The sequence below is a fragment of the Spirosoma pomorum genome, from assembly GCF_054776615.1.
The window spans coordinates 1-230,686 of record NZ_BAAHBP010000029.1 but is presented as its reverse complement, the minus strand read 5'-3'; the positions used below and the strand labels follow the sequence as shown (position 1 = coordinate 230,686).

At 51.7% G+C, this 230,686-nt stretch carries 186 protein-coding genes, 1 other RNA gene and 2 pseudogenes (1 of these 189 cut by a window edge); 113 read left to right on the top strand and 76 right to left on the bottom strand.

Translation table 11 applies throughout. The features are described 5' to 3' along the window. The 8 genes and pseudogenes from ACYVAD_RS18465 to ACYVAD_RS18430 all read right to left on the bottom strand — a co-directional run. Positions 1 to 1,885 carry the 5' portion of a cellulose biosynthesis cyclic di-GMP-binding regulatory protein BcsB gene (locus ACYVAD_RS18465; RefSeq protein WP_461140998.1) on the bottom strand. The gene continues 230 nt to the left of window position 1, outside the view, so the window shows 1,885 of its 2,115 coding nt (coding positions 1–1,885); it begins with the start codon at positions 1,883 to 1,885; its stop codon lies beyond the left edge, outside the window. Between the two features lie 39 nt (positions 1,886 to 1,924). After that, positions 1,925 to 3,298, bottom strand: a complete 1,374-nt coding sequence (locus ACYVAD_RS18460) for a sensor histidine kinase (protein ID WP_461140997.1) — start codon at positions 3,296 to 3,298, stop codon at positions 1,925 to 1,927. Between the two features lie 4 nt (positions 3,299 to 3,302). Next, positions 3,303 to 3,686, bottom strand: coding sequence for a response regulator (locus tag ACYVAD_RS18455; RefSeq protein ID WP_461140996.1), 384 nt, complete (start codon positions 3,684 to 3,686; stop codon positions 3,303 to 3,305). Between the two features lie 365 nt (positions 3,687 to 4,051). Beyond that, positions 4,052 to 6,646: a response regulator gene (locus tag ACYVAD_RS18450; RefSeq protein WP_461140995.1), complete on the bottom strand. Its 2,595-nt coding sequence runs from the start codon at positions 6,644 to 6,646 to the stop codon at positions 4,052 to 4,054. A 479-nt stretch (positions 6,647 to 7,125) separates the two neighbouring features. Next, on the bottom strand, positions 7,126 to 7,281 hold the full coding sequence (locus ACYVAD_RS18445; protein WP_461140994.1) for a hypothetical protein: 156 nt from the start codon (positions 7,279 to 7,281) through the stop codon (positions 7,126 to 7,128). Between the two features lie 23 nt (positions 7,282 to 7,304). Continuing rightward, complete coding sequence (locus tag ACYVAD_RS18440) at positions 7,305 to 7,538, bottom strand: hypothetical protein (RefSeq protein ID WP_461140993.1); 234 nt, start codon at positions 7,536 to 7,538, stop codon at positions 7,305 to 7,307. A 104-nt stretch (positions 7,539 to 7,642) separates the two neighbouring features. Beyond that, a pseudogene (locus tag ACYVAD_RS18435) lies at positions 7,643 to 8,320 on the bottom strand (serine hydrolase domain-containing protein); the annotation flags it as partial. 221 nt (positions 8,321 to 8,541) lie between these two features. Then, positions 8,542 to 10,857, bottom strand: coding sequence for a histidine kinase dimerization/phosphoacceptor domain -containing protein (locus tag ACYVAD_RS18430; RefSeq protein WP_461140992.1), 2,316 nt, complete (start codon positions 10,855 to 10,857; stop codon positions 8,542 to 8,544). A gap of 324 nt (positions 10,858 to 11,181) precedes the next feature. On the opposite strand from ACYVAD_RS18430, the gene ACYVAD_RS18425 reads away from it, so the two are divergent. The 9 genes from ACYVAD_RS18425 to ACYVAD_RS18385 all read left to right on the top strand — a co-directional run bounded on the left by ACYVAD_RS18425 (position 11,182) and on the right by ACYVAD_RS18385 (position 24,618). Further along, on the top strand, positions 11,182 to 14,355 hold the full coding sequence (locus ACYVAD_RS18425; RefSeq protein WP_461140991.1) for a sigma 54-interacting transcriptional regulator: 3,174 nt from the start codon (positions 11,182 to 11,184) through the stop codon (positions 14,353 to 14,355). Positions 14,356 to 14,380: 25 nt separating this feature from the next. Beyond that, complete coding sequence (locus tag ACYVAD_RS18420) at positions 14,381 to 15,742, top strand: sigma-54-dependent transcriptional regulator (protein WP_461140990.1); 1,362 nt, start codon at positions 14,381 to 14,383, stop codon at positions 15,740 to 15,742. A 568-nt stretch (positions 15,743 to 16,310) separates the two neighbouring features. Next, the gene (locus tag ACYVAD_RS18415; protein ID WP_461140989.1) at positions 16,311 to 16,985 is read left to right on the top strand and encodes a TMEM175 family protein; all 675 of its coding nucleotides are present in this window, start codon (positions 16,311 to 16,313) and stop codon (positions 16,983 to 16,985) included. Positions 16,986 to 17,638: 653 nt separating this feature from the next. Further along, complete coding sequence (locus ACYVAD_RS18410) at positions 17,639 to 18,307, top strand: putative quinol monooxygenase (protein ID WP_461140988.1); 669 nt, start codon at positions 17,639 to 17,641, stop codon at positions 18,305 to 18,307. A 98-nt stretch (positions 18,308 to 18,405) separates the two neighbouring features. After that, positions 18,406 to 19,155 (top strand): DJ-1/PfpI/YhbO family deglycase/protease, encoded by a 750-nt coding sequence (locus ACYVAD_RS18405; protein WP_461140987.1) that lies wholly within the window; start codon positions 18,406 to 18,408, stop codon positions 19,153 to 19,155. 83 nt (positions 19,156 to 19,238) lie between these two features. Further along, positions 19,239 to 19,850 carry a (2Fe-2S)-binding protein gene (locus tag ACYVAD_RS18400; protein WP_461140986.1) on the top strand — a complete coding sequence of 204 codons (612 nt, stop codon included), beginning with the start codon at positions 19,239 to 19,241 and terminating at the stop codon, positions 19,848 to 19,850. An 83-nt stretch (positions 19,851 to 19,933) separates the two neighbouring features. Then, positions 19,934 to 20,920, top strand: a complete 987-nt coding sequence (locus ACYVAD_RS18395) for an FAD binding domain-containing protein (RefSeq protein ID WP_461140985.1) — start codon at positions 19,934 to 19,936, stop codon at positions 20,918 to 20,920. A 52-nt stretch (positions 20,921 to 20,972) separates the two neighbouring features. Further along, positions 20,973 to 23,318, top strand: a complete 2,346-nt coding sequence (locus ACYVAD_RS18390) for a xanthine dehydrogenase family protein molybdopterin-binding subunit (RefSeq protein ID WP_461140984.1) — start codon at positions 20,973 to 20,975, stop codon at positions 23,316 to 23,318. Between the two features lie 64 nt (positions 23,319 to 23,382). Further along, positions 23,383 to 24,618, top strand: coding sequence for a low temperature requirement protein A (locus tag ACYVAD_RS18385; RefSeq protein WP_461140983.1), 1,236 nt, complete (start codon positions 23,383 to 23,385; stop codon positions 24,616 to 24,618). A gap of 433 nt (positions 24,619 to 25,051) precedes the next feature. Here ACYVAD_RS18385 and ACYVAD_RS18380 read toward each other — a convergent pair whose 3' ends face one another. The 5 genes from ACYVAD_RS18380 to ACYVAD_RS18360 form a co-directional block, all read right to left on the bottom strand. Beyond that, on the bottom strand, positions 25,052 to 25,411 hold the full coding sequence (locus ACYVAD_RS18380) for a hypothetical protein (RefSeq protein ID WP_461140982.1): 360 nt from the start codon (positions 25,409 to 25,411) through the stop codon (positions 25,052 to 25,054). A gap of 133 nt (positions 25,412 to 25,544) precedes the next feature. After that, entirely contained in the window at positions 25,545 to 25,784 is a 240-nt protein-coding gene (locus ACYVAD_RS18375) for a hypothetical protein (protein ID WP_461140981.1), read from the bottom strand. Between the two features lie 49 nt (positions 25,785 to 25,833). Continuing rightward, a complete protein-coding gene (locus ACYVAD_RS18370; RefSeq protein ID WP_461140980.1) occupies positions 25,834 to 26,019 on the bottom strand; it encodes a hypothetical protein in 186 nt (61 codons plus the stop codon). A 13-nt stretch (positions 26,020 to 26,032) separates the two neighbouring features. Next, the gene (locus ACYVAD_RS18365) at positions 26,033 to 26,254 is read right to left on the bottom strand and encodes a hypothetical protein (RefSeq protein WP_461140979.1); all 222 of its coding nucleotides are present in this window, start codon (positions 26,252 to 26,254) and stop codon (positions 26,033 to 26,035) included. 469 nt (positions 26,255 to 26,723) lie between these two features. Next, a complete protein-coding gene (locus ACYVAD_RS18360; RefSeq protein WP_461140978.1) occupies positions 26,724 to 27,599 on the bottom strand; it encodes a lysophospholipid acyltransferase family protein in 876 nt (291 codons plus the stop codon). Between the two features lie 770 nt (positions 27,600 to 28,369). Here ACYVAD_RS18360 and topA point away from each other — a divergent pair. Further along, positions 28,370 to 31,042, top strand: coding sequence for a type I DNA topoisomerase (topA, locus tag ACYVAD_RS18355; RefSeq protein WP_461140977.1), 2,673 nt, complete (start codon positions 28,370 to 28,372; stop codon positions 31,040 to 31,042). A 65-nt stretch (positions 31,043 to 31,107) separates the two neighbouring features. After that, positions 31,108 to 31,809: an SIR2 family NAD-dependent protein deacylase gene (locus ACYVAD_RS18350; protein WP_461140976.1), complete on the top strand. Its 702-nt coding sequence runs from the start codon at positions 31,108 to 31,110 to the stop codon at positions 31,807 to 31,809. A gap of 92 nt (positions 31,810 to 31,901) precedes the next feature. Here ACYVAD_RS18350 and ACYVAD_RS18345 read toward each other — a convergent pair whose 3' ends face one another. Further along, a complete protein-coding gene (locus ACYVAD_RS18345; RefSeq protein WP_461140975.1) occupies positions 31,902 to 32,486 on the bottom strand; it encodes a methyltransferase family protein in 585 nt (194 codons plus the stop codon). Positions 32,487 to 32,707: 221 nt separating this feature from the next. Between ACYVAD_RS18345 and ACYVAD_RS18340 the strand changes: the two genes are divergently transcribed. The 3 genes from ACYVAD_RS18340 (at position 32,708) to ACYVAD_RS18330 (ending at position 36,056) form a co-directional block, all read left to right on the top strand. After that, the gene (locus ACYVAD_RS18340; protein ID WP_461140974.1) at positions 32,708 to 33,529 is read left to right on the top strand and encodes a helix-turn-helix domain-containing protein; all 822 of its coding nucleotides are present in this window, start codon (positions 32,708 to 32,710) and stop codon (positions 33,527 to 33,529) included. Positions 33,530 to 33,585: 56 nt separating this feature from the next. Next, the gene (locus ACYVAD_RS18335; RefSeq protein WP_461140973.1) at positions 33,586 to 34,710 is read left to right on the top strand and encodes an FAD-dependent monooxygenase; all 1,125 of its coding nucleotides are present in this window, start codon (positions 33,586 to 33,588) and stop codon (positions 34,708 to 34,710) included. A gap of 215 nt (positions 34,711 to 34,925) precedes the next feature. Next, complete coding sequence (locus ACYVAD_RS18330) at positions 34,926 to 36,056, top strand: FAD-dependent oxidoreductase (protein ID WP_461140972.1); 1,131 nt, start codon at positions 34,926 to 34,928, stop codon at positions 36,054 to 36,056. Positions 36,057 to 36,339: 283 nt separating this feature from the next. On the opposite strand, the gene ACYVAD_RS18325 is transcribed toward ACYVAD_RS18330, so the two are convergent. The 9 genes from ACYVAD_RS18325 to ACYVAD_RS18285 form a co-directional block, all read right to left on the bottom strand. Continuing rightward, the gene (locus ACYVAD_RS18325; RefSeq protein WP_461140971.1) at positions 36,340 to 38,583 is read right to left on the bottom strand and encodes a xanthine dehydrogenase family protein molybdopterin-binding subunit; all 2,244 of its coding nucleotides are present in this window, start codon (positions 38,581 to 38,583) and stop codon (positions 36,340 to 36,342) included. Between the two features lie 2 nt (positions 38,584 to 38,585). Continuing rightward, positions 38,586 to 39,605, bottom strand: a complete 1,020-nt coding sequence (locus ACYVAD_RS18320; RefSeq protein ID WP_461140970.1) for an FAD binding domain-containing protein — start codon at positions 39,603 to 39,605, stop codon at positions 38,586 to 38,588. Beyond that, a complete protein-coding gene (locus ACYVAD_RS18315; protein WP_461140969.1) occupies positions 39,602 to 40,237 on the bottom strand; it encodes a (2Fe-2S)-binding protein in 636 nt (211 codons plus the stop codon). The genes ACYVAD_RS18320 and ACYVAD_RS18315 overlap by 4 nt, the downstream gene beginning before the upstream one ends. Before the next feature lie 133 nt (positions 40,238 to 40,370). Continuing rightward, positions 40,371 to 40,946 (bottom strand): DapH/DapD/GlmU-related protein, encoded by a 576-nt coding sequence (locus ACYVAD_RS18310; RefSeq protein WP_461140968.1) that lies wholly within the window; start codon positions 40,944 to 40,946, stop codon positions 40,371 to 40,373. A gap of 11 nt (positions 40,947 to 40,957) precedes the next feature. Then, complete coding sequence (locus ACYVAD_RS18305) at positions 40,958 to 41,440, bottom strand: cyclophilin-like fold protein (RefSeq protein ID WP_461140967.1); 483 nt, start codon at positions 41,438 to 41,440, stop codon at positions 40,958 to 40,960. 77 nt (positions 41,441 to 41,517) lie between these two features. Continuing rightward, entirely contained in the window at positions 41,518 to 41,913 is a 396-nt protein-coding gene (locus ACYVAD_RS18300; RefSeq protein WP_461140966.1) for a (R)-mandelonitrile lyase, read from the bottom strand. Positions 41,914 to 41,979: 66 nt separating this feature from the next. Next, positions 41,980 to 42,462: a cupin domain-containing protein gene (locus tag ACYVAD_RS18295; protein ID WP_461140965.1), complete on the bottom strand. Its 483-nt coding sequence runs from the start codon at positions 42,460 to 42,462 to the stop codon at positions 41,980 to 41,982. 89 nt (positions 42,463 to 42,551) lie between these two features. Next, on the bottom strand, positions 42,552 to 43,430 hold the full coding sequence (locus ACYVAD_RS18290) for a helix-turn-helix domain-containing protein (protein WP_461140964.1): 879 nt from the start codon (positions 43,428 to 43,430) through the stop codon (positions 42,552 to 42,554). 339 nt (positions 43,431 to 43,769) lie between these two features. After that, positions 43,770 to 43,985 carry a hypothetical protein gene (locus tag ACYVAD_RS18285; protein ID WP_461140963.1) on the bottom strand — a complete coding sequence of 72 codons (216 nt, stop codon included), beginning with the start codon at positions 43,983 to 43,985 and terminating at the stop codon, positions 43,770 to 43,772. A gap of 299 nt (positions 43,986 to 44,284) precedes the next feature. Between ACYVAD_RS18285 and ACYVAD_RS18280 the strand changes: the two genes are divergently transcribed. The 5 genes from ACYVAD_RS18280 to ACYVAD_RS18260 all read left to right on the top strand — a co-directional run bounded on the left by ACYVAD_RS18280 (position 44,285) and on the right by ACYVAD_RS18260 (position 49,608). Continuing rightward, positions 44,285 to 45,475, top strand: coding sequence for an MFS transporter (locus ACYVAD_RS18280; protein WP_461140962.1), 1,191 nt, complete (start codon positions 44,285 to 44,287; stop codon positions 45,473 to 45,475). Between the two features lie 148 nt (positions 45,476 to 45,623). Beyond that, entirely contained in the window at positions 45,624 to 46,682 is a 1,059-nt protein-coding gene (locus ACYVAD_RS18275; RefSeq protein ID WP_461140961.1) for an aldo/keto reductase, read from the top strand. A 94-nt stretch (positions 46,683 to 46,776) separates the two neighbouring features. Next, positions 46,777 to 47,772, top strand: a complete 996-nt coding sequence (locus ACYVAD_RS18270) for an aldo/keto reductase (protein WP_461140960.1) — start codon at positions 46,777 to 46,779, stop codon at positions 47,770 to 47,772. A 71-nt stretch (positions 47,773 to 47,843) separates the two neighbouring features. Further along, positions 47,844 to 48,770 (top strand): helix-turn-helix domain-containing protein, encoded by a 927-nt coding sequence (locus ACYVAD_RS18265; protein WP_461140959.1) that lies wholly within the window; start codon positions 47,844 to 47,846, stop codon positions 48,768 to 48,770. A gap of 85 nt (positions 48,771 to 48,855) precedes the next feature. Then, positions 48,856 to 49,608, top strand: a complete 753-nt coding sequence (locus tag ACYVAD_RS18260) for an endonuclease III domain-containing protein (protein WP_461140958.1) — start codon at positions 48,856 to 48,858, stop codon at positions 49,606 to 49,608. Positions 49,609 to 49,673: 65 nt separating this feature from the next. Here the strand turns inward: ACYVAD_RS18260 and ACYVAD_RS18255 are convergent, their stop codons facing one another. Genes ACYVAD_RS18255 through ACYVAD_RS18245 form a run of 3 tightly spaced genes read right to left on the bottom strand, consistent with a single transcriptional unit; the run spans position 49,674 to position 52,000 of the window. Beyond that, positions 49,674 to 50,378 carry a hypothetical protein gene (locus ACYVAD_RS18255; protein ID WP_461140957.1) on the bottom strand — a complete coding sequence of 235 codons (705 nt, stop codon included), beginning with the start codon at positions 50,376 to 50,378 and terminating at the stop codon, positions 49,674 to 49,676. A gap of 35 nt (positions 50,379 to 50,413) precedes the next feature. Continuing rightward, the gene (locus ACYVAD_RS18250) at positions 50,414 to 50,905 is read right to left on the bottom strand and encodes a hypothetical protein (protein ID WP_461140956.1); all 492 of its coding nucleotides are present in this window, start codon (positions 50,903 to 50,905) and stop codon (positions 50,414 to 50,416) included. 21 nt (positions 50,906 to 50,926) lie between these two features. Continuing rightward, complete coding sequence (locus ACYVAD_RS18245) at positions 50,927 to 52,000, bottom strand: OmpA family protein (protein ID WP_461140955.1); 1,074 nt, start codon at positions 51,998 to 52,000, stop codon at positions 50,927 to 50,929. A 256-nt stretch (positions 52,001 to 52,256) separates the two neighbouring features. On the opposite strand from ACYVAD_RS18245, the gene ACYVAD_RS18240 reads away from it, so the two are divergent. The 7 genes from ACYVAD_RS18240 to ACYVAD_RS18210 all read left to right on the top strand — a co-directional run bounded on the left by ACYVAD_RS18240 (position 52,257) and on the right by ACYVAD_RS18210 (position 58,656). After that, positions 52,257 to 53,273, top strand: coding sequence for a threonine aldolase family protein (locus ACYVAD_RS18240; protein ID WP_461140954.1), 1,017 nt, complete (start codon positions 52,257 to 52,259; stop codon positions 53,271 to 53,273). A gap of 2 nt (positions 53,274 to 53,275) precedes the next feature. Further along, positions 53,276 to 53,419 (top strand): hypothetical protein, encoded by a 144-nt coding sequence (locus ACYVAD_RS18235; protein ID WP_461140953.1) that lies wholly within the window; start codon positions 53,276 to 53,278, stop codon positions 53,417 to 53,419. A gap of 21 nt (positions 53,420 to 53,440) precedes the next feature. Next, the gene (locus tag ACYVAD_RS18230; protein ID WP_461140952.1) at positions 53,441 to 55,036 is read left to right on the top strand and encodes a GNAT family N-acetyltransferase; all 1,596 of its coding nucleotides are present in this window, start codon (positions 53,441 to 53,443) and stop codon (positions 55,034 to 55,036) included. Positions 55,037 to 55,174: 138 nt separating this feature from the next. Continuing rightward, complete coding sequence (locus ACYVAD_RS18225) at positions 55,175 to 55,582, top strand: Rrf2 family transcriptional regulator (protein ID WP_461140951.1); 408 nt, start codon at positions 55,175 to 55,177, stop codon at positions 55,580 to 55,582. Between the two features lie 62 nt (positions 55,583 to 55,644). Beyond that, positions 55,645 to 56,289: an NAD(P)-dependent oxidoreductase gene (locus ACYVAD_RS18220; RefSeq protein WP_461140950.1), complete on the top strand. Its 645-nt coding sequence runs from the start codon at positions 55,645 to 55,647 to the stop codon at positions 56,287 to 56,289. A gap of 289 nt (positions 56,290 to 56,578) precedes the next feature. Beyond that, a complete protein-coding gene (locus ACYVAD_RS18215) occupies positions 56,579 to 57,616 on the top strand; it encodes a sodium:calcium antiporter (protein ID WP_461140949.1) in 1,038 nt (345 codons plus the stop codon). Positions 57,617 to 57,759: 143 nt separating this feature from the next. After that, a complete protein-coding gene (locus ACYVAD_RS18210; RefSeq protein ID WP_461140948.1) occupies positions 57,760 to 58,656 on the top strand; it encodes a LysR substrate-binding domain-containing protein in 897 nt (298 codons plus the stop codon). Between the two features lie 10 nt (positions 58,657 to 58,666). Here ACYVAD_RS18210 and ACYVAD_RS18205 read toward each other — a convergent pair whose 3' ends face one another. After that, positions 58,667 to 59,245, bottom strand: coding sequence for a Crp/Fnr family transcriptional regulator (locus ACYVAD_RS18205; protein WP_461140947.1), 579 nt, complete (start codon positions 59,243 to 59,245; stop codon positions 58,667 to 58,669). 183 nt (positions 59,246 to 59,428) lie between these two features. On the opposite strand from ACYVAD_RS18205, the gene ACYVAD_RS18200 reads away from it, so the two are divergent. Further along, the gene (locus ACYVAD_RS18200) at positions 59,429 to 60,319 is read left to right on the top strand and encodes an SDR family oxidoreductase (protein WP_461140946.1); all 891 of its coding nucleotides are present in this window, start codon (positions 59,429 to 59,431) and stop codon (positions 60,317 to 60,319) included. A gap of 98 nt (positions 60,320 to 60,417) precedes the next feature. Here ACYVAD_RS18200 and ACYVAD_RS18195 read toward each other — a convergent pair whose 3' ends face one another. Next, the gene (locus ACYVAD_RS18195; RefSeq protein WP_461140945.1) at positions 60,418 to 61,416 is read right to left on the bottom strand and encodes a glycoside hydrolase family 43 protein; all 999 of its coding nucleotides are present in this window, start codon (positions 61,414 to 61,416) and stop codon (positions 60,418 to 60,420) included. A gap of 227 nt (positions 61,417 to 61,643) precedes the next feature. On the opposite strand from ACYVAD_RS18195, the gene ACYVAD_RS18190 reads away from it, so the two are divergent. Together ACYVAD_RS18190 and ACYVAD_RS18185 are read left to right on the top strand one after the other, a co-directional pair. Further along, positions 61,644 to 62,888 (top strand): sulfite oxidase, encoded by a 1,245-nt coding sequence (locus tag ACYVAD_RS18190; RefSeq protein ID WP_461140944.1) that lies wholly within the window; start codon positions 61,644 to 61,646, stop codon positions 62,886 to 62,888. Between the two features lie 70 nt (positions 62,889 to 62,958). After that, positions 62,959 to 63,465 (top strand): hypothetical protein, encoded by a 507-nt coding sequence (locus ACYVAD_RS18185; RefSeq protein ID WP_461140943.1) that lies wholly within the window; start codon positions 62,959 to 62,961, stop codon positions 63,463 to 63,465. Positions 63,466 to 63,587: 122 nt separating this feature from the next. On the opposite strand, the gene ACYVAD_RS18180 is transcribed toward ACYVAD_RS18185, so the two are convergent. The 3 genes from ACYVAD_RS18180 to ACYVAD_RS18170 all read right to left on the bottom strand — a co-directional run bounded on the left by ACYVAD_RS18180 (position 63,588) and on the right by ACYVAD_RS18170 (position 66,266). Further along, the gene (locus tag ACYVAD_RS18180; RefSeq protein ID WP_461140942.1) at positions 63,588 to 64,460 is read right to left on the bottom strand and encodes a glycerophosphodiester phosphodiesterase family protein; all 873 of its coding nucleotides are present in this window, start codon (positions 64,458 to 64,460) and stop codon (positions 63,588 to 63,590) included. A gap of 46 nt (positions 64,461 to 64,506) precedes the next feature. Continuing rightward, the gene (locus tag ACYVAD_RS18175) at positions 64,507 to 64,983 is read right to left on the bottom strand and encodes a DUF2306 domain-containing protein (protein WP_461140941.1); all 477 of its coding nucleotides are present in this window, start codon (positions 64,981 to 64,983) and stop codon (positions 64,507 to 64,509) included. Between the two features lie 122 nt (positions 64,984 to 65,105). Continuing rightward, positions 65,106 to 66,266 carry an acyloxyacyl hydrolase gene (locus ACYVAD_RS18170; RefSeq protein ID WP_461140940.1) on the bottom strand — a complete coding sequence of 387 codons (1,161 nt, stop codon included), beginning with the start codon at positions 66,264 to 66,266 and terminating at the stop codon, positions 65,106 to 65,108. 356 nt (positions 66,267 to 66,622) lie between these two features. Between ACYVAD_RS18170 and ACYVAD_RS18165 the strand changes: the two genes are divergently transcribed. Continuing rightward, positions 66,623 to 67,120, top strand: a complete 498-nt coding sequence (locus ACYVAD_RS18165) for a cold-shock protein (RefSeq protein ID WP_461140939.1) — start codon at positions 66,623 to 66,625, stop codon at positions 67,118 to 67,120. A gap of 74 nt (positions 67,121 to 67,194) precedes the next feature. Here the strand turns inward: ACYVAD_RS18165 and leuS are convergent, their stop codons facing one another. Continuing rightward, on the bottom strand, positions 67,195 to 70,095 hold the full coding sequence (gene leuS, locus ACYVAD_RS18160; RefSeq protein WP_461140938.1) for a leucine--tRNA ligase: 2,901 nt from the start codon (positions 70,093 to 70,095) through the stop codon (positions 67,195 to 67,197). 102 nt (positions 70,096 to 70,197) lie between these two features. Here leuS and ACYVAD_RS18155 point away from each other — a divergent pair, with 102 nt between their 5' ends. The 12 genes from ACYVAD_RS18155 to ACYVAD_RS18100 all read left to right on the top strand — a co-directional run bounded on the left by ACYVAD_RS18155 (position 70,198) and on the right by ACYVAD_RS18100 (position 83,874). Further along, a complete protein-coding gene (locus ACYVAD_RS18155; protein WP_461140937.1) occupies positions 70,198 to 72,042 on the top strand; it encodes a hypothetical protein in 1,845 nt (614 codons plus the stop codon). A 116-nt stretch (positions 72,043 to 72,158) separates the two neighbouring features. Next, the gene (locus ACYVAD_RS18150) at positions 72,159 to 73,349 is read left to right on the top strand and encodes a S8 family peptidase (protein WP_461140936.1); all 1,191 of its coding nucleotides are present in this window, start codon (positions 72,159 to 72,161) and stop codon (positions 73,347 to 73,349) included. Between the two features lie 181 nt (positions 73,350 to 73,530). Next, positions 73,531 to 74,604, top strand: a complete 1,074-nt coding sequence (locus tag ACYVAD_RS18145) for a sulfite exporter TauE/SafE family protein (protein WP_461140935.1) — start codon at positions 73,531 to 73,533, stop codon at positions 74,602 to 74,604. A 100-nt stretch (positions 74,605 to 74,704) separates the two neighbouring features. Next, on the top strand, positions 74,705 to 75,934 hold the full coding sequence (locus tag ACYVAD_RS18140) for a trans-sulfuration enzyme family protein (protein ID WP_461140934.1): 1,230 nt from the start codon (positions 74,705 to 74,707) through the stop codon (positions 75,932 to 75,934). Positions 75,935 to 75,960: 26 nt separating this feature from the next. After that, the gene (locus tag ACYVAD_RS18135) at positions 75,961 to 77,049 is read left to right on the top strand and encodes a Gfo/Idh/MocA family protein (RefSeq protein WP_461140933.1); all 1,089 of its coding nucleotides are present in this window, start codon (positions 75,961 to 75,963) and stop codon (positions 77,047 to 77,049) included. Between the two features lie 282 nt (positions 77,050 to 77,331). Beyond that, positions 77,332 to 78,066, top strand: a complete 735-nt coding sequence (locus ACYVAD_RS18130) for a phosphoadenylyl-sulfate reductase (RefSeq protein ID WP_461140932.1) — start codon at positions 77,332 to 77,334, stop codon at positions 78,064 to 78,066. 90 nt (positions 78,067 to 78,156) lie between these two features. Beyond that, entirely contained in the window at positions 78,157 to 79,053 is an 897-nt protein-coding gene (cysD, locus tag ACYVAD_RS18125; RefSeq protein WP_461140931.1) for a sulfate adenylyltransferase subunit CysD, read from the top strand. 80 nt (positions 79,054 to 79,133) lie between these two features. Continuing rightward, positions 79,134 to 80,387: a sulfate adenylyltransferase subunit 1 gene (locus ACYVAD_RS18120; RefSeq protein WP_461140930.1), complete on the top strand. Its 1,254-nt coding sequence runs from the start codon at positions 79,134 to 79,136 to the stop codon at positions 80,385 to 80,387. A gap of 208 nt (positions 80,388 to 80,595) precedes the next feature. After that, positions 80,596 to 80,982: a hypothetical protein gene (locus ACYVAD_RS18115; protein WP_461140929.1), complete on the top strand. Its 387-nt coding sequence runs from the start codon at positions 80,596 to 80,598 to the stop codon at positions 80,980 to 80,982. Positions 80,983 to 81,185: 203 nt separating this feature from the next. Continuing rightward, the gene (locus tag ACYVAD_RS18110; protein WP_461140928.1) at positions 81,186 to 82,076 is read left to right on the top strand and encodes a YitT family protein; all 891 of its coding nucleotides are present in this window, start codon (positions 81,186 to 81,188) and stop codon (positions 82,074 to 82,076) included. A gap of 121 nt (positions 82,077 to 82,197) precedes the next feature. Beyond that, positions 82,198 to 83,454, top strand: coding sequence for a cation:proton antiporter (locus ACYVAD_RS18105; RefSeq protein ID WP_461140927.1), 1,257 nt, complete (start codon positions 82,198 to 82,200; stop codon positions 83,452 to 83,454). A 99-nt stretch (positions 83,455 to 83,553) separates the two neighbouring features. After that, complete coding sequence (locus ACYVAD_RS18100) at positions 83,554 to 83,874, top strand: hypothetical protein (RefSeq protein ID WP_461140926.1); 321 nt, start codon at positions 83,554 to 83,556, stop codon at positions 83,872 to 83,874. Here the strand turns inward: ACYVAD_RS18100 and ACYVAD_RS18095 are convergent. Then, positions 83,871 to 84,470: a Crp/Fnr family transcriptional regulator gene (locus ACYVAD_RS18095; protein WP_461140925.1), complete on the bottom strand. Its 600-nt coding sequence runs from the start codon at positions 84,468 to 84,470 to the stop codon at positions 83,871 to 83,873. The two genes, ACYVAD_RS18100 and ACYVAD_RS18095, sit on opposite strands and share 4 nt — an antisense overlap. A gap of 151 nt (positions 84,471 to 84,621) precedes the next feature. Here ACYVAD_RS18095 and ACYVAD_RS18090 point away from each other — a divergent pair, with 151 nt between their 5' ends. From ACYVAD_RS18090 to ACYVAD_RS18080, 3 genes are all read left to right on the top strand, one after another. Further along, positions 84,622 to 85,038 carry an OsmC family protein gene (locus ACYVAD_RS18090; RefSeq protein WP_461140924.1) on the top strand — a complete coding sequence of 139 codons (417 nt, stop codon included), beginning with the start codon at positions 84,622 to 84,624 and terminating at the stop codon, positions 85,036 to 85,038. Between the two features lie 163 nt (positions 85,039 to 85,201). Continuing rightward, the gene (locus ACYVAD_RS18085; protein WP_461140923.1) at positions 85,202 to 86,494 is read left to right on the top strand and encodes a Gfo/Idh/MocA family protein; all 1,293 of its coding nucleotides are present in this window, start codon (positions 85,202 to 85,204) and stop codon (positions 86,492 to 86,494) included. 263 nt (positions 86,495 to 86,757) lie between these two features. Further along, positions 86,758 to 87,723, top strand: coding sequence for an N-acetylmuramoyl-L-alanine amidase family protein (locus tag ACYVAD_RS18080; RefSeq protein WP_461140922.1), 966 nt, complete (start codon positions 86,758 to 86,760; stop codon positions 87,721 to 87,723). 76 nt (positions 87,724 to 87,799) lie between these two features. Here ACYVAD_RS18080 and ACYVAD_RS18075 read toward each other — a convergent pair whose 3' ends face one another. The 6 genes from ACYVAD_RS18075 to ACYVAD_RS18050 all read right to left on the bottom strand — a co-directional run bounded on the left by ACYVAD_RS18075 (position 87,800) and on the right by ACYVAD_RS18050 (position 93,986). Next, positions 87,800 to 89,977, bottom strand: coding sequence for an alpha-galactosidase (locus tag ACYVAD_RS18075; protein WP_461141151.1), 2,178 nt, complete (start codon positions 89,975 to 89,977; stop codon positions 87,800 to 87,802). 183 nt (positions 89,978 to 90,160) lie between these two features. Further along, the gene (locus ACYVAD_RS18070) at positions 90,161 to 91,006 is read right to left on the bottom strand and encodes an endonuclease/exonuclease/phosphatase family protein (protein ID WP_461140921.1); all 846 of its coding nucleotides are present in this window, start codon (positions 91,004 to 91,006) and stop codon (positions 90,161 to 90,163) included. A 192-nt stretch (positions 91,007 to 91,198) separates the two neighbouring features. Beyond that, positions 91,199 to 92,011: a hypothetical protein gene (locus ACYVAD_RS18065; RefSeq protein ID WP_461140920.1), complete on the bottom strand. Its 813-nt coding sequence runs from the start codon at positions 92,009 to 92,011 to the stop codon at positions 91,199 to 91,201. Positions 92,012 to 92,103: 92 nt separating this feature from the next. Then, entirely contained in the window at positions 92,104 to 92,781 is a 678-nt protein-coding gene (gene trmD / locus ACYVAD_RS18060) for a tRNA (guanosine(37)-N1)-methyltransferase TrmD (protein WP_461140919.1), read from the bottom strand. After that, the gene (rimM, locus tag ACYVAD_RS18055) at positions 92,771 to 93,358 is read right to left on the bottom strand and encodes a ribosome maturation factor RimM (RefSeq protein WP_461140918.1); all 588 of its coding nucleotides are present in this window, start codon (positions 93,356 to 93,358) and stop codon (positions 92,771 to 92,773) included. The genes trmD and rimM overlap by 11 nt, the downstream gene beginning before the upstream one ends. Before the next feature lie 70 nt (positions 93,359 to 93,428). Continuing rightward, the gene (locus tag ACYVAD_RS18050) at positions 93,429 to 93,986 is read right to left on the bottom strand and encodes a 30S ribosomal protein S16 (RefSeq protein WP_461140917.1); all 558 of its coding nucleotides are present in this window, start codon (positions 93,984 to 93,986) and stop codon (positions 93,429 to 93,431) included. Between the two features lie 360 nt (positions 93,987 to 94,346). Here ACYVAD_RS18050 and ACYVAD_RS18045 point away from each other — a divergent pair, with 360 nt between their 5' ends. Both ACYVAD_RS18045 and ACYVAD_RS18040 read left to right on the top strand, forming a co-directional pair. After that, positions 94,347 to 95,501: a zinc-dependent alcohol dehydrogenase gene (locus ACYVAD_RS18045; RefSeq protein ID WP_461140916.1), complete on the top strand. Its 1,155-nt coding sequence runs from the start codon at positions 94,347 to 94,349 to the stop codon at positions 95,499 to 95,501. A gap of 11 nt (positions 95,502 to 95,512) precedes the next feature. Continuing rightward, on the top strand, positions 95,513 to 96,010 hold the full coding sequence (locus tag ACYVAD_RS18040; RefSeq protein ID WP_461140915.1) for a hypothetical protein: 498 nt from the start codon (positions 95,513 to 95,515) through the stop codon (positions 96,008 to 96,010). A gap of 242 nt (positions 96,011 to 96,252) precedes the next feature. Here ACYVAD_RS18040 and ACYVAD_RS18035 read toward each other — a convergent pair whose 3' ends face one another. The 4 genes and pseudogenes from ACYVAD_RS18035 to ACYVAD_RS18020 all read right to left on the bottom strand — a co-directional run bounded on the left by ACYVAD_RS18035 (position 96,253) and on the right by ACYVAD_RS18020 (position 101,668). Continuing rightward, positions 96,253 to 97,215: a TIGR03885 family FMN-dependent LLM class oxidoreductase gene (locus ACYVAD_RS18035; RefSeq protein WP_461140914.1), complete on the bottom strand. Its 963-nt coding sequence runs from the start codon at positions 97,213 to 97,215 to the stop codon at positions 96,253 to 96,255. A 14-nt stretch (positions 97,216 to 97,229) separates the two neighbouring features. Further along, a pseudogene (malQ, locus tag ACYVAD_RS18030) lies at positions 97,230 to 98,747 on the bottom strand (4-alpha-glucanotransferase). Next, complete coding sequence (treZ, locus tag ACYVAD_RS18025) at positions 98,725 to 100,635, bottom strand: malto-oligosyltrehalose trehalohydrolase (protein ID WP_461140913.1); 1,911 nt, start codon at positions 100,633 to 100,635, stop codon at positions 98,725 to 98,727. Before treZ ends, malQ begins: the two are co-directional and overlap by 23 nt. A 403-nt stretch (positions 100,636 to 101,038) precedes the next feature. Beyond that, positions 101,039 to 101,668: a DUF4142 domain-containing protein gene (locus tag ACYVAD_RS18020; protein WP_461140912.1), complete on the bottom strand. Its 630-nt coding sequence runs from the start codon at positions 101,666 to 101,668 to the stop codon at positions 101,039 to 101,041. Between the two features lie 572 nt (positions 101,669 to 102,240). Between ACYVAD_RS18020 and ACYVAD_RS18015 the strand changes: the two genes are divergently transcribed. Then, positions 102,241 to 105,042 carry a TonB-dependent receptor gene (locus ACYVAD_RS18015; protein WP_461140911.1) on the top strand — a complete coding sequence of 934 codons (2,802 nt, stop codon included), beginning with the start codon at positions 102,241 to 102,243 and terminating at the stop codon, positions 105,040 to 105,042. Between the two features lie 404 nt (positions 105,043 to 105,446). Here ACYVAD_RS18015 and rnpB read toward each other — a convergent pair. The 3 genes from rnpB to ACYVAD_RS18000 all read right to left on the bottom strand — a co-directional run bounded on the left by rnpB (position 105,447) and on the right by ACYVAD_RS18000 (position 108,423). Continuing rightward, positions 105,447 to 105,942, bottom strand: an RNA gene (gene rnpB, locus ACYVAD_RS18010) — RNase P RNA component class A. A gap of 26 nt (positions 105,943 to 105,968) precedes the next feature. Continuing rightward, positions 105,969 to 107,387, bottom strand: a complete 1,419-nt coding sequence (locus tag ACYVAD_RS18005) for a DUF4403 family protein (protein WP_461140910.1) — start codon at positions 107,385 to 107,387, stop codon at positions 105,969 to 105,971. Positions 107,388 to 107,400: 13 nt separating this feature from the next. Further along, a complete protein-coding gene (locus tag ACYVAD_RS18000; protein ID WP_461140909.1) occupies positions 107,401 to 108,423 on the bottom strand; it encodes a Smr/MutS family protein in 1,023 nt (340 codons plus the stop codon). A 167-nt stretch (positions 108,424 to 108,590) separates the two neighbouring features. Here ACYVAD_RS18000 and ACYVAD_RS17995 point away from each other — a divergent pair, with 167 nt between their 5' ends. Further along, entirely contained in the window at positions 108,591 to 109,013 is a 423-nt protein-coding gene (locus ACYVAD_RS17995; RefSeq protein ID WP_461140908.1) for an EamA family transporter, read from the top strand. Positions 109,014 to 109,083: 70 nt separating this feature from the next. Then, entirely contained in the window at positions 109,084 to 111,516 is a 2,433-nt protein-coding gene (locus ACYVAD_RS17990) for a helix-turn-helix domain-containing protein (protein ID WP_461140907.1), read from the top strand. A gap of 181 nt (positions 111,517 to 111,697) precedes the next feature. Here the strand turns inward: ACYVAD_RS17990 and ACYVAD_RS17985 are convergent, their stop codons facing one another. Next, on the bottom strand, positions 111,698 to 113,044 hold the full coding sequence (locus tag ACYVAD_RS17985) for a Gfo/Idh/MocA family protein (protein WP_461140906.1): 1,347 nt from the start codon (positions 113,042 to 113,044) through the stop codon (positions 111,698 to 111,700). Between the two features lie 266 nt (positions 113,045 to 113,310). Between ACYVAD_RS17985 and ACYVAD_RS17980 the strand changes: the two genes are divergently transcribed. Continuing rightward, a complete protein-coding gene (locus ACYVAD_RS17980) occupies positions 113,311 to 115,743 on the top strand; it encodes a TonB-dependent receptor (protein ID WP_461140905.1) in 2,433 nt (810 codons plus the stop codon). Between the two features lie 70 nt (positions 115,744 to 115,813). Here ACYVAD_RS17980 and ACYVAD_RS17975 read toward each other — a convergent pair whose 3' ends face one another. Then, positions 115,814 to 117,709, bottom strand: coding sequence for a DNA topoisomerase IV subunit B (locus tag ACYVAD_RS17975; protein WP_461140904.1), 1,896 nt, complete (start codon positions 117,707 to 117,709; stop codon positions 115,814 to 115,816). 246 nt (positions 117,710 to 117,955) lie between these two features. Here ACYVAD_RS17975 and ACYVAD_RS17970 point away from each other — a divergent pair, with 246 nt between their 5' ends. The 20 genes from ACYVAD_RS17970 to ACYVAD_RS17875 all read left to right on the top strand — a co-directional run bounded on the left by ACYVAD_RS17970 (position 117,956) and on the right by ACYVAD_RS17875 (position 142,020). Continuing rightward, a complete protein-coding gene (locus tag ACYVAD_RS17970) occupies positions 117,956 to 120,556 on the top strand; it encodes an SLBB domain-containing protein (protein WP_461140903.1) in 2,601 nt (866 codons plus the stop codon). Positions 120,557 to 120,577: 21 nt separating this feature from the next. Further along, positions 120,578 to 121,696 (top strand): hypothetical protein, encoded by a 1,119-nt coding sequence (locus ACYVAD_RS17965; protein ID WP_461140902.1) that lies wholly within the window; start codon positions 120,578 to 120,580, stop codon positions 121,694 to 121,696. A 40-nt stretch (positions 121,697 to 121,736) separates the two neighbouring features. Continuing rightward, positions 121,737 to 122,567: an ABC transporter permease gene (locus ACYVAD_RS17960; protein WP_461140901.1), complete on the top strand. Its 831-nt coding sequence runs from the start codon at positions 121,737 to 121,739 to the stop codon at positions 122,565 to 122,567. 61 nt (positions 122,568 to 122,628) lie between these two features. After that, positions 122,629 to 123,885, top strand: a complete 1,257-nt coding sequence (locus tag ACYVAD_RS17955; protein ID WP_461140900.1) for an ABC transporter ATP-binding protein — start codon at positions 122,629 to 122,631, stop codon at positions 123,883 to 123,885. A gap of 30 nt (positions 123,886 to 123,915) precedes the next feature. After that, positions 123,916 to 125,019 (top strand): DegT/DnrJ/EryC1/StrS family aminotransferase, encoded by a 1,104-nt coding sequence (locus tag ACYVAD_RS17950; protein WP_461140899.1) that lies wholly within the window; start codon positions 123,916 to 123,918, stop codon positions 125,017 to 125,019. 63 nt (positions 125,020 to 125,082) lie between these two features. Next, positions 125,083 to 127,149 (top strand): glycosyltransferase family 39 protein, encoded by a 2,067-nt coding sequence (locus ACYVAD_RS17945; protein ID WP_461140898.1) that lies wholly within the window; start codon positions 125,083 to 125,085, stop codon positions 127,147 to 127,149. Positions 127,150 to 127,184: 35 nt separating this feature from the next. Beyond that, positions 127,185 to 127,883 (top strand): WbqC family protein, encoded by a 699-nt coding sequence (locus tag ACYVAD_RS17940; RefSeq protein WP_461140897.1) that lies wholly within the window; start codon positions 127,185 to 127,187, stop codon positions 127,881 to 127,883. 95 nt (positions 127,884 to 127,978) lie between these two features. Beyond that, complete coding sequence (locus tag ACYVAD_RS17935) at positions 127,979 to 128,635, top strand: acetyltransferase (RefSeq protein WP_461140896.1); 657 nt, start codon at positions 127,979 to 127,981, stop codon at positions 128,633 to 128,635. A 141-nt stretch (positions 128,636 to 128,776) separates the two neighbouring features. Continuing rightward, entirely contained in the window at positions 128,777 to 129,976 is a 1,200-nt protein-coding gene (locus ACYVAD_RS17930; protein ID WP_461140895.1) for a glycosyltransferase family 4 protein, read from the top strand. Next, positions 129,976 to 131,121 (top strand): acyltransferase family protein, encoded by a 1,146-nt coding sequence (locus ACYVAD_RS17925; protein WP_461140894.1) that lies wholly within the window; start codon positions 129,976 to 129,978, stop codon positions 131,119 to 131,121. Before ACYVAD_RS17930 ends, ACYVAD_RS17925 begins: the two co-directional genes overlap by 1 nt. A 40-nt stretch (positions 131,122 to 131,161) precedes the next feature. Then, entirely contained in the window at positions 131,162 to 132,172 is a 1,011-nt protein-coding gene (locus ACYVAD_RS17920; protein ID WP_461140893.1) for a glycosyltransferase family protein, read from the top strand. A gap of 2 nt (positions 132,173 to 132,174) precedes the next feature. Further along, complete coding sequence (locus tag ACYVAD_RS17915; RefSeq protein ID WP_461140892.1) at positions 132,175 to 133,215, top strand: glycosyltransferase family 9 protein; 1,041 nt, start codon at positions 132,175 to 132,177, stop codon at positions 133,213 to 133,215. Positions 133,216 to 133,217: 2 nt separating this feature from the next. Continuing rightward, positions 133,218 to 134,045 carry a DUF5672 family protein gene (locus tag ACYVAD_RS17910; protein WP_461140891.1) on the top strand — a complete coding sequence of 276 codons (828 nt, stop codon included), beginning with the start codon at positions 133,218 to 133,220 and terminating at the stop codon, positions 134,043 to 134,045. Beyond that, a complete protein-coding gene (locus ACYVAD_RS17905; protein WP_461140890.1) occupies positions 133,993 to 135,075 on the top strand; it encodes a glycosyltransferase in 1,083 nt (360 codons plus the stop codon). The genes ACYVAD_RS17910 and ACYVAD_RS17905 overlap by 53 nt, the downstream gene beginning before the upstream one ends. A gap of 22 nt (positions 135,076 to 135,097) precedes the next feature. After that, positions 135,098 to 136,132 carry a hypothetical protein gene (locus ACYVAD_RS17900; protein ID WP_461140889.1) on the top strand — a complete coding sequence of 345 codons (1,035 nt, stop codon included), beginning with the start codon at positions 135,098 to 135,100 and terminating at the stop codon, positions 136,130 to 136,132. Positions 136,133 to 136,225: 93 nt separating this feature from the next. Further along, the gene (locus tag ACYVAD_RS17895) at positions 136,226 to 137,335 is read left to right on the top strand and encodes a glycosyltransferase family 4 protein (RefSeq protein WP_461140888.1); all 1,110 of its coding nucleotides are present in this window, start codon (positions 136,226 to 136,228) and stop codon (positions 137,333 to 137,335) included. Positions 137,336 to 137,339: 4 nt separating this feature from the next. Then, positions 137,340 to 138,242 (top strand): glycosyltransferase family 2 protein, encoded by a 903-nt coding sequence (locus tag ACYVAD_RS17890; protein WP_461140887.1) that lies wholly within the window; start codon positions 137,340 to 137,342, stop codon positions 138,240 to 138,242. A 41-nt stretch (positions 138,243 to 138,283) separates the two neighbouring features. Then, positions 138,284 to 139,654 (top strand): O-antigen ligase family protein, encoded by a 1,371-nt coding sequence (locus ACYVAD_RS17885; RefSeq protein WP_461140886.1) that lies wholly within the window; start codon positions 138,284 to 138,286, stop codon positions 139,652 to 139,654. A 23-nt stretch (positions 139,655 to 139,677) separates the two neighbouring features. Continuing rightward, a complete protein-coding gene (locus ACYVAD_RS17880; RefSeq protein WP_461140885.1) occupies positions 139,678 to 140,847 on the top strand; it encodes a glycosyltransferase family 4 protein in 1,170 nt (389 codons plus the stop codon). 18 nt (positions 140,848 to 140,865) lie between these two features. After that, on the top strand, positions 140,866 to 142,020 hold the full coding sequence (locus ACYVAD_RS17875; RefSeq protein WP_461140884.1) for a glycosyltransferase: 1,155 nt from the start codon (positions 140,866 to 140,868) through the stop codon (positions 142,018 to 142,020). Here ACYVAD_RS17875 and ACYVAD_RS17870 read toward each other — a convergent pair. Then, the gene (locus ACYVAD_RS17870) at positions 142,003 to 143,178 is read right to left on the bottom strand and encodes a glycosyltransferase (RefSeq protein ID WP_461140883.1); all 1,176 of its coding nucleotides are present in this window, start codon (positions 143,176 to 143,178) and stop codon (positions 142,003 to 142,005) included. The genes ACYVAD_RS17875 and ACYVAD_RS17870 overlap by 18 nt on opposite strands. 443 nt (positions 143,179 to 143,621) lie before the next feature. Here ACYVAD_RS17870 and ACYVAD_RS17865 point away from each other — a divergent pair, with 443 nt between their 5' ends. The 5 genes from ACYVAD_RS17865 to mtaB all read left to right on the top strand — a co-directional run bounded on the left by ACYVAD_RS17865 (position 143,622) and on the right by mtaB (position 148,789). Further along, a complete protein-coding gene (locus tag ACYVAD_RS17865; protein ID WP_461140882.1) occupies positions 143,622 to 144,593 on the top strand; it encodes a glycosyltransferase family 2 protein in 972 nt (323 codons plus the stop codon). 1 nt (position 144,594) lies between these two features. After that, complete coding sequence (locus tag ACYVAD_RS17860; protein ID WP_461141150.1) at positions 144,595 to 145,161, top strand: WcaF family extracellular polysaccharide biosynthesis acetyltransferase; 567 nt, start codon at positions 144,595 to 144,597, stop codon at positions 145,159 to 145,161. Then, positions 145,158 to 145,916: a glycosyltransferase family 2 protein gene (locus ACYVAD_RS17855; protein ID WP_461140881.1), complete on the top strand. Its 759-nt coding sequence runs from the start codon at positions 145,158 to 145,160 to the stop codon at positions 145,914 to 145,916. The genes ACYVAD_RS17860 and ACYVAD_RS17855 overlap by 4 nt, the downstream gene beginning before the upstream one ends. A gap of 180 nt (positions 145,917 to 146,096) precedes the next feature. Further along, complete coding sequence (locus tag ACYVAD_RS17850) at positions 146,097 to 147,305, top strand: glycosyltransferase family 4 protein (RefSeq protein WP_461140880.1); 1,209 nt, start codon at positions 146,097 to 146,099, stop codon at positions 147,303 to 147,305. 128 nt (positions 147,306 to 147,433) lie between these two features. Then, positions 147,434 to 148,789 (top strand): tRNA (N(6)-L-threonylcarbamoyladenosine(37)-C(2))-methylthiotransferase MtaB, encoded by a 1,356-nt coding sequence (gene mtaB / locus ACYVAD_RS17845; protein ID WP_461140879.1) that lies wholly within the window; start codon positions 147,434 to 147,436, stop codon positions 148,787 to 148,789. A 211-nt stretch (positions 148,790 to 149,000) separates the two neighbouring features. On the opposite strand, the gene ACYVAD_RS17840 is transcribed toward mtaB, so the two are convergent. The 3 genes from ACYVAD_RS17840 to ACYVAD_RS17830 all read right to left on the bottom strand — a co-directional run bounded on the left by ACYVAD_RS17840 (position 149,001) and on the right by ACYVAD_RS17830 (position 152,255). Continuing rightward, positions 149,001 to 150,335 carry an ammonium transporter gene (locus tag ACYVAD_RS17840; RefSeq protein ID WP_461140878.1) on the bottom strand — a complete coding sequence of 445 codons (1,335 nt, stop codon included), beginning with the start codon at positions 150,333 to 150,335 and terminating at the stop codon, positions 149,001 to 149,003. Positions 150,336 to 150,395: 60 nt separating this feature from the next. After that, positions 150,396 to 151,553, bottom strand: a complete 1,158-nt coding sequence (locus ACYVAD_RS17835; RefSeq protein ID WP_461140877.1) for a porin — start codon at positions 151,551 to 151,553, stop codon at positions 150,396 to 150,398. 351 nt (positions 151,554 to 151,904) lie between these two features. Next, complete coding sequence (locus tag ACYVAD_RS17830; RefSeq protein WP_461140876.1) at positions 151,905 to 152,255, bottom strand: 4Fe-4S dicluster domain-containing protein; 351 nt, start codon at positions 152,253 to 152,255, stop codon at positions 151,905 to 151,907. 132 nt (positions 152,256 to 152,387) lie between these two features. On the opposite strand from ACYVAD_RS17830, the gene ACYVAD_RS17825 reads away from it, so the two are divergent. Continuing rightward, positions 152,388 to 153,425: an acyl-CoA reductase gene (locus ACYVAD_RS17825; protein ID WP_461140875.1), complete on the top strand. Its 1,038-nt coding sequence runs from the start codon at positions 152,388 to 152,390 to the stop codon at positions 153,423 to 153,425. 86 nt (positions 153,426 to 153,511) lie between these two features. Here ACYVAD_RS17825 and ACYVAD_RS17820 read toward each other — a convergent pair whose 3' ends face one another. The 3 genes from ACYVAD_RS17820 to ACYVAD_RS17810 form a co-directional block, all read right to left on the bottom strand. Continuing rightward, entirely contained in the window at positions 153,512 to 154,975 is a 1,464-nt protein-coding gene (locus ACYVAD_RS17820) for a Dyp-type peroxidase (RefSeq protein WP_461140874.1), read from the bottom strand. Positions 154,976 to 155,182: 207 nt separating this feature from the next. Beyond that, entirely contained in the window at positions 155,183 to 156,007 is an 825-nt protein-coding gene (locus ACYVAD_RS17815) for a glycoside hydrolase family 16 protein (protein WP_461140873.1), read from the bottom strand. A 42-nt stretch (positions 156,008 to 156,049) separates the two neighbouring features. Then, positions 156,050 to 156,964, bottom strand: coding sequence for an alpha/beta hydrolase (locus ACYVAD_RS17810; protein ID WP_461140872.1), 915 nt, complete (start codon positions 156,962 to 156,964; stop codon positions 156,050 to 156,052). 141 nt (positions 156,965 to 157,105) lie between these two features. Here ACYVAD_RS17810 and ACYVAD_RS17805 point away from each other — a divergent pair, with 141 nt between their 5' ends. Next, positions 157,106 to 157,810: an esterase family protein gene (locus ACYVAD_RS17805; protein WP_461140871.1), complete on the top strand. Its 705-nt coding sequence runs from the start codon at positions 157,106 to 157,108 to the stop codon at positions 157,808 to 157,810. An 82-nt stretch (positions 157,811 to 157,892) separates the two neighbouring features. On the opposite strand, the gene ACYVAD_RS17800 is transcribed toward ACYVAD_RS17805, so the two are convergent. From ACYVAD_RS17800 to ACYVAD_RS17775, 6 genes are all read right to left on the bottom strand, one after another. Further along, on the bottom strand, positions 157,893 to 160,394 hold the full coding sequence (locus tag ACYVAD_RS17800) for a glutaminase family protein (RefSeq protein ID WP_461140870.1): 2,502 nt from the start codon (positions 160,392 to 160,394) through the stop codon (positions 157,893 to 157,895). Between the two features lie 79 nt (positions 160,395 to 160,473). Then, positions 160,474 to 161,163, bottom strand: coding sequence for a DUF3823 domain-containing protein (locus tag ACYVAD_RS17795; RefSeq protein WP_461140869.1), 690 nt, complete (start codon positions 161,161 to 161,163; stop codon positions 160,474 to 160,476). Between the two features lie 105 nt (positions 161,164 to 161,268). After that, entirely contained in the window at positions 161,269 to 163,137 is a 1,869-nt protein-coding gene (locus ACYVAD_RS17790; RefSeq protein WP_461140868.1) for a RagB/SusD family nutrient uptake outer membrane protein, read from the bottom strand. An 11-nt stretch (positions 163,138 to 163,148) separates the two neighbouring features. Beyond that, positions 163,149 to 166,688 (bottom strand): SusC/RagA family TonB-linked outer membrane protein, encoded by a 3,540-nt coding sequence (locus ACYVAD_RS17785; RefSeq protein ID WP_461140867.1) that lies wholly within the window; start codon positions 166,686 to 166,688, stop codon positions 163,149 to 163,151. A 23-nt stretch (positions 166,689 to 166,711) separates the two neighbouring features. Next, positions 166,712 to 167,722, bottom strand: coding sequence for a FecR family protein (locus tag ACYVAD_RS17780; RefSeq protein WP_461140866.1), 1,011 nt, complete (start codon positions 167,720 to 167,722; stop codon positions 166,712 to 166,714). 28 nt (positions 167,723 to 167,750) lie between these two features. Then, on the bottom strand, positions 167,751 to 168,410 hold the full coding sequence (locus tag ACYVAD_RS17775; protein ID WP_461140865.1) for an RNA polymerase sigma-70 factor: 660 nt from the start codon (positions 168,408 to 168,410) through the stop codon (positions 167,751 to 167,753). Positions 168,411 to 168,674: 264 nt separating this feature from the next. Between ACYVAD_RS17775 and ACYVAD_RS17770 the strand changes: the two genes are divergently transcribed. Then, entirely contained in the window at positions 168,675 to 169,319 is a 645-nt protein-coding gene (locus ACYVAD_RS17770; RefSeq protein ID WP_461140864.1) for a hypothetical protein, read from the top strand. A 394-nt stretch (positions 169,320 to 169,713) separates the two neighbouring features. Here the strand turns inward: ACYVAD_RS17770 and ACYVAD_RS17765 are convergent, their stop codons facing one another. Next, a complete protein-coding gene (locus ACYVAD_RS17765) occupies positions 169,714 to 170,058 on the bottom strand; it encodes a nuclear transport factor 2 family protein (RefSeq protein ID WP_461140863.1) in 345 nt (114 codons plus the stop codon). Between the two features lie 331 nt (positions 170,059 to 170,389). Here ACYVAD_RS17765 and ACYVAD_RS17760 point away from each other — a divergent pair, with 331 nt between their 5' ends. From ACYVAD_RS17760 to ACYVAD_RS17660, 21 genes are all read left to right on the top strand, one after another. Continuing rightward, positions 170,390 to 171,472: an ATP-grasp domain-containing protein gene (locus ACYVAD_RS17760; RefSeq protein ID WP_461140862.1), complete on the top strand. Its 1,083-nt coding sequence runs from the start codon at positions 170,390 to 170,392 to the stop codon at positions 171,470 to 171,472. 349 nt (positions 171,473 to 171,821) lie between these two features. Beyond that, positions 171,822 to 173,465, top strand: a complete 1,644-nt coding sequence (locus tag ACYVAD_RS17755; protein ID WP_461140861.1) for a TldD/PmbA family protein — start codon at positions 171,822 to 171,824, stop codon at positions 173,463 to 173,465. Positions 173,466 to 173,472: 7 nt separating this feature from the next. Further along, positions 173,473 to 174,804 (top strand): TldD/PmbA family protein, encoded by a 1,332-nt coding sequence (locus ACYVAD_RS17750; protein WP_461140860.1) that lies wholly within the window; start codon positions 173,473 to 173,475, stop codon positions 174,802 to 174,804. A 50-nt stretch (positions 174,805 to 174,854) separates the two neighbouring features. Beyond that, positions 174,855 to 176,495 carry a TldD/PmbA family protein gene (locus ACYVAD_RS17745; RefSeq protein WP_461140859.1) on the top strand — a complete coding sequence of 547 codons (1,641 nt, stop codon included), beginning with the start codon at positions 174,855 to 174,857 and terminating at the stop codon, positions 176,493 to 176,495. Positions 176,496 to 176,521: 26 nt separating this feature from the next. Continuing rightward, positions 176,522 to 177,868, top strand: coding sequence for a TldD/PmbA family protein (locus ACYVAD_RS17740; protein ID WP_461140858.1), 1,347 nt, complete (start codon positions 176,522 to 176,524; stop codon positions 177,866 to 177,868). 161 nt (positions 177,869 to 178,029) lie between these two features. Next, the gene (locus ACYVAD_RS17735; RefSeq protein ID WP_461140857.1) at positions 178,030 to 179,670 is read left to right on the top strand and encodes a TldD/PmbA family protein; all 1,641 of its coding nucleotides are present in this window, start codon (positions 178,030 to 178,032) and stop codon (positions 179,668 to 179,670) included. Between the two features lie 4 nt (positions 179,671 to 179,674). Next, complete coding sequence (locus ACYVAD_RS17730; RefSeq protein ID WP_461140856.1) at positions 179,675 to 181,012, top strand: TldD/PmbA family protein; 1,338 nt, start codon at positions 179,675 to 179,677, stop codon at positions 181,010 to 181,012. Positions 181,013 to 181,148: 136 nt separating this feature from the next. Beyond that, positions 181,149 to 182,072, top strand: a complete 924-nt coding sequence (locus tag ACYVAD_RS17725) for a GIY-YIG nuclease family protein (RefSeq protein ID WP_461140855.1) — start codon at positions 181,149 to 181,151, stop codon at positions 182,070 to 182,072. A 1-nt stretch (position 182,073) separates the two neighbouring features. Next, positions 182,074 to 182,745, top strand: a complete 672-nt coding sequence (locus tag ACYVAD_RS17720) for a Uma2 family endonuclease (protein ID WP_461140854.1) — start codon at positions 182,074 to 182,076, stop codon at positions 182,743 to 182,745. A 26-nt stretch (positions 182,746 to 182,771) separates the two neighbouring features. Next, positions 182,772 to 183,326: a GNAT family N-acetyltransferase gene (locus ACYVAD_RS17715; protein ID WP_461140853.1), complete on the top strand. Its 555-nt coding sequence runs from the start codon at positions 182,772 to 182,774 to the stop codon at positions 183,324 to 183,326. A 61-nt stretch (positions 183,327 to 183,387) separates the two neighbouring features. Next, complete coding sequence (locus ACYVAD_RS17710; RefSeq protein WP_461140852.1) at positions 183,388 to 186,147, top strand: family 78 glycoside hydrolase catalytic domain; 2,760 nt, start codon at positions 183,388 to 183,390, stop codon at positions 186,145 to 186,147. A 124-nt stretch (positions 186,148 to 186,271) separates the two neighbouring features. Continuing rightward, complete coding sequence (locus tag ACYVAD_RS17705) at positions 186,272 to 186,889, top strand: DUF4159 domain-containing protein (RefSeq protein WP_461140851.1); 618 nt, start codon at positions 186,272 to 186,274, stop codon at positions 186,887 to 186,889. Positions 186,890 to 187,041: 152 nt separating this feature from the next. Beyond that, positions 187,042 to 188,025: an AAA family ATPase gene (locus tag ACYVAD_RS17700; RefSeq protein ID WP_461140850.1), complete on the top strand. Its 984-nt coding sequence runs from the start codon at positions 187,042 to 187,044 to the stop codon at positions 188,023 to 188,025. Positions 188,026 to 188,107: 82 nt separating this feature from the next. Continuing rightward, a complete protein-coding gene (locus ACYVAD_RS17695; RefSeq protein ID WP_461140849.1) occupies positions 188,108 to 188,971 on the top strand; it encodes a DUF58 domain-containing protein in 864 nt (287 codons plus the stop codon). 3 nt (positions 188,972 to 188,974) lie between these two features. Further along, positions 188,975 to 190,165: a BatA domain-containing protein gene (locus ACYVAD_RS17690; protein WP_461140848.1), complete on the top strand. Its 1,191-nt coding sequence runs from the start codon at positions 188,975 to 188,977 to the stop codon at positions 190,163 to 190,165. Then, the gene (locus tag ACYVAD_RS17685) at positions 190,162 to 192,417 is read left to right on the top strand and encodes a hypothetical protein (protein ID WP_461140847.1); all 2,256 of its coding nucleotides are present in this window, start codon (positions 190,162 to 190,164) and stop codon (positions 192,415 to 192,417) included. The genes ACYVAD_RS17690 and ACYVAD_RS17685 overlap by 4 nt, the downstream gene beginning before the upstream one ends. Next, positions 192,414 to 194,036 (top strand): hypothetical protein, encoded by a 1,623-nt coding sequence (locus tag ACYVAD_RS17680; protein ID WP_461140846.1) that lies wholly within the window; start codon positions 192,414 to 192,416, stop codon positions 194,034 to 194,036. Before ACYVAD_RS17685 ends, ACYVAD_RS17680 begins: the two co-directional genes overlap by 4 nt. Before the next feature lie 156 nt (positions 194,037 to 194,192). Beyond that, positions 194,193 to 194,579: a hypothetical protein gene (locus ACYVAD_RS17675; protein ID WP_461140845.1), complete on the top strand. Its 387-nt coding sequence runs from the start codon at positions 194,193 to 194,195 to the stop codon at positions 194,577 to 194,579. A 262-nt stretch (positions 194,580 to 194,841) separates the two neighbouring features. Then, positions 194,842 to 199,275 (top strand): CusA/CzcA family heavy metal efflux RND transporter, encoded by a 4,434-nt coding sequence (locus tag ACYVAD_RS17670; RefSeq protein WP_461140844.1) that lies wholly within the window; start codon positions 194,842 to 194,844, stop codon positions 199,273 to 199,275. A gap of 20 nt (positions 199,276 to 199,295) precedes the next feature. Next, positions 199,296 to 200,492 carry an efflux RND transporter periplasmic adaptor subunit gene (locus ACYVAD_RS17665; protein WP_461140843.1) on the top strand — a complete coding sequence of 399 codons (1,197 nt, stop codon included), beginning with the start codon at positions 199,296 to 199,298 and terminating at the stop codon, positions 200,490 to 200,492. A 2-nt stretch (positions 200,493 to 200,494) separates the two neighbouring features. Next, on the top strand, positions 200,495 to 201,208 hold the full coding sequence (locus ACYVAD_RS17660) for a VIT1/CCC1 transporter family protein (RefSeq protein ID WP_461140842.1): 714 nt from the start codon (positions 200,495 to 200,497) through the stop codon (positions 201,206 to 201,208). A gap of 114 nt (positions 201,209 to 201,322) precedes the next feature. On the opposite strand, the gene ACYVAD_RS17655 is transcribed toward ACYVAD_RS17660, so the two are convergent. After that, entirely contained in the window at positions 201,323 to 201,583 is a 261-nt protein-coding gene (locus tag ACYVAD_RS17655; protein WP_461140841.1) for a hypothetical protein, read from the bottom strand. 303 nt (positions 201,584 to 201,886) lie between these two features. Here ACYVAD_RS17655 and ACYVAD_RS17650 point away from each other — a divergent pair, with 303 nt between their 5' ends. From ACYVAD_RS17650 to ACYVAD_RS17640, 3 genes are all read left to right on the top strand, one after another. Beyond that, entirely contained in the window at positions 201,887 to 202,534 is a 648-nt protein-coding gene (locus ACYVAD_RS17650; protein ID WP_461140840.1) for a hypothetical protein, read from the top strand. Positions 202,535 to 202,610: 76 nt separating this feature from the next. Beyond that, a complete protein-coding gene (gene porQ, locus ACYVAD_RS17645) occupies positions 202,611 to 203,642 on the top strand; it encodes a type IX secretion system protein PorQ (protein ID WP_461140839.1) in 1,032 nt (343 codons plus the stop codon). Positions 203,643 to 203,661: 19 nt separating this feature from the next. Then, positions 203,662 to 204,165, top strand: a complete 504-nt coding sequence (locus tag ACYVAD_RS17640) for a KdsC family phosphatase (protein ID WP_461140838.1) — start codon at positions 203,662 to 203,664, stop codon at positions 204,163 to 204,165. Positions 204,166 to 204,354: 189 nt separating this feature from the next. On the opposite strand, the gene ACYVAD_RS17635 is transcribed toward ACYVAD_RS17640, so the two are convergent. Continuing rightward, the gene (locus tag ACYVAD_RS17635; protein WP_461140837.1) at positions 204,355 to 207,522 is read right to left on the bottom strand and encodes a PD-(D/E)XK nuclease family protein; all 3,168 of its coding nucleotides are present in this window, start codon (positions 207,520 to 207,522) and stop codon (positions 204,355 to 204,357) included. Positions 207,523 to 207,607: 85 nt separating this feature from the next. Then, positions 207,608 to 208,204 carry a MiaE family protein gene (locus ACYVAD_RS17630; protein WP_461140836.1) on the bottom strand — a complete coding sequence of 199 codons (597 nt, stop codon included), beginning with the start codon at positions 208,202 to 208,204 and terminating at the stop codon, positions 207,608 to 207,610. Between the two features lie 143 nt (positions 208,205 to 208,347). Here ACYVAD_RS17630 and msrA point away from each other — a divergent pair, with 143 nt between their 5' ends. Next, positions 208,348 to 209,010, top strand: a complete 663-nt coding sequence (gene msrA, locus ACYVAD_RS17625) for a peptide-methionine (S)-S-oxide reductase MsrA (protein WP_461140835.1) — start codon at positions 208,348 to 208,350, stop codon at positions 209,008 to 209,010. Here the strand turns inward: msrA and ACYVAD_RS17620 are convergent. The 4 genes from ACYVAD_RS17620 to ACYVAD_RS17605 all read right to left on the bottom strand — a co-directional run bounded on the left by ACYVAD_RS17620 (position 209,007) and on the right by ACYVAD_RS17605 (position 214,380). Beyond that, the gene (locus ACYVAD_RS17620) at positions 209,007 to 209,927 is read right to left on the bottom strand and encodes a pirin family protein (RefSeq protein ID WP_461140834.1); all 921 of its coding nucleotides are present in this window, start codon (positions 209,925 to 209,927) and stop codon (positions 209,007 to 209,009) included. The genes msrA and ACYVAD_RS17620 overlap by 4 nt on opposite strands. A gap of 67 nt (positions 209,928 to 209,994) precedes the next feature. Next, the gene (locus ACYVAD_RS17615) at positions 209,995 to 211,266 is read right to left on the bottom strand and encodes an Hsp70 family protein (RefSeq protein WP_461140833.1); all 1,272 of its coding nucleotides are present in this window, start codon (positions 211,264 to 211,266) and stop codon (positions 209,995 to 209,997) included. 283 nt (positions 211,267 to 211,549) lie between these two features. Continuing rightward, positions 211,550 to 212,668, bottom strand: a complete 1,119-nt coding sequence (locus ACYVAD_RS17610; protein WP_461140832.1) for an alpha/beta hydrolase — start codon at positions 212,666 to 212,668, stop codon at positions 211,550 to 211,552. A gap of 209 nt (positions 212,669 to 212,877) precedes the next feature. Then, complete coding sequence (locus tag ACYVAD_RS17605; RefSeq protein ID WP_461140831.1) at positions 212,878 to 214,380, bottom strand: capsule assembly Wzi family protein; 1,503 nt, start codon at positions 214,378 to 214,380, stop codon at positions 212,878 to 212,880. A 257-nt stretch (positions 214,381 to 214,637) separates the two neighbouring features. On the opposite strand from ACYVAD_RS17605, the gene ACYVAD_RS17600 reads away from it, so the two are divergent. From ACYVAD_RS17600 to ACYVAD_RS17570, 7 genes are all read left to right on the top strand, one after another. After that, entirely contained in the window at positions 214,638 to 215,357 is a 720-nt protein-coding gene (locus ACYVAD_RS17600) for a hypothetical protein (protein WP_461140830.1), read from the top strand. Between the two features lie 38 nt (positions 215,358 to 215,395). Next, positions 215,396 to 216,424 carry a hypothetical protein gene (locus tag ACYVAD_RS17595; protein WP_461140829.1) on the top strand — a complete coding sequence of 343 codons (1,029 nt, stop codon included), beginning with the start codon at positions 215,396 to 215,398 and terminating at the stop codon, positions 216,422 to 216,424. 140 nt (positions 216,425 to 216,564) lie between these two features. Beyond that, positions 216,565 to 217,623, top strand: coding sequence for a hypothetical protein (locus tag ACYVAD_RS17590; protein WP_461140828.1), 1,059 nt, complete (start codon positions 216,565 to 216,567; stop codon positions 217,621 to 217,623). Between the two features lie 133 nt (positions 217,624 to 217,756). Further along, positions 217,757 to 218,260, top strand: a complete 504-nt coding sequence (locus ACYVAD_RS17585) for a hypothetical protein (protein WP_461140827.1) — start codon at positions 217,757 to 217,759, stop codon at positions 218,258 to 218,260. A 50-nt stretch (positions 218,261 to 218,310) separates the two neighbouring features. Next, on the top strand, positions 218,311 to 219,006 hold the full coding sequence (locus tag ACYVAD_RS17580; RefSeq protein ID WP_461140826.1) for a hypothetical protein: 696 nt from the start codon (positions 218,311 to 218,313) through the stop codon (positions 219,004 to 219,006). Further along, positions 218,960 to 220,627, top strand: a complete 1,668-nt coding sequence (locus tag ACYVAD_RS17575) for a S8 family serine peptidase (protein WP_461140825.1) — start codon at positions 218,960 to 218,962, stop codon at positions 220,625 to 220,627. The genes ACYVAD_RS17580 and ACYVAD_RS17575 overlap by 47 nt, the downstream gene beginning before the upstream one ends. Before the next feature lie 29 nt (positions 220,628 to 220,656). Next, on the top strand, positions 220,657 to 221,163 hold the full coding sequence (locus ACYVAD_RS17570) for an O-acetyl-ADP-ribose deacetylase (protein WP_461140824.1): 507 nt from the start codon (positions 220,657 to 220,659) through the stop codon (positions 221,161 to 221,163). A gap of 69 nt (positions 221,164 to 221,232) precedes the next feature. On the opposite strand, the gene ACYVAD_RS17565 is transcribed toward ACYVAD_RS17570, so the two are convergent. From ACYVAD_RS17565 to ACYVAD_RS17555, 3 genes are all read right to left on the bottom strand, one after another. Further along, complete coding sequence (locus ACYVAD_RS17565) at positions 221,233 to 221,637, bottom strand: hypothetical protein (RefSeq protein ID WP_461140823.1); 405 nt, start codon at positions 221,635 to 221,637, stop codon at positions 221,233 to 221,235. Positions 221,638 to 221,718: 81 nt separating this feature from the next. Continuing rightward, entirely contained in the window at positions 221,719 to 222,270 is a 552-nt protein-coding gene (locus ACYVAD_RS17560) for an NUDIX hydrolase (protein WP_461140822.1), read from the bottom strand. 52 nt (positions 222,271 to 222,322) lie between these two features. Next, a complete protein-coding gene (locus tag ACYVAD_RS17555; protein ID WP_461140821.1) occupies positions 222,323 to 224,020 on the bottom strand; it encodes a hypothetical protein in 1,698 nt (565 codons plus the stop codon). A gap of 318 nt (positions 224,021 to 224,338) precedes the next feature. Between ACYVAD_RS17555 and ACYVAD_RS17550 the strand changes: the two genes are divergently transcribed. Further along, a complete protein-coding gene (locus ACYVAD_RS17550; protein ID WP_461140820.1) occupies positions 224,339 to 225,232 on the top strand; it encodes a DUF2911 domain-containing protein in 894 nt (297 codons plus the stop codon). A gap of 106 nt (positions 225,233 to 225,338) precedes the next feature. Here the strand turns inward: ACYVAD_RS17550 and ACYVAD_RS17545 are convergent, their stop codons facing one another. The 4 genes from ACYVAD_RS17545 to ACYVAD_RS17530 form a co-directional block, all read right to left on the bottom strand. After that, complete coding sequence (locus ACYVAD_RS17545) at positions 225,339 to 227,039, bottom strand: sodium:solute symporter family protein (RefSeq protein WP_461140819.1); 1,701 nt, start codon at positions 227,037 to 227,039, stop codon at positions 225,339 to 225,341. After that, positions 227,036 to 227,161: a hypothetical protein gene (locus tag ACYVAD_RS17540; protein ID WP_461140818.1), complete on the bottom strand. Its 126-nt coding sequence runs from the start codon at positions 227,159 to 227,161 to the stop codon at positions 227,036 to 227,038. The genes ACYVAD_RS17545 and ACYVAD_RS17540 overlap by 4 nt, the downstream gene beginning before the upstream one ends. Before the next feature lie 81 nt (positions 227,162 to 227,242). Beyond that, positions 227,243 to 228,142, bottom strand: a complete 900-nt coding sequence (locus ACYVAD_RS17535) for a hypothetical protein (RefSeq protein WP_461140817.1) — start codon at positions 228,140 to 228,142, stop codon at positions 227,243 to 227,245. Between the two features lie 20 nt (positions 228,143 to 228,162). Further along, entirely contained in the window at positions 228,163 to 229,374 is a 1,212-nt protein-coding gene (locus tag ACYVAD_RS17530; RefSeq protein ID WP_461140816.1) for a hypothetical protein, read from the bottom strand. 22 nt (positions 229,375 to 229,396) lie between these two features. Between ACYVAD_RS17530 and ACYVAD_RS17525 the strand changes: the two genes are divergently transcribed. Continuing rightward, positions 229,397 to 230,620, top strand: coding sequence for an aspartate aminotransferase family protein (locus ACYVAD_RS17525; RefSeq protein WP_461140815.1), 1,224 nt, complete (start codon positions 229,397 to 229,399; stop codon positions 230,618 to 230,620). Positions 230,621 to 230,686 lie beyond the last annotated feature (66 nt).

Here is a 230,686-nt window from a genome sequence, read left to right as displayed (position 1 = left end):
TCTGATCAGTCAGATGAAGCGCCGTATTGCGCAGTGCATCCGCTGTAGCCGGACCGTTCAGTGACAGCAGCAGCACAGCCCGGTCTTTGTCCCGAAATACCTGAGCGATACCGCAGGCAACGGAGTCAGATACGGCAAACAAGGGTTTACTGGGGTCATCGCCGTAAAGCCGAAAATTGCGATCGAATTGCAATGGAGCGTTTGCCAGACTAGCCCAGAGTGGATCAGCCCGATCAAGCACCGCCAACAGGTTTTCCTCATTCGACAGCTTATAAGCGTTTGATAGGTATACTGGTGGGATAAGTAACGTGCTGGTAGGCCGCAGATTTAACTGCCGAACCAGTTCGCAAACCCCCGGAACAGCCTGTGATACTTGCGATGGACTCACAACTACCGCAAGCGGTTTACTTTGGAAAGCGCCCGGATACTGCAGAAAACTCAGACTTTCTGCTGAATACGCCGTTGTATTATACAGGTAAGACCGCTGTACATCAACTTGTGCAAAGAAGCTCGTGAAGCTGTTTTGACAGATGTTGGTACCCGGGAAAAATCTAAATTCCGCCTGAATCGTGTTATACGGTTTGAGCAGGTACCGTTTTATTTTGGGTGATACCGCAATCAAACCCGACTTGTCAAGCGGGGTACTGCTAAATAATACGTCGTTTATATAAAGGTTCAGAAACCCCCGATCACCAGCCTGTAACCCACTGTAGCGCGCTTCTAAATGCGTTTCCAGTTCATCAGGCTGCTGGCTGAAATCACTGATTCGGAAGTTGTATAATTGGCGTAGCGAACCAATCCCCTGCATTATTACGGACTTCCCTCCTAACTGAGCCAGCGACTGCCGATCCGATAATGGACGCGTGAGCTGAGTCTGTTGAGCTTCACTTACAGCCAGGAATCGGCCAAATGCCGATGCCAGAATGGCGGGGTTACTGACGGCATCAACGGTTTTGGCGTAGCCATCCTGGCCGCCACCCGTCACGTATAGTATTTCCGGTCCTCCTGCCGTAGCGGGCCGCAACGCAAATAAGCCCTGGTGCGCTTGAGGCTGCTGGGGAAGCAGGGAGCGGTAACGAGGGGGCAAACTGGCTAGCTCTCCCACAACAACCAGGTTATTCAGCGAATCAGGGATTTGATTGGCCGCAAACAAGCCAATCGGTTCTGATCGTAACGCAGTCAGTCGGCTATACAATGCGCTTACCAATCGGATATCAGTAGCGCTGGCTGCAGCCGGATATACAATTGCCGTTTTAGCCGCTAAGCAATTCGACAGATTCAGTTTTTGATTGGCGTTATAAGCTGTCTGGTACGTAATGGATGACGCACTACCGACCCGGAGCCATAACGCCGGATTTTCGAGATCCTTGCAGCGGTCATTCGTTATAACCAGTTGCGTTTTAATTTCCACCTGAACAAACGGCGAACCTGCTTCCTGGCTAGCAGACGACAAGGGGATAACGATCGGCGACCCAGCCGGTAACTGACTGACGTTTAAACTCAGGACAGGTTGATTACGTACCAGTACTGTTACCGATGACTGGTTGGACTGCAGCGCTTGTGATGGCGTCAGAAAGAGCTTTAGCGAGCCGCTTTGTAACGTCGCAGTTGGCGGAATACGCAGGTAATAAGTGGCGGTGCTACTCAATCCCTGTAACGCTTGATCCGGGTAGCCGGCCTCGGCAAATGTTAGTCGCGCAGGACCAACCGTTGGTGAGGCCATTCCTGGGGATACGGATGCGGTTGTTGGCTTTTGACCCGTGGAGTTGGCCAGCTGAACGGGAAACTTCCGAGACGATGCTTGTTGACCAAAAGTAGATTGCAGCGTAAGACCCAGCAGAACGAGTAGCAACGCCTGGTATGTCAAGACACGGGGATACAGCATAAAAAACGAGAAATAACTAGTGAGGGAGTAAAAACGAAATCACGCCAGCGGAAACTCAACCCGGTAGTAATTACCGATACGCGGGTCGCTGGCGTAGGTAAGTTTGCCGTCCATAGCCTCGGTCAGCCGTAAAGCGATGGAAAGACCTAATCCAGTACGGTCCGGCGAACTGATATTGGTATAAGACAATTCATCCAGCTTGTTGAAAAGCCGTTCCATATGGGTCTGTCCGATCGTCTGTCCATGATCGATCAATTCGAACACGAACCGAGAATCAATTGCATCCGTGCGTAAAGTAAGTGTGTTAGCCGGTTGAGAAAACCGGATCACATTGGTAAGCAGGTTAGTAAAAATCTGCTTGGCGAAAATACGATCGACCCGAACCATCATACTGGCAGGCAGAATATTCAGGGATAACTCTATATCCTTACGGGCCGCAGCATCGGATAACTCATTGGCAACCTGAGTAATTTTTCGATTCAGATCAGTCAGCTCGTAGTTGAAGGCTATTTCTGAACCTTCAATCTCTTTCACATCAAACAGCTTATTAAGCAGGTACTGCATCCGATTCGATGAATCCGAAATAAACCCAACATACTCCTGTTGGTCAGCGCTCATGCCGGCTTCTTCGGACTGCAATTCACTGACCGACATCCGAATAGTACTGACCAAGTTCTTCAGGTCATGGCTCGCAATTAAGATGAAGTCGTTTTTCTGCTCGTTAATCCGCTGAAGCTTAGCGTTAGTATCCAGAATAAGCTGGTTCTTGTCCAGCAGTTCTCCATTTAGGTCCTGTAGCTTTTCGTTTGTTCGGTGTGCCATCAATTGCATCTTGATAGCGCGGGTTAATAATCGGTACCGGGCCCGGGGGATGTATGCAGAACAGAAAGCAACCACCAGAAATACGGCTCCACCCTCCTGAAAGAAAGTCAATAAGGAGTATCGTTGATTCAGAAGGTAGAAACACAACAACTGAAAACCGATGGCGAGGATCGTATGCAGATACGAATTAACGGGTGGCCATGTCACCGTGGCATTGATGAGCAAAAAGATGGCTGATAACGTTAGAAAATACGTATTAACCGCGCCAAAATCAACCAGATTACATAGAATACCATACGTCAGGCTTACGCTACCCATAATGAAATGCAGCGGTAGCTGATGCGTCCCATTACGAGCCTGGCTGATGCGGTAAACCATATATACTACGAGTGCGGTTATAGCCCGTACCAACAGAAATGGCTGCCAGATGAACTCAGCGAAAACGTAATCCAGAATCGAAAAAAATGGATAAACGGATAAAAAAATCCAGACAATTGTAGTCGTACTATAGGACAGCCGGCGATTGACTTCTCGATTTAATTCGACCGTCGAAACGGCCTCCGGACCAACAGGAGTAGAGGTTAGCTTCATACCGTTAGACTAGGATCGACAAAAGTTGATCCCGCAACTCAGCCGGTTCAAACGGTTTAACAATTAAACCGGTAAAACCACTGGCGTCTAATTCATGCTGCGGCAATGCCGTTGCTGATGAAGCTAGAATTGCGACCTGTGCATCAAATTGGCGAATTAATTGGCAAGCCGTAGCCCCGTCCATAATCGGCATTTGCAGATCCATAATGATAGCTTGGTATGGCTGCTGGCTACCAACTCGACTGCGACTAAGCTCAACGGCCTTCTCGCCGTTATCCGCCACATCAACGCTACTACCCCACTTAGTAAGTAGCTTACGAATCAACAGTAAATTGAGTTGGTTATCGTCGACCAGGAGTATTCGGACGTCTAACAAACTTTGTTCCATGGACATGTATCTGCTGTTAACGGATAAAATAGTAAGGCAACCTATGCAGCAGATATGTGTACAATTTTGGTACCGAATATTTATTTAAAGTGACATTTATTTGTAAAAATTAAGAATAATATGTGATTACCTATTTCTTACTTACGTGAATTAGTATATCAAAAATCCATATCAATATACATAGCTCAACGCATTTACACTTTACTTAATTAGTTGATAGGCTACCGGAAAACCAGAAAGAGATCCCTATTTGGCCAAGAAAGCACAAGAAAGTACCAATTGGGACTTATTTCACAAAAGCATGACTGAGAACACAAGCTATTTTAACTACTCAAGCTCAATTGATGCCTAATAATATGAACTTACTAGGCAACTTTTTTTTCTGTATTTTCTAAAAACAAGACGAGCTTTGGTAAGATTTGAAAAACTTGCAAAATATACTTTTCGACGGTAGCTACTAGTTCATCAAAATCGTGATTTGATTTAATTAACATTTCGGCCTGGATAATCAAACGGGTTGCTTCATCCATACTTAACATTTTAGTGTGCACTTTGTGCGTATGAATCAAGCGACTGACAGTGTTTATATCTTTTTGTTTAAGAGCCTGTTGAATCTCTTCAATTTCTCTGGGCACTTGGTTAATATACATATGCAGCAATTCAACAGCTAACTCCATATCGTTGCCTGTTGTCTGCAACAAGGAATTAATAAAGAAATCGTCTGAAGTATCAACCAATGTTTCTCTGTCCGCATTGAACTCTTCTTCTGAATTTTTAGAAGCTAAGTACTTTTTGATCAACCGCTGAAGATCGTCTACCTGGAATGGTTTAGATAGAAAATCGTTCATGCCCGCTTTCAAACATTCTTCTCGTTCACTAGCTAGTGCGTGCGCTGTCATCGCGATGATCGGGACCGAGCTTTGTAATTGATTTCTGATCTGCCGGGTCGTTTCGTAACCGTCCATTATTGGCATTTGTATGTCCATTAAAACAATGTCATACGATTTCGACAACAGTGAATCAATCGCTTTTTGGCCGTTATCGGCCAAATCAACATGATACCCTAATCGTTTAATTACCTGCAGAATTAGCTTTTGATTTATGTGATTATCTTCTACTACCAGTATGCAGACCTGACGATCGTCAGCAATTGCATTCGGCGACTCTTGTGCTTTAGTTAAATTAGTTGGCTGTGGCTCAGCTATCTTATACGTAATTTCTACCGTAAAGACCGAACCTGTATTAACCGTACTCGATACGCTGACTGAACCACCTTGCAATTCAGCTAACGATTTTACGATGTTCAACCCTAATCCAGTACCACCGTAAAAACGCGTTGTAAAATCACTGGCTTGCTGAAAACGCTCAAAAATGGTCGGTAACACACTTGGCTCAATACCGATTCCGGTGTCCTCTACGAGGAATCGTATTCGTACTGTTTCAGCGGACTGCTCTTCTTTCTCCACCCGCAGAATCACTCCCCCGCGTTTCGTAAATTTGGTAGCGTTGCTTAGCAGGTTAAGCAGAATTTGCGTTAATCGAGTAGGGTCTCCAAGCAAGACAGGGGGTATATCAGGATCTGTTTCTATTCTCAGGTACAGATTCTTATCGACAGCCGAAGGCTGAAGCATTGTCTTAATTGAAGCTGTAAGCAGATAAATACTAAAGGGAATTGATTCGAGCCTGATCATCCCTGCCTCTATTTTCGAAATATCAAGAATATCATTGACGATCGTCAATAAATTCTTACCTGCAGTTCGAACGAAGCCGACAAACTCTTGCTGATCCGAGTCAAGAGTGGTAGTGGATAAAAGGTCCGAAAAGCCTAAGATCGCGTTGAGCGGTGTCCGAATTTCATGGCTCATGTTGGCCAAAAAATTTTCTTTAACCTTAGCAGCCTTCTCGGCAATTTCCTTGGCTTCTTGCAAACGGTTTTGTGATTGAACCCGATCGCTAATATCAATAATAGACGAGATAACGTATTGCAGCTCCCCACTTTCCTCGTAGACTGGGGACGAAGAACAGAATAATTGAACCGCTCTACCGTCTACCCGAGTTTCAAGATCGTCCGTCTGAACGACTTGGCCTTGTAACGCCTTATAAGTAGGTCTTTCCTCCAGAGGATAGGGTTTTCCGTCAGTGTAGCGAAATAATTGAATTGACTCCAGGACATCTGTGTAGGAATCAAATTGGCTAATATTACCGAACATCTTTTTTGCGGCTTCATTAGCGTAATAAAATTTACCTTGTCGATCGACAATCACGATTGAAACAGGGACCGCTTCTAATAATTTTTTGGTCTGTCGCTCACTATCAGTTAGTTGTTTATTAAGGCTAGTGCTAGTTCGGAGTGCCTGAAATAGTAAATAAATAGCCCACATGATCATGGCAAAAGCGGTAACGGCACCAACTAAATTGCTCCATGTAGCATATTGAGCAGATCGTTCATTTTGGGCGGTCCGTTGGTCAAGTAAAATATTTTCGTGGCGTTCCGCTTCCGTCAATACTTGACTAAAACGATCGCTCAATGTCAGATAAATTTTTATCGAATCAAGACGAGCAGTACCCTTAACGATACCACCTTGCTTAAACAATGCTTCACTTAGCATCATTTTCTTGTGAAAAAGCGCGTTCAAAGTCTGAATACGCTTTTGTTGGGAAGGATTGTCTGACGTAAGTGTTTTAAGTCGGCTCAGATGGCCGACCATCTGTTGCGTATTTTGATCAAAATCTGCTTTAAAAAAACCATTTTGGCTGAGTAAATAACCCCGTAAATCATTATCGAGGTTATGTAGTATGGCTAGAACTCGCTGTGTTTTATTGACGGTCAAATGAGTATGAACAAGCCACTTGTTCATCTCTATAAGTTGACGAATTGTCTGATGGGCATTGATACCGATAATTACACTGATTATTAAACCAGAGGTAACCATCAAAGCAATACGTCGGTGAGCAGTCATTCAGTAAATGAAGTTGTAACTCGGCAGTAAAATACCGTCAAGTTTAGTGTTCATGGTCCGCTTTCTCAGGAGAGAAAAGTACTTGGATTGTGGATTTTTGGGTTAATTAAATTCAATAGTCAACCCACGTATTCCTGTTAAGCAAGCAGAATCATAGTATATGACCACAAGTCTACATTAACACTGTCTGACACGTACAGAGGATCGAAACATATGCAGATTTACAATCTATGTTTCTCTAGGTAAGTCTGACTAGTACATAGTCACTACATGAACCCAATTGGTATAGTAGTTTGTACAAAATCTATACCAACAAACTATATATGAATGACGACATTTTCTCAAGTGCTGAGTGATCGTATTGAAGAACTTCAATATGCGGTGTATTGTAATACTTCATCCTCTAGCAGTTTGACACTCATTATTAGCGGACGAAGCTTTATGTGCTACTTCTTGCTGCCAGGTGTACAATTGTGGCCTTAAAGCCAGACTAGGCAAGAAAAAACGATAGCCAGATTTAATAAGGCGATCAAACTCCAGCCTAGTAGCGCATCGGGAATCATCAGAAAAATACGTTCCCAGTTCAACATGTGCCCACCAATAGCCGTCAGTATCGCCGGAATAAGCAGCAACATAATAAAAGGTAACAATCGAGTCCCTAAAGCCAGACAGCTCTCTGGTAATATGCCTGACGCCATTTTCTACCTCCCAAAAGCCGCTGTACAGCTATCCCAATGAAGAGCATCAGAATGAACCCTACCCCAATGGGCAAAACCCGATCAGGAAACGCTGGCACCTCCGATTCCTGACCAGCCAAAATTCCGGCCACACCCCGCAGAAATGAATTGTAATCGACGTATGGGTTAATACCACTGTTGAAAAGTATAACCACACCGTAGCCATTTGCTATTCAGCGCTATAAGTTCATGGTATACCGCTGTTGTACAGACTTGAATTAGGACGTACTATCCAGCCCATACCATAATGCATCGATGGTTAGGCCGGAGAGGTATGCATTAGCGTCATGAAGGCACGACTCAGTAACTTCCTATTGCCAATGCGGCCCTGCGTTAGTTGCAGGCTGAGCCAGTGCGCCATATCGCTAACCGTCGAACGTATCCAGACGGCTCCTTCCACAAAACAATCTGGCTCTTGAATGGCAACGAATGTGCCGATCACGAAAATATGCCCCTTATCGACTCGGCCGGGACCCGTATAAAACGATTGGGTAGCCGACACTTCGCTGGTGTGAGTCATCTCCAACGGCTTTAAAATATGCTCCTGTAAATAATCAGCGAAGGGCTCACGACTAACCGACTCAACAATCTGTGCTAACAGTCGATAGTTGGGATTATGGTAATGAAACCTCTTAACCGACTCACTGATCAGGCGGGCGCTTTTGAACTGAGTCGTCACTTCGTTCAACGTAGCTGGTTACTGGTGAAAGGCTAATTCTGAAAAAACCGTATCAGCCAGCCCGCTGGTTTGCTGCAGAACTTGGCGAATCGTTATAAACCGGCTATGACTGTCTTCAATCGAAAAGAAAGGAACGTATCGGACCACAAGCGCATCGAGCGAAATCCGGCCCGCATCCACCAATTGTATACTAGCCATGGCCATGAAGGTTTTGCTCAGTGAAGCAATAGCAAACAACGTATTGACCGTAACCGGTGTGTTTGCCGCTGTACCCCCGTCCGTCTCGCTCCATCTATTTGAATGATAGAAAGCATGGTATGATTGGGGTAATCAACCAATCAAAATCCCTCATCAAGAAACTATACTCCATTCACAAGGAAATCAGGAGTGCACTCTTTTTTTTCGCCTGCAGCTTAGCTAGGTAAACTTGATCCTCAAATACAAAGTAAAAAGTGGCGACCGAAAAGTATGAACGTTGATTAGGTAAACAATTTTTCACGAATTACTGAGTCCTCTGCTAGCTTATATTTCATAGATAGTGAAACCTTAGTACCATTGCGATTATCAAAATGAATTTGCGCACCTAACTCTTCGCTCAAACCCTTCATGAGTTGAATACCCAACGAATTTTGGCCATCATAAACGCTTTCATTCCAACCAATGCCATTATCCTCTACAGTCAGTAATAAATAATCATCCAGCTGATACAGTTTCACGCTTATCAGCCCATCATGGTTTTCAGGAAAGGCATGCTTAAAGGCATTTGTCACACTTTCATTAATGATCAGTGCTAAAGAAGTCGCTTGTGAAGCTAACATTTTAATAGAATCAATTTCTTGTACAATCCTGATATGATCTGAGTCCTCAAAACTTTCAGCTAGGAAAAGCAGGAATTCGGCGAAATAACTCCTCATATCAACGGTTTTGATATCATCAGATTGGTACAGCTTCTGATGGATCAATGACATGGCGTAAATCCGGCTTTGACTCGTCTCTAAGGCTTTCAGTGCATCATTTCCAAGATACGAGCTCTGGCTTTCAAGGAGGCAGAATATAGTATGCAGATTATTTTTCACTCGATGATGCACTTCTTTCAATAGCCATTCTTTCTCATCGAGCAGATGTTCCAGCATCTGGTTTTTCTCTATGATAATGCCGTTCTTGTCTTCAATAGCACGGCTATTTCGATTATTTTGCTGGTATTTAGAAAAAAATAATATTGAACTTAAAGTTAGAAACAGTACAACGACTCCAGCAATTATAGCAATTAGGTTAGCATTACGAAGCCGTTCTTGCTGAATCTTTGCATTTTGACTCAAGAGCTTAATATTCTGGTTTTTTATTTTAATTTCATCCTCTTTTTGTTGCGCTTCGTGGGCGATACGGAGACGTTGTACTTCGCGTTCTCTTGATTTGGCAAGGTTGTAATAATTACTACTACTCCACAAACTGAGGTGCTTAATTGCATCAAAATAATGACCTGTTGCCGAATCCGTTAAGAAGGTCATGTAATGGAGATGTCTATTGACACTATTGTCGTGCAAGCTTTCTGAAAATCGAAGTACTTCGTAAAGAAAGGGTCTTGCTTTAGCAAACTGTTTCGAATCGGTGTATAGTTGTCCTAGACTAGCCGTAGTCCGAAATTGAGAGATGCCGTACTTTTTACTGATAGTATAGGCCCGTTTATAATAGATCTCACATTTTTCATAGCGTTTCATACGACGGTAAATGCACCCCATAATAACATTGTGGTAAATTTGATCTAAAATTGTCTGTGGGGGGGCACTGGCAAGTAGATTCTTCATTTTTATTAAATCTTCTTCATAATTACTTGTTTTTCCGTATATATATTCCGTATTGAAAAGAAAGATTGGATCAGAGAGATTGTATCGACCAGCTCGTTGTTTGAAATATTTAATAGCCAGTTGGATATAATAGACACCCTTGCCATAATCGTCATTATCTGTCCACATCATAGCGTGATTAGCATAAATGTCACCGGCCATGCTATAATTATGGGTGATCTCCATGGATTTAACAGCGAGCAAGGAGTAAGCCAGTGCTCTCGACTGATCGCCTAAATAATAATTGTATTCACTCAATACTGCGTAAGTAACTGGGTAACAATCATTTCCTATTTTTTTGAAACATTCAATTATATCAAGTAACTCTTTCTCTGCATTTGGGTCCTGCTGTTTAGCATGAACAAGAGCTATGATTTGACGCCCCAGTATTTCACGGACGGTGTCGCGTGATTTTATACTACTGCGTATAATCTGGTCTGCAAGGGTGATTGCCTTAGGCCAGTCTTTCTGCTTATAATCATTCTCAGTTTCACAGTAGGCGTACGCTAACCGCAGTTGAAGGTCCACTTTAAAACGACCATTGAGTTGCTCCAGCATTTTCTCTGCTCGACTAAATTCATTCTTATCAATAGCTACGAGCGCTAGAAAAGTAATGGCTTCTTGTTGCAGTTCCTGATTCTTAGCAGATCTATCCTCTAGCTTGATTCTGCGTATACAAGCCACTGCTTTATTCAAATCTGTATACCGTTTTCGTGGTTTGTTGTAATACAGATTAGCTAGGTCAAGCAAGGCGCGATTACGATCGTGATGAGTAGTGGCTGGTTCCCGAATAAGAGTCTGTAACTGAGAAATCTTTTTTTCTGGGATAATGGGCGCAGAGGGATAAAATTGACCAAAGCTAAATTCGGGTATGGTCGTGCCAACTAGGAGCCATACAGAAACCAACCCATGAAGGCTTAGAAAATTACGTAGATAACTAAACTTCAACATAGTCGCTGATTGATTTTATAGGTATGGCCATTGGGCTTTATTGCAGAAGTTAAGATTAAATATCCTGATTGGCAAGGGGCTGGCATAGAGTGGAATAACGCGAAGCCGTTGATGAACTATCCTCTACTTGTGTACCATGATATATAATGATCATACCCTAGCTTCTCACGATATATCATGATAGGACGAACAGTAGTTTTCTAATTATACCCTGTCTATCAGGCGTTTAATTTTTTGGCAGGACTTTTATTGAAAACAGTTGAAGCCTTGATCAACCAAGGTAGAAAGGTTGTCTAACCTTTAAAGACTGAAAAGGAAAGTACAATGAACGAAACCCGTCAACTACGACAAAAGGTGGCCACTGAACTGCTGTCAGTAAAGCGCAAATCCCACCTCATAAGCATCTTTGAAACGACACTCAAATCATATATTGGATATACTCAGCCAGCTATATTCATTCTGGACACCGAAAGTAATCAGTTTAACAACCTGCTTCAATTAGACGATAGACCCCAAGAGTACACCCAATTCACTCATCATATTCAGTTGAAGGATTTATCGGTCGATGAGGTAATTCTAGGCAACAGCCCGGGTCAGCAAAGTTTCAATAAGTTTGATGTGGACGAAGACTGGCATCAGTCAGCACTGAAAAAATATTTTTGGCAAGACCCTCCACACGGTTCCATAATTCTATCCTTTTCACTGAAAGAGGACAATGATTTTTCGGGAAACCTTTTACTACTCTTTACCGATTCAACGCCCCCCCTACCAGACAAAGATGACCTGTTACTGTTATCATTGACGATTAACATGACGATCAACCGTGTAATCATCGAAGAGCACAAGTTAATACAGACAAAAAACTCCCATATTACACAACCCTTTAGCTACGATTTTGGCTTATGGGATGCTAAAAGCTTTACCGACTTAAAACGAATTACACAGAACAATATTCTGCCATTTTTTAAGGCGGTCTCCTGCGTTGCTCTATTAGAAATCGACGATAAAAATTGCCGTTGTTTGATGGTCGCAAACAACTCATTATTTACTGAAAATACAATTACACCAGATAACTATACCGGCTCATTGTCAGAATACATGCACTGGTATAAAAAATCTACAGATAGCGAGAAACTTGTTTATTACAATCAGGAATCACTAATAACTATAGCATGTAAAGTTTCACATCTGCAAGCTGAGCTTGCCAACGGAATTACAGAAAAAATCATGTACCCACTGGATCTAGATGGTACAATAAGGGGATTACTATTTCTTAATTATGCCCACAAAAATTCAATTGCGAAATTAGACATCCCAGCGTCCAAACTACTTTTGGCCCAGTTCTCAAAAATCATTTCTCAGCTCGTCGAGAAGGAGCAGGCACAAATTCGTATCGCTCAGCAGGACCTAGTAATTAGCCTAAGCGCTCAGATGGCAGCAATCTGTAGCAATAGAGATCTTCTGGAAACTATCAGCAAATGTATCAAACCTATAATTGGATTTACGCACACGAGCATTAGAGAAATCAACCGCGTTAGGTCAAAACCTGGCGCTTTTTCACTTGATTTTCATGAATTCAGTCGGCATTTTGCTGACTATGCCCAGTTGCTCTTCGAAAGCCAATCTATCAGCGACGAAATTTTAGATCAGGTGTTATCAAGTGATGACCCTCTGGTTTTTGATTTGGAAAATCGTTTCCATACTCGTCAACTACCGAGCTTTCCAAATATGAATATTGAATGTGGTATCCGATACGTGGTGCTGACCAAACTCGTCAAAGGTACCGAAGCTTTCGGCGCATGGGTATTAACATTTGACTATAGCTATATTATCACGTCAAGTGCATTGCAGCTGATCAGGGATATCGCCAGCCATCTATCTGCTTCGATTCGAAACATCGTAATCAATTTAATGTATGAGCGCCGGGAAGCAGAGAAAAAGCGCCTATTACAATTTAACAGCCTTATTACGTCTATCCAAGACAGAAATAAACTAACCAAAATTATTAAAGAGTACTTACTCGACCATTTTGACATAGACGACTTTCTTCTTTGGTCTTTATCTACTGATTTACAGTATAGATCGCCTGTTCTCTATGACAAAGGTTCTTTATTCATCCATCACCCATGCTATCAAACAGACACCGAAAAGGACTTTGACAACACGGGCATAATTCACGACATGCTTGTTGTCGAATCAGGCATCGTTTACGTTGAGCCAAATGAGTTGAGAATAGCTTACGCCGACCATCCATACTATTTAGAAGAAACAGACAAAAATTCTTCACTAGGCATGGGAGGTATTGCACTTCGTATAGGAGACAAACTTGTTGGTTTACTAACTTTTTTCACCCGACAGTTTTATATTATTCAGGAAAAGGAAGAATTATTTCTCAGCATGTGCTCTCAAGTCGCCGTAATGGCTTCTGCTATGATTACGTCAGATAATATTAGGGCACAGTTGGTAGAAATAAAGAAAAAGAATGAACGCCTAGAGGATGAAAAAATCTATATATTGAGAGAGCTGGAAGCTCCTAGCAGCAATTCTGATATGATTGGTGCCAGTTCCGAAATCCAAGCTGTGCTAAAGCTTATTCAACAGGTCGCCTATACGGATAGTACGGTTTTGGTACTGGGGGAAACAGGTACCGGTAAAGAACTCGTTGCCCGTTCTATCCATAATAACTCACCCCGAAAAGCGAAGTTGATGGTAAAAGTAAATTGCGCGGCATTACCGGCTAACTTAATTGAATCTGAATTATTCGGGCACGAGAAAGGAAGCTTCACGGGTGCTTCGGAACGACGAATAGGAAAGTTCGAACTAGCCAACCAGGGTACGCTGTTCCTGGACGAAATTGGGGAAATGCCACTCGATCTACAGGGTAAACTGTTGCGTGCTTTACAGGAAAAAGAAATTGAACGGGTTGGAGGCAAGTCGGTAATCAAAGTCGATGTTCGGGTTATTGTAGCTACTAATAGGAATCTTGACAAAGAGGTGGCGCAGGGCACCTTTCGAAGCGATCTCTTTTACCGCATCAACGTCTTTCCAATTCGACTTCCCCCTCTACGCGATCGGTTATCGGACATGCCATTGTTAGCCAGCCATTTCATAACGAAATACGCACTCAAGGCGAGCAAGAACATCAAGTCGTTGAGCAGTGCTGTGTTACAGGAACTACAGCGGTACGATTGGCCCGGTAATATTCGGGAACTGGAGCACATGATCGAACGAAGTGTTTTACTCACGAAAGGCGATACCTTAACGGTAGTAGACTTGCCTAAATCGCATTCAACACCACACGACAGAAGTACGTATCTTGATAAGCGAATAATGACGCTCGACGAAAACGAACGAGACCATATTCTGCGGGTACTCAAGATGTGCAAGGGAAGGATCAATGGGCAATATGGAGCAGCCAAGTTATTAGGCATTCCACCAAGTACACTTACCTCAAAAATGAAGCGGTTAGATATTAGAAAGCAGGAAATACGATTCTAACTTAAATACTCAGCGACTTTTATTCATGCAGGATACTATACTTATTGTCGAAGATCAGTTTATAGAAGCCAACAATTTAAAAATTATCCTTTTAAAGGCTGATTACCGCGTCTTACCCATTGCCAGATCAGTTGACGATGCGCTTGAGATTATAGACAGGCAGGTACCGGACCTAGTAATGCTGGATATTTATTTAGAAGGTGAACAGACAGGCATTGATCTAGCACACATACTGAAGGCCAGAGGCATCGCCTTTATCTACCTGTCGGCAAACTCTGATAAACGTGTTTTCACGGCCGCTAAGATGACTGGCCCATATGGTTTTCTGATCAAGCCATTTCGAGAGCGCGATGTGCTTGCTATGCTGGACATTGCCTGGTATCATCATACCCAGAAAGCGATAGTGCAGGAAAGTACGACAAACCAGAAAAACCCGGTACTGACAGCTGCCAGGGATCGGGAACTCAAAAAGATTGTGGGTACTAGTACGCCAGTTCAGGCTATACTTAAAAACATAGAAACTGTTGCTGCTACGAATGTACCTGTCCTCCTGCTGGGCGAGAGCGGCACAGGGAAAGAGTTGTTAGCCCGGTTTGTTCATGAACTTTCGCCCCGGCATACCAATAATTTTGTGGTAGTGGATTGTGCAGCCTTACCTCATAATCTTATTGAATCAGATCTTTTCGGCCACGAAAAGGGGAGTTTTACTGGAGCCTTTGAAAAGCGCATCGGTAAATTTGAACAGGCTAATGGAAGTACGATCTTCCTGGATGAAATCGGTGAGCTTCCCCTGGATTTGCAGGTGAAATTTCTGAGAGTACTACAGGAAATGGAAATAGAACCCATCGGTGGTAAACGAAAGAGAGTGGATATTCGGGTAGTTGCTGCAACTAACCGCAATCTGGAAGAAGAGATGGCAAATGGCAAATTCAGGCTGGACTTGTACTACAGGCTGAATATTTTCCCTGTACAACTACCACCATTAAGAGAGCGAAAAGAAGATATTATTCCACTAGCCACTCATTTTTTGGAACTCCAGAAGAGCCAGTTTGGCAAAATGATCAAAGGCTTTTCCGATGAAGTAAAAAAAATGATGATCGACTATCCCTGGCCTGGTAACGTGCGTGAGCTAGAAAACCTGATCACCCGTGCTATTCTGCTGTGTCAGGATGAAGAAATAAAGGATATTCAAATCCCATCTGCTCGCTCTGTCAAAGAAGGGAATACAGATCATAGGGTCAAAACTATGGTGGAAAACGAACGTGATCATATTCTGGCTGCGCTTCGGCAATGTAACTGGAAGATTTATGGTCCAGGGGGAGCAGCCGAACTGCTGGAAATCAATGCGTCAACCCTCAAATCCAGAATGAAAAAGCTTGGAATATAAAGCTTTGTAACATTCGTAAACGACATATCGTGGTTTACGCTTTTTTAGCGTTACGTCGTTGATTTTACATGTATAGTTTTTCACTCAACTTTCTAATTATCAGAAAATTATCACATGGCATAGCTTTTGAGCCACTGTGTATAGCTAGAGAACAGTACCTGAACGTTCGTCAGTATGTATTGACTATTTTATCAAAACGCTCTGAAGAAAATACCCTCCTATTATTCTTGTCTTTTTTTCTTCCGATATCAGAGCGTAGACCTACGTCCCAAAGGACCTTAACGTTGTAAGACACCTATCAACTTAAACTAAACTGGAAGACTTACTAGCATAGAATGATCCTTCATTCTTGTAACGCCTTGTAAATTGATAACATGCGACACCTCTGTATACGTATACAGAATACAGTTCATTTCCATGGTGTCTGACGAAAGGGAAACATTAGAATGGCTTTTCTCTTCGTACGCATCCATCACGAACTGTCACTCAACTAATTACGTGCTCTGCTTTTAATAGTCCGAAGTATTGCAAGACAACTCATTGACTAATAATTGATTAACTAACAGCAATGGAGCAATCTGAGGATAGTAAAAAAGGCTTTAAAACAGATCGCATTAAAGCACTAACCGATGGTGTGTTTGCAATAGCCATGACTCTTCTAGTATTAGACGTCAAGGAATCTGCCGGACACGGACAAGGGTTTTGGGAGCAGTTTCAGCCTGTTGTTGTCAAGCTTTTCCCCTACGTTGTCAGCTTTCTCATTCTGGGTATCTATTGGACGGGGCATCACTCGCAGTTTTATTTCATTAAGCACACGACACGCATGCACCTGTGGCTCAATGTTATTCTGCTCATGTTTATTTCTTTAATCCCTTTTTCTGCTGCACTACTTAGTGAAAAAAAATTGAGTCAGTTTTCTGTCCTGATTTATGGAAGCAACTTAATTGCGGTGTTACTAGCTTTTTACGCCCAATGGTGGTACGCTACGTATAACCATCGATTGATCGACCCAAAACTCGATAGCCGAATCATATCTATTACAAAGAAAAGAATGCTAATTCAGGTAATATTCTTTTTGATCGCCCTCGCAGCAGCATACCTGAACACAATACTTAGTCTTGTTCTGTTTCTTGTAGGTCAGTTATCGTACGTTTTTCTTACTACCCAAACGCCAACTGGTGCACCTGCCGAAGTTGAAGAATCTGTGTCAGAGAAGCAGACCGAGAACCAGAACCCCGTTTAACCACAGCGTTATGGTGTAGACATTGAATATTGGTGCATTCTTCATCAGGTAGGTCCGGAGCATTTGGTAGCGAAATGCTCCACCCACGTTCAATGGGCTGTAGTAGCTGCTGACATCCATCAGGCCATCAGCCGCAGGGCTTGGCGGCTGGCTAAATGCTAGTTTTGACTAGGTCCATTATTACAAAAACAGCTCGTAAGGCCGTAATGGTTTTTAGCGAACCTTGAAAAAGGAATTAGCCAGCGAGGGTATCGGGGGTACATTCGCCCTGAGAGTAATTCGTCAAGCACGCAATTGACCTGTATTGAATTAAACTTTGGCTAGATCGTGATCTAGTACTTTTTGACAAATTAGAAACTGATAAAGCAGGGTCGATAGCGGAGTGACATAATCGATTTTACTTCACAAGTCAATCACCCTACGATATATCGATACTTTCGTCTTTTTACCGTTATATCGTTATTTCCCCCTCTTTTAATTTCCCCTCAAATCACTGTATTACAGCCACTTAAAACTCTGGCATAAGTTTTGGCTTGTTGCTGGAGTGTGCTTACCGATACGTTGACCCTTGCTTCTGACTCAAGTTAGGTGACTTATATAGAAGCACTTGGCATTAATGCATTTTCTCTATCGCTTTAAATCAATATACTGAAATGCAATCTTTAAGAACTGATGAACCTGTTGCTCAGCTGACTAAGTACACCGTCGCCCCAAGCTACCAAGACCAGTTTCGCATGACTTTAAGTGCATATGTACGCCTAGCATATGAAGCAGATGATAACGTAATGGCCGAAGCCTACGCTGAAATCGAGCATCCCACCGTACTATGGTTGATTGAGCGGTGGGAAAATCAGCAGGCGTTTGCTGTGCTGCGGGACAGTAGTCAGAGTAGAGCTATCAATGAACTAACTGAAACGGGGCTGACAGCACCCGTTGAGAAGCTTTCGGTAACGGACCTTGAACCCCTTTTCAAAGAGGCTTGGCGTAGACAACCCAATGCCGATGACGACTCGATGACGGTGATGTTGTTTGTCGATGCTAAGCCAGGAACGCAGGACGAATTTAAAAAACGATACCATGCAGCCATGCCTGCCATCCGTGGTGAAACAGGCGTGATCACCTACCAACTTACCCAACTGAAGGGCGACGATACCAAGTTTCTCACATACGAGAAGTTTCGCAATGCGGAGGCTCTTCAGACGCATTTAACGTTTCCTCCAGTCGAGCCAATCCTTGACTTTCTGCATACGTCCATTACGAACCCACCCTTCGAGCAAGGGCTCCATAAGCTCAAGTTGTTTGCGCCTGCGATTCAGGAGTAGCGTCCCGTTTTCTCGCGTCTGGTCTGCTTTCAGTAGCATTCATCTGTAAAGTCAATACTCGTCTCATTTAGAACACCCTTTACTAAATCAATTCCTATATGGTTACTCAACAGAATAGTACACACGAATTAGAAGTACTCCAGCAACTGAGCAGCGCACCAGCAGTGGCCGCTATGCCCGCTGCCCATCTGCTCACTGCTCCGGGAAACGAAGGACTGCGCCAGTTTTTCTTTAATCCGATTGATAACGGCCAGCAGTTGGCTGGTCAAAAAATTGCCGTCATTGCCGCCGATGGCTTCGAGGAAATCGAGCTGCTCGGTCCGGTATGGTACTTCAAGGCCCTGGGTGCACAGGTCGATGTTGTATCTATGAAAGCTAACCCGGCCCCGGCCCGGTTTGGGTTGACTATGCCGGAAACGGCTCAGGATCATATCATGGCTATTCAGTACCTACAGCCTGTGGGTTGGGTTAAGGTGGATCGTCGGGTTGATGAAATTCAGGTAGCCGACTACGACGCTGTTTTTATTCCCGGAGGAGCCTGGAATCCAAACAACTTACGAAACGACAAGGATGTCATCGCTTTTGTCCAGGCTTTTAACCAAGCGGGCAAGTTGGTGGCCGCCATTTGTCACGCACCGGTCGTGCTGGCTACGGCCGACATTCTGAAAGGCAAAAAGCTGACCGGCTACTGGAACGTCCACACAGATCTCGTTAACGCTGGCGGACAGGTACTGGACCAGCCTGTAGTGGTCGATGGTAACCTGATTACCAGCCGCCACCCGATCGATGTTGCTGATTTCTCGCGCGCTGTGGCCGAGTGGCTAACCGCAAACAAAAACGCGAAGTAAGCCTGAGCCCGTTACTCTCCATGACATATAGAGTGACGGGCTCTCGGTTACCTTTCTCTTATTTCATCCATGTTCCTACCGCTATGGCAACTGAATGGTCCCCGGGCAGCAGCTCACGGCGTACCTTTATCAAACACACCACTGGCTTGGTTGGACTGACGCTGGCACCCATGAATCAGGCTGAACACACCGCCCCTGACCCCTTAATTGTGCAGGGCGCTACCGAGCTAACGTTACGTATCAATGACCGTGTATACTCGCTACGCGCAGAGCCCCGTACGACATTGCTTGATGCACTACGCGAGTATCTGCACCTGACTGGCACCAAAAAGGGCTGTGACCATGGTCAGTGCGGAGCCTGCACTGTTCACGTTGATGGGGAACGTATCACCTCTTGCCTCACACTGGCGATCATGCAGCAGGGTAAGGCCATAACCACCATCGAAGGACTGGCTATTGGTGAGGACAGTGCGACTGCCCGGTTACATCCGATGCAGGAAGCTTTCCTTAAACACGATGGGTTTCAGTGTGGGTACTGCACACCTGGACAGATTATGAGCGCTGTGGCATGTGTACGGGAAGGTCACGCGACGTCTGATCACCAGTGCCGAGAGTGGATGAGTGGGAACATTTGTCGATGCGGAGCGTATGCCAATATCCTGGCTGCCATACGAGAAGTGGCGTCTGGTCAGTAAGACAAGTGTTCTGGTTCGCAGTATGCCGCTAATGCTGCATCATCCACAAATTATATAGGTGTCACCTGTTAAGCCTGTCCCTCATGAATGACTTCCAGTATGCTAAAGTTAGTTCGGCCAAAGATGCTACAGACCTGATAAACGATCGGCCACAGGCTGTGTATGTAGCTGGCGCGACTACGCTGCTCGATTTAATGAAGGTTAATCTGGTGGCACCTCCTCTGTTGGTCGACATCAACGCGCTACCGTTTACAGGCATTGAGCAAACCAAGGATGGGCTGCGCATCGGGGCCACGGAGCGCATGAATGCGGTAGGTGAAAACCCACTGGTCGTCCAGCAATTTCCGGCTGTATCGCAGTCGTTGCTGCTGGCAGCATCGGCGCAACTACGTAACATGGCCAGCATCGGTGGCAACTTACTCCAACGTACCCGCTGCGGTTACTTCCGCGACGTAGCCTTTCCCTGCAACAAGCGTCAGCCAGGTTCCGGCTGCCCTGCCCTCATCGGCGACAACCACAACATGGCCATTCTAGGCACGAGTGAAAGCTGCATTACAACCAGTTACCCCGGCGACCTGGCCGTAGCGCTGCTGGCTTTTGATGCCGTGCTGATTTTGCAAAACCATAAGGGTAAACAGCGCCGTGTGCCTGTCAACGAGTTTTATCTACTGCCCGGTGACACACCGCATCGTGAACATATACTGGAACCGGGTGAACTGATTGTAGCCGTACTTATTCCAACCGCCCCCCACGCCCAACACTCGACCTATCTGAAAGTGCGCGAGCGAACCAGCTATGCATACGCCCTCGTATCCGCTGCCGTAGGTCTCGATGTACAAAATGGGATCATCCGTTCGGCGCGGGTAGCCCTGGGTGGAGTAGGTGCTCAACCCTGGCGCAGCCCAGCTGCCGAGCAGGTACTGACGGGAGCACCGGCCAGCCAAGCCACATTTCGGGATGCGGCAGCTGCCGCGCTTCAGCCCGCCAAACCGCGTAGCGAAAATGCCTTCAAAGTAGACCTGGCCCAAAACACGCTGGTACGCGCGCTGCAAACCGTAGCGAAGGGCTAATGGGATCCTTTTATCGCCCATTTACTTCTCTTACGTCAACTCATCAAGCCTTATGAAACCAACTGAAAACCCCGCGTTTGCTGACCAGCTGTCAACATCAGACGTTGTGGGCAAGCCGCTAGTCCGTGTCGACGGGCGGGCCAAAGTGATGGGAGCGGCCGTATACTCGGCGGAATATAACCAGCTGCCCGGTCTGGTCCATGCCGTTATTAAAACCAGTGACGTAGCGAAGGGCCGCATCACCGGTTTCGACGATGGCGCGGCCAAACGGGTACCCGGTGTATTAGGCATATTCACGCACCTGAATTTACCACCACTGGCGCAGACGCCTGCCACGCCAGAAGGTAAAAAGAAGATCGCGCTGGCCATGCAGATGAGCTTTACTCCGCTAACTTCTGACCAGATTTTTTACGCCGGGCAGCCGGTGGCCATTGTGGTTGCCGATACGCTGGAGCACGCCCAGCACGCGGCCGCGTTGCTGAGCGTATCCGTTGCCGCAGAAACGCCCGTGGTCTCCTACCAGGATGCCCAGGCCAAACTGTTCACCCCCACCGAGGGCGCGGCCGCCAACGTACCCACCAAGCGCGGTGATGCTCAGGCGGCCTTTTCCAACGCGCCGGTACAGTTGACCCTCACCTGTCAGCACGCGACCAACCATCACAATCCCATGGAGCCGGGCGCTACCATTGCCCACTGGGAGGCAGCTGATCGGGTAACCGTATATGACACCACGCAGGCCATAGCCTCGACGCATATAGCCCTGTACGTGATGCTGGGCTTGCCATCCGACAATGTTCGGGTCGTCAACAAGTTTCTCGGCGGAGGTTTTGGCTGCAAACTCACAATGTGGCCTCACACCGTACTAACGGCGCAGGTCGCCAAAGCCGTAGGTAAGCCGGTGAAGCTGGTACTCACACGCCCGCAGATGTTTACCAGCATGGGCCATCGCGAGGACCAGCAGCAGACCCTGCGCCTTGGCGCGACTAAGGAGGGCAGGCTACTGGCTCTACTACACGAAAAAACGGCTACGACCTCGCCCTGGGACAACTTCTCCGAAATGAACAGCAAGATTGTGAATATGATCTACGCCTGCTCGAATTTTGAGGCTTCGGTAAAGCTGGCCCGGGCCAATGTCATGACCTCTACCTACATGCGCGGCCCCGGTGAAGCTCCTGGCTCGTTTGCCATCGAGTGCGCCATGGATGATTTAGCGTACCAAGTGGGACTGGATCCGATTGCTATCCGATTGCTAAACCATGCTGACAAGGACCCCGGCACCGGCAAACCCTGGAGCAGCAAAAGCCTGAAGCAGTGCTACGAGCGGGGCGCAGAGTTATTCGGATGGAGCAAGCGTAACCCCAAAAACGGCGCTACCCGCAAGGGAGATGTACTGGTGGGCTGGGGTATGGCTTCCGGCTCGTACCCGGTTCACGACGCCCAAGGCAACGCCCGCGTACGCCTGTATGCTGACGGTAACGCCCTAGTACAAGCCGCTGCGACTGACTTGGGCACAGGTACGTATACCATCATCACGCAGGTAGCTGCGGACTCCTTAGGTATTGCTCCCGAAAACGTGCATTTCGAATTGGGCGATAGTGCTTTACCCACTACGGCCATGTCGGGCGGATCCCGGGCTGCTGGCACGGTGTCGTCCTCGGTATTCCTGGCCGCGCAGGACGTATGGCAAAAGCTCACCAAGGTAGCCATTACCGATCAACATTCGCCCTTATACAAAGCAAAGCCAGCAGACGTAGAGGCTGTGAAGGGCCGGCTTCAACTGAAAGCTGATCCGACCAAAGGAGAAACCTTTACCACCCTCATGCAGCGCATCGGGCTAGGCGACGTAGAGGGTGTGGCGACGGGTCATTACGGCAGCAGTTACGAGTCGCCCGAAGCTACGCTAAACACCCCCCAAGCCAAGAAAGACGACGCGGCCGGCCACTCCATGCATTCCTTCAGTACGCATTTTTGCGAAGTAGAAGTTGATACGGAGCTAGGTACGGTGCACGTGACGCGTTGGGTGAGTGTGGTAGCGGCCGGTCGAATCCTGAATCCACGAACGGCTCGTTCCCAGGTGATGGGAGGCAGTATTTTCGGCATTGGCGCAGCGCTCATGGAGGGTACCGTTCGAGACCCGCACCTGGCCCGCTACACCAACGCCAGCCTGGCAGATTACCACGTGTGCGTCAATGCGGATATTCCCGACATGACCGTGGACTTTATTGACGAGGAGGATCGATACGTCAACGCTATGGGCGTGAAAGGACTGGGCGAGGTGTCGATCGTAGGTACCAGCGCAGCCGTAAGTAACGCCATCTTTCATGCCATCGGTCATCGGCTAACATCACTGCCCATAACGCCAGATAAGGTGCTAAAAGCCCTTCAAAAAACGCAGTAATTCGTTGCAGTTTGGCAGCCTCATTTTTATCCGAACGGGTTTAACTTAATGCCAGGAACTCCCTATGGATCAGCATCCACCTGACAACGTACCTCGGCTAAGAGCTGCAGATCCGCCGGGCCCGCGCGTTCCGGCGCGAATCGAGTTGCTAACCGACTTGGCCTTTGTCGTTATACTAGGGCACCTAGTCAGGCGCCTGCTTGCTGAACCCGATCTGGATGCGTTGGGGTATTTATTATTATTGCTTGTGCCGGTGTGGTGGTTATGGCATGGACTAACATTTTACGCCAACAGGTTCAGCGTGGACAATGATCCGGTCGAGTTTCTATTCACAGCCGCGGAGTTGTTGGGCTTGTTGATTATGGCTGCCGCAACCGAAACGGCCTTACTCAGCCGCCTGACTACGTTAACTTTCGTGGGTACGTACTTCGGCATACGTATCCTACTGCATCTTAAATACATCCGTGCCCGGTATTATGTACCAGCTGCCCGTCCATTCATCTTCCATGTACAGATTGGCATCTGCCTGGGGCTGGCCTGCTGGGTGGGGGCCGGGCTACTTCCCGCTCCAAGTAGCTATTACTTTTGGGCGCTGGCTTTGGCGGTTGAGATACTCGCTCCTTTGGTAGCCGGAGGAATAATTCTGCAAAAGCGCTTCCCTCCAGATGCCCGTCACCTACCCGGCCGAGTGGCCACGTTCACCACATTGATGCTCGCACAGGTCGCATCCAGTATTGTCATGGCACTGTATCAGGCAGGTATTGGTTCAGATAGCGTAAGCCGGACATTGCTGGCGGGAATAACCTTGCTGGGCCTATGGTCTTCCTATTTTGATCGTATTTACTATACTCCGGCGCAAGCACTAAGTGAACATCAACGCACAGGACCGTTCTGGGCGTGGATCTATCTTCACCTCCCCCTGACTATACTTCTGCTGTTGAGCGGGGTTGGCTTAGGCTTAACTGTACACCCAAAGTCCGACGTAACGCTCACCAACTGGCTGGTTGGAGCCGGAGTAGGTGGCAGCTACGTAATTACAGGTCTTTTAGCCTTGGTCAATCAATGGGCTAGTTATCAACTTCAGAGCATCAGGCAAGTAGGCATACGTCTAACGCTGGGAACAATTTTAATTCTGGCCACATCGTGGACTTCTCCCCTACTCCTATTGCTGCTATGTGCAGGGACCAGCTTGATTATGATTCTATTGGACCGGTTCAGTTCATCCATTCATATTGACAGCCCTCCAACTATTGCCTCCCGCTTCGCCCGTAGTTCAAACCGGCTGAATACCGAAGCTTAGTTTGATTGAAACGATCATCACCTGATTGCGCCATCAATCGATAGACGGACTAGCTGTTCAATGCGCTGACGCTGGCTTGCGTTGGTCATCTCACTAAGCGTTCCTTAGGTTACGTACAGAAAAAGAAAACGAATGCCCTGTCGAGCATTCGTTTATGAGGTGTATTCAATCAAACTAAGCGATCCGACCCGGTCACGTGGTTCTGAGATTTGATTATCTGCCCAAATCTTACTCAGAATCATCAATAGAGAGGAGCTTTAAGAACGTAATCATCGAGTTACCCTAAATAATCCGGAGGGAATACTTGCTGCCCGTATTTTTGGGCTATGGCCTGTAGCCGCTTCACTTCATCAGGTCCTATTTGCGGGCCAATGATCTCCTCATTTGTACGGCTACATACAACATAGAGAACCTATGTTGGTAAGGGAATCAGCTACCATCGTTGTTTTGCGGGTTCCTTCTCAGCCCTGGTTAATGGGACAAAGTCATCGTCAACCAGGAGCCGTTCTTCGGACTTTGCTTCTGTTTCCAGACGGGTTATTCGCTGGCCCTGCTCCAGCAAAGCGCCAAATGTTTTCCCCTCACTAACCAGTCGATGGTGCTGGTTGTATTTCACCGCACGAGCGATCAGTACCATACTGGCATCATCCAGGAGGCTATACCCCCTGGCATCATACAATCCTTTAAACGCGTCCTCTTCCCCATACGTATTCGTCAGGGGGTCGAACGTCGCGGATGAACAGGCACCAAGGCCGATAACCAGCGTAAGGATTAGGTAAGCAGTAGATTTCATAAAAACGAAAACCTTTTCCCATTGGGTGCAACAGAAAAAGGTCGGTTGACTTAGTTTGGTGGCCTCTGTGGCGTTTTCTCGTAATAAGGTTAGCCAAGAGAATTTGTTGATTCTGTTAGTGTACCGGTAAGCACTAGATAATAGCTAATCCTAGAATATAGTGTTCTTCAATCCCCTCAAAGTGGCGTACTTCCACCAGCAGGTCCTTGCCCTGCCAGGTGATAATATCCACTCCATTAATTGTGTTTTTGCTAAGGCTTATTTCAGGACCGCCCCGAAAAGCGCCCATGATATTGATTAACACCTTAGGTATCATTACTTGCTGGTCAACGGTAAAAAGTTGATCAAAATTTATTCGTCTGGGAAAGGCCATGGGTTGAATGAGGTAAGTAAAAAGTCGACCTACAAGCTGAAGCAGCGAGTTAGGGTAAGCGAGCTGGCATAAACTGAGGAATCAAATCGATCCGACTGGCAGCCTGCTCGGGTGTCAGATACAGGATGGTATCGGGGGTGCCCCGTACCAAATAAGGCTTCTTACTAACTGGAATAGGCATAACGGGCGTGAGCCTACGTTGCCGGGGTAGAATAGGTCTGTTATCGTTGTTCATGAGATTGATTCCCTTAGATTGACGTATTTGCGGAATAAGACGAGGACATTGCTCCGTTAGCACCGATGCTTAACTCATCGTCAAATCGGACGCTTGCCGCACTAACATCTCTGGCGTGAGGATACGCGGATACGAAGCGCTGGATAGCGACCTCTTCGTCCAGATTCAGGTAGGCTCTCCGCCAGGGTATTGGTTTAACCGAACCATAACCAGTTACAATAATTAAGATATTCATGAGCAGTCCGATGAGTTTATGAGAAATAAGCGGTGGCCAACAAGACCACTCAAAACATTGACGAAAAAATGAACAGAGAGCGTTCAGGATAGTATGCCCTGGATAGCGATAAAGCAGTTGACTACCTGATGTTCTGTTAGGCTTTCTGTGGGGTTTGAACGAAACTACGTATAAACAACCCTGTGTGTGCTGAACTAATCATATCCTTTCGACGGGAAAGGCAACTGCCGCAGTAGCGGGCGATTGGGATTGGAAGCTGTCGCTGGTAGCGTGAAGCAAATAGGTCACCACAAAAAATGTGGTACTCACAGGATTGATCGTCGTAGGAAGCCTTTTCTTTATTAGCTACTTTACTGACGTACAGATAGAACGGCTTGCAGGGAGTAATGTTTAAACGTTACGTATAACGTGCTGTTGCGCGTTCTGGCGATAGATCAATCATCCGGAATGAGTAACGACCCATCCGCACCTACACCAGTAAAGGGGCATTGAACTTCCACCGATTATGCGACCACAACCAGTAGGCTGGTGACCGGACAATAGCTCTTTCCAGGCTCCGAAAGTATTTCTTGGTAATAGCCATAGGAACGGCATCGCCCGCGTGAGCCTGTAGGAGACGAAAGGTATAGGCGTATTGAAAACGCCCGGTCTTTCTGGCCTCCAGGTACACGACTGCCGAGTCGGTAGCGGTCGCTAGCCGCTCTGCGCCAAACTGAACCCCTGTCCGCTGGTGCAGAAAAGAGACATGGTGTTTAACCGGACCGGGCGCGGGTCGTTGATCAGCCAGCAAGATCACCAGATTAGGTTCGAGCGATGGCTGTAGTAGATGCAGCGCCTGACGGTAAAACTGCTGGCGGGGAATCAGCTGAGCGCCCATGCGAGTACGAAACCGCAGGAGCAGCCTGTCAATGAAGCGGTTTTTCACCGGGGAGTAGGCCGAATAAACCGGATAATCGACGATCTGAGGTAAGTTGACCAGATATTCCCAGTTTCCGTAATGGGACGCGATCAAAACAACGTGCTGGTGTTGGCCGTGCAGCTGTGTCAGTAGCTGAGGATTAACAAAGTAAGCGAGTTGATGACGCTTGGCAGCCGACACAATTGAGAACAGAAAAGGTTCAACCAGTAAGTCACTGATGTGATGAAAGTAGTCGTCGGTTAGAAGCCTTAGCTGAGCAGGGGTCTTCTGGGGAAACGACTGAGTGAGATTAGCCACTACCAACGGTAATCGATACTTAAGAAAGTGACGTAGAATCACAAACACCACCAAGGATAGGGCTTTAGCCAGGCCCATAAGCACGCGGGTATAAAATGAGCGTTTATTCGCTCCTGTTGGATGTCTCATAGGCAAGAGATGAACGGCCTAACGAAGCAGACACCCATTAGTTGGTAGTGCTCCCCAAGCGGGTGATAAGATGGTCGCCAGAATTAGCTAACTAGAAGCAGTTGAGGCAGTAACGGGTAAGACAGCGTGCAGTCCGGATGGCGAGCGGTATTCGCCTATGATCGGAAGAAGACTGAGAGAGCTAGTTGTCTAGCGGTTGTTGGTGGTAGAACGTTGGTCTGTAACGGTTAAGTTCAGTGGCCAACTTGATAGTTACTGGTAACGGTCAATCTCATCGTCAACGATAAACATCATGCTCACACAATCGATTCAACGCGTAACGATGTGGCAACAGACGACATTGGGATAGCCATTGGAATAAATTTGTATAGTGACAACTTTCTTAAAAGTCCCCCGTATTTAAGCTTGGTTCCTTCCGTACGACACCGCGAACAGTCTACATTCTGATCAGTTAACGCATCTCTTTTTTCAGGAAAGCATCAATTAAAAAAGGCGTAGCCAACAAAAGGCGATTCCAGCGCCCTAACCCCTTTTTTACAAGCTTTTTGCGGGCGAAATTCGAACGTTGTCGTTGTACTCCTTGTTATCTGTTTGTAACTAACTCCTCGTCTTTATTCGGGTTCGCGACCGTCGCTGATTTGCATATATCAGTGCTTTTGCCTCTATATTTGAGCCGAACCGCGCCGGTTGAGCCGAATAGGACTATCCACGCTGGTCGGGTTACGCTTATCAACAAGCTAGCGTAACCTCATCAACCTTACTACCCTGTTATGTCTAAAAACTTAGTCATTGTAGAGTCGCCGGCAAAGGCAAAGACCATTGAAGGCTACTTAGGCAAAGACTTCACGGTGAAGTCCAGTTTCGGACACGTACGTGACCTGCCCAAAGATGGGCTGGCCGTGGACGTAACGAATGGCTTTCGTCCGTCGTACGAGGTTTCGCCCGACAAGAAGAAACTAGTGAGCGAACTTAAATCCCTGGCCAAGTCAGCCGACGAAGTATGGCTGGCGACGGATGATGACCGCGAGGGCGAAGCCATTTCGTGGCACCTGAAGGAAGCGCTGGGGCTTCGGGACAATACCAAACGGATCGTTTTCCGCGAGATTACCAAAAATGCCATTTTAAACGCGATTCAGTCGCCCCGTACCATCGACGTTGATCTGGTCAATGCTCAGCAGGCTCGTCGGGTACTGGACCGATTGGTTGGTTATGAGCTGTCACCAGTATTATGGCGTAAAATCAAAGGTGGCCAGAGCCTGTCAGCAGGCCGGGTGCAGTCTGTTGCGTTACGTTTGGTTGTTGAACGGGAACGCGAAATCGACAGTCACAATGCCAAGTCGTCCTTTAAAGTAACGGCGCAGTTTCTGGTAGACGGCAGCAAAGTGCTGAACGCCGAACTACCGAAGAACTTCGCGACGGCAGGCGAAGCACAGGCGTTTCTGACGCGCTGCATTGGCGCCCGGTATACCATCAAGAATCTGGAGACCAAGCCAGCCAAAAAATCGCCGGCCCCACCGTTTACGACTTCGACCCTCCAGCAGGAAGCTTCCCGCAAGTTGGGTTATCCCGTCGATCGAACGATGCGCATCGCGCAGAACCTCTATGAAGCCGGTAAGATTTCGTACATGCGGACTGATTCGCTGAACCTGTCGCAGGAAGCCATCGAGAAAGCAACAGCCGAAATCGAAACTGAGTTTGGTCCAAAATACGTCCATACGCGGCAGTTCAAGAACAAGAACGAGTCGGCTCAGGAAGCGCACGAAGCCATCCGGCCGACGAACTTTAACGACCGTAACGCCGGTGCCGACCGCGATCAAAAGCGGTTGTATGAGCTGATCTGGAAACGGGCAATTGCCTCCCAAATGGCCGACGCGCAACTGGAACGGACCACGGTTACCATCGGTATTACGTTCGCTAACGGGGCGACAGCAACTGTAAAAGCCTCGTTGGATGACAGCCCTTTTGCCGAAACAGCAACCACTCAGGCTCGTCCAACTCCAACGGAACTGGTAGCCCAGGGTGAGGTGATCAAGTTCGACGGATTTTTACGGGTCTATCTGGAATCGAAGGACGACGATGAGGACGAAGACGCCAAAGGCATGTTGCCTCCGCTGAACATCGGCCAGTCGCTAAACCTGGGGCAGATGAAAGCCACCGAGAAGTTCACCCGGCCGCAGCCACGCTATGCGGAAGCGTCGCTGGTGAAAAAGCTGGAGGAAATGGGTATCGGTCGTCCGTCGACCTATGCGCCTACGATCTCGACCATCATCAATCGGGGGTACGTTATTAAGCAGGACAAACCGGGCCAGGAACGTAAATTCCTGGAATACACGCTTAAGCAGGATACCATCAGCGAAACCAGTGGCAAGGAAAACTTTGGCTCTGAGAAAGCCAAGCTATTCCCAACCAATACGGGTATTGTTGTAAATGACTTCTTGGTCGAATACTTCCCCGATATTGTCGATTTCAAATTCACGGCGACGGTCGAGAAAGACTTTGACGAAATTGCTGATGGACGCATGAACTGGCAGAAAATGCTGGAAGGCTTCTACGGCGATTTCCACAAAAATATTGAAGAAATTCAGGGATCGTCGGTAGTATCGTTCAAAACTGGCGCTCGTGAGTTGGGGGTCGATCCACGCACAGGCCGCAAAGTGTCGGCTCGGCTGGGTAAGTTCGGCGCCTACGCCCAGATCGGCGAAACGACTGACGATGAAAAGCCCCAGTATGCTAACCTGCGGGATGGTCAGTTAATCGAAACGATATCCCTGGACGATGCGCTGAATCTGTTCTCGCTGCCTCGGGAAGTTGGCTTCTTCGAAGATCAGCCTATGACCATTGGTATCGGCAAATTTGGCCCGTACGTTAAACACGATGGTAAATACGTATCGTTGTCGCGGGAGGATGATCCATATACGATGGACGAAAACCGGGCCATTGAACTGATTCAGCAAAAACGGGCCGAAGCTGTCAGCGAGTCGCTGGGTGAGTTCGAGGGAACACTCGTAACGATCGGTAAGGGACGTTTTGGCCCGTACGTGAAACACAACGACAAGTATATTTCGATCCCGCGCGCCGATCAGCAGGGACCACTTAGCCTCGACCGGGCGGTTGAACTAATTCTGGCAAAACGGCAGGCCGAAGCGAACAAATACATTAAGGAATTTCCGGAAAACCCATCGATCAAGGTCGTCAACGGGCAGTACGGACCTTACCTGGCGGTTGGCAAACGGAACGTCAAGATTCCCAAAGACGTCGATCCGGCATCGCTAACGCTAGAGGACTGTTTGAAACTGGCGGGCGAAGATCCGGCTGCGGCCAAAGAAACGACGAAAAAGTCAACAGCCAAAGCCGCCACCAAAGCACCGGCCAAAGCGAAGACAGCCACAGCCGAGAAGAAAACGGCGACTGTTCCCAAGAAAACCGTCACAAAAAAGAAATAATCTGATATTCCATTTGGCCCTGCATATCAATCCCGTATGCAGGGCCTTTTTTTGCTCTATCAATTATGGTATCTCGTCAGAAACTAGTCGTCCTGTCGGGCGCGGGTATCAGCGCCGAAAGTGGCATTCCTACGTTCCGTGCATCAGACGGTCTTTGGGAAAATCACCGGATCGAAGACGTAGCTACGCCCGAAGCCTGGCTGCGTAATCCGGAACTGGTACAGGATTTCTACAACCAGCGCCGGAAACAGGCGTTAACAGTTGAGCCTAATGCAGGCCATCGGGCACTCGTTGATCTGGAAGCCTACTACGACGTAACAATCATTACCCAGAACGTCGATAACCTCCACGAGCGGGCGGGCTCGTCAAACGTTATTCACCTGCACGGCGAGCTCTTCAAATCCCGCAGCACCAGGGACGAGAGTCTGGTGTACGACATTGACGGCTGGGAAATTAAGACCGGCGACCTGTGCGAACGGGGGTCGCAGCTACGTCCGCACATTGTCTGGTTTGGGGAAGAAGTGCCGATGATGGGTGTAGCGCAGGAGATAACCGAACAGGCCGATATTTTCATTGTCGTCGGCACGTCGTTGAACGTGTACCCGGCGGCTGGACTGGTCTACGCTACCCCACGCGGTATTCCCATCTATGTAGTCGATCCCAATACCCCAGCCATGCAGAAACGAGCCAACGTTACGTTCATTGCCGAACCTGCTACCATTGGTCTAACGCAGTTGGCTAGCCAGCTGATTGAAGACGCCAGGTAATCAACGTCCGTCCAATAAGGTAGTCTAGCAATCGCAGGTAACATAACCAGGGCCTCCCCTGCTACGTACTACATCAGTTGCCGACTTACTTCTTACCAGATCAGGGGTATCAATCGCCAGGATTTACGTTTGTAAGCGACATACTGTTGGCCAAACTCATCGGCCAGCATTTGCTCTTCCAGCCGAATACGATAGGCGTAGACGAGCGGCATCAGCAACAGGGCCAGTGTAAAAACAAGGTAATTGCCAATTGCCAGTCCGAAAAACAGCCAGACTAGCAGTGAACCGAGGTAACCGGGATGCCGGATGACACCATATAGGCCGGTCGTCATGAGCGACTGCCCCGCATCTACCTTGAGCGTACGCGTGTAGCCTGTTCGTAGTTGTCGCATCGACACAACCCGCAGTATCAGGCCGCTGGCTGTCAGCACAAGCGCCAGCCAGGATAGCCACGGAATGCTAAACTGGCCTACGTTGACATACGACAGTATTTCGGCCACGATCACTATACAGGCAAACGCACTAAGGAGCAACAGCGTACTGTGCTTGTCTGCCTTCGTTGTCGAAAAACTCGCCACACTGCCTTTGTTCCGTAGCAAAACATCGATTACAAAATATGCTACAATGACCAGCCAGGCCAATTCTGTCGCTGGCGTTTGCAGGAATATCCGGTGCATGAGAATATTAATATTTCCTATACAACATGAATCACATTAAAAGCTGAAACTACCTCACTGTCAATAAACAGCAGCAGAAAATCTATGTTAACTTCAGCGAAGCACCATGTTATTATGATGAATTTGCCTGGCTGAGCTATCAATTGAGTGAAGAAGATAGCTTATGTTCTCGGGACCATCACACAAATAACAGCTATACGCTGAATGTGTTATCGTTCACTATGCAGCATCTGGAAATTGAACCACCCGAAGCGTTACGATCTGTCATCAAGTGCTTTTGGTACACCAGCATCGAATTCGCCGAAAACCAGTCGAAATTCGAAGTTGTACCGGATGGCTACGCGGAACTGATCTTTCATTTTGGGAGCCATTGCAGCATCGCTACCGGCAATGGCTTACAACCCCTGCCGTCCCCGTTTCTGGTGGGACTGCTCAACCAACCTGTTTACTTTCATTCGAAAGACCGGCTGGAAATCATCGGTGTCCGCTGCTTTCCCTGGACAGTATTCGATTTGCTTGGCTTACCGTCTGGTAAAGACGGGGTACGTATCGTAGAGCATCCTGTTGCTCACCTTCAATCATCCGTATTAGCGGGGTTGATTCAAGCTGGCCAGATCAACGAAGCGCTTGCTGAAGTGGCCGCGTATTTTCTGGCTGCACAAGCGCCGGTTGCACCGAATGCCGTATTGCAAAAAGCAGGTAGTGCGATGCGGAACGCCAACGGAACCTTGCCGGTCAGTCAGGTTGCGGCAGCGGCTCATGCGACGGTACGTACGCTGGAACGGAAATTCAAACAGTCGGCGGGGCATACGGTGAAAGACGTGTCGGCGCTGATGCGTTTCGAGCAGGTACGCGACCACTTGTGGCTCGACCCGAATGTCAGCCTTGCCGGTCTGGCGCACGAACTGGGCTATACGGATCAGGCGCATCTGAGCCGGGAGTTCAAGCGATACAGCGGCACAACGCCCGCAGCTTTCGCGCGCCGAACGAAGAAAGCGAAACAGACCATCGGCGACGATTTTGTCGTGTTTATACAAGCCTGACACAGCCGCATGCCGGAGTTTTGTGCCATTGATACGTCAATCACATCGCACAGAACATGGAATCCGCCAACGGAAAAAAAGTACTCATTTCAGGGGCCAGTATTGCCGGCCTGTCGACCGCCTGTCTACTGAACAAATTAGGCTATACCGTCACGGTTGTCGAGCAGGCCAATGAACCCCGAACGGCCGGTGCCGCGATCGACATACGCGGGACCGCTGTCGATATTTCGAAGCGCATGGGCATTTTCGATCAGCTAAACGCGAACCGCCTGCGCGTAGAACGGATCGAATTTAAAGAGGCTGATGATAGCACGGCCGGGTCGATTGTTTTGAAAAACGACGACGTAGACAGTCATGACGATGACATTGAAATCGAACGCAATATCTTTATCAATAGCCTGTTTGACCGGCTACGAAATACCGTTACGTTCATCTTTACGAACAGCATCGCCACATTAACAGAAACGAAGGACGGTGTAGACGTTACGTTCAAAGACGGCACGCAGCAGACCTTCGATCTGATGATTGGTTGCGACGGTTTACACTCGATCGTACGCAACAGATGGTTTGGTCACGAAGCGGAGTACGCGTACTTTATGGAAGCGTATTTTTCGATAACGACCGTCAACAAGTTGCTGATCGACGAGAAAACAATGCAGCTGTTTAATGTGCCGGACAAGGCCATTACGCTCAATGCATACAATGGGAAAACGGATATAATTTTCAGCTTCTTCTCCGAAAACGAAATCCCCTATAACTACCGCGATATCGATCAGCAGCGGGCCATTATCCTGAACCAGTTTGCCGGACAAGGCTGGCGAACCGACGAGTTATTGGCCGAGGTACAACAGTCGGGTAAATTTTACTTCGATAAGTTCTGTCAGCTAAAAATGCCGTCGTGGACAAAAGGCCGGGTAGCATTAGTCGGTGATGCTGGCTATTGTGCTTCGCCCGCTGCCGGAATGGGGGCGTCGTTGTCGGTGATCGGGGCTGCCGCCCTGGCCGACGTGCTGGAAAAACACAACGGCAATCCTGCGTTAGCCTTCCAGGAATATAACCAAACGTTACGGCCGTTTATCGAGGAAGTGCAGGCGACGGCGGAGTCGAACGTAAGAGACAATTTCATCCCCCGAACCGAAGAAGCCATTCACCAACGAAATACGCAGCTGACCGCCTTCTAGCGAACAAATGCGTCGCTATGAACCCCTGTTTACGCCTTCTAATTTTTACCTATCCCAGAACTTCTAATCGACAGTAATGACAAAAACACTTTTTTAAACATGCCTGAAGCCTATCTGGTCGACAGCCCCGGCGATTTTGTCGCGTTTGTACAAGCCTGCCGCTACCAGCTTCCGGAAATTTGTGCTGTAATCAACACACTAGCTAACACACAATCATGCTATTAACCGATAAAGAAGTCGCTATCCTGGGTGCCGGACCCGTTGGCCTGACATTAGCCAAACTACTGCAGCAGGCAGGCGTAGCCGTAACCGTATACGAACGCGACAAAGACGCGCAAGCCCGCATCTGGGGCGGTACGCTCGACCTGCACGAAACATCCGGACAGAAAGCGCTTGCCAAGGCCGGGTTGCTTGATCAATATTTCGCCAAGGCGATACCGATGGGCCGAATCGTTGCCGACGAACAGGGGACTGTACTGTTTTCCAGGGGCCCGGCTACCGATAGCCCTGAGATTAACCGAAATGAGTTGCGAACGGTACTGCTGCACAGTCTGGCAGACAACACGGTGGTGTGGGACCGAAAATTCACCGAACTCGACGCCCACGACGGAAAATGGCAACTGCATTTCGCCAACGGCCAACGCGCCATTGCTGACCTTGTCGTTGGCGCAAACGGTGGCATGTCAGCAGTGCGAACGTACATCACCGATGCAACTGTCGAATACACCGGTACGGTATTTATACAGGGTGAAGTCGCTGAGCCGCAACGAACGTGTCCGGCGTTTTACCAACTGTGTCAGGGAAACATTCTGATGGCGTCGCACGAGGGAAATCTGTTTGGCGCGAATCCGAAGAACAACGGCCTGCTGACCTACAATATCATTCTGAGCGAATCAGAAGCGTGGGTGGACGAATACCTCAATTTTCAGGATTCAGCCGGTATTGCCCGGTTTCTTTCCGACCGGTTTGCTGACTGGAATGAGGTGTACAAGCAATTGTTTCAGGCCACCGATCTGTTCCGGGCGTTGCCGATAAAGAAACTACCGCTGACTACACCCTGGAAGCAGGATCGTCCACTACCCATAACCGTTATCGGCGACGCAGCTCATTTGATGCCGCCATTTGCCGGTCAGGGTGTCAACACCGGACTGGTCGATGCCCTGACATTAGCTGACAAACTCACGAACGGGAAATCTGATACGATACAGGCGGCTATCAGCGCGTATGAGCAGGAGATGTTGATCTACGCTACAGCGGCTCAGTTGGAATCGAGTCAGAACGAGCTGGCCCTGCGCCACCCCAATTTCTCATTCCAAAACCTGTTTCACGGCGCACGGAATCAGTGATGGAGCGCACGTCAAAAGCGGTCTGAGAAAGTAGTACAGCTTAAATGCTTGATCGAAAACACTTTAGCTTAAACCAAATCAACCCCTAAATCCCCTGAAGGGGACTTTGTCTACGTGTGAGCCAAGTCCCATTCAGGGGATTTAGGGGTTAATAAATAATCTAAACATTATCTCAGAGTTACTTGTCTTTCTTCATTCCTCGCAGGCTCGGAATAAATAATAACTCCGCTGCACCTACCCTCGTAAAGATAGCTACAGCGGAGTAAAATTGAAGCGTAGTGGCTTACGCCAGTTTCTGCATTACTTTGTCAGGGGTGATGGGCAGGTCGCGGATGCGCTGACCGGTGGCGTTGAAGACGGCGTTGGAAACCGCAGCGGCAAAGCCGATAAGAGCAATCTCGCCCATCCCTTTCGCACCCATCGGGTTGATGTAAGGATCAGGTTTGTCGATGACGATGGTTTCGGTATGCGGTACATCAGCGCTAACAGCCACGTGGTAGTCAGCGAGGTTATTGTTGACGTAACGGCCAAAGCGATGATCAATGACAGCTTCTTCGGTCAGGGCCATGCCGATACCACCGGCTACGCCCCCGATCATCTGACTAGCTGCCGTTTTCGGGCTAACGATCCGGCCTGAGTCGGCTACGCTTACCGCTTTCGATACGCGAACGACGCCCGTTACGGGGTGAACGCGAACCTGCACGAAATGCACCGAGAATGAGTACATCGAATATTTTTCCTGTTCACCCCCGCCCTTCGACTGCTGCGTTTTGTCGATCGTTGTCAGGTTGTTGCTGCGCATCAAATCGGCGACGGCGACCTTCTTATTGCGATCGGCCTCTACGTAAAGCATGCCGTCGGCAAGGGTCAGGTCGTCGGCTTTGCTGCCGGCGAGCGGAGAGCCGGACTTTGTCGCCATATCGGCCAGCGTATTTTTGACCGCCGTACAGACGTCATAGACCGCCGAGCCAACCGTCGATGTGATGGTTGAGCCGCCCTGCATGGGCGCGTTAGGCAGCGACGTATCGCCATAGTCGACCTTGATGCGGTCGACGGGAACGCCCAGTACGTTGTGGGCGATCATGGCCATTGCCGTGCCCGAGCCCGGTCCGATGTCGGTGACGCCACACTGTACCGTCAGCGATCCGTCAGCGTTCAGGATGGCGCGGGCCGTTGCCTGTCCACGGCTGGCGTTGAACGTACCCGAACTCATGCCGTAGCCAACGAGCCATTCGCCGTCGCGATTACTGGCGGGTTGATTGCTGCGTTTATTCCAGCCGATGGCGTCGGCCCCTTTCTGGTACGCTTCCTTCAGGTTTTTATCTGAATAAGGCCGATTGTGTTCGGGGTCGGTTTCGGTATAATTGCGCAGGCGGAACTCAATCGGATCGAGGTTCAGCTTGTGGGCCATCTCGTCCATGGCCGATTCGAGCGCGAAAGCCCCCGTTGCCTCGCCCGGTCCGCGCATCCAGATCGGTACACCCCGGTCGAGCGGGACGATTTTGTAGCGCGTACTCACGTTGGGGCAGTCGTACATAAACTTCGTCATGCTGACGGTACCCTCCGTAAAGTCCTCGTAGCTGGCCGTTTCGCCGGTGGCCGCGTGCGCAATACCAACCAGCTTGCCATTCGCGTCGGCACCTATGTTAATCGTCTGCACCGTGCGGGGGCGGTGTCCCACCAGCGTAAACATCTGCGAACGCGTCATAACCAGTTTCACCGGCCGGTTAATCTTACGCGAAATGGCGACGACGGCGGTTTCCTGTGGCCATGTGCGCAAGGCCATACCGAATCCCCCGCCCATGAATTCAGTATGGACGTGAATGTTGTCGGGATTGATCTTGAACGCCTGCGCCATGGCCCGCTGCGTTGCTTTTACGCCCTGCGTTTTGGCGTAAATCATCAGCTTGTCGTCACCTTCCCAGTTGGCCAGAATGCCGTGCATTTCCATGGGGTTATGCACCTCAATCGGAATGGTATAATTAGCTTCCAGCGTTACCGGGGCCGTTTTGTAGCCGTCAGCAGTACCCCGTACGTAATCGGCAAAGCGTTCGCCTTTGGGCGTAACGCCCTTCTCCAGATTCTTCGCCAGATCTGTCTTGGGTGCTTGCTTATTATACGTCGCTTTGACCAGTGAAGCCGCGTAGGTGGCCCGCTCGAAGGTATCGGCTATGACCATCGCAATGGGTTGTCCGTCGAACAAGATCTCCTTCGTATGCAGAATCCGGTATTTCTCACCACCCGACGGTGGGCCCGGTGGGGGTCCGTTGCCATTTCCCTGCGCCGGGGCATCCCAGCCGGGAATCGGAGGCATATTCTGATGCGTAAACACACCAACGACACCCGGCGCGTTCTCCGCCTTTTTGGTGTCGATGCTTGCGATTGAACCTTTGGCAATGTCGCTGCCAACGATGACGCAATAGGTCATGCTGGGCATGGTGAATTCAGCGAAGTATTTGGCCCCGCCGGTCACCTTCATCCGCCCGTCGACCCGGTCGATGGGCGGGTTTTTCGTGTCTTTCGTCATGGTCAGGCGGTTTTAGTGGCGGTTTTCAATGCTTCCACAATCGAGTTGGGGGCCAGCGTCAGCTTGAAGTCGTTTTCGCCATATCCTTTGGCACCCTTCATCGCCAGCATAGCTGCCTGCTTGAAGTTGGCCTCCGTAGCCGGTTTACCTTTGAGGAACTGCTCAGCCTCGGTCAGCCGCCAAGGTTTGTGCGCCACACCACCCATCGCCAGCCGAACGTTCTGGATTGTTTTACCTTTCATGTCGACACCCACACCGACCGAGATCAACGCAAAGGCGTACGACGCCCGATCACGCACTTTGAGGTAGTGCGAGTTTTTGGCAAAATCGTTCGTAGGCAGGTCGATCGACATAATCAGTTCACCGGGTTGCAGCGTGTTGTCTTTCTGTGGTGCGTCGCCCGGCAGGCGGTGAAAGTCAACGAAAGGGATTTTGCGGTCGCCTTTAGGCCCCGATACGTTCACCGTCGCGTCCAGCGCGACAAGGGCGATACACATATCACTGGGATGTACGGCGATGCACTTTTCACTTGTACCAAAGATGGCGTGCATCCGGTTGTAACCACCGATCGCTCCGCAGCCCGTCGGGCCGTTGGGCTGTCCTTTTTCGGGGCCCGCCTGCACAGGGCTGCGCTTGTTACAGGGCATCGAATTATCGTAGAAATACGAGCAACGGGTGCGCTGCATCATGTTGCCACCTACCGTTGCCATGTTCCGCAACTGGGCTGATGCACCCGCGTTCAGCGCCTGCGACAGCAACGGAAAGTTTTTCTTGACCAACTCATGCTCGGCTACGGTCGAGTTTTTCGCTATCGCGCCGATCCGCAGACCAGTCGCCGTTTTCTCAATCGTGGCCAGCGGTAGCTTGTTGATGTCGACAAGGCGTTCCGGGACGATGACTTCCCGCTTCATCAGGTCGATGAGGTTGGTGCCACCCGCCAGAAAGTAGGTGCCGCTCTCTTTAGTAACTGCCGAAATCGCGGCTTTAGGGGTCGTAACCCGCGTAAATTGAAACGGATTCATACCTTTTGTCCTCCCTGTTTTACGTCCATAATCGCGTCGACAATGTTGAAATACGCGCCACACCGGCAAATGTTGCCGCTCATGTACTCCCGAATTTCGTCGGGATTGTCGGCATGCCCCTCGCGGATGCAGGCTACCGCCGACATGATTTGACCGGGGGTACAATAGCCACACTGGAAGCCATCGTGCTTGATGAAGGCTTCCTGCATCGGGTGCAAGTTGTCGCCGTCGGCCAGACCTTCGATGGTCGTCACTTTGCAGCCTTCGGTGGTCATCGCCAGCGTCAGACAGGCGTTCACCCGCGTACCGTCGACGTGGACCGTACAGGCGCCACACTGACCGTGATCGCAGCCTTTTTTGGTGCCGGTCAGGTTGAGCTGTTCGCGGAGCAGGTCAAGCAGCGTAACGCGGGGTTCGATGTTCAACTGCTGGGCCGTACCGTTGATTGTAACCCGGAGCGGCATCTGTTCAAAGCGGGTTGCTATTGTTTCGTGTAGCCCCTTCTCGACAGCTGTCACGGCGGCCGGGGGCGTCATGGCGAAAGCCGCCATGATCGACGACTGCTTCAGAAAATCCCGGCGTGATGCGCCCGAGTTTTCCGCTGATTCGTCAGGGTGTTGATGATCAGTCATAGTGTTGAGTTTGTACCAAACGATTAGTCAGAGTAGTCTATAGTTGTAACGAATTGTTGAACAGATCGGTTACGGCATGCAACCAATTTGCCCTGGTAACTCTAGCGATCTGTTAGCCTAAATACGCGATCGACTACAATGCCTTGACAACCTTCGCCGGAACACCCGCCACGACTACGTTATCGGGAACATCCCGACTCACGACGGCCCCAGCGGCAACAACAGCATTCTCCCCGACAGTAACGCCCGGTAGAATAGTCGCGCCAGCACCAATCCAGGCGTTCCGTTTAATCACAATAGGTTGAAGAAGCAGTGTTTTACGGTCGGCGGGGTCGAGCGGATGGTTTTCGGACGTCAGGTTAACGTGTGGGCCAATCTGTACGTCGTCTTCAATCGTGATGCCGCCGATGTCGAGAAACGAGCAGGCGTGGTTGATGAAGACGTTTTTCCCCAGCCGGATGAACCGCCCGAAGTTGGTATGGAAGGGCGGGAAGATGGTCGTCGATGGGTCAATCTCCGCGCCGATAATCTCGCTGAGTCGGCTCCGTACCTGATCGAGCTCGGTGGCCTGCGCATTCATCTCGACGCAGCGCCGGATGCTACGGGCGACTATGGCACCAAACTGAGCGTACAGCGGGTCATCCTTGCGAAATGGCTCACCCGTCCGTAACCGCTGAAGAACAGCCTCTTCGTTGATTTGATCACTCATTTCCGTCTTCGTTACTCGAGTTCAAACGTTACCGTTACGTTCCCTGCACCCAGCGCCGTTGCCAGCCCTGCCGGGTTATCGATTCGCCCAAGCCGCGTATAGCTGTAGGACGTACGAAACGACTCATAAAACACCACCAGCGTACTGGAACCGTACAGCATCAGATCACCCGCCTGGATCGTGCCGGGGTTGGCCGCGTTGGTAGGGAGGCTGGTCGTAAGTTCACCATATTTCTCGTTCCCGTTCAGCTCCCGCATCGAAAGCGTCAGCGGTAGTCGGGCTTTGAACGCAGTCGTGGTTGCGTTATTCTGCAACGTTGTCGTAAACGTGCGCTGACCTACCCGGATGAGCAGTCGTTTGCTGCTTGTGTCGGTCGAGCTGGCACCGTCGACACTGTTTGGTGTTTTTACGGGCATCGGATTGGCTGATGTGCAGGCTATCGTAGTTATAAACACCAGTAGCAGTGGTAATAAGAACCCATGTGCGTGTTTCATACCTTCCATGATCTGGCTGGCGTCTGACGAGCAGAAACAATAAGGCAAACGGACGTACTGGCCTCGTTTACAGTCCTTTATTTTACGTATTGTTCGTCGCTCACTTTTTCCATCCAGGTTACCACTTCACCGTTCAGTTCTTCCTGAATGGCAATGTGGCTCATCGCTTTGTCGGGGGATGCGCCATGCCAGTGCTTTTCGTTGGGTTCGAACCAGACCACATCGCCGGGTTTAATTTCTTCAATGGGTCCCCCTTCTTTCTGAACCCAGCCCAGGCCGGAGACAACAACCAAGGTCTGTCCCGCCGGGTGCGTATGCCAGGCGGTTCGGGCACCCGGTTCGAACGTGACCAGGGCACCTGCCGCTTTTGTTACGTCTTTTTTGGCGAACAGGGGATCTAATCGTACACTACCGGTAAACCAGTCGGCATTTCCTTTCGCAGAAGGCTGCGATCCATTCTTTACGATGTTCATTGGCTGTTTTTCTGTTTAGAAAAGTTACGTTGCTACTCCTCGTGTATTGCGCCCGTATCAACGGTGTTATTCAGTACCGTTGTACTCTTCATCCGTTACCGGCTGCATCCATCGAACAATACCTTTTTCTGTATTCGGAATAATGTACATCTGTTGCATACCCATGTCGGGGCTGGCACCGTGCCAGTGTAATACATTCGGCGGGCACTTTACGACATCACCCTTGTGCAACACCTGTTTTAGCTGCCCTTTAATCTGGTGATAGCCAACGCCATCGGTGATAATTAAAATCTGACCGGCCGGATGCGTATGCCAGTTACTCCGGGCACCCGGCTCGAAATACACATTGCCCAGCACCGTGTTGTATGTCGAATCATCGGGGACCAGACTCGTATTCCAGGCTTTCCCGGTAAAGTTCTTAGCAGGGCCTAACTCACCTTTGGGAAACGTTCCCTGACTCACATCTTTTTCCGAGGATGACTCGGAGCATCCGCTAATGGTCAGACCAAAAAGCAGCAGCAGGTGGGCGGTTGTTACGAATAATTTCATAGTCATTGCCTTCCGGGTATAGTCAATAACAAAACTACAGCCGGGAAGGGTAGACTAATTAACAGTATTCAAACGGATACTTATACATTTCAAACCTCCGCCAGGCGGAAGCTTTTGGGGTTGGTACCGGTGAATTTTTTGAAGAAGTTGTTGAAATAGGACGGATAGGCAAAGCCCAGAGCGTACGCAATATCGGCAACGTTCCAGTCGGTATGCTGCAGCAGCGCTTTGGCCTCGGCTAAAACTCGTTCGGCAATGTGAGCCGTGGTCGATTTACCGGTCACCTCGTTGACAGCCCGGTTCAGGTAATTAACGTGGACGTTGAGATTGCCCGCGTACTGTTGTGCCGTGGTCAGTTGCAACGGACGGTCGACGGTCTCGATCGGAAACTGCCGTTCCAATAATTCGAGAAAAACGGCGGTCAGGCGAGAAGCCGCGTTCGTGTGGTGGTCGACGTTTCGGGCCGGTTCGAGCTTCAGCGCTTCGTGAATAATCAACTGAATGTAATTGCGAATCAACTCATCCTTATACGAATAGCTGGTCTGCTGTTCCTCAATCATCTTCTGAAAAATCGTGTTGAGGAAGGCCCGCTGCTGCGGACTAATAGTGAAGATGGGCGTGCCGCTAAGCTTGAATAAAGGAGAGTTTTGCAGGCTTTCCGAACGGTCCGACAGTTTCATAAACTCCTCGGAAAACAGGCAGGTGTACCCTACGTAGCTGGTCGACAGCGTTTCCCAGGAATATGGAACGTGGGGGTTGCCGAAGAACAGAACCGTATCGCTGACCTCGAAACTCCGGTCAGCGTAGTGGATAATGCTGTTACCGGTGGTCAGACAGATTTTGTAGAAATCCTTCCGGCTGTAACTACGGGTGGCGTTGCTGTCGGATTCGATCTGGAACACATTGAAGCCTTTCAACTTTAGCTCACTATTAAACGCAGACACCGAACGTATTTCCTGACTTGCCATGCGCAAAGTTAAGAAATTCAAATATGCTCTTGCCCTATTTAACTTCCGGAACTACTTGTGCGGTGCTTTACCTTGATTCTTACTAAGTACTATATTGAACTTACTTTATATTAAAACGAATCGCCCCCTGAAGGGGGAGAAATTTGCGTGCAATCTTCTCCCCCTTCAGGGGGCGGGGGGTGTAGACAATCAGCTTTTAGTAGCCCTGTCCTTCGAGGAATTTAGGGGTTGGTCAAGCAAGAAAATAATCTAAACTAGTTTATCAGACGTACTTGACTAGTCGAACAGCCTCAAGATAACGTGTTTGGTACACCCACCATCTTGAGGCTGTTTTCCGGTTCAACTTCCGGCCAGTGGCGACCCAAAAATACCAACGGCCAGCTCGATCCAGACAAGCGCGAATACCAATAGAATAGCGATTAAAATAATCGTTCGATACTGTACTTTCCGGATATATCTCAATGCAACTTCGCACAGGACTCCCGTACCCAACAGCAGAAAGCCAGCAACGACAAAGTCAAACAGCGACCAATTCACTTCATGCGTAAACTGCATAGCAGTGAAAGGAACAAGTAATAAGAGAGGGACTGCGAATAAGATGATAGCGAGTCGTTTATTCTGAGTGATCATGGTTTTTCGTTTGATAGAGCTCTGAATACTTAAAGCACTTTGTTATTCAAAGTAAGTGAGCAATAAATTAATTGTCAAGCGATTTTCAAAAAAAAGGAGGCTTTCCCCAAAGCAGGCTTCGCTAAGTAAGCCAAACTGGGTACGTTTGCTTCAAAACTATCCAGGTTCGAGTCCAGAAGCTCCCATCCACATCGCTGCTTTTTGGCGCTCAACCTATTTACAGCATGGAAATAGCAACGTCACCAATCAACGCATCGAAGGCGCGCCTGGCCACCCAACTGATTTTTTTTGTTTGCGGTCTGGGCATGGCCAGCTGGGCGCCTATGGTTCCTTACGCGAAAGATCGGCTCGCCCTGAACGACGCGGATCTAGGCTTATTATTACTGATGCTGGGCGCGGGGGCCATGCTGATGATGCCTACCTCAGGCTGGCTGGTTAGTCGTTTCGGGAGCCGCATCATTATGGCTGGTGCCGTACTTATTATGGCGCTTATGCTGCCATTGTTGCTGCTTCTTTCGTCTACCGTCCCTATGGCGGTGGCTCTGTTTGTCTTTGGTTCGGGGGTTGGCGCAGTTGACGTAGCCATGAACGCCCACGGCGTACAGGTGCAGAACTTATACGATAAACCCATCATGTCGTCCCTGCACGGTCTATTCAGCGTGGGCGGCTTGGTCGGCTCCCTCGGGCTAGGCTTTTTGATCAAACTGGGTCTTAATCCATTCTATGCCATCAGCAGTATTGCCGCGCTGATGATCCTAATTGCACTCACCCAGTACCGGTACTTGTTTTCGGTTGATACAGAGCGGCAAGTGGCGGCCAGATTTTCAATCGTAGCGGAGCAACCAACGCAAGACAGGCAGCGATTCGGTTGGCTACAAAGCAGCGTTCTGTTTCTGGGTCTGATGTGTTTTGCCATTTTCCTGGCCGAAGGAGCCGTTCTCGACTGGAGCGCCATCTTTCTGCGGGACGTAAAAGGAATTGAGCCGGAGCTTGCCGGGCTGGGTTATGCCGCTTTTTCCGTCGCCATGGCAATAATGCGGCTCGTTGGCGACAAACTGGTAGACCGCCTGAACAGCAGAACCGTCGTAGTGGGTGGCAGTTTACTGGGGGCCGTGGGTTTGTTAATCGCGATCCTGAGTCCCTGGGTGTACGGCGCACTGCTCGGTTTTGTGCTGCTGGGCTTTGGGGCAGCGAATATTGTACCCGTGTTTTTTAGCGCAGCCGGAAAACTACCCGGTGTTGCGCCGACCGTTAGTCTGTCGGCCATTACAACCATTGGTTACACGGGCCTATTAACGGGACCCGCTTTGCTGGGTTTTATCGCCCAACAATTTTCTCTGTCCACCGCGCTGGGCTTCCTAGCCTTGCTGCTGGTTGTCGTTGCGCTGGTTTACCGAGTAAAACGATTCGACTAAGCGTCATAACGAATCGCCCGAAAATCGGCTTCCATTATTACGAAGCTCCTCGTTTTGTATTGTAGAAACGGCAGTTTGTATAAGTCGAACGAATGCTAGTTCTAGACCTTTGTCTATTCAATTCGTTACCATTAAACAACAGTTCGTTATGACACTCTCCGATTTTCGCACGCTTGGCCGCTCTGGTCTGGTTGTTAGTCCGCTTTGCCTGGGCACCATGACGTTTGGCACCCCTCGCTGGGGCTCATCCGACGATGTTTCCCGCGATATTTTCAACGCCTATGTGGATGCCGGTGGTAATTTCATCGATACCGCCGATGTGTATGCGCAGGGCCACAGCGAAGAGCTGGTAGGCCAGTATATTGTCGAACGCAATCTACGCGACCAGCTTGTGTTGGCTACCAAATTCAGTTTCAACACGCAGCCGGGGAACCCCCACGCGGGCGGTAACGGACGTAAACACATCTACCAGGCGCTGGACAAGTCGTTACGTCGGTTAAAAACAGATTATGTCGATCTGTACTGGATGCATGTCTGGGATATGGTTACCCCGATCGAAGAAGTTTTGCAGACGCTCGGCGACCTGGTTCGGGCCGGCAAGATTCGATACTTCGGTTTTTCGGATATTCCCGCCTGGTACGCGGCCAAGGCGGCCACGCTGGCATCGGTTCATAACGTACCGGGCCCTATTGCCATGCAGCTAGAATACTCGCTTGTTGAGCGTAGCATTGAGCGGGAGCACCTGCCTGCTGCTCGGGAGTGTGGTCTTGGCGTTACGCCCTGGAGTCCGCTGGCAGCTGGCTTCCTGGCCGGTAAATACAAACGGGAGCAAGAAGGCGCGTCCGGAGAAGGTCGTCTCAGTGGAGCAAATCCATTTGGCAATCAAAAATTCACCGACCGAAACTGGCGTATTCTTGACGCTTTGCAAACAGTAGCCGGCCAGGCTAATTACCCGCTGGCTCAGGTAGCACTGGCCTGGGCCTCGGCGCAGCCTGGCATTACGTCGCTTATCTTGGGGGCCAGCAAACTGGATCAGTTACACGATAATCTGGCTTCGCTGGCCATTCAGCTTTCGCCCGAACAGGTACGAACGTTAGACGAAGCCAGCGCGCTCGAACCCGCCTTCCCCTACCCGATTTTCACGTCCGGAATGAACAAATCCATTTTCGGCGGCACTACGGTCCAGAACTGGCAGTCACAGCGCTAGTTCGTTTTGTATTGCAGAACCGTCGGTTTGTATAATCCCACCCGCTGACCGTGTTACGACCTTTGTTCTGAAGATTATTAATTCTCAACAACGTATGAACACGATCAAACGAGTAGCCCTGGGTAGTCAGGGACTGGAAGTGCCCATCGAAGGACTGGGTTGCATGGGCATGACGGGCGGGGTCAACGGTATGTCGGTGTACGGGGAGGCTGACGAAACGGAAAGTCTGGCGACGATTCACCGGGCGCTGGAACTGGGCATCAATCTGCTGGACACCGCCGACCTGTACGGCCCTATGAAAAATGAACGGCTGGTGGGCAAGGCCATTGCGGGTAAACGTGATCAGGTGATTCTGGCCACTAAATTCGGTTTTGAGGTCGATGACAGCGAAACCTTTACGGGTAAGCTGAACGGCCACCCGGATTATGCCCGCAAGTCGATTGAGCGCTCGCTGCGAAACCTGGGCACCGATTACATCGATCTGTATTACCTGCACCGGATGGACCCGACCGTACCGATTGAGGATTCGGTCGGTGCGATGAGCCGCTTTGTGGAAGAAGGCAAAGTCCGGTACGTCGGCTTATCCGAAGTCTCGGCCGACGTATTACGCCGGGCGCACGCCGTCCACCCAATTACGGCACTGCAAACGGAGTATTCCCTGTTTGACCGGGGCGTGGAAGAAACGGGCGTTTTACAGGCAACCCGCGAACTGGGCATCGGTTTCGTTGGTTATTCGCCACTGGGCCGGGGCTTTTTGTCGGGCGAAATCAAAACACCGGACGATTTCGAACCAGACGATTCGCGTCGGTTCTTCCCGCGTTATCAGGGTGAGAATTTTTATAAGAACCTGGCACTCGTGGAAAAGCTTCAAGCGTTAGCCGATACGAAAGGGGTTTCGGCGGCTCAACTAGCCCTCGCGTGGGTGCTGGCGCAGGACGTTGTCGCCATTCCGGGTACGAAACGTCGCAAATACCTGGAAGCAAACGTAGCGGCAGCCAGCATTACGTTGAGCGCCGACGAGCGAACTGAATTGGAAGCCATTCTTCCCGTTGGTAGTGCAGTAGGCGCAGCTTACCCCGAAGGATTTTAAGGAACAGGCGGGTGGTTTAGACCAAACCACCCGCTTTTTACAGCATCAACGTAACGTATTTCAGCACTACCATGAAATCTTCCGCTCGCGATTTACCCGTTCTGCATACGGTATCGGAATACACCCGGTTTTACGGGTTACCGGCCCCGGCCCACCCGCTGCTGGCCTTGGTCGACCTCTCGCAGTCACGTGACTGGGAACGTGCGACAACGCCGGTCATGCAGGAAATGTACCTGGTATCGCTAAAGAAAAACATAAAAGGCGGCCAGATTCAGTACGGCCACCAAACGTATGATTTCAGCGAGGGCGTCATGTCGTTTATCGCGCCGAGACAACTTTGCTGGGCATCCGCCAATATGGATGTTTCGGCCATGGAAGGCTGGATGCTGATTATTCATCCGGATCTTTTGCTTAAGCATCCATTACGGGAGCGGATTCTGAATTACGGCTTTTTCTCGTATCGCATCAACGAAGCGTTGCATGTTTCGGCGCGGGAAGAAAGTGTGCTAGCGGGTTTAATCGCCAATCTACGCGAAGAAAGCAACCAGCCCGTCGATGCCTTCAGTCAGGATGTGCTCGTTTCCCAGCTTGATGTCTTGCTAACGTACGCTGACCGGTTCTACCACCGCCAGTTTCTGACCCGGCGCACGGCGGAGCATGATTTGTTGAGTCGGTTCGAGCAGTTATTGGTTGCTTACTTCGCGCCATCATCCGACACAACAGAACACCCCTTGCCGACCGTGCAGCATTTTGCCGATGCACTGAACGTATCGCCAGCTTATTTGAGTGATATGTTACGTACCCTGACCGGGCAAAACACGCAGCAACACATTCACCAGGCGTTGATCGACAAAGCCAAGCAATTGCTGTTAACTACCTCACTGTCTATCAACGAAACCGCTTACCAACTGGGCTTTGAGTATCCCCAATACTTCACCCGGCTGTTTAAAAATAAGACGGGCCTAACGCCAGCCGCCTTTCGTTTATCAATGCAGTAATGAGGTAATAGCGACACATTTTCGGGTCTTGGTTAACATTCTTTGGGAAGTAGGGTTTCCCAGAAACGCTCAACGTTTCTGATTGATGACACTCCCCCCTGACCCTTGGACCGATCTGGCTGCCAGCCAGGACCCGGCCGCCCGAACCCTGGAAGCCCACGAGCGACTCAATGCGCTGTACGGTATTCAGGCTGTTTACGGTCGGGCGGACCCCATGCACGAGTTGATTGGTACCATTCTATCGCACCGGACGACCCACGCCAACGAGGTGACGGCATATCGTACCATGCGGGAGCGGTTTCCAACCTGGGAACAGGTTCGTGACGCACCCCTCGCCGAGCTGATCGACGCAATCAAGACGGCCAACTATCCGGAGACTAAAGCACCTTACATTCAGAACTTGCTGACGCATCTGTTTCGGGAGACGGGTGCGGCCAATATCGATTTTTTACGCGATCTCTCGACCGAAGATGCGATGAAGTGGCTGACGGATCTGCCGGGTATTGGCCTCAAAACGGCGACGTTACTCCTGCTGTTTAATTTTCAGAAGCCCGTTCTGCCGGTTGATACGCACGTTCACCGGGTTACGCAACGGCTGGGGTTGATTGGTCCAAAGGTAAGCGCCGAAAAAGCGCACGGCCAGTTATTGTCTTACCTACCCGCCGACCCACTCGTGCTGTTCAACTTCCACAAGCACTTCTACTGGCATGGCCAGCGAACATGCACCTGGTATTATCCCAAATGCAGCGAATGCGTCCTGAACGATATGTGTACGTTTTACCAGTCGGGCGGTAAACTAACGCTCAGCAGCACCCCAAGCCGGGCTAAAGCGCGGTAGGACTTTTCTGTTATGGGTCGGCCGGGTGGCCGGAGCCATGACAGAAAAGGGCCAAAAGGTGTAGACTACAACCCCGCCCCGTATTTGTGTTCGTGGAGTTGTTTTGCCTGCTCCACCCACTTGTCGCCTTCGATCCGGCCGGGAAAGAACTCGATAATTTCGTTGATCTGCCGGGCGTCCTCTTTGGAGAAGTTAGCCACCTGCCGGAACGTGTAGATACCTAGCCGATGTAGCTTACGTTCCAGAAACGGCCCTACACCAACAATGTCTTTCAGATCATCGGCATCGGTGGGCGTTGCCCGGCCAATCCGGTCGAAGTTTAATTCACCGGCGCGGGCTTCGATCCGGTCGAGTACAATCAGTTCCGAAGCCTCACCAGGAGCCGAGGGGCGGGCAACGGGCGACACTGGAGATACAGCCGCCCCGATAGGCGGCTCACTATTGATCATTGGGGCATCGTCCGCATCGATCATAGCTGGCGTATCAGAATGACTCAATGCTGGTTGCAGTGGATCGGCGGGTACAAACGTAGTGGTTACGTCAGGCTGCACGGCGGCTGCCCCGGAACCCGCAATGATACCCGCAGCAGTATTTCCCTGACGGTAGGCGGCTAGTTCCTGCTTTTTATTCGCAACAGTACTACGGAGTGACCGTATTTGCCCCGAAAACAGCCATCGCCCCAGCAACCAGCCAATGAGCGCAGCCAGCGTCAGCAGTACAGCCATTTCCAGAATTGCCGTGATGGGATTAAGCGGGTCCATTGCAGTCATAATAGGGCAGATCAAGAATAGTTTTATACGTCCGTTTACTTTCTAGCCAACTCAGTCGCCTGGCTCACCCAACGGTCGCGGGCAATCCGACCGGGAAAAAACTCGATGATATCATTGACCAGGTCTTCGTCGGCTGACGTGAACCGGGCAATTTGCGCGAAGGTATAAATTCCAGCCGCGTTCAGTTTCTTTTCCAGAAACGGTCCAACTCCCGAAATCCGCTTTAAGTCGTCGGCCTCATGGGACGTGGCCCGACCGATCCGATCCAAGTCCAGCGCCTGTGCCCGTACCGCAATCCGGTTCAATGTATTGGTTTCTTCGTCATCCGACGTATTGGCAACTCGTACCGGGCGATTCTGCCAGTCGGTTATATCAGCGTCCACCCGGTCGCGTTCTACTTCCAGTTGGTGAATCGTCTGGCGTTGTGAAATGAATCCAATAATGAATCCTAGCACCACTGCCACCACGATCATAGCGAGATGCTGCATGGGTGCTTCGGGCAGATTGAGCGGGTTTAAATCAAACATGACGTTACGTATTAGCGGCTTCTACTGGACAACTACCGATACCCGTCGGTTGGCTTTACGCCCTTCGCGGGTGTCGTTTGGGTATTTAGGATCTTTTTCGCCTTTGGCCACGACCGTAATCTGGTCGGTCCGAATGCCGGACTGACGCAGTTTCTGTTTTACGCTGTTGGCCCGTTCGCGCGACAAACGCAGGTTTACGTCGCTGGGCCCAGCGTTATCGGTATACCCGGTAACCGCCAGTTTCTTGTTCTTGTGTTTTTTTAGATACGCCGAAGCTTCTTTGAAAAACTTCTTTGTCTCGGCGGTATTGATGTAATTGGCCTCATTCAGCGGAAAATACAGGCTGAGTGGTGTAAAGACCGACGTGTATTTTTCGGCAGCCGCCAACCCTTCTTCAGTTTTTGGAATAGGTCCGGTAACGGGTTTCTCCGCCACTGGCTCCGGAGTTGGTTCGGGTTTTGCCTCCTTCTCGGTTTCCTTCTTTGGTTTCTCGGCTTCCGCGACGGTCAGATCCGTTAACACGGTATCGGTAGGCGCTACCGGGGCGACAACGGGTTCGCTTCCGCCGAACGTAAAGGCCAGCCCCCCGTAGAGCGAATCACCTTTGGGCGTCATCGTAATAATACCCGGCTGCGATTCATCGGCAATCACCCCTACAGTAGTCAGCGTTTTAGTCGCAACGCCCTGTTGAACTAAGTATTGCTTAATGGCCTCCGCCCGCGCCAAACCCAGATTGGCTAGTGGCGTTGTATTCTTTTCTCCGCCCAGGTAATAGCCCGTAATGGTCAGTGTCCGGCCTGGATTGGCTTTGAGGTAAGCCGTCAGTGAATCCAGCGAGCCCATCAGCGTATTCATCGTGGCGTTGGCGTCCGACTGCCCAAAGCTGAAATTCCCCGGCAGGTCGAGTTGAAACCGGGTGCCGTCACTGATAAGCAACGGTGGAATTCGTACCGACTCGTCCGGTGCCGTATCGATTGTTGCCGTGGGTGCTTCGGTATCCACACAGAGTTGTTTGATTTTACAGGTATGCCACCAAGTCGCCCCGGCGATCCAGACTACGAGTAAAACAATCCAGGGAGTTTTATGAGCGAGCATGACCTAGGCAGAATTTAGGAACGGGCGATGAGCGTACTGAACAGTTACCGAAACGAACCCGATTTGGCCGGGAAGGTTGGCCAAAATTACAGTAGCTGCCGTGAAATGCAAGTTTACCGACTTGTCGATACGCGGTGATTCGTTCATAAAAACGGCGTAAAGTGAACGAACATCGCCCGGAAGCCAACGTAAGGTTGTTAACTTGCCTGCCAATACAACCTCATGAAAACAGTGAGCCGCTCTCACCAGACAACGTATGCTTATTGACCTCCGCAGCGATACTGTTACGCAACCCACGCCCGCCATGCGCGAGGCCATGTTCCGGGCCGACCTGGGCGACGACGTGCTGGGCGATGACCCAACCGTCAATGCCCTCGAAGCCAAGGCAGCCGCTCTATTCGGCATGGAAGCGGCCCTGTTCTGTGCGTCGGGCACCATGACCAACCAGCTCGCCATCCGAACCCACTGCCGCCCCGGCGACGATGTTATCTGCGATTACCTCTCCCACGTCTACCAATACGAAGGCGGTGGTATATCCGTAAACGCCCTGGCATCCGTCAGTTTGCCCAAAGGCGAACGAGGCAAGTTGACCCCGGAACTGATCCGGGACTATATCTACAATCCAACGGACCCGCACAAACCCCTGTCTCGCCTGGTGGTCATTGAAAATACCGTCAACAAAGGGGGTGGATGCTATTATACCGTCCCCGAAATTGCGGCCATTCGGCAGGTGTGCGACGAAAACGGTCTGATTCTGCACCTCGACGGGGCGCGGCTGTTTAACGCCCTAGTCGAGACGGGCGAGCCAACCGAAGCGTACGGACAACTGTTCCATTCCATCAGCATTTGTCTGTCCAAAGGGCTGGGTTGCCCGGTAGGATCGCTGCTGCTGGGCAAAGCCGATTTCATTCGTCAGGCGCGCCGGTTTCGCAAACTCATGGGCGGGGGCTGGCGGCAGGCGGGCTTTCTGGCAGCAGCGGGTATCTACGCACTGGATCACCATGTCGACCGACTAAAAATCGATCACGCCCGGGCCCGTAAAATTGGGCAGATTCTGGAACAAGTGCCCGACGTTAACTCGATTCTACCGATTGACACGAACATTGTCATTTTCCAGCTTCCCGAAACCATCCTGGCAACGGATTACGTTAGTAAACTGGAGACGATGGGCATTCGCAGTGTTGCGTTCGGTAAACACCAAGTACGTTTTGTGACGCACCTGGACCTGACTGACGAACACGTTGATCAGCTCGCTACGTTGCTTATTCCCTAGTTATGGAATCACCCAAACCACTAGCTCAATCCTCCGCTTACCTACCCCTTGGTTTTACGTTCATTATCCCGGGGATTGCCATGAAAGGAATGATTGCATGTGTTGGCGTGGGGGCCGCGTTTCTATTTATCCATCACAACCAGTAGCGAAAAGCAAAGAATTAACGTATGCATATACAGACCAGACCTTTACAGAAGGAAGATTACCATGACCTCAAAGAGGCCATGATTGAAGTATATAGCGTCATTGGCGGAGACTATTGGCAGAAGAGTAACATTATCAAACTGCTCAATATTTTCCCCGAAGGCCAGTTCTGCGTGGAGGTAGACGGTAAAGTGGTGGCTTGTGCGCTGTCGATCCGGGTCAAATACAGCGACTTCGGCGATAACCATACGTACGCCCAGATTACCGGCAATTATACCTTCAAAACGCATAGCGACGAAGGCGATTACATGTACGGTATCGAAGTATTCGTCCACCCGGAGTACCGCGACCTGCGCCTGGGACGGCGACTGTATGACGCTCGGAAAGAGGTGTGTGAGCAGCTAAACCTAAAGGGTATTTTGGCGGGAGGCCGCATTCCGAATTACAGCAAATACGCCGATGAGCTGACACCCCGCGAGTATATTGCTAAGGTGAAACAGAAAGAAATTTATGATCCAACACTGACGTTTCAGCTCTCTAACGATTTCCACGTCCGGAAAGTCCTGCGGGGCTATCTGCCCGGTGATACAGAGTCGAAAGAGTTTGCCACGCTCCTCGAATGGATCAATATTTATTACGTTGACGAAAAAGACAAGAAGCCTCATACCGACTCCATTATTCGGATCGGGGTTATTCAGTGGCAGATGCGTCTGTTCAAAAACTTAACCGCGTTTCTGGACCAGGTTGAGTTTTATGTCAACGCCGTGAGCGACTACCGGGCGGACTTCATGGTGCTGCCCGAGTTTTTCAATACGCCCCTCATGGCCGATTTCAATGATCTGCCGGAGCCGGTTGCGATCCGGAAATTGGCCGACTACACCGTCCCCGTACGCGAAAAACTCTGCGAACTGGCCATTTCTTATAACGTAAACATTGTGGGGGGCTCGATGCCACTGGTCGACGACGATGGGCGGCTTTATAACGTAGCGTACCTCTGCCGCCGGGATGGTTCCTGGGAAGAGTACCGCAAGATTCACATCACGCCGAACGAGGTCAAACACTACGGTATGGTGGGTGGCAACGAGATTCGGGCGTTCGACACCGACTGTGGTAAGGTCGGTATGGTGATTTGCTATGACGTGGAATTCCCTGAACTGGGCCGGATTCTGGCACAGCAGGGTATGCAGATTCTGTTCGTGCCGTTCCTGACGGATACTCAGAATGGCTACTCGCGGGTACGGCTTTGTGCGCAGGCCCGGGCTATCGAAAACGAGTGTTACGTAGCGATCTCTGGTTGCGTTGGGAATCTGCCCCGCGTGCAGAATATGGACATCAACTACGCGCAGTCGGCGGTATTTACCCCCTCCGACTTTCAGTTTCCAACGAACGCCGTTAAAGCCGAAGCGACGACCAACACGGAAATGGTACTGATTGCCGACGTTGACCTGAGCCTTCTGAAAGAGCTGCACGAGCAGGGGTCTGTCCAGGTGCTGAAAGATCGCCGGACGGATCTCTACGACGTAAAAGTGAAGAAAATGGCCCGCAAAGCCGCCGAGCGCAAAGCCGATCCGGACAACAGCCCGGAACAGGTAGCGCCGGTGATTGTGGTGTCTGACTAGGCTTATTTTTTGAAAACAGAAAAACCGGCCAGTGCCGGTTTTTCTGTTTTATCCTCGACTGTCACCCTGAAGTTTCAAAAATAGTAGGAGTTAGCGAACCCTTTTCCGTCCATAACTGTAACATTATAAATTACAGTTATGGACGGACGCTTTGCCATATCGCTGCACATTTTGACACTGCTCACCCAGGCCGACGGCGCATGGCTTTCGTCCGATTATCTGGCGGGGAGCATCAATATCAATCCGGTGCTGGTTCGTAAGGAGCTCAGCAACCTGCGCAAACGCGGCCTGGTTATCAGCCGGGAAGGTAAAAACGGCGGCAGCACACTGGCGAAACAGGCCGGACAGATTCTGTTGTCGGATGTCTTTCGCGCTACCCACGAAGGCGCTTTTCTGGGAAAGACCCGAAACTCGCCTAATCCAAACTGCCCCGTTGGGCGGCAAATTAACCAACACCTGAATTCACTGTACTCAGAAGCAGAACAAGCTTTGTTGAACCAACTGGGTAGCACAACGCTCGCTGATTTTTACCGACAGTTCGATTAATTTTTTGCCTATAACTGTAATAAATTTTATTACAAATTTCACTTACTAAACACAATCAAACTATGAAACTTGCCATTATTGGAGCATCTGGATTTGTTGGTTCGGCCCTGGTCACCGAGGCCTTAGAACGTGGTCACGACGTAACAGCTCTTGCCCGGCATCCCGAAAAGATCACGACGACCAACGATAAGCTAACCACAAAGGCAGTTGATGCCTCGAACACAGACGAACTCGCGGCCGCGCTGGCTGGCCACGACGCCGTACTGAGCGCCTACAACGCTGGCTGGACAAACCCGAATCTCTACGATGACTTCCTCAACAACTCGAAAGCAATTGAAGCGGCCACCGAGAAGTCGGGGGTAAAGCGCTTATTGGTGGTGGGTGGCGCCGGTAGCCTGGAAGTAGCACCGGGCGTACAACTGGTAGATACCCCCCAGTTCCCGGCGGATTGGAAAACGGGAGCAACATCAGCTCGTGATTATCTGACCAGCCTACGTCAGAACACGACGTTGGACTGGACCTTCCTGAGTCCAGCAATTATGCTGCAACCCGGCGACCGTACGGGTACATTCCGCCTGGGCACCGATCAACCGGTTTTCAACGACAAAGGCGAAAGCAGTATTTCGGTAAATGATCTGGCGGTGGCCGTACTGGACGAAATCGAGCAACCTCAATTCATCCAGAAGCGCTTTACGTTAGGCTATTAATTGGCTGTCGCGCTCACTAATCCCCGTTCGCAATTCATCAAGTCGAACGGGGATTAGTAATTTAAAAAACCGTAATTCACTCGTCATTACATTAAGACTGAGCTATCTATTCAGCCAGTAGACACAATTTACGTTTGTTGCGCACAATCGCCCATCTATGTGATTGATGGCCCTTTGCCGAACCGAAATCCGTTTCAAACAACCTGTAACCCGCCATGTTCTTTCTTAAATAGTTGTAGGACTAGACCTCCCCTATTGGTCGATCGGTTTGACAACAGCAGGTTGGTTGATGTTTACTTCTTTATCGCTTCCGGTATTACTACTAATTTTTAGCGTAGCGGCTGCCGTTGTTTGGAAAGCAGGCATTGCGCTGTCCAACACGACCGACGCGCTCGACAAGCGGTTCAACCTAGGCGAAGCGCTGGGTGGTACTATTGTCCTGGCTATCGTTACAAACCTACCCGAAATAGCCATTACAATCAGCGCGGCCCGGAGCAACAAGGTCGAACTGGCAGTGGGCAACATTTTGGGCGGTATCGCTCTACAAACCGTCGTGCTGGTTTTACTCGATGCATTCGGGGTAGGCAAGCAGGATACGCTTACCGCGAAGCAGACGTCGTTGATTCCAGTCCTGGAAGGGGCGCTCGTCATTACCATGCTCACGCTTGTGGTAATGGGTCATCAGTTACCCGGTGATCTCGTGTTTGCTCGCCTTACGCCTGACAGCGTGCTCTTACTGGGCACGTGGGTAGCTGGAGTCTGGCTTATTAGTAAAGCGCACAAAGGCTTAGCCTGGCAGACCACGCGGCCAGCACCTCCTCCAAAAAAACAGCCGTCGGCCGCTACCGAACGTAACGCGGGTAAGTCATTCCTGATCTTCGGCATAGCGGCTTTGGCAACGCTAGCCGGGGGTGTTGCCCTGGAAGAAAGTGGTGATGCCATGTCGAAACAGCTGGGTATGGACGGCGTTATTTTCGGAGCAACTATACTGGCAGCAGCCACTTCCCTACCCGAAGTTTCGACGGGTCTGGCCTCCATTAAAAACAAAGATTACACCCTGGCCATCAGCGATATTTTCGGCGGTAACGCGTTTCTACCCGTACTACTGGTACTGGCAACCGTCATTTCGGGCAAACCGGTACTCCCCACGGCTCAGAAGAGTAATATCTATCTGACCGGACTGGGTATACTGGTCACCATTCCCTATCTGTACGGCGCACTATTCCGGCCCAAACACCAGATCGCACGCATGGGTCTCGACTCGTTCATCGTGCTGATTATTTATCTCATCGGCGCCGTTGGGTTGTTTGCCATTTCGGCCACGTGACGTAAGAGCCGAAGCAGTCCCCATCTTCCTAAGGGCAATAATGCCCATCTTTGTTATCTCAATCGATCTCCGATTCGGCTAAATGAAAGTTATCGGACGACGAATTGACTAGCGAAAAAAACTCCGTAACGACAATACACCCTATGTTCGACTTTCGCCTGACCGTTTTTTATACCGTCGCCAAGCGATTGAGCTTTACCAAAGCAGCCGCCGAATTGTTTGTGACGCAGCCCGCCATAACCAAGCACATTCAGGAGCTGGAGAGTCAGTTAGGCATGGCGCTGTTTGACCGGCGGGGGAACCAGATCAGCCTGACGACGGCGGGGAACGTATTATTACGTCACGCCGAAACAATCATGGGGGTGTACCGACAGATCGAATTCGACCTGAATGCCTTAAAGGGCCAGCCCGGTGGACGGCTACGATTGGGGGCTAGTTCGACGATTGCACAATACGTCATTCCGGCGGTGCTGGCGCGGTTTCAGGAGCATTCGCCGGAGGTGAGCCTGTCACTCCTAAGTGGCAATACCGATCAGATCGAGCAGGCGTTACTCAACAATGATATTGACCTGGGACTGGTTGAAGGACGCACGCACCACAGCGATATTCGCTATACACCTTTTGTCAAAGATGAGCTGGTGCTGGTCTGCCGGGCCGATCATCCGCTCGCCGGGCGCGATGAGATTACGCTTGCCGAACTAAAAACCGTCCCCGTTGCACTGCGAGAACGGGGTTCCGGTTCGTTGGAGGTCATTGAACATGCGCTACGCGGAGCCGGTCTGCGCCTGACTGACCTGAACCTGGCTATGCAACTGGGCAGTACGGAAGGCATCAAGTCGTACCTAACCAGCTCGGCCAGCATTGCCTTCATTTCCATTTTTGCCGTACAAAACGAACTACAAAACGGCATTCTACGCGTACTCGACGTCACGGGCCTGGCGATTCAGCGTGACTTCTACTCAATTCAGCTACAGGGCGTTAGCGAAGGTCTGGCCGATACCTTCATGCGTTTTGCCCGGCAGCAGTACAACCGACGTTGACAATCTCAAGCTACCGGGTCTGGTGGTTTTTTTGCCGAATCCGGCTTAGCGTTTCCCGCGTTACGCCCAGATACGAAGCCACCATATGCAATGGTACACGACGGAAAACGGCGGGATGTTCGGCTACGAACGCGTCGTACTTCTCTTCAGCGGTATAGCTGATGTTGATAAAAATACGCTGAAGACTCTTGTTGTGGCTTTCATCCTTCAACCTGTCGGAAAACGCTTTAAACGCAGGCATGGCCGCGAATAGCTCGTTCATCGTTTCCTTCGTCCATAGCATCAGGGTAGTATCCTCCAGAGCCTCAACGTAACAGTGGGACGCCGTCTCATTCGTGTAGCTTTCGTGGTCGATCGCCCACTGATCCTCGGTGGCAAACCGCATTACCGATTCCGTTCCATCTTTATTGACCCGGTAGACACGTAACAACCCATTGAGCACAAATAGCTTATGGCGGCACACGTCGCCGGCACGCAGCAGCAGCTGGCGTTTCCGCACAGTCAGTGTTGTGGCGCAGGCCTGTATTCGTAAAATGTCGTCGTCGGTGAGCTGTGCTGTTGAGCGCAGGTATGGAGCAAGCTGGTTCATAGTTCGGCTAAACCGTTTGTCGCGTAAACAGCGAAACGCATTGTATAGTGCGAAGTCTCTCTAAAGGCAATCATCATTGCAATTTGTGACAAATGTCCTCGCGTTGGGGCTTGCTACAGTGACAACTTTGCCTCCAGAAATTAGTCAATCAACCTGCGTCAGCAATCAATAACTCAACTACGTATGCGCGTTTTTCTTACAGGAGCCTCTGGATTTGTTGGCTCCGCTGTTACCCGGGAATTAATTAGTGCCGGCCATCAAGTCGTTGGTGTCGTACGGTCCGCATCATCGGCCAATGCCCTAACCGAAGCCGGGGGCGAACCGTTCATGGGTAACCTCGACGACATCGACGGCTTGAAGCGCGGGGCCGCAGCAGCCGATGCCGTTATCCACACCGCTTTCATCCATGATTTCAACAACTTTGCCGCGGCAGCCGCTGTGGACAAGCAGATCATCGAAGCATTCGGTGATGTACTGGCTGGCTCGAACCGGCCATTGATTTGCACCAGTGGGCTATTGGGAATAAAACCGAGCCACGGTTCCCTGATCACGGAGAACGACGTATCGACCTCACCGGTTCGGCTGTCGGAAGCCGTCACAATTGCACAGACCGATTTAGGCGTAAAAACGTCAGTTATCCGGCTGGCTCCGTCCGTGCATGGCCCCGGCGATCATATCGGCTTTGTGCCGAACCTCATCGCCATCGCTCGCGAGAAAGGCGTTTCGGCTTACATTGGCGACGGTACAAACCAGTGGCCCGCCGTACACCGGCTCGATGTAGCCCGTCTGTATCGGTTGGTACTGGAAAACGGCAAGGCAGGTAGCCGTTACAACGGAACCGCAGAGACCGGCATGCCAATCCGGCAGCTTGCAGAACTAATCGGCGACCACCTGAACTTACCCGTTGTGTCAATAGCGCCCGACGAAGCAGCCCGTCATTTCGGCTGGATGGCGCTTTTTGCCAGCATGAACAGTCCTGCGTCGAACCAAAAAACGCGGGAGCAACTAGGCTGGACGCCATCAGGTTCTACTCTCTTCGACGACATGAAAGCTGGTTTTTATTTCGACCACTAACGCCAGGCCGTACGATTAACAAAACAATCGGAGATTCCTGATGATCAGGAATCTCCGATTGTTTTGTTACGTATTAGCACGCCTTAACTAAAAATAATTTAAGGGGTGTACGATTTACCAAGTATCAATTTGTTGTCCGACAGATCCGCTTCGAACAGGCGTGGAATGCGGATCGTCCGGCCGTTTACGCTCTTGTGGCTGTGCGCCGATAGCAGCAGTTTACCGTCGAACGTACGAAACAGCATTCCGTGACCAATGTTAGGCGGAGTGATCGGCTCTTTTTCGTGCACCCACGGCCCATCCAGCGTACCACTTCTTGAATAAGCAACCCCCTGCGTGTAGACGTCGTAGATCCAGCTCGTCCAGAGCATGCCCAGCCGACCGCTTTTGGTTACGAACAGAAATGGGCCATCAGTAACTTTATTCGGGCGGTCGCGCCCAGTCGAATCTTTTTCGCGGCTCCAGGGCGAATCGCTGGCCCGGAACAGCAGTTTCCCCGTCCCGACGCTCCCGCTCAGGTCCGGCTTCAGTTCGATCTTTTCGATTGTCCCATTGTTGTTCTGCAACCATTCGTAACAGTACACCATGTACGGTCTCCCGTCTTTATCCACCCAGTACGTACCATCCAGGGTGGGTTTGTCGGCGGGTAGATATGTATCGTCGCGCATCGGTACGTACGGTCCATCGGGTTTGCTGCTGACGAGGATATGGCTGGCCCGGCGTTCGATGATGTTTTTACCAACCGTGTCGATATTGACGGCCCGGTTGGTAAACGTAGCGAAGTAATAGTATTTGTCGTTGACGGCATGCAGTTCAGCCGCCCAGATCATCGGCTTCGGTCCCATCCACGAGTCAGGATCAGTTTGCGCAACCGTATACGGACCCTCCCACTGTTTCAGGTCGGGGCTTTTCCAGAGCATTCCACCCGTGCCGGTCATGTAATACGTATTCGTCTTCTTGTCAGCCAGGATAAACGGATCGCTTAGCCGGATTGAATCCAGCGGCACATTTTTTCGAATGGTCTGTATCCGATTTTCCTGCGCGTACAGCGTTTTCACCCAGAGCAGACAGAACAAAAGCAAACTTTGTAATCTCATACATTAATGGCTTCGATTGATGACCGAGTCCGGCCTGGTTCGACCGTATACTTGTAAAGCACTGGCCCCTATTTTTTACCCGTTATAGCCAGCCTGGCGCATTTACCCTTTCGGATCGAGAGCTACTTGATCGATAGCAGTTGTGGGTCTTAACAATTTCAAATTGGCAAATACTGCTTTCTGAAGCCACTTTTCAGTAAATTGCCTAGCCTTTTGCTTCATTTTTTATGGAACACAACCAATCCAAGTCTTCGCTCTTCGACCGGCGGGGCTTTTTGAAAACATCGTCGCTGGCGACGCTGACGAGCCTGTTGGGTACGAACATCGTCTTTGCCGACCGGATGCCGAAGCATTACCTGCCGCTGGCGTTCGACCAGATCGACCCGATGGCGAGTAAGCACAAGAACATGGTCGTACTGAACGACAAACCCTGGAATGTCGAAACACCCGCCTATCTGCTCGACGATGCGGTAACGCCCGCCGACAAAATGTTTATCCGGAATAACGGCCTGATTCCCGAGAGTATCGACGTAAAGAACTGGACGTTAACCATCAATGGTGAATCAGTAAAAGCCCAAAAAACCTATACGCTCGACGAGCTGAAAACTAAATTCAAGTCGCATACGTATCAGCTTGTTCTGGAATGTGGCGGTAATGGCCGGGCGGGTTATTTCCCCAAAACGGCGGGGAATCAGTGGACTGAAGGGGGCGTTAGCTGCGCCGAGTGGACGGGCGTCCGGCTGAAGGATATTCTGGCCGACGCGGGCCTCAGCGATACGGCGGTCTACATCGGCTACTATGGGCAGGATTTACATCTCAGCCGTGATCCAAAGCAGGCGGTTATTTCGCGGGGCGTCCCCATTGCCAAAGCCCTCGAAGACGAAACGCTGGTGGCCTGGGCCATGAACGGACAGGACATTCCGCTGGTGCACGGTTATCCGTTGCGGTTGGTCGTTGGCGGCTGGCCTGCGTCGGTATCGGGCAAATGGCTTCACACGATTGCCGTACGTAACAAAGTCCACGACGGAGCCAAGATGACGGGCAAAAGCTACCGCGTGCCCATTCATCCGGTACAGCCGGGCGTTGACCCACCGGCTGATCAGTTCAAAATCATCGAATCGATGCCGATCAAATCGGTCATTACGTTCCCGCAGATAGGACTCGAACTGCCAATGGGGCAGAAACTGTCCTTGCGGGGGCACGCCTGGGCGGGCGACCGTGTCGCCAAGGAACTGCATGTCTCAACCGATTTCGGAGAAACCTGGCAGAAGGCCGATTTGAAGGCCCCAAAAAACCGCCTAGCGTGGCAGCACTGGACCGCCGAAGTTAACTTCCCAACGCAGGGTTATTACGAAGTCTGGGCGCGCGCCACCGACGATAAAGGTGTGTCGCAGCCGATGGTGATGCCGCAGTGGAATCCTGAAGGATACATCAACAACGCCTGCCACCGCATTGCGGTGAAGGTTGTTTAGTTACCCCCAGCCCCTTCACGAGGTTGGCAGTAATACCAACGAATGAAAAATGATTCGCTCATACAATTCAATGAACAAAACAACAAACTACCGCTGGTTGATCGCCAGCCTGTGTGTGTGGCTGTTATGCGCATGGGTAGCCCAGCAACCCGTTCCGGCCAGGAAAACCGCTCCGAAAGCGCGTGCTACGCACCGCCCGGCTTCAACGAAGAAGGAAACTAAATCAACAACGGTTACCCCAACCGCCGTCGGAACATTACCAGCGGCCGCCACGGCCGTCGACCCAAAAGGTGTTATGGTCGATGCTGAGACGGGGCTAGCGGTCGACGATAACATGGTGCTGGTCAAGGGGCAGTGCACCGTTTGCCACAGCAGCAAGCTGATTCTGCAAAGTCATTTCGACCGCGATAAGTGGGTGGAGCGTATCCGCTGGATGCAGCGCACGCAGAAACTATGGGATCTGGGTGAAACCGAGAAGCCAATCCTGGATTATCTGGTGAAACACTACGGTCCGCTTCCGGTCAATTTTGATGGCCGACGGCTCCCCCTCGATCCGCCCAAATGGCACACGCGCTAACCAATGATTTTTAAAACGGAGCCGCCCCGCGATAGCTTTTGCTGCTATCAACGGGGCGACTCCGTTTATAAGGGATACTAGGCTGTTAGCGTAGCCCAGCAGCTGAGGCTGACCTCAACAGATCACTTTATCGCTTCCCAGACTTCTAATGGACGATCGGTAGACATGATGTCGGCGCCATTAACCGCGAAATTTTTATAGACCTGATTCCCTTTGGCAGCCGCCTGTTTATCGAGGTTACCGAGCGTTCCGAGAATGCAGGCAATGCCTTTTTGATGAAGAAACGCGTATAGCGATGCCTCGGGCTCCTTAACGCCCACGAATGCCACCATCCGATTGTCCGGAATGCCCAGTTCGTGCAACCGATCGTACTCCGCCTGATTCCGGATTGTAACAGATATCATCAGGTTCGGGTCGAGCTTGTGCAGTTTGGCCGCATCCTGCGCGTTGTACGTGATAACGGCTACGTAGTCACTGGTACCCGTTTTATGTACCATATCGACTACCTTCTCGAACGATACGTTCCGTTTGACATCCAGCGTAAACGTGACTTTATTTTTCCCCCAGCGCAGCACATCTTCCAGCGTCGGAATTTTATAGGGCGTTACGTTGCCCATGTTATCCTCCAGCCGGACTGGAGTCAGTTCAGCGTACGTTTTTTCGATGAGTTTGCCCGTACCGGTCGTCGTGCGATCCAGTGTTGCATCGTGCATCATCACCAGCACGCTGTCTTTCGTCAGATCAATATCACATTCAATGATGACAGGCTCCTTTGGCGTACCAATTTTCTGGGCCATGTACTGAAACGACTCGATACAGTTCTCCGGATATCCTTTCAAATCACCACCACCCCGGTGCACGGATATCTTGGCGCGTTGCCCAGCGGTGTATTTGAAGTAATCGTAGGCGCCCCCCGTAGAAATGCGGGGTTGCGTTTTAGGCGAACAGGCAGCTATAGAAAGCGCCAGCAGCCCAACAATCATGCAGTTTTTCATCAGGCAAAACTAACAAAAGTTTTGCCTGGCAGGCGTCCTATAAACATTACTTGGATTTAGGGACAGGCAAAAAGCGAACGGCGTTTTTCCGGATCAGGTAAGCGCCAATACTCGTCGTCACCGTTGTAGCGATCAGCACCACCGGCCAGAACTGACCCATCGGTAGAGTGCGAGTCAGAGTTTCGGCCCAGAAGGCGGCAAATAAACCCACCACCGACCAGTTCATGAAGTAATAGTGCCAGATCAGCCAGTTACGGACGCGGTGATGCAAAAGAACCGGTAGCATCCCGCCAATAATCGTGGTCAAGCTAAATAGAGCCGCAATATGAAACGGACCGAACGTACCAAACAGGCGATAGATCATAAAGGCCGTTACGTTCAGGACAATCATACTGCCTACGTAAACATAACCTACCCGCTTGTGAAATAGACCGCCTTTGGTATTAAGTAAAACAATGGAGCCGGTTACCAGAGCAACCAGGGCAGAAATAAGGTGCAGAAGACCGATTGGCGAGTGTGTCATGAGCAGTGAATTCGTTAGTGAGCTAAAGCTAGTCAACCCCCAAAAACCGTCCTGCTTAATTGCGACGAAATAGCTTCACCGCGGTGTAAACCGGGTTTGCAGCGCGATTAAACAGGGCGTCCCTAAAATGTCCAGCCCGTCATCAACTGAAACCCCTTTGTGTCGTCGCCGTAGGCTTTTACGTCAAAACCCAGTGTCAACCCTACCGGGAACTGATACAGGAGGCCATATTTCTGGTAGGTCGTTGGCTTGTAACCTGTTGGCAATACTACGTTCCAGCCCATGTGCGCGGTGAAGGTGTAGCGTCCCTGCCAGAACTCATACCCAGCCAGTATGGTCACCTGCCGATTATCTAGGGCGCCAGCTCCCCACCGATTTAGCTGCTCTTTAAAATAGTGATCGTCGATGAACTCGGCCCCGGCGGATAAAGCATGCTTGCGAGTGATCCGGTACCCACCCACCAGCTTAGTGCCGTAAAGTGGTAAGGCCATCTCGGGCTCTGTCGTCGTTTTAGGCAGTACACGAACGGAAGTAACTAATAGCGCCCGTAGAAAAGCCCGCTTGGTCAGCGGAGCGGGCGTGAACGATTCGATTTGATCAAAATTAGCCCGTTTGGGTATGTACGTTAGGCCGGCAGACAGACTTGGCAGGTTGACACCTTGATTAGGCAATCGGGTTCCGGCGTTAGAAATATGATTGTAATGCGCCGACACATTTAGCGTCAGGCGATCTGTCAATCGGTAATAACTTTGGCCGCTTACGCCGATCATGCTGCTGATTGGCATACTGAACCGATCGTTGTAGGGATTCGTGACCGGATCGTACAGTCGGTTTAGATACGTCAAGCCCATCTGCGCTCGTACCCCGAAAGATAGTCGTTTATCGGGGCGAATCAGTGGTTCGAAAAATAGTCCGGCACCCGCCGTGCGTCCCAGTACGTCCGGGCTTTTGAAGGTATAGTAATTGGCATAAACGCCCGCTTTAGCCACGCAATTGCACTGCTCCCAGGAACGCTGACTCAGTTTCAACCAGCTATAGTTTAGTTCTATTCCCAGAGGGACTTTTCCCGTCGTGGCAGGGCCCAGATTCGGCACACTCAGGCCGTAATGAAGCCGGACACTGAATTCAGAACTACGGGAGCTGTCCGCCTGTGCCTGACTGCGCGAAATAGGCAGTCCAATCAGCAGCAGAAAAAGTAAGCCCAGTGACCCGGATAGTGGTGGTAACGTATTTTTTTGAGCAGAGTGAGGAGATAAAATGAAGCGCTGTAAAAGTTTCCGCATGGGTTGTATTGAGGGTGGTCAAGCGTAATGAGTGGGGACTTATTAGGTATTTGGACAGAATAAGTTTATTCCAACCATCAAACATAACCAAAAACAGGGGTGTAGTACAGAGATTTTAGTTACCGACCCAGTGTTTGTTTTATAAATTTTAAGAAGAGAACTTACCCTTTACTTTGACGGTTGTTTAATAAAGTGCTTCTTCAATAAGCGTCTCCTAGTCTGTACCCATAGGTTCCTACACGGCGTATTGCCAATCACTTTTCAGCACGGTTGCACGGTATGCAGCCGTGTAAACCATGCCCAGTCGCGGAGGTACACAGGCGATCTGAGGTTAACATTTAAACTACCATATATAAATGGGTGCATCTAACGAAACCTTTAATAAGCGGGAAAAAGAAAAACAACGGCAGAAAAAACAGAAAGACAAACAGGAAAAACGGGAAGAACGTAAAGCATCGGGCAGCAAAGGGCAAAGTTTTGACCAGATGATCGCCTATGTAGACGAAAACGGGAACATATCAACCACGCCCCCCGATCCCCGTAAGGCAAGACAGGTCGACCAGCAGGACATCCAGATCAGTGTGTCCAAACAATCGGATTTACCTCAGGAAACGGTCAGACAGGGTATTGTCTCCTTCTTCAACTCCGCCAAGGGTTACGGATTTATCCGCGATTTACAGACCCAGCAGAGCATTTTTGTCCATATGAATGGACTGGTAGACCCCGTCGGGGAGAATGATAAGGTTACGTTCGAACTTGAGTCAACCCCCAAAGGTCCTAGTGCTGTTCGGGTAAAGAAAGCAGTGGCTAACAAACCAGCCACTCAGCCCCAGACGGATACAAACGTTCAGTAAGTTACCGAGTAAAAAAAAGAGGCAGACGATCCTGAGATCGTCTGCCCGTCTTGGTATCAGCTCTGTGGCATCGATTAGACCACGACGTTCACAATTCGTTTCGGCACAACGACGACTTTCTTGGGTGATTTGCCTTCCAGCCATTTCTGCACCACTTCGTCAGCCAGCACCTCGCCCTCAATTTCTTTCGGTGCCCGGTCAACGGCGAAGCTCATTGTCGTACGAACTTTTCCGTTAATCTGAATCGGGTACTCGAATGAGTCTTCGATCAGGTAGTTCGGGTTGAATTTTGGAAATTCAGCCTTTGAAATCGACCCGGGCTCATTGCCCAACGCGGCCCACAGTTCTTCCGTAATGTGTGGCGCGTAAGGTGACAACAGCAGTACTAATTCCTGCAACACCGCTTTCTTGTGGCAGTTCAAGCTCGTCAGCTCGTTGACGCAGACCATGAACGCCGACACCGACGTATTAAACGAATAGGTTTCAATGTCGTTCTCCGCCTTCTGAATCGTCCGGTGCAGGACTTTCAATTCAGCCGGAGTCGGCTGTTCGTCCGTAACGATCCATTGGCTTTCTCCAGTAGCGTTGTCTTTGTAGAACAGACGCCAGAATTTCCGAAGGAAACGATACACACCGTCGATGCCGTTCGTGTTCCAGGGTTTAGCCTGTTCGAGCGGCCCGAGGAACATCTCATACATCCGTAGTACGTCGGCCCCGTAGCGTTCCACGATCATATCGGGATTGACGACATTGAACTTCGACTTCGACATCTTCTCCACTTCCGCCCCGACGATGTATTTACCATCAGGCTCGGTAATAAATTCAGCGTTTTCAGCCAGATCCGGACGCGATTTTTTAAACGCGTCAACGTCTAATACATCGTTGTCGACAATATTCACGTCAACGTGCAGGGGTGTTACGTCCCGGTCACCAATCTGATTCAACGATACGAATACCGGTGGTTTCCCTTCAACACCCGTTCCTTTTATCCGGTAGGCAAAGTTCGACCGCCCCTGAATCATGCCCTGGTTAATGAGCTTTTTGAACGGTTCCTCCTGCGGCACATAGCCCCGGTCTTTCAGGAATTTATTCCAGAAGCGGCTGTAAAGCAGGTGTCCCGTCGCGTGCTCGGTACCACCAATATACAGGTCTACACTCTGCCAATAATCGATGGCTTCTCTGGACGCGAATTCATTGTTGTTCTTCGGGTCCATGTACCGATACCAATACCAGGACGAGCCCGCCCAACCAGGCATCGTACTCAGTTCGTAGTCATATTGGTTTTTATACTTCCATCCCTCGGCTCGACCCAGCGGGGGTTCACCCGTTTCGGTAGGCAGATATTTGTCGATAGCGGGCAGTTCAAGCGGTAGATCGCTTTCGTCCAGCAGATACGGTAACGCTTTGCCGTCACCACCATCCTTAAAGTAGACTGGTACCGGCTCGCCCCAGTAGCGCTGGCGACTAAACACCGCGTCGCGCATCCGGAAGTTGACCTTACCTCGGCCTAACCCGCGTTCCTCCAGCCAGGCAATCAACGTAGCGGTAGCCTCTTTGTAGGTCAAACCGTTGATAATGCCTGAGTTGATGTAGTGGCCTTCTTTTGTATTATCGGCTTGCTGATCGATGTCCTTCTGAGCATCCAGCACCGGCACGATGGGCAGGTCGAAATGCTTGGCAAAATTCCAGTCGCGCTGATCCCCCGACGGAACGGCCATCACCGCCCCTGTGCCATACCCGGCGAGAACGTAGTCGGCCAGGTAAATCGGAACAGGCTCACCGCTCACAGGATTAGTGCAGTAGCTGCCCGTGAACACGCCCGAAACATCTTTTACGTCGGCCATCCGGTCCCGCTCCGAGCGCATTTTAGCCGCATTGATATACGCTTCCACGGCCTCCTGTTGCTTCGGTGTAGTCAGGCTTGGTACTAGCTCATGCTCTGGTGCCAGCACCATAAACGTAACGCCGTAGATGGTGTCAACGCGGGTGGTGAAGACTTCAATGAAAGGAGGAAGGGAGGAAAGCAGTAAAGGAGAAGAGGAGTTGCCGGATGAGTTTTCATTCTCCTCTCCTCCTTTACTGCTTTCCTCCTCCTTAAGTGGAAACTTCACACTAGCCCCAACCGATTTCCCAATCCAGTTGCGCTGTTGCTCTTTAATGGATTCGGTCCAGTCGATGGTATCAAGGCCCGTCAACAAACGATCCGCGTAGGCGGTGATTCGCATCATCCACTGCCGCATCAGCTTTTGCTCCACCGGATAACCACCCCGCTCCGATACGCCGTCTTTTACTTCATCGTTGGCTAATACGGTTCCCAGCGCCGGACACCAGTTTACCACGGCATCGGCAAGGAACGTCAGGCGGTACTTCAGCGTAATGGCGTACTGCTCCGTTTCGCTCAGCGCGTTCCACTCGTCGGCGGAGAATGACGTAACGTCATCGTCACTGACAGCCTGCACACCCGTGGTTCCATTTTTGGTAAACTTGGCGACTAGTGTTTCGATTGGTTCAGCCCGGTCGGTTTCTTTGTTGTACCACGACCGGAACAATTCCATGAAGATCCACTGCGTCCACTTGTAGTACGACGGGTCCGATGTACGTACCTCCCGCGACCAGTCGTAGCTGAAGCCGATATTTTTCAACTGCTCGATGTAGCGCGCCAGGTTAGCTTCCGTCGTTACGGCCGGGTGCTGTCCCGTCTGGATGGCGTACTGCTCGGCCGGTAAGCCGAACGAGTCGAAGCCCATTGGGTGCAGAACGTTGTAGCCTTTCAACCGCTTGTACCGCGCCACAATGTCCGACGCAATATAGCCCAGCGGATGTCCTACGTGCAGCCCCGCCCCCGAGGGGTACGGAAACATATCGAGGACGTAATATTTTGGTTTGGTAGTGTCGGTTTCGGGGCGGTAGGTCTGGTATTCATCCCAGAACTGCTGCCATTTCTGCTCGGTTTCGCGGTGATTGTATTCGGCCATGACGGAGTAAGTTGGAGCCCTCGGCGGGACGGCTCCGCAAATTGAATTGCAAAAATAGCCGTTTACCAAGACTTTTGCCTAGTTCAATGCCGACAATGCCCCATGTCCCTCCCCGAATCCGTTGATCCTGTGTCCCGCCGTACTGTCCCAACGTACTGGCGTTGGTCAACCGATTGGCGCTGGTCGGTAGTGCTTGCTCTATTAACATCTGGGCTGGCAATCTGGGTGATTGGCGATTTTAGTCACCCACTTTCCGACGGCAACGACACCGATCAGTTTGAGTACGTTGGCTATTTTTTCGGCAAGAATCTATCGCTCTGGCCGTTCCCGCACCTTAACTTAGTCAACAACCAAACCTTCTACCCGTACGGCACTAACAGTGTCTTTCTTGACTGGGGTTTTGAGCGGGATTATTGGTACACCATCTGCCGCCATCTGTTTGACGGCCCCGGCCCCTACCTCCAACCTTATTACGTCTACAGCCTGACGGTTACCGCTTTGGGCACATACGGGTTATTGCGTCCTGTGGCAGGTTCGGCGAAAGCGTTTGTTGCTGGGCTGATTCTGTCCATCTTCAATTTTTACGCCCTCTACAAATTCCCCGTTCACATGAACGTCTGCGTAGGCCACTGGACGGTTTTATGCATGATCGCAACCTACCGACTGCTGTGGACAGTACTAAATCGGCGTGTTGTTACGTTTCCCTATCTGCTGGTCTGGATCTGGTTACACGTACTGGTTCTGGGGCAGGAACTAGGCTACGTAGCGGGCTTTGCGCTGACGTTTACGACCTTGACCATACCCGTCGTAGTGATATCACTCTACCAGTGGAACCGCACCCTGGCAGACGGGTTTCAGGTAGTTAAGAGTTACGTCCAGCACCAGTATCAGACCCAAAAATGGCGCATTTGGGTGCTGATCAGCGGGGTTCTATTTACTCTCTGGTTATACTTGCCCCTGACGCTCCAGATCGCGTTCACGGCCTGGCAGGCAGACTATGGGGCAGTACCCGAAACCCGGGCGTGGTCGCATCCCATTCGCTTACTGATCCCCCACCTGCCGGGATTAAATTCGTTTTTCGTGCCGTACCAGCGCTGGCTGCACGATACGTTTGAGAGCTACGGTCAGGGAAGTCCGGGACTTTACCTGGTCATTCTGGGAGTGGTTAGCCTTTGGCAGACGCGCCGGAAGGTGCTACTTTGGTTACCCATCGTGCTGATGCTCCTGCTTTGTCTGTTTTACCATCCGGTTTCATTCCCGACGCTAAAATTATTCCCCTGGTTTAGTTTTAATCGGCACGGTGGCCGCGCCAGTTTAATTTACCCGGTTCTGTTCACGCTGCTGGCCTTATCCGTTCGCTGGCCGGATCGCCGAACCTCTCGCTGGGCAGTCTATTCTTTAGGCCTGCTTATGGTGATGGAGTGGACACATGGCTTTCGACCCCGCCTGTATATTCCGCTTGACACGGTTGGCGATGACGTATTACAGTATTGCGCTACGATTCGGCAGCAACCCGGCGCTGCTGTACTTGATTTCCCGTTCTGCACAATTGGCGCCGATGGCATTGGCGCCCCCGAAGGACTTTGTCCCTACTACGATCAGCAGAATGCCGTTTTTACGTTCCGACGGTTTTACGATAAAAGTGGCGTAGGGCAGTATTTCGGGCGACTACCGCCGGATCAGATCCAACCTTTTCTGCGCGATGGCTGGCCCCGGCTCCTGACGCCCGGCCGGGTATTTACCAGCCAGGATTGGCTCTTTCTGGATCATTTTCTGCGGCAGAATGACTTCGCAGGTATCAACCTGTATCCAGATTTACTGACGCCCGAGCAGGTCGCCGGTTTCTACCAGCACTACGGTCAACCCATCGCGCAAACGCGCTTTCCGGCCGCCGGGCGGGTCGTGTTTATTCCATTACAAGCTACCGTTTCCGACGCCGGGAAATAAGTCAGAACCCACCGCAACATTGCTGGAACTCCTAGCGTATTAGACTAGTAAAAAGCCCGCCCGCGTATGGTCTGATCGTATACGTTTCTTCATTTTTCGGCAATTCCTGTACATACATGCGTCGTTTCCGTTCGCTTAGTCCGTTCGTCCATGTTGCCTTGCTTGGCTTTAGTTTATTCAGTTGCCAGCGAGACAGCGAAGAGATTACCAGTCCCGATTGTCTAGTCAAGGCCTCAGCCAACAATGGAATCGCCATTGCGGGTTCTTATATCGTTACGTATCAGCCCACACAGCCGTTGCCCACGGCAGCGAACGCCCGTCTGGCCACTACCGAAGCGCTGGCCGAGCAACTCTTGCGGCAACATGCCGTCGTCAATCCGCAGGCGCAGGTCCTTGCTACGGGCGATCAAACCCATTTCCTGGCTCAGCTAACCAACAGCGAAGTAGCCAAACTCCGGCAGGACCCAACGATAAGCCTAATCGAACCCGATCGGATTGTGTCGATGTGCAGTTGTGTCGACGTAGCAACCACCTCTACCCTAACCTGGAACGTGCAGCAAACCGGGTATGGTCGGGGCGACTTACAAACGAGCAAAACCGTCTGGGTTATTGATACCGGCATCGACCTCGACCACCCAGACTTAAACGTTGATGCAACCCGTAGCCGGTCGTTCGTAAGTGGTAAAGCCTCCGCCGACGACGAAAACGGTCATGGTACGCACGTGGCCGGTATCATCGGGGCCAGGAACAACACCATCGGTATAACGGGGGTAGCCTCGGGCGCTACACTGGTGTCACTACGAGTGCTTGACGAAGAAGGCGAAGGTCGCCTGTCCGGTATCATTCAGGCCATTAACTACGTAACGCAGAACGGGAAAGCAGGCGATGTAGTCAACCTTAGCCTGGGGGGCGAAAGCACGTCCTCGACGCTCGACCGGGCCGTGCTTCAGGCGGCTAATGCGGGTATACTGTTTGCCATCGCTGCGGGAAACGACAACAAAGTAGCTGATAATTATTCACCGGCTCGCGTCAACCACGCTAATGTTTTCACGGTATCGGCCATGGATAGTCAGAACCGGTTCGCGTCGTTCTCCGACTACGGTAGCAGCGTTGATGTGTGCGCTTATGGTGTTCGGATTCGCTCCACCTACAAAAACGGTTCGTACGCCACCCTGAGTGGTACGTCGATGGCAGCTCCCCACGTAGCCGGACTACTGTTGATCCGCGGGAGGAATCTGCCGACGCATGGCACTGTTACCGGCGATCCCGATAACGCACCTGATCCCATGGCGGGCGAAGGAAATTAACAGGTTTCTATAGTAACTCAACTGATGGTATCGAAAGCTTCATTGGTAATCTGCGGTCAGGATTTTCATTTTCCAGTTCATTCTCTCTATCTTTGAAGCCCAATAGGTGTGACAGGCGGCACGAATCAGTGCCGTTTTTCATAAAAGAAATAATCTATTTATTCTATAGAGTTCAAACACTATGCAATCTGAGGACATAGTGCCGTCCACTTCACTCGCTGGTACATCGGCAACCAGTGGACAACTGATCGATTTAAACGGTTTGACCATTAGTGTGCAGGGCGATGCTGATCGGGCGATCGAACAGGCGCAGGCGCTCCGTAAAACTTTTCCTACGGCCAGGGTTGTGGTATCGGCCTCAAATCCGATGCTACGTCGCCGGACGCGCACCGAAATTGCCATCTACGTCTTCGCAGCGCTTGCGCTGATGATTGTCGGCCACTGGGTGTTCAGCTACTTCACTCTGGATCGGCTGACGGTACTCGCTGGTTCAGTCAATATCACGCCTGATATCTTTTACTTCATCATGGCCGGGTTCGTGGCGCAAATGATCGATGGGGCGCTGGGTATGGCGTACGGTGTTACAGCCACTACGTTCCTGACCAGCGTCGGAATCAGTCCCGTCTTCGCTACCGCCAGTGTCCACAGCTCGGAGATTTTTACGTCGGGGGTTTCGGGGTACATGCATTTAAAGTTCGGGAACATCAACAGCCGACTTTTTAAGGCCGTATTGATTCCGGGTGTGATTGGTGCTGCCCTGGGCGCTTATCTGATCACAACCCTGTCGGATCTGGAGATCATTTCCAAATACCTTAATCCTATCATTTCGGTTTACACCGCTATTCTTGGTGTTCTCATTTTAAAGAAAGCGCTGGCTAAACAAAAGAAAAAGACGCCCGTCCGGCGGATTGGTTTGTTGGCCTGGTTCGGTGGTTTCGTTGATGCCATCGGCGGGGGCGGCTGGGGTCCTATCGTCAATTCGACCCTGATTGCCGCGGGTCGGCATCCGCGTTATACAATTGGATCGGTCAACCTGGCCGAGTTTTTTGTTTCCTTTGCCAGCTCCGTTGTCTTCGCGCTATTTGCCGGCCTGGGCAACTACGGATTAGTCATTTTAGGGCTGATTCTGGGCGGGATGATTGCGGCTCCCATCGCGGCTCTCTTGTCCAGTCGCCTACCGATCAAAACGATGATGGTATTAGTCGGAATCGTCATTATCATCGTAAGTTTGCGAAAGATCATTTTATTTTTCTAGAGACAAAAGATGATAGACACAGGAAGATAGATACCTACTGATCCAGTGAACGTCTTTTCTGCTAACAGTCTTTCCTCTAGCGTCTTTTCTTATTATCCTAATGAAGAAGCAAACCAAAGCTATCCGGATTCAGACGAAAAAATCGCCGAATCGGGAACACTCTGTCCCTCTTTACCTGACATCGAGCTTCGCGTTTGAAAGCGCCGAGCAGGGTAAAGCGTTATTCGAAGAAACTGAAGAAGGAAACATCTATTCCCGGTTTTCGAACCCGAACGTAACGGAGTTCGTCGAGAAAGTGTGCATGCTGGAAAATGCCGAAGATGGCATTGCCACCGGCACGGGCATGGCTGCGGTTTTCGCCAGTATGGCGGGTTTGCTGAAATCAGGGGATCACATTGTTGCCTGCCGGGCGCTGTTCGGTTCAGCCCACCAAATCATCACGCAGATTTTAAGCAAATGGGGCATTACCCATACCTACGTCGACGCAACCGCGACCGAAGAAGAGTGGGAAGAAGCCATCAAAGCCAATCCCACTACCGGAACGCCGGCCGCTAAGATGGTCTACCTCGAAACGCCGTCGAACCCCGGCCTCGAACTGGTTGACCTGACGATGCTAGCGCGGCTGAAAGCCAAATACAACTTCATTCTGAACGTTGACAACTGCTTCGCGACACCAATCCTGCAAACGCCCATCGATTTCGGGGCCGATCTGTCGATCCACTCAGCTACCAAGTTCATGGATGGACAGGGACGCGTACTGGGCGGAATCGTGGTAGGCCCGAAAGAGCTGATTCAGCCCATCCGGTTCTTTGCCCGGCATACGGGTCCGTCGCTGTCTCCCTTCAACGCCTGGGTGCTGTCGAAAAGCCTCGAAACGCTGGAATTGCGTATGGAACGGCATTGCCGCAACGCCCAACAACTAGCCGAAGCGCTGGAAGCGCTGCCCGACGTCGATCGTGTACTCTACCCGTTCCTCCCCTCGCATCCTCAGTACGAACTGGCTAAACGGCAGATGGGGGCTGGCGGTGCGATTGTCACCATCGAGCTGGCGGGTGGTTTCGAGCGCGTGAATGCCTTCTTTGATGCCCTGCAAATTCCAACCCTCTCGTCAAACCTGGGTGATTCGCGTACGATTGTTACGAACCCAAATACGACTACCCACGCTAAGCTGAAACCCGAAGAAAAGGCCGCCCTCGGTATTACGCCCGGCCTGATTCGCATTTCGGTGGGTCTGGAAGCCATTGATGACCTGATCGAAGACTTCACGCAAGCCATCGAAAAGTCTACCGATGTGGTAGCGGCCGACGTGGTAAAAGAGAACGTAGCGTAGTTAAACAATCTGAACGGTTCTGGCCTATGCGTCTGCCTTTAATCTTGTCCTCTTTCTTACTACTGTCAGCTGCGTGTTGGGCACAGAAAAAACCATTACGCGTTGGTGTGGCAGGGCTGGTGCATTCGCATGTGCACCAGGTACTGAATACAATTGGCAAGTCAGGCGATATTGAGGTAGTAGGTATTGCAGAGCCAAACCGTGAACTGGCCGAACGTTTTGCCAAACGGCATAATTTTCCGATGAGTCTGGTTTATCCGACGGTGGCCGAGATGATCGCGAAAACCAAACCCGAAGCCGTGATGGATTACAGCCGAATTGTGGATCATCGCAAGACGGTCGAAGTCTGCGCTCCGGCGGGTATCCACGTCATGGTTGAGAAACCTCTGGCGACGACCTATGCTGATGCGAAAGCGATGGCCGCGTTGGCTCGTAAGCATAATGTTCAGTTGCTGACAAACTACGAAACGACCTGGTACGGTAGTAATCACAAAGCCTACGCCATTGCTAATACCGAAAAAGCCATTGGCGACCTACGTAAAATTGTTGTTCATGATGGGCACGAGGGACCAAAGGAAATCAACGTCGATCCCGAATTCCTTGCCTGGTTGACCGACCCCGTTGCTAATGGTGCCGGAGCCTTATTTGATTTCGGCTGCTACGGAGCTAATCTGTCGACCTGGCTCCTGCGTAACCAGCGCCCAACGTCAGTCCTGGCCGTGACCCAGCAGATCAAACCGGATATCTATCCCAAAGTTGACGACGAGGGAACAATCATCCTTACGTACCCAAAGACGCAGACGATTATTCAAGCGTCGTGGAACTGGCCGTTCAGCCGGAAGGACATGGCCGTTTATGGGCGTACGGGTTACGTAACGACCATTGATGGAACGCGGATGCGCAGTCGTTTGCCCGGCGAGAAAGCGGAGCGTGAGCTAGTGGCTAGTCCGTCGGATGCACCAGCCACTAATCCGTTTACGTATCTGGCTCAGCTACTGCGGGGTGAAACCAAACCTGATGAATTAACGTCCTTAGAAAACAACCTGATCGTGGTGGAAATCCTTGATGCCGCTCGACAATCAGCGAAATCGGGAAAAGCGGTATCGCTCAACTAAGTGAATAAGCAATGAGGATATTTACACTTCCTACATTACTTATACTGATTCCCAGCACGTTTGTCTGGAGTTTTCTGCTGATCACACGTTGGCGTCATTTTAAAGCGTATCTGTTGACCAACGCTGGCCTGTGTGTGCTATGCGTTGCTTCAATCAGCTTCCTGATCCGTAACGATTCAGATGGTTGGGGAATGGTTGTACTAGGCATCCCGATCCTATATGGATATTTTATACTTAGCATTCTGACGGCATTTTTCATCAGAGCTAAACTTTTGTAGTACTATGCTAGCAGAACCAACTAACCACACGCGGGAAAGCCTGACCGAGCAATTGACAGGCTTATCGGAGGTCGACGCGCTGCGTCGGCTGGCTGAACTGTATCCTGGTCAGGTCGTCTTCTCCACCAGTCTGGGGTACGAAGACCAGGTCATTACCGACATGATTCTGGCCAATGATATTCCTATCCGCATTTTCACGCTGGATACGGGCCGGATGTTCTCAGAGACCTACTCAGTCTGGAAAAAAACCAACGATCGCTACGGCACCAAAATAGAAGCTTATTTCCCCGACCGGCTGGCCGAAGAAAAGCTGATGACCGACAAAGGTCCGTACAGCTTTTATGATTCGGTTGAGAACCGGAAAGAGTGCTGCGGTATCCGTAAAATCGAACCGCTGAACCGGGCGCTGAAAGGTCAGAAAATCTGGATTACGGGAATTCGGGCGGAACAATCGCCTAACCGTCAGACGATGACGCAGGTAGAACGTGATGATGCCCATGACCTGTTTAAATTCCACCCGTTGATGGACTGGACGTTCGACCAGGTTAAGCAGTACGTCAGCGATAACCACGTACCCTACAATCCGCTCCACGACCGGGGTTTTGTCAGCATTGGTTGTCAGCCCTGCACCCGGGCGATCCAGCCGGGCGAAGATTTCCGCGCCGGTCGCTGGTGGTGGGAAGACAACTCGAAGAAAGAATGCGGGCTACACACCCACGAAGAAGCATTCAAACCATAATAAAGAGCGAGAGAGTGAAAGAGCGAAAGAGCGTTTTTCAGTGCAGCTAGCTTTCACTCTTTCGCTCTTTCACTCATTCACTCTTTTGTCATGGATTATTTAGATCAACTTGAGTCCGAAGCCATTCACATCATGCGGGAGGTGGCCGGACAGTTTGAGCGTCCCGCCCTCCTGTTTTCGGGTGGAAAGGATTCGATTACGCTGGTACACCTGGCCCTGAAAGCTTTCCGGCCCGGCAAATTTCCGTTTCCGCTGGTCCACATCGATACGGGCCATAATTTTCAGGAAGCCCTCGATTTTCGGGATAATCTGGCAAATCAGATTGGCGAAAAATTAATCGTCCGTTACGTGGAAGACACGATCCGCACGAAGAAACTGAAAGAGCCAACTGGCCGCAACGCCACCCGAAACGGCTTACAGACTTTTACGTTACTCGACACCATCGAAGAATTTGAGTTCGACGCCTGCATTGGTGGCGCCCGTCGCGATGAAGAGAAAGCTCGCGCTAAAGAACGGGTCTTTTCGGTACGTGATGAGTTCGGCTCCTGGGACCCTAAACGGCAACGCCCCGAACTCTGGAACCTCTACAACGGTCGGATTCACAAAGGCGAGAACGTACGGGTATTCCCTATCTCGAACTGGACAGAACTTGACGTCTGGAACTACATCCGGCGCGAGAAAATTGAGCTTCCAAGCATCTACTTCGCCCACGACCGCGAATTACTCGTGCGCGATGGCAAGCTGATGGCCACCGCCGGGGGCGTTATCAAGCCCGAGGCAGACGATCAGATCGTTACGCGTCGGGTCCGGTTCCGCACCGTCGGCGACATTTCCTGCACAGCGGCTTCTCCATCGGAAGCCAACACGCTCGACGCCGTAATCGACGAAATCCAGGCGACACGCATCTCGGAACGGGGCGAAACCCGCATGGATGACCAGCTTTCGGAAGCCGCCATGGAAGACCGCAAAAAAGGCGGTTATTTTTAATTTTTGAAAAAGCGAATGAGCAAACAGAAACTATCTGCCCTTCACTCATTTGCTCTTTCTCTCATTCACTCATTGAGTTCATGGACTTACTCCGCTTTATAACCGCCGGTTCGGTTGACGACGGCAAAAGCACGCTCATCGGGCGGCTTCTTTACGACTCCAAATCGATTCTGGTCGATCAGCTTGAAGCCATTGAGCGGGCCAGCAAAAGCCGGGACGATGGTGAAATCGACCTTGCCTTGTTGACCGACGGGCTCCGCTCGGAGCGCGAACAGGGGATCACCATCGACGTAGCCTATCGCTATTTTCAGACACCTGTTCGCAAGTTTATTATTGTTGATGCGCCGGGGCATATTCAGTATACCCGCAATATGGTGACCGGTGCGTCAAACTGCCAGCTGGCTATTGTCCTCGTCGATGCCCGGCACGGAGTTGTCGAGCAGACTCGGCGACACTCCCTGATTGCAAGCTTGCTGGGCATTCCGCACATCGTTGTAGCGGTCAACAAAATGGACCTGGTTGACTATTCGCAGAATATCTTCTCAGATATCTGCATCCAGTACGCAGACCTCGCCAAGAAGCTACATGCGAAGCAGGTCACCTACATTCCCATGTCGGCCCTGAACGGCGACAACGTAGTGGATAAATCAACGTCAATGCCCTGGTACGAAGGCCCAACGCTGCTGGAGCACCTGGAAACCATTGAGCTTACCAACGATCTGGGCGTTCAATTGCCAGGCCGATTCCCGGTGCAGTACGTGATTCGTCCGCAGACAGCTGACCTGCACGATTACCGGGGTTATGCGGGAAAAATCACCAGCGGTACGTTCCGTAAGGGCGACGCGATCACCGTGCTTCCTTCCGGCGAAACGTCCACTGTCGACGCGATTGAAATTGCCGGTACACACCTGGACGAAGCTGAAGCTCCCCAGTCAGTCGTCCTTCATCTGTCAAATGATGTTGATATCAGCCGGGGTGACCTGATCGTGCGCTCGGATACACTGCCGACCAGCAGTCAGACGATCGAGGCTATGCTGTGCTGGATGGACACAAAAGAATTCAAGGTTGGCAACAAGTACGTCCTTCAGGTTGGAACCTCCCGTACGCGTTGTTCAGTCCGGGAGATTGCTTACCAGTTAAATGTCAATACGTACGAGGAAACCGAAGATGTCGATAGTTTAAAACTAAACGACATGGCGAAGATCGTACTGCGTACGGCTCAGCCTGTCAGCTTTGACCCGTATCAGCAAAACCGCACGACTGGGGGGGCTATCCTGATCGACGAAACCAGCAACGTAACCGTTGGTGCTCTGATGCTGATCGGCGAAGCGTAAGCCGTTTTTCGACGCAGTCACGAACACGGTCTCTTTGCGTAAGTTGGTAGCCTTTTACTTAATTAGTTCTATCATAATTTTCTTCTTTTTTCAAAAAGCCGGAGCTACAGTGGTGACTCCGGCTTTTTGTTGGTAGCCGATCCGCCGAAACCATTATCTCATAGCCTTAGTTGTCTTAATAGCGACTACTTCGTAGTTTACAAGAATCATGCAAGGCAACACAGGCACCATACGGATCTGGATTCACCTGCTGGGCAGCTTTTTAACTGCCTGGCTGCTTGCCTTATTGCCCGGAGAAACCGATTCCCGTCTGGTCGGAGACCGGCAGGCTTTCGTTGCCAGTCTGACCGAGCAAGACGACGAAACCGATCAGTCAACTTGCTCAACGGTTTTATTTGCTCATGCGCCCGCGGCCTGCGTCAGTTCCTGGCCGGGCGCATCCTCGTCGCCGTCGCTTGCTTTCTTGCCGCAACCGATTGCCGCCTTTAGCAACGACCTTCTTTGTCTGCTTAACCGGCCGTTGCAGGCTTCCTTTTTCTCGTTCAGTTTTATCCGGCAGATTTTTCGCTATCAGATTGCGATTAACGCCCCCTGATTTTTGCCCTACATTTTAGGCGACCTGCCTGTTGTTTAGTTGGTTAGCTATCATTCTTTTCCAGCCTAATTAAGCTCGGTTCATTCAGGTCGATACTGGCTCCAGATTACGTGGCCAGTCTCTTGTCTATCTATCATTCTCCTCAAACGTGACTGGTAACATTGACTTGTTACACACGTCTATACCTCATTTTACGATAGTATATGGTTACTCAAGCTATTGCCCCAACAAAATCACAAACCTGGCTTCGTCTGGCCAAAGACGTAGGCTTTTTAAGTGCTGGCGTCCTTTGCGCTGGTATGGGTCTTAAAGGATTCCTTTTGCCCAATAACTTCCTGGATGGCGGAGCCATGGGAATTTCGCTGCTGATCGAAATAACGACCGGCATCAACCTGGCAATCCTGGTCGTGCTGGTGAACATTCCATTTATCTGGATGGGCTACCGGCAGATTTCGCCTGGCTTCGCGGCCCGTACAATTTTTTCCATTGCCCTACTGGCCATCTGTCTGGTACTGGTTCCGTACCCGACTATTACGTCCGATAAACTGTTGATCTCCGTTTTTGGCGGTTTCTTCCTGGGGGCCGGTATTGGACTGGCCATTCGGGGCGGTGGTGTCCTGGATGGTACGGAAGTACTGGCGATTTACATCAGCCGCCGGTCGCCCTTGTCCGTTGGCGACGTAATTATGCTGATCAACGTTCTGATCTTTGGTTCGGCGGCCTTACTGATTAATGTCGAAACGGCGCTCTATGCCATGCTGACGTACCTGGCCGCGTCTAAAACTATTGACTTCTTAATCCATGGTATTGAAGAATACACAACTATGCTGATCATTTCGGATCAGCACGAAGCCATCCGCCAGATGATTACCGAAGAGATGGGGCGGGGCGTTACGGTCCTAAAGGGGGAAAAAGGCTACGGCAAACGTGGTCTTCGTCAGAATGATACGAATGTACTTTACACCGTCGTCACCCGCCTGGAGGTAGCCCGTTTAAAAGATCGTGTTGACCAGATTGATCCAAAAGCGTTTATCATTAACCACGGTATTGACGATGCCAAGGGGGGAATGGTTAAAAACCGACCGTTGCACTAATATCGTCGTACTACTGAATACTTAAAGTAGAAATATAACACCGGAGCTCATGGAAACATGACTCCGGTGTTTTTCCTGCAACCATTCAGTTCCTTTTACTCCGTCGCTCAATTAGTCACTCATGAGTAACTACCACATTCTGCTGGTTTTGCTGGGTATTGCGGTACTAGCCGTGGCCTGGCTGCCTTCAGTAGTCGATCAGTACCCACTGTCTTACCCGATTATTGTTGTCGTGATGGGATTGCTGGTCTATCTCCTGCCGCTGCCCCTACCCGACCCCAGTCCGTTCGAGTATCCCAATATAACCATGCACCTCAGCGAGCTATGCGTCATCATTGCCCTGACCGGTACTGGTCTCCGAATTGATCGACGCTTTACCCTGAAGGCCTGGAAAATTCCACTTCGGCTGGTGATTCTTACCATGGTGATTACCATTGCCGTGATGGCTTTTATCGCCTTCGGTATTGGGTATCCACCGGCCTCGGCGTTGCTGCTGGCAGCTTCGCTGGCTCCTACCGATCCCGTTCTGGCGGGCGATGTACAGGTAGGGGAGCCGGGCGAGGGGAAAGAAGATAACGTCCGATTTGCCTTGACGGGTGAAGCCGGTATGAATGATGGTCTTGCGTTTCCGTTTGTGCACGGCGCTATTGCTTTGCTCCCGACGCTTATGCCCCTTGAGGCTCGACTGCTTCACTGGCTCTGGTTTGATGTACTCTATGAGATTGGCACTGGTATTCTTTTTGGCTGGCTCTGGGGGCGTTTACTGGCATTATTGATCGTTCGTTTCCCCAAAAAGATCAACATCCGCCCCGAAGTGTACGGCTTTGTCGTCCTGGCGATTACGTTGATTACGTACGGCGTTACCGAGCTTATTCACGGCTACGGGTTTCTGGCGGTCTTTGTGGCGGCTATCACCGTACGCAGCGTCGAACGACACCACGAATACCATTTACGCATGCACGACTTTTCGGACCAGATCGAGCGTCTGTTCATTGTCGTACTCCTTATCCTGTTTGGTGGGGCTATCGGAAACGGCTTACTGAACGCGCTGACCTGGCCGGATGCGGCCCTTGGGTTGGCGTTACTGTTTATCGTTCGGCCACTCGTCGGCGTGGTAACCCTGCTGGGTACGCGGGCTTCCTGGGCCGAGCGGTGGGTCATCTCAATCTTTGGTATTCGCGGGATTGGTTCGATTTTCTACATCGCCTACGCCCTTAACATAGCCGTCTTCCCCGAACCACATCGATTATGGTCGCTGGTCGGCTTCGTCATTCTAGTCTCTATCATCCTGCATGGGGTGCTGGCTACGCCGGTTATGCGCTGGCTCGACCGGAAGCACGGACGGCTTCGGCCAGTAACATCCAGACAAAGTCAATAAACTAAAACCGGAGCAGCCACCTAATAAAGAAAACAGGTGCTGTTTCTATCAAAACGGGTCGCTGTCTAGTTATCTACGGAGATACATCAGCCTTATTCAATGATTATAGAATTGTATGTTGCCCCGGATTCGAATCAGTCAACGACCGTCGATTCGCCGATTTCAAATACGGAGGGTGAACTACCCGAACAGGAACCTACGCTCGACCCTGACAACCTGTTGGGCAGTTTCGATTCCCGCGAGGAAGCTATAAACTTTGTCCAGAATCAGGCCGCTACGCAACAGCAGGAAGTTGCTGATACGCAGAGCGCGCCATTCAACGCCTACACACACGTCGAATGGCTGACGGTCACGGTAAAAAATACGGACCAATCCACCCAGACTACCAATTACTATCTGGTAACTGACGAAGGCTACTAAGCCGGTCTACGAGCCAGCTGCGCCCGGATACGGCTCAATGACGGTCCCTTAACGCCGAGGTACGATGAAATATGGCCCAGCGATACCCGATTCAAGATATCAGGATAGTTGGTTAGCAGATCGACGTAACGTTCCTCAGCCGTTTGCATCAGCAGACTTTCGGCCCGGCTTTGGTTGAAAAGGAAATACTGTTCGGCCAGGAGCCGACCAAAACGTTCCCAGCCGTGAGAGTCGCGGTAAAGCTGTTGCAGGTTGTCTTTATCGATGACCAACAATTCGGCGTCTTCAATAGCTTCGATCAGGTACGGGCAGGTTGTCTGCATCAGCAGACTCATCAGCGAAGTCAGAAAGGTGTGTTCCTGAATGAAATACAGGTTGTGCTCCAGGCTGGTCTTTGGATCAACGTAATAAACCCGGAAGATACCTTTGAGGATGAAGCCAACCTGTCGACAAACGGAATTGCTGAAGTTAAAAAAGTCGTGTTTAGCGATAGTCCGGGGTTGCCAGAATTCTCTACCTAATTGGTAATCCTCCTCCGACAATTGGGCAAATTGCTGAAGATGACTATGTAGACTGGTGTAGTCGATAGCACTCATAGCGCAGGCTGCTTAATCAATTCAGCCGTGACAATACCAACAATATTTCCTTGTGCGCAGTTGCTTTTTAACATAGGTGAAAAACGGGCCTAACTCGGCACTATATCTTTGTATCAACAATAAAACCTACACAAATCTAATTCACTTAATCATGAAAATCACCCGTAATGCTTCGGCCCACTGGGCAGGGACTGGTAAAGATGGTAAAGGTACGCTGACTTCGGCCAGCACGGTCTTAAACAACACACAGTACTCGTTCAACACGCGCTTTGCCGATGGCGTCGGTACCAACCCGGAAGAACTGGTAGCTGCGGCTCACGCCGGCTGTTTCGCTATGCAGTTGGCCTTCAACATTCAGCAGGCTGGTTTTGCGGCTGATTCGCTGGACGTTAAATGCGATATTACGCTGGAAGATAGCGGCATCACCAGTTCGAAATTAACGCTGAAGGCAGCCGTACCAGGTCTTGATCAGGCCAAGTTCGATGAACTGGTTGATCATGCCGAGCATAACTGCCCGATCTCAAAACTATTTAATACAACGATCAGCGTGGACGCTACCCTGGCGTAAGCACCCACAACAACTGCCACTAACCAAAAGCGCCCCCGAACTGAGTTCGGGGGCGCTTTTGGTTAGTGGCCAGTCAACATATGGTCGTCTCATTTATCCTGTCCGAAAGTATGCCTGGAGCGAAGTCGGCTTTAGTCAGTGATACTCTTCTCCCTAAACGCTTATGCCTACTGCCGTCAATCGTCGCGACTTCCTCAAGGCAGGTGCGGTCGTTTCGTCATTCTTTATTGTCCCCCGTCACGTATTGGGTGGCCCGGGCTTTTTAGCCCCCAGTGATAAGATCACGATGGGGTTTATCGGCTGCGGTCGCCAGAGCGTTGGCCTGCACAAAAACTTCCAGAAAATTCCAGAGACGCAGATTATTGCTGGTAGTGACGTGTATACAACTAAGCTGGACACGTTCGTGCAGACTAACAACCAGCTCTACGCCCAGCAAACCGGCGAGTCAGGTTATAAAACAACCGAAGCCTACCCTGATTTCCGGGAGCTGCTAAACTGTAAGGATATTGATGCCGTCGTCATCGCCGTCCCCGATCATTGGCATGCGGCCATTGCGGTTCGGGCAGCCGAGGCTGGCAAGGATATCTACTGCGAAAAACCCCTTTCGCTTACGATTCCCGAGGGCCGGGCCATGGTTAAAGCAACCCGGAAGCACAAGCGCATTTTTCAAACCGGCAGCATGCAGCGGTCCTGGAAGGAGTTTACGCAGGCCGTTCAACTAGTACGTAGCGGAGCCATTGGTACCATTAAGCAGGTAAACGTCAGCGTAGGCGGCCCACCCAAAGACTGGGATTTGTCGGCAGAACCCGTACCGACGGGCCTAAACTGGGATTTATGGATGGGGCCTAATGAAATAGAGCGTCCTTACAACAACGTATTGGCTCCGGCCTTGAGGGCAACGTTCTGGGGAAAGTGGCGTGATTACCGAGAGTTTGGTGGCGGTTTAATGACCGACTGGGGAGCCCATATGTTCGATATCGCTCAGTGGGGCCTCAATATGGATCAAAGCGGCCCCACCGACGTAATTCCACCCGGTGGTAACAAGGGGGAAGGCCTAGTTTACAAGTACGCTAATGGTATTACGATGACACACCAGCCCGTGCCCGGCAAAAACTTCTGTCAGTTCATCGGTACGGATGGGGAAATTCTGGTGGGCCGGGGCGAGTTGAAAACGACTCCTTCGGGTTTAGCGGATAAAGTTTTTGAACCGTCAGACTATAGCTTCCAAACCAGTACCAACCACTATCAGGATTTTCTGACGGCGATGAAAACCCGGAAACCGCCCATCTGCGACGTAGAAGTAGGTCATCGCACGGCCAGCGTCTGTACCATTGGTAATATTACCTACCGACTGCAGCGACCATTACGTTGGGATCCTGACAGAGAGCGGTTCGAGAAGGATGCAGAAGCCAATAAGCTACTGAGTCGCCCCATGAAGAAAGAGTGGAAAGTTTGATTAAGCGGTCTTGTTCAATCCCTAAATCATACCGCACTTCTGATCCTAAAATGGCCCTGTTTCTGTCCGTACAAGTTGGTAGAATCAGGGCCATTCGCTAAAAGACTGATCTAATCATACAGGTTTAGGTTGACACCCCTCCGGCTTGCTCCTACTTTTGTTTTGCCTTACGGAGATAAATTCTCTGGTTTTGCTGCTGTTATCGACGTTGGTTGTCAGCACTATTCATCGAGGTAAGCCTGGTCCTCTAAGTTTTCAGTCAGTTGCATATTCTCCTTTTTACGCTTTTTGGGTTACTCATCGACGCATTCGCCAGTGCTGGTTCACTTTCAACTGCCTCCCCACGCCTACTGTCAGTCGAGTATCGATCGGTAGACTCACGAACGGCCCCCACTCCTCCCCGCCAGCGCCAGACAGACAAACGTAAAAAGGCGAAGCAGAAACCAGCGAAAGTCGCCAAACGCACCGCGAAGAAGAGTACACCATCCAAGAAGACGACGGGTCGGAAACGGGCAGTCGTGGCGGCTCCCGCCCCTACTGTTAGCCGAAAGCCACTCAGCGGCACGGTTTATTACCTCGCGTCGGGACACGGCGGCCCCGATCCGGGCGCACTGGGCAAGTATGGCAAATACCTCCTGCCCGAAGACGAATACGCCTACGACGTAACGCTTCGACTGTCGCAGTACCTGAAACAGTTGGGCGCTACGGTCTACATGATCGTGCATGATCCCAACGATGGAGTTCGAAACGAATCCGTTCTGAAAATGGATCATGATGAGGTTGCTTACCCCAATAAACGCATTCCGCTGAATCAGGTTGCCCGGCTTAGCCAGACCTCAATGGCCGTCAACCGGCTTCATGCGAAATACAAAGGAGCGTACCAGCGCTTTATTACCATTCACGTCGACAGCCGTAGTAAGGGACAAAACATTGACGTTTTTTTCTACCACCACGAGCAGAGCGCGGCCGGAAAACGACTGGCGTACCATATTCACAAGCGATTTACCGCCAATTATCGGCGGCACCGGCCAGACCGCCCCTATTCGGGTAACGTAAAACCACGGGGTAGCCTGTACGTCATTCGAAACAGCCACCCAGCAACAGTCTTTATTGAATTAGGCAACATTCAGAGCGCCCAGGATCAAAAGCGCTTTCTGATTGCTGACAACCGGCAAGCCCTGGCCAACTGGCTCGCGCAGGGCATTCTGGACGACTACCGCTCCCGCTGAAGCGCTTAGCTGATTACGGTATCTTCATTACGTTACCCATTGGTATCCGGGTTAGCTGGCTCCTCGAACGGCCAATCTACTTCGCTTCTGTAACCTCCAGTACCACGCTGGCCCGGCGAACATCGACATTAGGATTGAACCCGATCGTCATCAGATAATTTCCTGAGTACGTCGCCGTAGCATTCGTATTGATTGACGACTTGGTCCCTGGGTAGACGTTCAATTCGCGAACTGAATACGTTTTGATCGGGTCCAGTCCTGCCAATTTGATGGTACCCTTACTACCCGAACCGTAACGGCTACTCACCAGATACGAAAACCAGACCGCTTTATCTTTACTATTGTTAACGTACATCAACGACGCGACATCGCCCTCGTAGGGCGACGCCAGCCGGTATTGATCACCCTGCCAGATAACGGGTTTAAGCCGATCGTACGTTTTTAGAGCCTCCTGACTGAACTGCAACTCCTTCTCGTCGAGTTTGCTCACCACAATGTCATAGCCCATTTTTCCCATCATGGCCACGTCCGTACGAAATTTGATGGGCTGTTTTCCCCAGTCGGTTATGTGGTTGCAGGTGGCAACGGCCGGGAAGAAATAGGAGTAATTCCACTGAATAAAGATTCGCTCCAAGTCATCGGTATTGTCGCTGGGCCAGAACTCGGTGAAGTACCGCAACGAACCATAATCCACGCGGCCCCCGCCCCCGGAGCATAACATCAGGGGTAGCTTCGGATATTTGGTATGCACCCGTTCCATCACCTTGTATAAACCGTGCACGTAATCGACGTACAGGTGCGATGGATTGGGATTGGTGGCCGAAAAAGCGTTGTATATGACGGCGTTACAGTCCCATTTGATATACGCCAGCGACGGATTCTTCGTCATGACGCCATCCACAATACCAAAGACGAAGTCCTGTACCTTGGGGTTTGACAGATCGAGTACGAGCTGATTACGAAAGTAATATTCCTCCCGGTTCGGGAGTTTCAGTACCCAGTCGGGATGTTTCTCATAGAGTTCGCTCTTGGGACTGACCATTTCGGGTTCCAGCCAGATACCGAATTTGATACCAGTCTTCTCCGCTTCACTCACCAGATAGCCCAGCCCATGCGGCAGCTTGGCCTTGTTCTCCTGCCAGTCGCCCAGTGAGGTATGGTCGTTGTTGCGGGGGTATTTGTTACCGAACCAGCCATCGTCAAGCAGGAACATGTCGACGCCCAGCTTTTTGCCGTCTTTAAAGAGGGCCGTTATTTTCTCCTCGTTGAAATCGAAATACGTAGCCTCCCAGTTGTTGAGTAGCGTCAGGCGATTCCCCTCTCCCTGCGGAATCCGGTGCTTACGGGCCCAGCGGTGCAGACTCCGGCTGGCACCTCCCTTACCGGTCGTAGAGTACGTAAACAGGAAAGCGGGGGTGGTGAATTCTTTGCCCGGTGCCAACGAGTAGGCTGATGCGTACGGATTGATCCCCGCCATGAAGCGCAGGTTATGCAACGGGTCAACCTCGAACGCGATCTGGTAATTTCCCGACCAGGCCAGCGTACCAGCCAGGACGTTACCCTCATTTTCCTGGGCGGGTTTATCCAGGGCCAGCAGGAACGACGGAGGCTGAAATAAGTCAGCCCGCGTTCCTAGTTTGGTATCCAGCACTTTTAGCCCTTCGGTTAGCGCTTCCTCACGGGGGTTCATTTCGCGCGCCCAATCACCGTGAAAGTGGGTCAGGTAATAGTTCTCAGCGGGAACATAGAGGTTAGCCGATGCGTATTTGTGCAACGTAACGGCCTTTTTCTCGCTGTGCTTAATCGTCAACCACTGTTCGATGACGTCCTCATCGGGGTAAGTTTTATAATAAAGCGCGACCTCAAATGGGTATTGCGGATCTTTCAGGTAGATGGTTGTCAGCGTAGCCCCGTCCCCGTCGGGTTTACTGTCGTGCCGGACGTAACGCAGGTCCAGCGATGGATTGCCGTCGGCGTGGGTAACCTGAATGGCGGGTTCCAGCAGATTACGGCTGCCAGCGGGGGTGTAAGCCGAATTATAAAGTCCGGTATAATCCTCCCCCCGCTTGCCATTACCTGAAATCCGGGCGTACTCCCCGGGGCGACTTAGTTTTGCTCCGAGGTGAACGATAATGGGATTTTTGTCTTTATCGATTCGAATCACCAGAGCCGTCTGCCGGGTTTCAATAACAATATGCGAGTCGTCCGGTGGGTTCGGGGCACTCAGGCCCGTTGCCAGGCTGAGTAGTAGCATAAATTGACAAAGGAGTAACGTTCGGATCATGGGGGTTCAGGTTAGCCGCTCAAAAATAAGCAAAGTCCCCGTTGTCTGCCTATCTACTAGCTCCCATACTTACCTAGTTCGCTTGAAACACAATCAGGGGCAACCGACGTATCTGCGCAATTGACCCTGATCAATACTTAGTACCGGTTGCTTTTATTGCAGGACGGCTTCGACCGTTACTGGAAAGTGGTCTGATGGAAAACGGTGGTCTTCCTGATCGGTCAACGCACCGTATTTATTGACCTTGAACTGCTTGCTCACGAAGATGTAGTCAATCCGGTCTTTCATCGGCGCGTCGAGTTTGAAACCGGTGAACGTACCCACGGGACCGTAGGGAGCCATAGCCGTCGCCTGGAAAGAATCGCTGAGCAGCGTCTGGATGGTCTTCACCTGCTCCGTATCGGGCGTCGAGTTCAGGTCACCCACGAAAATGACCGGCTCGTTTTTTGCAATTTCTTTGATCTTCTGCGTCATTAACTTTCCTGACTCCCGACGAGCGACAACTCCCTGGTGATCAAAGTGTGCGCTGAAAAAGAAGAATTCTTTTTTAGTAATCTTATCCCGGAATTTAGCCCACGAACAGATGCGATTGCAGCACGTAGCGTCCCAGCCTTTACCGGGTTTATCAGGCGTTTCACTCAGCCAGAAATCGCCGGACTTCCGCACCTCGAAGCGATCCTTTTTGTAGAAAATAGCCGAGTGCTCACCAGCTTCCTTACCGTCGTCGCGCCCTTTGCCCAGAAAGGCAAACTCGTTCAATTCGGCAATATCGTTCAGCTGACCACGCAGGGCCTCCTGCGTACCGAAGATCTCAAAGCCGTGATACTGGATCAGCTTTTTTACCATCTCTTTCCGGTTAGGCCAGGCGTTAGGACCATCACTGGGGTTGTTGAAACGTAGGTTGTACGAAGCAATCTGAATGGGCGTAGTCTTCTGCGCCACCGCTGTCTGCAACAGCAGCGTGCTTCCTAAAACAAATAAGGCAACTATTTTTTTCATACCACAAACGTAAGCATTGTTAACTATACGGTCATACGTTGGTAGACGTAAGACTAGAGTAGAAAGAGAGGACAGCCTTCATCTACTTTTCACTTGTCTTACGTCCCCTTTATTTTCCTGTTGTGGTCAAACCAACGACCAGCCGATCTGAGCTGGGGCTCGACAAAAAGACAGGGCTTCCCTCAGTTGCTTTTACTTTATAGTATAGGAATACCCAACGAATGGCAATGGTGTAACTTGCCGGCCTTGTTCCCCATTCGGAAACACCACTGCGCCCAGCCCGCCCTTGAGGGTACTGCGCTGAAGATGCCAGCCCAGCCCACCCGATACCGTAAGGATGTCCTGATATCCTTTGTTACTGGGGTAAAGTATCGAGATGTAGGCATTCTGCGTTATGAGCGACAACTCCTTGCTTAGTGGTCTGCGATGGCTAACACTCAATGCCAGATTCACACGATCCGGCAGATTAAACGTGGCTGGAAGTATAACACCTTCACCCAACAGAAAGCGTCCTCTAACAACGCCGGCGCTTAGTGTTGTATTCACCTGCCTGTCTCCTATCGTACATAGTACCTGGGGAGCAATGAGGTAGCTGGACCTACTAGAAGTGTAGTCTAGTTGGTAAAAACCCACACTTCCTCCCAAGTAAACGTTTTGACCCACCGGAAACGAATATTGCACATTCACGTAAAAGGGAGGCTTCTCTGCGATAAGTACGCCCGCTGCTACTTTTAAGCGTTCTGTTACATTGTAGGCAATCGAGTTGGCCAGCACATAATAGTTGTTATAACTCAGGCTTCCCTTGGGGTATGTTAATGCACTTTGTTCGAGGAAGTACGTAGACCGATTCGAAGAGTCCTGTTGAGCTGACAGCTGATTCGCACTAGTAAGGAAAAGAATAAACAGGTGTAGATGAACCTTCATTTTAGGTAATGTAGCTGAACGTAATGAATGGTGGTTGACGGATAATTTGTTTGCAATATAAGGCAAGCCCCATTGACTCATGAAACCATGAATAAGTAGGCATAAAAAAGGCGTAAGACACAGATAGAAATCTACTGTGTCTTACGCCTTTTTTATGTTTCGTTTATCGCTTCCTACGGTTCCAGCAGGTCAGGCCGCCGGGCGCGGGTACGGGCCAGAGCCTGCTCGTGGCGCCACTCATCAATTTTGGCTTCGTGACCTGATAACAGAATATCCGGTACGCGATGCCCTTCAAACTCAGCCGGGCGGGTATACACTGGCGGGGCCAGCAGGTTATCCTGAAAGGAATCGGTCAGAGCCGAGGTTTCGTCGTTCAGGACGCCGGGCAGCAATCGGATTATCGCATCGGACAACACGCAGGCAGCCAGTTCGCCACCCGACAGGACGTAATCACCGATGCTGATTTCTTTGGTGATGAACAGTTCGCGGGCGCGCTCATCCACGCCTTTGTAATGGCCACAAAGAATGATCAGATTCTGCTTCAACGACAGCGCATTAGTGGTCTGCTGATTCAGCCGCGCGCCATCGGGAGTCATGTAGATGATCTCGTCGTAGGCCCGATCAGCTTGCAGCGATCGGATGCAGTTGGCAATTGGCTCGATCTGCATCACCATCCCCGCTCCACCGCCGAAGGCATAATCGTCCACCCGCCGGTGTTTATCGGCCGTGTAATCGCGTAGATCGTGTACGACTACCTCTACGTAACCGCCCTGCTGCGCCCGCTGTAGAATGGAATGCGCAAAAAAGCTGTCCAGTAGCCGGGGCAGGCAGGTAATGATATCAATCCTCATCCGTTTCGTCCAGATCACCATTGACTTCAGGCTTCTCCTTGCTATCATCTTCCATGTAGATAGCCAGCAAGCCTTCGGGCAGGGCAACGTTTAATTTCTTATTCGTCCGGTCTACCGTGCGGACAATCTCGCTGTTAATCGGAATCAGAACTTCTTTACCCTGGTAGTCCATGGCAATCAAATCCTGCGCGTTCATTGCATAAACGCCCTGCACGGTACCCAATTCGCCTTCGGTTTCGTCGACGATCTGATAGCCGACGATTTCATGGAAATAAAAGCGGGTCTCGTCGGTGATGGGTTCCAGATTTTCCAGTGGCAGGAAAGCACCGCAGTTAATAAGCCGTTCGGCCTGCTCAATCGTGTCTATATCCTCGAAGGCGACGATAGCGCGGCTGCCTTTCACGACCGCGATCGACTCGATAAAATACGGTACCAGTTCGCCTTTTACTTCCAGCAAAACCGAATCCAGGTCAGCATATTCGCTGGGCTCATCAACATCCAGAAATAGCACGAGCTCACCACTAACGCCGTGCGTCTTGGTGATATGGCCTACCTGATAACAATCTTCTTTAGTCACAGTATGCTTGGGTATAAAAAGAGCCTGTTCAGCTGGAACAGGCTCTTTTGTAACAAGATTTGTCGAAAAACTATTCCGCTGCGGGCGTTTCTTCCGAAGCCGCTGCTTCTGGCGCTTCCGTTGCCTCGGCAGCAGGAGCTTCTTCAGCTACGGGAGCTTCTGGCTCTTCAACTTTGTTTTTCTTCGCAATCGCTTCAGCGCGCGCTTCGTTTACTTTACGCTCTGCTTCCAGACGAGCGGCACGAGCCTGCTCTTTGGTTTGCGTTTTCGTCGTAGCCGCGTCAGCTTTACGATTTTCTTTGTCGTCTTTCCAGGTGGTGAATTTCTCGTCAGCCTGATCCTGCGTGATAGCGCCTTTGTTAACGCCTACCTGCAGGTGTTTGCGGTACATGATCCCTTCGTGTGACAAGACCGAACGGGCGGTGTCGGTTGGTTGCGCACCGACCATTAACCAATGTACAGCGCGATCCGTTTTCAGAACGACCGTCGAAGGATCGGTGTTCGGGTTGTACGAACCGATTTTTTCAATGAAACGACCATCACGAGGAGAAGTCGATTGGGCTACGACGATGTCGTAGATAGCCATTTTTTTGCGTCCACGACGCGATAAACGGATTTTGACAGCCATTTGTGCTTGTTTGGTTTTGATGGGAGACGCATCCCCCGCGTAAAACGTGGCCGCAAAGGTACGTAAAATTTCACCAGAATTCTTCGGTCAGCCAAACAAAAGTTTCGTTTCCGCTAGCCCCTCCCAACAAAACAGGCAGGATAACGAAAATCGTGGCAGCTGCCTTTGAACGGTTTGATTTTCGGGCGGCCTATCCTGACGGGCAAGCAGTTATTCGGCCGAGACATCTAATCAGGAAAAGCACCTGTTGCGTCTTCGCTCGCATCCCCGCATTCTCATAAAGCACTGCCTCATCAGCCACTAACCTATTTGAGCCGTTCGTTAGTAGTAATCAAACTATTACCTCTAACCGTACTGTCTATGTTGGCGATGAGTTTCCGGGGTCCCCAACGGGTCCGTATCGATCACAAACCTTATCCCGAAATCAAGCATCCCGAGGATGCCATTGTTCGGGTCACGCGCTCTTGTATCTGTGGATCAGATCTGCATTTATACAACGGCAATGTGCCCGACACCCGGGTAGGATCAACTTTTGGTCATGAGTTCATCGGCGTTGTCGAGGAAATTGGCCCCGACGTACAGAAGCTGAAAGTTGGCGACACGGTCCTGGTTCCTTTCAACGTTGCCTGCGGCAGATGTGCATTTTGCAAGCAGGGTTTGTTTGGGAACTGTCACGAATCTAACCCGCAGGCTACGGCGGTAGGCGGTATTTTTGGTTACTCGCACACGGCCGGTGGCTATGACGGCGGTCAGGCTGAATACGTCCGCGTCCCTTACGCTGATGTCGGCCCCACGGTCATTCCACCAGGCATGGATCCTGACGACGCTGTTCTGTTGACCGACGTGGTTCCGACCGGATACCAGGCCGCTGAAATGGGAGGCATCCAGCCCGGCGATACAGTCGTTGTCTTTGGCGCGGGTCCCGTAGGGATCATGGCGGCCAAATGTTCCTGGTTGTTTGGAGCCGGACGGGTTATCGTGATTGACCATGTCGAGTATCGACTGGAGTTCGTAAAAAACTACGCGAACTGTGAAGTCTATAACTTCAAAGAGATGGACGATCCCGTGTTGTTTCTCAAGAAAGCAACGGACTGGATGGGCGCGGATGTTTGCATTGATGCCGTAGGTGCCGAAGCCGCTGGCAACGTAGTCCAAACGATTACGGGGCGCAAAGGGCTGTTACAGGCCGGTTCGGCAACAGCACTGCACTGGGCGATCAATTCAGTAAAAAAAGGGGGAATCGTCTCCATTGTAGGGGTGTATGGCCCAACGGGCAACATGGTTCCAGTTGGCAACATTGTCAATAAGGGACTGAGCATCCGGGCTAACCAGACTTCCGTCAAGCGGCTGCTTCCCCGGCTCATTGAGCATGTTCAGAATGGCATCTTGGATCCTAAAGCGATGATTACGCACCGCGTGCCGCTGGAAGATGTGGCCGACGCGTACCGCATTTTCTCCGATAAGCTGGACAATTGCATCAAGCCCATTCTTCTTCCACCTTCTGCCCGCTCATAGCTGATAACATTATGGAGAATTTAGCGAAGAATTTTTCGCACATCAAAGGTTGGGGTATTGATGCGGATCCAAAAAACGATCCGACTTACCCGATGAAACATCGCACCGACGAAGAACAAAAGGGCTACAACTGGGAGCGCCCCTCGCAGCAGCTGGTTGATATCGAAGTTCTTCACTCCAACGAACGGCCGAACGTAAGCGCTGTTTTTGGTACGTCAGCGCCCCCCAGCGGCCTGAGTGGCATGATCCGGCGCTACGCATTTACCTATAGCGAATCCAGCTGGGGGCACTGGCTGCCGTTGATCGTGGCCGACCGCGTCAATGCCGTTGAAGGAGTCCTCGACGATCTGAAGCGCGGGTACGTTCCGAATATCTTTGCCGAAAAGGGCTGGAAAGCCGAATGGAAATACAATCCTAAAAGCCTGACACAGAAGGTTCTGGTAGGCACCTTGATTACCGGAGCGGCTATACTGCTTTTACGCGGACGTAATAAGTCAAGAAGAGATTAGCCGACATACAACAAATGAACAAGAAGCCGCAGCTAATAGGACAGTTGCGGCTTCTTGTTCGTCAACTCATTTGGCATTTGACATTTCCAAAAAGGCAATCAGCGGACGAAAGCGCTGACGTGTGGAAGTCCAAGCGTTTTTCTACAACAGTTCTAGTAGCTGGCTCTACACGTAAACTTCTGTTTACCGATTTGCAGTTGGCTTCTGTGCACATCCGGGGCTATGCGATTCCCGTGTATTCATTACGTTAATAAGGTTGGTAGCACGTGCTGGCCAAAGTCATCGATAAACCGTTGTTGCTCCAGGTTGACATTATGGAGCGTCAGCAGTTCAAAACCCAACTCTTTGTAGGCCTGTAGCCAGGCTACGTGTTGATGAACATCGGCAGAGACATGGACCATATTGTCTACCTCGGTTAAATTGACCAGGTCGCCCGCCATGTCGAACTGTTCCGGGGTACGAAGCTCGGTCAGCATAGCATTAGGGAAAATATTGGCGCGCCACTGCTCATAGGCTCCCTGCTGCGCGTCTTCTTTGGTCTTTCCGTAGGAGAGCTGCACTTTCAGGTACATAGGTTTACCAGTTCCCCCACCCCGCCGAAAGGCATCAACTACCTTACGAAGCTGATCAATCGGCTGCGAGATCGTCAGCAGGCCATCGGCCCAGCCACCTACCCATTCCGCCGTTTTACTGGTTACTGCTGCGCCAAAAATCAGCGGATTTACGACGGGGCGAGTGTATAGTTTAGCTTCCTCGACCGTGACAAGCCCCTGATGATTCACGGTTTCGCCGGCCCATAACGCCCGCATCACATCGACGCATTCCTTTAGTCGGGCGTTACGCTCCCCTTTAGCGGGCCATCTACCACCAGTGATGTGCTCGTTGAGCGACTGGCCGGTTCCAACGGCAATCCAAAACCGTTCGGGAAACATCTCCGCCAACGTAGCGGCCGCCTGGGCAATGATGGCGGGATGGTAGCGCTGGCCCGGCGCATTGACTACGCCAAACGGTAGGTTGGTTGCCTGTAAGGCAGCCCCCAGCCACGACCAGGCAAAGCCACATTCGCCCTGCGTCGTCGTCCAGGGGTGGAAATGGTCGGATGAAGTGCCCGCGGTGAATCCTGCCTGCTGCGCCGATTGCACCAATTGAATCAACGTACTGGGTTTAACTTGCTCGTGAGAGGCATGATAGCCTATTTTAATCATAGTAGCGACTGTATTTAATATCGGTGGTAGACGCTTGTCCACTCCGTTAATTGCTTTTCGACATCGGACGTAAGTTGATCCGGTAGCAACCGCCAGAGCCAGTTACTGCCGGTCGTTGCCGGTGTATTTAACCGGCTCGACTCATCAAGGCCCAGTACGTCCTGCAAGGGAATAATCGCCAGTTTGGCTACGGAAGCATACACAAGCCGTATCAGTATCTGATGAACGTTCTCTTCTGTTACAGGCATGCCAACGTAGCGCTCCAGTTGCCGACTTTGCTTCTGCCCTTCGTCCTGACGATACCACCCTCGGCACGTATTATTGTCGTGCGTACCCGTGTAGGCTATTGAATTGACCGTATGATTATGCAAAATGTTTATCGATTTGGGCATATCCTTACCGAAAGCAAACTGGATGACATGCATGCCGGGCAACGCAAACTGATCCCGTAGCTTGTAAACAGCCTGGTTGATCTTACCCAAATCCTCGGCGACAAAGGGCAGTTCACCCAACTCCGTTTGCAGTGTTTTAAAGAAATCAGCGCCCGGTCCCGGTGTCCACTCGCCATTAACGGCCGTTGACTCATTGGCCGGAACTTCCCAGTAATCGGCAAAGCCGCGAAAGTGATCAAGCCGTAACAGATCGTATAGCTCCATATTTTTACGTAGCCGCTCAACCCACCAGACGTATCCCTGCGCTTTCAGCACGTCCCAGCGGAAAACCGGCATGTTCCAGAGCTGGCCATCCGCATTGAAGTAGTCGGGCGGTACACCAGCAATTCCCGTCATGGTTCCTGATTCGTCCAGACAGAACAGATCAGCGTTCGCCCACACATCGACTGAATCATAGCTGGCGTAAAAAGGAAGATCGCCGAACAACTGGATACCTAGCTCATGGAAATACGCACTGAGGGCTTTCCACCGGCGACTAGAAACAAACTGTAACCACTTTATTTTTTCCAATGCATCGCGATTCTGCCCCGCAAATGTCTCCAGCGCTTCAGATTGCCGTGACTGATACCTTTTCGGCCATTTGTACCAGGGTTTATCATAGTGCTGCTTAAGAGCGGAGTAAAGGGCGAAATCGTCCAGCCAGTAAGCTTCCCGTTAGCAGAACTCGTCGAATTTGTTTTGTTGCTCGACCGTTTTTTGCCGCCGAAAATTTTGGTAAGCTTGTTCAAAAAGTTGGCCTTTTGCCACACCAGCAGCTTTAAAGTCAGCCTGTGCATACACCGGTAGCTGATGCGCCTGTAGATCGGCGTCTGTCAATAATCCCTCATCCCACAGTAGCTCCGGACTGATTAACAGCGGACTACCGGCCATCGTTGAATAAGCGCTGTAGGGGGAGTGGTCCTGCCCTGGATCGACCGGGTTAAGCGGCAGAACCTGCCAGTACGTTTGCTGACTACGACGCAGGAAATCGGCAAACGCCCTGGCTTCGGGGCCAATATCGCCCATCCCAAACGGGGAAGGAAGCGACGTAACGGACAGTAGAATGCCCGCGCTACGCTCAGACTTCGTCGTTTTTTGCATCACGCAGGGTGTAAACAGCGATTGATTCGGGAGATAGCGTAAGGACTTTACTGTCCGTTATTGAGTCAGGTGCTGGTTCGGCTTCGGGCGATTCTCCCCACTGCCAGGGCGCATCGGCGGAGTCAAGCAGTTTCTGCCATGGCCGTTCGTCAACGGGAAGAGAAACGGTCTGCAGATCGCTACTAAAATTCAGGAAGCATAGTACGTGCTGATCTTCATGCCAGCGGTGCACTACCAGCGTTTTCTGCTCCTCGTGCGTTGTTACGTTCAGCTGCGCGCGATTGAGGTTCCGGAGCGCGGGGTGCTCTTTGCGCAGGCGGATGAGTGCCTGGTAGTAGCGCAGCATCGTTTTGTGCGGCTCCTGCTCCAGTAGTTGCCACTGCACCTGGGATCGGTCATAAGTCCTTTCGTCCTGCGGGTCGGGCACGGGTTCTTCATCGTCGCCGTGAAAGTCCGCGAATTCTTCCTGGCGTCCCTGTCGCACGGCCTCAATGAGCGTCTTTTCCGCATGACTCACAAAGTAGAGAAAAGGATTTGTCTCACCCCACTCCTCGCCCATAAACAAGAGCGGCAGATAAGGACTAACCAATACCGCTCCCGCCAGCAGTTTCTGCATACTGAAGCTGTACAACTGACTGGACCGCTCGCCTAGTTTGCGGTTACCAACCTGATCGTGGTTCTGCGAGAAGACGATGAACTGTTGGCCTGGATTATCCGCTGCTTTTCGCCCAAAGAAGCGCTCCCGGACGGTCGAGAACTGACCATCGAATATGTAAGCATCCTGGTAGGATTTGGCCAGATGATTGACGCCTTCGTAATCGGCGTAATAGCCTCGTTGCTGTTCGCCAGCCGTGACCCGCAGCGCATGGTGAAACTCGTCCATCCACTGGGCATCCATACCGTATCCGCCCTCTGCCAATGAATTGATGAATCGTGGATCGTTCAGATCATTTTCAATAATCAGGTAATATCGGCGGCCCGTGCGTTCCATCAACTGATCCACTTCCTGGCGAAGCTCCTGCAGGATATGAACCGGACTAAAATCTTTGATGGCATGCACCGCATCCATTCGCAGCGCATCAATGTGGAAATCACGTAACCACATGAGTGCATTTTCGATGACGAACCGGCGAACGCCATCGCACCAGGCATCGTCAAAGTTGACAGCTTCCCCCCAGGGCGTACAGTATTTGTTGGTCAGATACGGACCGAATTCTTTGAGATTGTTGCCCTCCGGGCCAAAGTGATTATACACCACGTCCAGCACAACAGCGATTCCTTTCCGGTGGCAGGCGTCAACTAGGTGCTGCAAACCAGTTGGTCCACCATAGGCCGCCTGAGCAGCGAAGGGAAACACACCGTCGTAGCCCCAGTTCCGGGAGTCGGAGAACTGAGCAATAGGCATGATTTCGATCGCGTTGACCCCCAGCGCTACCAGATGATCTAATTTCGCTTCGATGGCCGCAAACGTTCCTTCCTTCGTGAACGTCCCCGTGTGCAGTTCGTAGATCAGGTATTCCTCGAGACTGGGATTCTGCCAGTTCTGATCCGTCCAGCGGAATGTGTCTGTATTAATCGCTTGCGATGGGCCAAATATTCCCTCTGGCTGATGCAGGGAGACAGGATCTGGCAGTCCGTCTTCGCCATCCAGCATAAGGGTATACAAATCTCCGGGTTTGATTTGGTTGGTTGTCAGACACCAGTATCCATATTCTTCACACTTAAGCGGCAGCGGTGCTAGCTGTCCCTGAATTTTGATGGCTACATGCTTAGCCTTAGGAGCCCAGACAACTACGCTCGCGTCTTCTTGGGTGAATGTTATCCCAAGCAAGCGTTGTTCGTTTTTGACAAGATGTATTCCGGTTCCGGTTAGATAAACTTCGTTCATATTCATATTAATTGAGTCTGTTCGCTTGGCAGAAGAGCCAGGTGACAGAGCCTTTTTGTTGGATGGTCAAGCATGACCAGAAAACTGTCCCTGAATTAGCAACGCTATGTCAACCACGGTCGCTAAGCCGCTACTCCCCTCGCGCTAGGATTGTTAAGGATATGATGATAAACCAAACACCTCGCTATTATCTCTACAGAGTATGTATGATTCACTATCAGTAGTAACTTATTTTGATGAGATTATGGGCTTAAAAAATTCGATAACGCCTGGCCATACACGTTTTTTTTAGGGAGTGGCCACCGGCAAAATTCTATAGCAAGTCACAAAAAAAACCGGAAGGCATTGGTTGCCATCCGGTTTTCTTAGCGCACACCAACGAGACTCATCAGTGTATGTGTTACTACAATTTGCTGTTGATCTGCTCAGCTACTTTTAAGTGCGCTTTCACCAAAGGATGAGCCGCTTTCGCTAGGCCCTTCAGGTTGGCATCAGAAGCACTCGATTCAACCTTCGACATCACTTTGTTGAGTTTCTCGTGTCCTTTTACGCCACTTTCCATTACGTACATTCGGTCCAGTTCAGCACCAGACATTCCCTGTAGTTTGGTTACCATCGCCTGCGTTTCAGCGTCTGGAGTTTCGGGCAGCGTTACGCCCTTTGCTTCAGCAATCTCTTTTAGCTTGGCTGATAGACCCGTTTGCTCGTCAACTTCAGCCTGCGCCAGCTGACGTACTTCCGGATTAGTCGCCATCTGCTGGGCGATCTTGCTCACTTCCAGTTGCATCATACCACCTTTAGCCACTTCTATCATCAGGCTTTGGTCAGCGCTGGACAGTTTGGCATTCGTGGGCGAAACAGCGCTAACAGCAGCAGCCCCTTTTTTATTCTGGCTATCAAATTCCTGCATACTTTCCTTGCCCACCATGGTGGTCGAGTTCGTACTCATGCCAGCACTGTTCTGCTGAGCGACAGCGATGCTGGCTACGGAGAGCGCCATCAGCATGCCCATGGTAATTACTTTGGTTTTCATAACGTGTTGATTGTGATAAAATACATCTTCTTACCCTACCTATCCAGCGATGGGCTGCTGCAACGCATTGGTAAACGGCAAATTGGTTTATCGACCCGTGCCTTATGTTGTAGTCTATTGGCTAAAAAATAGGCGCGGTTTCGGGCTACCAGGTTGTTCATTCTTGCGTGTCCATCGATTCCCTACCGTGCAGGTGGCAATTATGCGGCCGTCACACTTGCTACTGCACAATATTCTACTACGTCGATAGTCATTATATTAACCGAGTATTTAGGAGAAGGCTTCATGAATACCCCAGCTTAGTGAGGCAACGGAACATGGCTGTCAGATCCCGTCTTTGCGTTGTTTTGATGCTGTCCATTCCGCTGCCTGAGCCGACTGTTCGATTTGACAGATTAAGTCAGATTACCTGTAGCAGCAGCCCATAGAAAGGGAGGGGTTGTGTATAGCCAGACTGTTCACCGGGTTTACGTATGGATTGGGTACGGGGACCGTTCGATAACAGATGAATCATTCCCTTGTCAGTTTAGAAGGGCATTGGTTAGGATACTATAATCTACAACAAGGCACCTATGAGATACAACTACACATCCGGGATCGTTTTGATACTTCCCTTACTGCTGTTACTACTTACCGGTACAGCCATGGCGCAATCGGTTCGCGGCCACATCACGGACGCCACGACGGGGGCCGATCTGCCGGGCGTATCGGTGCTGGTAACGGGGCAGACCGTTGGGGCCATTACGGACGCCACGGGTTCGTACACTCTGCAGCTTGAACCAGGTACCTATTCGTTACGGGTTAGTTTCGTCGGGTACACGACCCAGACCATACCCGTACAGGTCACCAGCAGCTCGACAACTACCGCCGACGTACGTCTGGTCGAAAGTCTGGCGAGCTTAAACGAAGTCGTAGTCGTTGGTTCACGATCGACGCAGGCTCGTTCCAGCACGCAGACCGTTGCGCCGGTGGATATCATTCAGTCCCGCGATCTGGTTGCGACGGGACAAGTTGATATTTCCCAGCAGCTCAACTTCGTCGCGCCATCCTTCAACTCGTCGCGCCAAACCGTTTCTGACGGTACGGATCACATCGACCCGGCTACGTTACGCGGCTTGGGGCCCGATCAGGTACTCGTCTTACTGAACGGCAAGCGACGCCACAATCAGGCACTTGTCAACCTTAACGGTACGGTAGGCCGCGGTTCCGTAGGTACCGACCTGAATGCGATTCCTTCCTCGGCCATCGAGCGGGTGGAGGTGCTGCGTGATGGCGCTTCCTCCCAGTATGGCTCCGATGCGATTGCGGGCGTAATTAATTTACGACTAAAAGAACGGCCCGGCACCACGGTCAATGCTCAGGTCGGCCAGCAGTACGAAGGCGACGGGCAGGTAGCCCAAGTCGGGATTAATCACGGGTTCAAACTCGGCGACAAAGGATTTTTAAGCCTGACGGGCGAGTTTCGTCACCGGGGGGCGACCAATCGATCCGGCGACTATACCGGTCCGGTATACGTAAACTGGAACGCCAGTCAACAGTCGGGCGAAAGCGCTGCTGCTTACGTAGCCCGTCGACAGGCATTGTATCAGCAGGACCAGGCGCTGATTCGCCAGAACAATTTCAATCTGTCCGACAACCTTCAGGTAGGAAACGCCCGGGTCGAAAACGCCGGTTTTTTCCTGAATACCCGCGTACCCATCAGCGGTACCAAAGCCAGCTTTTACGCAACGGGCGGGTTAAACTACCGTCGGGGGCTGGCCGGAGGCTTTTACCGGTACCCCTATCAGACAACGCAGGTTATTGGTAGCCTGTACCCAAATGGTTTTCTGCCTAATATCCAGTCTACCATCAACGACCAGTCGCTGCTGGTGGGCGTCAACGGCGAAACGAACGGCTGGCGCTGGGATATCAGTAACGTATACGGCGGCAACTCCTTCCGCTTCGACGTAACGAACTCCAATAACGCGTCGCTGGCTTACCTGGGTCCAACCAACATTCCGACGTCCTTCTACGCGGGTACGCTTAGCTTTTATCAGAACACAACCGACCTTGGAGCGGCCAAAGATTTCGGGGAACAGCTGGGATTGACCTCGTTCAACGTGGCCGCCGGACTAACGTACCGGAATGACCAGTATCGGATCAAACCCGGCGAGGCCGCTTCGTACCTGAACTTCAGTCCACAGTCGGGGCAGCTCGGTGGAGCGCAGGTGTTTCCGGGCTATCAGCCAGCCAATGCCGTGAACGCCCACCGGAACGTCTACGGCGCTTACATCGATCTGGAATCGGACGTAACGGATCGGCTGCTACTCAACGCGGCCGGGCGTTACGAATATTACACTGATTTTGGGGGTAATCTGGCGGGTAAACTGGCAGCCCGCTACCGGTTCAGCGAAGCCTTCTCACTGCGGGGATCTGTGAGCAATGGCTTCCGGGCACCATCATTGCACCAGCGCTATTTCAGCGCGATCAGCACCGTTTTCGTGTCAACCGGGCAAGGGTTGGAACCTCGCCAGACGGGCACGTTCCGGAACGACAGCCCCATTGCGCAGGCCTTTGGCGTACCGTCGCTGGGTCCCGAACGGTCGGTGAATTACAGCATCGGTATTACGTCACGACCGCTCAGCAACGTCAGCCTAACAGTCGATCTGTACCAGATTAACATCCAGAATCGGATCATCTATAGTAATCAGTTTGCGCGGGGCACCTCGGCTGCGGGTCAGATTGTTGCCAGTATTCTGAACGGCGCGGGCCAGACAGATGTTAACAGCGCTCAGTTTTTCACCAACGCGGTTAACACCCAGACGCAGGGCATAGATGTGGTCCTGGCCACCAATCCCCGACTGAATACCGGAACGCTGGACGTAACGCTGGCGGCCAATTTTAACCAAACCAAAGTAGTCGGTGCTATACAACGTCCGGCCAACATACCTACAGATGCAACGTTCGGTAATTTTCTGTTTAACCGGCAGGACAGCGCCCGTCTGACCATAGCGCAGCCCAAGAGCAAGATTCAACTGACGTTCAATTACCGCCTGCGTAAGTTCGGGGCCGTACTTCGAGTATCGCGCTTTGGTACGGTCGCGTCCTACGATCCGGCCAATCCGGCCCTGGATGAAACGTTTTCGCCCCGCTTTGTTACAGACTTTAACGTCTCGTACCGTCTGATGAAAAACCTGAATTTAACCGTTGGGGCAAACAACCTTTTTGATGTCTACCCTGATCGCTTACGGGTGATCAACGCCCCTACCCCCGAGCGGTACGGTTCTGCTGTTCTGGATAACTCGTCATTCGGGCGGTTCGTTTATGGCCGTACGGCCACGCAATTCGGCTTCAATGGTGGGTATTACTTCGCTAATCTCTCCGCCAGTTTTTAGCAAGCGCTAACGTCAATACGTCAGGAACTACCTCGGAAATAAATCACCAGTTACCAATTCATTCTATAAGCCAAGAGGTGTACACGAAAAAGGGACAATTTACTAGGTTGTCCCTTTTTCGTGCTTGTTAATGATGTACTTATACCACTCAACGAGCCTATGTTACCCGCTGATCACAAATCATATCGATTTAACGAGACGCCAGACGTCCTGACAACGGATTGGGAGCGTTTACCTTAGCACCATCATCCACGCCAACTCCCAGGCGATCAACCAGTTCCCCGCCTAGCCAGCCGGTGCAACCAGCAATAACGACGCACCGGCGTAGTAGCCCAGTAGGAATACCAAAAACAAGGGCATTCCCGATAAAGAATGCCCTCGCACATTGTTCCTAAAAAAAACCCAGTCAACGCAGACCTATAAGCCGGGTTCTGTCCACCAGAGTTTCTGGCTGGCTTATCATTTATCTGGGATGGCCGTCACCGACCACCTCGTTCGACCTACCCGCGTCGGTGTTGGTCCTTACGGACCGCTGGCGACGAGCAGCCGCGCGTCCGACGCTTATTTGGTCTTTCAGCCCCTAAGGGTTGCCGTGCCCCGTCGGTCACCCGCCGGGCGGTAAGCTCTTACCCCACCGGTTCGCCCTTACCAAGTTCAATGAGTGAGTGAGTAAATGAGTGAATGAGCGAATAACCATCCGGTACAACAAGCTTGCGCCAGCTATTCGCTCATTCACTCATCCGCTCATTCGCCATTAAAAAATGGCGGTATGTTTTCTGTTGCCCTGTCTGTCGAACGGCCGTTCCCAGCCGTCCGCCTTCCCGTTAGGAAGTAAGGTGCTCTGTGCTGCCCGGACTTTCCTCGCCCGATACGGTCGGACGCGATAAGCCAGTCTGCGTTGTCTGGGACCGCAAAGGTAACTAAAATTACTGGAGCCCGTCCACTTTTACGTCGATACGTCCCCTGGCGTTCACCACGGCCAGTAGGGCGGTGGGCGTCAGGTATACCTGGTCCGGACGAATTTCATCGATGTGTCCGTTGATAACCACTCCTTTGGCAATCTGATTGTTTTTGAGCCGTTCCTGAAGTTGTTGCTGCACATCGGCCAGCTGCGAACCGACCGGAATGGTCAATTGCTTTTCCAGCGTATTGGCGAAAGCTCCCTGCAACAGCCAGCTTGCCGACCGTTGCAGAATGTTTTTGGTATCGATGTCGTACTTGAGGTCTTTCAACGATATGGTCTGTGTCTTGGCATCGTAATACGGTTTACCACGCAGATAGATATCGCCATTGATTGTTCCTTTCAGACCAGCCTTGATAATCAGATTATCGTTCTGCCCGAACATGTCCAGGCTGGTAATCGTAATGCTATAGCGGTCGTTATTGAACGAAAATTTCTTACCAACGAACTCTTCGGCGGCCAGCTTAGCCGCTTCGGTATATGTAGCTTCGCTCAGGAGGCCAATTTGAAAATCATCCCGCACCTTTGACACAACCGTCAGGTCAGGCAGCGACACGACCGGACGTACGTCGGGCCTGGCTCCGGTTGTGGTTAGCGTATGCCCTTCGATCCCGATAGTCGTTCGTACCAGCCGGCCCTCGAACCGCAGGGGCGTTATCAAAATTCGTTTCGGAACGACCTGTAAATACGTCCGGTATTTATCGGACAGCAAATACGGCTCCCGTAACGTATTCCAGGCTTTCAGGACCGGAGTTCGTAGATCGACGTTCCGGCGCACCTGCTGGTCCAGCGTCTGCGTAACCATCCCCAGGTTTTTGTCGATCATTCGACTGACGAGATTTGTGATTGGAACATTGATCCCAACAACGCTCACTGTTGGGCGACGCACCCAGCCGTACCCGTCGGCCTGCGTCTGGGTATGCACCGACCAATCTTTTTCCAGGTCAAACTTGGTTTTAAAGCGCAGATCGATTTCGAACTCGGTTTCCTTGTACTGCGTGAAACCCAGCACCGATACACCCGCTTTGGCCCAGATACGTAACGGTACGGTGAAATGAAACAGGCTATCCTGCGCGTTGACCAGTATCGTCCCACGCTTCCAGACCTTCACCATGAAGTTGTCTTTGTTGTTATCCTCCAGGCTATTGTCTTCGTAGATCAAGCCGTTGACCTGGGCGTTGATCTGCCGTTCAACGTCGCTCATGGCAATGGAAACAGGTACGTGAACCGTTGACAAAAAGCGTTCGTTGCGGACTTCCATTTCAGTGAATTTATAGGATTCGGTAGGAGCTTTGGGATTTAGTTTGGTGCCCGTCTGGCAGGCAGCCACCAACCAGACCAGGCATACGCCCAGCAGCAGGCGGGCGACTTTTGATGATGACATACGCACGAACTCCTTACTTAAGCGTAACCTTCGTGGCCCCATAGCCAAACTTCTGTTTCTGCGCGTCTTCAAAAAATTTAACGTTGGGGTGCTGCCCTAACCGTTTGTGCAGTTCGGCCCGGAGACTACCGCTACCCACGCCATGAATAAACGTAATTTCGTTCATACCGCTGGCAATGGCGTTTTCCAGCGATTTCTCGAAGGTTTGCAGTTGCAGTTTCAGTAGATCGGCTGCCGTCCGGCTACCAACGCCCTCGGGCAGTAACGCGTCGGTGTGCAGGTCCACCACCGTCGAGGGACGCTCCACCGATACGTTCGCCGTTTCTGACTTGGGATTCAGCATAGCCGACTTCAGGTCTTCGGGGCTGATAGTGGTTGCTTTTGGCGAGGCCGGTTTATTGGCCGCCTGACCAGCGGCATTAGCCTCATCGGCGTCGAGTTGGGTCATAAAGCCCGGCTGGTTGAGTACCGGCACGGTTGTTTTGTTCTTGAAGAACGTAGCCGCCCGTCCTTTGAAGCGTTTGATCAGGGGAGCGCGCAAGGATGATTTTCCCGCCCGGAACCAAAGCCCCTGTACCACGAAGGTAGGCCACTGCTCGAATTTAGCGTGCTCGTACTGGTCGTTCATTTTCTGCTGCGATTTGGCTTTCAGTACGCCACTGTGCATCCCTCGAAACTGAACCCCTCCGCTGGCTCCTGCTGACTCTTCGCCCAGCGTGTACGGAAATTCCCAGTCGGTATTATTCACCAGATACAGGCTATACTCGCGGTCGTTGACCGGAACAAAGGCCAGATAAACTCCCTGGTTTGCCAGAATTTCGGGCGCTTTAGACGCAACGGTTTTCTGGGGGGCATACGTACTTGTTTTTAGTAACCGCTCGGCCTCCAGGGGCGAAACCGCCACCAGTTCTGAACGCATGACCGGAATCCGGAACCCATCTTCAATTTCAATTTCAATCATATCGCCGGGCAGAAACCGCGAGATAACCCCCTGTTCTTTTGCCCGTAACAACCGGACTTTATCGCCAATGTTCATCGTGTGTGCTGAATCAAAAAAAGACTTTCTTCTACTAGTATAACCGTAAACAGCCCGGTTTCGGTTTGCCAAAATAACCAATGACAAAGACAAATGGCCCCCGGCTGAATTTATTAAATCAATTTGCCTCCATATCCGCTTTATAGCGAGTACGTTATCTAGCTGCTATGTGGATACTCTTTTCGTTACTGGCCGCCCTGGCAGCTGCAGTTGTCGTTACCCTCTCTAAAGTGGGCATCAAAAACGTCGACTCCAGCCTGGGGTTTGCGATTCAGTCGGTACTGATTCTGATCGTTTCGTGGGGCGTCGTCATTAGCCAGGGCCACCTTCCGGAGCTGAGCCGTATCGACCGGCGTTCCTGGATTTTTCTGGGTATTGCCGGAGTCGTAACCTGTCTGTCGTCACTGCTATCGTTTCGGGCGCTGAAGCTGGGTGATGCCTCTCGGACCTCGTCGCTGGATAAGGTGTCGCTGGTCTTTTCGGTGTTGCTGGCGGTTATCTTTTTAAAAGAAAAGGTAAACTGGCAGATTATTCTGGGTGTCGTTCTCATGGGCGCGGGTGCCTTGGTTATCGCACTGGCGCGGGAGTAATAACCGTTACGTTCGTCGGCTGAATCCTGCGGCAAAGCGTTATCTTTGCTTATTGCGATCCACCGTTCCGATGATGACTGCCGCCGTTAATGCGAAGCTGGCCCTGGCCACTGATTTTGTTCTGCACACCAACCAGACGATCTTCCTGACCGGAAAAGCCGGTACGGGAAAGACTACTTTTCTGCATCAGATCAAACAGGCCAGCGCCAAGCGGCTTGTGGTCGTGGCACCCACGGGCGTAGCCGCTATCAACGCCGGGGGCGTCACTATTCACTCCTTATTTCAACTGCCGTTTGGGCCGCTCGTTCCGGGTACTGTGCAGCAGGAAGCCCGGAAGTTCAACCGGGAGAAAATCCGTCTGATCCGTACCCTCGATCTGCTGATTATCGACGAGATCAGTATGGTGCGGGCCGATGTGCTCGATGGTATTGACGAGGTTTTACGGCGGTATCGGCACCGGTCCGAGCCGTTTGGGGGAGTGCAACTGCTGCTTATCGGCGACATGCAGCAGCTACCACCGGTGATCCGGGATGAGGAATGGAATCTGCTTAGCCCGTATTACGACACCGGCTACTTCTTCGGCAGTCGGGCACTACGGCAGACATCCTATGTTTCTATTGAACTCACGCACATTTACCGCCAATCGGACCAACGCTTTGTCGACCTGTTAAACAGCATCCGGGAGAAGACCGTTACGCGGGCGCAACTGGACATGCTAAGTGAGCGATACGTACCGGATTTTTCGCCCGATGACAAAGAAGGCTACATTACGCTTTCGACCCATAACACCTCGGCCCAGCAGATCAACAGCCAGAAGCTGAAAGCCTTGAAAGCGCCGTTGCAGACATTTATGGCTACCGTTGAAGGCGATTTCCCTGCCAACACCTACCCTACCGAAGCGGAACTGGATTTGAAGATTGGGGCGCAGGTTATGTTCGTCAAAAACGACGTCTCGCGCGAGAAGCTGTACTACAACGGCAAGATCGGGCGTATCGTGGACATTGATGATGACATTATCTACGTAAAAAGTACGCAGGACGGGCAGGAAATTGCCGTGAGCCGGGTCGACTGGACAAACGTGCGCTACAGCCTGGACCCGACGACGAAAGAAATTAAAAGCGAAGCCATCGGGACGTTCACGCAATACCCACTGCGGCTGGCCTGGGCCATTACGATCCACAAAAGTCAGGGTCTAACGTTTGAGAAAGCTATTATCGATGCCGCTTCGGCCTTTGCTCACGGGCAGGTGTACGTAGCGCTCAGCCGTTGTAAAACCCTGGAAGGGCTCGTACTCCGCGCGCCTATTCCGGCGCACAGTATCAAAACCGAGCAGTTGCTGGAGGATTTTCACGAGCAGGTGCAACTGCAAACGCCCACCGAACGCGAGCTCTACGACGCCAAACGGGCCAACCAGGAAAATTTACTGCGAGATCTGTTTTCGTTTGACCGGGCGGCTTCGTTGCTGTACCGTTGTCGTCGGGTTGTCAATGAACACACCAGCAGTCTGCCCGAGGAAACAGGCCCAACTCTGGCGCTGCTGGCTGATACGTTACGGGATAAAGCACAGGAAATCAGTCACCGGTTTCTGCGGCAGTTGCCCACGTATTTTGCCTCCAGCGAACTCCCCGAATCGAATGAAGCTCTCCAGGAGCGGGTGCGGAAGGCGAGCGCGTATTTCCGGACGGTACTGGCCGATGACCTGATCCCTACGCTGGAAGCTCTACCCACCGACTCCGACAATAAACAGGTACATGAAGCCTTAATGGAAGCACTGGAGGAACTGGACAAAGAGCTATTCACCAAATTACGTTGCATTGACGGCTGTCAGCCGGGTTTTGAAGCGCTGGCTTACCAGCACGCCCGCAACCGGGCAGAACTCGATTTCAAATCCAGCCGGAAGAAAGTTGAAGAGAGTACCGCTGTCAACACGCGGGGCGGTTTGTACGGTGCCCTAATGAAATGGCGAAACGATCTGGCGGGGGAGCACAATACAACCGGCTACATGGTTTTGCCCCAGAAAACCCTGGCCGAGCTGGCCCGTCTTCGTCCCTCAACCAAAGAGGAGCTTCTGACGATCAAAGGTTTTGGCAAGACCAAAGTCCGGCAGCTGGGCGATTCGCTGCTGGCCGTCATTACCGCTTTTGGTAACCAGCGCGAAAGCAAAGTAAAATCGGCCACTCCCAAAGTCGCGAAAGAGCCCAAAACCCCATCGGCAGCGGTCACGTTTGAACTATTCGGGCGGGGCAAGTCTGTAGCGGACATTGCCGCCGAACGCCAGTTATCCGTCTCCACCATTGAAGGGCATCTGCTGCACTACGTTGACTCGGGTGAATTACCAGTCGAGGTGCTGTTGCCCGCCGAGAAGCTCAACCGCATTCAGACCTACCTGGCCGATCATCCAGCCCAGACGCTGACCGAAGTACGCCAGGGCCTGGGAGAGTCAGTTTCGTTCAGCGATATCCGGTTCGTTCAGCACGGGCTACGCGCTCAGCTGGCAGACTAATTTTTATTAGCGGTATCAAGCCAAGCGTTACCTATTCCTCTTTTCTCATCAATGGGTTACGCATACGGCTTTTTCGGCGTACGCCGAATCTGCTTTGGGTAATAAATCTTCCGTTTAAACAAGCTGGGCTGCCGTCAATCAACAGTAGCCCGGCTTGCTCTAATTTTTGCTTATTAATTAGCTACATTACCGGTGGTTCCCAGCCTTTGGCGTATTCACGGCCCCAGAGTTTCATGGCGTCCTTATCGCGAATATGCCCGTTCGAGGAGTCAACATCGAAGGATTTCTTAACCCGGTACGAAATGTTGGCCAGGTGGCACAGTAAGGTACTCTTCGCACCGTCGTCGATGGTCGAAGCTTGTTTTTCCTTGCCCCGGATAGCTTCGAAGAAATTCACGACGTGGCGGGTTGTCATATCGCCCCCACCGCCCAGCGCTGTTCCGGCTTCGTTGCCAGCCGCTTTACTGTCTTTGATGACTTTTCCGTCGCGGTTGAAGAGTTTGTACCCATTCCGGTCGACGTAAACGGTGCCGTTGGAGCCATAGATAATTGTCCCCCGGTCACTGCCGTAGGTTTTGTGCCCATTGCGGCTTTTTCCGTCCCATTTAATGATTTTGTCGCCGGGAAAGCGGAACGTCGCGTCCATCGTATCATACATCATCCAGCCGTCTTCCACAAAATACCGCTTGGCCGCTTCGACGGATACGTATTCCGGGTATTCGACCTGCAATGCCCAACGCGCTACGTCCAGTTCGTGCGTCGCGTTGTTGCCGGTTTCGGCGGTACCATACGTCCAGCCGTACCAGTGCCAGTTGTAATCCCAGGTATCGTCGGTGTAGTCGGTGCGGGGAGCGGGGCCTTGAAACAAATCCCAGTCCAGTCCATCGGGTACAGGTGCTTTTTTAGCCTTGGGTACCTCATCCCGGTTGTTGGCGTAGAAAGCTACGGCTTTGAAAGGCTTCCCGATGGCTCCATCGTGAATCTGCTTAATAATATCGATCGTTTCGGTTGACGACCGTTGCTGATTACCCATCTGAATGATCTTACCGTATTTCTTCTGGCATCCCATCAGAATCTCTCCCTCGCGAGGATTGTGACTACAGGGCTTCTCGACGTACACGTGTTTGCCCCCCTGGGCGGCCAGCCAGGTTCCCGGTGCGTGCCAGTGGTCGGGGGTAGCATTGATCAGTACGTCCACATTTTTGTCAGCAATGACTTTGCGGATATCGTTCTCCAGCTTGGGTGTGTAGTCAATGTATTTCGAAAACTTCTTGACAGCCGCTTCCCGCTGCTTTTTCATGACGTCGCACATGTATACCAGTTCGACGTTGCTGCTTTTCAGCGAAATGGGTTCGTAGTAAGCGCCCAGCCGCCGACCCAGCCCAGCGATGGCGACGTTCAACCGCTCGTTCGACCCTATAATCTTCGCGTAACTCTTGGCTGACATTCCGGTGGCCAGGCCACCAATCGACAAGCCTGCCGTACTTAGGGCGGCCTTCTTGATAAAATCCCTTCTGGACGTATCCATTCAATTCAGTTGGTTTACTGTGTTGGCAATGCAGACCTCCTTCCTGTAAGACTACGGACGCCTGTTTTCTACTATATGAGCCAGTAGTCGGTAGAGCAATTATTTATTTCTCGACAGTTCCCCTTCCCATGCAACGTCAGCTTCATTTGTCGCATCTTTCGCACAGTGGGGCCGATTTGTTAATAGTTCTTAAAGATTGTTAACAGACCTCCGCTTCCTTTTCTGACCCACTACTTTTACTTCGTATTCCATCCCTTGCCAACCGTATGAAACACTTCTTCGCCCTGCTACTGCTGGTAGTATGCGGCACTACTGCCCTGGCACAAACGGCTCAGCTGACTGGTTCCCTCTTGGACTCCACGACAGCCAAACCAGTTCCGTTCGCTACGGTAGCTGTCATGAACGCAACCACGTTGCTAGTCGGCACGACCTCCGATGACAAAGGGGCTTTCGTTCTGTCAAACGTCCCTTTTGGTTCGTACTCACTAACGATTTCGTTTGTTGGTTATCGTACGAAAACGGTACCGGTTACGCTCACCACCGATCAACCCACCCGTGCGATGGGCTCTATAAAATTGACCACCGAAGGAAAAACGCTCAGTGAAGTTGTCGTGGCGGGGCAGAAAGCCTTACTCGAAGACAAAGGTGATCGACTGGTATACAACGCCGAGAAAGATCCGGCCAATACCGGTGGTACTGCCGCCGATGTGCTGCGCAAGGTACCTAGTCTGAGTGTCGACCTCAACGGCAACGTGCAGATGCGGGGGAACAGTAACCTGCGCGTTCTCATCAACGGAAAACCGTCGGCGATGATGGCCCGTAACCTCGCCGATGCATTACGTCAGATGCCCGCCAATGTGATCAAATCGATCGAAGTAATTACCAGTCCGGGTGCTAAGTACGATGCTGAAGGATCGGCCGGGGTTATTAATATTATCACGAAGAAAGCGCTGTCGGGCGTCAACGGATCGGTCAACGCCACGGCTGGCAATTTCAACCGGGGCCTGGGAACCAGCCTGAACGTACGTGGCAAGAAACTGGGCCTTACCCTATCGGCGAACGGCTATCAGTATCGCAATATCCGCGAATCAGAAACAATCCGGACGACGCTCAGCAACGGGCAACCGCTGAACGTGCTGACGCAGACCAGTTACGCCGACAACACCGGTACTGGCGGCTACGGAGAGATGAGTTTAGACTACGATCCGGATTCAACCAGTCGGATCAATTTTGCGGCTAACGTCTGGGGCGGTGCCTATCCTAATAACAGCGTTACGTACAATCGCCTAACCGATCCCGCCGGTAACGAGCTTCAGGCCTTTCGTACGGACAGCCGCTTCCGCAATCCCTTCGGCAACGGGCAACTCGACCTGGGGTACACCAAGACGTTTCAGAAGCGAGCAGGCCTGGAAGCAGCACCGGAATTTTCTTTCCTGACGCAGTTCAGCCGAATGCCCGACAATTACTTTTACGAATCAGACCGATACACGCCAGCCAACGAGCTCACTTTCCGCCAGCGGAGTACGAACTACAGCCGGAATAAGGAATACACCCTGCAAACCGATTATACGTACCCATTTCGCCTGGCAAGAGTCAAGGATACAACCCAGTTTAAACTGGAAGTAGGCGCAAAAGCCATACTTCGCGACATTGGCAGTGAGTTTCGGGTGGAGCAGAGCGCTAATCTACCGAGCGAGCTGATGCCCGACCCAGCCCAGTCCAACGATTTTACGTACCTCCAGAAAGTTTATTCGGGCTACACCTCGTTACGGATCGACACGAAGACCAAATGGGGCCTGAATGCGGGAGCCCGGCTTGAGCACACCGCCATCCAGGGCGAATTTCTAACGACGCAAACGTCCCTGCAAAACCAGTACACAAACCTGATCCCAAGTGTTACGTTATCTAAAGGGATAAAAACGCATACGCTCAAGTTCAGTTATACCCAGCGCATTCAGCGACCACTGATCTGGTACCTTAACCCCTGGCTGAATGCCAGCGATCCGAAAAACCTGCAAACCGGTAACCCCTACCTCAATCCGGAACTGAACCACGCGTCGGAGCTGGCCCATAGCGTGACGACTAAAAAGGGGCTGTCGATTAACACCGCGCTTTATCTGCGAACGACCAACAATGCTATCGAATACCTGACCACAGTCGATGCAGCCGGAGTGTCGCTGAGCCGTCCACTGAACATTGCCCGCCGTCAAAACTACGGTCTGAATCTGAACCTGGCCGGGCAGCCCAACAAAAACTGGAACCTCAACGGCGGCACCGATCTACGTTACGTTAAACTGAACAGCCCGGCGCTGAATCAAAGCAATCAGGGGTTCATCTGGGAGGTCAACCTGAACAGTACCTATAAACTCCCCCACGACTTTACGCTTCAGGCAAACGGCAGTTATAGCACCGGCTGGATCAGTTTGCAGGGTACCAACACCGGCTTCTACTGGTACGGTTTTGCGGCCAAGCGGGAATTCATGAAGAAAATGGCGACCCTGACGCTCGCCGTTAATAACCCATTCAACCGGTCCATCGAACAGACTGGTTACCAGTCAGCGCCGACGTTTGAGTCAATTGGCCGTTCCAGCTTTGTCAACCGCTCCGTTCGGCTCACCTTCGAGTGGCGCTTCGGTCAGATGAGTAACGGCTCAGGTAAGCAAAGCAAAAAAATCAGCAACGACGACCGTAGTCGATAAATACCTTCAATCAACAGAAGCGCCCAGCCGACTCGGCTGGGCGTTTCTGTATCAAACAAATATAAAACGGTTAGGCTACCAGCGCGGCATCGTCTACGTCCTTCTCGATACGTAAGTTATCGATGATAAAGCGTTGCCGATCGGGAGTGTTTTTTCCCATGTAGTAACCCAGCAATTTCGGAATTGACGTTTCCTTTTCCATAATAACCGGCTCCAGACGCATGTCTTCACCAATGAACAAACCGAACTCGTCCGGAGAAATCTCACCCAGTCCCTTGAAGCGAGTGATTTCCACTTTCTTGCCGCCTTTGGCCAGTTTGTTCATGGCCGTCTGCTTTTCTTCTTCCGAGTAACAGTACGTCGTTTCCTTGTGATTCTTCGGATTGCGCACCCGGAACAGGGGCGTTTCCAGAATGTACAGGTGGCCGTTACGTACCAGATCAGGGAAGAATTGCAGGAAGAACGTCAACATCAGCAACCGGATGTGCATGCCATCCACGTCAGCGTCCGTCGCAATCACGATCCGGTTGTAGCGTAATCCATCCAGCCCTTCTTCAATATCCAGTGCGTGTTGCAGTAGGTTAAACTCTTCGTTTTCGTACACCACTTTCTTGGTCAGGCCGAAGCAGTTCAGAGGCTTACCGCGCAGGCTGAATACGGCCTGGGATTGTACGTTTCTGGACTTCGTAATGGAACCACTGGCCGAATCCCCTTCAGTAATGAACAGCGTCGAGTGGTACCGGTCATCCGCTTTTACGTCGGGCAGGTGGTTGCGGCAGTCGCGCAGTTTTTTGTTGTGCAGACTGGCTTTCTTGGCCCGGTCATTCGCCAATTTTTTGATCCCAGCCAGTTCTTTACGTTCCCGCTCCGACTGTTCGATCCGTTTTTTCAAGGCGTCGCGCACGGTCGGATTCATGTGCAGGTAATCGTCAAGCCGTTCTTTCAGGAAATCTTTGACGAACGAGTTAACCGACTGCGCATTGGGCTCGGGCGACATGTTGATCGAACCCAGCTTGGTTTTTGTCTGCGATTCAAACACGGGTTCCTGCACCCGGATACTGATGGCCGCGATGATACTCGCCCGGATGTCGGTTGTTTCGTAGTTTTTGTCGAAGTGCTTCCGGACCGTTTCGACAACAGCCTCGCGCAGGGCATTCAGGTGCGTGCCATGCTGGGTTGTGTTCTGCCCATTGACGAACGAGTAGTATTCTTCCCCGTAGGCGTTGCCGTGCGTCAGCGCCACTTCAATGTCGTGCCCTTTCAGGTGAATGATTGGGTACCGCAGTGATTCCTCGTCGGTTTTATTGCGCAGCAGGTCAAGCAGACCGTTCTGCGAGATGTACTTCTGTTTGTTGAACGAAATGGTCAGCCCCGCGTTCAGGTAGCAGTAATTCCAGATCATGTTCTCCAGGTACTGGGGAATGAAATGAAAGTTCTTAAAAACCGTATCATCCGGCTCGAAGCAAATCAGTGTACCGTTTCGTTCGTTCGTAATTTCTTCGCCCTGGTGTGTCAGTTCCCCTCGTTCGAATTCGGCCCAGACGCTACGTCCTTCCCGGAAGGATTGTACCCGAAAATAAGTCGACAACGCGTTTACGGCTTTGGTACCAACCCCGTTCAGGCCTACTGATTTCTGGAAGGCTCCCGAATCATATTTACCCCCAGTATTAATTTTAGAAACTACCTCCACAACCTTCCCCAGGGGGATGCCACGACCGTAATCCCGCACTTCAACGCGATGGTCGGTTACGCGAATGTCAATGATTTTTCCATGCCCCATGACGTGTTCATCGATACAGTTATCGACGGTTTCTTTGAGCAGGACGTAAATACCATCATCGGCAGCAGCGCCATCGCCTAGTTTGCCGATATACATACCTGGTCTTAGCCGGATGTGCTCACGCCAATCCAGCGATCGAATGCTATCTTCGTTATACTGAACCGGTTGTTTGCCTGATTCTGTCATAAAGAACGTTTAGAGAGAAAATAAGGGAGCAATAATTTCACAAAATCGCTCCAGGAAACATTAGAAAAGTTATACCGTGTCGGCAAGGTATGAAAAGTTTCCACAGAATAGGAAAGTATTCGTAATCCCGCAAAAGTTAGCTTACTTTGCCAACGAAACCTGACTATGTACTATCATAGTCAAAAATGTCGTTAGATACAGACCTTCGCTACACACGTCTCCGGCGCTGTTCGACATCTTAAAAATATGCAAAAATTGCGAGTTAATCACAACTTTCCGCTTAATTTTTTCTCCTCGGCAAAGGCCACTTTTCATCGCACGTTTAACGCAGGTATAGCGGCTTCTTTGCTGGTCTTGGCTGGCTTATCAGCCCAGGCACAGGTCACACCTGCCAGCCCGGCGCCTTCCAATAGCTCCGGTACCACGACATCGCCCGCCCCTACGGGCCGGGGGGCGGGACTACCCGCTGGTGTGAACGTAAACAACCTGCCCGCTAACATCCAGCAGCAGATTAACCAGCAGCGGGGCAATTCCGGCACCCTGCAACCTAACGCGAATGGCACCAATACCCCGCAGAACGTTTTACGTAATGACGGTACTGCAGCTGACCCGAACAGCCCCAATATTGACACCACGGGCAACGGAAATCAACAGCAGAACGCAACACTCGAAGATGGTTACGAACAGGCTCGCCTGCGCGAACAAGCGGAACAACGTCGGAAGCTATTTGGCTATACGGTCTTCAACAACCCTAACGCCAACGCAACCAACCCATTCCAGCCCAACGTCAACATTGCGACGCCCCGTAACTACAACGTTGGCCCCGGCGATCAGTTAAACATCCGGATGTACGGTTACTCCGAAGCTGATTTTAGTCAAACAGTGTCTCCAGAAGGGAATATCTATTTTGCCGGTCAGACCGGGATTGGCCCTGTGTCCATAACGGGACTGACGGTTGAACAGGCGAAGGCCCGTATCGTTGAGCGACTGTCTAAAAAATTCGTTGGTCTGCGTAATTCATCCTATGGCTCGGCCAATACGTTTATTGACGTTTCGTTAGGCGGTACCATTCGTAGCATTCGGGTAACCGTCACGGGTGACGCTATCCGGCCGGGGACCTACCAGATGTCGTCGCTCTCGACAGCGATGAATGCCATTTATCAGGCGGGTGGTCCCAGCGAATTGGGTTCGTTCCGTAAGGTGCAGCTCATTCGGAACAATAAAGTTCTGGCTACGCTTGACCTGTATGATTACCTGCTGAACGGTACGCAGCGGAATGATTTCAGGCTCCAGGACAATGACAACATTCGGTTCACGACGTACATCTCACACGTCGAAATCACCGGTACTGTCAAACGAAACAACATTTTCGAAATGCTGCCCGGCGAAAGCCTCGACCGGTTACTGTTCTACGCGGGTGGCTTTGCCGCTCAGGCGTACAAAGAACGAGTCAAAGTAACCCGCCTGACGGATCTGGAGCGGAAAGTGGTGGACGTAACGAAGTCAGAATACGCTTCGTTTACCATGCAGGATGGCGACTTGGTTACGGTAGAACAACTGCTTGACCGGTTCGAAAACCAGGTGACTATTGAAGGGGCCGTATACCGTCCCGGTCAGTTTTCGCTCGATCAGCACAAGACGCTGAAGACACTGATTGCAGGAGCCGAAGGGCTGAAAGGCGATGCGTTTACCGGTCGTATCAATATCATCCGGACACGGGAAGATCTGGCCATTGAAAACCTGACCGTTGACTTGACCAGCATTATGAACGGCAGCAAGCCGGATATTACGTTGCAACGCGAAGATCAGGTTATCATCCCCTCCCGCTTTGATCTGGCGGAGCCCGCTGCCGTCTCGGTACAGGGTGAAGTCAACCAGCCTCAGGAAGGTATTCCATTCATGATCAACATGACGCTGAATGACGCCCTGTTACGTACGGGTGGGCTGAAAGAATCGGCAGCGGCTTCGCAGGTGGAAGTTATTCGCCGGAAGAAAGATGTTGATCCTCTGTCGCCATCCGCACAGATTGCGCAGACGTTTCGCTTTAACGTTAGCCGGGACTTATCACTTAACGCCGACGATAACAAATTCCTGCTGGAGCCTTACGACCAGATCATTATTCGCCGTTCGCCGAACTACCTGGTACAAACCTACGCCAATGTAGAAGGTGAGGTTATTATTCCAGGAGCATACGTCATCAAAAGTAAAGACCAGAAAGTATCTGACCTGGTAACCCAGGCCGGTGGGCTGACGCCCCAGGCGTACGTAGAAGGCGCTACTCTGGTTCGGGTTATCACGCTTAGCCCTGACGAAGTAAAACGTAAACAACAGGCCTTTACGGACCTGGCCGACGACGCAACGGGCCGGTCGCGCGTAGAAGTAGATTCTGTTTCGACCGTCCAGGCAACCTCTATTGGTATTAACCTGCGGAAGATTCTGGAGCGTCCTGGTTCATCGGAAGATATTCTGGTTCAATCGGGCGACGTACTGCGCATTCCTAAACGGCTCGAAACGGTACGGGTACAAGGTGAAGTGTTGTCGCCCAATACGATCAAATTCCGGCCTGGTCAGACCTTCCAGGATTACATTTCGCAGTCCGGCGGCTTTACGTCCCGGTCGCAGCGGAAGAAGGCATTTATTGTCTACGCCAACGGCTCGGTTGACCGGACGCGTAAATTCATGTTCTTTAATGTCTACCCACGCGTAGAACCCGGTGCCGAAGTGATTGTCCCTAAAAAGACTGTGGCTCCGTTAACGGCCCAGCAAGTATTGGGAACGGCTACGACGATTACCAGCTCTGTTTTCTCGCTGATTACTATATTACTGGCTTACCGGGCTATTCGCTAAGCCACCCAACAAGCTAAACTCATGAGTCCGAACAACCCAACTACGGCTTCGAACCCAAACGGCCTGTCCCAGCGTCCGCTTCCCCCCGATCAGATTTCGCCCAAGGCGGTCGTCCTGAAGGTGATGCAGCTCAAAAATGTTGCTCGCCGTAACTGGAAACTGCTGATCGTTTTCGTCGCGATCGGTGCGGGCATTGGTTTCGTTTATGATCTCCTGAATAAAAAACCGGCTGTTTACAGCGCCGACATTCTGTTCAACCTTGGTGGTGGTAGTGGCGGTGGTGGCGGCTTAGGCGAACTGGGTGCCCTCGCGGGTGCCTTCGGGATCGGCCAAGGGACGCCTGATGCCAACATCTTCGTGGGCGACAACTTCCTGATTTACGCTAAATCGCGGCCGGTACTGGAAAAGACGCTGATGAAAAATGACACCATCAACGGAAAAGATACGCTGCTGGTGAACTACTACATCCGCCACAGCGGTATCCGCGACAAGGAATGGGAGAAGAGCGATACGCTACGTTCGTTCTACTTCAAGCGGAGCAAGAAGCCGAGCGAGTACACCAAGCAGGAACAGATCGTTATGTCGGATATCTGCGCCCGGATCGCGTCGGAAATGAGCGTTACCCAGCCTGAGCGTAAATCGTCGTTCATGGAGCTGCGCTGCGCCATGGAAGACGAGATGCTGGCCGCTACGTTTCTAAGCTCGCACCTGGAAACCATCGAATCGGATTACCGGCAGAAACAGACGAAGAAAACCCGGGAAATGTACGATTTGCTCAAGGATCGCGCGGATTCCATTGCCCGCGTGTTGAGCGGAACCGAAAACAGACTGGCGCGGTACATCGACCAAAACCAGCAGATTGTCGTCGCAGAGGGTAAAGTAGCCGAAACGAAGCTGCAACGGAACTCGACGTTCCTGTCGACGATTTACTACCAGGCGCTGCAAAGTGCAGACAACATGCGTTTGTCGATGATCCGAGAGGCTCCACTCTTCACCATCATTGAGCCCGTTTCGTTTCCGCTTTACAAAGACGTACCGACGACCATCGGTTTACAGGCTGGTATTGCGCTGGCCCTGGTACTGGCGGTCATCGTTATTTTCCTGCGCGAAACGTACCGTTCCGTCATGCAGGAGAACTAACCCCAAGAACAACCTCTTTCAGGTTAACTGATAGTCAATTTTGAAAACGCACGAAGTAATTATAGAACCAGGCCGTTCGGAGCGGCACTATTGGCAGGACCTCTGGCGGAACCGCGAACTGATGTTTATTCTGTCGCAGCGCGATGTTTCGGTTCGCTATAAGCAGACAGCCCTGGGAACTGCCTGGGGCTTGATTCGCCCCTTGACAACCATGCTGATCATGGTTGTGGTCTTCAGCAACATCGCCAAACTTCCGGCTGATCCAGGAATTCCTTATCCACTAATGGTGCTGGCCGGTATCACGATCTGGGGCTTTTTTGCGACGGCATTTACGCAAATCAGCAATAGCGTAACGCTGAACGCGAACCTGGTCACGAAAGTCTATTTCCCCCGACTGATCATGCCGATCAGTTCAATTTCGGTCGGTTTCATTGACTTCCTGGTATCGCTGGGGCTCTTTATACTGGTTGCGATTTATTACCAGTTTATGCCCGACTGGCACCTTATTTTCCTGCCTGCGTTCATACTGTTGGCCATCATGGCAGCCTTTGCTTTTGGCCTGTTCTTTGCTGTTATCAACGTACGGTTCCGGGATATTGCCCAGCTTATTCCGTTTATTGTACAGATCGGTTTTTACGCCTGCCCCATTGCTTATCCCAGCCGCCTGGTAGCCGATAAATCCTGGTATTCGCTGTACATTCTGAATCCGATGGTTGGGATTATCGACGGATTTCGGTGGTCGCTGTTGGGAGGAAAATCGTATTTCAACCCACAAAGCCTCATCGCTTCTGTTATTATTGTATCTGTTTTTCTGGTGATCTCGCTTTATTTTTTCCGGAAGCGGGAAAACACCTTTGTTGATGATATCTAATTTCAATGGTCTGGCTGCCCCTATCAGTTTAGGGTAGCAGACAGCCATCGCTCACGTTGCTATGTCTGTTATTACTGTCGATAATATAAGTAAACACTACATCATTGACCATAAGAAGGGAAAGGGAGGCACAACGCTGCGCGACGTGATTACCGAGAACTTCCGGCAGGTATTTGGCGGTAAGAAAGACCAGGATCGTGTTACTCACGAGGAATTCTGGGCGTTACGCGATGTCAGCTTTTCGGTTGAGCAGGGCGACCGGGTCGGCATTGTTGGCCACAACGGCGCGGGTAAGTCAACCATGCTCAAGATCCTAAGCAAAATCATTGAACCTTCGTCAGGTAGTGTTCGGATTAAAGGCCGAGTAGCCAGTCTGCTCGAAGTCGGTACGGGATTTCACCCGGAACTGACAGGTCGGGAAAATATCTTCCTGAACGGATCTCTCCTCGGCATGAGCCGGAGTGAAATTCGCAACCAGTTTGATGCGATCGTCGCTTTCGCCGGAGTCGAAAAATTCCTGGACACGCCCGTAAAGCGGTACTCGTCGGGGATGTACGTCCGGCTTGGCTTTGCTATTTCGGCCCACCTTGACCCCGAAATTATGATCGTGGATGAGGTTCTGGCCGTGGGCGACGCCGAGTTCCAGAAGAAAAGTCTGGGTAAAATGCGGGATAACTCAGCCAGCGGACGTACGATTCTGTTCGTTAGTCATAACCTGACCGCTGTACAGGCGCTCTGCAACAAGACGCTGTATTTTGAGAAGGGACAGTTGATCGAGCAGGGCGAAACCAACCAGGTGATCGCTTCCTACCTGAGTAAAGTCTCAAAAACGCGGCTCCTGCGCCAGTGGGAAACTCCTGAAGAAGCGCCCGGTAATGACCTCGTCCGGATTCGCCGGGTAGAGTTGATTCCAGAGTACCAGGACGAACTGACGCACATTGATGTCCGAACCCCAATGAAACTACGGTTCGAGTTCTGGAATATGATGGATAAGGCCAACCTGAACCTATCGATGCACCTGAACTCACTAACGGGGGAATGTATCTTTAACATCGGTACCCAATCCCAACCTTACGGCAAGGGGCTGATTGCGGGTGAATGCACCATTCCCGGTTTTTTCCTGAACGATGGTTCGTATACTATCTCCGTGATGATCGTGAAAGACACGGTTACCCCACTCTATGTGATGGAAGACAGCATCACCTTTGACGTAGAGGATTACCGGGAAGGCATTGCCTGGTACGGTAAATGGCCGGGCTACGTCCGTCCTCAGTTTCCGTTCCGGATGGGTATGCTGGAAGGCGAACCCGTAAAATAAGCCCGCGGCCATTTTAGTAAGTACCAGCCCATGATCAACGTAACCAAGTCATACCTACCAGACCTCGACCAATACACCAATTACCTGAAGGGTATCTGGGAACGGGTTCATCTTACCAACGATGGACCGCTACTGCGGCAACTGGAGGATGAAATGAAAGCCGTACTGGGAGTAAAGCACCTTAAGTTTTGCTCCAACGGTACGGTTGTGCTCCAGATGGCGCTAAAAGCCCTGGATATCACGAAAGAGGTTATTACAACCCCATTTTCTTACGTAGCCACAACCAACGTCCTTCTCTGGGAAGGCTGCACGCCCGTTTTCGCGGACATCACCCCAACGGACTTCTGCATCGACCCAGCTAAAATTGAACCGCTGATTACGGAAAACACGCAGGCCATTTTGGCGACCCACGTCTATGGGAATGCGTGCCAGATCGAGCAGATTCAGACCATTGCCGATAAGCATAACCTGAAAGTCATTTACGACGCGGCTCACACGTTTGGCGCTACGTACAACGGTCAGTCGATTCTGAGCTACGGCGATATCAGTACGTGCAGCTTCCACGCGACGAAGGTATTTCACACCGTTGAGGGAGGTTGCATCGTTACCAACGACGACGAGTTAGCGAAGAAACTACACTTCTACCGCTCGTTCGGACACCGCAACGACGATTATTTCAGCGTGGGGATCAACGCCAAAAATTCGGAATTCCACGCGGCCATGGGACTCTGCGTTCTGCCCAAGGTGCCCGACCTGATTGCGGCTCGTAAGCAAGTATTTGGTTACTACGACGCGCGACTGGATTTTTCGCGCATCAGCCGGCCGACTTTGCTACCGGGCGTGGAATACAATTACGCCTATTATCCGGTTGTGTTCGATTCGGAGGAAACACTGTTACGTGTGGTCGACGCGCTCAAAGCGCAGGACATTACGCCCCGACGTTACTTCTATCCATCGTTGAACACGTTACCTTTTGTGCAGCAGGTCCCGGGGTCAGCTCAATCGTGCCCAATTTCGGAAGATATTGCGCTACGGGTACTGGCATTACCCATGTATCCAGATCTGGCCGAAGCCGACGCGAATCGGATTGCTTCCATCGTTAACAAGGCTGTTGCTTTGGTCGACGCCGACTAGACGTTACGTTGTTTCCCGCTGGGGTTCTGTTATTGGCCATCCCGCTCATTGCAGCGTTTTTGTATGACGTTTGTTTATTTACTGCTTCTCTTTCTTTTTGTCTTTTATCTCACGCGGCTAGCCGCCCGGATTAGCCGCCCGTCAGTCAGTGAGTGGTTACTGCTGACGTTCCTGTTAGGTACGAGCAGCGTTATCCTAACCGGCTTTATTCTATCGGCGCTCTATCTGACCGCCAACACGCTGGCCTGGGCGGTTTCGGTTTTCTTGATCTCGACCATCATTGCCTGGCCGTTGCAGCGACTGGCGGCTACTGAGCCCAGTCTGAACGTATCAGCCTTGCTAAACGACCGTAGACAACTGTTTGGTCAGTGGTTCAGCGCCTTATCACCTTACCTTAAATTTCTGTTTACGGCTCTGTTTGGTACGCTGGCCATCGTGGCGGTGACGAATCTGCTGCTGGTTCTATTTACCGTACCCAACGAATGGGATAGCATGACTGGGCATCTAAACCGGGTTATGCAGTACATTCAACGGGGAAGCATGCGGCACTTCGGGGGAACAAACTGGAACATTGATACGTACCCAAAGAGTGTCTGTAATCTACAGATCTACGGATTTCTGATGACGGGCCATTTCGAAAATGGGTTCAAGTTTATCCATCACCTCAGCTATTGGACGGCCATCGTTGCCGTATTTGGTATTGTCCAGCGGCTCGGTCAGCTTATTCGCGGAAAAGCTTCCCTGTCGGCGAGTTTTTTCTGCGCCTTAGCGTATGCCCTGCTGCCTGACTTTTTGATGCAGGCCATCACCACCGAGACGGATATTGTCCTGACAGCCTACCTGAGCTTGCTGCTTTATTTCCTGTTCACGTATCGACAGACCCAATCATCCGTCTATCTGTACATGGCGGGTATGGCATTTGGCCTGGCGTTTGGTCATAAGATTACGTTCGCGCTGCTCCTTCCCTCGGTTTTCGTCATCATGGTGTACACCGTGTTTTTGTCCGAGTCGCTCGCCGTTACGTTCCAGCGCACCTGGCGGCTGGCATTGGGCATCGTAGTGGGCGTTTGTTTGTGGACCTTACCAACGGGGTATCTGAAAAACATAGCAGTGTTTGGTCATCCTATTGGTCCACCAACGGCGCTCAAACACCAGTCGGTGGAGCGGGCGGGGACGTTGTGTAACCTGCTCGAACAGGGAAGCCGCAATGTCGTTCGCTACGGCTACGATCACGTTAACCTGGACGGTATCCGGAACACGGAACTGGGGGTGACGATAAACCACGAGATGCGGCAGCCACTGGTCTGGTTGGAGAATAAGCTACACATGCGATTGGACGAGGAGACTGATTTCTCGATCCAACCTTTCGCGTTCGACCGGCGATTTGATTTTTACAACGCGAACCCATACTGGGGCGTGTTTGGCTTTGGTCTGGTATTTCCACTTCTGCTGTTGACGCTGATTGGTTTTACCCGGTCAACTCCGCACGTGTTCATTGGTCTGGCCTTCCTGCTGCACTTTGCGGCTCTCTCCTACTCGGCACCGTATGACCCGTTCAAAGGACGCTATTTTATTGAGACCGGCCTGTTTGGTATTCTGTTTCTAGCTTTGCTTTTTCTATCGCCCCGTACGCAGATCGACGCAGCGGGCAAAACTATCTGGAAAGGGTACGTGGGCCTCGTTACGGTACTAGGCTGCCTCTCGGCCATCATGTGTATCTTTCTAAACATTCGGGCCCTACCCTTCGCCTGGACCAATCCAGACGGAAAGTCGTACCCATCGGCGTTTAATTCAACCCGTATCAAGCAGATAACACTGGGGCGGCCTGATATTTACGTTCCTTACCAGCGCTTCGACGAACTGGTTCCCGATAACGCCACGGTGGCGCTGGGCACCATCAACGACGATTACGAATACCCGCTTTACGGACCGCACCTGTCTCGTCGATTGATCACGATCAATCCGTTTGAGCAGGGGGTTCAGCCCATTCCTAAGGAGGCCGATTACCTCTTCTTTGCGAAAAGTGTCATTAAACCACAGCCCGGTGATGTCCGGCTGGGCACCGATACGACGATGCGCCAGCAGGTAGTGGTGCCCGGTGAGGATTATTATTTACGAAAATTAAAATAAGGTCGGCTGTAGTCGACCCGTTAACTCAGCTTCTTATGACGCTTGCCATCATGCAGCCTTACTTTCTGCCGTACATTGGCTACATGCAGTTGATGAACCTCGCCGATACCTTCGTTCTTTATGACGACGTAGCGTTCATCAACCGGGGCTGGATCAATCGGAACAAGCTGCTGATCAACGGCCAGGAGCACCTGTTTACGATCCCCCTGAAAGACGCCAGCCAGAACAAACGTATCAACGAAGTGCATCTGGCCGACGATCCAAAATGGCGGAGTAAACTGTTGAAAACGATTGAGCAGGGTTACCGGAAAGCACCTCACTACGAGGGGATCATGCCGATAACCGAAAAAATTATCAACTTTACAACGGACTCTATCGCTGATCTTATTTACGCCAGTCTGGTCGAGTTGAATCAATATCTGGGTATTACGACCCGGCTGGTCGCGTCCTCGTCGGTTTATGATAACAGCGATTTAAAGGCGCAGGCTCGCATTTTAGACATCTGTAAGCAGGAAGGAGCTACTCGTTACGTCAATCCGATTGGTGGTATGGACCTGTACGATAAACCAACTTTCGCTGAAGCAGGTATCGAGCTGAACTTCATTCGTTCGCAGCGGGTGGAGTATCCACAGTTCAAAAATGAATTTGTTCCCTGGCTCTCGATTCTGGACGTTTTGATGTTCAACGACGTAACAGCCACGAAAGCCCTTTTAACACATTGTGAACTGGTATAATTGTGAATGAGTGATTGAGCGAATGAGTGAATAATTGCTGACGCAACACCAAACATTCGCTCAATCACTCATTCACTCATTCACTCATTCAACACATGGCAAAGGTTATCATTTTTGGGATCATGGATACCGCCGAACTGGCGCACTTTTACCTGACCCACGATTCGGAGCATGAGGTAGTGGCGTTCACCGTCAGTCAGCAGTATATGGCGGACAAAACCGGTTTCAAAGGACTACCACTGGTCGCCTTCGAGGATGTTCAGGAGCTGTTTCCCCCCCAGGAATACAAGTTTTTCGCGCCGATGACCGGGCGAGGTATGAACAAGAACCGCGAACGAATTTATCTGGAAGCCAAAGCGAAAGGCTACGAATTTATTTCCTACGTCAGTTCTAAAGCGACCACGTTCGGTAACGAGATCGGTGAGAACTGCTTTATCCTGGAAGACAATACAATCCAGCCTTTCACGACAATTGGGAATAACGTGGTCCTCTGGAGTGGTAACCACATCGGTCACCACGGTCAGATTAAAGATCACGTGTTCTTTACGTCGCACGTTGTCATGTCGGGCCACTGCGTCATTGAGCCCTACTGCTTCTTTGGCGTCAACAGCACGATCCGCGATTACCTGACGCTTGCAGAGGGTACCCTGGTTGGCATGGCCTCAGCCATTACTAAATCGACCGAAGCGTGGGGAGTTTACGTAGGTAATCCCGCCGAAAAACGGTCCATTCCTAGTTATAAAGCCTATTAATAGTAGGGAGGAAGGAGGAAAGGGAACGGTCCGCCGTAGCGGGATAGGAGGAAGGGAAAAGAGAATTGAAAGTAGTTTATAACAATTTTTCTCACCTTTTTTTCTTTCCTCCCTTCCTCCCCCTCCTCCTCTCCTCCCCTAATGAAAATTCTACTCCTTGGTAACGACGCCAATCGCGCAGGGGCTCAACTGGTTTTGCTGAACCTAATGCGATTGCTGAAGGATGAAGGCATTCAGATGCGGCTGCTCCTTGGCGAAGGGGGTGCTCTGCTCGATGAATACCGGGCCTTATGTCCCGTTACCATCTGGACGACACCAAGCCCCTATGTTACCAATGCGGTGGGGGATAAAGTTTTGGGGAAATTAGGCCTCTGGCATCAGCTCAACGAACGCAAATCAGCTCAGCAGCAACGGGTTGTTCAACAACAGCTTGATCTCGACTCTATCGACTTAGTTCTGGTTAATACGGTCACGAGCAGCCGTTGGTTTCGGCACTTGGCTATTCCGGCTCATATTCCCGTTGTCACGTTTGTGCATGAACTCGCCATGTCTGTCCGGATTTACACCCGTCCTGATGACCTGGCGTATCTACTGCAACGTTCCACCCATCTCTTGGCAGTATCAGACACGACAGCCCGGTACTACGAGCAGCAATGGGGTTTTGATCCCGCTCGCATCTCCCGCTTTACGTTGGTTGATACACCAGCGATGGAACGCGCCGTTGGCCTGGCGGGCCAGCAACCGAATGTGTACGCGGAGCTTGGCTTACCCGATAACGCGCTGATCGTTGGCGGTTGCGGTAATGCCGAGTGGCGTAAAGGCAACGACCTATTTATTGCTATTGCTCGGCAGGTAATTGGCCGGTCTGCCGCCCAGCCTGGCGCGGCCCGACCGATCCATTTTGTGTGGGTAGGCGTTCCGGCCAGTACGTTACGGGACGATCTGGAGCTGGATATTCAGAAAGCGGGGCTGACCGGTCGGGTTCACCTGATACCACCAACGCCAGACGTGCTGCGGTACATGAGCCGATTCGACGTGTTTGTGCTTTGTTCCCGAGAAGACCCCTACCCGCTTGTCGTGTTCGAGGCCGGGCTAAGTGGTGTTCCTGTTGTTTGCTTTGCCGACGCCGGTGGTTCGCCCGAACTGGTGGAGGACGATGGTGGAGCCGTAGTTCCCTACCTCGATCTGGACGCGATGAGCAGCCAGATTCTGAATTTGCTCCAACGTCCGGAGCAACGGCAGACTATGGGACAACGGCTGGGCCAGAAAATTCGGGAGCGTCACGCTGCCCGGCAAAGTGTTGACACGCTTCTTTCGTTATTTGCTCAACTGACCTCCTGATGGCTACGCTACGTACCAGCTCACCGGCTACCAATACGACAGGGGCGACACAGCCCCCACGCGGCCACATGCCCCAGTTGGACGCGTTACGCACGTTTGCTGTGCTGCTGGTCATTGTGTATCACTGGTTTCCAACAGGCGAGGGAATCAATCGACTTCCTAATGGCACCATTGGTGTCATGATCTTTTTTGTATTGAGCGGTTTCCTAATCACCCGGATTCTGCTAACCAACCGGAATCAACTCGACGCGGGGAAAGGCTCACTTGGCACCACGTACCGGAATTTCTTTGTCCGGCGGGCGTTGCGAATTTTTCCTCTGTATTACCTGGTCATCACGGCTGTACTACTTCTTATTCCGCAGGCGTCGGATATCGATGAGCATCCGCTCTACTACTATCTGTACGGGTATAATATTCTACTCAACCAAACCGGCAACTGGGCTGACGTGCTGTCGCCGTTCTGGACACTGGGCGTTGAGGAACAGCTCTATCTGGTCTGGCCCTGGATCGTTCTGCTGACGCCCCGCGCTTATTTTCGCTGGGTAATTGTAGCCATGGTTATTACTGGGGTTGTCTTTCGGGGATATAGTTATACGCAGGGGCAGCTGGATGGCGTACTAGCTCCGGCCAGCTTTGATGCTTTTGGTTTGGGCGCGTTATGGGCCTACGTCGTTACGGAGCGGCCGAATACGCTTCCGAACGTCAATAAGTTACTATCAGTTGCCGCAGCCTTGGCCCTGATTGGTTTTGTAAGTCTGTCGCTGTTGCCTGGCGATCACGTGCTGGTAGTTCTATTTCAGCGTCTGATGATTTCGGTGCTTTCGCTGTTTCTGGTTGCCAGCGCCAGTATGGGCGTGAAAGGCCTTGGCGGAAAAATACTGAATAACAACGCATTACAGTACATCGGCCGAATCAGTTACGGCATTTATGTCTTTCATATGCTTGTTCCTGGGTATATTGTCCCCTTGTTGTTTCGGCTGACTAACCGTTTGGGTCTATCGGTCACACTAGGATACTGGTCTCACCGGCTATTTAGTCTGGCAGTATTATTGGTGCTGGCTTCGGTATCCTGGTATGCCTTTGAAAAACCCATCAATCAATTGAAACGTTATTTTTCGTATGATGCAGGGAAAAGTGAGGGATAGTTCGGTGACGTTCACTTCTTCATTTCTCCGATTTTGATACATGACCATTGCGTTTACCATTTGCTCCATCAATTACCTGGCTCAGGCGCGAACCCTGGGGGAATCATTACGTGTAACCAATCCGGACTACACCTATATTATTGGGTTGGTTGACAGACTTGATGGGGCCAACCTACCGGCTAATCTGGTACCCGACTTTCCAATGCTGGAGGTCGACAAGATTAATATCCCCGACTTTTCGGCTATGTGCGATCGGTATGATATTACCGAGCTTAACACGGCCGTGAAGCCCTTTTACATTGATTATCTCTACGAAACGTATCCGGAAGCAAACAGCGTGATCTATTTCGATCCGGATATCATCGTTTTTCAACCCTTAGAACAGCTCAACCAAGCACTCACGCACTACAGCCTGGTTTTGACACCCCACACCTGCTCACCAACGCCAGACTGGGAGCGACCTAACGAGCAGCATCATCTCAACACGGGTATCTTCAATCTGGGTTTTATCGGATTACGTAACGACGAGACGGCCCGAAGTTTTGTTAACTGGTGGAAAGATCGACTGGTGTACGAATGCCGAATCGACCTGTGTGCCGGACTGTTCGTCGACCAGCACTGGGTTAATTTTGCCCCAGTGTACTATGACAACGTACTGATCGATCAGCATTTAGGTTATAACGTAGCCTATTGGAATCTGCACGAGCGCCGGGTTTCAAAAAATGAGGCTGGGGAGTGGATCATCAGTCCGATGAACTTAAGTCAGCAGACCGGTCAGTTTCCACTTCAATTTTTTCACTTCAGCGGCTACAATCCGTACAAGCCGGACGAGATTTCAAAGTACCAGACGCGGTACACGTTTACGGATCGCCCGGATACTCGTCCGCTGTTTGATCTGTACCGGAGTCAGTTGATCCATCACCAGAATGATAAATACAGTCAGTATCCATGCGTATACATTAAACCGCCCGCTGTTTTACGCTACAAGCGCGTTCGGAAGGCACTTAAAGCGCCGTTTGAGCGCATCATTCATGCACTAGAGTCCCGATAATTATGGTCGTATCGCATCCAAAGGGGTCTAGTTTCCGAGCGCTCTGGACACACCGATATTATAAATACACGCACATAATTGGCAAATACCGCTCGTACGCAGCGAAGTACCGCCAATTACGTCGATTGAAAAATACCCTGGGTGGAAAGCCTTTAGTTGCTATTATCCTCTCCGAGCAGATGGGTGACATTATAGCCTGCGAACCCGTAGCGCGTGAAGTACGTCGGCGTCACCCGGATGGGCACATCATCTGGGTCGTGAAGGCAGCCTACGCCGAGCTGGTAAAATATCACCCGGACCTGAATGGCTATCTGATCGAGAAATGTCCCAGCGAACGCATGATGCTGATTCGATCAGGCATTTACGATCAGGTTTATAACCTGCACATTTCTCACCGAAAATGTAAATACTGCCCCGAAGATATCGTCAATCCCACCGCCGATGCCATCGATCTGACCTTCGACAATTATTACCACCGTGGGAATCTGCTTTACATGTTCTCCCAGGCGGCAGGACTACTGGCCCTGGATGAGCAACCTCGGATGTATATTCCGGACAGCGTCAAGCAGCAGATTAATGCGCTGAATCTCCCAACGGAGGCCATCGTCATTCACACCCAGTCCAGCCACATCGCGCGTGACTGGCCCGCCGACAACTGGAACCGGCTGGTTAGCTGGATGCTGGCGACCTACCCCAACCCGATTATTGAGGTAGGGATTCAACCCATGGTCACTGTCGATCATCCCCGCTTTATTAATCTATGCGGCCGGTTAAGTCTGTTGGAAACCGCAGAAGTCATCCGCCGGGCCCGGCTCTTTATCGGTATTGATAGCGGACCGGCTCACATGGCGAATGCTGGAAACACAGAGGGGATTCTCCTGCTGGGAAAACTTTTTGACTTTGTCGACTATATGCCCTATTCCGGCCGTTACAAACGGGGCGAGGGCGTTACGATCTTAAATAACTTCGACCAGCCCTGTGCTACTCTCCCTTATGACTGGGTAGAGAAGGCCGTACAGAAACATTTGGGCCATTCAGTATAAGTATGAAGCCAGCCTCACCGGTCAGCGTTGCCGTTGTTATACCCGCCTACAAAGAGCATCTGTCTGACTATGAACGCATTTCGCTAACGCAATGTCAGCGAATTCTGGGTCATTACCCCATCTACTTAGTCACTCCGCAGTCACTTGACGTTTCGGATTACAAGGAAATATGTCCAAATTTGCAGGTACGTTCGTTCGACAGCAGCTACTTTTCCAGCATTCAGTCTTATAATCGACTGATGGTGTCAGCGGAATTTTATCAGGCGTTTACGGACGTAGAATACATTCTGATTCACCAGTTGGATGCCTTCGTCTTTCAGGATGATCTGGCTGATTGGTGCCGTCGGGGGTACGATTATATCGGGGCTCCCTGGCTACGGGATCGCGATTATACGGGTAGACTCGACGAATTGTGGTTTACTGTGAAAAAGAAACTGGCGACGTTGGCTGGTCTTAAAAAGGTAGATGGGATAACTCCGCGTGAGATCATTAGCCTCAACAGCGTGGGAAATGGAGGTTTTTCATTACGTCGTGTGTCGTCGATGTTACAGTACCTCCCCCGTTACCAGCAGAAAATAGCTCAGTATGAGCAGTTTCAGCAGGACCAGTACAACGAAGATATTTTTTGGAGCATTGAAATAAATCGTTACTGGCCGAATTTACGTATTCCTTCCTATCGAAGAGCCCTCCATTTCGCCATCGAATTCTATCCACAATGGGCTGTTGAACATTACAATAACGGAAAACTTCCCTTCGGCTGTCACGCCTGGGACATTCATGGAACAGCCTACTGGCGACCTATTTTCGCCCGGTACGGCTACCAAATTTAATGTAGTAATGACGGAACCAGTCCGACCAACAATCTCAATTGCGCTGTGCACCTACAACGGGGAAACGTACCTTCCCACTCAGTGGCAGAGTCTACTCGACCAGCAGCAATATCCGGACGAAATTGTCATCTGCGATGATCGCTCCACCGACGGCACCGTGGCTCTGCTCCGGCAACTAGCTGCCGAAGCACCGTTCCCGGTGCGTATCCTGGAGAATCAAACGCAGTTGGGATATAATAAAAACTTTGAACAGGCTCTGTCGGAGTGCACCGGCGACCTGATTTTTATCTGCGATCAGGATGATTACTGGTTCCCGGAAAAAATCAACGCTATGACGAGTTACATGGTGGATCGTCCTGCCCTTCAGCTGGCTTTCTGCGATGCCTGGGTTACGGACGAGGAGTTAAAAGGACGCCAAATCCGGTTCTGGGAGCGCGTCAACTTCGACGCGAACGTACGCCAGCGCTGGAACGACGGTGAAACGATGGAAGTCATGCTGGACGGCAACCGGGTTATGGGCTGTGCATCGGTTTTACGCCGGAGCTTTTTGAAAACGGTTTTGCCAATTCCGGAAGCAATCCCTGGCTACATCTACGACGGCTGGCTGGCTCTGGTTGGAGCAGCCGATAATACGATCGCGTTTATTGACCAACCCCTCCAGTTGTATCGGACCCATGTCCAGCAACAGGTTGGCGTACGGGAGCAGCCTCCGCTGGAACAGATTCGCGTGCGAGATCGATTCGGACGGGATCGATCCAAAAAGCTGGCTCCTCTTTTAAAGAAAAAAGAACAGCTTGATGCCATAAATCAGCTTCTCTCCGCTCGCGTCGCCCGCAATGCACCGGGTTTAGTTCAGCTACGCCGTCGACTGGCGCATTTTACGATGCGCAGTTGTTTACCCCAGAATCGGTTTGCCCGCCTTGTCCCTATCCTCACGGGGCTAAGCCATGGCAATTACAACCGGTATGCAGAGGCAGCCGCGAACTGGTATGCCCCATATCTGGCTGCTTTTGGTGATCTTTTTGAATGAGTAAAGAAAGTCTTTTTCCAGCGTGTTACTAACGATCTGTACCATCCGCCAGTTGCCCCAGGCGTTGACATTAGGCAACAGCTTTTCTGAGTACGCCCCCCCGTCTGATGGTACCTCGCCGACGGTGTTAATTGGCCTCGTTGACGACCCCAGGCAACTTCCTACTGATTTTGTATCGCCTTATCCCATTCTGCCGGTAGCTGATATTCTAACTAAGGCCGAGTTACGCACGCTATCCGGTCTATACACACCAACGGAGTTTGCAGCCGCCTGCAAGCCCCGTTTCATCCAGGAGGCTTTCCAGCGGTATCCATCCGTTTCAACGCTACTGTACGCCGATCCGAATATTCGCTTTTACAGTTCCGTGGATTCTGTTTACTCGGAACTGGCAGACGCCAATATTCTACTGACCCCTTATATCACTCGAAAACAGACTGATCTGCTTGCTGACGGTCAACCAGCGTGGCCTGACGAGAAATTTTTTCAGAACATCGGCTTGTACAATTCCGATTTCCTGGCGTTACGTCGCTCAACCGAAACCAGCCGTTTTTTAGACTGGTGGCAGGATCGCACGCAACAGCGCGCTTATATCAACTATTGCGAAGGCTTGTGTATTGATCAGATCTGGCTGATGCATGTTCCTGTTTTTTTCAAGGGGGTAAAAGTAATAAAGCAGCTAAGCTGGAATCTGGCTCTTTGGAACCTGCCCGAACGGATCATCCGCCAGGCTGGTGCTGACTGGCTAGTGACTGGCGTGGGGGGCACTCACACCGAGTCCATCTGCTTTGCCAATTTCAAAGGCCTCTTCAACATGGATGAGGGCTTTTTCCCAAATCAAAATCGATTAATTCTGAGTGAACGCCCTTACGTGGTGGCTCTTCTAAACGAATACAAACGGCATGTTTCGTCCCAGGAACATACCATCCAGGCCCCCCCCGTGGCCTACGGACGCCAGGTATCGCCACTTGTCTTACGAGGTTGGCGCAAGACTACGGTTGAATCGTTGCGAGCCGTCGTCGATTTTATTGACCGATTACCGCTACCCGTATTCCGCTAATCGGGTGCCAGGACGAGTTGTCCAATAAAGTGGTACTTTTGCGGTTAAATGCCTTACCGGCAATTGCCAGAACCCAGTACTGGGTTTTTCTTTATGAAAGTCCTTTTCGACCATCAATGCTTTACGGGAGGAATGTACGGGGGGGTATCCCGCTACTTTTACGACCTGATGCGTTCCTTTACGCACATCCCGGACGTTGACTTTGATTTATCGCTGCTCCTGTCTAATAACGATTACCTGAATCGGGCCTCGTTCAGCAAGCATCTACGGTATCGCCGGTTTGCTCACACAAAACGGGTCAATCAGGCAGCATCGGCGTTGAACCGTATCAACAGCCTCCGGCAGATTAAAGCCGGTAATTTTGATGTTTTTCATCCAACGTATTACCACCGTTATTTTCTGGATACGATTGGCAAAAAACCATTCGTACTAACGTTCTATGATGCTGCCAGCGAACGCTACAAAGACCAGTACCCAGATCTGGGCGAAGGACTAACCCAGGTCAAACAGCAGTTACTCGACCGGGCTGACGCCGTTATTTCGATTTCCGACTTTACCAGCGAAGAATTACTTCGGTATTTTAAGGTAGATCCGGCCAAGATCAAAGTCGTCCATCTGGGTACAGAATTCAGTGAGCCCGCAATCAGGTCGGTTCGTCAACCCAAACCCGTCGATTTTCCCTACCTGCTTTTCGTGGGAAAACGGGAGTTATACAAGAACTTCAACGGGTTTTACCGCGCTATTCAGCCAGTCATGAAACGCCATCCGGATCTGCATCTGATCTGTGCGGGCGGTGGCACATTTACCCCAACTGAGCTGGCGACGTTCCAGGCAGCCGGCCTAAGCAATCGGACGCATTACCACCCGATTACCGATGCCAGTCTGATGGGACTCTATCAACACGCGTTAGCTTTCGTTTTTCCGTCGCTTAATGAAGGTTTTGGTATTCCGGTGCTGGAAGCCTTCAGCGGTAACTGCCCGGTCGTACTCAGCGATCGAACGTCGTTACCCGAAGTAGGTCAGGACGCTGCGTTATATTTTGATCCCGACGATGACGAATCAGTTGCCGATGCCATTGAGCGCGTAGTGACCGATGCGTCATTACGAGAATCGCTACGCCAGAAAGGCGATCTGCGCCTGCGCGATTTTTCCTGTGACAAAACGGCTCGGCAAACGCTGGAGGTCTACAAATCGCTCTGCTAACGATATGGCTACATCAACAGAATCGTTACGTACGTTCGTAACCCGACCTTACCAACCGAAGCTCAACGCCGACACGGCTAAGAAGTACCCTAAGTTAACCATCGTTACGCCCTCGTTTAATCAGGCTCATTATCTGGAACGGACGATCCTCAGTGTCTTGAACCAGCAGTACCCCAATCTGGAATACCTGATTATCGATGGTGGTTCAACGGATGGTACGCTGGAGATTATTAAGAAGTACGAACCGTATCTGGCGGGTTGGGTTAGCGAAAAAGACCGGGGTCAAACGGACGCCATCAACAAAGGCTTCCGAATGGCCACGGGCGACTATGTAGCCTTTCAAAACTCGGACGATGTTTTTGCTCCGAACGCACTGCACCGAGTTGCTCAGGCCTGGCAAAAGGACCAGAACATCGATGTTTTTTTCGGCGACATGTACATTACCGATGAGCAGGACGTTATTCTGGAAGAGCTACGGGCACCAGATTTCTGCGCGGAGTGTCAGGTATACGAGGGGATGCAGGTGTTCAACCAGGCGCTGTTCATCAAGCGAAGTCGGCTGGATCAGTTCGGCCTGCTTGATGAGAGCCTTCGGTTCGTGATTGATTACGAAATCGTAGCCCGGCTGGGCGTTCAGCCAGGCATGCGATTTCAGCATATCGACGGCTTCTGGGGCGGCTTCCGGGTGCAACCCGATGCTAAATCATCAACCATTGCCCATATAGGCCAACAGGAGCACCAGCAGGTGAAAGAAAAATACAAGCCCTTTCTCCGCTCGCGTTTGAGTGAGTCTTTCTGGTTACGGTACTGTCGCCTGCGTAAGTTGTTTACGTTCGTTTTACAGGGTAATTTTGGTTACGTGCGTCACCGGCTTCAACTCCGTCGCCGATCAGCGAGTCAATCGTAGTGCAGAACATGGCCATCAGGCCTGCATAGCATAAAGCAGCCATGAACAAGTTAATAAATTTAGTACGGACGCTCGACTACGCGAGATTGGTGCTTGGCATCTGTATTCTCGTTGACGGCTATCCGCTGATCTTCTTCTTTCGGGATGCGCTGAAGCTAGCTCCGGGAAGCACGGCCTTTACGGCTGTCGCTTTGGCAGCTGGGTTAGTGTTGATGGTTCCTTTTACGTTTCTGCGTCGGCTCTACCGGCCTAACGAAACGATGTTTTGGATGGGGGTTACCTTTATCCTGCTTTCCATCGCGTACATGTTTCTTTTCAACGGCGTACCTGGCTTTCAGGATACCGGAAAAGACATGATCTACTACGCCTACGCTTTGATTTTCTTTTTTCTACTGATCAATATTCCGAATGATGTAGTCCGGGTTTTCATTCCGGTCGTTGTGTTGTTCACGCTGGTCTCCAACCTTGGATTAATCTATTCGCTGATTACGAACCCAAACTGGGTCGTTGGTCAACGCGCGACGATCACACTAGGCGATGATGATTCGGGAGGAAACCCGCACGTATTTTCCCGGAATGCGTTTATGGGACTTATCGCCTGCGCAATATGGCTACTTCGCGCCCAGACACCAGTTCTTCTTAAGTTGTTTGCCTTGTTCGCGGGTGCGGTCAATTTAGCCATTCTGGTACTGACCCAGACTCGGTCGGCCATTGTGGCGCTGATTCTCGCCGTGATCTTCTTTGCGTACTTTAACGTTCGTCCCGCTCAAATCCGGGCTACCGTCCGAGGACTGGCAAAACCAATACCGATTGCGGTCATGGCCCTTGGCTTTGTTGCCCTGATCTTCTTCCTGCGTCGGTATTACGACACGTACGGTATTCTGTACGGCTACGTAATGAACTTCATGGAACGCAACCTGGAGAACGTATATGCCGTATTGGGTCTCAAAGCCCAGGGAGCTGCTTATACGGCTACGCTGGATGCGTCGGCGGCCAACCGATCCGTCAGTGCGACTTTCTTTTCAAACGTACTGGTCGGGCACATGCATATGCTTATCCTCGGCTTTGGCTACAAGTTTCTGTATCTGGACGTACCAGTTCTGGAAGCGCTTACCAACCAGGGGATCATTGGCTTCATTCTGTTCGGTGGCGTTAATTTGCTTTGCCTGTACCACGCCGTCCGGATTATGAGCTATAACCCCAATCCGCTCAGTGTCTTTCTGGCGTATTTTTTCATGTTGGTGCTGGTGCAGATTTTCACTAACGGCCGACCGTACGAAATCTCATTCTGGTTCCCGCTAGCCCTGATGACCCGTTTTCTGGGCGTTGAACATCTTTTCCCCGATCATCTCTCGGACGATGCTGTCCCAACCGTTGACGAAGAATTTGCCGTCGTTCCTAAACCGGCTTAGACGGTACCGACACGGTTTTATTTATGCGCATTTTAATTGTTCACAACATACTTTGGGCGCATTACAAGTCCACTGTTTTTCAGGCCCTACAACGGCTAGTCTATACCAAGGCAGATCTTACCCTCAAAGTTCTTCAAATTGCCCGTAACGAACGTTCCCGGGCGGGATTAGAACACCTGGCGGATAAGCATACACCTACGTATCAATACGAGTATTTGTTACTCTTTGACCGATTTCTCGAAGACGTCACGCTACGCGAGCGGCTGACGGAGCTTTGGCAACAGGCCAGGACTTTTCGACCAGACGTGATTACCCTAACGGGCTACTATGATCCAGCTCAATTGCTTCTGCTTCTCTGGGCCAAACGCAAGGGTATCCGGGTAGTGATGCAGATCGAAAGCACCGCTGCCGACCACCAGCGACGGGGAATAAAGGAGCGTTTCAAGCAGTGGGTGTTTAGTCAATGCGATGGATTCTTCTGCTTCGGCAGTCAATCGGCCAATTACCTGCTTCAGTTGGGCGTTCCTGAACGTAAAATTCTGTTGCGCAAGAATGCCGTCGATAACGACGTGTTAGCCTCGGCTTACCAGCAAGCGTTAGTGACCCGGCAAGAGCGCCAGCAGCAACTTGGCTTACGCCCCAACAATTTTATTTTTGTTGGTCGGCTAATTGGCTTCAAGAACCTACCCGCCTTATTGCAGTCGTTTGCGGCTGCCCGGCAGCAGACCACTCACTCGTCGGACTGGGGTCTGTTGATACTAGGCGAGGGAGAGGAACTAGCTACGTTGACTACTCAGCGAGAGACGCTTGGGTTAACGGATGCCGTTACCTTTTTACCCGGTCAGCCGTGGTTCCGGGTACCAGAGATGCTGGCGCTGAGCAATGTACTGGTCTTGCCCAGTACCTCAGAGCCATGGGGGTTAGTTGTCAACGAGGCCATGGCCTGTGGTCTGCCCGTGATTGTGTCGAATCGGTGCGGCTGCGTGGCTGATTTAGTTGATGATGGAAAAACTGGCTTTGTTTTTGATCCGACTCAGCCAGATGAGCTAACGCAGCAGCTACGTCAATTTATGGACGGGCGTGTTGACGTAGCCCGACTAAGTCAGGCAGCCAAAGAACGTATCGCCCACTATTCCCCTGCCGCCGTGGCGGGAGAAATGCTGGCGGGCTTTACGAAAATCACTTCAGCTTAATTTCTTTTCGCGGCATTTATGCGCATTCTTGATATCTGTGCCTACACTTGGCAGGCAGGCGGTCCACCGAAAATCATCTTCGATCATACGCAGGTTGCCCTTCGCCACGGCCATCAGGTCGATATTCTGAGTCCGTATTCACCCGGCGAAACACCTTATCCCGTTCCCGAAGGGGCCCGCTTAATTCTCTGCAAACGCACGCCGATTATCAGCCGTTTTTTCCGGGAAGTCTCGGGAGAGTTATACCAGTATCTGAAGCAGCACATTCACGAATACGATATTGTTCACTGTCATGGTTTATGGCACTTTGGTACGTTAGCGCCGTTCATGCTGGACAATAAAGTTCCGAAAGCGGTCACCATTCACGGGGTGCTGGATCGCTGGGCGTACAACAATAACAACTGGAAAAAGAATATCATCGATAAGCTGGCTCAAAAAGCTTACCTGCGTCGGGCTAGTCTGGTCCAGATCAACAACACCGACGAACGCGAAGACTTGTTACGTTACCTGGGCGAGCAGCATCCGAACGTCGTCATCATCCCCAACGGGGTCAAGATGAGCGATTTCATTCAGCTACCGCCAACGGGTACGTTCCGGCAGAAGTTCAATATTCCCATCGACAAGAAGCTGGTCCTCTTCATGAGTCGGCTCAATAGTAAGAAAGGACTGGATCTGTTACTGCCCGCCTTTCGGGACTATGTAAAGGATCACCCTAATGCAGTCCTGGTACTAGCTGGTTCGGATGACGGTTACGAAGCGACGGCCCGTACCTTTGTTGAGCAGCACAACCTGAGTGATTCAATCCGGCTGGTTGGCATACTGACTGGCGACGACAAAAAATCCGCCCTGGCCGACGCCGACCTATTTACCCTTCCCTCCTATTCCGAAGGGTTTTCGATGGCGGTACTCGAAGCGATGGCCGCTGGTATTCCCGCGCTCGTGTCGGACCGAGTTGGCTTTGGCGAAGCTATTCGTGAGCACGAAGCTGCCGGACTAGTCGAACTGAACCCCGAAAGTGTCAGAGCTGGTCTGGAACGAATGCTGAGTAACGATGCCCTCCGGCAACAAATGAGCCAGAACGCTACAAACCTGCTGAAAACGCAGTATGACATTGACATCGTAGCGAAACGGTTACTGGACACTTATGAACTGGTATTACGCAACAAGCGATAGTTTTCCGACCTGACTGCGTTCAATAGCTTCCCGGTACGCGTCGGACAGTTTATTGGCCAGTACGTCAATATCGCATTGTTCGTCAATCATTCGCTGCGCATTTTTCCCTAATTGATCCCCTTTCTCTGGATTGGTGAGCAAATACGTCAGTCCATCGTACACTGACTGTTCGGTTGGCTCGCATAAATGCGCAGCTTCGTACTGACGAATGTAATCGCCGAAGCCAACGTGTTCCGTTAGTAAAGTCGGAAGGCCAGCGGCCAGTGCTTCAAGGGCGGCAATAGCAAAGCTTTCTGAATAGGTAGGCAACGTAAATAGATCAGCGTCCACAAAAGCAGCCAGCTTTTGTTCTTTGATCAACATGCCGGGTAAGGTTACACACGCCTGAAGCTTATTCTTCTGAATGTATTGCTCAATCTCAGTAAGATAGCCGTCATCAGGACCGGCTAATACAAGATGTATATCATCCCGCTCTGCCTTCAATCTAGCAAAAGCAGGCAGCAGCCTATCCAATCCTTTCTTTACGTTCAATCGACTCAGAAATAGGATAACTTTTTTATCCTGACCAATCCCAAATGCTTTTCTAAACGAACCGCGAACAGGTAAATTTTTAAATTCAGCAGGTCGCAAACCATTCGGAATGATTGTTACGTGCGGGCGGGTATGTCCTAGATACCGTTTTACGTCTTCGACTTCGGACTGGTTATTGACATGAACAGCGGCCGTATTAGCGGTCCACTGACGTTGACCCAACCAGGACATCAGTTGTTTTTTCCAGTGTCCCTGCTTCATGGCCCATTGATCGAGCAAACCATGCGTTGTCATCAGTTTGGGCGGGGTCAATCCGAGAGCGTACGGCGCTACACTGCCAAAGTGCCAGAGCCCATGCACATGAATCAGATCAAACCCGTTCCCGTGACTTTTCAGGTAGCGCCAAAGATCAATGGAAAACTCGGGGAAGAAGCGACTAAACCAATGACGCGGTACAGGTATAACCGTTACACCAGGAGCAGTATCATAAACAATATCGTTCGGCGAAACAGGAGTTAGGATTGTAATTTCGTGGCCATTGGCGGCATGAACGCGGGTGTGATCAAAAATCATTTTGGCCGGTCCGCCTATGGCCCATGTATAGGCGCAGATGTGTAGTATTTTCATCTAAGGTACAGAAACAAGTAAAAAATAGTACTTGAATTAGTAGTTGTTTATGAACGAGAGATAATTAGGTCTGATGGAAGATGAATAAGCCTCACAAGGCCGATTACATTACTGAAATTTCACTGAGGCAAAGTTACGATGAGAAGTAAGTCAGCACGTTTCTGATTGAGACAGATTCTTTTCTGATTTGGACAGTTTTTGGTCAGCCTCGTAACACAATCCAAAAAATAATGCGGTGACGAGCTATTAGTCTCCTGCTTGACGTTGCCTGGTGTAATGGTTCCCCACTGTGTAGAAAAGCAACACTGACATTTTTTCCCCCATAAAAAAAGTTATAATATTGCGTTATTTATTGGACTTTATAACGGCGACCCGAATAGTACGTTGTACTTAGTAAAGTAGCTGTTTGTCAGGTCCTTCTCGCAGACTTTGCTCCCGAATCCATGGCCGACGTATCGGTTATTATTCTGACCTTCAACGAAGAAAAACACATTGCCCGGTGTCTCAAGAGTTTACAGCTCTTCACTGACAAGATATTTATTGTTGATTCGTTTTCGACTGATCAAACGGTCGACATTGCCCGGTCGATGGGGGCCGTCGTCGTTCAAAATCCATGGGTCAACTACGCCACCCAGTACAATTTTGGCATTGCCCATACCCCCTTTCAGACAAGCTGGCTGATGCGGATGGACGCCGATGAGTACGTCCTGCCCGAGCTAGCCAATGAGATCAACCAAAAACTGGCAACGCTCCCCGCTGACGTAGCTGGTATTCACGTCAAACGGCGGGTTATGTTTTTCGACCGCTGGATGCGACACGGTGCTTACTACCCCATCTGGTTAATGCGGCTCTGGCGACGGGGTCAAGGGTTATGTGAAGAACTCTGGATGGATGAACATATCAAACTGTCCGAATCCAAGGGGCAAGCCGCCAAAACTATTCAGTTTGAGCATGACCTGGTCGATCATAACCTGAACAACCTGACCTGGTGGACGCAGAAGCACAACCTCTACGCCATTCGGGAGGTCATTGACCTGCTAAACATCAAGTACAATTTTGACGACGTGGAGCGGGTTGAACCAAACCTGTTCGGAGCGCAGGACCAGCGAACACGCTATTTGAAAATGAAATACGCATCGCTCCCCCTGTTTACCCGACCCATCCTGTATTTCCTGTACCGCTATATCGGGCGGTTAGGTTTTCTGGACGGTCGGCCCGGCCTGATCTGGCATTTTTTGCAGGGGCTCTGGTACCGTTTTCTCGTTGACGCCAAACTGTTCGAAGCATACTTCCACGCGGGGCGGGACAAGGAAGCGCTGATTCAATATTTTCAGCAGCAGTACGGAAAAAACCTGAGACCAGCTCCGGCCCACTCTACCGATAAAACAGCCAACCGTGAACGTATCAATGACTAGTATGTCCGGTATTCAGGAAGGGAAAACAGATTTCTCTCGCTACAACATCGACTGGTATAAACCAGGTCCGCGCTGGAAGATCGTGCTCTGGTTTTTGGTCAATGCGGTGGTCATCAAAACCTATTTACCCATTCCCGTTTCGGTCAAACGGTGGGTGCTACGTTTGTTTGGTGCTCAACTTGGGCAGGGCGTTGTTATCAAACCGGGCGTGAGTATAAAGTACCCCTGGTTGCTTAAAACGGGCGATCACGTCTGGATCGGTGAGCAGGTCTGGATTGATAACTTGAGCGAGGTTGTGATTGGCAGTCATGTCTGTCTTTCGCAGGGGGCTCTGATCCTGACGGGCAACCACGATTACCGGCAGCCTACGTTCGATCTGACCACCCGCCCCATTACGCTGGAAGACGGCGTCTGGATTGGAGCGAAAGCGGTGGTATGCGCGGGAGTAACCTGTCATTCCCACTCGGTACTAGCTGTCAACTCGGTCGCTTCGCGGTCTTTGAAACCCTATGGTATCTACCAAGGCAATCCCGCCGTCTTCGTCCGGCAACGTCACATCAACGCATGAAAGTATCTCTCATTACTGTTGTCTACAACGGCGCTGCACATATTCGGGACTGTATCGAGTCGATTCTGACACAGACGTATCAGGACATAGAGTACATCGTTATTGATGGCAACTCAACCGACGGAACCGTTGACATAGTCCGGTCGTATGGCACCAAAATTGCCAAGTTTATTTCAGAACCGGACAAAGGCTTATATGATGCCATGAACAAGGGGATTGGTATGGCTACCGGCGACGTGATTGGTATTCTCAATGCGGATGATTTTTACCGACATGAGCGGGTAATCGAGAATATGGTAGCTACGTTTGAGCGCACGGGCAGCGACGCTGTTTACGGCGATCTGCTGTATGTCGACCGAGTTAACCCGCAGCAGATAAAGCGATACTGGCGCTCGGGACAATTCAGTGGCAATAATTTCCTTTGGGGCTGGATGCCGGGCCACCCGACATTTTTTGCCAAGCGGTGGTTGTACGAAACATACGGTCTCTTCCGGCTTGATATGAAGAGTGCCGCTGATTACGAACTGATGTTACGTTTTGTGCACAAGCATAAGACCAAACTGGGGTACATGAATGAGATCACCATTGTCATGCGGGCTGGTGGCATCAGCAATAGCACGCTTAAAAACCGCCTGCGGGCTAACAACGAAGACCGGCTGGCCTGGGAATTGAACGAACTTAAACCCTATTTCTTTACCCTTTGGCTGAAGCCACTACGTAAGCTGGGGCAGTTTATTACGAAACCCCGGACGTAAACAGCAGGAAGCCGCCCCCAGGAAAAGGTACCGTTTAATCAAATTACTCTTGTATACCGTAGTAAACCATTGACTTTTACACCCGTCCGCTCGTCACTATAGCCATCCGATCAAGTTGGCCACTCCACAAACCGAAGCAGGACACTCGGTACGGTATACAAGCTACTAAACCGCTATTGTATGAATCTTGACTTACTCGTTGCTTTTCTGCAGCATAAATTCGACGACGAGCTGTTTACCCTGGGCCTTTACCAGTGTATTCTCTCGTTTCTGGTCGCCTGCTTCGTTGCCGTCATTTCGATTCCGGTAATCATCAAAATTTCTGAGTTGAAGTCCCTGATGGAAAAGCCTGGCGAACGTCGTGCCCACACTACCCCAACTCCAACGTTTGGCGGCATCGCGATCTACGCCGGTATCCTGATTGCTTATTTTTTGTGGCCTAGCATTGACCAGACGGATGTTTATCGCACGACGCTCTCCGTGGCGGGTATGACAATCCTGTTTTTTATTGGTATCAAAGATGACCTGGTGGGTATCGACCCAAATAAGAAGATTCTGTTTCAGGTCATGGCAGCCCTGATTCTGATTTTCTTTGGTGACCTACGCGTTGATTACTTATACGGCATTATGGGTTTTCACCATATTCCGCCCTTTTTCAGCATCATCCTCACCTGCTTCATCTTTATCGCGCTGACCAATGCCCTCAACCTGATCGACGGCATCGATGGCCTGGCAGGTGGCATCGCCATGATTGCCAGCGTTACGTTCGGGGCCTGGTTCCTGCTCACCAACCATTTTGCCATGGCTAGCCTGGCCTTTACGTTGGCGGGTGCCCTGATTGGTTTTCTGCGGTTCAATTTTTCGAACACCAGCAAGATTTTCATGGGGAATACGGGCTCGCTGATTCTGGGCTTTCTACTGGCGTTTTTTGCGGTGCGGTTTGTTAACCTGAACGTGTCGTTCCGCTACGAGCCAACGGCTTTTTTCAACGCACCGATCATCGCCATCGTCATTCTGATTATTCCTATTTTTGACACGTTACGTGTATTTCTGGTACGGATTCTCTCCGGTCGTTCGCCTTTCTCTGCCGATCGAAATCACATGCACCACATCTTGCTGGACAGTGGTCTATCGCACATTCAGACAACCGTCGTTTTGTGTGGGACGTCATTAGTCAATACGGTACTGTTTTTTTTACTTCACCGCAACATTACGAACACACAGTCGCTATTTATTCTGGCCGCTTTGTTCGGGCTTTATATGCTCACAAGCTTTGGTCTCAAAATGCGGATTATGTACCTCACGACTCATCCGCGTCGGCGCCGGGCGATTCTGCGTCGGGAACTCCAGAATGGAATTTCAGGCCGCCGGATTGTTGATTACTTGTAAGCAATAGGATCTCTATTCACAAGCCCGCCGGATTAGTCCGACGGGCTTTTTCATTGATCATCATGTGAGTAAGAAAACTGGAACGGAACCCGACCGGCTGATTTTTTGTAATTTTGCGGAATACAACAATGACTGTGAAAAAAGTTGCTTTCTATACACTCGGCTGTAAGCTGAATTTTTCCGAAACCTCAACCCTGGCCCGTCTAATGGAGGACCAGGGGTATGAGCGGGTAGAATTCAATCAGCAGCCCGATATCTTCATCATCAACACCTGCTCCGTAACCGACAATGCCGACAAGAAATGCCGGAAGATTGTTCGGGAAGCGCAGAAGATAAACCCGGATGGCTACGTAGCTATTCTGGGCTGTTACGCTCAACTCAAGCCCAAAGAAATCTCTGAGATTCCGGGGGTAGATGCGGTGCTGGGGGCAGCGGAGAAATTCCGTCTGGTCGAACTGATGCCAACCTTTGAAAAGGTCCAAAGCGGTCAGCACGCCCGGATTTTCAATTCACCCATCGAACATGCCATCGAGTACCACGCGTCGTACTCGCTCAACGACCGGACACGGACTTTTTTGAAAGTGCAGGATGGCTGTGACTACCCCTGCGCGTATTGCACCATTCCGCTGGCGCGGGGTAAAAGTCGGTCGGATACGGTAGCAAACGTGGTGCGGGCAGCCCGTGAGATAGCCGGACGGGGGCGGGCCACAGGTGCGGTCAAGGAGATCGTACTGACGGGAGTCAACATCGGCGATTTTGGTCTGATCGATGGCATCCGTCACGAAACGTTCTTTGATCTGGTGAAAGCACTGGACGGGGTAGACGGTATCGAACGGTTTCGGATTTCCAGCATTGAGCCGAATCTACTCACCGACGAAATTATTGCGTTTGTCGCGCAGTCCAAACGCTTCGTTCCTCATTTTCACATTCCTCTTCAGTCGGGTAGCAACCGCGTGCTTGGCCTGATGCGCCGTCGGTATAAGCGAGAACTCTACGCCGATCGGGTGGCAAAAATAAAGGAACTCATGCCCCACGCCTGCATTGGCGTCGACGTCATTGTGGGTCATCCCGGTGAAACCGACACGGAGTTCAAAGAGACGTATATGTTTCTGAACGAACTGCCAATTTCTTACCTGCACGTCTTTACGTATTCCGAACGACCTAATACTACCGCCTTATTGATCAAGCCGGTGGTACCGGGCCATGTCCGGGCTGAACGCTCGAAGATGCTCCATATTCTATCGGACAAGAAACGACGGGCTTTCTACGAAACCCAGCTTGGCCGCAAGGCTACGGTTCTGTTCGAAGAGGATGTAGACGATGGTATGATGCAGGGTTTTACCGAAAACTATGTTCGTGTCGTAGCCAAATACGATCCGCTCTTGATCAATGAAATTATGGAGGTTCAATTGGCAGACATCAATGCCGATGGGCTGGTTAACGTAACAGAAGTACCCCAAGCCGTAGCGGCTTTGGCTCAATAATCAGCCTGTCGAGTAACGCGGCTCAAGCAGGCATTTCTTAGGAACAAAAACGGCGACAGAACCAAATTTTGGTTCTGTCGCCGTTTTTGTTCTCTCAAAAAGGAAACCGCCCCTAAAAGGAGCGGCTCCGTGAGTACAACAAAACCACAGTAAAACTGCCTAGCTTTCATGCCGAACAGGGTTACCTGTGGCTCTGTCGTTGTTTCTTAGATTATGCTTCAATCAGGAATTCATCGTGCTGGCTGATGTCCAGACCTTGTTGCTCGTCTTCGTCCGTCACCCGTAGTGGCAGAATCAGATCCGTAACTTTCAGGATCAGAAACGACATAACAAACGCGAACACCGATACGCCAACTAACGCAATCATGTGGTTGATGAACAGCGTCGTCTGACCAAACGCCAGTCCTTCACTGCCTTCGGCAACGGCAGAGTTAACACCATGACTGGCAAATATCCCCGTCATGACCATACCTACCATACCGCCAACACCGTGGCAGGGAAATACGTCCAGCGTATCGTCCAGCGTTGATTTAGAACGTAGGTGAGCAACCCCGTTTGATACCATAGCGGCAACCGTACCGATAAAGATCGAGGTAGGTACAGTTACAAAACCAGCGGCAGGCGTAATCGCTACCAGCCCGACGACAGCACCAATACAGAAACCAAGGGCTGATACCTTCTTCCCGCGGGCAGCGTCGAATAGTACCCAGGCCAGACCAGCGGCCGCAGCAGCCGTGTTTGTCGTAGCAAAAGCCGACGCAGCCAGTGGCGTTGCGCCTACGGCAGAGCCCGCGTTGAAGCCAAACCAGCCAAACCAAAGTAGGCCCGTACCCAGTAAAACAAATGGAATGTTAGCTGGTGGGAAGTAGCTTGCTTCCAGATGCGACCGCCGACGTTTCAGGTAAAGCGCGCCCGCCAGGGCAGCCCAGCCAGCCGACATGTGAACAACCGTTCCACCCGCGAAGTCAAGCACCCCTAACTTGAACAGAATTCCTTCTGGATGCCAGGTCATGTGAGCCAGTGGGGCGTATACAAATAAGCTAAACAGTATCATGAACAGTACGTACGACCGGAAGTTGATCCGCTCGGCCATCGAACCCGTTACGAGTGCGGGCGTAATAACCGCAAACTTCAACTGGAAGAACGCAAATACGACCAGGGGGATAGTAGCAGCCAGCGACCAGGGCTTACCATCCAGTACACCTTTAAACATGAAGTGATCCATTGGATTACCGATGAAACCACCAATCGACGTACCAAACGCCAGGCTGAAACCAACCACGACCCACAGAACGCTAATCACCCCCATGGCGATAAAGCTTTGCAGCATGGTCGAGATAACGTTTTTGTTATTCACCATACCACCGTAGAAATACGCCAGACCGGGCGTCATCAGCAATACGAGCGCTGTAGCAACGAGCATCCAGGCCGTATCACCCGAGTTAATACCTTCCGTCACAATTTGTGTCGGAACAGCAGGCATCAACACAGCCGCAATGCTGATAACCAGCAATATGGCTAAAGGAATGTACGTAGGTTTTTGCATGATAATTAAGGTTTTTTGTTGTACTGAATTATTGAAAACTAGGTTGTGAAAAAGAGAAATTTAAAACTTGAAGATAGCCGCCATACCCAGGGTTGCCTGCGATGGGGTCAGCGACCCATCACCCTTTTCGAACTTATCAGCCGAGTAGCTGTCGATTCGTAGTTCTGGCTTCAGCAGTACGTGGGCATCGGCCATGGTGATATTGCCTGTGATTGTGATTGAGTTGACACTTGCTCCGTTACCGGCCGCGTCGGTTAGCCCCCGCACACCACTTTTGTTATCGAACACCTCGTACCGGGCGCCCAGGCCAAACTTGTCCGTAAAGGCATAGTTTGAATAAACGGCCACCCCGCCCCAGGTCCGGGTAGATGATGGACCACCGGCTCCCTGGTAGTCACCTTTCTGAGCGCCCCGCGCGGCATTCAGTCCCAGAAAGAATTTTTCGGTAACCTGATACGTCGTCGTCAGGTCGAACAGGGAGTAGCTCGCATTGCTGGCCGGTACACCCGTTATGTCCTTTGAGGCTTCGTTTGATACAATCCCGTTCAGATAAACATTCCAGCCGGAAACGGGTGCGAAGAAGAACTGGCCGATTACCCCTTTCTTCTTGTTGTTGTCGACAATGTTATCGACGTTATTGACCAGACCCAGCATCAGATACGCCCGGTCGCTGAACACGTACTGCCCTTTCAAGCCAATGTGGTAGAACGGACCGTTGTTAAACAGGTTGGACAACGAGTAATTGTAATTGACGGGAGCATCAATTACCTCATAGCCGATGTGCGTACCGAATTGCCCCGCCGTGAATGTCAGTTTATTTGTTGCTTTGAACGTAATATAGGCCTGCTTAATCGCGAGTGCCGTTGAGCCGGGTGTTCCCAGCAGTGCTACGTTATTGCCGTAATTGCCCAGATCGGCAAATGGACCAAACGCCAGATCGAAAACGGCGTCTACTTTGTCGGCTGTGTAAGCAGCTTTGGCCTGCACCAGCCCAATTCCAAACTGACCAGACCGTTGATCGAACGCCCGAGCGTTCGGTGCCCCGTTGGCATTTAGCCCAAGATTGGACTGACTTGATGGATTATTGAAATTTCCGAAGTAATACGTATCCATATAGCCGGAAAAAGTAAACTTACCCGGCGTAACACTGGTTGAATCTTGAGCTACTGTCTCATAACCAATAAGCAAAGAACTAACTAGTAAAATTAATTTTTTCATAGGTATAATTTGGCGGTTACAAAGCAAGGTTGTACTTCATTTCGCGACAAATTTTACCACAGAATTTTTATGACACAAGAGAGGTTTTTAAACAAATATGGCAAAATACCGTTTAATATGCATTTTAGTTAAATCATGATATTTTATTCCAAATAAATACTATTATAAATTATACTTTCGGCAAATTAGTTGAAGGTTTTGGGTCTTTATTTCATATGAATAATGACTCCAGTAGTAAAATGAAAACATTAGCTCATTTTACTAATTTCATATCTAGAGAGCAACGAATAAAAAAAGCCCGCTCAGGATGTCCTGAGCGGGCTTTTTACGTGTAAGTATTTCTTACTGACCTTACGCTTCAGCGTGCAGCCACGCTTTCTTGGCTAAGAGTGTATCTTCGTCTTCTTTGTGTTCCGGATCGGGAACACAGCAGTCAACCGGGCATACGGCCGCGCACTGCGGCTCTTCGTGAAAGCCCATACATTCGGTACATTTATCAGCAACGATATAATAAAATTCGTCGGAAACAGGCGCTTGGGGCGACTTGCCGTCAACTACTGTACCGTCGCCGAAATCGACTTCGGTGAGTTCAGTACCGCCACTCCATGTCCATTCTACACCACCTTCATAGATGGCGGTGTTTGGGCATTCGGGTTCGCAGGCACCACAGTTGATGCACTCGTCGGTGATCATGATTGCCATGAGCAGAACAGATTTATAGGCTGTAAATTTTTATCCTCTTGATAGGGACAACAAATATAACTATTTAAAGGTTGGGGGCAAACTAAATTTTATTCCGGTCGGTTGGGTAAATAAATAACATTATCTTTTTAGATGTTGCAATCAGAGCGCCTGCAAACGTTCGTTGCGCTGGGAGATTATCTGCGTTCGGTAGATACCCGGCCAGAACTGGAGGAAATTGCCCACCGGGCTTATCTCAAAAATAATTGGTTTACACCCGAAAACGTTTTACGAGCCCTTCAGGCTATCGCAACTGAGTTTCTAACGGCAGACAAACTGGCGACCTGGACTCAGGCGTATTCTCCCGCCGAACCTGCCCACCCTAAAACAATTGGCGTCGTAATGGCGGGCAATATACCCGCCGTTGGTTTCCACGACATGCTCTGTGTGTTGATGAGCGGCCATAAGCTGCTGGCTAAGCTGAGTGCCCAGGATTTTGTACTAATCCATTTTTTAATACAAAAATTAAAGGAGATCAATCCTTCTTTTGAGCCACTGATTGAGGAAGCCGAACGGTTAAATAAGGCAGATGCCTATATCGCTACCGGCAGCAACAACACAGCCCGCTATTTCGATTACTATTTTGGCAAGAAGCCGCACATCATCCGACGTAACCGAACCTCGGTGGGTATTCTGTTAGGCGAAGAAGACGAACATGCGTTTACCAGTCTCGGTCATGATATTTCGGACTACTATGGATTAGGCTGCCGGAACGTGTCGACAATCCTGGTACCAGAAGAGTATGATTTTACGCCCCTGTTACGTACGCTGGAGCCGAATGTCAGTACGTACCTGAACAACCATAAATATCAGAATAACTACGATTACAATAAATCTATTTATCTGATCAATGCCGTACCGCATTATGACAACGGTTATCTACTCCTGACTGAGAGCGACGGGTTAGTTTCGCCAATCTCCGTCCTGTATTACCAGACGTACAAGACTCAGGAAGATGCTGCAATCTGGCTGGCTGAACGCGCCGACCGGATTCAGATTGTAGCCTCGGCAAAGTCCAGCTCCGGTCAGGGCTGGTATCCAGGGAGTGTTCCCTTTGGGCAAACCCAGTTTCCAGGCTTATCTGACTACGCCGACGGCGTGGACACGATGGCGTTTCTGACGAAGGTGTAGAAAAAAGGAGGAAAGGGAGGAGGGAGGAAAGGAGAAAGTGATTAGACCCCCGCTTCTCCTTTCCTCCCTCCTCCCTTTCCTCCTTTTTAAATAAATATTTGCAACGTTTCGGGGAGGAGTGGGTTGCTGCTTACTTTCAAGTTGACGAGCGTCGATAGGCTGGGCGCGAAGAAATAGGCCCCTCCTTTCATGTGCACAAAATCAGCAAACGCGAACGGTTTCGTTGGCTGCGCTTGTCCCCAAGTTGTGGGCCATTGCTGCGGTTGAACGGCACCTGTGTGTTGCCCAATGACGGGGTCGATCCCGGTTCCGGGATTGACGAAGTTGGGTTCGTTGGCCCAATGGCGCTGCATAAACTCAAACTGACCAGCTTCGAACTGCTCACCCAAATTCGCGACAAAGCACATAAACAGCAGGCCGTACCCATCCCCTTTCGTTGGAAAGTGGGCCGGATCGAAATCACCATCGGGCAGTCGGACCCGGGCCGCTTTTTCGAACGGAATGCCCCGCCGAACCAACCGTTTTGCTTTGTTGAAAGCTACGCCAGCTCCGTCTGAGCGTGGATTCGTTTTGCGAATGTGCGCGTGAAACGGACACTTACCGCCATCATCGCCCGCGTACGTAAAGTTGTTTGGTACTTTATCCTTGCTAATAGTTTCCAGGGCATCTTTGGCAGACGTGACGGGCGTTCCATCTTCAAAACGACCAACCACCAGGGCACCCGCTCGTTCGGTGTCATCGCCCGTAAAGCCTAAAGTAGTGGCAAGCTCTCCTTCCCGCTTCTTGAAATTTTTCACGTCCTGTTCCAGCTTTCGGAAAACGAAATAGCTCCCGAAGGCTCCGGTCTTTCCAGGGTCGGGTACCAAAGCCAAGTTCAAAGGAGCTCCAGGATGCCAGTTGGTATGGCCAATTTTACCGGCCTCGTCGTCAATATCTTTTTTAAAGAAAAGCGGCTGGCTCACTCCATCGGCATAGCCGTTGTGCTCGACGCCATTGCCGGCTGCGTTCCGTATACCTTTTCCGGGTTCTTCCCGAAGCGGAATTGCCAGGTTTTTCAGCGAAATAATGATGGCTCGTTTCAACGCCCGGACCAGCTGCGGACTATCATCGCCAATCAGAATCAGCGCGTGAATATCTGCGTCGTAGCCAGGATCCCATGTGCTGCTGTCGGGGTCTGATAAGAGCGTCTTTGACGCTTTCATTCCTTTACGAAAAGACGGGTCTGCTGGAACTTTAGCATCCGGCACTCCCAGGTATTTGTAGCCGCTGGCCGTCAGAAACAGATTAACGAACATTCCCGCCGACACCTTATTGGTCTTGAAGAAGTCTGTCTGTTCCATCTGCTTTTTCGCCGACGTAACGAATACGCGCGTAAAGGCCGACAGCCAGTCTTTTACCAGCGCCTGTCGCCCGGCAGAGAACTTAATAAACAGATTGATGGTGTGGTCCCGACCATGACCTTTGAGAATGTTCCCCTGTAAATCGGCTAGCATGGCGGGAAACTCACCAGCACCAGGATCAATGTTTGTGGCAGTTAATGAAATAGGCATGAAAGAGTTTGGGTTAGCAGTTAATAACTACCTGAAAACTAACTCTATGCGCTCTCATGCCTGATTAATCACTGAGCAAACGGCAACTCACTTGAGGGAACGGCAGAATAACCTAATTTACTGATCTACAGACCATTACTGGAACATAGTATCACACAGTAATCTAACCGTCTATTCCTTTTCCTTCCTTTTCTTCTTTTCTTCCTTTTATTGATAGACCCGTACATAGTCCACTTCCATCCGTTGCGGCCATATGCTTTCGTCAATGCCTTTCTGACCGCCCCAGTTGCCCCCTACAGCTATGTTCAGCAGTAAATAGAACGGCTGGTCAAACGGCCATTGCGCTTCGGCATTACCTAGGGTAGCTTTCTGGACGGAGTAATATTTTTTATCATCGACGTAAAAATCGATCTGATCAGCGGTCCAGTTGATGGCGTAGGTATGAAACTCGGTCGTTACGTCCTTGACAGGAACAGAGCCCCCCTTTTCCGTTTTTTTGACGTGGTTATAAGCTTCAGAATGGATCGTTCCGTGCACAACGCCCTCATCATAACCGACGTGCTCCATGATATCGATTTCACCCCCCAGCGGCCAGCCCACGCGCGACAGATTTGTCCCCAACATCCAGATGGCCGGCCAGGTGCCGATGCCTTTGGGCAGTTTAGCACGGGCTTCAATCCGTCCGTATTGCCAGCTTTGTTTTCCCTTGGTAGTGAGACGGGCCGAACTGTAGTTATTACTTTGGTACGCTTCTTTACGTGCTTCAATAATAAGCTTTCCGTTTTCGACACGGGCATTCTCGGGACGACGGCTGGTGTAAAACTGCTTCTCGTTATTTCCCCAACCGTTGCCGCCTGTTTCGTATGCCCATTTCGTTGAGTCGGGCAACCCCGCCCGATCAAACTCATCCGACCAGACCAGCTTACGGTCGCCCGGACTCGTTGATACACTCTGCGACAACGTAACGTCTGTGGCCTGACAGCGTAGACTCAGTCCCAGCATCAGCACACTTAGTACGACTATATTTTTCATAACTCCGCTTTTCGCACTTTCGCTCATTATCTCTTTCGCTCTTTATTTCCCAAATGCCCACGTCAGAAAGTCGGGCATCACGCGACTCCAGGTTTCCTGATCGTGCTTTCCGCCTACGACTTCTACGTAACGAATATCAGTCGGGCCACCATATTGATCGTAATGGTACCCTTTCTTTCTTAATTCCTCAATCAGATCCAACGTATCGTCGATGGCATCGATAATACCGTTGTTATTCCGGTCACTGGTTTCGTCATAGGTACCCGCTTCGAACCAGAATTTTAGATTCTTGCTATAGGATCCTTTACGTACCAGATCATGCATGATGCGATCCGTTTCGTCGCGGTAGCCAGCTTCGGTACTTTTGCTTCGCCACCAGAGCGAGCCAGAAAATACGCCCGCCCGGCTAAACCGGTCCGGATGATGAAACACCAGATCCAGCGCCGATAGCCCACCCAATGAAAATCCCGCGAACACGGCCGCTTCGGGACTGCTGCTGACCGGGTAATGCTCCTGTACGTAGGGCAACAGCTCCGTCAGGACAAAGTCCGTGTACAGGGCCGCTTTACTCCCCCGATGCATATAATCTGCCTGAGCGGCCGTTCCGTACTCCTGAATTCGATCGCCCGCATGAATAGCCACCAGAACAAAGGGACGGACCGCCTGCTCGCTGTACAGCGAGTCTAGGACCTCAGTCATGCGTAACCGCTCCAGATCCTGCCCATCATTCAGATAAAGGACCGGCAGGCGATCCTGGGGCAAGCCTTCTTGCGGCAGGCGATCCTGCGGCAGGCGATCCTGTGACAGACGTTCCTGCCGCAACGAAGAATAACCAGGGGGCAGAATAATATCCAGATGTACGGTGCGCTGAAGCGGAACGGAGAAGAGCGAATCGTCACGCAGCACGGTAACGTTCGTCGACAGACTATAAGGAGAGGCCGGTATTGAGTCAGCCATAAGCAGAAAAAATGTCAGCAGTAAACAAATCACAACTCGCAAAATAGGCTTTTTTCGGCGCATCCGTATTGTCCTCTTTGTCGTTCCATTTGATTTACTCTATTTTCAGCCAAGTTTTATCCTTCTTAAACGACAATCATCGTGCAGGAAACCTATCGTAAATGGTATTCGCAACACCTGGGCCGCGACATCGACATGCTAGTTTATGGCCACTGGGGGTACCCCGTTCTTATGTTTCCGACTTCTATGGGCCGGTACTACGAATACAAGGATTTTGGCTTTATTGAAACAGTCCGCTGGTTTGTCGAGACAGGAAAAATCAAGATCTACTGCATCGACAGCATTGACCGGGACAGCTGGTATGCCAAACAACTGCATCCCGGCACCCGCATCTGGAATCACGTTCTATACGATCGCTTCCTGCATACCGAGCTGGTTCCCGGCATTCAGCGCGAGTGTAGCGAGGGTAAAATTGGGGTGGCCGGCGTTTCCTTCGGCGGCTATCACGCCCTGAACTTTGCCTTCCGTCATCCCGAGCAGGTTGGCAATCTGTTCACCATCGGGGCGGCTTTTGATATCCGCTCTTTTTTGAACGGCTATTACGACGATAACGTCTACTACAATAATCCGCCCGATTTTCTGCCCAACGCCCACAATCCGGAGTTCTACCGCATGAACATCGTACTGGGCACGTCGGAGTATGACTTCTGCAAACCCTCTACCCTGAACATCTCGACTATTCTCCGCAACAAAGGTATTCAGCACAAGCTCGATATCATGCCCTGGGGCGACCATGACTGGCCCGTCTGGAAAGAGCAGTTTCCTCGGTTCATGAGCATGATCTAACGAGTCAGGCGATTCCATTCGAGTGAAAACACAGAAGCCCGACGTATTGCGCGTCGGGCTTCTGTGCATTATGGTTAAGCTTTTATTTTTTGGCCTTCTTCTTTAACTCTTCATCCAGCATCTTGATGAAATAGCCACCTACGACCGAGCGGGCCTGGAAGCCAACCTGTTTAGCGTCGGTTGTTTCGTGCCAGTCGCAGAGTGGAACGCGGGTTGGCGTTTCATTGGCGTATTTCCAGATTGGATCAATGAAAGCCTTGAAATCCCTGTCCGAATCAGCCATCGTGGCCGTCCAGATAATCCAGTCCGACTTGGTGTAGGTCTTCCGGCTATCGAGCGGTAGTCCGTACGGTTTTTGATGCTTCAGGTAGAAGTCAATTTCTTTATCAGCCACTTCCTTCGGGAACACGTCCAAGCCGAGCAACTGATCCCAGACGATGTTATATTTCTGGCTCCAGCTACCGGGCGTTTTGTCGAATGTCAAGGCATAGTGGTCGCCGTCGGCGTCCATCTGCATCCATTTCCTGGCTAATTCGCGAGCTAGTGTTAGATTTTCGTCAGCGGTTTTCTGATCGCCCAGCGCCTGCGCCATCTGGCCATAGCAGGCAATACCCATGATTGCTTTGGCCGATAAGTTGGCGTTACGGGCCAGGTGACCGGCAAAGTCATCCGTACAGAGCTGATTTCCCGGATCGAAGCCGTCGCGTTTCAGAAAGCCGACCCACTTCGTCAGCGTTGGCCAGTGCTCCCGCGCGAAATTGGGATTACCATCCATCTTGACCGCTGCCGCCGTCAGGATCATCATGTTACCAGCCTCCTCAACGGGCATATCTTCGCCGTAGGTCTGCCCATTGGCCAGTGGATACGTTCCGATGTCGTGCGCCGGAAAGTCTTTCTTCCACCGGCCCGACTCGCTGTAATCAAAAATGAAGCGCAGTAAACCCTTCGCCAACTCGTTGTTATACAGCAGGAACATCGGCGCTGATGGATACGTTACGTCCACCGTACCGATGGAGCCGTTCGAGAAGTTCTCTTTCGAGAGGAAGAACACCTCGCCTTTCGGACCCGCTACGATTTTATGGGCCGCGATGGCCTGCCGGTACGCCAACTGACATAGGTCGGCGTACTCCTTGCCTCCCGCTTTGCGCGCATCGTCGTACAGTTGCTTGTCGAAATCCGTGCTTTTCTGGCGAAGACGGCTGTAGTCGGTTTCGGCCAATTGCAGCGTCTTTTCCATGGTCATGTTGGGGTCGCGATGCCACCAGCCCCGCAGGTTTTCGCCGAAATATTGCACCGAATAGACATCGTCGTAACCCAGTAACAAGTGCTTCGACGCCCCGTCTTTCGATACGTCCCCAAGGTTCAGTACGGTAGCCAGCGCTACGTTGTTTGCCTGGCCAGCGCTCACTTTTGCGGTCGGCAGCGTTCCTTTGGTGATAAATGATTGCTTCAAGGTAGCTGGCACGCCGGTTATGATCTGACTACCTACCCCCTGCGGAACGGCCAGATAGGCATACCCCCAATCGATGCGAATATTATCGCCTTTCTTGCCCAGCACCGGCTGCGCCTTGGTGCCCACCGATCCGTAGGTCAGCCCTGATCCCTGGCCGGATTTAGTCACCACATCCTGAACGGGCGTATTAGTTGCCATCGTGGCCGACTCAGCGAAGTAAACCTGAACGGCGTGTGGTTTCCCATCGCGGGACTTGGCTTCGAACGTAACATAACTGACGGGCCGGGCGGCAATCTCCAGCTCGTCCAGCAGCAGCGGGGAAAGGAAGTTTACGTGTAACTCAACCGGCCCCGCCATAAACGTATAATCCGTTTGAGTAGCCGCAACTTTTACGTCGGTTTGCTCCGCCTTGGTCATCGTCGGACCGGCAGCCGGACTCACCAGACCAACGTCAATGAAGGACCCTCCTACCGGGCTGACGCAGTGAGTGGCCAGCACGTTTTTTCCTTTTCGCAACGCCTTTTGTCCTTCGGGCGACAGCGGGTAGTACACGTATTCACCCGCGCAGCAGTTTCTGGTCAGAATCAGCGTGCCGTTCAGGTATACCTCAACGTCGTCGTCGTAGCTCATCGACAGGAGCAGACTCGCTGGGTCAGCTTTACCATCGTACGTAAACTCGCGCCGGATATGAATCCCGTTTGGGTCGGTCTTGCTACTCAGCCACTTCGTCCGGGATTCAGCATTATCACCAAACGGGCCAGGACCCGTTTTCCAACTCTGGTCTTTATACTCCGGTTTTTCCCAGCCCGGATTCGGCTTGTCAAATGTGTACTTGGCGGTGTACGCTTTTAATTCGCCGGTGGGCAGCAACGTATTATAGATGGGAGGTACGGCACCCAGAAACTGGTACGCTTTCCCATCAACCCGCACAACACCTTCCATCGACTGTGGCTTGCCGGTCCAGTGATGGGTGGGGGAATCGGTGAGTTTGTCGGTTGTACTCCAGACGCTGAAATAAGGATCGTGCGTAACGAGTGGGTAAGCGGGTGGGCGTAGCGTCTGAGCCTGCGCTGTAGCGCCCGCCAGTGCGGAGAACAGGGCTACAGTGCGGAAAAACGAGTGAGTGTGCATGAACGGGTCTATTAGGTAAAGAGCAACTGCAGTATGAAATGCAGTTAATAAGGGTCTACAACTCAGTAAAAGAAGATAATTATGGCTGAACTTTCTGTACGGGAGAAAAAATCAGGTCTTCTACGCCGGAAATCTTGACACCGATCCGGGCGTACGCGTATCCCTGCCCCGCGATGGCGGGGAAATTTGTGCTAAGCGCAACGCTGTTCAGGTCCTTGATCGACGTTCCTGACACGTCCACTGAACTCAAGCTAGTCCGGCTGTCGACAAACTGGGTTTTGCTCACGAACAACGACACTCGTTCGATGGCCCGGGCATCCGTACCAGTAATGATCTGTTCGAGTTTGCAGGTAGCCGAGACTTTGCCGTTACTCACCGAAAAAGCGGGCGTGCGTACCATATAGTATGGCTGTACATCAATATCCAGTGTTTGATTACCGGTCAGGTTAACGGTAGTCGTATCGGAGTTGTCTTTGCGCACCGTCCGGAATGGCCCTTGTGCAGACGGAATGACCAGTTTATACGTAGCGTTGAAAAGCTGGGCCGAATACGAACCGTCCTGCCCGACCGTCACGGTGATCGGGATACGCTTCTGCCAACCGGGCTCCCACAGCTCGAACGTTACGTTGTTATACTCGACGTTAATGGGTTCCCCCTGATACACAAGCCGCCCCTGAAGCTGCGATTCGGGCTCGGGATAGTTATCGTACGCGCAGGAAACGAGCCCGCAGGTAAGGAAGCAGAGTGATAAAAAAGCTAGGAGTTTCATGGCTTCTAAGGAGCGAAGAGATGAATAAGCGAAATCGACTGGCGAAGCGGAGCGTGCTAGCATCAGCCCATCCGCTCTTTCGCTCATCTACTCTTTCACTCATTATTATTGGTTTGGGTTTCGAACAATAAGCGGATTATTCGTGCGAATCTCGTCGTTGATGAACGAGTAGTAGTTGCCAAGCCGGAAGCGGTGGGCGTTGGTAACGCGGCTAGGTAGCACCTGCTGAAAGACCCACTTACCGTTGTTCGCCTGACCAGGATCGTAGACTTTATACGGCCACAGCCCAAATACCCGCGTGCTGGGTTCGTCGGCTTTACCGGGATTCTTGGTCAGATCGGTACTGGCCCCGTTCCAGACTACGTGTGCCAGCCGCCAGCGTTTGTAATCCCATAATTCGTGTCCTTCAAACGCTAGTTCCACCTTACGCTCGTGCACAATCCGATCGAACGTAATATCGTTGGCGGTGAGTAATTTGGTCAGGCCAGCGCGGGTGCGAACCTGATTCATGAAATCAGCGGCTACACTTTTCTGCCCCAGCTCAAAAGCGGCTTCTGCTGCGTTGAGTAATACCTCAGCGTAGCGGTACCGGACCCACCACACTTCGCTTTGCGTGCCGATCTGCGCTGACCCAACGGTTGGGTCCATGTACTTACGCACGTAAAATCCGGATTGTGCGGTGTATTCCAGCCCATCGATAGGTCCATCCAACCCAACCACTGCTACGGGCGTTGTACCACCGGGCAGCGTTTTCTGCCCACCGGGTTTATCGGCCGTTACAATCGAGCCATTACCCAATCGGTAACCCGCCCAGATATCAACCGGCTTTCCCTTGAAAGACGAGCCTGGATACAGTACCGTACCAGCCAGACGAGCATCGCGACCGGCAAATAATTCAGCGGGGTTACTGTAATAAATTGGGCTCCCACTTGCATCCGCAACTGGCAGCGGGGCAAACGTATTGTCGAGCTTTTCGAACGACTGCACCAGGTTCAGCGAGGGATTTAGCCGCCCGCCGTTGGTCCCTTCTTCCGCCGATGTCAGCGGGCTGTTGTCCAGCGTCCAGCCGACGACCTTACCACTTTTCAGCTTGTAATCGTAGACGAAAATAACCTCTGGGTTATTTGCCTTGTCGAGAAAGAGATTGGCGAAATTGTCGGACAGGTTCGTCGCATTTTTCTGGTAGAGCGAATAGCCCGTGATCGCCTGAGCGGCCTTCAGTGCTGTCTGGTAATAGCCCGTCGCCCGCTCGGCTGGAATGCCTACTTCACCGCCCGACAGTGATACCTGCGGTGTGTTGACGCCGTACCGAGCAATCGAACCAGCGTAAAGGGCCGCCCGTGCTTCCAAAGCCAGGGCCGCTCCCTTCGTCGCCCGCCCTTTGATGGTTGGATCGCTGGGGAGTACCGTCTGAATAGCCTCCATTTCACTGATAATGAAGTCGTAGATTTCGCTTTCCTTCTTGCGTGGATTGCGTAGCGACGTAGCATCGCCACTGAAATCATACGTTAACGGTTCCAGGATCAACGGGACGCCCCCCATGCGCTTGACCAGCTCAAAATAAACTCCCGCCCGAATGAAGCGGGCTTCGGCCAGATACCGGTCGCGTACGGCAGTTGAAAGCGCTGTAGCCTGCCCGCACTGCTGAATAAATAGGTTCAGATCGCGCAGATAGCCATAATCCCAGTAGTTCCAGCTGTCATAGTTATACTCCTGGTTCTGGTGCCGATTGTAGTCACCCGAATTCGAGGCAAACGCTTCGTCGAAGTTGGTAAACTCGTACCAGCGATCGGTGCGCTGAAAATCCGGATAACGATCGTATAAATCAGCAATGGCCGAGAGCGTTAACTGCTCATTCGAGAAAATCTGATCATTCAGTAGCACATTTTTCGGCTCCCGGTTCAGGAAATCGTCGTCGTTACACCCCCCACAAACAGCCAGCAGGGCCAGTAACGTAATGGTTATTTTTTTCATGATAAGGTCGATCAGAACGAAAGGTTAATGCCCATGTTCACCAGCTTGTGTTGGGGGTACTGCAGGCCGTTATCGTCAGTGATTTCCGGGTCGATGCCCAGTTGACGCACGTTATCGAGCGAGAATAGATTGAACGAGTTGACGTAAATCCGAGCCCGCTGAATCTTGATTTTGCTCAGCAGCGACGCGGGCAACGAGTAGCCGACCTCAGCCGTCCGCAGGCGCAGATATCGTACGTTCGTGAGCCACCACGACGAGTTCTTGTTGTAGTTGCTGTGGCTGCCGTCGTTGAAGCGCAGAGGTGGATTTTTGCCTTCCACCCAGGGGCTGTCGGCGTTGAGCGGATCGGCCCGGTGCCACCGGTCGTTGTACATTGACTCCAGCAGATTACCCGTGTTCTGGTACGGCCACCGCATTTCCCAGTTCTGGTTATAAGAGTACATGCTACCACCCGAGAAATCGGCCGTCAGGTCGAATCCTTTGTAGTTGAGCGACAGATTAATTCCAAAGTTGACGACGGGAACAGTAGAAACGGGGTAACCAATGGGCCGCTCGTCGTAGCCATCGATGCGGCCGTCGCCGTTGACGTCGCGGTAGATGAAGTCGCCCGGCAGCATGGTTTTGTTCCCCTGTCCGTCGTTGTTAACCGTATAGGCATTGATCTCGTCCACAGATTTAAACTGCCCAACGACTTCATAGCCCCAGAAAATATTGCTCCAGCGGTTCTCGTTTGAGTTGCGATAGTAATCCCACGAGTTACCAAAAGTTGGCCGATAGGATTGTAGCGAGCGGGAACGCGAATACCCAACGTTGCCCCCCAGCCGGAAGCCAATGCCCTTGAATGTGCCGTTGTAGGCCAGCGAAGCTTCTCCGCCGATACGGGCATCACTGTTGACGTTTTCGTCGGGTAACGAATAGCCGATTTCGTTCGGGACCAGTACGTCGTATTTCCGGCCGCGCAGCCCCGTGCGTTTGCGATAGAAATAATCCAGCTCGCCTGTCAGTCGCCCGTTGAACAGGCCGTAGTCGACGCCGATGTCAGTGATCGTGCTGGTGAACCACGAGATATTGTCGATAGGCACGCCCGTATTCCGCGAGCCTTTAATCACCTGTCCGTCGAGCACCACGGTCGAACTGGCGTAACGGTAGCCGGGGATGTACGCAAAAGCGTTGATGTATCGCGAATCATTGACGTCGATACCAGCATTGATATTGTCGTCGCCCAACTTACCGTAAGATGCCCGTAGTTTCAGATCAGTCAAGGCCGTCTGCTTCATATTATTGAAGAACGGCTCTTCGCTAATGCGCCAGCCCGCCGACACCGACGGGAAGAAGCCCCACCGCCGGCCCGGTGCAAAACGCCAGGCCGCATCACGCCGACCCGATACTTCAGCGAAGTATTTATCGGCGTAGTTGTAGGTTGCCCGCCCTACGTAACCGATCCGTGCTTCCTCGTAATCGGTATCGTTATAGGTATCCATGTCGGCAAACTGAATCAGCGGCAATACGTTAGTCTTAGGTACCGAGTGCACAAACGTTTCCTGTTCCCGACGGCTAATGCGCTCCGCCACAAACGTACCGCCAACGGTATGCCTGCCGAAGGTGTTGTTGTAAATCAGTTGCCCCTGCAATACGTTCTCGAAAATCTTACGCGTTACTCGTTCGCGGTACGGGTTCGAGCTGCCCCCGGAGATGTTGTATTTGTCGCTGGCCGGATCGTAGGTGTACACGTCGTAGGTGTATTCGTGAATGTTCGACAGCCGATCGGCGAAGTAATACGAGTACACCCCGCGTGCCGTCAGTCCTTTGACCGGCAACTGGTATTCGGCGTTGAAGTTGGTTTGCAACACACGCCAATCCTCGCGGGCATAACCCGATATGGCGTAGTTCAGAATTGCCCAGTTTTCGGCGTTGTGGCCGATATTGTTCGGGTACTGCGGATTGTCGTTGGCGTATGGTCGTTCGGTCGGCCGGTTCCGGAACAGGGCGAAACGAGGAGCCCAGTAATCATCCCCACCCGGTACGCCGGGGTTCTGCCGCGTCTCGATGCGTCCGTTGATCTGTACCCCCACCTTCAGCCGGTCGGCCACACGGGCGTCAATATTCGACTGAATATTGGTTCGGTTGAAATTGTAATCCTTCAATACCGCATCCTGATTCAGCCGCGTGACCGAAAAATAGTAATTGATCTTTTCCGACCCTCCGCTTGCATTCAGGTTGATCTGGTACTGCGGTGCATTCTTTCCGACAATGAAGTTGTACCAGTCAAAACTTTTGTAGCCGTACTCCGTCCCCTGCTTCCACTTGTTCAGCTCATCCTGCGTGATGGCGGTTTTCCCCGTCTGGTTCACCTCGGCATCGGCTTTACCCAGCATCCAGTCGTAGGCGCTAACCCCTTTCGGGAAGCGGGTCCAGTTCTGAAAACCGTAATACGCATCAAGGTTGATGGTGTTGCGGTTACCCGTTTTTCCCCGCTTGGTCGTAACGATGACAACCCCGTTGGCCGCCCGCGAGCCGTACACCGACGCCGACGCATCTTTCAGGACCGTAATCGACTCAATATCAGCGGGGGCAATGTTATTAAACTGTCCGGCGTCTTTCTGGATGCCGTCAATAACGAACAGTGGGTCGCCCATCCCCCGCACCTGGAGCAGCGCCGACGAACCAGGCCGTCCTTCCGCCTGCCGGAACGATACGCCTGGGATCTTACCGGCCAGCGCGGCACTCACGGTCGACGTCTTCGCTTTCTCAATGTCGCGACTGGTGATACTCGAAATAGCGCCCGTCAGCGACTCTTTACGTTGCGTACCGTAACCCACAACGACCACTTCACTCAACGCCTGATCCGAAGATTTCAGATTGATAGTCAGGCTGGTCTGGTTACCAACGGCTACTTCCTTCGTGCCAAAGCCAATAAAGCTGAAAATCAGCACCGCATCAGCATCGGGAACGTCTATCCGAAAATTCCCGTCCGTATCGGTGGTTGTTCCACGCTGGCTTCCTTTCAAGAGGACGCTCACGCCGGGTAACGCCTGCCCGTTCGTGCTGTCGCGTACCGTTCCCCGTACGATCTGCTCGCCAGCTGAGCTTACCGAGGAGAAGGAGACAGCCGTGGGCATCATCATCGATACGGACGAATTGCCAACCGCCGGCAGTGACGTACGTAGCGGTTCAGCGGTTACAACCCGGCTGTCCGGTTTGACCGGAACCACCATGTACGACCCTTCTTTGATCCGCCGGAAAGTCAGGCCCGCGGGATCCAGCAGCGCCTGTAGCGACGCTTCCAGCGCCCCCTCCGACATCCGTAGCCCCCGCACTGCCACAGACTGGTTTTCAACCAGCCGATTTTCAAACAGTAAATTGATGTGGTAGCGATTCTTCAGCGCGATCAGCGCATCACGTAACGATCGGCCAGCGGACGCGGGGGATTCTTTTATCGCCTGGTTGACCTGCCCGGCTCGGGCCAGCACCTGCGCCTGACAGAATTCACCAGTGCTGCTCACGATCGTACCCGCCAGCAAACAGACGTAAGTACGTAGGATTTGTTTCATGGGAGTAGGAAAGAAATAAGGAGCTATTTTTCGGAGAAATAAACGCGGTTGCGTTGCCGGGCCACATTAATGCCCAGCAGTTCCCGCAACACGCGAAGCAATTCGTCGGCGCTGTCGGCGTCAAAGGTGCCGGTAACCATTCGCTCGGCCAACCGCGCATCTTTAATGGCTACGTTCAAGCCGTAGTTTTCCTGGATCATGTACCCGATCTCGCGCAACGGGGTATTATTAAAGACAAACCGGTGCTCCGTCCAGGCGATCTCATCGACGGGCTTATCAACCGAACTGACCTTCACTGTTCCGTTCGGTTGCCAGGTAGCCAGCTCACCGGGGCGCATTAGCCATTCCCGCCGGGGAACATTGGTCAGCAGGCTACGTAACTTTACCTGACCCGTCAGGAGAGCTACCCGCGTTGCGCGCGCCCGGTTGAAAACGACGAACTCCGTGCCAAGGACTTCCACGTCGAGTTCCCGGCCGGTCTTAACGACAAACCGTTTATTATCCTGAGTGTGCACCACCCGAAACGTTGCTTCTCCCGTCAGCGTTACGACCCGATCTTTCCCAACGGAAAGCTCCTGCCCCAGCACCGTCCTTGGTACCCGTAGGCTAGAGTTGGCATTCAGCACTACCCGGCTGCCATCGGCTAACAAAACCGTTTTAAGTTGACCGAAACGGGTTGCATAGGTCCGATAAAGGATCCTTTCCTGAAACAGCCAGCCCCCCAATCCCAACAACAGGAACAATGAAGCCGCGATCAGCCAGGGCGACAGCAGTCGCCAGCCGGGGCGGAAGGGGGACGAAGCGAGCGGAGCAGGTGCCGCAGTGGGCTCATCCATAACCCGACGGAAATGAGCCAGGGCGGAATCGGTGTCGGCGACGTATTGTGGGTAGGTCGATTCCCACTCGAATAAGGTCTGGTAATAAAGCGCCTGATTATTGGGGTCTTTCAACCACTCCTCAATCAGGCGAACCTGCAGGGGGGTTGTTCGACCGGCATGGTGCTCCAGCAGCAACGCTTTCGTAATCGTTTGCATGATAATTGATTTTCAGGTTGTTGCGGATTTATGCCTGTATACCAAGGAATAATGTCAGACTCCAGACCCATTCCTCTTTTAGCACCGTACGTAGCAGGGAGAGCGCTTTGGTCATGTGCGCTTCTACGGTTTTGGGGGCGATTTTCAGTTCGTCGGCGATTTCGCCGTATTTACGTCCTTCGAAGCGGCTCAGCAAAAAGACGCGCCGACATTGGGGAGGCAATTCTTCGATTGCTTTTTCGATGTTACGCTGTAGCTCATCGTACTGCATGATTTCCAGCGGCTGCGCTTTGGAATCAGCCAGATCATCAATCCGGTCGTCGGAGCTTTGCCGGGACCGGGTCATTTCCCAGCGCAGATGGTTGTAAGCCCGGTAGCGCACTGCCCGAAAGAGATAAGCCTGGAAAGACGTATCAATGGTTAGATACACCTTGTTTTTCCAGAAATTGTAGAAGACCTCCGAAACGATATCCTCCGCGGTTTCCCGGGCGTAAACCAGGCGGGCGGCATGGCTGCACAGAGGAGCGTAATAGGTCCTGAACAGCAATTCACAGGCTTGTTGCGGATCGGTCGAGAACAGGCTTTTTAGCGGCCAGTCCAGATCATTACCTGGTTGATGCGATACTTCTGATTTCCCATCAGCCGTCACTAAGAGACGTTCTGACTGGTTAGGTAAAGGTTGAGTCATGGGATCGGTTGAGTAAATACTTTCTACCGGCGACAATCGTATAGACAAGCCAATCGCAACTTACCCTTACTCCCTTTTATATTTTTTCTATATTTTTTTTGACCGTGCTTATAATTCCAGACCATTTATTGGTGGCGCAAGGCTATATCGTTGGACAAGCCTTCGCACAAAAATTAACTATCGAGTAAAAAATTGACAGTTCAACTCTTTACTGACCGTGAAGATTGCCAGAGGTTATTAATCACTTTAAACTCAACGTTTCAGATGAGCAACCAACAAAACAGAGCATCATTCGCTCCCGTAACATGGCTTAGTTTGTTTGTTGTCGCTTTGCTGAGTGCTTGTTCCAAACCTGAGTCGGTTGACTCTGTTGCGCCAGCACCGGATCAATACGTGCTCAAGGATATCCGGTACTTCATTGCGCAGGGTGATCGAGTTGATACAACGACGCTACAACTGAAAGGCTCGAGCGTACAGAACCCAGGCACCCTACTTACGACGCGACAGGTTGAAGAAAGCTTCGGGGGTTTGGTCAAAACATCCCAATTTAGGCTTGACCCAGCGACCCAGCTTCCCAAAGGAATAGACTTGGATCAGTACGCAGTTAGCGTACCCGAACATTGGTATGGCAACAACCAGTTCGACCGTTCCATTGAAACGTATCCACTCAGCGCTATCAAGCAGCAAAAGCCCTACGGGTTTGGTCAGAAGAGCACGCTGACGATTAACATCCCGCCAAAATCGAGAATTGACATCAGCCATCAGATCACGGCTTATCAACTCACCTGCTCCTTCGAGGGCAGTCTGGAGAACGTAACGACCGGGCAACGTTACCAGCTAAAGGGCAACTGGACGGGTATTTTGCAGTACGCGAATCCAACAACTGTGCTGAAGGAGGCTGCTTTGTAGATTTTATGTAGACCAAGTGATTGGTCTACGATCAGCAGAGTTCTGAAAGGCACTAAACCTGCGGCACAACTACATCCTTACTAATAGCCCTTAATTTTATCAAAACTTCGTACCGAAAGCCAATATAGGCAAAGCGATAGCAGCACCAGAACCAAAACACTAGCGGTAATGTATTTGGCGACGAAAGCGAGTACTATGGCCACTAGCCAAATACTAAATAGATACTTTGCCCAAGGGAGTTTCAACATAATTTCTCTATTTGGATTCATTGAATAAACTCCGTAGCTATAGGCTAAGTTTGGAGCAAAACGGAAATCCCCTTCTCAAAGACCAATTGTACGATCACATGACTTTTGCAATAAAACATACACCTATATAGCTAACCAGCAGTTCGTTACCGCTCAATTACCATTGTTCGCACCTTTCCATTATCGAAGCTGTAGACATGATGCAGTTGATCGTCACTCACTAGGCGGCCGTCTAAATTTTTAATGAGTTGACGAACCCTGATGGCGATTTGGCCATCAGGTCTTGTTTCGAAGGAGAGCGGCTCCACAATGGGATTAATTTGCGACCATTGGCGAAGCCAGTAAGCACGGACCTCGTCGTGACCAGCTACGTACCCTCCTTCCCAACCGTTTGGCCAGGCAACATCGGTGTGCAGGTGTGCCAAGACGGCATCAATCTGGCGCGCGTTAAAATCCCGGTACAGCTGGCGAAGTAGCAGTTGATAATCCATAGCTTAACAAATTCATAATGAATAGGTCAAAGCTACGCCCGTTCACTCCTGGTTGCGCGTCAGCAGCGGTTGAGAGTTTATTGGATTTGCTTGAGACAAGTCGTTTACCTGTCTTTATACACTAAATATCCTGCTGGCCACGCCCACATCCGCGCCCGGCGCCATGCCTACCGTATCGTAGACCCTGTCACAAAGCCCGGCCAACAGTAGGCGGGCTTTTTTGTTTCTTAACGTAAACCGCGCATCTTGCCAACGCGCAAGCAACGCTAACCACAAACACAAACTATCACTTTTTACCGCGACCAATACTTCAACGCTTAACTAACTCACTATGAGCACGAAGAAAAAAATAGGGATTTTATTCGGCCAGGAAAACACGTTTCCACAGGCCTTTGTCGATCGGGTCAACGAAAAGCAAAGCGATTTCCCCGCCGAATTCGTCAGCATCGACCAGGTTGAGCAGGGCGTCCCAACCGACTACGCAGTCATCATCGACCGAATTTCGCAGGACGTACCGTTCTATAAAGCATACCTCAAAAACGCGGCTTTGACCGGCACGGCGGTCATCAATAACCCTTTCTGGTGGAGCGCCGACGAGAAGTTCTTCAACAACGCGCTGGCCGTGCAGTTGGGTGTTCCAGTACCCAAAACGGTCCTGCTGCCGTCCAAACATCGGCCCGACGATACGAACCATAACTCGTTCCGGAACCTGCAAAACATGAACTGGGACGGCATTTTTAACCACATCGGTTTCCCGGCATTCATGAAACCACACTCCGGTGGTGGCTGGAAGAACGTGTACAAAGTCGATAATGCAGAGGAGATGTTCCGGGCCTACGACGAAACGGGCCAGCTGGTTATGCTCTATCAAGAAGCCATTGATTTCACGGATTACGTGCGTTGCTACTGCATTGGCGGCAAAGAGGTGCTAATTATGCCCTACGAGCCCCGGAACCCACACCATCTTCGCTATGATTCGCAACTCAAAGTAACCGGCGATGCAGGTAAGAAACTGCTGGCGACCATCAAAGACTACGTATTGAAACTGAATCACGGCCTTGGCTATGATTTCAATACGGTCGAGTTCGCCGTCCGCGATGGTATCCCCATCGCCATTGATTTCTGTAATCCCGCTCCTGACGCCGACGTAAACTCAGTTGGTCAGGCCAATTTTGACTGGGTTGTTGAAGCAGCCGCGAACATGGCTATCGACCGGGCGAAGAAGGCACAAACCGGAAAAGACAACCTGACTTGGGGCACCTTCGTACGAGATTCCGTGGGCGGTCCCGGTCCCGCCAAACCGCCTAAAGCGCCAGAGCCTCCTAAGGTGGGGGAGCCAACCAAGGGACCGAAGCCCCCCAAGCCAAAAGCAGCCGAAGCCGATAAACCCGCCAAGCCGAAACCAAAAAAATAATTGATCTTTTCGGTCCTATTCCGCGTCGATAAACTCAGGTTTATCGACGCTTTTTTTGTACTTATCTTTTTGTCTCAGCCGATTTCAGGAACGAATGCTACCATCCGTTCAGCCACGTATTCTGGTCATTCGGGCAATAAATTTGCCGGTTCAGCGCACTTGATAGAAGTACTGAACACCATCAGCAAATCACTTCTTTACCCAAATAATATTAGGCCCTAAGCGAAAACAACCAATTTACCGTTCGTCACAAAATCAAAAACGGATGATGTTATCCTCGTCATTATTGGTCATATTCGCAGTCGATGAGCACTTTATTGCTCACTAATCATCAACTAGCAGCCTCTTTATGAGAAGAAGAGATTTCATCCAGTTATCTGGATTAGGCGTCGGAGCGCTGATGGGATCATCGATTCCTGTTATTGGGAACACCGTCCCGCTCGAACGATTACTCGAACCCGGCATCGACGTAGCGCTGAAGAAGAAACTGGCCGACATCGCTCTGAACACCGCGAAAAGCAAAGGAGCTACCTACACCGACATCCGCATTGGCCGCTACCTGCAACAGTCCCTTTTCACCCGCGAAACCCGCGTCCAGAATCTGGTCAATTCCGAATCCTTCGGCGTTGGTATCCGGGTAATTGCCAACGGTACCTGGGGTTTCTCAGCCACCAGTGACGTAACTCCCGAAGGTGTGGCTAAGTGCACCGAAACGGCCGTCGCCATCGCTAAGGCAAACGCTAAACTCCAGACGGAACCAGTACAACTGGCCCCACAAAAAGGCGTCGGTGAGGTAACCTGGAAAACACCAATTAAGAAAAATTCCTTTGAAGTACCCGTTGAGCAGAAAATTGACCTGCTGCTGAACGTAAATAATGCAGCCCTGAAAAACGGCGCGGCTTTCGTTACGTCAAACCTGTTCCTAATCAACGAACAGAAATATTTTGCCTCGTCCGACGGCTCGTATATCGATCAGGATATCCACCGGCTGTGGCCCACGTTTACAGTGTCGGCAGTCGACCGGGCGGCTGGTAAATTCAAAAGCCGCGACGCCTTTAGTTCGCCCATGGGTATGGGGTATGAGTACCTGGATGGGCTTGCTTCGGAGAAAATTCAGGCACCTAACGGGCTGGTCGGCTACCGCAGTTCCTACGACATGGTCGAGGACGCGACGCTGGCGGCCAAACAGGCGAAAGAAAAACTGACGGCCAAAACCGTTACGCCCGGCAAATACGACCTGGTTCTTGATCCAAACCACCTCGGTTTGACCATTCATGAATCAGTAGGCCACCCACTGGAACTCGACCGCGTACTGGGTTACGAAGCCAACTACGCCGGAACCAGTTTCGCGACCCTTGATAAGTGGAAAACTAAAAGCTTCAACTACGGCAGTAAGCTGGTCAATATCATCGCGGATAAAATCCAGCCGAACGCGCTCGGTACGGTCGGGTACGACGACGAGGGTGTACCCGCTAAGCAGTGGAACCTAATCAAAGACGGCATTCTGGTCAATTACCAGGCTATCCGCGATCAGGCGGCTATTCTGGGCGAGAAAGAATCGAACGGCTGTTGCTACGCCGACAATTGGGATTCGGTACAATTCCAGCGCATGCCGAACGTATCGTTGGCGCCCGGCACCGAAAAACGCTCAGTTACCGACATGATTAAAGGCGTCGAGAAAGGTATTTACATCATCGGCCGCGGTTCCTACTCCATCGACCAGCAACGCTATAACTTCCAGTTTGGCGGTCAGCTTTTCTACGAAATTAAAAACGGCCAACTGACTAACATGCTCGACGACGTAGCGTATCAGTCGAACACCCAGGAGTTCTGGAATTCGTGCTCACAACTCTGTGACAAGGATGACTATCGTACGTTCGGTTCCTTTTTCGACGGAAAAGGGCAGCCGTCGCAGGTAAGCGCCGTTTCGCACGGTTGCCCAACGACGCGCTTCAACGGTGTCAACGTGATCAATACCGGACGTAAAATTTAACCTGAACATGGCCATCTTAACCGAAGCAGAAGCAAAGAAAATTATCGACAAGGTCCTGTCGTTCTCCAAAGCGGATGAGCTAAGCGTGAACCTCTCAGGCGGCCGACGGGGCAATATTCGCTATGCCCGCAATGCCGTTTCGACCAGTGGTGAAGGCACGAATCTGTCGCTCGGCGTAACGGCAGCATTCGGGAAACGAACGGGCACGGCGACCATCAACGAATTCGACGATGCGTCGCTCGAAAAAACCGTTCGGCGCGCCGAAGAGATTGCCCGGCTCGCTCCGGAAAATCCTGAATACATGCCCATGCTGGGGCCGCAGACGTATTTAAAGACGGACCCGTACGCCGAAAGTACCGCTAAAATTGACCCCAACTACCGGGCACAGGCGACGTTTGACAGCCTCGACCCCTGCCGGAAGAAAAATCTAACCGCAGCCGGATACCTGGAAGATCGAACCAGTTTCAACGCCATCGGTAACACAAAAGGGTTGTCGGCGCATAATCGGGAAACGTCGGTCGAGTTTTCGGTTACCGTGCGCACCGCCGATGGATTGGGCTCAGGCTACGCTACCCGAGACGTAACGGATGTCAGTAAGCTCAACACCCGAGACGCGACCGAAGTCGCTATGCAGAAAGCTATGGCCTCGGCCAGTGCCCGCGCGCTCGAACCTGGTAAATACACCGTTATCCTGGAACCGGCCGCGCTGGTGGCCAACGTCGATGCGTCGCTGATGAACGCGCTGGTGCGGTCGATGGATGCCCGCTCGGCCGACGAAGGTCGTAGCTTCTTGAGCAAAAAAGGTGGGGGTACGCGCCTGGGCGAGAAACTCTTCGACGAGCGCGTAACAATCTATTCCGACCCGACCAATCCGGAAGTGCCCAACGGCGCATTCAGCGGGGATGGCCGGCCGCAGGAGAAAGTAACCTGGATTGAAAAGGGCGTAGTAAAAAACATGCCTTACTCACGCTACTGGGCCGAGAAAAAAGGCGTGCACGCTACCCCTGCGGGTGGTAACTTCATCATGGAAGGCGGGACACAGTCGCTGGCCGACATGATCAAAGGCACCGAAAAAGGCATCCTGGTAACCCGGCTCTGGTACATCCGTCCGGTCGATCCGCAGACGCTGCTGTACACGGGCCTGACCCGCGATGGCACCTTCTACATCGAAAACGGGCAGATTAAGTTTCCCGTCAAGAACTTCCGCTTCAACGAGAGCCCGGTCATCATGCTCAACAATCTTGAAGCACTGGGTAAACCCGTTCGGATGGGCGGCAACCTGGTCCCCCCCATGAAAATCCGGGACTTTACGTTCACCAGCCTGTCTGACGCCGTATAACGGACGCAGTGTACCCACATAACTCTAGTTAACCATTAATCGATACAACCTTGAAACGACGCGATTTTACCCAGCTAATGGGTCTGGGCGCCATGGGTGTTGCCATGCCTACGTTGCCCTCCTTTGCCCGTACGGTCAGCCCCGAAGCGCTGCTGGAACCCGGACTGGATGTTGCCGTCAAAAAGCGACTAGCCGATGCCGCCCTTAACACAGCCAAAGCCAAGGGAGCTACTTACGCCGACGTGCGCATTGGTCGCTACCTCAACCAGTCCGTACTGACCCGAGAAAATAAAGTACTGGGAATCATCAACACCGAGTCCTACGGCGTTGGGGTGCGCGTCATTGTCGATGGCAGTTGGGGCTTTGCCTCCGTCGGCGATGCCCGCGACGAATCGGTCGTCGCCAAAGCAACTGAAACGGCGGTAGCCATCGCCAAAGCCAACGCCCGGTTATTGACCGAACCGGTACAACTTGCTCCCCAGAAGGGTTTCGGGGAAGTGAGCTGGAAAGCGCCCATTCAGAAAAACGCGTTCGAGGTGCCCGTGAAAGAAAAAGTAGAGCTGCTGCTGGCGTGCAATGCTGCGGCTATGAAAAACGGGGCCAACTTCGTCAACAATGTTCTGTTTCAGGTGAACGAGCAAAAGTATTTTGCGTCGACCGATGGTACGTACGCCGACCAGGATATTCACCGGATTGGGCCCAGCTTTACCGTAACGGCCGTCGATCCGGCCAACGGTCGCTTCGCCACCCGTAACGCCCTAAGCGCCCCCATGGGCATGGGCTACGAGTATTTGCAGGCAAACCCCAAAGATAAAGTGACCGGCGTAACGACACGTTACAACAAGGGCTACGACATGCTCGAGGACATTACCGCGGCCGCTCAGCAGGCGCGGGAAAAAACCACAGCAAAATCGGTCGAAGCGGGCAAATATGACCTGGTCCTTGATCCCTCGCACACCTGGTTGACCATTCATGAATCAGTCGGTCACCCCCTGGAACTCGACCGCGTACTAGGCTACGAAGCCAACTACGCTGGTACTTCGTTTGCCACGCTCGACAAATGGAAATCCAAAGACTTCCAGTACGGCAGCAAGGAGGTTAACTTCTTTGCCGATAAAACGCAGGTTGGTTCGCTCGGGGCAGTCGGCTGGGACGACGAAGGTGTAAAAACGAAGCGGTGGGATCTGGTGAAAGATGGCATTCTGGTCAATTACCAGGCCATCCGTGATCAGGTACACATCATCGGCGAGAAAGAATCGCAGGGCTGCTGCTACGCCGATAACTGGAGTTCGGTGCAGTTCCAGCGCATGGCCAACGTATCGCTGGCGGCTGGTAAAACGCCCCTGTCGGTACAGGACATGATCAAAGACGTCAAGAAAGGCATCTACATCATCGGTGATGGCTCTTTTTCCATCGACCAGCAGCGGTATAACTTCCAGTTCGGCGGTCAGCTCTTTTACGAAATCAAAGACGGTAAGATTGCGGGAATGCTCAAGGACGTAGCCTACCAGGCCAACACCCGTGAGTTCTGGAATTCATGCGTCGCGGTTTGTGACGAAAGTGACTACCGGCTCGGGGGCGCTTTTAACGACGGGAAGGGGCAGCCTTCGCAGTCGAGCGCGGTATCGCACGGCAGCGCGACGGCCCGTTTCAATGGCGTGAACGTCATCAACACCGCTCGTAAAATCTGATTTGGGGACGATAAACTTAGACCAGGATGGCCATCTTAAGTAAAGAAGAAGCAAAGAAAATTATCGATAAAGTGCTTTCGTATTCGAAAGCCGACGAAATGAGCGTGGGACTGTCGGGAAACCGAACAGGTAACATTCGATACGCCCGGAACTCAGTTTCAACTTCCGGCGAAACAAATAATCTTTCCCTGGCTGTAACGGCTGTTTTCGGTAAAAAGGCGGGTACGGCTACCATCAATGAGTTTGATGATGCCTCGCTCGAAAAAACCGTTCGTCGGGCCGAAGAAATCGCCCGGCTCGCTCCGGAAAACCCCGAGTACATGCCTATGCTCGGCCCGCAGAAATACCTCGATACCAACACTTATTCCGAATCAACGGCCAAAATCAACCCAGAATACCGGGCGCAGGCCGCTTTCGACAGCCTCGATCCCTGCCGCCAGAAGAATCTGACGGCTGCCGGTTACATGGAAGACACAACCGGTTTTTCGGCCATGGGTAACAGCAAAGGCCTCTTCGGTTACAACCGGGAAACGAGCGTTGATTTTTCGATTACGGTCCGCACGGCCGATGGTACCGGCTCGGGCTACGCTATCCGCGACGTAAACGACGCCAGTAAGCTCAGCACCAAGGCCGCTACCGATGTGGCCATTCAGAAGGCACAGGCGTCGGTGGGTGCGCGGGCGCTGGAGCCTGGCAAATACACCGTTATCCTGGAACCGGCGGCTTCGACGGAGCTAATGCGGAACATGATGGGCAGCATGGACGCCCGCTCGGCTGATGAAGGCCGTAGCTTCTTGAGCAAAAAAGGCGGGGGTACGCGCCTGGGCGAGAAACTCTTCGACGAGCGCGTAACGATCTATACCGATCCCATGAACCCCGAACTTCCTCTTTCCCCTTTTGGCGGTGGGGGCGGTGGCCGTTTTGGTGGGGGCTCAGAAGGAGTTCCGCAGGAGAAAATCACCTGGATTGAGAAGGGAGTCGTGAAGAACATGTTCTACTCGCGCTATTGGGCCGAGCAGAAAAAAGTGAAAGCTATTCCGCGACCATCGGGCATCATTATGGAAGGCGGCACCGAATCGCTGGCTGACCTAATCAAGAGTACTGACAAAGGCATTCTGGTGACGCGCTTCTGGTACATCCGGGCCGTTGACCCCCAAACGCTGCTGTACACGGGCCTGACCCGCGACGGGACCTTCTACATCGAGAACGGCAAGATCAAATTCCCAATTAAGAACTTCCGCTTCAACGAGAGCCCAGTTATTATGCTCAACAACCTTGAAGCGATGGGCAAGCCTGTTCGGGCGGGAGGCTACCTGTTACCGCCGATGAAGATTCGGGACTTTACGTTCAGCAGCCTGTCTGACGCCGTGTAACGGACGCAGTATAGCTGACGCAGTGTAGCTGACGCCATCTAGCTTAAGCAATTGTAGTGAAACCATGAAGTGTAGGCGTTGTCAACGGACAAAGAACGATTCGTTGACAACGCTTTATCCGTAACTTACCCAACCAAAACCTACTTAAACACACTATAACTTTGAATCGCCGGAATTTCAACCAATTGCTGGGTATGGGAACTGCGGGTCTGATGATCCCCTCTCTACCTGCCTTTTCTCGGAACGTCTCGCCGGAACGTCTGATGGAGCCGGGCCTCGACGTTGCCGTTAAAAAACGACTGGCTGATGCCGCGCTCAATGCTGCTAAGAGCAAGGGCGCCAGCTACGCCGACGTACGAATTGGCCGCTATCTGAATCAGTTCGTCACTACACGGGAAGACAAAGTACAGAACATCGTCAACACCGAATCGTACGGAGTTGGTGTTCGTGTTATTGCGGATGGTTGTTGGGGCTTTGCCGCTGTCGTCGATGCGAAATCAGACGCAGACATGGCCAAGGCTGCCGAGTCGGCCGTAGCGATTGCCAAAGCCAATGCCAAGCTGATGAAACAACCCGTTCAGCTGGCTCCGCAGAAAGGGTACGGGGATGTGAGTTGGAAAGCACCCATCACCAAAAATGCGTTCGAAGTTCCGGTCAAGGAGAAGGTAGATTTACTAATGGCGGTCAACAGTGCCGCCATGAAAAACGGGGCTGATTTTGTTAACTCGGTCCTGTTCATGGTGAACGAGCAGAAGTACTTCGCATCGACTGATGGTACGTACGCCGATCAGGATGTTCACCGGATCTGGCCGACATTTACCGTAACGGCCATCAATAAACAATCGGGCAAGTTCGAAACCCGGCAGGCGCTCAGCGCTCCTATGGGCATGAGTTACGAATACCTGACGACCAATCCGGCCGACAAGGTAACGGGCGTAACGACCCGCTACAACAAAGGGTACGATATGGTCGAAGATGCTGTCGCAGCCGCCAAGCAGGCGCGCGCCAAGCATTCTGCGAAGTCGGTTGAAGCGGGTAAATACGATCTGGTGCTGGACCCGTCTCACCTCTGGCTAACCATCCATGAGTCAGTTGGTCACCCGCTGGAACTCGACCGCGTACTGGGCTACGAAGCCAATTTCGCCGGAACCAGCTTTGCGACGCTTGACAAGTGGAAATCCAAAGATTTCAACTACGGCAGCAAGCAGGTCAATCTGGTTGCCGACAAAACGCAGGTCGGTTCATTAGGTGCTGTAGGCTGGGACGACGAAGGCGTTAAAACCAAGGAATGGGATCTGGTAAAGGACGGTACGTTAGTGAACTACCAGGCTATTCGCGACCAGGTGCATATCATCGGCGAAAAGGAATCGCAGGGCTGCTGCTACGCCGATAGCTGGGGATCAGTACAGTTTCAGCGCATGGCCAACGTATCGCTGGCGGCTGGCAAAACGCCCCTGTCGGTGCAGCAGATGATCAAAGACGTTAAGAAAGGCATTTATATCATTGGCGACGGGTCGTTCTCCATTGACCAGCAGCGGTATAACTTCCAGTTCGGCGGTCAGCTCTTTTACGAGATCAAAAACGGCGAAATTGCGGGAATGCTCAAGGACGTAGCGTATCAGTCAAACACGCAGGAGTTCTGGAATTCGTGCGTTGCTGTCTGCGACGAAAAAGACTATCGGCTGGGTGGTTCGTTCTTCGACGGCAAAGGGCAGCCCCAGCAAGTGAGTGCGGTGTCGCACGGCAGCTCAACGGCGCGTTTCAACGGAGTTAACGTCATCAATACAGGTCGTAAAATTTAACATCATGGCGGTTATCCTCACCGAAGCAGAAGCAAAAGCGCTTCTCCAAAAAGTATTAAGTTACTCCAAAGCAGACGAGTGCGAAGTCAACCTAATGGGCGAAGAACGGGGCAACCTGCGCTACGCCCGGAACGAGGTCTCTACGAGTGGTTCAACCATCAACAAGAACCTGGTCGTTCAGTCGTCTTTTGGCAAGAAAGTGGGTACGGCCACGATCGATGAGTTCGACGATGCCTCGCTCGAAAAAGTTGTTCGCCGGGCCGAAGAACTCGCTCAGCTTGCTCCCGAAAATCCGGAATACATGGGCGTTCTGGGACCACAGACCTATGTTAAATCAACGGGTTTCTTTAACTCAACGGCGGGCATCTCCCCCGCTACCCGGGCCGATTCTGTAGACAAGAGTCTGCAACTGGCCCGTGACCAGAAGCTGACAGCCGCGGGTTTTCTTCAGGACTACCGGGGCTACTCGGCCATGATGAACTCGAAAGGTCTATTTGCCTATTACCCCAGCACCAACGTCAATTTCTCATTAACGGTACGTACTGACGACGGCAAAGGCTCGGGGTACGTAGCACGCGGCTACAGCGACGTATCAAAACTGGATACGGCAGCTGCTACGCGCATTGCCATGCAGAAAGCGCAGGGTTCGGCGGCAGCGCGGGCCATCGAACCGGGTAAATACACGGTTATTCTGGAGCCAACGGCAGCTGTTGTTCTGCTCGAATACCTCATGTGGGGAATGGACGCCCGCTCGGCGGATGAAGGTCGCTCCTACTTCAGCAAAACGGGAGGTAAAAGTCGCCTGGGCGACAAAATCGTGGATGAGCGCGTTACGCTCTACTCTGACCCGACGAACGCCGAACTACCGGCCTCTCCCTGGTCGGGTGATGGGCAACCCCAGAACAAGACGATGTGGATTGACAAGGGCGTAGTAAAAAACCTGTCGTACTCGCGGTACTGGGCGCAGAAGCAGGGAAAGAAGCCAATCCCCTATCCCAATAACATGATTATGGCAGGCGGCTCGTCGTCGCTGGAAGACATGATTAAGAGCACTCAACGCGGGATTCTGGTCACCAAGCTCTGGTACATCCGCGAGGTCGATCCCCAAACGATCCTCCTGACGGGTCTGACCCGCGACGGAACCTTCTACATCGAGAACGGCAAGATCAAGCATCCGGTCAAGAATTTTCGCTTCAACGAGAGCCCGGTTATTATGCTCAACAACCTCGAAGCCCTGGGTAAACCCGAGCGCGTCGTAAGCACCGAATCCGACCAGAACTACCTGGTCCCCCCAATGAAGATCCGGGAATTTACGTTCACGAGTTTGTCCGACGCGGTGTAACTGACGCCATGTAATAATCTTTGGCGAAGCTGATTCTATGTAAAACCAGACAGACGTCTCAGCTTTGCCAAAGTTGTCCTAATTGCGTAACTTCATAGACACTCGTAAAGCGACACTGTTATATAAGCAGTCAAAAATGCAGTTCGGAAAAACTATCAAGATCTTTTTGATTGACGGAGACCCAAATGGTCGAATGAGTTGTGAACTATCTAACTGGACGGGGAAAGCCTATAAAATACCCCGTACAAAGGTGAAGGATTGTATTGATCGACCAGATTTACTGAATACAGGAGTGTATCTACTCTTTGGGCGAAACGACGATGGCGACGAACAAGTCTATATAGGCGAAGCTGAAGAGGTTAGGGTGAGACTCAACCAACATTTAGCTCAGAAGGACTTTTGGAATGAAACGGTTGTCTTCGTGAGTAAGGACGAAAATCTAAATAAGGCCCACATTAAATATTTAGAGAACCGACTTTATCAAACTGCCCAAACAGCCAATCGATACAAGATTGAGAATTCAATAATTCCGACTCAATCGTCCATCTCGGAATCCGATAGAGCAGAAATGGAAGAGTTCTTAGAAAACGTCAAACTATTGGTCAATACACTCGGACATAAAGTGTTCGAAGAAAAGCGCGAGCAGCGGATTCGAGCAAAGCAAAAAGATCCGTTTTGTATCGTTGCTCCACGAGGAGCAGATGCGAAAGGTGAGCCAACATCAGAGGGGTTCGTAGTATTTAAAAGCTCGACCATTGCGTCTTCAACCGTCCCTTCGTTCTCCACATCGCTGCACAAACTTCGACAGGAAATGATAGACAGAGGAGACATCATCCAAGATGGTGAAAATCTTTTATTAGCCGACGATTATATATTTAGCAGTCCATCCACGGCAGCAGCAATTGTAATGGGACGTCCCGCGAATGGTCTAACAGAATGGAGAAATGTAGATGGTCGTACACTCAAAGGCTATGAATCAGAGTTGACCGATCTATCGCCAAAAAATATGTCGTTTTCTCCCACCAATAGGTTATTGATTGACAATAGAATTGATTCTTGATATGCTGAATAGCCGCGTTGCCGATCTTCTCGAAGCCCCCGATGCCAAACTGGTCATTGAGCGGGCACAGGCCATTCTGGCGAACGAAGCCGAGCGCCGGCGCGCCTTCCGCGAATGGTTGCGTGACGACTTCAAGGCCGAGTTTATTAACGGCGAAGTCATCATGCACTCGCCTGTTAAGCGTCGGCATCTGGATGCGTCAAAATATCTGGAGAATCTCCTGCAGAATTTTGTCTTACTAAACGATCTGGGTGTAGTCGATTCAGAGAAAGCGCTTGTTGGACTGACTCGTAACGACTACGAACCGGACATCTGCTACTGGAATAAGGAGACAGCTGACTCGTTCGATGACGACCAGATGGAACATCCGGCTCCGGATCTGATCGTGGAAATTCTGTCAAAAAGCACGACAGGTCGTGATCGTGGCATAAAGTTCGAAGACTACGCTGCCCACGGGGTTCGAGAGTACTGGATTATTGATCCGGTTCGCAAATCCCTGGAACAGTACCAATTGGACGAAGCGACGATGGCCTTTGCCTCGGCTACTACGTTGTATATCGACGATACGCTCGATGCCATCACGATCCCCGGTTTTCAAATTCCGGTACGCGCCATTTTCGACAAGGCAGTCAATCTGGAAACGTTACAGACATTGATGCGGCTATCAGCGTAATGATATGCCTCAGTTATTTAGCCTTAATGATCACCATTATCCCAGCAACCGAAGAGCAGTTGTCCATTGTTCGGTCTATTGCTTACCAAACCTGGCCCAGTACGTTCGGCGACATTCTGTCGCCTGAACAGATCGACTATATGTTGAGCATGATGTATAGTCCGGATGCGTTACAGGCTCAGGTAAACGAGAAAAACCATGCTTTCCTGCTGGCTCGTGATACGGATAGCCAGGAGGTACTGGGATTCGTATCCTATGAGCTGAACTACAAAAGCGAACCGGTGACCAAGATTCATAAACTGTATCTATTACCGGCCAGCCAGGGTAAAGGCGTCGGACGTCAATTGCTTGACCACGTTGCCGAGCTGGCTCAGCAACGTGGCAACGACCGGTTGAGCCTGAACGTAAACCGGAATAACAAGGCCACTCAGTTCTACGAACGCATCGGCTTTTCCGTTGTCCAACAGGAAAACATTGACATTGGCAATGGCTACTTAATGGAAGATTACGTGATGGAAAAACCATTACTTTCCACTGACTCAAGCGCTGGGTTTAAAAACGATATTAAGGCCACCTCCTAGAGTAGAGAGACGTCTTTTACTTACTTGTTGGTAAACGAACCGATTCCTGACATTTTACCACATGGCAAATCTAATGTCCTTCGCAAAAAAGACAGGTCTTCTCTGCTTAACCTTACAATTACTGTATAGCACAGCTATCGCTCAGGTTGCCGTGCAAAATCTACGGTGCGAAAACCTGACTAATCCTGTTGGCCTGGACATTCAGCAACCCCGTTTCAGTTGGCAGCTCCGCGCCGACCGACGGAACGTTAGGCAAACCGCCTACGAAATTCGGGTAGGCAATGACGCAGCTACGTTATCGAAAGGCACTCTCTGGAACTCCGGTAAGATAAACTCAGACTCATCAGTCCACGTTGCCTACGCAGGCCAGCCGCTGCAATCGGGCAAACGTTGTTTCTGGCAGGTACGCGTCTGGGACAATACGGGGAAGACCTCAGCCTGGAGTACACCAGCCTACTGGCAGATGGCTCTGCTGACGACTGCTGACTGGAAAGCCAAATGGATTGAGCCAGGCTATACGGAAGACCCACTCCGGGCAAGCCCCATGCTCCGAAAGCAGTTTGCCACCAGCAAGAAAGTCCGTTCTGCTACTGCCTACATCACGGCGCACGGTATGTACGAAGCCCAGATCAACGGCCAGCGCGTAGGCGATGCCTACCTGACGCCGGGCTGGACCAGCTATAAAAAGCGGCTACAATACCAGGTTTACGACGTAACGAATCTGGTAAAACAGGGAGCCAATGCTGTGGGCGTTACGTTGGGTAGCGGCTGGTATAGAGGCTACATTGGTTTTTCCAACCAACGCAATTATTTCGGCAAAGACATTGCCCTTCTATTTCAGTTAGACATTACCTACACGGACGGCACTACAGAATCGGTTGTTTCCGACGACAGTTGGAAATCATCAATGGGGCCAATCCGCAGTTCTGAAATTTACAACGGCGAAATCTACGACGCCCGGCAGGAAAAGGCTGGCTGGGCATCGGCGCCCTATTCGGACAGCAACTGGTCGGGCGTGACGGTGAAAGACTACCCGATGAACGTGCTGGTCGCTACGTATAACGAGCCTGTCAGGAAACAAGAAACGTTTAAGCCCGTCCGAATTTTCAAGACGCCCAAAGGTGAACAGGTGATTGATTTCGGACAGAATCTGGTTGGCTGGGTTGTTCTGAAAGCCACGGGAAAGGCGGGTGACAGCATTACACTCTCCCACGCCGAGGTGCTCGACAAAAAAGGCAACTTTTATACAGAAAACTTACGCGCGGCTAAGGCGCAAAATACATATGTTCTGAAAGGGGGCACAACTGAAACGTTCGAGCCACATTTTACCTGGCAAGGCTTTCAGTTCGTCAAAGTAGACGGCTACCCCGGTGAGTTGAAACCCGAAAATATTTCAGCGGTGGCTCTCTACTCAGACATTCAACCCACAGGTCAGTTTACGTCGTCTAACCCACTCATCAATCAGTTGCAGCACAACATCCAGTGGGGGCAGCGGGGTAATTTTCTGGACGTGCCTACTGATTGTCCCCAACGGGACGAACGACTGGGCTGGACAGGTGATGCCCAGGCTTTTTCACGCACGGCTGCGTTTAATTTCAACGTAAACAACTTCTTTGCCAAGTGGCTCAAAGACGTAGCGGCTGATCAAACAGCAAACGGTGCTGTACCCTTTGTGGTACCTAATGTGCTGGGCGAAACCGCTAGTGCTGGCTGGGGCGATGTAGCAACTATTGCTCCCTGGAACATGTACCTGGCTTACGGCGATAAGCGGTTATTGGCCGAGCAGTATCCAAGTATGAAAAACTGGGTAGAGTACATGCACAAATCCAGCAAAGACGACCTGTGGAATGTGGGCTTTCACTTCGGCGACTGGCTATTCTACCGGCCCGACGACGATAACGATGGCCGGGCTGCCATTACTGACAAATACCTGATCGCCCAGTGTTTCTACGCTCATTCTACCCAACTGCTCATCAATGCCGCCAACGTACTCGGCAACAAGCAGGATGCGCAGACATACACGGCATTGCTGAAGCAGATCAAAGACGCGTTTATGAACGAGTACATGACGCCAACAGGTCGGCTAGTCTCCAGTTCACAAACGGCCTACGTTCTGGCGCTGAACTTCGATATGCTGCCCGAGAACCTACGGGCCGCAGCCGCCCAGCGGCTAGTCGATAATATCAAGAGCTATCGCAACCACCTGACAACCGGTTTTCTTGGAACGCCTTACTTATGCTTTGTGCTAGACCGGTTTGGTCATACCGATGTCGCGTTCTCCCTATTGATGCAGGAAAGTTATCCCTCCTGGCTGTACCCGGTCAAGATGGGGGCAACAACGATCTGGGAGCGCTGGGACGGAATCAAACCTGATTCGACCTTTCAGACACCATCTATGAATTCTTATAATCATTACGCATACGGAGCCATTGGCGACTGGATGTACCGGGTCGTGGCGGGTCTCGACACCGAAGATGACGGCGTAGGGTACAAGAAAATACGTATCAAGCCCCACGTGGGCGGCAAACTGACCCAGGCAGCCGCTACGCTGGATACCTATTATGGCAAAGCCAGTTCAGACTGGAAACTAGAGAACGGCAAGATGCTGTTATCTGTCGAAGTCCCCACAAATACGACTGCAACAATTTACGTACCGGCTACTTCACCAGATGCTATCCAGGAAAGTGGCAAACCGTTGACATCGGTCAACGACGTACAGGTTTCCGGTACCGAGAAAGGCTATGTCGCGGTAAAAGTAGGTTCGGGAAAATACCAGTTCATCACCACCCAACCGGCGACGGTGAACCAACCAACCAAGTAGTGATTGCCCAGATAGCAGTACGTCAGTCTGCTATCTGGGCGCCTATAACAATAGGCAGTCAGACAGAAATGGGCCAACGCCTTATTACGTTGATTGTCTCTTTATTCAACAAACTGAGCGTATTTTGAAACCGTTTGTTTTCACCCGTATTCAGTATACCTCCGGCGACTGGGACACCGACCAGCGGATGCCCTCCAACCTGCTCCACTCGCTGGTTGAGTACACCACGATTCCGGTTGATCAGAAGGAACATGTGGTACAGTTGAGTAGTCCGGATTTGTTTAAAAGCCCGTTCTGTTATTTGAGCGGCCATAAGCTGGTGGAGTTTTCGGCGCAGGAACGGGACCATTTCAAGCGATATGTACAAAACGGCGGGTTTGTGTTTGTGGATGATTGCAACCACGACATCGACGGCTTATTCGCCAAGTCGTTTGAGCAGGAAATGGAGCGGACCTTTGGCTCGAAAGCGTTGCAGAAGATTCCGAACACCCACCCCATTTATAATTGCTTCTTTACGTTCGCCGAAGGGCCGCCCACGACCTCGTTCGAGCTGAACGGCTGGGGAGATGATCTGGTCCACGACTATCTGAAAGCGATTACCGTCAACGGGCGAATCGGCGTGCTGTATAGCAACAAGGATTACGGCTGCGAGTGGGACTATGATTTCCGCAACAAACGGTTTCTGGCCGAAGACAACACTAAGTTCGGCGTCAACATCGTCACGTACGCGCTGACGGCATAAATAGGAAAGAAAGACAAAAAAGATGGAAGAGAAAAGACGTAAGACGCTGGACAAAAGATCGATTGCTTATCTCTCTTTTCTAAAGCCTCCTTTCTTACATCTTTCGACTTACGCCTTTGTTAAAAGTGCTTTATACAACCTGAAACATAACTTTGGAACAAGCTAACTTAACTCATTACAAAGCGCTGGTGGCCCGACTGCCCCAGCTACGACAGGAGATTGGCAAAGTCATCATCGGCCAGGAAGAAGCCATCAGCGAAGTCTTGATCGCTTTGTTGGCGGGTGGTCATTGCCTGCTCGAAGGGGTGCCCGGCCTGGCCAAGACTCTGATGGTGAAAACCATGTCGGACGCGCTGGCGATGCGCTTCAAGCGGATTCAGTTTACCCCCGATCTGATGCCCGGCGATATTGTTGGAACCGAGATCCTGGAAGACGACCACGAGACGGGGCACAAAGTGTTCAAATTCAACAAGGGGCCCATCTTTGCTAACGTCGTGCTGGCCGATGAGATCAACCGGACGCCCCCTAAAACGCAGGCCGCCATGCTGGAAGCCATGCAGGAGTACAAGGTGACCTACGGCGGTAATGATTACCCGCTCCCCCGCCCCTTCCTGATTATTGCGACCCAGAACCCCATCGAGCAGGCCGGTACGTACCCCCTGCCCGAAGCCCAGCTTGACCGGTTCTTACTTTACATCAAACTTGGTTACCCCGCTGAGCACGAAGAGCTGAACGTACTGAAGAGCACGACCGGCACCAAACGCGCCGAATTGCAAACGGTGCTGTCGGACGAGGATATCCTCGCCCTGCAAAACCTGACCCGGCAGGTCCATATCAGCGACGAACTGATCGAGTACATTAACCGCCTGGTACGCTCGACCCGTCCGCAAACCACTCAATCGGCCTTTGTCAAGCAGTGGAGCGAGTGGGGGGCCGGGCCGCGGGCGGGCCAGGCGCTGGTGTTGTGTGCCAAAGCGCGGGCTGTTCTGAACGAGCGCTATTCCGTCATTCCCGAGGATATTCAGACGTTGGCATTCCCAATTCTTCGGCACCGGATTGCCTTAAATTTCCGCGCCGACGCCGAAGGTATTACAACCGATCGGGTCATTGAGGAATTGCTAAAAAGCGTTAAGTAAGCCAATCTTCTTCAGAGAAAACGTTTCGAACAAGTTCGATCGGTCTGTTTTCTTCCGTCTATTACCTTTTCTCTAGATCAACATGGCTAAGCTCGCCACGGATCTCATCAAACTCAACAACCTGCAACTAGCGGGGAAACTGGTTAGCGACGAACTGCTGCTGGGTATTCAGGCCAGCAAGCGGTCAGGAGTAGGCACGGAGTTTGAACAGTTCCGCCACTACGAACCCGGCGACGATCCCAAGCGCATCGACTGGAAACTGTTTGCCAAAAGCGGCCAGTATCTCGTCCGCGAATCGGCCACGGAGAGTAACCAGCAGGTACGGTTTCTGATCGATCTGTCGGGGTCAATGAACTACGCCGAAGGAAACGTCAGTCGCCTGAACTATGCCAAACTACTCCTGGCGTCGCTGGCGTACCTCAGCAACCGGCAGGGCGATCAGCTCAGCCTATACGCCTTGCAGCAGAGTGCGGTTCAGACCCTGGTTCCCGCAGGGAAACAAGCCTTTCAGAAAATCATCGCGCTGCTCGATGCCGCTCAGGCGTCAGGCGAGTGGACCTCAACGCAGGCTTCGTTCCCGGAGTTCAGCCGCAAACAGACCGAACTGCTCGTGCTGGCGTCGGACTTTTTGCAGGTTAGCGACGAGTGGATCAACCTGATTCGCAGCGTCGCCGGTCCGCGCCGGGAGATCGTTATCTTCCAGATTCTGGGTGATCAGGAATTATCGTTTGACCTAAGTGGCTTCTACCGCTTTCAGGACCTGGAAACGGGCCGGGAAATGGAATTACAGGCTGAAACCGTGCGTGATCTCGTTCGGGAGCGGTCGTCGGCTTACCTGAGCCAACTGGAAGAAGCGTTACGTATTCCGCACGTTCGGCTGATCCGGGTGCGGATGAGTGAACCCGTCGCGTTGGTGTTGACCCGTTTTTTAACCGGAAAGAATTAACTGATGACGTTTGTCGAACCATACTTACTGTGGGGGGCGCTGGCCGTAGGAATTCCAGTTGTGATTCACTTCTGGCACCAAAAGCATGGCAAACCTCTACCCTGGGCGGCTACGCAGTGGCTCACGGAAAAAGACCAGCAACAAAGCCGGGGTTTACGTCTTGATAACATCCCGCTGCTGATCGTACGCTGCTTTTTGTTGCTAGTACTGGCCTTATTGGTCAGCCAGTTACTCCTCAACAAGTCCGACCAGACCGAAGCAATAAAAACGGTTCACCTGGTTCAACCCAGCGCCTTTGTCGCTGACAACTTTCGGTTTGAACTGGACGAAGCCACTAAAAAAGGCGAGGCTGTTTACCTGGCTACCAGTACCCTACCCCGATTCGCCGGTCAATCGGCCCAGCCGTTACCTGCTCCCTACTTCGATGCCCTCCAGTTACAAACGGCGATCAGCGAATTACCCGCCGAGACAACCAATTTGCACCTGTATCTACAGAACAGCGAGTCGCTGGCGGACGTACCGGCCATTACGGTTCCGCAACGGTTTCGATTACACAGCGTAATTGATTCCGCCAGCCAGCCCCGCCCCTATTTGACCGTGCGAAACGGCAAAAAACTCTATCTCAATCAGTCTGGTAAGTTAATGGCCAGCGTCGAGACACCCAACGTAAAGCTACAATCAACCCCAGCGCACGAAGGGCCATTACGCGTGCTGCTTCAATACGCCAACGCTCCCGAACGCCAGACCGTACGGGCGGCTCTCCAGGCGCTGATGGACGTGTACAGCCTTGATCTGACCATCGACGAAAAACCAGCCCGTCAATCCTACGATTGGGTATTAACGGATGAAGTACCGGCCCGGTTAACGCCTAAAACGCTGTATATCATCTCGGCGAATGAACAGGTTCCGCACCCCGCCAACGTTATCTACACGAACGAACACCTGACACCCCAAGCGTCTGACCGCGTCGTCAACGGCCAATTGCCAGAATGGCTGGGGCAACAGCTCGTTTACCATTATGGCCTGACCGCTCATCAGCACAATCCATTGAGTAAGCAGGCGTTAGCCAATTTGTTTGTTCCATCAACGAAACGCAGTGTCCATCAGCAGGCTAGTATGCAGCCCATATTACTGCTGTTATTCGTCTGCCTCCTGCTCGCCGAACGCTGGCTGGCGCTGACCAAAAACGCATGAACGAACTCAAACGAACCCTTTCACTGGTTACGTACCAGCTTTACGCCAATGCCCTGATCCGTTGCGTGCTGCTGGCCGTATCCGCCTACTTCCTGGTCGCTACGTTTACGGGCACAACCTTACCGGCTTTTGTGGCTGGGCTAGCCGGGCTAGGGCTGGGCACTTTATTGAGCAAACCGTTTCAGGACAAACGGCCCCAGGCAGTTCGGCTGATTCACCAGTCGGTGGGCGATGTCGAGTACAGTCTGCCCCTGCTGGAGAAAGAACAGCTCAATCTGGCTGAGCAACTGCAACTCGACCGGCTCAACGACCGGCTACAACGGGTGCCGGTACCGGGTGTTTTATTAAAAAACGCTGGTTGGTACGCTACGGGTCTGGTAGCTGTCCTGGCTCTGTATGTCGGTTATCCGCAGATGAAGCAACGAGCCACGCCTAGCCCCAACGACCTGCGCACGCAGTTTGCCACGGCAGCCGCCCTTAAGCCCGGGGCACCAACGTTCCAATCGGCGGCTTTGCGGGTACAGCCCCCAGCGTATACCCAACTTCCTGATCAGAACTCCCGCGACCTTAACGCGTCGGCGGTAGTGGGCTCAACGCTAACCTGGCGCGTGCAGCTCAGTAGCCAGCAGAACGTAAAAGTTCGGCTGGTGAATAGCAAGGGGCAAGAGCTGGCCTTCAAGCTGTCCGGAGGAACCTTTACGTACCAGGATCAGCTTTTGAACTCAGGGCTTTATGCCATAAAGGCATATTGGCAGGACAAGTCAGGCCAATCCAGTCCGGGCCACGACTCGCTGATTTACCAGTCCGACTTTTACCGGCTCGATGCCAAGCCAGACATGGCGCCCAAGATCGAGCCGGAGTCGAAAGAGCTATATAAATTTCATTTTCTGAAAGACCCCAAAACGATCACCATCGCGGCCAAGCTGTCGGATGACTTTGCCGTTTCGCAGGCGTTTATCGTGGCGACCGTAGCGCGAGGGTCGGGTGAGAATGTTAAGTTTCGGGAGGTCAAGATGCCCTTGGGTCCGAAGAATTTCAAAGAAACGCGCATCGCCAAAACCCTCGATCTGAAAGCCCTGAATTTTGCGCCGGGCGACGAGTTGTATTACTACTGGGCCGCTTTCGACAACCGCCGTCCCGAGCCTAACTTCACCAAGTCGGATACGTATTTCCTGGTTTACAAAGACACCACGCAGGTCGAGGAAAGCGAACTGGCAACGATGGCCGTCAACATTATGCCCGAGTATTTTCGGAGTCAGCGGCAGATCATCATTGACACCGAGAAGCTGATTGCCAGTAAGAAGAAACCAACCGATAAGTCCTTCCGCAGCACATCGAACGAGATTGGCTTCGATCAGAAAGCGCTACGGTTGCGGTATGGTCAGTTCCTGGGCGAAGAATTTGAAAAATCAATCGGCGGGGGCGACGCCTTACCGACCGATCAGGATGGCGATGTCGTGGTTGGCTACGCGATGATGCAACAATACATGCACAAGCACGATGAAGGCGAGGGTGATCACAGCGCTCCGGCGGTTGCGCCATCTCATGCCGGGCACGACCACGCCGGTCACAGTCACGGGGGCGGTGGTAGCAACGACGAAAAAGACCCCGTTGCCGCACTTATGGAACAGTATGTCCATTCGCACGACGATGCCGAAACCAATACATTTCATGAGCAATCCACCCGCTCGCTCCTGAAAATGGCGTTAGAGAACATGTGGCAGTCGGAGCTGCACCTGCGCATGTACGAACCCACGCTGGCGCTTCCTTACGAGCAGAAAGCGCTGGAATACCTGAAGCTATCGCAACAAAAAGCACGGTCTTACGTCAAGAAAACAGGATTCGACCCGCCACCGATTAAGGAAAAGGAACTACGACTGACGGGCGAACTAACCAACGTAACGCCGACCTTCAATCAGGACAAATCGTTCACAAAACAACAGCTTGAACCGTTGGTTGCCAATGTACTAGGCTATCTGGATCTGCCCGAGCTTTCATCTCGCCAGCGGCTGACGGTGCAGCAACTAGGCAACCAACTGGCAGAGCAAACGATCAACAGCGGCCTGCGCAACTGGTCGGTGCTGGCGAGTCTACAAAAACTGGCAGGCGGCAAAACGCTGACTGCGGCTGAGAAGCAACAACTCAAAACCAAACTCTACGCCCTGACGGGTACATCGGTGCAAACCGGCCCGGCTTCGTATTCTAGCGAGCGTACACTGGAGCGGGCTTTCTGGCGACACATTCGATCATGACAACAACCCTCAACTGGGCATCCCCGCTTACCTGGCTCACAGCGCTGGTTCTTCTGGTCATTCTGGGCGTGCAGGGCTGGTTCCTCGTTCGTACCCACTCCCTATCACCAGGCCGACGGTTGCTAAAGATCGTTCTGAATCTGATACTCTGGTTGGTCGTTCTCGCTTACTTTCTGCAGTTCCGGTGGCCGTTGACCAACCCCTCCCGGCACGTGTTGCTGGTGGGTAACGACGCCCCCCGGGGTTTTGTCCAGCGGGTTAGCGACAGCCTCCACGTAACCGAAACGGTAACGCCCCGGACGTTCAACGAAGCCGTCGACTCAGTTACGGTAGTAGGCCAGGACTTCCCACGGGAGACGCTGACCCAGTTGAGCAGCTCAGCGGTGCAATGGGTACCGTACAACCCACTTAATCGGGTGCAGGGCTTGCACTATAAGGGATTACTGCGGCAGGGCGAGCAGCAGACCGTGACGGGCTGGGTACAGTCATCGGACAAGCAGACGCTGGCGGTGCGGTACGGCAACGTAACCCTCGATAGTACGGCGGTTCCGGCCGGAGAGAGTCCATTTACGCTCCGGTTTCCGGCTTTCGTTCGAGGACGCAATCAGATGGAACTGGTACTGGGAGGGAAAGCAATCGACACAGTCCGGTTCTTTACGCGGGCAGCCCAGCCGCTAACCGTTCAGTTTATCCTGAGCAACCCGGATTTTGAAACCAAAACGCTGGCTGATTGGCTGGGAAAACAAGGTTATGCGGTTCAGCTATCGGCTACGCTCTCGAAAAACGTCAGCAGTGCGGTCAGCATTAATCAATCGAAAAATAGCGGAAAGAAAGTACCGAATATTGTTATCACGGACCCAAGCAATGCCGCCAATGCCGTGGTTAAGAAAGCGGTGGCCGACGGGCGGACGGTTTTCTTCCTCAACCTGGCGACGCCCGAAACAGATAGCCGACTTATCAACCAGGCGTTGGGCAGCCGGTTCCAGGTACGTCGCGTATCGACCGATCCAACGGTTCCGATTGGCGCGAATCTGACGGCTCTCCCCTATCAGTTTGGCTCATCGCTGACGCAGTTTCCCGTAGCGGGTTACCCTATCGCCATTCAACGTACCAACGGACGGGTGGGCATTAGCCTGTTAAGTGAAACGTATCCCCTCGCCCTCAGTGGCGACAGCCTGGCTTACAGCCGCATCTGGACAAGCGTACTGGCCCAGCTTTACCCAACCGACAACAATGTTATTCAGGTCCAGGCTCCGCTATACGTGGGTCTGCCGACTGAATTGCGCACAAACAACCTGACGACAAAGGCTGCGGCCATCCGGGCTGGGGGTGATACAACCCGTTTGCAGCCGGCTCCCCTGAACGAGCAATCAGCGAGCACGCGGGTAACGTTCGCGCAGACTGGCTGGCAACCCGTGCAGGATTCGCTGATGGTATACGTGAGTAACGGTGCCCAGGCCCGTCGCGCCGGTGTAAATCAGTTCGTACAGGCTCATGACCAGCAACAGCTTCTTCCCGCCCGCACCCAGCCCGAGCGCTACGCCCAGGTTCCGAACTGGGTCTGGCTAGTTGCGCTGATCGTTTGTTTCACGGCTTTGTGGGTGGAGCCGAAGCTTTGACGCGCTGCAAAAACCAATTGACTAAATTATAGGCGGCTGGTAACCCGTTCAGGTCTTAGCCAAGTGTGGTCTACTTCTAAATTACACCCGACTACTTGTAGCCTCGAACTTTCTGGTAAACTTTACGTTGGTTCGAGTGACGCAGGTACGTTTGACATGAAAGCATTGGTGGCATTTATACTGGCAACGCAGATACTGGTAAGCAGTTTGCTCCCTGGTTTCAGTGTGGACCAATCCACCAAGCTGGTCGATCTAGTGCAGCATTACCAGCAGCACCGGAAAACAGTCCCTAATCTGAGCTTCCTCGATTTTATAGGAATGCACTACGGGTCTAATTCCGAGCACCAGAAGCACCCTAACCATAGTCATCAAAAACTACCCGCGGTGAGTCATGCCGCTCCCGCATTTACTGCCCCTTCGGTTATTCTGCTGCCAGTAACCATTTTCGCTGAACTGTTGCTGGCGAAAACGGCTTGCTTCCGCTACACCAATTTTTACTCATTTGTCAGCGTTTCGTCGTTGATCAATCCACCCCGACGCTAAGGGGGCGTTTCTGCTGGCCGTACTATGTTCTAGCGGGACGGTTTTCCCCATTCTTCTTCCCTGTTTCCGGGCCCTTTGCCTGTAACTCGTTAGTCCAACCCGGATTACGTTATCGGTCTGTGCCCTCAGCCAAGCTGTTCAACAGTCACAGTGACAAGCATCAGCTTTAACGCACTCCTGCATCGGTCATATTCCGATGCAGAAATTCCCTACGCGTTTTCTTCTGGAATAACAACAAGCCTACTTACCGTTCGTCGTCGCGATGTTGAACGCAATTATTCATTTTTCAATCCATAATAAATTGATTGTCGGCCTGTTTACCTTGGCGCTGGTTGGGTGGGGTATCTGGTCGGTGTCGCAACTGCCGATCGATGCCGTACCTGATATCACCAATAATCAGGTGCAGGTTATCACCAGCAGCCCATCGCTGGCGGCCGAAGACATCGAACGTCTGGTGACGTTCCCGATCGAAGTGGGTCTGTCGAATATCCCCGGCCTGACCGAAATCCGCTCATTTTCCCGCTTCGGGCTGTCCATCGTCACCGTCGTATTTTCCGATGCGACAGATGTATACTGGGCCCGCCAGCAGATCAGCGAGCGATTACAGAACGTAATCGGCCAGATTCCGCCTGGAGTCGGTACGCCAGTGATGGCTCCCGTTACCACCGGCTTGGGCGAAATCTTTCAGTACACGGTCATCCCGAAGAAAGGCTTCGAAAACCGTTATTCGCTGGCCGACCTACGTACTATTCAGGACTGGACCATCCGCCGGGCTCTGCTGGGGACGCCCGGTGTAGCCGACGTCAGTGGGTTCGGTGGCTTGCTGAAACAGTATGAGATTGCCGTTGACCCCGACCGCTTACGGAGCCTTGGCATCACCATTACCGACCTGTATACGGCGCTTCAGCAAAACAATCAGAACACGGGTGGTGCTTACATCGATAAGAAGCCGAATGCCTTCTTCATCCGCTCCGACGGCCTGATCCGGTCGACCGCTGACATCGCTGACATCGTGATACGCCTGAATGACCAGGGGTTACCGGTGCGCGTTCGTGACGTAGCCCAGGTCCAGATCGGATCGGCGGTACGCTACGGTGCCGTAACTCGTAACGGCGAAGGCGAAACGGTAGGTGCCGTGGTCATGATGATCAAAGGCGAAAACTCGTCGGCGGTTATCAAGCGGGTAAAAGAAAAAATCACCCAGATTCAGCAGACGCTTCCCCCTGGGGTGCAAATCATACCGTTTCTGGATCGCACCAAAATGGTGAACAGCGCTATCGGTACAGTGGAGCGTAATCTGCTGGAAGGGGCCACCATTGTAATTGTGGTGCTGGTACTGCTGCTAGGGAATTTCCGGGCGGGCATTGTGGTGGCGTCCGTCATTCCGCTCGCCTTGCTGTTTGCCATTTCGATGATGAACCTTTTCGGCGTGTCGGGCAATCTGATGAGTCTGGGCGCTATCGACTTCGGGTTGATCGTCGACGGGGCGGTGATCATTGTTGAAGCCACATTGCATCACATTCATTCGCGCATGAACGAGCGGATGAAGACGCCCTCTGACGTCGAGTTCCTGACCCAGGATGAAATGGACGATGAAGTGTATCAATCGGCAGGGCGCATTCGGTCGTCGGCGGCTTTTGGCGAAATCATTATTCTGATTGTTTACCTGCCAATTCTGGCTTTATCGGGGATCGAAGGGAAGATGTTTCGACCGATGGCTTTGACAGTTGCCTTTGCTATTCTGGGGGCTTTCATTCTATCGCTCACCTACGTACCAATGGTATCGGCCTTGCTGCTCAGCAAGAAAATTGAGCACAAAGAATCGTTTTCCGACCGGATTCTCAAACGGATTCATCGCGTTTACGAACCGATTCTGCTACGCGCCCTTAACCACCGGGTGTTGATTCTGGGCAGTGCCGTTCTGCTGCTGGGCGCTGCGCTGTTTCTATTCTCCCGCATGGGGGGCGAATTTATTCCGCAGCTCGACGAAGGTGACTTCGCCGTCGATACGCGCACCCTGACGGGTAGCTCGCTGTCCGAAACCGTCGATGCTACGTTGAAAGCCCAGCGGATTCTGCTCAAGCAGTTCCCGGAGGTTGAACAGGTAGTGGGAAAAATCGGCTCCGGCGAAATTCCGACCGATCCCATGCCCATCGAAGCCTCCGACCTGATGGTTATTCTGAAACCCAAAGATGACTGGACGTCCGCCACCACCCGCGATGAACTGGCCGGAAAAATGGCCGAAGCGCTGTCGGTTATTCCGGGCGTTACGTTCGGGTTTCAGCAACCCGTGCAGATGCGCTTCAACGAGCTGATGACCGGCGCGCGGCAGGACGTAGCGTTGAAGATTTACGGCGAAGATCTGGGGCAGCTCACGAAACTGGCCGAGCAGGTGGGCGGACTGATCCGAACCATCGACGGGGCCAAAGACCTGTACATCGAGCAGGTTGGCGGCCTCTCGCAAATTCTGATCCGGCTCGACCGGGCGCAGATCGCCAAGTTTGGGCTGAACGTAACAGACGTGAACCGGGTGATCAATACCGCCTTTGCCGGGCAGTCGGCGGGGCTGGTCTTTGAAGGTGAGAAACGGTTCGATCTGGTCGTTCGGCTGGCCGCCGACAAACGGCAGAGCGTCGAGGATATTCAAAATGTGTACGTATCGGTTCCGGCTAGTGCCGCCGGTCCCGCCCAGCAAATCCCGCTTGGGCAGATCGCCCAGGTAACGGTCCAGGAAGCCCCCAACCAGATTCAGCGGGACGATACCCACCGACGGATCACGCTGGGTTTCAACGTGCGGGGAAGTCGCGATGTCGAAAGCATTGTCACGGAGTTGCAGCAGAAAGTGGGGCAGCGGATCAAATTTCCGCCCGGCTACTCCATCAAATACGGTGGCCAGTTTCAGAATCTGGTCGATGCCAAGCAACGGTTGAGCATTGCCGTACCGATTGCCCTCGCCCTGATTTTTGCTCTACTGTTTTTTACGTTCCATTCCGTTCGGCAGAGCCTGCTCATTTTCATGGCGATTCCAATGGCGGCCATTGGGGGCGTGTTTGCGCTGCTGATTCGGGGGATGCCGTTCAGTATTTCGGCGGGCGTTGGTTTCATCGCCCTGTTTGGGGTGGCCGTACTGAATGGTATTGTCCTGATCGCGGAATTTAACCGGCTTCGACACGAGGAAGGACTTACCGACATGACCGAAATTATCCGGCAGGGGGCCGAGGTGCGACTACGGCCGGTTATCATGACGGCCCTGGTCGCGTCGTTCGGTTTCATTCCAATGGCGCTGTCGAACTCAGCGGGCGCTGAAGTACAGAAACCACTGGCTACCGTCGTGATCGGTGGCTTACTGACGGCTACGTTGCTGACGCTCATTGTACTACCCATCCTGTATTCGTTGTTCGAGCGAAAAGCCGTGGACAAGGAAGCGCAGGCAGCCCAGGCGTCAAAGGTATCCACCCCGGCAAAAATTGCCAGCCTTGTCCTGTTGCTAGGACTTGCCACGACGGGCTGGGCACAAGGTCCGCAGCAAGTTACGTTGCAGCAGGCCATTCAGCAGGCTACGACGCGCAACGGCCAGTTACAAACGGCAAATCTGGGTGTCAGTCAGCAGCAGGCGTTACGCCGAACAGCTTATGATGCCGGGCGGCTGTCGGCTACACTTATGCTGGGACAATACAATAGCCGCCGATTCGATAACAACCTCACTCTGACACAAACCATCCCGAATCCGACTCTGATGCGTCGGTTAGCCCAGCTGAACGACCAGACAGTCAGCGCGCGCCAGGCGGAGGTAGCCGTTACGCAAAACGATATTCAGTACGGGGTCAAGTCCGCTTATTACGAACTGAACTATCTGTACCGGAAGCGGCAGCTTTTTCAGCAGCAGGACACCGTACTGACCGAGTTCGTCAAGGCGGCTACGCTGCGGGTCAAAACCGGGGAAACGGGTAGTCTGGAGAAGGCGACGGCGGAAAGCCAGCTGGCCGATCAGCGGGTCAAACTAGCGCAGAACGAAGCAAGTCTCATCGCGAGCCGAAGTCAGTTGCAATCGTTGCTGTATAACCCTCAGCCCATCGAGGTAACCACCGAACCGCTCCCAAAACTGACCATCGACGGGATTCAGGACAGTATAGCGCTGGCTCGGAATCCGCAACTCCGGCAACTACAGGAGCAGATTCGGGTGGCGGAACAAAGCCGGCTGGTGGAGCAAGCCCGGCAGAAACCCGATTTTCTGGTTGGACTGTTCAGCCAGACGCTCATTGGCAATCAGTTGATCGACGGGCAGGAACTGTATTTCGGTCCCGGCTACCGGTTTAGCGGGGGACAGGTCGGCGTTACGTTCCCCCTGATCGGCCAGCCGCAGAAAGCGCGGATCAATGCCGCTCGTATCGGGGAGCAACTCGCGCAGACGGAGCTAAGAAACCGGCAGTTTGCACTGAGTCAGCAACTGAAACAGGCCGTCGGGCAATACCAGCAGTACCAGCAGGCGCTGACCTATTACGAAACGAACGGGCTATCGCAAGCAGCTCTGATTCAGAACAATGCCCAACGCGCGTTTAGCGGTGGCGACATCGGCTACGTCGAATTCTCCCTGGCCCTGCAACAAGCCTTCACCATCCGGTCGAACTACCTTGATCTGCTCAACCAATACAACCAATCTGTACTCTACATCAACTACTTACTGGGCAATTCCTGATCTGACCCATGCCGTATACCATGCATCCCTTACTTTCTGTATCGCTCCTGACCCTTCTTCTAGTGGCAGGCTGTAGCTCATCCGACAACCAAGCGGATAAAGCAGACGCTAACCCGACCGAAGCAACGCCAGCCCAAAGCGACTCCACCAATTCAGGACCAATCCGGGTTTCACTCACACAGGCCCAATACGACGTCGCAGCCATTCAGCTCGGCCAGCCGGCGTTACGGACGCTTAATACCACGCTCAAAGCAAACGGAACAATCGACGTACCAGCCTCGAATTTGGTTTCGGTGACGGTACCCTTCGGTGGCTACATTCGAAAAATCGACCTGGAGCCGGGCATGAAAGTTCGTAAAGGACAGCCGCTGGTTGTGCTGGAAAACCCCGAGTACATTCAGCTACAACAGGATTATCTGGATACGAAAGCAAAGCTGGAATTCGCCGATCTGGATTATGCCCGTCAGCAGGAACTGAGCCGCGATAACGTAAACGCGCTGAAGCAGTTTCAGCAGGTACGGGCGAACCGGCAGAGTTTGCAGGCGCAGCTGGCCGGGATGGCGCAGCGGTTAGCCATCCTGCACATTAATCCCAGTAAACTCAGCCCGAGTCAGCTGACCCGTCAGGTAACCATTCCGTCGCCGGTCTCGGGCTTTGTAACCAACGTACCGGTCAACAACGGGCGCTTCCTCAACCCATCCGACATCCTGGTCGAGATTACTAACGTTGATCACCTGCACGTCCGGCTCAGTATTTTCGAAAAAGACATCAGCCGGATTCATGCCGGGCAGGTTGTTCACTTCGGCATGGGTGGCGATCCGTCCTTTATCCATCGGGGGGAGATTTTCCTGATTGGCAAGTCCATTGCCGCTGATCGGACTGTTTCCGTACTGGCCCACCCCGATGACTATACTGATGATTTCATTCCAGGTGGCTACGTATCGGCGCTGGTCGATGTACGAACGCAACCCCTGCAAACGCTGCCCGAAGCGGCCGTTGTCAGTTACGGTGGCAAGTCGCTGGTGTACGTCCTGGAGAAGAAGCAGGGCAACCCCGTCAGCTATCAGTTTCAGCAGGTGGAAGTAAAAACGGGCGTTCGGGAAAAGGGCTACGTAGCGGTGACGTTCCCCTCGGCTGTAAACCCCGCCATTACGCCGGTTGTCGTCAATGGCGCGTACAGCTTACTAGCTAAACTTAACAACAGCGAAGAAGAGTAACCATGGCACACATCCCTCCTTACCACCAACCCCACGAAGAACAGCACCTACGCAGCTCGGCCGTAATCTCGGACATTGTCATTGGTATGTCCGACGGGCTCACCGTTCCATTCGCGCTGGCCGCTGGCTTGAGCGGGGCGGTCGCCAGTTCCTCGCTGGTCGTTACCGCCGGAGTTGCTGAGATCGTGGCGGGCTCCATCGCCATGGGCCTAGGTGGCTACCTTGCTGGTCGTACCGAAGTCGATCATTACGAGTCCGAACGCCGACGCGAGGTGGCCGAAGTAGAATCGGTGCCGGAACGGGAGAAGCAGGAAGTACGCGACATATTTGCCGATATGGGACTCAATGCTGCTTTGCAGGAAGCCATTGCCGATGAGCTAGCCAAAGACAAGACCAAATGGGTGGATTTCATGATGAAATATGAGCTGGGGCTCGACGAACCTGATCCCAGACGAGCGACCAAAAGCGCCCTCACCATTGGGCTTTCCTACGTAGTGGGTGGGCTGGTTCCTCTACTTCCCTACCTTATGCTGAGTCATCCGCACGATGCCCTGGTGTATTCCTGCGGACTGACGTTGCTGTGCCTATTCGTCTTCGGCTTTTTCAAAAGTAAAGTCACCGGCCAGCCACCCGTCAGTGGTGCGATCAAAGTAACAATCATTGGTGCAGTAGCGGCCGCGGCTGCTTTCGGGGTGGCCCGCTTTTTCAATGCCTGATCCGCGGTCAGTTTCGTAGCGTTAGCTATAAACAGGAACAATTCACCGACTTTGTCGGTGAATTGTTCCTGTTTATAGCTAACGCTACGAAACTGTGGGGCAAATGTACCAGCCCTATTTGTCCAGCCCGCGCGCGTCCAGTTCTTTGATGACATCGGCCATGGTGCGGAAGCGGTTGGCATCGCCAATCATACTGATGCCCGACATGATCAGGGCAAAGCCTGCCGTGCTGACCCAGAACCAGGGGTCGGCATTCACTTCTTTCAGTTTACTGCCGTGGAGCAACGTAGCTAGTCCACTGCCCAGCAACATCGCACCACTGCCACCAAACAGCCAATATTTCGTAATTAATTTTTTCTCCCGTTCCGTTCTCATCGTCTATGTCATTTATAGACAGAGAACTGCTTTCACAGTATTGAGTTTGCGGGAGTGTCAATTTGGTCTTTTTCTCGGCCTATTTACTCGAAGAAGTAGGTTTATGTCCCAAATTCGAATGTAATTGGCCTAAATAGAAACGTGCGTCCGCCGTAATGAGCCGAACTTTGCTTCCATAATCAAGGACTTCTTTTAGAGAGCTGTAGTGATCAATGGCCAGTACATATTGTGTTGGCCATTTTAGTACATTAATTTCTGTGGAATCGAGGAAAAAATCCTATCAACATTCATCCTTGTATCGCCATGAAACAGTTTCTCGTCTTGGTCTTCGGCTTGTATCTTTTGGCTACTATCAGTCAGGGGCAGGACCTTATCGATCTAGCAAAGCGTATTCCCGTTCCGCGAGATCGGATTGCGCCAAAAGACCTCGCGTCATATTACTTCCCACTGGTGCTATCGCCCGACAGCTCCGTATACGTAGGACTTGATCCATTCATGAACCGACGTTACTCTGAAGTTCTGGCAATTTTAAACGAGCCAGTTCTTTACCGTAACCATTCCGATACGGTCATTTATCGGCTTACCTGGCTGCGCGCCTTTCACCCACCAGTTGTTATTCGCCTGGAAGAATACAAAGGAACCTCTTGGCTTGTCTGGAAGGTGCATGATAAGACGTCCAGTCCTCAACTAATTACCAACCGAAAAAAACTTGATCAAAAAACTTACAATACGTTTACTCAAAAAGTAAGTCGGGCCGCATTCTGGCAGTTATCCACTAATGAAGATGTGCTTGGCTTGGACGGTTCCAGTTGGATACTGGAAGGCAAATTACCTGATCGGTATCATGTCGTCGACCGATTCATGCCGAAGGTTAACAGTACCTACTACCAGTGCTGTAATTTCTTGATTGAATTAACAGGGCTACAATTTTCAGATAGAGAAAAACACTAGCAGACTGTTGCTACGCCAATCGGCTGAAACTGTCTGAAAATTGACGTTTCTTTGCAGGAAACTGCCCGTTCCTGGCTTGAAAGCGCTTTACATCCTCGTATTTGTTGGATTTCTCACTCCTCTGCTGGGTCATGCCCAACCGCTGGGTGGGCAGCGCGTTTTCTCCTTTCTTGATTTACCAACCCACGCCCGCGTAGGAGCCCTCGGCGGGCAGGTTGCCACCGCAACCCGGCCCGATGCTGCATATTACCTCAATAACCCCGCCCTAGCTGATTCGCTGACGACGAATCAACTATCAATCAGCCTGATGCCGTACCTGGCAGCGGCCAAGTACTACACACTCCACTACGGACTTCCCATCCGCTCGGGGGGTAAATGGGCGGTGGGAATGCAATACCTGAGTTATGGACAATTTGACATGACCGACCCGGCGGGAAATACGCTCGGTACGTTCTCGGCCAATGATTACGCCGTCAGCCTAACCCACGCCCGCACCGAAGGTAATTTTACGCTGGGTGCCACAATCAAAGCGGTTGGGTCGGCCATTGAAACGTATTCAGCCTTTGGCGTACTGGCTGATTTTGGTGGTATCTGGCGGCACCCGAAGCAGGAACTGACCTTTGGCCTGGTGGCCAAAAATGTGGGCTACCTCATCCGAAACTATGGCCCGACGGATGCCGAGCTTCCTTTCGATCTTCAGGCGGGGGTTACGGTCAAACCGCGTTACGCCCCCTTTCGACTAACAATAACGGCTCACCATCTGCATCGCTTCGACATAGCGTATAACGATCCAAGCCTGAACGTTCAATATGATCTGAACGGCAATCCCATTCCCAGGACTGTCAGTGTGGGCGAAAAACTGGCCCGGCACCTGAGCGTGGGAGCTGAACTGCTGCTTAGCCGTAACGTTCACCTTCTGCTTGGCTATAACCACCAGAAGCGGCAGGAAGGCAAACTGACTACGGGGGCCGGACTGGCCGGTATTTCATTCGGCGCGTCGGTGCAGGCGCGTGGGTTTCAGTTGACTTATGGCCGGTTTGCGGCTGCCCCCACGGCTGGAACCAGCCAATTATCATTACGTATCGATCTTGACCGGCTCCTGCGCTGAGCCGCTTTTCTTGCTTTTTATGAACCCAGTAATTCTGGCGAAAGCCGCCCGCATAAAACTACTGCTCACCGACTGCGACGGTGTCCTGACCGACGCCGGTGTGTACTACGGCGAAAACGGGGAGATGTTTAAAAGATTCAACATTCGCGATGGCATGGCTGTCGAGCGACTGCGCGAACAGGCGGGTGTCGAAAGCGGCATCGTCACGGGCGAACGATCGCTGTCTGTCGTAACACGAGCCGCCAAACTAAAGATTACAGAGTTGCACCTCGGTGCGAAGGATAAACTTTCGCTGCTGCCCGAGATTCTGGAACGTAACGGCCTGGATGCGTCGGAGGTAGCCTTCATTGGCGACGATGTGAACGACCTGGCGATTTTACAGGCCGTTGGCTTCTCCGCCTGCCCTGCCGATGCGACAAAATTCAACAAAGCCGTGGTCGATTACTGCTGTGAATTGAATGGCGGACAGGGCTGCTTCCGCGAAGTGGCTGAACTGATTATCGAAGCCAAACAGGGGCTCTAGCGACCGTAGCGGCCCGAGACAATCTATTATGATTAAGTGCAAAACCACCAATAGTTTGTAGTATTTCAGACTACCTTTTTTGTCATGCTGACGAAGGAAGCATCTTCGGTAACGAACTTGTTTTGATTACCGAAGATGCTTCCTTCGTCAGCATGACAAAAATAATCTAATGTATCTTCGGTGATCTGCTTACCGGCCGCAGATGCCTTTGTAGTCGCAGTACGTACAGCTATCGAGCTGGTCGGTTTTGCGGAAGGGCGTACCCGTGTCCAGCATCCGTAAAATCAGTTCCTGTAGCAGTTCCTCGGATTCAACGATGTACTGTTCATCGTCGGCCCCGAACGAGACAGGATTGGTTTTGAAACCGCCACTCACGTCGCGGAAGGAGTAAAAACCCGCTTCGACGGGAAGGTTATTGATCGGGTATATTTGTTTGCGGGCTTTGTCGCGGGGCAAACCGCCGTGCTCACGGATATTTTTCAGAGCCAGGTAGCGGTACAGCCAGAGCTGACGCATCTTATCTTCCTTACCGTTGTGGCGAAGCGCTTCTTTTAGTCCCTCAGTATCTTTTATGCTTTTGAGATCGACCTTTCCCGTTTTATAATCGACAATCCGGATTTTGTTCCCTAGTCGCTCGATTCGGTCGATTTTACCAGCAACCCGAACCTTGACCGAATCGTCAATACCGAGCGGAATCGTCAGCCAGGTTTCCAGGGTTTGTTCGGTACCGATCACGATCAGATCCGTTAGTTCGCGCTGCTGCCGCTGGAAGTCAAGCATTAATCGGTGAGCCATGTCGTAGAGCAGCAGGTTCATACCCGACTCCACGACGCGGCCTTTCATCGTATTCGTAAACTCTTCTTTCAGCAGCCGGACAACGTCTTCTTCTTCAACAGGCTTCCCTTCCAGACGATATTCCTTATCCAGCCGTTCCAGCACAGTGTGCAGCCAGTTACCGAGGTCGGCCGAGCCCATTTTCTCCTCCACTTCTTCCTCTTCGCTGATTTTCACGATCTGACTGAAGTAGAACCGCATGGAACAGCTGATAAACTGATTCAACTGCGAGGGATACAGACCCGTTTTTTTCAGCCGCTCCAGCAGCCGTTCGCGGATGGCCTCGGTTTTCGGGATGGTTAGCTCAGTTATGTCGGCAATATGACTCTGGCCGGGCCGCCCGAAACGGACCGTCGGTTTACTCAGGCTGATTCGGCCTTTCGATTGCGGAACAAGCTCATGTTCTAACTGGCGCACAAACCTGCTGACTTCACCCCGACTACTGCCGTAAGCGTCAGTCGAAGTAGTATGCAGCAGCACAATGTCCGACGCCCGCTGAAGCAGCCGGTAAAAGTGATACGCCATTACGGCTTCCTGCTCGCGGTACGTTGGCAGGTGCAATTCCGACGCAATGTCGAACGGAATCAGGGAGTTCTGCTTCCGGGACTGCGGCAGGGTACCTTCGTTGACCGACAGAATTATGACCCGGTCAAAGTCCAGCGCCCGGGTTTCAAGCATCCCCATCACCTGCAACTGGCTGTTACCCTCGCTGGTAAACGGGATACTCGTCTGCCGGATCAATTCGTACAGAAACTGCCGGAAGCTTTTCACCGTAACGGGCGTATGATTTTTGTCCAGCGCCTGGCGTTCGAGCGTAGTTTCCAGCTGTTTGAGCTGGGTATGAAATAGATACAGGTATTCGATCTCGATCGCGTCCTGACTCTGACGGTACACCTCCCGGAGCTGTTCGATCAGTTCGTAGAACGTACGAATGGCTTTGGTCGGATCGTCGTTGGGCCAGCGCGTGAATAGTATTCGGATCAGCGGATCGTCGGTTCCGTCTTCGGTCTGACTCAACCCCCGCAAATCCTTCTCGGTTAGATACACGAGCTGATCCGTAACGATCTTCTTGGCAATCCATTGAAACAGCGGCTCGGGTGGCTCTACCACACCGTTATCCCGCATTCCACCCGGCCACATCAGCCCGTTGATCCGCTCATATTGCTTCACGAACGGGTGATTGAGCACTTTCACAACATGGCGATGGTGGAACTTTGGAATCCGCAGATCGCGCCCATCTTTCGTCCGGAACTCATGCACCGTCCGCTGCATCTCGAACAACGTATCAACCAGTGTGAACAGCAGCGAACTCCGCAACGACAGACCCATCGTTACGTTCAGATCGGTTACGCTCTCATCGAGCGCGTACAGCATCGGCACCAGCAGCGTCTCATCCGCTAGCACAATCGCCGTACGGGTGGGCTTTGGGCGCGGGGCAGAGGGGTTGGGCGTGGGGAGTGCGTCAAAAAGAGAAAGTTGACCGAATTGAGCGCGGGGCGCGGTTGACATATATTCGTCGACAACGCTATGATCAACACGCTCATTCTCATACTCTATAACCTCAAGCCCCAAGTCCTCAGCCCTTAACCCCATACCCTCCGCCCCTAACCCCTCGCTTTTCCATTCCCCGTATAGCTTTCCCGCTACTTTCGTCTGCATACTGGCGTTGGGAACGCCAATGACACGAATACGTTTGTCAGTACCGAGGAGGTTATTGGACAGTTGCTGGAGGTCGGCGCGGTTCTCTCGGGAGAAAAGCCAGCCGTTTTTCTGGTATCGCCGTAAAAACTCCCCCGCTTCCTGCTGAGGATTCTCGACGTAGTACTGGTCAGCGTCCCAGAACAGTTCGGCCTTTTGGGCCTCAACCAGCACACGGATGATTTGTTCTTCGGCGCGGCTTAGGGCGTTGAAGCCCACGAAATAGACTTTCTCGTAAGCCAGGTTATCTCGAATCAACGTATCGACCTGCTCGGCCAGCAGCCGGTACGCCATTCCTCGGTACGCCAGTCCCTGATCAATCAGTCGGTTGCGCAGATTCGTGTACGTAACGTGCAGGTTTTCGAATAACTTGAAATAACGGGCCGTGCCGGGTGTTTCGGTGATTGCTTTGGCTGAGGGCGGCAGATCCGGCTGCCAGCGTTCAATGGCTTTGGCAGCAGTCAGGTACGAAAACAGTTCGCTGGGATTGATTAGATACTGATCGATCCGGTCGAAGTCGGCCAGCAGCACCGAAGCCCAGCCGATAAATTGCTCGAACTCAACCAGCGGATCGATCTCCCGAAATACGTCGTATAACTCGAATAACAGACTTACCGAGTCAATCAGTTGCAGCCCTGATGCCTGGGTAATAAAATCATCAACGGCCAGCGCATGTGGGGCCAGAAACGGCCGGTCGGACTGCATGGCCAGTTCGTCCAGAAAAACCGACACCGCCCGGCGGGTGGGCAGGATTACCCAGACATCACTCAGGCTGGGGCCGTGGGCGTCAAAAATTCGTTGAGCGGTTTGTTGGAGAAAAGTCATTTAGTACTTGGACGGCGCTACTAAGCAAAGTCGGATAGTAAAGATACAGTTCCCCGCTCGACCATCAGCACCATTCAGAGTAGTTTTAATGCATTCGATCGCCCCGGACGGTCATGGTCAACAGAATTTCAGCTTCGGCGGCCAGAAACTCCTTCCAGCGCTCGCGCACCCGCGTGGCGGGTACGTACGTTTCGGCCAGTTCGATAAAGGCCCGATAGTGCCCCGCTTCCGACACCATCAGTTCGTGATAGAATTTGCGTAACCCCTCATCGGTTATATGCTCAGACAGCAGTTTAAACCGTTCGCAGCTTCGGGCTTCGATCAGCGCGTTCATCAGGAGGTTATCCATGAGCTGCTCGTTTTGGTCACCGATCGACCGGCGCAGCCTGGTCCGCAGCAGGTTGACGTACTCGTCCTTACGCTGGCGTCCGAGAGGAATATTCCGTTTGCGAAGTTCCTTGAGCACCCGCTGAAAATGGCCCCACTCCTCGGCCACAATAGGCGTCAGCGTCTCGACGATCTCAACTTTATCGGCATACATGACAATGAGCGAAATACAGGAAGACGCGGCTTTCTGCTCGCAGTACGCGTGATCAATCAGTATGTCGCCGATGTTCATTTCGGCAATATTGACCCAGCGCGGGTCGGTCGGCAATTCTAAGCCCAGGGTAGTAAGCGACATAGGACGTTCGGCCTTTTTTAGTCAAAGATAATACCTCACCAACAAATCAACTCAATGCCGTTTTTTGGTGTTAGAGAGGTAGTAACTGTCATTAAATTAGTAACATTTCGACGGCTGACACATATTTTCTGCCTTAACGATTTATGCGTTTATCCATCCTGCTTTTCTTTGTTCTTGGTAGTCTGTTTATCAGTTGCAACTCCCAACCGGAGAGACCCCGGGTGATGGACGTTCGACCGGTTACGTTGCCGACGGCCCGGCCCGGCGAAGCCGTCGCTACGTTTGCGGGCGGCTGTTTCTGGTCCATGCAGGAGGAGATGAGTTTGTTAAAGGGCGTCCGGCAGGTCGTGTCTGGCTACGCGGGGGGCGAGGTCGAGAAGCCCACCTACGAGCAGGTTAGCTCCGACGAAACGGGTCATGCCGAAGCCATTCAGGTGTACTATGACCCGAAGGTACTCCCCTACGACAAACTGCTCGACGCTTTTTTTGCGGCCCACGACGGAACAACGCTGAACCGGCAGGGTCCAGACATCGGCAAGCATTATCGCTCGATTGCTTTCTACCGGACACCCACCGAGAAAACACAGATCGAAGCAGCCATCCGGCGCGAAGATGCATCCGATCATCACCAGGACCCGATCGTTACGCAGGTCGTCGCTTTCGATGCCTTCTACCCCGCCGAAGGCTATCACCAGAATTATTACCGCGAGAATCCGTACAACATGTACATAGCTACCGTCTGCCGCAAGAAGGTGGGCAAATTCAAGGATCGCATGAGCGATTACCTGAAAGAAGATGCGGACTAAGACAAGGGCTGGGGCGGTGGCGTTCCGCTACCGGCAGGTCTGGAGTTGCTGACGGGTAAAGGCACAAACTCGGTGTTGTCGTTGGGCGGCAGCGCGATACGTCCCGCCAGCCAGTCAGCTTTAGCTTCTTCAATGCGTTCGGGCCGCGACGAAACAAAGTTCCACCAGATAAAGCGCTCACCCAGCGGTTCGCCACCCAGCAGCATAATCGTGCTCATTTCGCGGGCAGTTAGTACCGGGTCAATACAGGGCGTAAACACAATCAACTGACCAACGCCGTACGTACGTCCGCTCACCTCTACGCTGCCCTTGGCTACGTAAGCCCCCCGCTCCGGATAACCCAGCGGCAGCCCAAAGCGAGTCCCCGGCTGTAGAACCAGATGGACGTAAAACATCGGGGAGTGCGTTTTCACGTCGTTACGTAGGCCAAAAGCATCGCCCGCAATGAGTCGCAGCCAGACACCCTTATCGGTGAAGATTGGTAGTTCGTGCGGCTGGTAATTGTCGAAAGCCGGAGCGCTCTCTTCGTCTTCCTTCGGCAGGGCGACCCAGGTCTGAATCATCTCCAGTGATCCACCAACTAGCGTTGCCGGGTCTTCGAATCGTTCGGAATGGGCAATGCCACGTCCCGCCGTCATCCAGTTCACTTCGCCCGGCCGGATGATCTGCTGCACACCCAGGCTGTCCCGGTGCGTGACCTGTCCATCAAACAGATAGCTTACGGTGGATAGGCCAATGTGCGGATGGGGCAATACGTCCATGTCGCTCACCTGATCGGGTGTCCAGTTCACCGGACCGGCATGATCCATAAAAATGAACGGCCCCAGCATACGCCGAAGCCGATACGGCAGAATACGCCGGACGTTGAAGCCATTTCCCAGCGACGCAGGCCGGGCATCAATGATAGAATCGATCATAACACAAACGATCAGGAAACGCGACAAAACCGGTCAAATAACCCGCCCGCAGAGAAAGCGGTTCACCTCACTGTGACAGGCTATAGCCAAATTTGTGCTGGCTGTCATAAGCCAGGCCGAGCCCCACGCTGGACAGCTTATTTTCTTCGGCCAGCGCTGCGTTCGGGAAGAGCTGCCGAAACGCTTTTTTTACGGAGTAAACTTCGGTTGAGCCACCCGTCATAATAACCAGGTCAATCGCTTGGTTGCTGACACCCGCTTCCCGCAGACACTGCCGGGCCGACTCGATTATCGTATCGACTTCCTGCTGAATAGCCTGCTCGAACAAGTCGCGTTTGATAGGAATGGAAAATCCATCCTCCAGAAACTCGAGCGCTGTGCTATATTCTTCCCGATCGGTAAGGGCAATTTTTGCCTCTTCGGCAGCCGCCAGCAGCGAGTGGCCGGTTTCCTTTTCCAGTACGTCCAGCAGCCGTCTGAAGCGCGGCTTGTCGTGCGACTCGTGGAGGAGCAGCCGAATCTGGGAGATCAGTCTGGGGGTATACAGGAGATTAACCTTACTCCACTCCGCCAGATCCTGATACGGTTTGATGGGCACCTCCAGTCCTTTGTCGCCGTAGGTAGACCGGTAGCCCAGTTCGGGCATGATAGCCGCCAGACTCAACTCCTTGTCGAAATCATTCCCACCGACCCGAACGCCGGTATTCGCCAGAATATCCGACGAACGATCGGCTTTGTTGATGTATTGATTCGACAGTCTGATCACCGTGAAATCTGACGTACCGCCCCCCAAATCGACAACGATGGCCAGCTTCTCACCCTGGATGCGGGTTTCATGCGCAAAGGCAGCCGCGATAGGTTCGAACTGAAACTCAATATTTTTGAAACCAATCCGCTGCGCAATCGCTTTCAGCTCGGTCTGGGCCTGGGCATCGGCCTGCGGATTGTTATCGACGAAATGAACGGGGCGTCCCATCACGACCTGTTCGATGGACTGACCAGCTACAGTATCTGCTTCATCCTTAATGTGCCGCAGGAACGACGTAATAATGGTTGGAAAATTCATGGCCGCCCCGTTCACAACGGTGCCCTGCTTCATCAGCGATGTCCCCAGCACCCGCTTCAGACTTCGCATAAACCGACCCGGCTGACGATCCAGAAACAGCTCAATAGCTACGCGGCCATAGAACGATTTGTTGTCGACCTGTCGAAAAAAAATAGCGCTTGGAATCGTAACGCTGTTTTGCTCAACCGGTATCAAACTTACCTGCCCATCACTGGCAATAGCGATGCTTGAATTTGATGTTCCAAAATCGATTCCACAAGAAACTACTGCCATGCTTGTACTTACTCCAATGTAGTTCTTTGGCGCTATTTATTGGTCCAAAACTGCCAACGAACGCTGATAATTTTCCGTAAAAAGGGCGCAAATCTACGCGTAAAAAATGACTTTGTTACGTGTACATCAGCTATACTTTATCGCCGATAATCGATACACGGCCAGCTTATTTTACGGGTCAGGGCAACTAATGGCTGTTTTAACACAATGAATGCAGAAAATGTAACGCAAGAGGGCTGGCCGATTAATCGGCCAGCCCTCTTGCGTTACATTTTCTTTCTGGTTATTTGAACGCTTCTCGCAACCGAACAGCGGCAAGTTCCTGCGCATTCTGAGCTCCCCGTTCAACCGCGTAGGTGCCAAAAAACTCATGGGTCACGCCTGGAAAGAGTTGATACGCCACCGATACACCCTGCGACGTAAGTTTGTCGCGCAGTTGCATGCCTTCGCTTTGCAGCGGATCGATTTCGGCACCGATGATCGTGGTTGGTGGCAGGCCACGTAAATCCGCCACGTCAACCAGCGAAATGTATGGGCTGTCACCATCCGCCATGGTACGGAAATATTTGTCCACAAACCACTCGATCAGCGGCCGGTTTAACGGCATGGCGTTGGCGTACTTGATGTACGACGGTGTATTCAGATCGTTGTTGGCTACCGGATAGACCGACAGAATGTGGATCGGCACTGCCAAACCACGATCGCGGGCCATCATGCTAACCGCAACGGCCATATTCCCCCCGGCGCTCTCGCCCGCAATGGCCACTTTGTTTGGGTTGCCCCCAATCGATGCTACGTTTTCCTTAACCCATTTGTAAGCGGCATACGAATCTTCGTGCGCCGTGGGAAATTTGAATTCAGGAGCCAGCCGGTAGTCGACCGATACCACCACAGCGCCCGTGTTCTGAGCAAGCGCCACCGTTGATGGTTCGTAAAGCTCTGGGTTGGCGATAACCCAGCCACCACCGTGCATGTATACGATAACCGGTGCCGAACTGGACGCACCCGCTGGCGTGTAGATTACTACCCGGATTGGCGCCCCGTTAAAACCAGGAATGTTCCGTTGGGTACGGCTCACATTTGGTACGGGTGGCGTAATCTTGTTTTTGTCCAGCAGGGAGTTAACCGCGTCTTTCACGAATGGCTTCGTGCGAGCCTCCTGTGGCGTTAGTTGGTTGATGGGGACAGGGCTAAGGCGGCCAAGTTCTTCAACAATGGCCAGATTCTGGGGACTGATGTCCGGTGCATAAGCGGGTGCTGGCCCCGTTGGCCGAATGGCAGTTTGCCCAGGTAATGGGACTTTGTGGTCCTGGCAAGCGGAGAGTGCTATGACAGCAAATACAGCGGCAGCTACCTTCAGTTTAGCCTGACTTAACTTTGTGCTAAAGTTCACGTGTTTCATAAACGTTATTTTCAGCAACTACCTATTTGCCCGACTGATAGTTTTTGGAAAAGTGAGCGCTAGTCCCATAGTCTCACTATTTGGCTTTTTGTTCCAATCGCAAAACAGCATAGCTCGTACTATCCATCTAACTATCAGCCAGTTTAAGTAAACTTTCCGTTCAATAGATATACTAGACTACAAACAAGTTTTACTAGTCAATACATCCCCTACCAGGCTTTGCGGAGGCTGACAAATCCCCCGGTGGAGATTGGGAGTAACTGACCACGATCCAACGACAACGACGTAGTGAGGAAGGTCGATGCCCGCCGATCTAGTGGCCAGCGAGCCGATAAAAGCGACGAAAACTGGTAGAACCGCTCCGAGAAATACTGGCTGTATGTACCGAAGTTTCGACTGTATGATAACCTGGCCGTCAACGTTGGCCCTCTGCGAAAGGCCCCTTCTCCCCCAACATACCACGCCACAAGGCGATTATTCGGAAAGAAGCTTCCACCTTCTCCAACCGCTTTGGTAGATAGTTCGTTGTAGGGGGCGATAAACGGTGTGCCGATAGTTCGTCCTTGGTAGCTCCATCCTTCGCGGTACTGACTGTGGTTGAAATAGTTATCGGCGCCCTGGTAGCGGGCCGCCTGATCAAACGTCGGGCCGCTCTGGTTCGTCGTAATCAGTCCCTCGGCAAGCAGTCGTTTTATCTGAAACCGGTTCTTCAGCGGCCGTCTATTCAAATAGCGTAGACCGGTCAGGCCATCGGGTACGTTCTGGAAGGCCAGCCCGGATGCGTCTTCGTAGATATGCTGGTGGTAGAGCAGCCAGTTCTGGGTATCCCCCCGCCACTCCACCGAAAAATCGTAGCTGCCCAAATGATTTCCGATACGGTTTGTCCCATCAAAATCAGTGTACCGATCATTCTGCACATCATCGGGATAGTAGCCAGTAATCATTAGCAGATAATCCCGAAACGTGGTAGTCAGTTTACCATTGACCGCTAGTGACGTACCGATTAAGTAATCCGCCCGACCACCCCATTGTACCTGGTGATTTAGCCCGCCCGTTACGTGCAGCCGCCAGTTGGGTTTCCCCAGCCGGACGTAAAGGTATTTCTGGTGCATGTAGCTGTTCTTGATGTACGTATTGATCAGCCAGCCGTGCGCGTAGCCCGCCCGAAATGCGATCAGGTTTTTCGTAAATCCCAGCGACACGAAATCGGGCGTATGCAACTGGACTTTGGGAAACGGCAGCGCATTTCCCGACCAGGCCACAAAACCCGAAGTCAGGGTTGTATCGCCCAGCCCAACAACCTCCCGCCGGTTACCCGCGTATAATTCTACGGCCCCCAGTCGTATTTTGGCGTAAGCATCCGGCAGAAACAGGCGAGCGGAGTTATAATAAGAAAGCGGGACGCTATTGGCAACGACGTTCAGGCCGAATCCCCAGTCGAAACGGGAAGCCCGGCGGTTGAGTGTATCTTGATGGTGTTTGTAGTCCTTTGTAGCTCCCAAACGTAACGTAGCCAGCGATCCTTGCAGCGGCACCGTACCGTATTGGTTTGCCCGCAACCAGAAGGGCGTTTGCGCGGAGTTGGTTGCGAAACCTCCCAACTCGGCATTATAGTGAATTGGTTTCGTTGATTGAGCCCGTAATGGCAACGTCAGCAGACAGCCTAAGCTGATAAATAGAATCTGGCGTGTGGTACCCGGTAAACTCAGCACGATAGTTAAGTAAAAAACCGCATAAAGATAGGCGACAGAACAGAAAGGCTAGCCTTGTCCTTCTGGAAGAACTATCTACTGGAGCTCTGCTCGTAGCAAAACAAGGTATTTTTCACCCATTTTCTAGTTTTAGGTAAATCATTCGGCCCAGCCTACGACAATCTATCAAGTCCCCGAACCGTTTGGCCTAACCGCAGTTGTTGCTTTAACTACTACCTAGTAACATTGCTTCGTCTTTCACCAACTCGATCGACTCTATGCCAGAACCAGACCAATCACTCGGACGTAAAATCCTGAGTTTCTTCGTCAAAGAAGAGGAACCCACGCCATCCGCAACCGGCGTCCCCGTTCCTCCAACGAACGCAGCACCGGCCGCCCCCCGGCCCGCAGCTCCTGCTCCTGGCCCACAACCAACGGCACCGACCATGCCACCTAAGGAAACTGTTGCGCCGGGTACAATTGACGCAAAATTCGCGGATCACTTTGCCGACGTACTGGCCAAGAACAACCAGCCCGGACCGGATTATTTCGAATTTCGCGAAACGTTACGTAGTCTGGGCAATCTGGGGCTGTCCGAAGACAAACAGTATCAGGCTGCCTGGGCCAGTTTCAAAGCGTTGGCCGGAACGAGCGACATAGCGATTCTGACCAGCACGGCCAATCACTACCTGAATGCACTGAACAAAGACCGCGAGGCTTTCAAAAAGAGCGTCGATGCCGCGCTGACCGAGCGCGTTGGTGGCCTGCAAAACGAGCAGAAACGGCTTCAAACCGAAAACGAAGCACTGGCAAAACAGTTAATCGAAATACAGAAGCAGATTGATTCAAACACCAATCGGCTGAAAACGATTGACGGGGAGATCAATGAACAAAGCGAAAAGATCACCCGTAACGGTCTGAATTATGATCTCACCTACGATCATTTCACTAACCAGATCAAAAGCGATATTGATCGCATGACGCAATACCTCAAGTAAACGAAACAACTCCATTCCCTTTCTGTCAACCAAAGCAAATGGCAACTCCCGACTTTTCTCAATTAGGTGGTAGTACGGACGTTGAAAAGCGTTCATTCTGGAGCCGTCCCGAAGGCATGCTGGGCATGATTGTGCTGGCCGGCATCGCTGGATTTGGGCTGGTGTATTTCAACCGGATTATCGAATTCCTGATCCGCGTTACGTCCAACGTACTCGAGCTATCACTGCTGCTGGGTGCGCTGGGCGTCCTGATCTTTCTGATCACCAGCCGCGACGTACGGACGGCCGTATTTTTCCTGTTCAAGTCGCTGATGCGCAGTATTACGGGTACGGTCATCCAGTTGAACCCAATCGCGATCATGAAAATCTACATCGACGATCTTAAAAAGAAACGTCAGCAGATGCAGGGGCAGATCGATACGCTCGCCGGTCAGCTGGTGAAGCTAAACAAGAAGATCAACGAAAATAACGAGTCGATCAAACAGAAGTTCGCCGAGGCCAACAAGGCGAACTCTATGACCGATCGGCCCGGCATGCGTGAGCAGGCGCAGCTGGCCACCATCGAAGGTGCTGGTCTGCAGGAGATGAACGAAAAACTTTTTCCCCTGCAACGGAACATCAAAACAGTGCTGGCCTTCATGGAAAAAGTAAACCAGAGCGCCGACTACATTATTAAGGAAACCGAGATCAAGGTACGACTGAAGGAGACGGAATACCAGATCGTCAAGGAAAGCTCGAACGCGCTCAAAACTGCCGTCAGCATCTTCAAGGGTGATCCTGATAAGAAGTTTTACTTCGACCAGTCGATGGAGTACATTCAGGACGACATGAGCCAGAAACTGGGCGAAATGAAGCGGGCCATGGACTTGTCGATGGACTTTATCAACGGCGTCGACATTCAGAACGGTGTCCTGTCCGACAAAGGCGTAGCGCTGCTGGAGGCCTACAACAAAGGTGAATTCAAGATGGTCCAGTTGGATGCCCAAAAAGCAAATCCTATTACCGCCCCCCAGCCCGGCCTCCCCAACCCACCTAAGGACGCGGGCTACCGGAATCTTTTAGATTAAAGAGCTAAGGACTGAACGAGTGAAAGAGCGTTTCTACCATCTAAAAATCGTTGTCACACAAATCGCTTGTTCAGTCTCTCTCTTTTTGATTTTCTAGTCCTTTCGCTCTTTCATTATTTCACACTTTCACTCATTCACTTATGCAACGTTTAACCGTGGCCGGACGGCTACTCATTACGGCACTCATTGTAGCCGCCATCTATTTCGGATTCCGCTACTTTGGTGGCAATGATGCCCTGCGCAAAATTGCGCCTAACAAGGAAAACACGACGGAGTACACGGAATCGCAGACGATGCCCCGCACCGACGAAGATAAGGCGGCAGAAACGGTAGACGAATCCATTGCGTCCGATAGCAAGTCGTCAGACGAAGCCAGCAGCACCAGCAGCGCCCGACGGCCATTTGATTTTACGCCACCGGCTCCGCAAAATGGGAAACTAAAAGGCGTGGTCGAACTGGGTGCCAGTGGTTTCAACTCGTTTATCATCCGCGTGGACGATCAGAAACGCTGGAAGCTCGAAAAAGCTGAGTTTGGCAACAGTCTGGTACTGGAAAATATGGCATCAGACGATGACGTGCGCGCTGGCTTGAAAAGCTACATCGGCAAGATGCTCGATTTTGGCGTGGGTGGCCGCGATATTCATTTTGTGGTCAGCTCGGGCGCCGTTAAGGCCGAAGGCACCCAGAAGATCATCAAGGCGCTGAAAACGCTGAACTACGTCGTTAATACCGTAACGCCCGAGCAGGAAGGGTCACTAGCGCTACTGTCGGTATTGCCTACCGAATACACCGACAGTTCATTCGTCGTCGACATTGGTTCGGGCAACACGAAAATCTCTTGGAAAGAGGGCGGGTCGACAAAGGCCTTGGAAACCTACGGGGCCAAGTATTACCAGAACAGTACACCCGACGAGAAAGTGGCCTCAGAGGTATCGGCCAAAGCGAAGCAAGTGCCCAGTGATCATCGTAAGACCTGCTTCATCATTGGCGGGGTTCCCTTTGAACTGGCGAAAGCCGTTCGGAAAGGCAAAGAGCGGTACACGGTTCTGGACGCCCCATCGGCCTACAAGCTCGACGACGCGAAAGCAAAAGCGGGCATAAACATCTACAAAGCCATTGCTAATGCTACCGGCACCGATCAGTTCGTCTTCGATTGGGACGCGAACTTCACAATCGGGTATTTGTTGACGCTGAAATAAGTTAAAAAGAGGAGGAAAGGGAGGAAGGAGAGAAGGAGAAAGACGGCCTAGTGAAAGCGTACTCCTTTCCTCCTCTCCTCCCTTTCTCCTTGTCCCTATTCCCATCCTCCATCCTCCCCTTCCTCCTCTAGATATGACCCTCCGCGAGGTATTTCAATCTTTGTCGGGCCATCCATTTTTGCTCTTTGTGCTCCTGATGGCCGTGCCAACAGGAGCTTTTTTCGTCAATAGCCTATCGGGGACTACGGCGGAGTCGATCTGGAAGTGGCGGTATACCTACGCGGTACTGATCTATCTGGCCTGTATACCGGGTATCTTCGCCGTTACGCTGAATATCTATCTGTTTTTATTCGAGCGGCAAAGCGTGTGGGATACGAATCTGATGATGCAGGTATTACCCATTCTAACCATGGTAGCTACGCTGTACCTGATTCGCCAGGAGATTCCCTTCGATTACGTCCCCGGCTTCGACCAGTTGAGTAGTTTTCTGATGTTGATTGCCGCGCTAATCGGTCTTCTCTGGATCGCTGACCGAACCCGGTTGATCGCCGTTACGTACATACCTTTTACCTACGTTGTTATCGGCTTCGTAGCCCTGCTACTGATAATCCGTCTGGCCTGGAAGCGTCTATTTTGACTTTCTGCCAGGTTGCGAAGCGCCCGTAAAGCGCTTATATTACGGCGTCTATGCGCTCCCATACCCTACTTCTTGGCCTGCTCAGCTCCCTCCTACTGTTGGCCGGTTGCCAGTCCGACACGCTGACATCTACCGATGAAGGCTCGGACTATTTCCCGCTCGAGCCCGGTCGTTACGTTGTTTATGACGTAACAGAAGAACGCTTTTCGTCGAGCGCGTCGCCAATTCTACAACGCTATCAGCTTAAAGAATTGATTGGCCCCGCTTATGCTGACGTGACGGGACAACCGGCGTATCGACTTCTGCGTTATCGTCGTTCTGCCAGTACTCAGCCCTGGACAGCGGATTCAATCTGGTCAGCCCGGCGGGTGGAAAATGAAGCCATTCGTACTGAAAACGGGCTGGATGTTGTCGCACTGGCGTTTCCCGTCAGCGACCGGCTGCGCTGGAATAGTAATCGGCATAACAGGCTGGCCGAAGATCCCTATGAACTACGCAATAGCGGACAGCCTTACCGCGTTTCGTCTCAACAGTTCGATGCAACCGTTACGGTGCTGGCACAGGACGATTCGACGCTGCTCAACCGCGACAAGCGGCTGGCGGTGTACGCCCGTCAGGTTGGCCTGATCTACCGGGAGCGTACGCAGTTGATGTATTGCTCCTCGTCGGCGACCTGCATCGGTAAAGCCCAGATTGCGTATGGCACCCGTCAGATTTACCGCATCCAGCAATACGGCCGGGAATAGCCTGTTTTGGTTGCTTTTCGGTATCCTGCTTTGGTCAGGACAGTTCAGTTTTGGTCAGAACACTCAGAAATACCTGGTCCTGCTTCGGGATAAAGCGAACTCCCCTTACTCCGTTGACCGACCGGAGCAGTTTCTATCGCAGCGGTCAATCCTACGGCGGCAGAAGCAAAACATTTCCGTGAGGGAGCGGGACCTACCCGTCAACCCGGCTTACGTTGCTCAGCTTCGGCAAACGGGCGCTACGATCTGGTACAGTTCCCGCTGGCTGAATGCGGTTCTGTTAGAAGCGACCAGTACCGTCATTTCCCAGATCCAGGCACTCCCCTTTGTGCAGGGACTAGAACTTGGCCAGGCGTTGGCCAGTGCTCGCATAAAAAACTTACCTATCGAATCTATCACTTCTGCGGTCCTTTCGCAACCACTCGATACGTCACTGGCGTACGGTATGTCGCAAATCCAGCTTACGCAGCTTGGGGCTGATGTCATGCACCAACGGGGGTATCACGGAGAAGGCATGCTAATCGGTGTGCTGGATGCCGGTTTTCGCAATGCCAACACGGTGGGCTATTTGAAGCCGCTTTTTGATGAGAACCGTGTACTGGCAACGTATGATTTCGTTAGTAAGGAGGCAAGTGTTTATGAGGACGACGCCCACGGCGTAGAAGTCCTGTCCACCATGGCAGCCACCGCCGACGGCAGTTTGTACGGGACGGCCTACAAAGCCAGCTACATCCTGTTACGTACCGAAGACGCAGCGACCGAAAAGCCCATTGAAGAAGCCAACTGGCTCCTGGGTGCCGAATACGCTGACAGTGCCGGGGTCGATATCATCAATTCATCCCTGGGTTATTTTTCCTTCGATAGCCCCTACCCTGGTCATGCGTATGCCGACTTGACCGGCACAAAAACCCTTATCAGTCGGGCGGCTCAGTGGGCGGCCGAAGCGGGTATTTTAGTGGTAAATTCAGCCGGAAATGAAGGTAACAACGCCTGGCGCTACATCATTGCTCCCGCCGACGCGCCGGACGTACTTGCCATTGGTGGAGTTACGTCTGCTGGCACCCAGGCGTCCTTCAGCTCGATTGGCCCCTCGGCCGATGGTCGTGTCAAGCCCGACCTGGCCGCGCTGGGATCAGGCGTCGTTGTTGGCCTGCCTAATGGGCGGATCAGCTACGGGAGCGGCACTTCTTTCGCGTCGCCCCTCGTGGCCGGACTGGCAGCAGGCTTCTGGCAGGCTCACCCCCGGCTGACGGCGGCCCAGGTGCGCGAAGCATTACGTCGCTCGGGCAGTCAGTATAGTAATCCAGACAATCGGCTGGGATATGGTATCCCAAATTTTGAACGGGCAGGTGTTTTTAGCGAGGCTCTAACGCCCTTGGTTCTATATCCAAACCCATTCAGCAACACCACTCCATTATCGGTACAATGGGATCAATTGGGAAATACTACCCTCGACGCGACGCTGACCGATCTGACGGGACGTGTACTCTGGCGGAATCAGTATTCGGTGAACGGAATTGCTACGTTTATGCTACCTAACCTTAACCTATCCGCGGGTGTTTATCTGATGCAGCTGACAACCGGCGATCAACGCCGAACAGTGAAAGTTGTAAAACAGTAATTAAGCCCCCTCTTAACACCGCTCCAAACATGGAAACCATCCGGGTAATTCAGGGCGATATCACCAAACAGCCCGTCGACGCTATTGTCAATGCAGCAAATACCAGTCTGCTCGGCGGTGGTGGGGTCGACGGAGCCATTCACCGGGCGGCTGGCCCCGAACTGGTTATGGAATGTCGATTACTGCACGGCTGCAAGACCGGCGATGCCAAGATCACAAAAGGGTACCGACTTCCGGCCAAGCACGTCATTCACACGGTAGGACCGGTCTGGCGGGGCGGCCTTCATAACGAACCTACTTTGTTAGCTAGTTGCTACCGGCGTTCGCTGGAGCTGGCTACCGACAATAACTTAACCAGTATCGCCTTTCCAAACATCAGTACTGGTATTTATGGCTACCCGAAGGATAAAGCCGTTGCGGTCGCCTTGGCAGCCGTTCGGCAATTTCTGGACGAAAAGGCCACTTCCGTTCAGGAGGTTCTGTTCGTCTGTTTCGATAACGACAACTACCGACTATACGCCGACCAGTTAAACTAAAAACCGGGACTATCGCTGCAGATAGTCCCGGCTCATAACGTTGATACTTATTTTTACGGAGTAGCGATTTTAGTCTTCGTTACCAATAACGCTTCCATTATCCCCCTTGTCTTTCTTACGTTTCACGAAAGTTTCGTTGGGTGTTTCGCGGGGCTGATTTGGCCGCTGGATTTTGTAATTACGGTCTGCCACGTCAGTCATTGGCGTGTGGTCAACTGTAATTCCACCCGCCGGTTCCTGATTGGGGACCTGTTTTTTATAATCGGCTAGCCTGTTGTCAGTAGCTGTCGGTTGCTGAACCGCTACCTCCGTTTTCTTCTCCCAACGCCGGGCCGTAGCGGCTTTATTCGCGTGCTTGTAATTACTGGTTGAGTACGTTGGGTCGTTTCGCATTTTTCTATCGTCCTGCGCACAGGCTCCTCCTGCCACTGCCAGCAGGCTAAGCCCAGTAAGGATCATTGTTGCAGTTTTCATGACTATTTCTGTGGTTTTGTTGTAGGGCAAATATCCGTTTACCTTTATTAAAAAACCATTAAAATAGCATTTAAGTTTGATCTATGAGGACATTTTCCTTATCATTCTGGTTATCGATTCTTCTCCCGTATAATCTTCAACTTTGTCTAGAGAAATCCATTGAATATCCTGCGTTTCTTCATTCTGGACAAACGCCTTTTTTGGGTCAGCTTCTACCAAAAACCGGATATCGTAATGCAGGTGCGCAGGAACATCTTTCCGAGCCGGAATTGTATGCACATCAACGTCAAAAACGGGGGCTAGCTCTCCAGCCGGGTGCACCAAACGCAGGTCAGTCAGGCCAGTTTCTTCTTCCGCTTCTTTGAGGGCCACCCGCGCCACGTCCGAATCTCCGTCGGCATGCCCACCGGGCTGAAACCATCGGTCCAATTTACGATGATGAATTAAAACGACCTGCTGTCGGTCGGGACTTACTACCCAGGCCGATCCCGTTACGTGCCCGGTCAGCAGACTTCGCTCGAAACAGTCGGGGTGCTGCTCAACAAAAGCGATAGTTGCCTCGGTCATTGCCTGTTCGCTCGGGTCAGCGGGCTGGTGCTGGTGGAGTAAGTGTAGTAATGCCTGACGGTGCATAAAACGAGACTGTGTTGATGAAAATAAGCAGCTATTTTAGTAAGGTTGCTCCTCAAAAGACCGACGATTCCGGCATATGCTCAGCCTTCGAGAAGGCAGTCATATAGCCCGCTTTGATGCGGGGCAACTCTGACTGTTTGCCCTGAAGGCGAAGTGCCTTGTGAAGACCTACCAACGACCAGCCGTTACCCGGATGATGAAGCAGATCCTCCCGGTAAACTGCTTCGGCCTCGCTCACCTTATTCATGGCCAGCAAATACGCCCCTAAAAACTGCCGGGTCGGTAAGGGCCAGTCATTTGGCTCGGTATAGATTAACTGGTCTTCCAGTTGGATGGCTTTATCAAGGCAGGCTACCGCCTTGTCAGACTGTTTATCGGCAACGAGCAGAGACGCTTCCAGAATTTGGTCGGCAATCTGGGCCACTGGCAGTGGGGCGTTGAAGGGAATACGTCGTTTTTTAAGAATGGGGCTGTTCAGGTATTTTCTGAGCTGTTGCTGCTGCAGTCGGGCTTCGGCAATTTTTCCCGTCCTGACAAAAGCCATTCCCCTGGAAAAATAATCCAGCAGGGCGGCATACTCCCAGTCTTCGGAGGGTTTAGCCGAAGCTAAGATCTCATTCCATTTACCCAGTCTGACCAGCGTCAGCGAAGGTAGCATGTACAGGTACTGGTCATAGGCGTTCTCAGCGACCGGGGAAACCGACTGGCGGCAACGGAGCGCGTCGCGCAGTCCGGTCTTATACATGCCCCCGCTCAGGGCACAGTACGTCTGCACGGCAAAATAGTGGGGCGAATGCTTCACTAGACCCAGGTGTGCCGCCAGCGAATCATAGCGCAGAAGATTATTATCGGCCAGGTCATTGACAAGTACGCCCTGCTCGAAAAGACCATTGCGCTGGTATTCATGGCTCGCCATGTGCACCATGTGGGCTACGCCCGGCAGCAGCGTTTTGAGTTTATCGGCATTGGCCAGTGCTACGTCAGGATGCCGGGATGCTTCGGTAAGGTGGATATGATAATGCAGGGCGGCCGGATGATTGGGATAGTGTTTCAGTACGTCCTCACACAGGGCTACCACCTCCGGCGTCCAGGCTTTGGGGCTACCGTCCGGCGTCCAGAAATCCCAGGCGTGAATCAGCATAATCGCATCCACGTAGAGCATTTTACTATCCGGATCGTCAAAATCGGACAGCAGTTGCCGGGTAGCCGTTGCATAAGCCTGGTTGAGCTGTTTACGGTCAGCATCCGTTGGGTCGGCCGAGTAGCGGGTATTCATCACCTGAATCAGCCGTTTTTCTTTGGCACTGGCGTTTGGCATTAACTCGTTCATACGAGCCAGCACAGCCGCCATATCGCCGGGCACCTTGTACGTATGGGCCGCGTTATAATACGGACCTCCCGCCAGCGCCTGCCCCCAGAAGGCCATCGGGCAGGCAGGGTCCAGCCGGGCAGCTTCTTTAAACGAAGCCATCGCTTCCTTCATGTGGTAGCTGTAGTACATGGACAGGCCCTGGTTGAAATAAAACTGAGCGCTGTCCTGCGTGGTCGTTATCGGGTAGGAATAATTTCCCCAGCCAGGAAGCGCAGCGATGAACTTACCGCTTTCCATCTGATTAACGGATCCCCCCACTCCAGTCCCGCAAACGGGTATTATCTCCTCTGTTTCCAGAACTGGACTACGCGCCGAATTAAGCAGCAGGCATGTCGCTGCTGCCAGTAACGTTACCGGGAATCCTTTTTGACGCTTCATATCAACCCAAGTTTGTCATTTAAATACAATCTGTCACAAACGCATCCAGCGATCAAGATACACAGCAGCCACAGAAAAGCGGCAGTTTTTTTTCTCAGGGTAACACACGGTAAAGCTAAATCACGGTACGTAATCGGGATCGGGGTTTGACGTGATACGGAACGTAACTCACCGAAAAGATAGCCTGAACGAGCGACAAATCGCGCAGAAACCGCTTTCCTAAAGCCGGACGCTACGTAATAAAAAGTTATCATTTCAGACGCTAAGAGTCTGCCCGAAAAAGAGCAACTTCGTACCGATTTTATAACTTAATTAATCATGCGTAAACTCGTACTTAGTGGCGTTACGCTGTGCCTGGCAGCCCAGCTTTCGACCGCCCAGATCAAACTTCCGTCACCCAGCCCCAATGCTACTGTTATGCAAACGGTAGGCACCACGGATTTAACCGTCAAGTACTCGCGTCCTGGTCTGAAAGGCCGTACGCCCTTCTCGGGTGACTTTGTTCCCGCCGGAAAAATATGGCGGACGGGTGCGAACCAGGCTACGGCATTCACTACGTCAACGGACCTGATGGTTAATGGTAAGACACTGCCCGCCGGAACGTATGCGGTCATGTCAATTCCGACCCAGGATAAATTTACGCTGATCTTCAACAAGGACATGAGCGTAACGGAGCAGACTTACAAACAGGATCAGGACGCCCTGCGCGTCGACATTACGCCGGCTCCGGGAACGGAGAAAACCGAATCCTTTACCATTGATTTCAGCGACGTAACCGACAGCACGGCCAATATGAACTTCAAATGGGATGAGGCCAAAGCCACCGCGAACCTAGCCGTGGACGTCAACAAAAACGCGGCCGCAAACGTCGACAAAGCTGTTTCTGATAAGCCTGAGGATGCGGCCGTTTTACAGGCGGCTGCCAGCTACAACCTGTCGAAAGGACGCAATCTGGACCAGGCACTAACCTGGATTGACAAATCGATTGCTCAGAAAGAAACGTACCGGAACCTGTTCGTTAAGTCGCAGATTTTAGGTAAGCAGGGAAAATACGCCGAAGCACTACCCGTTGCGCAGAAAGCGCTGACAATGGGCCAGTCGTCTAACGATGCGGTTTTCCCGTTCTTCAAAGATGGTATTGAAAAGAGCATCGCAGAGTACAACAGCAAGATGCCGGCTCCCGCTACGAAGAAAGGCAAAAAGAAAGCGTAGTTAAGACGTAAGCGCAAAGACTCAAGAAAAAAGGCTGACCGAAGGCGTTTGTCTACGGTCAGCCTTTTTTGTATTGTCTGTATATCCTCGGTCTTTTTTCTTTCATCTAATTTCTCACGTCTTCCTGCTTCCCCGTCACCCCCTGCAACACCCAGGCGAACAAAACGACGAGCAGACAGCCGATAACGTTCAGCCACAGGAAGGCCGTCAGGTCAAAGTACCAGCTCAGCACGACAAATACCTCAGCCAGTAGCGTCGCCCAGAACGTAGCGCGCCCACCGATGGATTTGACGTAAAACGCGACGACGAACACCCCCAGAATGACCCCATAAAACAGCGATCCCAGGATGTTGACGGCTTCGATCATGCTGCCGAGCCGGTTGGCAAACTGTGCGACCACAATACAGAAAATACCCCAGCCGACCGTAGCCCAGCGCGACGCCATCAGGTAATGAGCGTCGGAATCCGATGGTCGGATCAGTCGTTTGTACACGTCCACAACGCTCGTCGAGGCCAATGAGCTGTAGGCCGAGGCAATCGAGCCCATCGAAGCACTAAAGATCACCGCGATCAACAGGCCAATCATACCGTGCGGCAGGTAGTCCAGCACAAAGCGCAGAAACACGTAATTGCCATCGTTGGTATCAGCGGCCGGGTTGTTCTTTTTAACCAGATCAACAATGCTTGTTTTCACCGTTTTCAAAGCCTCATCCGTTTCCTTGAGCGTATTTGCCGCCGTTTCCTGGGCGACTTCGTCACGGGTCTGAATAGCAGCCTGCATATCAACTACGGCCCGCTGGCGTTGCGCGGCCAGGTTCTGGTGCTTGATTTCGGCAAGCTGGTATTCTTTGGCGTAGGGGCTCGTTTTCAGCAGTTCTGTTTCCTGCGTATTAAAAAACGCCGGTGCCGGATTAAACTGATAAAATACGAACACCAGTACCCCGACCAGCACGATCAGAAACTGCATGGGTACTTTCAGAAGCCCGTTCATCAGTAAGCCCAGCCGACTTTGCCCGATGGACTGCCCCGTCAGGTAACGCCCCACCTGCGACTGGTCGGTGCCGAAATAGGACAGTTGCAAAAAGAAGCCACCAATCAGACCGGACCAGATATTATAGCGACTACTGGGGTCGAATTTTAAATCGATCAGATTCATTCGGCCCGCTTTTCCCGCCACGTGGAGCGCGTCGACAAAGCCAACATCGCTGGGCAGCAGTTTTACCGTTAGGTAGCCCGCCAGCCCCATCGCGAACGTAACGACCAGCATCTGTTGCAGGTGAGTGTAGGAAATCGCTTTGGTGCCGCCTACCACGCTGTAGACCAGCACCAGCCCCCCCATAATCAGGTTGGTCCAGTAGATGTTCCAGCCCAGAATGGTTGACAGGATAATGGCCGGTGCGTAGATCGATAAGCCCGTCGATAGCCCCCGTTGTAGCAGAAATAGCCCCGCGGTGAGCGTGCGAACCCTGGTATCGAAGCGGTTTTCGAGAAACTCGTAGGCCGTGAATACCCGGAGTTTGTGAAAGATCGGCACGAACGTAACCGAGAGGACAACCATCGCCAGCGGCAGGCCAAAATAGAACTGCACGAACCGCATCCCGTCGGCAAAACCCTGTCCTGGTGCCGACAAAAACGTAATGGCACTGGCCTGCGTCGCCATCACCGACAACCCGACGTGGTACCACGGCAGCGACTGACCGGCCAGCAGGTAATCGTCCATGCTCCGACTCCCCCGGCTTCGAACCATCCCGTACGTAATGATCCCCAGCAGTGTCACTACCAGCACGCCCCAATCCAGTCCACTCATGATAACCAGCGCATTAGAACGTAAAACAGGATCATCTCGACTACCAGCGCACCAACCACAATGGCGTAGAGCTGGGGCCAGGAGCGAACAAATGGCGGTAGATCGTTAGGCTGATCGGGCATGAAATAGGAAGGGTTTGTCTGATTACAACGGCGAAAGTACGGCAAATCGGTGTACCAGCCTGGAACAATCCCCCGGAAGAATTACTTGCTGATGCGCAGGTGGTAACTGGCGAAGGGAACAAAGATGGCTGTTGTTTCTATGTTAGGACCAAAAAACAACGGTAAATACGCTGCCAGGTCAAAAGCATGGCGGCTCCGGTCAAAACGAATACCACCCGACAGGGCAGTAGCAACACCGTTGACATTGCTCTCAAACAGGATCAAGTTCTCGCTGATGAATGTTAGCCTGGGGCTTACCTTCCGCACCAGCCCGAACGAGCCGACAATGTTACGGGAAAGACTACCATTCGATATGCTCCAGCCCAGTCCGTAGGTTGCATTATTCTGCCGGTCGCCAGCGGTGACCAGTCCCTGTACATAACCAATACCGCCGAACCCACCGTCCAGAAACAGGCGGGGGAATCGTATGGCAGCGTATTGAGCATTAATCCCCAGCCGGACCCGTTGCCCTACGGGAAACGATAACTTGGTATTAAAGCTGAACAAATTGGTAGGCAGGAACGTATAAAACGTTGTTCCCACGCTCCAGTTGTCGGTGATGCCATATTCAAACTGACTCGCGTACAGCATGTAATTGCGGAAGTATAATTTACTTCGTTCGGCGGAGTAAGCCGTTGGCAGTATCCGCATCGTTTGCGGGAAACTATTAGGAAACGTTTCGCTCTTAGCCTGAGCACCTACCCGCTCCATACGAACAATCTGATCCGATTTCAGCGTGATTGTCCCCACATTCTTCGTCCGAATAATGGCTTCCGTACTGTCCTGCCGGATCAGCTCACCCCGTAACTGTGTGCCGTCTTTTAATAAAATTGAATAGGTCTGTTTTTCGGTCGGTGTCGACGGGCGCTGCTGGTAATAGTCGTCCTGCGCACGAACCAGTAACGGCAACACAACGCAGATGGCTACGAGAAGGTATTTCATGTGGATGATGGGGAAGCGTTCTATTTGTTGCCAATCAACAGATTATACCTGAAATACGGAAAGATTCGTACGGCTTTGTTTTCGTAGAGGTAAGGTTTGGCATAGATATAACTGAACACGCCCATATCGAATGCATGACGCCGACGATCAAGGCGCACGGCCAGAGAAGACGTCACCCGTTCGTTATCGTAATGATAATAGGATGCCCCCAGGTTAACCCGGTTATCACTGATGAGCGTCAGTCCCGGCGACAGCTGCTGCATAATGCCCACCGTCAGAAACTTCTGAGTCGGCAGCCGAACGGGGACAAATCGAGGATCGTACGGATAATAGGACGACAGCCAGGGCTGCGGGTACGGGTACATGTAACCGATAATACGTTCCTTGCCCGGCAAGGCCACGCCGAATCCCAGCGTTACGTTGTGCTGGCGGCTACCAATCGTCGTCAGGCCATGAAGCGTAAGAACCCCTTTTCTGGTCGGGTATACTTTTATATCATCGGCCTGATAACGGGCATTCAATCCCAGTCTGACGTATTGCCCAATGGGTACGCTGAGTTTGGTAAATAGCTGAGGACTGAAGTCAGAATACGTCCCCGTACCCAGGTAATTATCCTGGTTGATCAGGTACGGAACTGGTGCTACAAAACTCGCGCCCACGCTCCAGAACCGCGTTATCCCGTAATCGAACTCGTTCAGCAACAGCCAGGTATTGCGGTAGTAAAAGCGGCCTTTTTCAGCATTATACGCCGTCAGACCTGATAGCAACCAGGGCGAGAAATGATTCGTAAAAACCTGACCGGAGCTGGCGGTAGACGTTGGCGATAACGTCTCCGTGCGGAGGAGCAGTTCTGGTTCGAAATAGGTCAACTGCCCGTTCCGTTTGCGCACCGTGATCATCGTACTATCCCGTCGAACAAACGTACCTTCTATACGCGAACTGTCGCGAAAGAAAAAAACGGTGTACGACGAGCCAACTGGTCCGGCCATTTTCGGAGGGCGATCGGCGGTGATCCGGCTGACCTGATCCGATTCGATGAACGTCATGGTATTACCCCGCTGCTGCACGGTAATCAGGCTGCTGTCCTGCCGGATGATTTTCCCCCGCACTACCGTACCGTCGCGCATAATCAGGTACGACTGTTTTCGCTGGGTATCCTCAGGGCTGATTTGAACACGCTGCGCCCACAGCAGCGTCGGGCTTATCAACAATAAAAATAGAACTGTTTTCATCGGGAAGGGTGTTAGAAATCTGATGAGCAAGATTGAAAATTCCGTCATACAAGCGATAACGCACCGGCAATTATTTTTCCAGCATGTAGCACAGACCTCAGATTTCCCGCTGGCGTTGGAAATTGCCCGGGCCGAAGGTGTATATCTTTATTCTACGGACCAGACCACGCGCTACATGGACCTTATTTCGGGTATTGGCGTTAGCAACGTTGGTCACCGCCACCCGAACGTATTGGCCGCCATTCAAAACCAGCTGGACAAATACCTGCACCTGATGGTGTACGGCGAATACGTACAGACACCGCAGACGGAACTAGCCCACGCGCTGGCACAAACCCTCCCCGATAACCTGGACACCGTTTATTTCACGAACTCAGGCACGGAAGCAGTAGAAGGCGCGATGAAGGTCGCCAAGCGCTACACGAGACGTAGTGAACTTATCAGTTGTTTCAATTCCTACCACGGCTCAACGCAGGGGGCGCTCTCCCTCTCCGGCGACGAAAACTTCAAACGAAACTACCGCCCTCTGCTCCCCGACGTTCGGCACATCCGCCACGGGGCCATGGACGATTTAGCGCAGATTACCACCCGCACAGCTGCTGTCATTATGGAAGTGGTTGGTGGCGAGTCGGGCGTACGGGTTCCTAGTGCAGCCTATTTACAGGCAGTACGCCAGCGGTGCACGGAGGTAGGTGCGCTATTGATCTTCGACGAGATTCAAACGGGATTCGGACGAACGGGGACGTTCTGGGCCTTTGAGGGATTCAACACCGTACCCGATATTCTGCTGTGCGCGAAAGGCATGGGGGGCGGTATGCCCATCGGCGCATTCATCAGTTCAGCGGAGATTATGAGCGTGTTCCGCAACAATCCCATTCTGGGGCATATCACTACGTTTGGCGGGCATCCGGTTTCCTGCGCGGCCTCGCTGGCTACGTTACGTACCATCCGCGAACAGGGCCTACACGAACAGGCCGAAGCCAAAGGCCAGCTGTTTAAACAACTACTTCAGCATCCTGCGATAAAGGAAGTACGCGGCAAAGGATTGATGCTAGCGGTCGAATTTGACTCATTCGACGTACTGAAACCCGTTATTGACCGGGCCATCGAGAACGGTGTCATCACCGACTGGTTCTTATTTTGCGATAATTCCATGCGTATTGCCCCTCCTCTGATTATTACGGACGAGCAGATTCGGGAAGCATGCGTCATTCTTCTGGAAGCAGTCGATTACGTAACGGCTTAGAGTGTGTTGGGGAATCTAAAAAGCTGGTAGTCAGGTCAACTTTGTAGCGACCAAGCAACAAAAGCA

What these genes read in the sequence shown, in the direction of transcription:
- ACYVAD_RS17770 (WP_461140864.1), top strand. Translation starts at nt 168,675, where the DNA reads ATGAGCAACCAACAAAACAGAGCATCATTCGCTCCCGTAACATGGCTT.
- ACYVAD_RS17875 (WP_461140884.1), top strand. Translation starts at nt 140,866, where the DNA reads ATGCGCATTCTTGATATCTGTGCCTACACTTGGCAGGCAGGCGGTCCA.
- ACYVAD_RS17680 (WP_461140846.1), top strand. Translation starts at nt 192,414, where the DNA reads ATGACAACAACCCTCAACTGGGCATCCCCGCTTACCTGGCTCACAGCG.
- ACYVAD_RS17830 (WP_461140876.1), bottom strand. Translation starts at nt 152,255, where the DNA reads ATGGCAATCATGATCACCGACGAGTGCATCAACTGTGGTGCCTGCGAA.
- ACYVAD_RS18315 (WP_461140969.1), bottom strand. Translation starts at nt 40,237, where the DNA reads ATGACTGATCATCAACACCCTGACGAATCAGCGGAAAACTCGGGCGCA.
- ACYVAD_RS17820 (WP_461140874.1), bottom strand. Translation starts at nt 154,975, where the DNA reads ATGCCTATTTCATTAACTGCCACAAACATTGATCCTGGTGCTGGTGAG.
- ACYVAD_RS17685 (WP_461140847.1), top strand. Translation starts at nt 190,162, where the DNA reads ATGAACGAACTCAAACGAACCCTTTCACTGGTTACGTACCAGCTTTAC.
- ACYVAD_RS18175 (WP_461140941.1), bottom strand. Translation starts at nt 64,983, where the DNA reads ATGACACACTCGCCAATCGGTCTTCTGCACCTTATTTCTGCCCTGGTT.
- mtaB (WP_461140879.1), top strand. Translation starts at nt 147,434, where the DNA reads ATGACTGTGAAAAAAGTTGCTTTCTATACACTCGGCTGTAAGCTGAAT.
- ACYVAD_RS17720 (WP_461140854.1), top strand. Translation starts at nt 182,074, where the DNA reads ATGCTGAATAGCCGCGTTGCCGATCTTCTCGAAGCCCCCGATGCCAAA.
- ACYVAD_RS17710 (WP_461140852.1), top strand. Translation starts at nt 183,388, where the DNA reads ATGGCAAATCTAATGTCCTTCGCAAAAAAGACAGGTCTTCTCTGCTTA.
- ACYVAD_RS17840 (WP_461140878.1), bottom strand. Translation starts at nt 150,335, where the DNA reads ATGCAAAAACCTACGTACATTCCTTTAGCCATATTGCTGGTTATCAGC.
- ACYVAD_RS17775 (WP_461140865.1), bottom strand. Translation starts at nt 168,410, where the DNA reads ATGACTCAACCTTTACCTAACCAGTCAGAACGTCTCTTAGTGACGGCT.
- ACYVAD_RS17990 (WP_461140907.1), top strand. Translation starts at nt 109,084, where the DNA reads ATGATGACTGCCGCCGTTAATGCGAAGCTGGCCCTGGCCACTGATTTT.
- ACYVAD_RS17630 (WP_461140836.1), bottom strand. Translation starts at nt 208,204, where the DNA reads ATGTCGCTTACTACCCTGGGCTTAGAATTGCCGACCGACCCGCGCTGG.
- ACYVAD_RS18020 (WP_461140912.1), bottom strand. Translation starts at nt 101,668, where the DNA reads ATGAAAACCAAAGTAATTACCATGGGCATGCTGATGGCGCTCTCCGTA.
- ACYVAD_RS17915 (WP_461140892.1), top strand. Translation starts at nt 132,175, where the DNA reads ATGGTCGTATCGCATCCAAAGGGGTCTAGTTTCCGAGCGCTCTGGACA.
- ACYVAD_RS17675 (WP_461140845.1), top strand. Translation starts at nt 194,193, where the DNA reads ATGAAAGCATTGGTGGCATTTATACTGGCAACGCAGATACTGGTAAGC.
- ACYVAD_RS18250 (WP_461140956.1), bottom strand. Translation starts at nt 50,905, where the DNA reads ATGTTTGATTTAAACCCGCTCAATCTGCCCGAAGCACCCATGCAGCAT.
- ACYVAD_RS17940 (WP_461140897.1), top strand. Translation starts at nt 127,185, where the DNA reads ATGACGCTTGCCATCATGCAGCCTTACTTTCTGCCGTACATTGGCTAC.
- ACYVAD_RS18150 (WP_461140936.1), top strand. Translation starts at nt 72,159, where the DNA reads ATGCGTCGTTTCCGTTCGCTTAGTCCGTTCGTCCATGTTGCCTTGCTT.
- ACYVAD_RS17620 (WP_461140834.1), bottom strand. Translation starts at nt 209,927, where the DNA reads ATGATCGATTCTATCATTGATGCCCGGCCTGCGTCGCTGGGAAATGGC.
- ACYVAD_RS18385 (WP_461140983.1), top strand. Translation starts at nt 23,383, where the DNA reads ATGGATCAGCATCCACCTGACAACGTACCTCGGCTAAGAGCTGCAGAT.
- ACYVAD_RS17635 (WP_461140837.1), bottom strand. Translation starts at nt 207,522, where the DNA reads ATGACTTTTCTCCAACAAACCGCTCAACGAATTTTTGACGCCCACGGC.
- ACYVAD_RS17855 (WP_461140881.1), top strand. Translation starts at nt 145,158, where the DNA reads ATGAAAGTATCTCTCATTACTGTTGTCTACAACGGCGCTGCACATATT.
- ACYVAD_RS17860 (WP_461141150.1), top strand. Translation starts at nt 144,595, where the DNA reads ATGTCCGGTATTCAGGAAGGGAAAACAGATTTCTCTCGCTACAACATC.
- ACYVAD_RS17985 (WP_461140906.1), bottom strand. Translation starts at nt 113,044, where the DNA reads ATGGATACGTCCAGAAGGGATTTTATCAAGAAGGCCGCCCTAAGTACG.
- ACYVAD_RS18285 (WP_461140963.1), bottom strand. Translation starts at nt 43,985, where the DNA reads ATGCAGTTTACGCATGAAGTGAATTGGTCGCTGTTTGACTTTGTCGTT.
- ACYVAD_RS18210 (WP_461140948.1), top strand. Translation starts at nt 57,760, where the DNA reads ATGTTCGACTTTCGCCTGACCGTTTTTTATACCGTCGCCAAGCGATTG.
- ACYVAD_RS18395 (WP_461140985.1), top strand. Translation starts at nt 19,934, where the DNA reads ATGAATGACTTCCAGTATGCTAAAGTTAGTTCGGCCAAAGATGCTACA.
- ACYVAD_RS17890 (WP_461140887.1), top strand. Translation starts at nt 137,340, where the DNA reads ATGGCTACATCAACAGAATCGTTACGTACGTTCGTAACCCGACCTTAC.
- ACYVAD_RS17895 (WP_461140888.1), top strand. Translation starts at nt 136,226, where the DNA reads ATGAAAGTCCTTTTCGACCATCAATGCTTTACGGGAGGAATGTACGGG.
- ACYVAD_RS17655 (WP_461140841.1), bottom strand. Translation starts at nt 201,583, where the DNA reads ATGAGAACGGAACGGGAGAAAAAATTAATTACGAAATATTGGCTGTTT.
- ACYVAD_RS17550 (WP_461140820.1), top strand. Translation starts at nt 224,339, where the DNA reads ATGCGTAAACTCGTACTTAGTGGCGTTACGCTGTGCCTGGCAGCCCAG.
- ACYVAD_RS18240 (WP_461140954.1), top strand. Translation starts at nt 52,257, where the DNA reads ATGCTTATTGACCTCCGCAGCGATACTGTTACGCAACCCACGCCCGCC.
- ACYVAD_RS18410 (WP_461140988.1), top strand. Translation starts at nt 17,639, where the DNA reads ATGCAATCTTTAAGAACTGATGAACCTGTTGCTCAGCTGACTAAGTAC.
- ACYVAD_RS18040 (WP_461140915.1), top strand. Translation starts at nt 95,513, where the DNA reads ATGGAGAATTTAGCGAAGAATTTTTCGCACATCAAAGGTTGGGGTATT.
- ACYVAD_RS18310 (WP_461140968.1), bottom strand. Translation starts at nt 40,946, where the DNA reads ATGAGTGATCAAATCAACGAAGAGGCTGTTCTTCAGCGGTTACGGACG.
- ACYVAD_RS17930 (WP_461140895.1), top strand. Translation starts at nt 128,777, where the DNA reads ATGAAAATTCTACTCCTTGGTAACGACGCCAATCGCGCAGGGGCTCAA.
- ACYVAD_RS17835 (WP_461140877.1), bottom strand. Translation starts at nt 151,553, where the DNA reads ATGAAAAAATTAATTTTACTAGTTAGTTCTTTGCTTATTGGTTATGAG.
- ACYVAD_RS17885 (WP_461140886.1), top strand. Translation starts at nt 138,284, where the DNA reads ATGAACAAGTTAATAAATTTAGTACGGACGCTCGACTACGCGAGATTG.
- ACYVAD_RS18325 (WP_461140971.1), bottom strand. Translation starts at nt 38,583, where the DNA reads ATGACGAAAGACACGAAAAACCCGCCCATCGACCGGGTCGACGGGCGG.
- ACYVAD_RS17825 (WP_461140875.1), top strand. Translation starts at nt 152,388, where the DNA reads ATGTTGCAATCAGAGCGCCTGCAAACGTTCGTTGCGCTGGGAGATTAT.
- ACYVAD_RS17730 (WP_461140856.1), top strand. Translation starts at nt 179,675, where the DNA reads ATGGCGGTTATCCTCACCGAAGCAGAAGCAAAAGCGCTTCTCCAAAAA.
- ACYVAD_RS18445 (WP_461140994.1), bottom strand. Translation starts at nt 7,281, where the DNA reads ATGTTGCTGCTTATTCCGGCGATACTGACGGCTATTGGTGGGCACATG.
- ACYVAD_RS17950 (WP_461140899.1), top strand. Translation starts at nt 123,916, where the DNA reads ATGATCAACGTAACCAAGTCATACCTACCAGACCTCGACCAATACACC.
- ACYVAD_RS18195 (WP_461140945.1), bottom strand. Translation starts at nt 61,416, where the DNA reads ATGAGATTACAAAGTTTGCTTTTGTTCTGTCTGCTCTGGGTGAAAACG.
- ACYVAD_RS18075 (WP_461141151.1), bottom strand. Translation starts at nt 89,977, where the DNA reads ATGCTACTACTCAGCCTGGCAACGGGCCTGAGTGCCCCGAACCCACCG.
- ACYVAD_RS17975 (WP_461140904.1), bottom strand. Translation starts at nt 117,709, where the DNA reads ATGACAGAATCAGGCAAACAACCGGTTCAGTATAACGAAGATAGCATT.
- ACYVAD_RS18295 (WP_461140965.1), bottom strand. Translation starts at nt 42,462, where the DNA reads ATGAAATTATTCGTAACAACCGCCCACCTGCTGCTGCTTTTTGGTCTG.
- ACYVAD_RS18140 (WP_461140934.1), top strand. Translation starts at nt 74,705, where the DNA reads ATGAAGAAGCAAACCAAAGCTATCCGGATTCAGACGAAAAAATCGCCG.
- ACYVAD_RS18220 (WP_461140950.1), top strand. Translation starts at nt 55,645, where the DNA reads ATGAAACTTGCCATTATTGGAGCATCTGGATTTGTTGGTTCGGCCCTG.
- ACYVAD_RS17575 (WP_461140825.1), top strand. Translation starts at nt 218,960, where the DNA reads ATGGCACCCGTCAGATTTACCGCATCCAGCAATACGGCCGGGAATAGC.
- ACYVAD_RS18165 (WP_461140939.1), top strand. Translation starts at nt 66,623, where the DNA reads ATGGGTGCATCTAACGAAACCTTTAATAAGCGGGAAAAAGAAAAACAA.
- ACYVAD_RS17810 (WP_461140872.1), bottom strand. Translation starts at nt 156,964, where the DNA reads ATGGCTGACTCAATACCGGCCTCTCCTTATAGTCTGTCGACGAACGTT.
- ACYVAD_RS17740 (WP_461140858.1), top strand. Translation starts at nt 176,522, where the DNA reads ATGGCCATCTTAAGTAAAGAAGAAGCAAAGAAAATTATCGATAAAGTG.
- ACYVAD_RS17570 (WP_461140824.1), top strand. Translation starts at nt 220,657, where the DNA reads ATGGAAACCATCCGGGTAATTCAGGGCGATATCACCAAACAGCCCGTC.
- ACYVAD_RS17955 (WP_461140900.1), top strand. Translation starts at nt 122,629, where the DNA reads ATGTCTGTTATTACTGTCGATAATATAAGTAAACACTACATCATTGAC.
- ACYVAD_RS17980 (WP_461140905.1), top strand. Translation starts at nt 113,311, where the DNA reads ATGAAACACTTCTTCGCCCTGCTACTGCTGGTAGTATGCGGCACTACT.
- ACYVAD_RS17690 (WP_461140848.1), top strand. Translation starts at nt 188,975, where the DNA reads ATGACGTTTGTCGAACCATACTTACTGTGGGGGGCGCTGGCCGTAGGA.
- ACYVAD_RS18450 (WP_461140995.1), bottom strand. Translation starts at nt 6,646, where the DNA reads ATGACTGCTCACCGACGTATTGCTTTGATGGTTACCTCTGGTTTAATA.
- ACYVAD_RS18115 (WP_461140929.1), top strand. Translation starts at nt 80,596, where the DNA reads ATGCAAGGCAACACAGGCACCATACGGATCTGGATTCACCTGCTGGGC.
- ACYVAD_RS18245 (WP_461140955.1), bottom strand. Translation starts at nt 52,000, where the DNA reads ATGCTCGCTCATAAAACTCCCTGGATTGTTTTACTCGTAGTCTGGATC.
- ACYVAD_RS18425 (WP_461140991.1), top strand. Translation starts at nt 11,182, where the DNA reads ATGAACGAAACCCGTCAACTACGACAAAAGGTGGCCACTGAACTGCTG.
- ACYVAD_RS18090 (WP_461140924.1), top strand. Translation starts at nt 84,622, where the DNA reads ATGAAAATCACCCGTAATGCTTCGGCCCACTGGGCAGGGACTGGTAAA.
- ACYVAD_RS17660 (WP_461140842.1), top strand. Translation starts at nt 200,495, where the DNA reads ATGGCACACATCCCTCCTTACCACCAACCCCACGAAGAACAGCACCTA.
- ACYVAD_RS18180 (WP_461140942.1), bottom strand. Translation starts at nt 64,460, where the DNA reads ATGAAAAACTGCATGATTGTTGGGCTGCTGGCGCTTTCTATAGCTGCC.
- ACYVAD_RS17715 (WP_461140853.1), top strand. Translation starts at nt 182,772, where the DNA reads ATGATCACCATTATCCCAGCAACCGAAGAGCAGTTGTCCATTGTTCGG.
- ACYVAD_RS17765 (WP_461140863.1), bottom strand. Translation starts at nt 170,058, where the DNA reads ATGGATTATCAACTGCTACTTCGCCAGCTGTACCGGGATTTTAACGCG.
- ACYVAD_RS18330 (WP_461140972.1), top strand. Translation starts at nt 34,926, where the DNA reads ATGCTATTAACCGATAAAGAAGTCGCTATCCTGGGTGCCGGACCCGTT.
- ACYVAD_RS17530 (WP_461140816.1), bottom strand. Translation starts at nt 229,374, where the DNA reads ATGAAAACAGTTCTATTTTTATTGTTGATAAGCCCGACGCTGCTGTGG.
- ACYVAD_RS18200 (WP_461140946.1), top strand. Translation starts at nt 59,429, where the DNA reads ATGCGCGTTTTTCTTACAGGAGCCTCTGGATTTGTTGGCTCCGCTGTT.
- ACYVAD_RS18390 (WP_461140984.1), top strand. Translation starts at nt 20,973, where the DNA reads ATGAAACCAACTGAAAACCCCGCGTTTGCTGACCAGCTGTCAACATCA.
- ACYVAD_RS17650 (WP_461140840.1), top strand. Translation starts at nt 201,887, where the DNA reads ATGAAACAGTTTCTCGTCTTGGTCTTCGGCTTGTATCTTTTGGCTACT.
- ACYVAD_RS18015 (WP_461140911.1), top strand. Translation starts at nt 102,241, where the DNA reads ATGAGATACAACTACACATCCGGGATCGTTTTGATACTTCCCTTACTG.
- ACYVAD_RS17945 (WP_461140898.1), top strand. Translation starts at nt 125,083, where the DNA reads ATGACGTTTGTTTATTTACTGCTTCTCTTTCTTTTTGTCTTTTATCTC.
- ACYVAD_RS18455 (WP_461140996.1), bottom strand. Translation starts at nt 3,686, where the DNA reads ATGGAACAAAGTTTGTTAGACGTCCGAATACTCCTGGTCGACGATAAC.
- topA (WP_461140977.1), top strand. Translation starts at nt 28,370, where the DNA reads ATGTCTAAAAACTTAGTCATTGTAGAGTCGCCGGCAAAGGCAAAGACC.
- ACYVAD_RS18270 (WP_461140960.1), top strand. Translation starts at nt 46,777, where the DNA reads ATGAACACGATCAAACGAGTAGCCCTGGGTAGTCAGGGACTGGAAGTG.
- ACYVAD_RS18430 (WP_461140992.1), bottom strand. Translation starts at nt 10,857, where the DNA reads ATGTTGAAGTTTAGTTATCTACGTAATTTTCTAAGCCTTCATGGGTTG.
- ACYVAD_RS18205 (WP_461140947.1), bottom strand. Translation starts at nt 59,245, where the DNA reads ATGAACCAGCTTGCTCCATACCTGCGCTCAACAGCACAGCTCACCGAC.
- ACYVAD_RS18345 (WP_461140975.1), bottom strand. Translation starts at nt 32,486, where the DNA reads ATGCACCGGATATTCCTGCAAACGCCAGCGACAGAATTGGCCTGGCTG.
- ACYVAD_RS17640 (WP_461140838.1), top strand. Translation starts at nt 203,662, where the DNA reads ATGAACCCAGTAATTCTGGCGAAAGCCGCCCGCATAAAACTACTGCTC.
- ACYVAD_RS17920 (WP_461140893.1), top strand. Translation starts at nt 131,162, where the DNA reads ATGACCATTGCGTTTACCATTTGCTCCATCAATTACCTGGCTCAGGCG.
- ACYVAD_RS18305 (WP_461140967.1), bottom strand. Translation starts at nt 41,440, where the DNA reads ATGAAACACGCACATGGGTTCTTATTACCACTGCTACTGGTGTTTATA.
- ACYVAD_RS17725 (WP_461140855.1), top strand. Translation starts at nt 181,149, where the DNA reads ATGCAGTTCGGAAAAACTATCAAGATCTTTTTGATTGACGGAGACCCA.
- msrA (WP_461140835.1), top strand. Translation starts at nt 208,348, where the DNA reads ATGCGTTTATCCATCCTGCTTTTCTTTGTTCTTGGTAGTCTGTTTATC.
- ACYVAD_RS18320 (WP_461140970.1), bottom strand. Translation starts at nt 39,605, where the DNA reads ATGAATCCGTTTCAATTTACGCGGGTTACGACCCCTAAAGCCGCGATT.
- leuS (WP_461140938.1), bottom strand. Translation starts at nt 70,095, where the DNA reads ATGGCCGAATACAATCACCGCGAAACCGAGCAGAAATGGCAGCAGTTC.
- ACYVAD_RS17540 (WP_461140818.1), bottom strand. Translation starts at nt 227,161, where the DNA reads ATGCCCGATCAGCCTAACGATCTACCGCCATTTGTTCGCTCCTGGCCC.
- ACYVAD_RS18380 (WP_461140982.1), bottom strand. Translation starts at nt 25,411, where the DNA reads ATGAAATCTACTGCTTACCTAATCCTTACGCTGGTTATCGGCCTTGGT.
- ACYVAD_RS18235 (WP_461140953.1), top strand. Translation starts at nt 53,276, where the DNA reads ATGGAATCACCCAAACCACTAGCTCAATCCTCCGCTTACCTACCCCTT.
- ACYVAD_RS17580 (WP_461140826.1), top strand. Translation starts at nt 218,311, where the DNA reads ATGCGCTCCCATACCCTACTTCTTGGCCTGCTCAGCTCCCTCCTACTG.
- ACYVAD_RS18155 (WP_461140937.1), top strand. Translation starts at nt 70,198, where the DNA reads ATGTCCCTCCCCGAATCCGTTGATCCTGTGTCCCGCCGTACTGTCCCA.
- ACYVAD_RS17790 (WP_461140868.1), bottom strand. Translation starts at nt 163,137, where the DNA reads ATGAAAAAAATAACCATTACGTTACTGGCCCTGCTGGCTGTTTGTGGG.
- trmD (WP_461140919.1), bottom strand. Translation starts at nt 92,781, where the DNA reads ATGAGGATTGATATCATTACCTGCCTGCCCCGGCTACTGGACAGCTTT.
- ACYVAD_RS17585 (WP_461140827.1), top strand. Translation starts at nt 217,757, where the DNA reads ATGACCCTCCGCGAGGTATTTCAATCTTTGTCGGGCCATCCATTTTTG.
- ACYVAD_RS17755 (WP_461140861.1), top strand. Translation starts at nt 171,822, where the DNA reads ATGAGAAGAAGAGATTTCATCCAGTTATCTGGATTAGGCGTCGGAGCG.
- ACYVAD_RS18340 (WP_461140974.1), top strand. Translation starts at nt 32,708, where the DNA reads ATGCAGCATCTGGAAATTGAACCACCCGAAGCGTTACGATCTGTCATC.
- ACYVAD_RS18145 (WP_461140935.1), top strand. Translation starts at nt 73,531, where the DNA reads ATGCAATCTGAGGACATAGTGCCGTCCACTTCACTCGCTGGTACATCG.
- ACYVAD_RS18255 (WP_461140957.1), bottom strand. Translation starts at nt 50,378, where the DNA reads ATGACTGCAATGGACCCGCTTAATCCCATCACGGCAATTCTGGAAATG.
- ACYVAD_RS18130 (WP_461140932.1), top strand. Translation starts at nt 77,332, where the DNA reads ATGCTAGCAGAACCAACTAACCACACGCGGGAAAGCCTGACCGAGCAA.
- ACYVAD_RS18280 (WP_461140962.1), top strand. Translation starts at nt 44,285, where the DNA reads ATGGAAATAGCAACGTCACCAATCAACGCATCGAAGGCGCGCCTGGCC.
- ACYVAD_RS18360 (WP_461140978.1), bottom strand. Translation starts at nt 27,599, where the DNA reads ATGAGACATCCAACAGGAGCGAATAAACGCTCATTTTATACCCGCGTG.
- ACYVAD_RS17525 (WP_461140815.1), top strand. Translation starts at nt 229,397, where the DNA reads ATGAGCAAGATTGAAAATTCCGTCATACAAGCGATAACGCACCGGCAA.
- ACYVAD_RS18300 (WP_461140966.1), bottom strand. Translation starts at nt 41,913, where the DNA reads ATGAACATCGTAAAGAATGGATCGCAGCCTTCTGCGAAAGGAAATGCC.
- ACYVAD_RS17795 (WP_461140869.1), bottom strand. Translation starts at nt 161,163, where the DNA reads ATGAAACTCCTAGCTTTTTTATCACTCTGCTTCCTTACCTGCGGGCTC.
- ACYVAD_RS18110 (WP_461140928.1), top strand. Translation starts at nt 81,186, where the DNA reads ATGGTTACTCAAGCTATTGCCCCAACAAAATCACAAACCTGGCTTCGT.
- ACYVAD_RS18415 (WP_461140989.1), top strand. Translation starts at nt 16,311, where the DNA reads ATGGAGCAATCTGAGGATAGTAAAAAAGGCTTTAAAACAGATCGCATT.
- ACYVAD_RS18335 (WP_461140973.1), top strand. Translation starts at nt 33,586, where the DNA reads ATGGAATCCGCCAACGGAAAAAAAGTACTCATTTCAGGGGCCAGTATT.
- ACYVAD_RS17610 (WP_461140832.1), bottom strand. Translation starts at nt 212,668, where the DNA reads ATGAAACACGTGAACTTTAGCACAAAGTTAAGTCAGGCTAAACTGAAG.
- ACYVAD_RS18460 (WP_461140997.1), bottom strand. Translation starts at nt 3,298, where the DNA reads ATGAAGCTAACCTCTACTCCTGTTGGTCCGGAGGCCGTTTCGACGGTC.
- ACYVAD_RS17615 (WP_461140833.1), bottom strand. Translation starts at nt 211,266, where the DNA reads ATGGCAGTAGTTTCTTGTGGAATCGATTTTGGAACATCAAATTCAAGC.
- ACYVAD_RS17560 (WP_461140822.1), bottom strand. Translation starts at nt 222,270, where the DNA reads ATGCACCGTCAGGCATTACTACACTTACTCCACCAGCACCAGCCCGCT.
- ACYVAD_RS17905 (WP_461140890.1), top strand. Translation starts at nt 133,993, where the DNA reads ATGGAACAGCCTACTGGCGACCTATTTTCGCCCGGTACGGCTACCAAA.
- ACYVAD_RS17590 (WP_461140828.1), top strand. Translation starts at nt 216,565, where the DNA reads ATGCAACGTTTAACCGTGGCCGGACGGCTACTCATTACGGCACTCATT.
- ACYVAD_RS17935 (WP_461140896.1), top strand. Translation starts at nt 127,979, where the DNA reads ATGGCAAAGGTTATCATTTTTGGGATCATGGATACCGCCGAACTGGCG.
- ACYVAD_RS18275 (WP_461140961.1), top strand. Translation starts at nt 45,624, where the DNA reads ATGACACTCTCCGATTTTCGCACGCTTGGCCGCTCTGGTCTGGTTGTT.
- ACYVAD_RS17670 (WP_461140844.1), top strand. Translation starts at nt 194,842, where the DNA reads ATGTTGAACGCAATTATTCATTTTTCAATCCATAATAAATTGATTGTC.
- ACYVAD_RS18120 (WP_461140930.1), top strand. Translation starts at nt 79,134, where the DNA reads ATGGACTTACTCCGCTTTATAACCGCCGGTTCGGTTGACGACGGCAAA.
- ACYVAD_RS17970 (WP_461140903.1), top strand. Translation starts at nt 117,956, where the DNA reads ATGCAAAAATTGCGAGTTAATCACAACTTTCCGCTTAATTTTTTCTCC.
- ACYVAD_RS17910 (WP_461140891.1), top strand. Translation starts at nt 133,218, where the DNA reads ATGAAGCCAGCCTCACCGGTCAGCGTTGCCGTTGTTATACCCGCCTAC.
- ACYVAD_RS18135 (WP_461140933.1), top strand. Translation starts at nt 75,961, where the DNA reads ATGCGTCTGCCTTTAATCTTGTCCTCTTTCTTACTACTGTCAGCTGCG.
- ACYVAD_RS18190 (WP_461140944.1), top strand. Translation starts at nt 61,644, where the DNA reads ATGGAACACAACCAATCCAAGTCTTCGCTCTTCGACCGGCGGGGCTTT.
- ACYVAD_RS18095 (WP_461140925.1), bottom strand. Translation starts at nt 84,470, where the DNA reads ATGAGTGCTATCGACTACACCAGTCTACATAGTCATCTTCAGCAATTT.
- ACYVAD_RS18185 (WP_461140943.1), top strand. Translation starts at nt 62,959, where the DNA reads ATGAACAAAACAACAAACTACCGCTGGTTGATCGCCAGCCTGTGTGTG.
- ACYVAD_RS18100 (WP_461140926.1), top strand. Translation starts at nt 83,554, where the DNA reads ATGATTATAGAATTGTATGTTGCCCCGGATTCGAATCAGTCAACGACC.
- ACYVAD_RS17545 (WP_461140819.1), bottom strand. Translation starts at nt 227,039, where the DNA reads ATGAGTGGACTGGATTGGGGCGTGCTGGTAGTGACACTGCTGGGGATC.
- ACYVAD_RS18065 (WP_461140920.1), bottom strand. Translation starts at nt 92,011, where the DNA reads ATGAGTCAATGGGGCTTGCCTTATATTGCAAACAAATTATCCGTCAAC.
- ACYVAD_RS18365 (WP_461140979.1), bottom strand. Translation starts at nt 26,254, where the DNA reads ATGAATATCTTAATTATTGTAACTGGTTATGGTTCGGTTAAACCAATA.
- ACYVAD_RS18400 (WP_461140986.1), top strand. Translation starts at nt 19,239, where the DNA reads ATGGCAACTGAATGGTCCCCGGGCAGCAGCTCACGGCGTACCTTTATC.
- ACYVAD_RS18290 (WP_461140964.1), bottom strand. Translation starts at nt 43,430, where the DNA reads ATGGCAAGTCAGGAAATACGTTCGGTGTCTGCGTTTAATAGTGAGCTA.
- ACYVAD_RS17750 (WP_461140860.1), top strand. Translation starts at nt 173,473, where the DNA reads ATGGCCATCTTAACCGAAGCAGAAGCAAAGAAAATTATCGACAAGGTC.
- ACYVAD_RS18230 (WP_461140952.1), top strand. Translation starts at nt 53,441, where the DNA reads ATGCATATACAGACCAGACCTTTACAGAAGGAAGATTACCATGACCTC.
- ACYVAD_RS17695 (WP_461140849.1), top strand. Translation starts at nt 188,108, where the DNA reads ATGGCTAAGCTCGCCACGGATCTCATCAAACTCAACAACCTGCAACTA.
- ACYVAD_RS17565 (WP_461140823.1), bottom strand. Translation starts at nt 221,637, where the DNA reads ATGAAAACTGCAACAATGATCCTTACTGGGCTTAGCCTGCTGGCAGTG.
- ACYVAD_RS18265 (WP_461140959.1), top strand. Translation starts at nt 47,844, where the DNA reads ATGAAATCTTCCGCTCGCGATTTACCCGTTCTGCATACGGTATCGGAA.
- ACYVAD_RS18375 (WP_461140981.1), bottom strand. Translation starts at nt 25,784, where the DNA reads ATGGCCTTTCCCAGACGAATAAATTTTGATCAACTTTTTACCGTTGAC.
- ACYVAD_RS18005 (WP_461140910.1), bottom strand. Translation starts at nt 107,387, where the DNA reads ATGTCATCATCAAAAGTCGCCCGCCTGCTGCTGGGCGTATGCCTGGTC.
- ACYVAD_RS18045 (WP_461140916.1), top strand. Translation starts at nt 94,347, where the DNA reads ATGTTGGCGATGAGTTTCCGGGGTCCCCAACGGGTCCGTATCGATCAC.
- ACYVAD_RS18085 (WP_461140923.1), top strand. Translation starts at nt 85,202, where the DNA reads ATGCCTACTGCCGTCAATCGTCGCGACTTCCTCAAGGCAGGTGCGGTC.
- ACYVAD_RS17925 (WP_461140894.1), top strand. Translation starts at nt 129,976, where the DNA reads ATGGCTACGCTACGTACCAGCTCACCGGCTACCAATACGACAGGGGCG.
- ACYVAD_RS17665 (WP_461140843.1), top strand. Translation starts at nt 199,296, where the DNA reads ATGCATCCCTTACTTTCTGTATCGCTCCTGACCCTTCTTCTAGTGGCA.
- ACYVAD_RS17760 (WP_461140862.1), top strand. Translation starts at nt 170,390, where the DNA reads ATGAGCACGAAGAAAAAAATAGGGATTTTATTCGGCCAGGAAAACACG.
- ACYVAD_RS17965 (WP_461140902.1), top strand. Translation starts at nt 120,578, where the DNA reads ATGAGTCCGAACAACCCAACTACGGCTTCGAACCCAAACGGCCTGTCC.
- ACYVAD_RS18050 (WP_461140917.1), bottom strand. Translation starts at nt 93,986, where the DNA reads ATGGCTGTCAAAATCCGTTTATCGCGTCGTGGACGCAAAAAAATGGCT.
- ACYVAD_RS18420 (WP_461140990.1), top strand. Translation starts at nt 14,381, where the DNA reads ATGCAGGATACTATACTTATTGTCGAAGATCAGTTTATAGAAGCCAAC.
- ACYVAD_RS18070 (WP_461140921.1), bottom strand. Translation starts at nt 91,006, where the DNA reads ATGAAAAAAATAGTTGCCTTATTTGTTTTAGGAAGCACGCTGCTGTTG.
- ACYVAD_RS17880 (WP_461140885.1), top strand. Translation starts at nt 139,678, where the DNA reads ATGCGCATTTTAATTGTTCACAACATACTTTGGGCGCATTACAAGTCC.
- ACYVAD_RS17595 (WP_461140829.1), top strand. Translation starts at nt 215,396, where the DNA reads ATGGCAACTCCCGACTTTTCTCAATTAGGTGGTAGTACGGACGTTGAA.
- ACYVAD_RS18105 (WP_461140927.1), top strand. Translation starts at nt 82,198, where the DNA reads ATGAGTAACTACCACATTCTGCTGGTTTTGCTGGGTATTGCGGTACTA.
- treZ (WP_461140913.1), bottom strand. Translation starts at nt 100,635, where the DNA reads ATGAACGAAGTTTATCTAACCGGAACCGGAATACATCTTGTCAAAAAC.
- ACYVAD_RS18225 (WP_461140951.1), top strand. Translation starts at nt 55,175, where the DNA reads ATGGACGGACGCTTTGCCATATCGCTGCACATTTTGACACTGCTCACC.
- ACYVAD_RS17555 (WP_461140821.1), bottom strand. Translation starts at nt 224,020, where the DNA reads ATGAAGCGTCAAAAAGGATTCCCGGTAACGTTACTGGCAGCAGCGACA.
- ACYVAD_RS18215 (WP_461140949.1), top strand. Translation starts at nt 56,579, where the DNA reads ATGTTTACTTCTTTATCGCTTCCGGTATTACTACTAATTTTTAGCGTA.
- ACYVAD_RS18000 (WP_461140909.1), bottom strand. Translation starts at nt 108,423, where the DNA reads ATGAACATTGGCGATAAAGTCCGGTTGTTACGGGCAAAAGAACAGGGG.
- ACYVAD_RS18035 (WP_461140914.1), bottom strand. Translation starts at nt 97,215, where the DNA reads ATGATTAAAATAGGCTATCATGCCTCTCACGAGCAAGTTAAACCCAGT.
- ACYVAD_RS18350 (WP_461140976.1), top strand. Translation starts at nt 31,108, where the DNA reads ATGGTATCTCGTCAGAAACTAGTCGTCCTGTCGGGCGCGGGTATCAGC.
- ACYVAD_RS18260 (WP_461140958.1), top strand. Translation starts at nt 48,856, where the DNA reads ATGACACTCCCCCCTGACCCTTGGACCGATCTGGCTGCCAGCCAGGAC.
- ACYVAD_RS17995 (WP_461140908.1), top strand. Translation starts at nt 108,591, where the DNA reads ATGTGGATACTCTTTTCGTTACTGGCCGCCCTGGCAGCTGCAGTTGTC.
- ACYVAD_RS17850 (WP_461140880.1), top strand. Translation starts at nt 146,097, where the DNA reads ATGAATCTTGACTTACTCGTTGCTTTTCTGCAGCATAAATTCGACGAC.
- ACYVAD_RS17780 (WP_461140866.1), bottom strand. Translation starts at nt 167,722, where the DNA reads ATGCAAACGATTACGAAAGCGTTGCTGCTGGAGCACCATGCCGGTCGA.
- ACYVAD_RS17865 (WP_461140882.1), top strand. Translation starts at nt 143,622, where the DNA reads ATGGCCGACGTATCGGTTATTATTCTGACCTTCAACGAAGAAAAACAC.
- ACYVAD_RS17800 (WP_461140870.1), bottom strand. Translation starts at nt 160,394, where the DNA reads ATGCACACTCACTCGTTTTTCCGCACTGTAGCCCTGTTCTCCGCACTG.
- ACYVAD_RS17600 (WP_461140830.1), top strand. Translation starts at nt 214,638, where the DNA reads ATGCCAGAACCAGACCAATCACTCGGACGTAAAATCCTGAGTTTCTTC.
- ACYVAD_RS18405 (WP_461140987.1), top strand. Translation starts at nt 18,406, where the DNA reads ATGGTTACTCAACAGAATAGTACACACGAATTAGAAGTACTCCAGCAA.
- cysD (WP_461140931.1), top strand. Translation starts at nt 78,157, where the DNA reads ATGGATTATTTAGATCAACTTGAGTCCGAAGCCATTCACATCATGCGG.
- ACYVAD_RS18370 (WP_461140980.1), bottom strand. Translation starts at nt 26,019, where the DNA reads ATGAACAACGATAACAGACCTATTCTACCCCGGCAACGTAGGCTCACG.
- ACYVAD_RS17815 (WP_461140873.1), bottom strand. Translation starts at nt 156,007, where the DNA reads ATGAAAAATATAGTCGTACTAAGTGTGCTGATGCTGGGACTGAGTCTA.
- ACYVAD_RS18170 (WP_461140940.1), bottom strand. Translation starts at nt 66,266, where the DNA reads ATGCGGAAACTTTTACAGCGCTTCATTTTATCTCCTCACTCTGCTCAA.
- ACYVAD_RS17535 (WP_461140817.1), bottom strand. Translation starts at nt 228,142, where the DNA reads ATGAAATACCTTCTCGTAGCCATCTGCGTTGTGTTGCCGTTACTGGTT.
- ACYVAD_RS17870 (WP_461140883.1), bottom strand. Translation starts at nt 143,178, where the DNA reads ATGAAAATACTACACATCTGCGCCTATACATGGGCCATAGGCGGACCG.
- ACYVAD_RS17785 (WP_461140867.1), bottom strand. Translation starts at nt 166,688, where the DNA reads ATGAAACAAATCCTACGTACTTACGTCTGTTTGCTGGCGGGTACGATC.